Source organism: Aestuariivivens sediminis (assembly GCF_022662105.1).
In the GTDB taxonomy this organism is placed as follows: Bacteria; Bacteroidota; Bacteroidia; order Flavobacteriales; family Flavobacteriaceae; genus Aestuariivivens; species Aestuariivivens sediminis.
In genome coordinates this window covers 230,686-461,371 of sequence record NZ_JAKMCP010000002.1, presented here as the reverse complement: position 1 = coordinate 461,371, position 230,686 = coordinate 230,686, and the positions used below count along the sequence as shown (strand labels likewise).

The window sequence follows — 230,686 nt, the reverse complement described above, 5'->3', positions numbered from 1 at the left end:
GGAAAACCATAAGGTTAATACCATGATCATTCCGGCACCGAATAGGAGCCAGTTATTGGTAGGCACTTTCTCGGCAAGGACATCCATAGGGAACGCTGATGCTGTAATTCCGGAGCTCGTCCATGCTAAAAACGCGTTATAAGCGGCAACAGGCACCCCAATAAAATTCACTAAATCGTTACCGGCAAAGGCTAAAGCTAAAGCAAAAGTCCCCACAATAATAATGAGCTTATAAATGTTGGTTTTGAAAAAACTAATTAGAACGTAGGACAAAATAGACCAGAACACGGCACTGATCAATACAATAGAAACCACTTGCGCTTCTAAAAAGGCTGACATTTTCATTCCGCCCAAAACAGCGAAAGATTGCCCTGCATAGGAAGTCCCCTTGAGACCTTTCATAAAGATGAAATAGGTAATGGAGGTTAAGGCAATACCCCCAAATAACGCCCCAACCCAATGGGCTTTAGTTTCGATATTATACGATAAAAGCAGTCTGGAAAACCACTGTATAATAGCGCCAATGGTAAATGCGACCAAAACCGAGAGCAGAATGCCAAATATAATTTGTGAGGCTTTAGACGTGTTAATATAGGTTATCACATCACCAAATCCGCCTCCGTCATGCCCAATCTTAATTAAGGCCACTGCCACCGCAGCACCGAGTAATTCAAAAACAATGGACACGGTCGTTGAGGTTGGCATGCCTACCGAATTGAAAAAATCGAGCAGGAGAATGTCCGTTATCATCACTGCCATGAAAATAATCATGATCTCATCAAACATAAATTCCCCCGGGTTAAAGATGCCTTTTCTGGCCACCTCCATCATGCCGCTGGAAAATACGGCACCAATAGCCACACCAAGGCTGGCCACAACCATTATAGTTCGAAATGAGATCGCTTTAGAGCCTATGGCCGAATTTAAAAAATTAACAGCGTCATTGCTCACCCCCACTACCAAATCGGCAATGGCCAATATGGCCAGGGCGATAATCATGTACAAATAGATATTATCCATTGGATTTAATTGTAAAATGTCTGCAAATATCATGACTATTATTGATTAATTTGTTATGTAATTGTTATTTTTTAGAAGTGGACATCAAAGCCGATTCTAAACCTAATATTATCCTCGTTCCCGTTTTCGGTGGTATAACTGATATCCGATTGCACCTTTAACTTGTGACCCACCAAAAACTTATTGACCCCTAAGGTATATTGCTTTACAGGTAAGGCACCGGTAACGCTTTCATAATCTACGGCAGTAAAACGCCCTGCTATTTCGTAGTTGCTCTTAAACAGGTAGCCTGCCTGCAGGTTTAAGGCATGACCTGTTAACACTATATTTTCGTCGGGTGTTGGAGTGATGCCATCTGCTTCGGTTGCCACAGGGGCATCGGCTGTTCGTTTCGCATATTCGCCCATAAAGGAAAACCCGTTGTATTTGAACATGGCATCGGCAAAGAGCGTTGTGATATCGGTTTCGTATAAGGAGCCATCGCTTCTAAACATGTAATCGCCCGCAAAACTGCGTTCTCTTACACCATCCTGATTCAGGTTGTAGGTAAAGCCCGCCATGAGTTTTGGGCGGGACTCCCTTTTAAGATCCGATTGGCTGTAATCACCTTTGGACTGAAAGGTTCCAAACGGTAAAAACTCTAATCGTGCGGTGTACTGCAGTCCCCCTTCGTTGCCTTCGGTCACATTTCGGCCTTCTCCTTGTGTAAGCGCAAATTTCTCACGCATTATGAAATTACTTCCTAAAAAGGTTTTATGTCTTAATTGAATACCAATATCTCGGTCAATGTTAAAACGGCTGTTCAACAAGGAGCGATCCACTAATTGCAGGTCCCCTGAGGAGACCACGCGCTCCACATTACCGGGCAATTTGGTTTGACCGGCCCAAAGTTCCCAGTTGCCGGCAAAGTTCCACATGAGCACCGCATCCAATATGTAACGTGGGGTATTTCGATTGAATTGATTTGCTCCGGAAATATCCCGATTCGAAAGCCCTAATTCTATTTTATATTTTAATTTCGGGCTGTAGGCGTATCCATCGAATTTTAGTCGGGCACGTCTTATAAGAATATTGTGCTCCGGGCTATCGTATTTTTCGCCATCATGGTCCCATGAGGAATTAGATCTCATTTGAAATCTAGGCGCAAATTTTATACTGAAAGAACTGTCTTTGGCCGTGAAATTTATTAACCCTTTTCCAAAAGAAGTGTCACTGATTTCCTGAGCATACAACGAGGTAAGGCTAAGAAGAAAAATACCTATTAAGGTATGTCTAGTATTCATGATGTGGTTATTAGTTTTTGTCACTGCAAAGAACTAAAACCAATGTTAACTAAATGTTTCCTTAGAGTTAAGTTTATTCCTAAAAAAAGACTGCCCTGGCCAAGGCAGTCCCATTAGGCATCATGATAATGTAAGTCGACAAAAACTAATAATTATATGATATACTAATTGTTTGTCTATAGACCATACAAATATCAACAATACACTTAATCTTAACGTAACCACAATATTAAGTAATTATTAATATTCCAATGTTAAATCTTTAGTTTTAAACTATTGTAAATCAAATAATTGACATTTTAATGTTAATTTAATGTTATGTGAGTGTTGTTTTAACATTACGTAATTTGTATCTTTGAAGGAGAATGTTAAACCCCATAGTTATGAAGAAATTATTTTTATTAGTTGCCTTTTTAGTTACTGTGGTAGCTTTTGCACAAGACAAGCAAAAGAGAGATTTAAAACTTAACAAGGACACCAATTTAATTGAGGTGGTTTATTATCACGACAATGGTGTGGTAAGCCAAACGGGCTTTTACACACTAGATGGTAAATTACAGGGGGAATGGTTAAGCTTTAACGAAGAAGGCGAAAAAACGGTTTCGGCAACTTATGATAATGGGAAAAAAGTCGGCAAATGGGTATATTGGATTGACGGCGAAAAAAAAGTAGTCAATTATACTAATAATGTAGCTTCCTTGTAAGTAGTACCAGGAAGTAAAAAACAAAAAGCATCTGCGCTCGCAGGTGCTTTTTGTTTTAATTGTATTATCGGGAATTAGTTGCCTACAGTCCAACCGGCGCCCCAGGTCGCATAGTCTGTACCGGTTCCATTACCATCACCGCTAATGAAATCGGCTTCAGTAAAGGTCTCTCCCGTATCGTTTTTCATTTTGGTTATCACATCTGTAAAGGTGACATTGGTCACGTCCAAATCCCCATTAAGGACACCCGTACCTGTCGGATTATCGCTCGTTGCACCGGCATCACCATCCAGGTCGAAGCCTTCCTCAAATCCCTGAATAAGAATATTGTCGAAAAGACCTTGAGTCCCGGCTCTTAACCTAATGGCTTCATTGCCTGTTCCTGACCCCAAGCCCACAATGGTAACATCTTTTACAGTGGGTTTTGACCAGAATTTGGGGTTCGATAAATTACCGATATCGGTATTGTAACCATCACACTCAAATCCTTTGTCATGATCGGCACCGTGCTTCACATAGGCATTGGTAACGGACCCTGAAAATCCTTCGGTCCAGTCGATGGAGTCATCCTGACAATTCACCACAGCGACATGGTTTACTTTTACCGTTCCACCAAAAAACTCAACACCATCATCGGCACCTTCGTAAACCTGAATGTAATCTACGGTGGTTCCGGCGCCTACGCCATAAAAGGAAATGCCGTTGTTCTCAGAGGATCCATCAGCAGCACCTCCCGAATATTCCACACGCAGATAACGGATAACACCCGAACTGTCGGAAGCATCGGTGCCCCCATAGGGCAAGCTTCCTATTTCTGAAGTCGATGTCGCGTTTCCGGTAACCGAGTTTATGGGTGCTTTGCCTAATAGAATGAGGCCGCCCCATTGTCCGGCACTGGGGTTGGCATTTCCTGAGGTCATTACAATTGGGTTGGAGGCTGTTCCGTTGGCAATGAGTTGTGCCCCTTGAGAAATGGCAATATAAACATCGGCACCTGTAGCAATGGCCTTAATGGTTACCCCTTCATTGATAATCAAGTTAGCGCCCTCGGCCATGATTACCGGTCCGGTTATCGTATAGGTTTTATTGGCTTCCAGGGTGAGGTCAGAGGAATATTCGGCAGCATTGATGGGGATTTCCACATCGGTCTCACCACCTTCGCCACCACCGCTGTTGTTCGTCGTGTTGTTAATCACACTGTTATCCGTGATATAAATATCAGCCGTATCGTCTGTTGCGCAAGAGCTGAAAAGTAAAGCAACTATTGCAAATCCTAATAATAAATTATTTTTCATTGGTTCTCATTTTTAATTTTTTGTTCTGTGTTCTATAATAATGGGTTAAAATGAATACTTTAATTGTAGGCCTAGAGTAATACCTTTGTTATAGTTTGAAACATCTTTGCCATTGGGCGAGGTTACTATAATATTCCCCTGATTGGTTTCTCTAATATATGTTACACTCGGGTTCAATACATTCTTAGCCGCCAAGTTGATTTCAAAATGTTCCCCGATCTCATTTTTAAAGATGAAATCCAGAGTCGGAATCCCTTTTTCAATAACATTTCCCAATTGTCCGGAACCCAGGGCATCGATTCGATCTGAGAAATAAGAAAAGGATAGGGTGGCATTGGGTTTATAATGTGCAAAGGATTTTGGGGAATAGTTCACATCGGCATTGACAAGAAATGGCGAAGCCCCTTGTAATGCCTCGGTATCCTTATTAAAACTTACATTAAAATTACTGCCTACTATATCACTATATAAATCCTGTTCCGTATGCATATAAGTGGCATTCAGTCCGAAGGAAAGGATCCCTTCGTCGTATGCATTCACAAGAATATTTTTCCGAATTTCGGCTTCAACACCAAAAATTTGGGCGTTGTCCCCGGTTCTAAAGAAACGTTGGGTTCCGGTAGCGTCAAAGGCCACCACCTGGTTAATGGGGTCTTCTATCTGCTTGTAAAACACCCCTAAGGCGATAAGTTCCGATTTGGTAATGAACCACTCGTATTTTAAATCGAGATTCAAAATTTTTGAATAGGATACATCCTTAACATTGGTATAGGTTTCGCCCGCTTTCCGGCCTAATAAATCGGGATTACCACCGATACGTTGTGAGACACTTTCGTAAACAAAAGGGGCAACCTCCTTAAATTCCGGTATAGAAAGGGTCTGGCTCGCAGAAAAACGTAGGTTTTGATCGTCGTTAAGGCCATACTTAATACTCAAACCTGGTAAATACACCGTTTCTGAGGCACTAATGCTATCCTTACCATTAACGCCCAAATTGATCACATCGTAGGCGATGTATTGATCGAAGGACTCCACTCGCACGCCGGGGACCAAAAGCCATTTTTCCCCAAACCGGAGTTCGGCGTTTAAATAGCCGGCCTGAACATCCAGTTGTCCCCTATAGGTGTTCTCCGGCAACCCGGGTCTGTTGGTTGTACTTAAGGTAGGGATCGGACGAATGACTTTAATTTCGTAAACCCCTTCACCGCTTTTCAGGTTCAAATTCTCAAGCGTGAAAATAGCATTAAGGGCATTGACATTATCGATTCCACTATTATCAACGATGTCGTATCCGTAACGGATGTTATCAAATTGACGTTCTTTAGTCCTGGCATTATAGCCTATATTTATTTTAACTTGATCGGATGGGCTGTACGCTAGGTTTAAACGTCCGTTTAACTCCTCATCCTCAATATTTTGAAAATACCGTTGGTTATCAAAATCGACGTTACTGTAAAAAATAGGGCGGGTGGATGGATCATTATCCAGGGCGTAATGGTAATTTTCAATACTGATTCGTTTTCTATCGGGTTCGTGGGCATTCACAAAATTATGCCCAAAGCCCCAGTCCACTTCAATGTTATCGAATTTATGGGTACCGATAAGCTGGTTGACATAAATCAAATTTTCATTGAACTGAATGTTTTGCTGATAGAACCCTTCATCGGTACTGGCAATACCGTCTCTGTTTCGTCCCGTTCCATCAATACCAAAATACCCTACTTTGTCCGAAGAGCTATTCACAAAAAGGGAGTTATAGGACAAGGTATTATGATCGTCTATTCTGAAATTAATGGAAGCCATTCCCGTAGTTGTGGTGCCATATTCGAATTCTTCGGCCTGATCAAAAGCCTTCTTCTCCACATTGGTATAATCTATGGAGGATCCTTTTCGGTATTGAAAATCGTTACCAAATGAACCTGTGCCATAGAAGCTCAGTTTTGAACCGTTGTTAAAGGTAAAGGTTTTTCCAAAGGACCCGCCAAATTCCGTATTGATTGGTGAACCCGCAGTTACGGGATCAAAACCATGTGATAAGATCACATTAAAAGGATTGTGTTCATACCGGTTATAAAACCCGAAAAATCCTGTCCCCTCACTTCTTACAAAGTCTTTACCAATGGCAGTGGTATTCATGGATGATCCCGTAAACAGGTCAAAAAAGCCGTTTCCCTTATAATCTTTGGATACAATATCTACATTACCGGCAGCAAAATCAGCATAGAACCTGGTGGAATAGGCTTTGCTTATACCCACACTTTCGATGACATCGGAGGCAAATAAATCCAGGTCAATGTTCTTTTTACTCACATCGTTGGAAGGTAAGGACAACCCATTCATCGTGGTGTTGAGGTAACGGTCACCTAAACCACGAACATACACATTGCTGCTGCCTTCCTGTTTGGAGACTCCCGATATTTTGGCTACGGCGCCCGCGGCATCACTCACCCCTTTTCGAGAAAGTTCCTCTGCACCAATACTTTGTTTTATTTCGACAGCCTTCTTTTGCTCTAATAATAAAGCCGTTTCACTTTCCCGTCGGGTGGTCGTTGTGATGACCACTTCATCTAAAGAAGCCGCACTGGCTCCCATGATCACATTGACTTCGGTTACTTTTCCCGCTACCACATTAACGTTTATCTCCTGGGTTTCGTAACCGACAAAACTATAGATAAAGGTATAATTTCCAACCTCTAAATTTTCAAAACCATAAAGGCCGTCAAAGTCCGAGGTGGTCCCTTTCGTAGTGCCTTTAATCAAAACATTGGCGAAGGCTAAAGGTTCGTTATTGAACTCCTTATCGGTTAGTTTCCCGACCACAGATCCTGTGTTTTGGGCACGTGTAAATAAAGCCGTTAGAAAAATAACTATAAGTATAAAATGTTTCATTAGTTGTAATATCAATTCTTGGGCAAAGAAACTGCTGTTTTGTAAACCTAGTGTTATTAGGAGATTAAAGAACCGTAATAAAAGTGTTAGCTAAACGTTACCTTTTGCCGCATAGTTGCAAGGCATTAATAACGATTAATTAACATCACAATATTGCATATGTGGACAAAACCGGAACGGTTGAATGGCATCACAAGGGCCATTAAAAGCCCGGGTATTTTCCCTAAATGGTTCAGGTAAATCGAAGTATAAAACAGGAGTACGGACTCCAGCAGTAAAGGGGATCAGGCTAATTAGCGTTCCAGTATGGTTTGGGAAGCGCTTTCAGAGTCCGCACTGGCCAGGGTTAAGGCGAGTTCATCTAAGGAGATGGTGCTCGGTTCTAATGCCAATGTGACTTCACAAACCGCACCCGAAACAATTTTGGTTTCCACGGCTTTCGTTTCGTAGCCCACAAAACTACAAAGCAAGGTATACGTCCCCTCGCTTAAATGTTCAATGGTAAACGCTCCCTTTTCGTTGGATCGTACTGTTGTCCCGGTTTCTTTAACCACCACTTCGGCCAACATTAAAGGGGCATTAGCAGAATCGGCATCTAACAACCGGCCACTTATGGCACCCGTATTTTGGGCCAAGGAACCTGCCGAAATAAAACATGCCGCTATTAAAAAAAAGGTTTTCATTCTTTACGAGAATTTATGCCACAAAGAACGTCGTTTAGTATGACCAGTATGTTACCTAAGCATTAAACATCTGTAATGAAAATGTTACCGTAATGTTAACAAACTTACCGTAGTTTTTTTGGTGAATTTATTTATCTTGCCCCAACTTAAATTTATACTATGGAGTGGGAGCAATTACTGTCCCTAAAACGTTTTGGTGATATTAACAAACGCATCAGAAAGGAGCAAGATGAAACACGCCTGGGTTTTGAAGTGGATTACGATCGTATTATTTTTTCCTCCGAATTCAGAAGCCTTCAGGATAAAACTCAGGTCATTCCACTATCCAAAACCGATTTTGTCCATACGCGCTTAACCCATAGCCTGGAAGTTAGTGTGGTTGGACGGTCATTGGGACGGAAAGTAGGTCAAAAATTAATTGAAAAGCATCCTCATTTACAAAAGATTCATGGGTATCAGGCCAACGATTTTGGGGCTATTGTAGCTGCGGCGGCTTTGGCACATGATATTGGCAACCCCCCGTTTGGGCATTCCGGAGAAAAGGCCATTGGTGCATTCTTTAAACATGGATTGGGGCAAAAGTTTAAAAAAGAATTAACCGCCAAGGAATATCAGGATTTATGTGATTTCGAAGGCAATGCCAATGGATTCAAAATTTTAACCGAAAGCCGGGTGGGACGTCAAGGCGGATTACGCTTAAGTTATGCCACGTTGGGGGCCTTTATGAAATACCCCAAAGAATCCTTGCCAATAAAACCAACCCCACATGTGGCCGATAAAAAGTATGGGTTCTTTCAAAGTGAAAAGGAGGCCTTTCAAGACATCGCCTATGAATTGGGACTGTTGAAACGCAGTGCGCACGATATCATGTATTCACGGCATCCCCTGGCGTATTTAGTGGAAGCTGCAGATGATATTTGCTATACGATTATTGATTTTGAGGATGGAATTAATTTAGGATTAATTCAGGAGGAATTTGCGTTGGAGTACCTGTCCAAAATTATAAGACATACCATTAAACCGGAAAATTATTATGCGCTTACCACCAAAACCGACCGCATAGGGTATTTGCGCGCATTAGCTATCGGCACCCTTATTAATGAAACCGTAGATCTGTTTATGCATTATGAGGATGTTATTTTAAGAGGGGAATTGGATTGTGCCTTATTAGATAAAAGCCACTATGATGCCCAAATTAGGGATGTCATTAAAATAAGTGTAGAAAAGGTGTACCAGAGCAGGGAAGTGGTTGAAAAGGAAATCGCCGGTTTTAGGATCTTAACGGAATTATTGGAGGTATTTATAACCGCAATCCATAATTCACATAACCATACCCCCTCAAATTACGATACTTTAATTTTACATCTTCTCCCAGAACGATACAAGGAAACTCAAAACACCTTACAGGGAAGACTCTTGTCTGTCTGTAGCTTTGTGTCGAACATGTCCGATAGTTACGCCATCATGTTATTCAATAAAATCAAAGGCATGGAAATTGGTTAACCGTTCGAGCTTAGCGCGGTTCCGTTCATATGAGGCTCTTAAAATACCGTTGTAATTGTTCCGGATCAAGTCCTATCGAGGCCTGTAATTCACCAACACTGCCCTGTTCGATAAATGCATCGGGAATTCCAAGGCGTTTAATCGTGTTTGTATAGTGGTGTTCTGAAGCGAACTCCAATACAGCACTTCCAAAACCACCGTTAATCGTACCATCTTCTATGGTAATTATGGTGTGGTAGGTATTAAAAATAAGGTGAAGCAGGTTGTGGTCCAAAGGTTTGGCAAAGCGCATATCGTAATGTGAAACATCCAGATACTGAATGGCTTCCGACACATTTTTAGCGATACTTCCAATGCTTAATATGGCAACATGCTTACCCTGTTTCAATGGGATTCCTGTCCCTATTTCTATTGTGGTAAACGGCTGTTTCCAATCTATGGTGACCCCCCTTCCCCGGGGGTAACGTATGGCTATGGGTCCGTTTAAGCCCAATTGTGAGGTATACATGATGTTTCGCAACTCGATCTCGTTTCTCGGCGCAAAAATGATGAGGTTTGGAATACATCTCAGATAGGCCAAATCAAAGGCGCCATGATGGGTAGCGCCATCTTCACCAACCAAACCGGCACGATCCAAACAAAAAATAACGGGTAACTTTTGTAAGGCGACATCGTGTATCACCTGATCGTAAGCGCGTTGCAGGAAGGTGGAATAGATGTTACAAAAGGGCGTGAGGCCCTGGGTTGCCATACCGGCAGCCAGGGTTACCGCATGCTGTTCCGCAATCCCAACGTCGAAGGCCCGATCCGGGATTTCGGCCATCATATACTTTAGGGAGCTTCCCGTAGGCATAGCCGGTGTAATGCCCACGATCGTCTTATTTTGTCTGGCAAGTTCCACCAGGGTATATCCAAAAACATCCTGGTATTTGGGGGGTTGATCTAAGGTTGATTTTGGATTTAATTCTCCGGTAATGGCATTGAATTTCCCCGGGGCATGATATTTCACCTGATCCTCTTCAGCTTGTTTCAAACCTTTGCCTTTGGTGGTGATGACGTGTAAAAACTTGGGTCCTTTTATCGTTTTTAAGCGTTGCAGCTCTGTGATAATGGCGGTTAAATCATGACCGTCTACGGGTCCTGAATAGTTAAAGTTCAAAGCCTCGAAAATGTTGTCTTGTTTTTGAGTGCCTTTTTTCACATTGGTGAGGTATTGCTTTAAAGCGCCAACACTGGGATCAATACCAATGGCATTGTCGTTTAAAACCACCAGGAGGTTAGCATCCGTAACTCCGGCATGGTTGAGGCCCTCAAAGGCCAGACCACTGGCAATACTGGCATCCCCGATAACCGCGATATGGTGCTGGTCCTCGCCTTTAAGCTGCGAGGCTATGGCCATTCCCAGAGCGGCAGAGATAGACGTGGAGGCATGCCCCACGCCAAAAGCATCGTAACGGCTTTCCTCGCGTTTGGGAAAGCCGCTTAATCCTCCCCATTGTCTGTTGGTATGGAATTGCTCCCGTCTTCCGGTTAAAATTTTATGACCATAGGCCTGATGTCCTACATCCCAAATCAAAGTATCTATGGGGGTATTAAAGACATAATGAAGCGCGATGGTGAGCTCTACAACACCTAAACTCGCGCCCAGATGGCCTTCCTTGGTCGCTACCATATGAATAATGAAATGGCGCAGTTCCCGCGCTAGAAGCGGTAAATCCTCTTGATTTAAAAGGCGCAGTGCTTCAGGGGAATTGATAGTATGTAAAAGATTCGTTTTCACCATGCAAAAGTACAAGAATGAAATTGTATTTTTGTTCCCATGGAGCATATTTTTGATGACACGTATTTCATGAAAAAGGCCCTGCAGGAAGCGGAATTTGCTTTTGAAAAAGATGAAATTCCTGTTGGAGCAGTCATTGTTATTGATCATAAGATTATTGCACGAGGACACAACCTGGCAGAGACCCTCAATGATGTTACCGCCCATGCCGAGATGCAGGCCATTACCGCTGCAGCCAATTTTTTGGGGGGCAAATACCTCCATAACTGCACCCTTTATGTGACCCTGGAGCCTTGCCAGATGTGTGCCGGAGCCTTATATTGGAGCCAGATTTCTAAAATTGTGTTTGGAGCCCGGGATATGGAACGCGGTTGTATTAACCTGAAGACCAAACTTCATCCTAAAACGGTCATGGAAGGCGGGGTCATGGAAGAACAGGCTGCCGCACTTTTGAAACGATTTTTTATTGAGAAGCGCAATTTAAATTGACCGTCTTTTTTTATGGGCTTTAGGGGTTTGGTTTTGTGGGTAACTTAAAGCTATAGGCTGATGCTAAAAATAGCATTTCGTAAGCAACGACATTTGAAAAACTCCTGTAAATTTTTCAAAAACTCCTGTGAATTTTCAAAATTCACAGGAGTTTTTGAATACTTTAACGTTACAGAATTTTATTTTTTTAACTACAGAATTTTGATTTTATCACCAGGGGATTTTAGATTATGCCGAAGGCCCGGGAAATTTCTGCTCTAAGGCAGGCCTTCTGTATAGCCGCTGCCCTTTGGGGTTATGGGTGATCCGGCCCTGTAGCCCATGGTATCGAAAACCTTGTGCATTACACTTTTTTATTGTTTTGATTTTCACGCATTTTATCCAGATTCTCCCTGGTAAGCAGGTAATCCTTCATGTTCTTGTCCTTCCAACGGTACCAGGAAAACAGGGGGAACACCACTAAAAACAATCCAATAACCCCAAAACCGATATATTTCTGGGCATCCTCCGTAGCGATTAAATAACCGAAGAGAATGCTGCCGACTGAAGCTAAAAACAAAATGAATATGAGGTACTTCATGGGGGAGGCGTTATTGTGTAAAATTAATCAATTGTCGCCGATAGGCGGTTAATAATTTGGATTTGGAGATATACCCATAATATTTACCGTCTTTAATGACCGGTAAATTCCATGCACCGGTAGTTTTAAATTTATTCATAATGGCGGTCATGGAGTCCTGATTATAATCAATTATGCCATGGTCGGCGTGCATTAAGCTGGAAGCCTTTACTTGGTTGTATAAGTCGGAGTCGAACATCATATGCCGGATATCATCCAATCGGATCACACCCAAAAATTCACCCTTATCATTGACCACGGGAAAATGATTTCTTGAGGATTTGGCCACGGCCTCTTTTAATATATCTCCGAGTTTCATATCCGGCGAAAGGATGATGAAGTTCGTTTCAATAACCTTATCAATATCAAGGACCATCAACACGTTTTGATCTTTATCGTGGGTCATAAGCTCCCCACGTTCCGCTAATTTCAAGGTATATATGGAATGCGATATAAAATATTTGGTGATGGCAAAAGCCATGGCTGAAACAATCATTAAGGGGACAAACAGCTCATAGCCACCGGTTATCTCGGCTATGAGGAATATGGCGGTCAATGGGGCATGCAGTACCCCGGCCATTAATCCGGTCATGCCTATGAGCGTAAAATTGGATTCTGAAACGTCAAAATTTAACCCCATATGGTTGATCGTTTTAGCAAATGCGTTGCCTAAAGCACTTCCCATAACCAATGTAGGAATAAAGACACCACCCACGCCGCCTGCACCAAAGGTAATGGTCATGGCAACAGCCTTAAAAATGGTAATCCCCAATAACAGTCCAATAACTATCCAGATATTCGACAGATCCAAAGCAAAGGGGGTGGTCCCAATGGCCGCTAAATGATCATCCTTTAAGAGATTGTTCATAACGCCATAACCCTCACCATAAAGGGGCGGAATGACATACAGTAGGCTGCCAATGGCAACACCGCCAATTAACAGGCGTTTCGCCCGGCTTTCAATCCGTTTAAAAAAGTTGGTAATGGCGAAAAACACTTTTGAAAAGTACACTGAGGCAAGCCCCGACACGATGCCTAGAACCATATAGAACGGAATATCATTAATGTGAAATTTGTCAATGAGTTCAAAACGTAACAGAATATCGGTTCCGAGAAAAAAGTAGGAGGTTACCACTGCCGAAACGGAGGCCAATAAAAGTGGAATTAGGGAGGTAAAGGCAATATCCAGACTAAAGATCTCAATAGCAAAAATAATGGCAGCTATGGGTGCTTTGAACATAGACGCCATAGCCCCTGCAGCAGCACAGCCTATTAATAACATCCTCGTTTTGGTATTCATGTGGAATAAACGAGCTGCATTAGAGCCCAATGCTGATCCCACACTTACCGCAGGCCCCTGCAATCCCACCGAACCTCCGAAACCAACGGTTAAAGGCGCTGTAATTAATGAGGCATATAAATTATATCTCGGGATGATGCCATTAAGCTTGGATATGGCATACAGCGTGGATGAAATACCGTGACCAATGTGTTTTTTTAACCAGGTCTGCTTGATGATATACACCAGCAACAGCCCTAATATGGGGAAAATAAAATAGAGGGAATTCTGATAGTTTTTAAAAAAATCAAGTTCGAATAGTAATTGGATATAATGGGTTAGGTTTTTTAGGGAAACCGTTCCAATTCCGGCTAAAAAGCCTACCAGTACACTTAGGATATATATAAAATTTTGTTCCGAAATATGTTTGTACTTCCAGATTAAGAATTGGCGTAATAGACTCATCGAATATCTATGATAAATAAAGAAATTAAAGTTACTAAATATTCTATCACTTCAAGTATGAAAATGACGAATTACCTTTTCTGATGAATAATTGTCTTCTCTAAGACGTTAATAATCTCGATTATGAGATCAAACATTATTACGCTAATTTTTATGGCCGGAAGATTATAGGTAACTCGATTTTGGATTTTTTTTCATTGTGTTCTCCATTTTAGTGGTCACTGAAGTTTAATTTTAAACGGAGCTCTTTGAGTTGTTCGTCATCAATTGGTGCCGGAGCATCAATCATCACATCACGTCCGGCGTTGTTTTTAGGGAATGCAATAAAATCCCGAATGGTTTCCTGACCTCCTAAAATGGCAACTAATCTGTCCAGGCCAAAGGCCAATCCACCATGGGGTGGCGCACCATATTGAAAGGCATCCATTAAAAAACCGAATTGGGCTTTGGCTTGCTCAGGGGTAAATCCTAAATAGTCGAACATTAAGGACTGGGTTTCCTTATCGTGAATTCTTATGGAGCCCCCTCCAATTTCATTCCCATTAAGGACGAGATCGTATGCATTGGCTTTTACGGCACCCGGGTCCGTTTTTAACAGGTCTAACTGTCCGGGTTTTGGTGCAGTGAAGGGATGGTGCATCGCATGGTAGCGTTGGGTTTCTTCGTCCCATTCCAACAGCGGAAAATCCGTTACCCATAATGGGGCAAATTCATTCGATTTGCGCAAGCCCATACGGGTTGCTAATTCCATACGCAAAGCACTTAACTGGGACCGCACTTTGGCGGTTTCACCAGAAAGTATACATATTAAATCGCCTGCCTGAGCACCCGTGATTTCCGCCCAGGTTTTGAAATCCTGGTCATCGTAAAATTTATCGACGGAAGATTTATAAGTCCCGTCCTCATTGCAGCGACAATAGACCATGCCTAAGGCCCCTATTTGCGGACGCTTTACCCAATCTATAAGTTGATCGATCTCCTTACGGGTATACCCGTTGCCGCCCGGAACAGCAATACCCACCACCAGTTCAGCCGTGTTAAAAACATTGAAATCTTTATGCTGCGTTACCGCGTTGAGCTCGCCAAACGCCATGCCGAAACGAATGTCCGGTTTATCATTCCCATAGCGACACATGGCTTCATCGTAGGTCATCCGGGGAAATTTTTCAACGGTCACGCCATTGACGGCCTGCAGAAGATGGCGTGTTAATCCTTCAAAGGCATTTAAAATGTCTTCTTGTTCAATAAAGGCCATTTCACAATCTATTTGGGTGAATTCAGGTTGCCTGTCCGCCCGTAAATCCTCATCCCTAAAACATTTCACGATTTGGAAATATTTATCCAGGCCCCCAACCATAAGCAATTGCTTAAACGTTTGCGGGGATTGCGGGAGGGCGTAAAATTCTCCGGCGTTCATCCTTGAAGGGACCACAAAGTCGCGGGCACCCTCCGGGGTCGATTTTATTAAATAAGGGGTTTCAACTTCTATAAATCCTTCCTGAGACAGGTAATGACGCACTTCCTGAGTGACCCTATGCCTAAAGATCAAATTATTTTTAACCGGATTACGACGAATATCCAAATAACGGTATTTCATACGCAACTCCTCACCACCATCGGTTTTGTCCTCAATAGTAAAAGGCGGAAGAATGGCCTCGTTTAAAATGCGTAGCTCCCGGACCAATACCTCGATATCCCCGGTGGGTATATTGGGGTTTTTAGAGGCACGCTCAATAACGGTCCCCCGGACCTGAATAACAAATTCACGACCTAGGTTTTGAGCGATTTCAAAGACCTGTTTTGGGGTGCGTTCTTCATCAAAAACCAATTGGGTTATCCCATAGCGATCCCGCAAATCTACCCAAATAATAAACCCTTTGTCTCTTGATTTTTGAACCCAACCCGCTAAGGTAACATCCTCATTGATATCTATGGCCCTTAACTCGCCGCATTTATGACTTCTGTACATTCGTAGTAAATTAAGGTGCAAATTTAAAGAATTACGATGGAGATAACTTCATTTGAAGGTCTTTTTTAGGTATTTTCAAGGTTCTTTATCGCCTGCTTACCGTCACTAGTAGAAATTTTCGTTTCAAATGAAATTTAAAAATTACCTTTATTGAAATTTAAAGTTTATTGGAATGAAGTTAGTTCGTATTACAGGCTCGAAATTACTCCTGCTGGTATTTTTTACCTCTTTTATTTTGAGTGGCCAACAGAAAACCGGAAATATTGTTGAATACTTTGGAAAGGAGAAAATCAACAAAATTGAAGAAGGAAAACTAATGCACGTTTTTACAACGGGACTGGCCTTAAAAGTCCAGAACATGCGGTTTAATTCCTCCTCTTTTCCTGAGGACCCTGTTTTCGGCAAATTTTTAATGGATCCTTTTTATACCCCTAAAAGAGGCGATGTTTTTAATATTAATTTTTTGGGTCAGGTCATGCCATGGGAGGCCATAGCCGTAGATTCTACCAACACCTTTAACGACGGCAATTTAAGATCCAGTTATGTCTATCTTAACTATTACGCCAATAGGGAGCAGGTCGTTCTATTTGAAGCCTCGGGACATTCACTGGTGCTAATCAATGGCTTACCGCATGAAGGCGATCACTACGATTTCGGCTATAATTTAGTGCCCTTAACCCTAAAAAAGGGGAATAATACCTTTGTGTTAAAAGTGGGCCGTTTTCCAAGAATTCGGGCGCGGTTAATCGAACCCAAGCAGAAGGTGCAGTTCACTACCCGAGACATGACCTTACCCGATATTTTAGTGGAAGAAGATCAGGCCTATTTGGGGGCCATACGTCTTGTTAATGCCACCGAGAACTGGGTGAAGAGCCACCGGGTCAAAAGCACGGTAAATGGGGCCATATTAGAAACCAAGATGGCCGATATCCCGCCCATGAGTGTCCAAAAAGTAGGGTTTACCATTGCTGCGGTTACCGATAGTGCATCATATGGAACAAACGATTTGAAAGTGGAAGTATGGGATGGCAACAATGAGTTAGTCGATTCTAAAACCATACCGATTCAGGTCAAGTCGAAACACATACACCATAAACGAACCTTGCAAAGCCATATCGATGGCAGTATTCAATATTACAGTGTGGCCCCTTCGCTCCAGACAGACCTGGAGGACAGTGCCTTATTCTTGTCTGTTCATGGGGCTTCGGTCGAGGCCGTAAACCAGGCGAATGCGTATAAAAAGAAGGATTGGGGGAATTTGATTGCCCCCACCAATCGGCGTCCGTTTGGATTTGCCTGGGAAGATTGGGGCCGCTTGGATGCGCTGGAGGTCCTGTCGGAGGCCAAGCGTATTTATAACCCCCATCCGAATAAGATTTATTTGACGGGGCATTCCATGGGAGGACATGGAACATGGTATCTGGGAGCAACCTATCCCGATCATTTTGCAGCCATCGCCCCTTGTGCGGGATACCCAGATTTATTACTCTACAGGGACAGTTTTTTAAATCGTCTTAAGGAAATGCCTGAAGCGGAACTGAATCGATATGGCATGACTCCCAAAGCCCTTGAACGACTTAAAATGGACGATGTGAAAACCCCTGTAGAACAGATGATTGAACGGGCAGGCACACCAAGTAGAACCCTGAAACTTATCCGTAATTATCTGCATCATGGGGTTTATATTTTGCACGGTGAGAAGGATAATGTCGTACCCACGTATTTGGCACGTGACATGCGTGAACGATTGGGGAAATTCCACCCCGATTTTTCCTATTATGAATATCCGGGGGGCGAGCATTGGTATGGGGACCATAGTGTGGATTGGGACCCCTTGTTTAATTTCTTCAAAGAACGCACCATTCCGGAGGATTCCAGTATGACTAAACTGGAATTTTATACAGGATCACCGGGCGTGTCATCGAAATCTCATTTCATCACCATACATCAGCAGGAAAAAGCGTTCGAGGTAAGCTCATTCCACTTCACCAACGAAAAGGGTTGCCATATCACTACAGATAACGTGGCCCTAATTGAAGTTGATTTTAGAACCCTGGAAGATACGATATCCCAGCTTGTTATTGATGGGTCCAAATTTAAGATATCTAAAAAAGATAAGACCTTTTTCAAAAAAGAAACGGACCAATGGCGCATGACCTCGGCCCCGTCGTTACAGGAAAAAGGGCCACACAGAAATGGGGGGTTTAAGGATGCCTTCAGACACAATGTGTTGTTGGTATACGCTACCCAGGGCACCGAAATGGAAAACGAATGGTATTATAACCGGGCGCGATTTGATGCGGAAACCTTTTGGTATCGTGCGAATGGGCATATAGATATGGTTAGGGATGTGGATTTTTCGTTAAAGGCATATCCCAATCGCAACGTGGTGCTCTATGGGAATGCGGATAACAATGCGGCTTGGGATCAACTCTTAAAAAATTGCCCGATACAGGTAAAGGACTATGGGGTTAACATTAACGGAAAGACCTTGTTTGGCAACCAGTGGGGCATGTATTTTATCGTACCGAGAACAGATAGTGACCTGGCCAGTGTTGGGGTGGTAACCGCAACCGGAAGTAAAGGGATGAAGGCCGCTTACATGAATCATTATTTAGTGAATGGGACCACCTTTCCGGATGTCGTGTTATTTGACGACACCGTATTGACCGAAGGCATGAGAGCGGTAAAATGGGCAGGATTTTTTGGGAATGACTGGTCGATTGATGGCGGTGATTTTGAATGGAAGTAGTCCTGTTACAGAGATGTAACCTTGACGCGCTAAAGCGTCATCAGGATCGTGATTTAGGGGTTTAAAACCACAGGGGGCGGGCTATTTTAAAATTCTTAAAAACCCTATAATTTACTGCATTAATCCCTAAAGAATGCGTTAAAAAAGTAATGAAATCGTAATAATTTTGAGTTAATATTAATATATTAGCAACAACTAACTCAAATATTTTTATTATGATTAAACTTTTACCAATCAAATTAATTGCATTTTTAATGTTAATTGGGACATCAAACAGTCTTCTCGGACAAGAGGTTTCGGGAACTGTGATTGATGATACCTCGCAACCTCTTCCGGGAGTTTCGGTAATCATCAAAGGAACTTCAACAGGAACCACCACGGATTTTGATGGAAATTATGCCATTAATGCCAATAACGGGGATGTTCTTGTATTCTCCTACGTCGGTTATGAAACGCAAGAGATCGTTGTTAGTGGACCTACCATTAACGTGACCATGCAATCTGGTGTGGCACTGGCAGAAATTGTTCTGGTGGGCTCAAGAAATCCGAGTAGAACCGCCGTAGACACGCCGGTTCCGGTCGATGTCATTGATATTTCCGAATTAACCGCACAGGGACCACAGGTTAATTTGAATCAGATCTTAAATTTTGTGGCACCTTCATTTACCTCCAATACCCAAACCATATCCGATGGAACGGATCATATCGATCCCGCATCCCTAAGAGGCTTGGGGCCGGATCAGGTATTGGTGCTCATTAATGGAAAAAGAAGACACAATTCATCCCTGGTGAACGTTAATGGTACCTTTGGACGGGGTAGTGTCGGTACCGATTTGAATGCCATACCTGCCGGAGCCATTAAACGACTGGAAGTCTTGCGTGATGGTGCCGCTGCACAATATGGTTCGGATGCCATTGCCGGGGTGATCAATATTGTGTTGAACGATAATGTCAATGAACTCAGCTTTAATGTCACTACAGCAGCATATTTCTCCGAAAATTCCAATGATCAAACCGGCGGGGTTGATGGCGAAACCGTGAATGTGAGTGCCAATTATGGCTTGCCCATTGGCGACAACGGTGGTTTTATCAATTTTACCGGCGATTTTGATTTTAGGGAGCATTACAGCAGAATGAAAGAATGGGAAGGCACGATTTTTAATCGGTATAATACCATAGAACGATTTGCTTATAATGATGGATATAATTTATCTAATTTTTTGGATGATGATTTAGATAATACTTACATAGATGATTTAATAGCATATGCAAATCTAGCAGGTTTAAATGTGCCTCTCGATGCTTCAAAACAAGATTTTACAGGAATTAATGATGGGATTAATTCTGTTGCGGGGTATTTGACACAGTTAACTTTCAATGATGATGGAGAGATAAATGGAATAACTCCACAGGACAATACGGAGGCTGAACTTGCCGCCAGAGGTCTGCAGCGCAGCGATTTTAACATGCGCGTGGGGCAGTCGGAACTGCGCGGAGGCCGCTTTTTCGCCAACATGTCTATTCCTTTGGATGATGCCGGAACCGAAATCTATTCCTTTGCAGGGCTAAGCTCCAGAAAGGGGAATTCGGCGGGATTCTACAGATTGCCTAACCAGGAGCGCACCTATACACCCGCTTATATAGACGGGTTTTTACCGGAGATCAATTCCACGATTACCGATAAATCGGTCTCAGTGGGTATCAAAGGCCTGGTTAATGGTTGGAATGTCGATTTAAGCAATACCTGGGGAAAGAATGCCTTTCTATACACCATAGGGAACACCTTTAACGCTTCCATGCAAAAAGCATCGCCGACCTTTTTTGATGCCGGTGGCTTTAGTTTCATGCAAAATACGGTGAATTTGGACATTAACCAGTTCTTTGACGATACCTTAAATGGGTTGAACATCGCCTTTGGAGCAGAATACCGATTGGAAAATTACGAAATCATAGCGGGTGAAGAACCCTCCTATGGGCAATATACTCAGGAAGGAGAACTGATTACGCTTCCCTCCCAGAATCCTGCCGTAGATTTCTTTGGACGGGCCAGACCCGGTGGTTCGCAGGTATTCCCCGGATTCAGTCCGGCGAATGAATTGTCTCGTGACCGTAACAGTATTGCGGCTTACCTCGATTTGGAAGCCGATTTTACAGAAACCTTTTTGGCCAGTTTTGCCACACGGTTTGAGGACTACTCCGATTTTGGATCGACCATCAATTTTAAACTGGCCACCCGCCTTAAAGCAAGCGAGAATATAAATATCAGGGCCGCCTTAAATACCGGTTTCAGAGCACCATCCCTACACCAATTGAACTTTAACTCCACCTCCACCATATTCCAGGATGGGATACCCGTTGAAGTGGGCACCTTCTCCAATGACAGTCGGGCGGCAAAACTTTTAGGGATTCCGCAGTTAAAGGAAGAAACCTCACAGAGTGTCAGTTTAGGCTTTACGGCTAAACTGCCTGAGGCCAATTTAACGGTAACTGTGGATGGTTACTTTGTGGCCATTGACGATCGCGTGGTTTACACCGGTCAATTTAGAGGGCCGGGTACCGGTACCGAACTGGACAATCTGTTATCACAGGCCAATGCCTCGGCGGCGTCGTTCTTTGCCAATGCCATAGACACGGAATCCAAAGGGTTGGATGTGGTATTGACCCATAAGGCCAATATCGGAACCAATTCACAATTAAAATCCGATTTATCCGGGACCTTCTCCAAAACAAAACGGGTAGGGGATATCAAGGCCTCCAGAGTTCTGGAAGAAGCCGGATTGGTCGGCACTTATTTTCCGGAGGACAGTAGAATTTATTTGGAGGAAGCCGTTCCGAGAACGAAGGTAAACCTAACCAACAGTCTAACCACCGGGAAGTTTAATGTATTCCTCAGAAATGTTTGGTTTGGCGAGGTTTCGGAAGCCACCACCACAGTGGCCAACCAACAGGTTTATGGTTCTAAACTAGTCACGGACCTGTCCTTAGGATATAGAGCTTCGGAAAGCTTAACCTTTACCATAGGAGCAAATAATCTGTTCGATATTTATCCCGACAGAACCATTGAGGCCAACCGCAGCAGCGGTCGTTTCGACTGGTCCAGGCGCTCCCAGCAGTTTGGTATAGGAGGGCGTTTCCTTTTTGCCAGAATGAGTTTTAAATTGAAATAAAGATAAGATATTATGAAGAATGCCTCAGCGCTAATAGTTGAGGCATTTTTATAATATAAAATTTAATTTTTTTCCTTAACTAAAACGATCTGCAGGCTAGGAATGTTGATGTTAAACTGTCCTAATTCATAGAATAATTTAACCTCTTCTGTTATTTCATTTTGATATTAAAACCATTAAATACTGGCACGAATAAAGTCCAACAGAAAAGTAATGTATCAAAATGGTTGCTATTTAATTAACTAATTCAAAAACTATCTCATTATGATTAAACAATTACCAATAAAATGGATGGTGTTCTTGATGTTACTTACTACATCAGGTGTACTCGTAGCTCAAGTCGTTTCAGGAACTGTAATTGATGATGCCTCGCAACCTCTTCCGGGGGTTTCGGTAATCATCAAAGGAACTTCAACAGGGGCAACGACAGATTTTGACGGAAACTATACTATAAATGCCACTAATGGAGATGTGCTTGTATTTTCTTATGTGGGATTTGAAACTCAGGAAATTGTTGTTGACGATACTACCGTAAATGTAACTTTACAGCCGGGTGTTGCTCTGGATGAAGTCATATTGGTAGGTAATAGGTCCAAGCCAAGAACCATTTTGGATTCTCCAGTGCCAATAGATAATATTGGGGTTTCAGAATTAATAAATACCGGTCAGCCAACTGTAGATAAAATGCTCACTTATAAGGTACCATCATTTAATTCTTCCAATCAAACTATTTCGGATGCGACTGCCCATTTTGACCCTGCCGATTTAAGGGGTTTAGGACCAAGTAGAACCTTAGTTTTAGTTAATGGAAAGCGCAAAAACCAAAGCGCACTGGTCTATATCAATGACACTCCTGGTAAGGGAGAAGTAGGAGTTGATTTAAAAAGTATTCCCAGTGCGGCCATTGAGCGCATAGAGGTCCTAAGGGATGGTGCCTCAGCACAATACGGGTCTGATGCCATTGCAGGTGTAATTAATATGGTTTTAAAGAAAGATGTAGAATATTCAGTCGTAAATGCAAAATCAGGGATAACTACTGAAGGCGATGGATTTAATTTTGGAGTCGATTTTAATTCGGCATTGAAATTGGATGATAATGGCGGCTATTTTAACTTTACTTTAGGGTATTATGAACAGGAAAAGACGGACAGGTCAGGGAATCCGGGAGGAGATGGCTTGTTTGGCGTTTTGTATGATGCAGGGATTATACCCATTCAGGCGGCTGATGGTTTTCTGGCATCGAATGGTCAAGTGGCCACAGCACAGGATATTTTGAATGGAACAACAGATTGGCAACAAGCCAATCCGGATCAAGGGGCTATTGTTGGTCAGCCAGAAATTAAAAAGATGGATATTTTCTTCAACGCTGGAGTACCCTTTAAAAATGGTGAAGGAGAGTTTTATAGTTTTGGAGGAATGACTTACAGAAAGGGAAAAAGCTTTGGTTTATACAGAACACCATTTTGGCCCGGTATTCCTGGTCAGAACAGTCCGGGGAGTAATCCCTTATTTGATGGCATTGGGCAATATCAAGGGTTTCAACCAACCTTTGAAACCGATATTAGAGATAACAATGCAACGGTTGGAGTTAAATGGGACTTATTAGGTTTCAATGCGGATTTAAGTGGAACGTATGGGCGAAATGCAGTCGACTATGAGGTGAACAATAGTATAAATGTAGATTTGGGAGCAAACAGCCCAACCGGTTTTAACGTAGGGGGATACACGTTTAGTAATACCTTGGCGAATTTAGATTTTTCAAGAAATTTTGGACAACTTAATGTCGCTTTTGGAGCCGAGGTAAGAGGAGAACGCTTTACAGCAATTCCGGGTCAACCGGAATCTTATTTTGGTTCAGGGGCACAATCTTTCCCCGGTTTACAGCCCACCAATGCAGTTAGGGCTAAAAGGGAAAATTATGGCATCTATGGCGATATGGAATGGGAACCTACTGACGCATTGTTGTTGGGAGCAGCTGTACGTTATGAAGATTTCAGTGACTTTGGTGATAATACATCATGGAAAGTGAATGCCAGATATTCCTTAGGAGACCAAGGCGCAATAAGGGCTTCTTATAGTACTGGCTTTAGGGCACCTGCATTACATCAAATATATTTAAGCAATATACAAACATTGGTTTCCGGAGGAACTATTTCCAATCAAGGAACATTTAATAATGTTGATCCTATAATACGCGAAGGATTGGGGGTACCTCAATTAACTGCCGAGACTTCAAAAAATATTGCGGCGGGAATTACATTTAAACCGACTTCAAATTTGTCGTTATCTGCTGATTTTTATAACGTGAAAGTGGATGATCGTGTACTTTTTACCGGCGAAATAGGATTTGATGGAGATTCAGGATCAAATAATCCCGTTGAACAAATTTTGTTAACGAATTCGATTACAAGTTTAAAATTCTTTATTAATGCGGTTGATACCAAAACTACAGGCGTCGATATTGTTGTTAATTATAATAATATTCCTTTCGGAAATGGCAAGTTAGAGGCTACTTTGGCGGCAAACTTTAATGAAACAAAAATTGAGGGGACTATAAATGTGCCAACAATATTAGCAAATAATGGATATAGTGATGCCTTTTTTAATAGAAAGGAACAGTCCAGAATAGTTTCAGCCAGGCCCAAATCTAAAATTCTATTAGGGTTTGATTATGATATTAATAAATGGACATTTATTCTGAACAATACCTATTTTGGTGAAGTTACGTGGCAGCATGCCAGTAATCCTGGCAACGATCAAACGTTTTCGGGAAAAGTAATTACCGATTTGATATTGAATTACAATTTTTCTGAAAAACTATCAGCTAGTATTTTAGTAAATAATTTACTTAACGTTTATCCTGATGAAATTGACCCTGGGGATGACATAGAGGTTGATTTAGGAGGACGATTTAAGTATCCATGGGAGGTCAATCAATTTGGCTTTAATGGTACTATAATTAGTGGCAGTTTAAGTTTTAAATTTTAATCCATTTAAAAGGGTAATAAAAAAAGCTTCAACACGATGTTGAAGCTTTTTTTATAGACTTAAATGAGGTCTATCAGCGTAGAGGCCCGGGCCCTATTCTTGACCTATGGCATTAATTTTACGGTACTTCGCCACGCGATTACTGTACAGCCACATTTTAAATTTAGTGACCAGAAAGAATAGTATAGGCACCACAATCAGGGTTAAAAAGGTGGCGATAAGCAGGCCGTAAATGACCGTTTTGGCCAGTGGACCCCAAAAAATAACATTATCCCCTCCGGTATAGATATTAGGATCTAAATCACCGAATAAGGTAAAAAAGTTAATATTCAAACCGGTAGCCAAAGGGATCAGTCCTAAAATGGTGGTTATGGCTGTGAGCAATACCGGACGTAAACGGGCCCTGCCGCCTTTAATGATAACTTCTAATAACTCCGGTGTTTCGAGATATTGTTCGTCCTCCAAGTCCAATTCCACTTTTTTCCTGTCAATAAGAAGTTGGGTGTAATCCAGCAATACCACCCCGTTGTTCACCACAATCCCTGCCAACGAAATTATCCCCATCATGGTCATCATTATTACAAATGAACTTCCGGTCAATAAAATACCTCCAAAGACACCAATAAAACTTAAGAACACAGCCATCATAATGATGCCGGGTTTTGAAACGGAGTTAAATTGAAAGATCAAAATGAAGAAAATCAATCCCAATCCTGCCATAAAAGCCCCATTAAGAAAACTTTGTTGTTTTTCCTGTTCCTCAATTTGACCGGTATAATCCACCTTTAAGGAAGCGGGCATTTGGCTGAAATTCTTCATTTCATTTTGAATTTTGGTCACAATGGCCCTGGCATCAATGAAGCCCGGGGCTAAAGCGGAATACAAGGTAACCACACGTCTTGTGTCGCGATGTTTTATGGCACTAAACCCCGAGGTGTTATTGTGTTCCGCCACAGTTGAAACGGGAATTTCCTTAATTTGTCCGGAAGCCATATCCCTAAACGTTATTTTTTGATTGAAAATGGAACTGGTATTATATCTGTTTTCTTCATTGAATCGCACGTAAATGTCATAGTCCTCACCCTCTTTTTTATAAATACCGGCCTTCGCACCAAAAATTGAATTGCGCAATTGTTGCCCTACCTGCCCGGAAGTAATGCCCAACTCACCTGCCTTTTTGGTGTCGACAAGAACTTGCATTGAAGGTTTGGATTTGTTGACATCTATCTTTAATTCATCAATGCCTTCTATGTTTTTGGAGTTGATATAATTACGCATGTTTTCAGCCGTAACGATCAATTGCGAATAATCATCCCCTTCAAGTTCAATATTTATGGGATACCCTGCCGGAGGGCCCACAGGATCCTTTTCTACAGAGATACTAACACCGGGATAAATGCCTTTTAAGGCCTCCTGAACTTTTTTAAGTAAATCATTACTATCTGCCCCTTTGCGATATTTGAACTCCCGCATGGTCGCGGTGATCTTACCGCGATGCGGCATTTCGGCCGCGGATCCGCCATCTGTTTGTGGGTTACCTGCCCCTTCACCTACCTGGGATACGGCACTTTCTGTTAAGAAGTTATAGTTACCATCCATGTAGACGTCATCATTAATAATCTCGTAAACACGATGCTCGATGTCTTGGGTAATGGCATTAGTCTTTTTAATATCTGTGCCTTCGGGATATTCGATATAGACAATAATCTGGTTGGGTTTATTATCCGGGAAGAACTCCACTTTAGTATGGCCTGTCCCCATTGAAATACCGAAAGTCATAAATGTAATCAGCAATAGCAGAACAGTACCTACCGAAATAAAAACCGGTGTTTTACCCTGTAAGGCCGTCCGCAGTGTCCTTTCATAATAAAGTTCCCATTTGGGTAATACGTTGTTTTGAAAAGCATTGGCCCATCTTCTAAGGAATAATCTGTAAATCCAAAGCAATACAACGGTAACCATCATTAAGGTTCCGAGGCCTCTGTAGCTTCCTCCAAACACAAAAATTAGTAAACCGATGACTCCAAATATGACCGAAATTCTAACGATTTGCTTTAATGGCATGTTCTTGTCTTCCGTAGTCATAAATTGAGAGACCATGACGGAGTTAAAGAAGATGGCAACAAATAATGAAGACCCTAAAACAACCGATAAGGTCACTGGAAAATAGATCATGAATTGACCCATTAATCCCGGCCAAAGTCCCAGTGGAATAAAGGCAGCAACCGTGGTTACGGTAGATATGATAATAGGAAAAGCGATCTCGCCAATCCCTTTTTTAGCAGCCTCTATCCGGGGCATGCCCTCAGACATCAAGCGGTATACATTTTCGACCACCACAATACCATTGTCCACCAACATTCCTAGCCCCATGATTAGTCCGAATAGAATCATGGTGTTCATGGTGTAGTCTAAGGTATTGAGGATCATTAGCGACATGAACATGGACATGGGAATGGCAAATCCGACAAAAAGCGCATTTTTAAAGCCTAAAAAGAACATGAGAACCGTTACTACCAGGATGATCCCAAAAATGATGTTATTCACTAAGTCATCTACCTGCCCAATGGTTTTAGAGGATTGGTCGTTGGAGATGGTAACTTTTAGGTCCGGAGGGAAAATGGATTCTTTGGCATGCTTAACAATGGCTTCTATTTGTTCGGCAGCTTCGACCATGTTTTTTCCGGCACGCTTTTTTACGTCCAGCATCACAACAGGTTCACCAAACTCTCGTGCATAGGTGGTCTTGTCTTCATCCTTAAAGGTGACCGTGGCGACATCCCTGAGGTAAATGGAATTGCCGTTTTCCGACTTTACTACAAAATTATACAGTTCCCCGGGGTCTTTAATTTCACCCAAAACCCTAATGGTTCTTCGCTGTCCGCTCGAAATTAAATTCCCGGCAGACATCGTCATATTTTCTCTACTAATGGTATTGATAATATCATCAAAACTAACCTTGGCTGCCATCATTTTGTAAATATCGACAGCTACCTCAACCTCTTTTTCCTGCGCCCCTCTAATATCTACCTGCTTTATTTCCTGAAGGCCTTCAATTTCATCCTCCAAATATTCTCCATATTCCTTCAATTTATCAACAGGATAGTCTCCCGAGATATTAATATTTAGAATAGGGATTTCTTCAGACATGCTTAAATCGAACACATTAGGCTCAACCTTGGCCCCGTTAAAGGTGGGCCAATCTTCACCTGAGGTTTCGGAGTCTACTTCATCCTTCACTTTTTGTTTAGCAGCATCAACGGTAATGCCCTCATCGAATTCCACTATAATAATGGAATAATCTTCTTGAGAGGTGGACGTGATTTCCACGACGTTGCTTACTGTCTTTAGTTTGTCCTCAATAGGATCGGTAATTAATTTTTCAATATCCTCGGCCGTGTTACCCGGGAAAACGGAACTGATGTAAATCTTGGTTTCCTTTATTTCCGGAAAGCTTTCACGGGGCATGCTAAAGTAGGCCCCCGCGCCCAGGAAAAGGATTAATACAATTAAAACATACATGGTCGTTTTATTGTTAATAGCCCATGATGATAACCGGAATTCCTTATCTACTTTTTTCTTTTTTAAATCTTTGGTCATTGGTTCTTTTGCTTTAGGATATTAACTAGCCCCTTCAGTATGGAGGATTTTGACTTGTTGGCCATCTTTTACACTTCGTGCACCTTCATCGACAATTTCAATACCATTTGTTAAACCGGAGATCACTTCTATATAATCGCCCTGTGTTTTGCCTGTTTCTATAATTTCCCGTTTGGCCACGGCCAGTTCTCCGGATTTTTCGGTTATGGTATAAACGTATTGTTCGCCATCGGCATTTTCGGATATAATACTTTGCGGAATTAAAATCGCCTTTTCGTTGATATAATCGTTGATTTTAAGTTTAGCCGTTAAATTGGGTTTAATGGTTTCGTCAGTATTATCAATAGCGATTTCAACCTTAAAAGTACGATTGGCGGGGTTAATGAAATTTCCTGCCTGACGCACTTTGGCCTTCATTTCTTTTCTTAGAATGGGAAAATTGACGATGACCTCCTTACCGGTGGTGACATCGGTTATAAAACGTTCGGGCACATCCGTTTCAACATACATGTTTTGAAGGTTGACAATCCTGAATAATGGAGACTGGCCTGCTGCAACCACACTACCTTGCTCGGTGATAACATCATCGATGGTACCGGAAAATGGAGCGAGAACAACGGTCTTGGCAATGTGTTGTTTTAGCTGGTTAACGGCGCGCTCCTGTGCTTCATAGGAGGATTTGGTTTGTAGATATTGAATTTCGCTGCCTATATTTTGATCCCATAAGCGTTGCTGACGTTCGAAGGTCGTTTTAGCTAAACCCGCCTGGATTTCCAATTGTGCGAGCTGCTGACTCATGCCGCCGTCGTCAATTTTGGCCAGTAACTGCCCTTCTTTAACATGTTGCCCTTCTTTAACATAAACCGTTGTTAAGGGACCTGAAAACTCGGGATATATAATTAGGTTTTGTTTGGTGCTCACATTACCTTGCAATTCTACAAAGTGGGTAAAAACGGTCTCTGTGGTCTTAAAGGCCGTGATTAGAGGTATTTTTTCCTGTGGGTCCAATTCCTTTATTTTGATTTCCAGTTGTTTGAGTTGTGTATCTATGTCCTGTTTGGCAGCATCTAGTTCTGCCTTCTTCTTACGGATTAATTCGAGATTGTCGGTGGCAATGATATCTTCAGTGGATTTTTTATGGCCATCACCACAAGACGTCCATAGTAATGCTGTAGTAAAAAGAATATATAAATGTTTCATTTCAGGATTGATTTTTAGTTATTGATAGTGTTTGAAATGGTTTCTAAAGCCGCTTTATTGTTTATCACATCCAGCATGGCTTGTAAAAATTCTTGTTGTGCCGTATACAATTGTATTTGGGCTTGCCGAAGTTCAAAGCTTGAGGCAATACCTTCAAAGAATTTCGTTTGATTTTTTTGTTCAATACGTTCGGCCAGATTTAGATTCTGCTTTTTGTTTTCATAATCTTCAATGGCAAATTGGTAATCGCTTTTGGCCGTTTCAATTTGAAGGTTTAAGCGTTGTTGGGTTTCGGTTAAATCATTCTTCGCTTTTTCAAGATTGATCATAGCCCGTTGGGTCGAGGCACTTCTCATACCAGAACTAAATATGGGAATTTTTATGTTTAGACCGAATACCCCGTAACCGTAATATTTTTGGTTCGTATCCAAAAAATCAAAATTATCACTGTAGGATACATAGCCTCCACTTAAGAAGGAGCTCACCGTGGGTAAGGCTTTGCTTTTTTCGAATTTCACCAATAATTCTTTCGAGGTTTTATCGTTTGCGGCAATTTGGTAATCAATGGTGTTTTCGACCTCAAAAGGGCGGCCTAAGAAATTGAGATCAATTTGTCGTGCCGTAAGGGATTCCAGGTTATCCGCTAAGATCGTGGGGGTGTCGATTGGAAGACCTAAATTAATATTTAGCATTTGATAGGCTACTTTTTTCAATCGGTTGGTATTGCTAAGCGCGCTTTCCACACCAGAGAGCGTTATTTTTAGTTGTTCAACACTCTCTTCTTCCTCTAAGCCATTTTCGTAAATTTTAGTCAGTTCCATAAGGTTCTTTTCAAGGGCTGCTCTGTTTTTTTCTAAAATAGTGGCACTTTCCTCAACTAATAAAACATTTCCATAGGCATTGATCACGGATTTCCTAACCTCTAAGTCCGTTTTGATTTTCGCATTTTTTGAAATTTCTAAAAATACCTTTGCAGACTGCAGTCCAACGAGATAGGATCCGTCAAAAATGAGTTGGGACAAGGTAGCAGAGGCGTTAATGTTTTGCTTTAATCCAAATGCTACAGCAGAGTATTCACCTTCCGGACCTCCAAAAGCACTTGAAGGAAAGACCTGTACCTGCTGTTTAATAAAATCCTGATAGTCTACTGCAGCATTAAGCTGAGGTAATCCTGTTGCTGTGGTTTCCCATTTTTGTTTATAGGCGGCATCAATATCGTGAGATGCATTTAGGGCAGCCCTGTTGTTTTCCAGGGCATAATCAATAGCTTCTTGCAAAGTAAAACTATTGTTCTCTTGGGCATAAGTAAAGGTGGTTATTATCAACCCGAAAATGATCGTTAGTCGGTTTATCATGTTTCTATTCTGATTAGGACTGATTGTTTATATATTGTTTTAACGTGTCGAGGCCTTTTGGTGTGCAAATACCCCGTAAGTGATATTCTAAAAAATAATCCATGATCTCGTTCATGGAAAAATGCTTTAAGGGAAAGAGCTCCTTGTCCTTTATGGCTACCATGGAGTTAAAATAAATTCTGGAAATAAATTCTACATTAATCGTATCTCGGTACAGACCATCGGTAATACCGCGTTGTAAATTCGCTTTAACGCAGCGTTGCATGACTTCAAATTGTTTGTGTTTTAGGGTTGCAAATAAGGCCGGATAATATTTTTGAAGCTGATATTGCGGTGAGGATTTTTCATCTTTTAAATGGTTCATGACAAACTGTTTAATATCATAAACCTCTTCAATGGGGTTTTTGTGCAATTCACAAATAGCATCAATGCCTTTTGATATGATCTGGAACAGGTTCATTACGGTAGCTTCGACCAGCTTTGTTTTGTTATCGAAATGTTGATAAATGGTCTTTTTAGAAATTCCCAGGGCATCTGCAATATCGTCCATGGTAACACTCTTAAACCCGTAGTTCAAGAACATATCTGCGGCGTGATGTAAAATTTTTTCTCTCATAATAAGGTGCAAAACTACGATGGGAAACTTTAAAAACAAAAAAAGTTTCCAAAGTTTTACATTTTTTTAACATATATTTTACCTTCTCATAATTTCATTTCTTTTTTTAAATTATTTTTACGGCATGCTACCAATAGAAGAATACCATCGTCATTTTATAACTTACTTAAATCAGTACAGCCATAGTAAAGAGCCTGTAAATCTTTATGCCCCCATTGATTATATACTGCATCTGGGAGGGAAGCGGCTCAGACCAATTTTAACGTTAATGACTGCGGATATTTTTAATGGCAGTTTTAAAGCGGCTTTGGATGCGGCATTGAGTATTGAGGTGTTTCATAATTTTTCATTGGTTCATGATGATATTATGGATGGTGCCCCATTACGGCGAGGACAATCGACAGTGCATCAGAAGTGGGACGTGAATACGGGGATTTTATCTGGAGACGCCATGCTCATTATGGCGTATCAGCTGTTTGAAAATTACCCGCCCCAAACCTTTCAGACTTTGGTGACATTGTTCAGTAAAACGGCTATTGAGGTCTGTGAAGGCCAACAGTACGATATCGATTTTGAAACCAGAGCGGATGTCACCATTCCGGAATATTTAAAAATGATTGAATATAAAACGGCTGTTTTAGTGGGCGCTGCCATGAAAATGGGGGCTATAGTGGCGCATGCGAAACCACAAGATCAGAACAACATTTTCAACTTTGGCAAAAATTTGGGTATTGCCTTTCAACTGCAGGACGATTATTTAGATGCTTTTGGGGATACGGAATCCTTTGGGAAGCAAGTTGGGGGCGATATTATTGAAAATAAAAAGACCTATTTGTATCTCAAGGCACTGGAATTTTCGAATGAAAGGGATAAGGATGTTTTGAAGCAATTATACTCAACAGCCCCAAAAGAGGGATCTGCAAAAATACAAACCGTCAAACAGGTTTTCATATCATCAGGAGCGGCCGAGGCGACGAAGCAAGCCATCCGGGATTATACCAATAGGGCCTTTTCGGATTTGGAATCTTTGCAGATTTCTGATACGAAAAAACAATTGCTCAAAGATTTTGGTGTACAATTAATGCATAGAACCGTATAATGCCTTTGCCGACTACTTTTGAAGCATTAATACAGGAGGCCCATCAATTGGATTTGTACAAAAAGTTGGTTGTCCAACTCAATAAGGATTTTTTATTGGCCAACATCCCTTTAGATTTTGATGAAAATATACGGCCGGATCGTTTAAAACATTTGCTTCACGAATGCGTGTACAGACTCCTGCAAGACCAATTTGCAGATTACCTTAATTTACTATATATCATAGATGTGTCGGAACAACAAATTAAAGCCTTGAATGGTGAGGATATGGTTCAATTGGCGGAAGCGGTTACATTTTTAATTTTAAGACGTGAATGGCAGAAGGTTTGGTTTAGGCATAAAAGTTAAATTTATTTAGGATAAATTTGTCTTAAATAAGTATTATTCTAAATTTGTCTTGATATAATAAATTATTATGTTTTCGAAAGCTTGCGAATATGGTATAAAGGCAACGATTTTTATCGTGTTAAAGTCTCATGAAGGCAAACGTGTAAATCCTAAGGAAATTGCTAAGGAAATTGATTCACCGGAAGCCTTTACCGCAAAAATTTTACAGGCTTTGGTAAGGCATGAAGTTATAGTTTCCGTAAAAGGAACCTATGGCGGTTTTGAAATTGACAAGGACAAAATATCGACCATTAAACTTGCGGATGCGGTACGTGCCATTGATGGCGATTCTATTTTTAACGGATGTGGTCTTGGTTTAAAAAGCTGTGATGAAGATCACCCCTGTCCGGTACATGATAAATTTAAGGACATTCGTGACGCTTTAAAAAATATGCTTGAGCAGACCAGTTTTGAGGAATTGGCATTTAATATTAAATCCGGGGCTTCTTTTTTAAAACTCTAAAAGCACGACATAATCGTAATAGTAATGCCTATAATTACCTTAAAAATCCTTTTTCTTAGCCTTGAACACCATTCTCATAACCGGTAAGATGGTCCATAATATTAACATGAAAATGGAGAGGATTAAGCCGTAATCAGTGCCGAAGAATTTTTTAAATATGGCACCCGTATACCCCATTAATGCGGAAATATCCAACTTTAAAAGAATAAGTGTTCGGGACAGGTCGATGGGGTTTAGCATGGTGCCCACCAACGAAAGTTTATCTAATGGATAGTCTTCAAAGAGGATCAAGGCCATTAGAAAAAAGCCATCATAAATGACCGCTAAGAATAGCCACAATAACATCGCGTAACCGAAACCTCTAATTTTATTTTCGTTTGAAAGGGCAATATTAAAGGACAGGGCGGTAAAAATAAAGGTTAAAAACGTACCTGTTATGAGTAAAAGTGAAAAATTCCAAATGGCAGAAGATTGCAATAGCCCATACATAAGGAAGGGGACACCCAAACCCAAAATTAAACTCATGGAAAGAGATAAAGCCACCCCTAAATACTGTCCCAGAAAAATAGACGATCGTTTTAAGGGTTGTGCCAGTAATAATTCGGTAAATTCCCTGGAGTTGTAATAGTACATCACCCCAAAAATGGTTCCGATTAAAGGAGCCAACACAATAATAACGTTCATTAGGGTTATGACCGCTTTGGAGAGGTCATTGTTTAAAAAGAGTAAAACGATGCCCAGCAAAAAATAAAACAGCAAATACACATAACTCCATCGGCTGCGCATGAGATCAAAAAAACTGTATTTTAATATTTTAAGCATGGTTGTTTGATAATATGGATGCGATGGCATGTTCAAAATCCTGTTCCTGCGTTTTGGCTTTTAATGCTGAAACAGAACCTTTAAAATAAATGTTACCTTCAAGTAAAAATACAATCTCATCGGATACTTCTTCAACAAAACTCATAATATGGGACGTAATCAGAAGGGTTTTGCCTTTGGCTTTTTCTATTTGTATACGTTCTTTTAGGAATAGTAAAGAAATGGGGTCCAATCCCGTTGTGGGCTCATCCAGTATAATTAAAGGGCTATCGAACATGAACGTTAAAACGATATTAACTTTTTGCTTGGTCCCCCCCGATAGCGTCCCTAATTTTTTATCTAAAAAAGGGGCCAATTCAAATCGTTCCATTAATTCCAGATCAGTTCCGGGATCACCCCTGAGATTCTTTATCATTTTTATCAATTCCTTAACCTTCAAATTACTAGGGAAATTAGCAATCTGGGGTAAATAATTGATTTGATGCCGATAGGATGAATTGGACTTTATGTTCTTTCCAAAAACCATTAGAGTTCCTTTGTCCGGAATAACCATACCTAAAATGGATTTAATTAGGGTCGTTTTACCCGAACCGTTGGGTCCCAAAATAGTGAAGATACCACCTTGATGAATCTCGAGGTTGACACCGCTCAGCACGGTGTTCTTATTAAATCTTTTATATAGATTCGTGATGCTTACCATTGAATTTGTGTTGTTGATGGATGGAAATCCAATAAATTATCGGGTGTAAAAACAGGAGATACTTTTTCTGAAAAATCAATGAGGTCCATAAATAAACTACGCAGTAAAATAATGGTTTCGGGCGTTCGGTTAACAAGATATGAAAATAGTTTTACGGGACGATAAGGTACATCTCCAATACCATCCCGGTCCAAGTCATATCCGGTATAGCCGCTCCAATAGTTGTGATCGAATACATTGTCGTTTACTTTACTGTTATAAGCGATATCAAAAGCGTTGTACAAAAAATTATTTTCCAGGAATTGATTGGTATAGCAAGCACCCCGTACTTTTATGGCCCAGCCATTGTGGCTAAAATCGTTGTTCTTGTATACAATTCGGTTTGAACCTTCAATATTAATACCAATGGTATTTTCATGGAAGGTGTTACCAATAATTTCGGCATCGTTAATTTCTTTGAGCAGCATACCATAAGAGGCCGTCCCCCAATTAGTCATAAACGTATTATGAAGCATTTTTATGTTTTTGGAAAACATTACCGCTACACCGGCTCCATTATTTTTAAAGGTATTGCCTTGATAAATGTTGTCGTTAGAAAACATAAAATGGAGTCCGTAGCGCAGATTTTCCGTACTCACATTGTTTTTAATCAGGCAGTGGTTTGAAAATTCCAAATAGATGCCGTCACGCACATGTTCTATAACATTGTTTACAATATCGATGTTGTTGCTGTACCAGAGTTGAATGCCGTTCCCTGAGTTGTATTCTTGAATGGCTTCACCAATAATTTTATTGTTAAAAATCTTACCGAAATTGGATTTTTCTAGATAAATACCGAAAAATAATTTTTCGAGAATTAAATTTTTAATGGTGAAATGTGTACTGCGTTTTATTCTAACGGCCGCATGATCCTCGGTGTAACTGGTGCCTACATTAATAATATATAAACCGTCAACTGTGACACTATCGGAAACCACAGTCAAAATTTCACCCTTTAGTTCGCCATCTATAATGGGATAATCTTGTCCTACGATGGTTAAGGGTTTGTTTATTTCAATATCATGCTCTTTGTAGGTGTCTTTTTTAATAAGAATGGTATCGAATGGTTTGGCCTGAATAATTGCTGTTTTAATGGATTTAAAGTCACAATTTTTACACACCTCAACAACTTGGGCAGAAGTTAATGCGTTAATTGACATAATAACTAATAGGGTAATATGTTTCAATAAGGATGTCAAAATTAGGTCTTATAGGTTTCTAAAAATGAATATACTAAGAATACTGCTATGGTCATGAATTAAAACTTCCCGTAACCCTGTTAACGCTTATTCGCTCAAATGCAGAAGAAGTTCATTCCAGTTATATAAACGACCGCCATTTTCCTGTTGTATTTTTTCAGCATCGCTCCTGTATTTAAAAGCCGATAAAAAAGCACCCATAGGACTGGGAATTTGTTTACTTATTAAAAAGGTGGCTTCCGTAGCATCGATGAGGACTTCAGGTTCTGTAAAATTGTTGGACAGGTATAATTCAATTTCAGCAACATTAAAATCTTTCATAAAGTGAATCATACATTCGGTGGCATCGAACTTGTACACCTTACCTTTTTGAGTGACCAATTCTGCGGCATGCACCTTATCCACAATCGTCATTTTGCAAAAATAGCAGCTCTCATGTCCATAATCTATGGCTTGAGGCGCGACATTACAACCCGCAAATATAAGAGCAAGGACAAGGAATAGACCGTATTTTAGTATTTTGATTGCCATTTATAAATTACCTTTTTTGTAGTTTTTCTTTCCCATTTTATAGGCTATTAAGGAGCTGAAAATTCCTAGCCCCAGGAAATAGGCACCCAATCTCGGATAGGAATGTGCTGTAAAATTTAATATTTGTTTGGTTCCGAATAAGGGCGGTTGAAAACCCATCACGGATCCATCGGGATTGGTAAATTTCATAATGGCCTTAGGGTCCAGATCATGACCATAATCGTGTTCCCATAAATAAAAATCATATATTCCGGCAGTACTTAATAGGACCATTAAAATAAACCAGTATAAAAACCATTTATAGTTGCCTTTAAATGCTATGATGACTCCAATAAGGGTGGTAATAAGAATACCCAATGGGAAAATTTTAAATTCTGGAATGGCCTCCGGAATGTATTTCATACCTACATAATGATTCATTAAATTAATGTTTTTAATGTCGTGCGGATTGGCATCGGAAAAATCATTGATATGGATATACATGCCCAGGGGTGTTGGGTATTGCGGGGCCTCCAGGGTGATCTTCCAAAGTGGAAAAAGGAACAGCCCTAAAGGGAGTAGTGCGGCAATAAGCATTATAATATTTGACTTTTTCATCATGTGAAGTCTGAAGGTTAAAGCTTTCAAGTGTTTTCATAAAAAGGCGAGAGCGAAAAGTTCTCTCGCCTTTGATAGGAAAATAAACACTAAAACAAAATTTCCCTAAAGTTCTTTATTCAATGTCCTCACCAAGAGACCATTTTAATGGCGTATTGGATTGTGGGCCTGATACGCGAACATATCCTTGCATTTCTTGATGTAGTGCAGAACAAAAATCAGTACAATAAAAAGGCCATACGCCTACCTGCTTTGGTTCCCAAAGGAAGGTTTCGGTTTGTCCCGGCATAATGAGCAATTCTGAAGTATTGGCTCCAATCATACTCACCCCATGAGGCACATCGTAATCCTGTTCCAGATTGGTCACGTGGAAGTATACTTTATCCCCCACTTTTATGCCTTCAATGTTATCGGGTGAAAAGTGACTGCGTATGGTGGTCATATAGATATGCACGGTATTGCCATCGCGTATCACCTTGGTGTCTAATTCAGATTTTGTTGCAAATGGATGTTTGTTGTCTTCCAGAGAGAAAATCTTTTTAGAATGAGGTTTTATAATATCGGCGGGACAACCGGCTGCATAGTGTGGTTCGCCTACCGTTGGGAAATCCAAAAGTAATTCCATTTTATTTCCGGAAATATCATACAGCTGCGCCGATTGGGTAACCTCTGGTCCGGTTGGTAAGTACCGGTCCTTGGTTATCTTGTTCATGGCCAGCACATATTTTCCAAAAGGTTTTTGTGAATTACCTCCGGGGATCATCAAGTGACCTACGGAATAGTAGCAAGGTTGCCTGTCGACCACTTCCCAAGTACCTAATTTCCATTTTACAATTTCTGAAGATATAAAGAACGACGTATAAGCGTTCCCTTCATTATCGAACTCTGTATGGAGGGGCCCTAACCCAGGTTGTTCAACAGCTCCAGCTAGAACATCTTCAAAGTTTAATATAGGAATGCCATAGGCTTCTCCCGCAAATTTTTTGTTTTCAATGGCATCGATCATTTTGGTGTAAGAGTGAACAGTAACGTTGGCCGATAATTTACCACTGCCAACAATGTATTCTCCTGTAGGGTCTACATCACACCCGTGTGGCGACTTAGGTGTAGGTAAGAAGTAAACAGCACCAGGGACTTCTGCAGGATCTACTATAAGAACTTCTTTTTTTAGGGTTGAAGTAGCCATTTGTGTGGGTTCGTCATATACATTATGAGCATAGTTTGCCGGTACAGTTTTGCCACCACCGTTGTTTACGTATTCTTCAATTTTTTTCCAGTTTACCGCAGCGATAAAGTCTTTGTCATTTTGGGAGGCGTTAACTTCCAAAAGAGTGCTGGCTTCTTCGGTATTATAAGTTGTAAAGAAGAACCAACCGTGCGATTTTCCACGTCCGGGATGTGCTTTGTCATAATCAAAACCAGGCATTAAAAGTTGGAATTTAATGCTCATGCCTCCATCTTCTGGATTCACTTTTATAAATGAAAGTGTGCCTTTAAAGTTGCCTTTGTATTCTTTTATAGGGATGTCCTTTTGGGGAATTGGCACGGCAAATCGAGTTCCGGCGACAACATATTCTGTATTGTCGGTAACATAAGAAGAGCTATGGTTTCCAGCACTGTTTGGAATCTCTATAATTTCGGTGGTCTCAAAAGTAGTTAAGTCTACTTTGGCTATTCTTGGGGTATTGTTCCCGTTTACAAAAACATATCGACCATCTAATTTTCCATTGGTTTGGGAAATGTCCGGATGGTGTAAATCATCCCATGGCACAAAACCAAAAGAGGTATTTAGCATGGGTTTGGTTTCTTCACTATAGCCATAAGCTTTTTCGGCATCTTGGGAGAATACGGGAATGACCTTAAATAAACGACCAGAAGGCAAACCGTAAACCGATAATTGTCCATTAAATCCTCCGGAGATAAAGGCGTAAAATTCGTCATGCTCTCCGGGAGCTACATAAACTTTATCTGCCACATTACTTGCCAATGCACCAGAACTGGATTGCTTGGAATTATTACAACTTGTAAATGCTAAAAGCATACTTAATGTTGCGGTTGCTAATTTTATTATATTCTTCATTTTGGTATAATTTTAAATTAAGATTTTGTCATTCAGTTGGAGGGAGTAATACCTTGTCGATTACATGTACTATACCATTACCTGCTTTAACAGAGGCAATAATATTAGCTCCACCAATTATGGGTTTGCCATCCACAACTTCTACAGTGACATACTGGTTATTGGCCTGCCCTAATTTTGGAAGTTTGGTTAAGATGGCAATGCTTAGGTTACCGGGTGTTACATGGTATTTTAAAATATTGCCTAAGGTTTCCTTGTTTTCAGGTTTCAATAAATTCTCTACTGTTCCTTCCGGTAAGTTGTTGAAGGCTGCATCGGTTGGTGCAAAAACAGTTAGAGGCCCGACATTAACCAAGGCATTTTCCACTTCAGCGGCCTGAACAGCTGCTACCAATGTGCTATGGTCTGGTGATTGTATTGCAATTTGCAGGCAATTAGGTGTGGCTTCATCATCGGTGATGAAGGCCTGACCCGTTTTTTCATTTGAGGAGGACTCCGATTTTAAAACGGGGTTGTCCTTCGTGTTATTACTGCTATTGTTTTTACAGGCGCATAAGAATGCCAGAAGTGCAAAAACAACGACTCGTGTTTTAATGGGTTTCATAGGATAATTATTTAAGAGTTCTAAAGTATTCTAACACAGCTCTTGCCTCTTCCTGGGTCAAGTTTTGATTGGCCATTGGAGAACCATTAAATTCAATGAGTAATGCTTTGGCAAGAGGGTCTTTCTGAACCATGCCCTCCGGGTTTAAGATCATGTTCATAATCCACTCCGGACTTCTGCGTTCAAGGATGCCTGTTGGTGGCGGACCAATGAATTTCTTGTCCGGTCTATGGCAGGCCGTGCACATTTTTTTGTAGACATCTTCCCCTTTTGCGGCCAGGTCCTGATTTATTTCAGCGTCCAGTTCGATAGAGGTGATCGGGCCAACCCCTTTATTGTTAAGGGCGACCTGTTTTGAAGCGGGCACTGTTTCAGCTGTTTTTACGGTATGTTCGGTTGCCGTCTTTTTTTCATAGGAAAAGCCTTCTTTCTTTTTGTCTTCCTTACCGCCACAATTCATTAAAAAAATGGCAAAGCACAGGGAAATGAAAATGAGTCTTGTTGTCATAGTGATGGATTTAATAAAGCAAAACTATAAGGATTACTTATCATAAAAAATGATATAAATCATATTTAGGATAAAATTGTCCTTTTTATGTTTTCCTTAGACATGTTTTGAAATAAAAGAGAATGGAAACCGGAAAGGAACTCAAAAATAATCCCCCTTAAGCACGAGAGGCTATTTAGCGGTAGGGGTACTTTTTTTTTGATGTTTGGAACTCGAATTTTTAAGGATTAAACCTCCGATAACCCGGCATGAAAGCATGGCCTAAGAGATTTTATGTTTTGCATAATTATTAAAAAGTGAGCTTAAAAACGGGCATTCCTGTAACGTATGAATCAGGCTGTTTTTAAAATGACAATTAGGATTATAAATATGTTAATTCAATACCTCATTTTGTTAAAAGTTGTATTTTTGGTAAATATTTTGACAAGGCCTAAGGTTTTTAAAGATTAAAATGGATAAATTTTCATTCTTAAATGCAGCGCATACAGCATATTTTGCTGATTTGTACGACCAATATATTCAAAACCCGGACAGTGTAGAACCCAGTTGGAGGGCTTTTTTTCAAGGCTACGATTTTGGAAACGAAAGCTACGGGTTAAATGGGGAGATTGAACGCGAGGATTCTCATCAATTAACAGATCATGTCCATAAGGAATTCTATGTGGTCAGGTTAATAGACGGTTACAGAATGCGAGGGCATTTGTTTACCAAGACCAATCCCGTCCGGGAACGGAGGAGTTATTTTCCAACACTGGACATCAAAAATTTTAATCTTTCCAAAGACGATTTGGATACGGTTTTTAGTGCCGGTGAAATTTTAGGTATTGGCGCGACAACCCTACGTGAAATCATCGCACATCTGGATCGCATTTATTGTAGCTCCATAGGTGTGGAATACATGTATTTGCGTAATCCGGAGGTTATACAGTGGTGGCAGGATCGACTTAATGTCAATGACAATCAGCCTAATTTTTCGATAGAGACCAAAAAATACATTCTTTCAAAAATCAATCAAGCGGTTACCTTTGAACATTTTTTACAGACAAAATATGTCGGTCAAAAGCGGTTTTCATTAGAAGGGGGGGAGTCCTTAATTCCGGCCATAAGTAATGTGCTTTTTTATTCCGTTGAAAAATACGGGGTCAAGGAATGTGTATTGGGCATGGCCCATCGCGGCCGACTAAACACTCTGGTAAACATTTTTAGAAAGCCGATAAAGGAACTTTTCAGTGAGTTTGACGGTAAGGATTTTGAGGATGAAAATATCGATGGCGATGTGAAATACCACCTGGGTTTTACACTTGATAAAACCTATCAAAACGGGAAAAACATCAAGATGAACCTGGTCCCCAATCCATCGCATTTAGAAACCGTTGCACCTGTTGCAGAGGGCATTACACGAGCCAAAATTGATTCGGATTACGGTGGGGATAATTCTAAAATACTGCCTATCATTGTGCATGGCGATTCTGCCATTGCAGGACAGGGCGTTGCCTATGAAGTCGCACAAATGAGTTTGTTGAATGGCTACAAAACAGGTGGAACCATTCATATTGTTGTAAACAACCAGATCGGGTTTACCACCAATTATTTGGATGCCCGATCCAGCACCTATTGTACAGATGTGGCCAAAGTAACACTATCGCCCGTTTTACATATCAATTCCGATGATGCCGAGGCTGTTGTGCACGGGGTTGAATTGGCATTGGAATATAGAATGCGCTTTAAAAAGGACGTATATATTGATTTACTGGGGTACCGAAAATATGGACATAATGAGGGAGATGAACCGCGATTCACACAACCTAAACTTTACAAATACATAGCAAAGCACCCTAATCCGTTTAAGATCTATTCCGATAAGCTCATAGCTTCGGGAACCATAGATAAAGCCTATTCAGAAGGTATTGTTGCTGAGTTTAAAGAGACCCTGGAACGGGAATATGAAAAGTCCAGACATGCCGAATCTTCTAAGGTCAGGGAATTTATGCAGGAGCGCTGGGAAGGCTTCCAAAGACAGGGATTAGAGGCCATGTTAGCATCAGTTGAGACGGCCTATCCAAAAGAAAAGCTTGAACATATCTCGAAGGTCATTTCAACCGTTCCCGAAGGAGCGACGTTTTTAAGAAAGGCAGAACGCATATTGGAAGGGCGTTATAAAATGGTTTTTGAAGAGGACAACCTGGATTGGGGAATGGGTGAGACCTTGGCCTATGGAAGCTTGATGGAGGAGGGTTATAATGTGCGTATTTCAGGGCAGGATGTCGAACGGGGGACCTTTAGCCATCGACATGCCATACTGCGTGACGAAAAGACAGAAGAACGGATCAACCTCCTGAATACCAATGCGAATAATTCAGGGCGTATGGATATTTATAATTCCTTACTCTCTGAATACGGTGTCCTGGGTTTCGACTACGGATATGCCATGGCAAACCCCAATACATTAACCATATGGGAGGCACAGTTTGGAGATTTCAGCAATGGAGCCCAAATTATTTTCGATCAATATTTATCGGCCGCTGAAGATAAATGGAAATCCCAAAACGGTATTGTTGTTTTGTTACCGCATGGTTATGAGGGACAGGGTTCGGAGCATTCTTCAGCAAGAATGGAACGTTATTTACAACTATGTGGAAATGATAACATGATTGTTGCAGATTGTACCACACCGGCAAATTTCTTTCATTTATTGCGTCGTCAGATGAAACGTAACTTCAGAAAGCCATTAATTGTCTTTACTCCAAAAAGTTTATTGCGTCATCCGCGGGCGGTATCCTCCTTAAATGACTTGGCAACCGGGCAATTTCAAGAAGTTATTGATGACACCTTGAAACCGAATAAAGTTAAAAAATTAGTGTTCTGTACCGGGAAATTCTATTATGATCTGTTGGCTGAAAGAGAAAAACTGGAGCGAGACGACATCGCTCTAATAAGAATAGAGCAGTTATTTCCATTACATTTTGACAAAATACAGGAGATTATCGATAAATACCCCAATGTTGAAACCTATGCATGGGCACAAGAAGAACCCAAAAATATGGGGGCGTGGAGCTATATGTTACAGCATATGAATTTAGTGGAGTTGACCGTGTATTCCAGAGCACTTAGTTCTGTACCTGCACCGGGTTCGAGTACGAGGGATAAGAGTAGACAACAGCGTGTCATAGATGCCGTTTTCAATGTCACAAAATAAGACACGATTAAGAAAAACATTAATTTACAATACGATTAAAATTATAACGCATGATTTTAGAAATGAAAGTGCCTTCTCCGGGAGAGTCGATTACTGAGGTTGAAATAGCAACATGGTTGGTTGAAGACGGGGATTACGTTGAGAAGGACCAGGCCATAGCAGAAGTGGACAGTGATAAAGCAACACTTGAATTGCCTGCTGAAGCTAGTGGAACCATAACGCTTAAAGCGGAGGAAGGTGATGCCGTGGCCGTTGGCGCCGTAGTTTGTTTGATTGATACAGATGCCAAAAAACCGGAAGGCGCGGAAGCTCCTAAGGACACTCAAAAAAAGGAGCAACCCAAACCGGAACAAAGGGCCAGTTCCGGAGCAGTTAAAAGTGAGACCTATGCCGCCGGCACGGCCAGTCCTGCAGCAAAGAAGATATTGGCTGAGAAAGACATGGATCCCGCAGCAGTTTCCGGTACGGGCAAGGATGGAAGAATAACGAAGGACGATGCTATGAATGCCGTACCTTCCATGGGTACGCCAACAGGAGGGAACAGAGGCACTACCAGAACTAAAATGTCCATGTTGCGACGAAAGGTTGCCGAACGTCTGGTAGAAGCAAAAAATACGACGGCCATGTTAACGACCTTTAACGAAGTGGATATGTCGCCCATTTTTGCGCTTCGAAATGAATATAAGGAAACCTTTAAGGCTAAACATGGTGTGGGATTAGGCTTTATGAGCTTCTTTACCCTGGCCGTGGTTAGAGCTTTAAAAATGTATCCGGCAGTTAACTCCATGATTGACGGAAAGGATATGATATCCTTTGATTTTTGTGATATCAGTATTGCGGTTTCCGGTCCAAAAGGGTTAATGGTTCCTGTGATGCGCAATGCAGAAAACTTAAGTTTTAGAGGGGTTGAATCTGAAGTAAAGCGATTGGCCATTCGAGCGCGTGACGGACAGATTACGGTGGACGAAATGACCGGCGGGACATTTACCATATCCAATGGCGGAGTCTTTGGCAGTATGCTCTCCACGCCAATCATCAATCCACCACAAAGCGGGATCTTAGGAATGCATAACATTGTTGAACGGCCCGTGGCTATTGATGGCAAAGTTGAAATTAGACCGGTTATGTATGTGGCCTTATCCTATGATCACAGAATTATTGATGGTAAAGAAAGTGTGGGCTTCCTGGTGGCTGTAAAAGAAGCCTTAGAGCATCCGGTTGAGCATTTAATGAACAATGATGTTAAGAAAGCCCTAGAATTGTAAAATACCCACCTCCACTTTCAATATACCTATTACTGTCTTTAAAAAGACTGGATCAGGCGTCCTGTACCGTTATATTTGAGTACGGTCCAAATCTTAACTCAAGCGCTGAACAACAGGACGAATCGGTGTGATGGGATGCTGTAAATATGATCTTAATAGGCTATTTTATATTTTTTAGCCTGCCATTTATATCCACTACTTACAGTTTTAAATACAGGTATTTTTTTTCGTAATCGATAATGGCTTTTGCCTTTTTTAAGATATCGGCACCAATAATACCATCGACCGGTTTTGAATTATGATTTAACAGAGCCGTATTAACATGAGTAAGATTAAAAAGGACAAGGACGACTTTATTTTTCTTCCACTTGCCAATTTTTATCTTATTTTTTTTGGCGGTTTTAGTTTCCATATCCAATGCCCCTGCTCCGGCAGCTTTAACAATAGAATCTTCGGCATTTAATTTGAAAGTTTCAATAGATTCAAAGTCCACGCAGGAATTGGAGGCTCCCGTGTCTAAAATGAACACGCCTTTGACACCATTTATAGTGGCTTTAATTTCGAAATGATTGGTCCTGGTAAGGTGTAATTTTACACGGGTATAATTCTTTGCGCGAAGAAATTCGTAAAGAGACTGCATCTTAAAATTCTTTTTGCAAAGATAATGTTATAAAACAATTATTTTTACATCTTTAATAAGATCCTTTTAAACCTAACTGTTTTGATTATTACAGATACGCATACCCATTTATATAGTGAAGCCTTCGATGCGGACAGGCATGAGATGATTGAGCGGGCATTGAAACTTGGGGTTTCCCGGTTTTTTATTCCAGCCATCGATTCCAGTTACACCGATGCCATGCTGCAGTTAGAACAGGATTTTCCCGGACACATTTTCTTAATGATGGGGCTTCATCCTACCCATGTGAATACGAATTTCAGGCAAGAACTTCAGCATGTTGAACACATGTTAACCCAACATAAGTTTTATGCCATCGGTGAAATTGGCATTGATCTGTATTGGGATAAGTCGACCTTGGAGGTCCAAAAAAATGCCTTCAGGCATCAAATTAACTTGGCCAAAAGGAATAAACTTCCGATTGTCATCCATTGCAGGGAAGCATTTGATGAAATATTTGACATACTGGAAGATGAAAAAGACGACGACCTATTTGGGATTTTCCATTGTTTTACGGGAACACTGGAGCAAGCGTATCAAGCCATTTCATATAACATGAAATTGGGCATTGGAGGGGTCATTACCTTTAAAAATGGGAAAATTGATCGGTTCATTAACCAAATAGATGTAAAGCACATTGTTCTGGAAACCGATGCCCCATATCTGTCTCCTGTACCTTACCGAGGCAAACGCAATGAAAGTGCATATATCACAGAAGTGATTGACAGATTAAGTAGTTTGTATCAAAGGTCCGCTGAAGATATAGTTGCAATAACCACCAAAAACGCCATCGACATTTTCAAAATTTAAGGGGATGAGTCAAGCCAAAGCAAATATATTATTGATCTACACAGGAGGTACAATTGGGATGACAAGAGATTTTAAGACAGGAGCGTTGCGCGCTTTTGATTTTAAGACCCTGTTAGAAAAGATACCGGAATTACAACTTTTAGATTGTCATATTAAAACCCTTTCCTTTGAAACCCCCATAGACTCGAGTAACATGAATCCAAGATACTGGGTTCAAATCGTTGAAATGATAGAACGTCATTACGAGGCCTTTGATGGGTTTGTTATTTTACATGGAAGTGATACCATGAGTTATTCCGCTTCGGCCCTTAGTTTTATGATCGAGGGTTTAACAAAACCGGTTGTATTTACAGGGTCTCAATTGCCTATAGGGGATTTACGTACAGATGCCAAGGAGAATTTAATTACTTCCATTCAAGTAGCTTCCTTAAAGTCTGATAATGTGCCAGTAATACAAGAAGTCTGTTTATATTTTGAATATAAGCTTTACCGGGCCAACAGAACCACAAAAATTAATGCGGAACACTTTGAGGCCTTCCAATCTCCCAATTATCCGGAATTGATTCAATCGGGTGTTCATTTAAAGGTAAATAAGGATTATATCTACAGATTACCGTCGTCAACCCCCCTGAAAATTTATAAACATCTGGATGTAAATGTGGCCATCATCAAATTATTTCCGGGGATTACCGAGGCTTTAATTACCACTATTTTGCAAACCCCACATCTTAAAGGGGTCATCTTAGAAACTTATGGCGCGGGAAACTGCACGACCGAATTGTGGTTTGTCAATTTGCTGAGTAAGGCCATCTTAGCGGGCATTCATATTGTAAATATTACGCAGTGTGTAGGGGGGAGCGTTATGATGGGGCACTATGAAACCAGTAGCCAGTTAAAAGAGATCGGGGTGATATCCGGAAAGGATTTAACAACAGAAGCAGCCATTACCAAATTAATGTGGTTGTTGGGTCAAAAAATACCGGCTAAAGCGTTTAAAATCAAATTTGAAACTTCCGCTCGTGGTGAAATGTTCTAAAATTAACGGATAAAGTTTTATCATTTAAAGATTTTTTTGTTATTTGAGCCTCCAATTTAAAGCTCTTAGGATACAGAGAGGTGGCCGAGTGGTCGAAGGCGCACGCCTGGAAAGTGTGTATACCCCAAAAGGGTATCGAGGGTTCGAATCCCTTCCTCTCTGCTGTTATTTTTATTTTTTAATAGCTTTTTTTTTATATCTTTAACACTTTAACTAATAAAATTAAGATCTAGAACATGAAAAGATTATTTTCTATCCTTGCCATCACAGGAATAATGGCATTCGGAACAGTTAATGCAACTACAACTGCTACCAATACAACCACAACGACGGTAGCCACGATGACACAAGATGAAGAGGCCGCTGCTGCACCTGCAGAAGATGTAGGGTTTCATCAAGAACTCAAAAAACGTTTTATTGAAGGAGGACCCGGATTTATGGGAATTGTATTGTTATGTTTAATCTTAGGATTGGCCATAGCCATAGAGAGAATTATCTTTTTAAACTTATCGACTACCAATACATCCAAATTAACTCAAGAAGTTGAAGACGCTTTAACGTCTGGAGGGGTGGAAGCAGCCAAAGAGGTGTGCAGAAATACCAAGGGGCCTGTTGCCTCAATTTATTACCAGGGCTTAGACAGAACGGACGAAGGGTTAGAAGCTGTTGAAAAAGCTGTTGTAGCCTATGGAGGAGTACAAATGGGTCAATTGGAAAAAAATGTATCCTGGATTTCCTTATTTATCGCTTTGGCTCCTATGTTAGGGTTCATGGGTACGGTAATTGGTATGATTCAGGCATTCGATAAGATTGAAGCTGCCGGTGATATGCAGCCCTCACTTGTTGCCGGAGGTATTAAAGTGGCACTTTTAACTACAGTATTTGGTTTGATTGTTGCCATTATACTTCAAATTTTCTACAATTATATTATTGCTAAAATTGATAGCATCGTTAACAATATGGAAGACGCTTCTATTACGTTGATGGACTTGCTTATTAGAAACAAAAAGTAATAACCAAAATTGTAAATAAACTATTATGAAAAAAATATTAACCATTATATTAGCTTTGGTAGGGGTACTTTCCATAGTATTTCTGGCAATGATAATATCAACTGGTGATGAAGCGATAAAAGTTGGAGAAGCAAGTGGTACGGTTGATTCATTTATGTATTTGTCTTACCTTATTTTGCTGTTGACCTTATTTTTTGTTTTGCTCTTCACCTTAAAAGGCGTCTTTAGTAATCCAGAAACCCTTAAGAGTACATTGAAAAGTGTCGGTGCCTTTGTTATTTTGGCCCTTATTTGCTATTTCAGTGCTGAGGGTGTAGAAACACCGTTAAAAGATGGGGGTTCTTTATCAGCTGGTGGATCCAAACTAGTGGGAGCGGGCTTATACTTATTCTATTTACTGATCCTTTTAGCAGGTGGAATAATGTTGTTGTCCGGAATTAAAAAAATGATAAAATAATTATGGCAAAACGAGCAGCACCGGAAGTTAATGCAGGCTCAATGGCCGATATTGCTTTCTTGTTATTAATATTTTTCTTGGTAACTACAACCATTGAAAAAGATTCGGGAATTAACCGAAAACTTCCTCCTATGGAAGAATCTGAAGAGGATGTCATCATCAAGCAAAAAAATATTTTCACTATTTTAATTAATGGTAAGGATGAATTGCTTGTTGAGGATGAAAGAATGGAACTTAAGAATTTACGTAAAGCGGCAATAGAGTTTTTAGATAATAACGGTGATGGATCATGTTCCTTCTGCAAGGGTAAAAGAGATCCCTCATCTTCCGATAACCCGGACAAGGCCGTCATTTCTTTAAAGAATCAGCGCGAAACTTCCTATGCAGCCTATATTGCGGTTCAAAACGAGGTCGTCGCCGCTTACAATGAATTACGGAATAGACGCGCTTTGGAGTTAGGACCACAGAAAGGGTTTCCCGGAATGGATTTTATAAAAATGCAGGATAACTACAAGGATGCCAGATGGGTAGGGAATAAGGAAAAACTTAAAACGGTCGTTGATCAAATTAAGGAAGAGATTCCCCAGAAGTTTTCAGAAGTAATCGAATAATTTAGAATTAAATACACAAAAGAATTATGTCTAAATTTAAAAAGAAAAAAAGTGGTGGTTTACCTCCAATTAGTACAGCATCCTTACCAGATATTGTATTCATGCTGTTATTCTTTTTTATGGTTGCTACCGTAATGCGTGAAAACACACTTTTGATCCAAAATGCCTTACCTGTGGCAAACCAGGTTGAAAAGTTGGATAAAAAGAACCCTATTAGCTACATCTATATGGGTAAACCCAGTGAAAATTATAAAAGCAAGTACGGTACCGAAGCAAGAATTCAGCTTAATGATAAATTTGCCGATGTAAGTGATGTAGCGGCTTTTATTAGTGCTGAGCGCGCTGCATTAAGGGAAGAATTGATTCCCTTTTTGACCGTGTCCCTTAAAGTGGATAAAGAAGCTCAAATGGGTATCGTTGGAGATGTTAAACAAGAACTTAGAAAAGTTAATGCCTTAAAAATTAACTACACGACAGGTGTAGGTGACGCGTTATCCAATATAAAATAAACGATCTTAATTTGTTAAAAACAAAAGGCATTCCATACGAATGCCTTTTTTTGGTTAATGACATATGCAACGATTATTCATTTTTAGTTGTTTTTTCCTTTTATACTTCCCCATAAACGCTCAGGAAGTAACGGATGTAATTATAGATTCCCTTTACAGAGAAGATCAGTTTTATTTAGGGGTTACCTATAATTTATTAGGCCATTCCCCAAAGGATCTGTCTCAAAGCGGATTTTCCGGAGGTTACCATTTGGGGTTTATCAGGGATATCCCCCTTAACAAAAACAGAAATTTCGCAATTGGACTGGGGCTGGGTATTTCGGCTAATTCCTATAATCAAAATTTGTTAATAGATAAGGATGCTATGGGTAACATGAGCTATTCCATTTTAGAAGATAATAACACCTATTCTAAAAATAAATTGACAACCTACCTGGTGGAATGGCCTTTAGAGATTAGATGGCGCACATCCACTCCAACCGAATACAAGTTTTGGCGCATTTATTCCGGGTTTAAACTGGGCTATATATTTGCCCATAGCTCTAAATATAAAGGGGAATTGGGCGATATTAAATACCAAAACGTGGATCATATGAACCATTTGCAATATGGTTTAACCTTGAGTGTGGGATATAATACATGGAACATCCATTGTTATTATACGCTAAATCCTATTTTTTCTAAAGCGGCCTACTTAAATTCCGGGTCTATAGATATGAATGTCATTAAAATTGGATTAATGTTTTATATTTTATAACCAATAATTCACCAGTAGAAGCTGAGGCATGGCCCCTAAAAAGAAACCCATCACCAATTCCTTGTAGTTGTGCGCTTTTAAATGCAAGCGTGAAGTCGCCACGGCACCAACAATAATGGCCATTAAGGCAAGGGTACCATTAATATTAATACTGAAGTGTATACTCAGGGCTATAAAAAACATGAGCAGACCGGAAACAGCTATGAGATGGATGCTGGCTTTGAAATTAAGTAGGGCAAGGATGAGGCAGGCCAGGGTGGAAATTAATATACCAACAAAAAAATAGTATAGTTCAACCACTTGGGTTGGCGTTAAAATGCGTTTTACAATAACCAAAGTAACCACAAAATGAAGTATTAAAGGAAGGATGCGTTCTTTGGTACTTTTTAAATAAATTGATTTTACCTGTCCTATGGTTTTCAATAAAAAATACAACAATATGGGTAAAATAACGGTTAATATAAAGAGCGAGATGAGCTTGGCATAGATGACCTCTGATGGGATATATCTGGGGGATTTGGAAAAATAAAAAATAACCCCCATTATCGGCATGATTAACGGATGAAAAATAAATGAAAAACTTCTTACAATACCATCCATTATATTTTTTTACGAAGTCTGGCAACAGGGATGTCTTGTTGCTCTCTATACTTGGCCACTGTACGTCTTGCAATAGGATAGCCTTTATCTTTAAGAATTGAGGCCAGAGCTTCATCGGTAAGAGGCTTTCTTTTATCCTCTTCTTCTATGACGGTTTCAAGAATTTTTTTGATTTCCCGGGTTGAAACATCTTCCCCCTGGTCGTTTTTCATAGATTCTGAAAAGAACTCCTTAATAAGTTTTGTGCCATATGGTGTATCGACATACTTACTGTTGGCCACCCTGGATACGGTTGAAACATCCATTTGTATTTCATCGGCCACATCTTTAAGGATCATGGGTTTCAGTTTGCGTTCATCTCCCGTTAGAAAATATTCTTTTTGGTAATGCATAATGGCACTCATGGTAACAAATAAGGTTTGTTGCCGCTGTTTAATCGCTTCAATAAACCATTTTGCCGCATCTAACTTTTGCTTAATGAACAGGACGGCATCCTTTTGGGACTTGGATTTATGTTTCGCATCCTTGTAGCCTTTAAGCATATTATTGTATTCCCGAGAGACATGCAATTCAGGGGCGTTTCTGCCATTTAGGGTAAGTTCCAATTCGCCATCGACAATTTTAATGGCAAAATCGGGAACCACATGCTCCACCATTCTGTTATTACCGGAATATGAGCCTCCGGGCTTGGGATTTAAATGCTCAATTTCATTAATGGCATCTTTTAATTGGTGTTCCGTAATATCAAATTTCTGAATTAACTTTTTGTAATGTTTTTTGGTGAACTGCTCAAAAGCAGTATCAATTATTTTTAAGGCGAGTTCTACATTCGGGTTTTTTTCCTTCCTATGGAGCTGAATACTCAGGCATTCTTGCAGGTTTCTAGCACCAACACCGGCAGGATCAAGTTCATGTACAACGTGTAGCATGTGTTCAATTTTATCTTCGGTGGTAAAAACATTTTGAGTAAAGGCTAAATCATCCATGATGTCCGATAAGGATCGTCTTATATAACCACTTTCATCCACGCTACCTACCAAAAATTCGGCAATTTCCCTTTCCTCCTCAGATAATCGATACGTATTTAACTGGTTTATTAAGTGTTGGGTAAAGGATATGCCCGCTGCATACGGCATTGTTTTTTCCTCGTCATCACTACTGTAATTATTGGTCTGAGTCCGATAATCCGGAATTTCATCGTCACTCAAATATTCATCTACATTAATATCATCCGCAGTTATGGATTCATTGTCATTATAGTCATCGTCATTTGAATTTTCAAAATCTGAGCTAAATTCATTATCCACCTCTTTCCCGCTTTCTAATGCTGGGTTTTCTTCCAACTCCTGTTTTAAGCGTTGTTCGAAAGCCTGCGTTGGCAATTGTATCAATTTCATCAATTGAATTTGCTGCGGCGATAGCTTTTGCGATAACTTAAATTGTAATTGTTGTTTGAGCATGTACTATGATTTGGTATGCAATATAAAGATAGAAATTTAGATTAAAAAGTTGATGCCTTCCCATGCACTTCGACGAGGCTCATATCGTGCTTGACGAAATGCGCAGTGTGACCCCTCAGTCATCTTTTCTATATGGTGTCTGGTCACGAAGGTCTTAAACATTAAAACTCGGCATTTTGAGGGGTTCTTGGATAGGGTATCACATCCCTAATATTACCCATGCCTGTGGCAAACATCACCAGGCGTTCAAAACCCAAACCAAATCCTGAATGCACAGCAGTGCCATATTTTCTAAGGTCCAAATACCACCATAATTCAGCTTCGGGGATGTTAATCGCTGCCATTTTCTGTTTTAATACCTCCAGACGTTCCTCACGCTGGGCACCTCCTACAATTTCACCAATACCCGGAAATAGAATATCCATAGCCCTAACTGTTTTTCCATCATCGTTTAAGCGCATATAAAAGGCCTTGATATTGGCCGGGTAATCGAACAAAATCACAGGACTTTTAAAATGCTTTTCAACTAAGAAGCGTTCATGTTCACTCTGCAGATCGGCACCCCACTCGGTGATTATATATTTGAACTTCTTCTTTTTGTTTGGTTTACTGTTTCTTAAGATATCTATGGCTTCGGTATAACTTAAACGCATAAAATGGTTTTCTGTTACAAATTTTAACTTCTCGATTAACCCCATCTCATTGCGCTCTGCCTGAGGCTTGGTTTTGTCCTCATCCTGTTGGCGTTTATCCAGAAAGTTTAAATCTTCTTCATGGTGATCTAACAGGTATTTTAAAATATATTTTAAAAAGTCTTCGGCTAAATCCATATTACCGTCCAAGTCCAAAAATGCAACTTCAGGTTCAATCATCCAAAATTCGGCCAGGTGTCTTGATGTATTTGAATTTTCTGCTCTAAACGTTGGTCCAAACGTGTACACTTTACCAAGTGACATGGCATAAGTTTCGGCTTCTAATTGTCCCGAAACGGTAAGCTTCGTCTCTTTGCCAAAGAAATCTAGTGTGTAATCCACATCACCCTTTTCATCTAAGGGCGGATTTTTGGGGTCCAAACTGGTGACGCGAAACATTTCGCCAGCGCCTTCCGCATCACTTCCGGTAATGATGGGAGCGTGCATATAATAAAACCCTTGTTCATTAAAATATTTATGAATAGCAAACGACAATGCCGAACGCAAGCGCATCACGGCACTAAAGGTATTGGTCCGGGTTCGTAAATGAGCCTGTTCCCTTAAAAACTCAAAGGAATGTTTTTTGGGTTGAATCGGATAGGTCTCAGGATTACTGTCCCCTAAAATATGAAGGGTACTTACCATAATTTCAACATGCTGTCCTTTGCCCTGACTCTCCACCAATTCCCCTGTAATATGCAGGGCCGCTCCAGTTGTGATACGTTTTAATAGCGATTCATCAAATTTTTCAAAATCCACGACACACTGAATATTATTTAAGGATGAACCATCGTTTAGCGCTATAAACCGGTTGGCTCTAAAGGTTTTAACCCAACCCTTTATTTCAACTGTTTCTAAAATTGAAGGCGCTTTTTGCAGTAATTCTAAAACGGTAAATGGCTTCATTTATGTAAAAAATTTTAAAACGTAAATATAAAAAAAGGCTTTCGGCTTTCCGGTGTAAAACCACTAAATTCTAACAATAAGTTGCCCCAGACCTACGACCATATCACAACATTTAAAAAGATCTATTCATACAGGTCTTCCCCTTCCTCTTCGGGAATAATATTTATCGCAGGTTTCTTTAATACTTGTTTATTGGCAATACTTCGTTCCAGGGATAGTAATAAAGAGGGGAGCAATAGTAAATTGGACAGCATGGCAAACAGTAAGGTGACTGAAACTAAAGCGCCTAGTGCGACCGTACCCCCAAAACTGGAGATGGTAAATACCGAAAAACCAAAAAACAAAACAATTGAAGTGTAAAACATACTGATACCCGTTTCCCTTAAAGCCCTGTAAACAGAGGTTTTAATCTTCCAGTTGTGCGCTTGAAGTTCCTGGCGATATTTAGCCAGAAAGTGTATGGTGTCATCTACTGAAATACCAAAAGCGATACTAAAGACCAATATGGTGGATGGTTTAATAGGCACTCCTAGATATCCCATCAAACCGGCAGTAATTAAAAGCGGCAATAAGTTGGGGATGAGCGATACAATAATCATGCGTCCCGAACGGAACATATAAGCCATGAATAAGGATATTAAAAATATGGCCAGGGACAAGGAAATGGCTAAATTTTTAACCAGATATTTAGTGCCTTTCTGGAAGACCAGGGCTTTGCCCGTCATGGTAACCTCATAACGCTCTTTTGGGAAAACTTTATCTATTTTATTTTGAAGGTTTTCCTGGATCCGTTCCATTTTATCCGTACCCACGTCCTTCATAAACGTGGTTATCCGGGCATATTGACCCGTACTGTCTACAAAGTTTTTAAGCAGATCTACATTGGAAGAAGAGTTTTTAGCATAGGCTAAAATAAAATTATTCTCCTGCGATGACGGTAATTGGTAAAATTTAGTGTTGCCATTATAATAGGCCTGTTTGGAGTACTTTACCAACCCTACTACCGAGATGGGTTTGGATAATTCCGGAGTTTCCAGAATGACATCCTCCAGTTCGTTCATCCGCTTTAAGGTAGAGAGCTTCATGACTCCTTTTTTACGTTTGGTATCAATCATGATTTCTAAAGGCATGATGCCATTGAATTCTTCTTCAAAAAAACGGATGTCTTTAAAGAACTCGGTATTCTTGGGCATATCTTCAATCAAACTTCCCGATATCTTTATCTGGTTCATGCCAATCATACTAATAATTAAAAGAACAATGGCAGTGGTATATATGGCGATACGCTCATGTTTTACCATGTGTTCCATCCAGTCGACGAAACCTCCAATCCAACGTTTGTTGAGGTGTTCTAAATGGCGGTCTTTAGGAAATGGTAAGAAGGTGTATATTATCGGGATGATAAGCAGGCACAATATAAAAATAGCCAATATACTCAGTGAAGCCACTACCCCAAATTCCTTTAAAAGTTTGCTTTCGGTCAGTATAAATGTCGCAAACCCAGATGCCGTTGTGACATTAGTCATTAAGGTGGCATTGCCAATTTTTGTAATAACCCGTTGCAGTGATTTAACTTTATTACCATGTAAGGTAACTTCGTGCTGGTATTTGTTGATTAAAAAAATGCAGTTGGGAATTCCTATAACAATAATTAAAGGCGGTATGAGCGCTGTTAAAACTGTAATTTCATAATTCAGTAATCCGATGATGCCCAAAGTCCACATAACACCTACACTCACTACAATAAGGGAAATAAATGTAGCTCTAAACGATCTGAAAAAGAAAAAGAAAATTAGTGAGGTCACCAATAAGGCCGCGGCCACAAACCATCCAATTTCATCGACAATGATCTGGGAGTTTAAGGTTCGTATATAGGGCATGCCCGAAATTCTAACATCGAAATTATGTTTGGCCTGAAAGGCTTCAATTTTCGGAACTAAGGTTTCAACGATAAAATTTTTCCGGATAGCGGTATTAACAATATCCTTTTTTAAATAGATCGCTGTTCGAATGGTTTTTGTTTCGGCGTTAAACAGAAAGTTATCGTAGAAGGGATACTTCTTAAAAAGGTCACTTTCAAGTTTGCTCAACTCATTCAGGGAGGTTATGGAGTCTTTTATGAAAGGTTTGAGAATAAATTTCTCGTTTTCAGTATCCTTAATCAGTTTTTGTAAATCTTTAATGGATACTACGGTTTCCACCTCGGCATAGGTTTTAAAACTATCCGACAACCTGTTCCAGGCATTAAAGTGTTCAACTGAAAATAAAGCGCTGTCCTTTACTCCAAGAACGATGAGGTTCCCTTCCTCTCCAAAGGTTTTAAGAAAGTCATTATAGCTTAAATTTACTTCATGGTCGTCTGGTAATAAATTGGCTTCTGTATAGGTAAAACGCATATTTTCCCATTGCCAACTAAAGAAAATGGTAACGACAACGATACCTGCCAGGATGGTAATTTTATTACGTAAAATTAAACGGGCCACAACGTCCCAAAAATCCTGAGTAAAAAGTTTTAACATGCGTTCCTTTAAAGTTGGGCAAAGGTAGAAAAAACAAAGAATTACCAGCCTTAATTGCCTTATAATGTTACGTTAAATGTAAATTTAAAGGCAATATTATCTTCAAATTCAGGCAAGTGGTAGGCGCCATACCGGTACGTGAAACTCAGACCAAAACCAAAGAGAAGTTTATTAATTTCAAAACCAGATTCAGTATATCCTTTTTTTAAGGAATTAAAGGTTATCGATTCGTGATTTTCTGGATGACCGATATCTCCAATGGCGTAGCGCGTAATGAGAACCATTTGAGGTTTGTAACGTTGAGAAATGGAAAAAGGTTTTAGGTAATGCTTCAGTTGCACAGTCGTAAATTTATCCGAAAAAAATTCATTGAAGAACATGGTCTCAAAACTGTTTAATCCGGCAACCGAAAAACGCTGTAGAATGGTTTCTTTGGTAATGTTATTGGGATAGGCATGGTATAAATGCGTCAAGGGAACATCACCCCTGGCTATACCGCATACTAAAGTGATTTCTGAGAATGCCATCTTTTCGTCACCTATCCTATAAAGTGTTTTAAAATCGAATTTAGAAAAACTCAAATTGCTTTTAAATACCTTGTTGAAGTTCTTGGTATATTGAAGGGTGAATATGGGATACCCCGGATCCATTTCTTCCGGACCTTCTATTCCTTTATGAAAGGTGTCAAATGGACTCCATTGCAAGGCGACCTTTAAGGTGCTGAACTGAAAATTGGTAAGGACGGTATCGTTAAAATGATACCCGTAGCTGTAGGTAGGGCTCACGTTGCTTAAGGCCAATTCTATTTCACCGTTTAATTTGGGATGCACTTGGTGTTCTATGGAAAGCGCCTGGGTAATGTGCTTGTGGAACAAACTGATGTTTAACAGTCGGGGTTCGAAAAATTGGAAGAAGCGGCCATCGGTTAAAAAAGTTGTGCTTCCCGATTCTTGCAAATCGTCAGTGTAGGATGCGTTTACCCAGGTATTCGTTTTTTCCGAAATTCTGAATCCTCCTCCAAAACTATATTTAAACCGATGATCCCTAAAACCATATACTGCATAACTGTTTATTCGGTATCGTTTTGAAAACTGATCATTGGTTACGCCTCCAAGACCTGTTCTTACCCCTTCGTATTGGTTGTATTTAATAAGGTATCTTAAATCTAAATTAAAATATTTGGAGGGGAAATAGCCATTGCCAAGACTAATTAGCAGGCTGTTCTTTTTTATGGAGTCCTGTTCTGGTTCAACATTAAAATTAGATAAAGACTGGGAGTTCACTATTGCTGCAAGAAAAACGAAAACGATGAACGTATAAAACTTTAACATTAGCAAACAAAAGCTGGTTTTTAAAATAAAAAAGAGGGATATGAGAGCCGCATCGGCTGCTAAACGGTCATAATTTCTTTTTCCTTAACACCAAAAAGTTCATCAACCTTATTCACATAAGCATCTGTCATTTCTTGTATGTCAATTTCCGCATTACTTTGTAGGTCCTCCGACACGTGGTCCAACTTTTTTATCTCATGATTAGCGTCTTTGCGCGCCGATCTTATACTAACCTTTGCATCTTCGGCCTCTGCCTTGGCTTGCTTGGCTAAATTACGGCGACGCTCTTCGGTTAATGGCGGAACGTTAATAATAATCATTTCGCCATTATTCATGGGGTTAAATCCCAGATTGGCATAAATAATAGCACGTTCTATTTCCTGAAGCATGCTTTTTTCCCAAGGTTGTACACTTAAGGTCCTGCCATCGGGGGTGTTAATATTGGAAACTTGATTTAATGGGGTTTGTGACCCATAGTAGTCTACCATAACATTTCCCAGCATGGCGGGGCTGGCTTTCCCGGCTCTAATATTTACAAACTGCTTTTCCAAATGCTTAATAGCATTGTCCATAGCTTCTTTTGTAGTATCTAAAATAAATTGTATGTCTTCATTCATGATTTTAAAATTTAGATCAATACATATTCAAAAATAACACCAAATTTACAAATTGACTTCGGTTCCAACATTTTCTCCCGCGACAACCTTAAGCAAATTACCTTTTTTATTCATATCAAAAACAATTATCGGTAATTTATTTTCCTGACTTAGGGTAAAGGCAGTGGAATCCATGACTTTAAGCCCTTTTCTCAGAACGTCATCAAAGGAAATAAAATGAAATTTCTTAGCTGAAATATCTTTTTCCGGATCGGCATTATAAATGCCATCTACACGAGTCCCTTTTAAAATGACATCGGCCTCTATCTCAATGGCTCTAAGAACAGCAGCGGAATCGGTCGTGAAATAGGGATTACCTGTGCCTCCACCAAAAATAACGACACGTCCTTTACTTAAGTGGCTTAGGGCCTTTCGTCTAATAAAGGGTTCTGCGACTTCGTTAATCTTAATGGCCGTCTGTAGTCGCGTTTCTAATCCTGCATCTTCCAGAGCACTTTGCAGCGCCAGGCCATTTATAACCGTGGCCAACATACCCATATGGTCTCCCTGAACACGGTCCATTCCATTACTGGCCCCTGCAACACCTCTAAAAATATTCCCACCACCAATAACAATGGCAACTTCGACTCCTTTTTCGGTTATTTCTTTAATGTCTTGAGCATATTCAGCTAGACGTTGAGGATCTATACCATATTGACGGTCTCCCATTAGGGCTTCACCTGATAATTTGAGGAGTATTCTGTTATATTTCATAAATGTGCGATGAGATTCCCGCAAAAGCGGAAACAGGGTTGTGCAAAACTAAACATTTTTTTGCTGTTTACCCATACCCAAATTGTCAAAATAATATACCAGACCACGAATACAAGTATATTTCTTTTGTTTTAGATCTAAGGGACAAGTTTTGGATTTTACTTTTTTTGATGTTGTAACTGTTCGGCATAAAAAAACCATCAAACGCGCGGTTTGATGGTCTATGAGGTCTATAATATTAAGGGATTACCCTACAGTTACACGCTTGAAATCTGTAATTTCAACATCGCCATAGGAAGCCACATATTTAGCAACCGTTTGCTTTTCATCTTTGATGAAGTTTTGGTCCAGCAGACATTTTTCTTGATCTAAAGTGGTATTGTCTGAAATGAATCGCTCCATTTTACCCGGTAAAATTCGGTCCCAGATTTGTTCTGGTTTGCCTTCCGCTTTTAATTCGGCTTTGGCATCTTCTTCAGCCTGGGCTAGAACTTCAGGCGTCAATTGTGCCATGGAAATGTACTTAGGTACATTTTTAAGGGTTTTACCTAAACGGGCCAACTCTTCATTATCTTTTTCAATAACCGCGATTCTTGCTTCCGTTTCAGAGGCAATGAAGGCGGGGTCAAAATCTTTATAAGATAAGGTAGTGGCCCCCATGGAAGCCACTTGCATCGCCACATCCTTAACTAAAGTTTCGGCATTATCCACTTTGGCAGACAACCCCACTAAAGCTGCAATTTTATTGATGTGGACATAGGCACCAACATAAGGTGCTTCCAGCTTTTCAAAAGCCGTAATGTCTAATTTCTCACCGATAACACCAGTTTGTTCTGTTAATTTTTCGGCTACGGTCATACCACCAAAATCTGCAGCCAAAAAGGCCTCTTTGGTATCGTAGTTTAAAGCAATTTCGGCAAACTGATTGGCCAGGGCCACAAAGTTTTCGTTTTTACCCACAAAGTCGGTTTCACACCCTAATACAATTGCCACGCCGGCGGTCTGGTCGGCATTGATTTTTGCAATAGCAGCACCTTCCGATGAATCTCTGTCGGCTCTTTTCTCGGCAACTTTTTGCCCTTTTTTACGAAGGATCTCAATGGCTTTATCAAAATCGCCTTCAGCTTCAACAAGGGCTTTTTTGCAGTCCATCATACCGGCGCCAGTGGCTTGTCTTAATTTATTGACTTCAGCTGCTGTTACTTTTACTGTAGTACTCATAATTAATTTAGTGTTTAAAGAGGTTATGCAAAAAGGTTTTGATCTTGGCAGGGGGAACGTTTTCAATCGGTTCCATCTGAGATGCACTGTACTTTTTGAACGACCTTTTTAGTATTGTATTACTATTAGTTATTCTTCTTCTTCTGATGCCACAGCTACTTTTTTCGCTGCTTTCTTCGCTTTTGGAGCATCTTTATCCGTTGTTGACGCGTCTTTTTCAGCTTTGCGTTCCGCCAGGCCTTCGGCAATGGCAGTCGTGACATAGGATAAAATTTTGTCAATGGATTTTGAAGCATCGTCATTGGCAGGGATCACATAATCCACCTGACGCGGGTCTGAGTTCGTATCCACCATTGCAAAAATAGGAATGTTTAATTTTTGGGCTTCTTTAATGGCGATATGCTCACGCTTGATATCCACGACAAAAAGGGCACCCGGTAAACGGGTCATGTCACTAATCGAGCCCAGGTTCTTTTCTAACTTAGCTCTCAAACGGTCTACTTGTAAACGTTCTTTTTTGGATAAGGTATCGAAGGTACCGTCCTTCTTCATTCTGTCAATGGAAGCCATTTTTTTAACGGCTTTTCTAATGGTCACAAAGTTGGTCAACATCCCACCGGGCCATCTTTCGGTAATGTAAGGCATACTAATTGACGATGCTTTTTCGGCAACGATATCCTTAGCCTGTTTTTTTGTGGCAACGAATAAAATCTTGCGTCCGGAAGCTGCAATCTTAGCTAATGCATTTCCGGCCTCTTCAATTTTAGCTGCCGTTTTGTAAAGGTTGATAATATGGATGCCGTTACGCTCCATATAGACGTAAGGGGCCATATTGGGGTCCCACTTACGTGTGAGGTGTCCAAAATGTACACCTGCTTCTAGTAGTTCTTTTACTTCTACTGCCATGTTTGTAATAGTTTACGTTCTGTTGAATTAGCAATGGTTAAGTGGTCTCCGTTTGTTACAGATGGCCTTAACCATTTAGATGCTAAACTAAATCTTCACGCTTTAACGTGATAGACAACAATAACTGGGTTAAAAAATAATTTTAGTATCGACGGCATTCTACGATGGCATTTCACAACAGGTTCAGTATCTGACGGTCTCAACAGGCGGTTACCCGGTGAACAGCTCCATGACCTCGTTAAGAATGACCTCGAAAATAGAATATTAACGTTTAGAGAACTGGAATTTCTTACGCGCTTTTTTCTGACCGAATTTTTTGCGCTCCACCATTCTTGAGTCTCTTGTTAATAATCCTTCTGGCTTTAGGATGGCTCTGTTTTCCGCATCTACCTCGCACATTGCACGAGAAATAGCTAAACGTACGGCTTCTGCTTGTCCGGTAATACCGCCACCATATACATTGATTGTAATATCAAAGTTGCCATCATTGTTAGTCATAACCAAAGGTTGCTTTACTTTATACTGTAATGTTGCAGTAGTGAAGTAAGCGGCTATGTCTTTTTTGTTAATCGATATGTTCCCTTTTCCGGGGGCCACATATGCGCGAGCAACAGCCGTTTTTCTACGGCCGATTTTGTGAATTACTTCCATTAATTGAATTCGTTTAAGTTAATTGCTTTTGGCTTTTGAGCTGCGTGCGCATGTTCTGGACCAACAACAACTGTTAAGTTACGGAATAAATCTGCCCCCAATTTGTTTTTCGGCAACATTCCTTTTACTGCTTTTTCTACTACTCTAGATGGATCTTTTCCAAACAATTCGGTAGCAGTTAAACTTCGTTGACCACCTGGATAACCTGTGTGACGAATATAGGTTTTATCGTTCCACTTGTTACCGGATAAGTTGATTTTTTCGGCATTGATAACAATAACGTTATCCCCGCAATCAACGTGTGGTGTGAAGTTTGGCTTGTGCTTACCTCTTAAAAGTTTTGCGACTTTAGAAGCTAAACGACCAAGCGCTTGACCTTCGGCATCAACTAAAACCCACTGCTTGTTAACCGTAGCTTTATTTGCCGAAATCGTTTTGTAGCTTAATGTGTCCACACTTATAATTTTTTCTAATTAAACATTCCTCTTCCAAAAAGAGTTTGCAAATTTACGATTATATATTTGATTACCAAATAGGGGGATGTATTATTTTTAATAAAATTAATCGCGTATAGGACCGCATAAAATGGACGATTTTGATCACCCTATTCTAACTTCTTGAGAGCCTCTTATGTGTTATGGTTTCTATTTGTAATGAGTTGATCCTTATGGAAGTCTGCCTTTAATAAATTTTATCTGACCATTATGGTTGGATTCATGCTCACAGACATGAAACCATTTACAATGGTTGTTCGTAGGCTGACCTTCAAAAAATAGCTCAGATTTCATCAACCAACTATCATCTCTTTTTGCAAACTCTTCTTTCGTAATGTCTCTAACCTCCTCTAGTCTGGAGAGATAATAATCAATGTGGTGTCCCTTTATTTGTTTTCTCCCTTCCTCTCCAAGATTCATTGGGACATCCCATTCTTTTTTGATGTCATCATTCCATGTCCCCCATTTCATTTCATTAAAAGTATTCAACTGATAGTACCTTTCACAGGCAGCCAGATGCAGTAGCATAGCACCTATTGAATTTGATTTGTCATCAAGCTGAAAATCCAGTTGATCCTGAGTTAAGTCTTTAACCTGCTCTATTACCCAATGACGCATCATATTCATCGTTGAGAGCAGTGTTCCAATTCTTGGCGTATAACCTTCCAGAGGGCCTATTAAAAAGATACTGTCTGAAGTTGGTAAGGGCCGTGTTTGGGCCAAACTAACCATTGGAACCGTAAGAAGTCCTGCTGTGGTTAATGCCGAATGTTTTAGAAATCCTCTTCTACCTGCTTGAAATGCTGTTTTCATAATGAGTTGTTTTAGTTTGATTTTTAAGTTTTACGGATGAATCAATTTTAAATCGTTTAATATTCAGTAATGTCAAGCACCTTTAATTGTCTCATCGCTTCGCCTTCAACTAATGTATATGAAACTTGTCGTGTTCCTCCTGTTGGTGAGGCATTCGTGTCCCCTTCTTTATAGATGGGGAAACGTTGACTTAAGGTATTTTCGACAATCGTAAACGCATCATGTCCGCGATACCCTGAATTGATTTTGGGATTCTCGGATGTTGGTGGGAAATAGACTTGACTCATGGATTTTTTAGCGTTCACTGAAAATGCGAAGATATTTCCATAACTACCACTACCAACGGATTGGGTGTAAACGAAAAGTTCGGGTGAACCATCCGAATTAAGGTCTTCCACTTCGGCATCGATGACAACCTGACCTTCAATGGTAAAGGTTTCATTATAGTCGCGATTTTCAAGACCAAATGTAAAAATGGTGAGGGTATTCTTGTTATCTTTTTCAATGGAAGAGACGTTAAAGCCAATGCCCTGAAGATTCAATACTTTACTAAACGTCGTTAAATCGATCTGTTGAGTGTCTAATTCACCGTCAATTTTGCCATAGTGACCGGCTAGGGTTGCTCCTCCATTACAAAAGAAATAGAGCATATTGGAATCATCAGGATTTTCGGTGGAGATGGTTAGACTTGTTGGGAAAAATTCAAAGCGGATGCGCTTTCCGTCATAGGTCGATTCATAGGTGTTCTTATCTATTCTGAAGGCTTTCGTATCGTATGTGCAGGTCGGTTTTTTTTGGTCTGCCCGCGATCGAACGGATACCCATAGGGATTCATCCCCATGGTGTTTCACCGATACAGCAACCCAATCGAAACCGTCATGTCTCTTGTGATAGCTATCTGAAACGTAGTGTTCCGTAACATCTATTCTTTCAATACCTTTTTCTATAGACTTTTGGTCTTGATTTTGGGGTTCCGATTTACATCCTACAAAGGATAGGGCTACGAATATTCCCCATTGAAATAGCCTGATACATATCATAGGTTAGCGTTTTACGATGTGTTCTAACTCGCCAAAGGCATTGTGTTAGATTAGTTACACAGTGTGGTGCTAATTTAGTAAAAAACAATAAGCACTAGGGGACCCAGGTATTTTGGGTATCGGTCTACAGCACTTTTTCAATGGACTCCCCTTTAAAATAAGGTTTCTTCATTCGATACTTTATCCAGAGAACTGCGTACAGCGCTGTGATCCCCATGAACACACCGGCATTGACATACACCTTTTTGGTCATTTCCGGGGAAGGCGAATTATTAATGATCAGATAAATCATTCCAATGATGCCCAGTATTTGCAGTACGGGATAGAAAGGAGATCGATAGGGACGATGGAATTCAGGATATTTTTTTCTCAAGATCATCAGATCTAAGTGGGCCATAATATAAACCAGAAGAAATATGGCCGAACAGGATATCATCAAAAGGATAATGATATTCTGTGAGTCTTGAAAAATGATATACACTGCAATGGCCAGGCTGCATTGAAAAAAGATGCCAAACCAAGGGGTTTTGAATTTAGGATGGAGGCGTTTAAATGCAGACGGTAATTGATTGTTCTTGGCCATGCCAAACAGCATTCTAGAAATGGAGGCGATTCCGGTGCTAAAACAGGTAGCAGCTGCTGTAATGGCAAGGACAGCCATAATTAATCGTGCATTTTCACCAAAAATGGATTTGACCAAAACCCAATGCGGGATAGAAGAATCGACTAATTCCTTACCAGGCACCTTGTGATAACCAGCCAATGCAACCGATCCATAAATCAATAACAGGATGAAACAAGAAATTAGCATGGCCTTGGGTAAGTTCTTTTCGGGCTGTTTGGTTTCTTCCACCAACGGACAAACAAATTCCATCCCAAGAAAGGCCCATACCGCAAGGACGGTCAATGAAAGTAAGCTCCAGTCCAATGCGCCAATACCCGATATTAAACCTTCAAAAGGAATATCTTGAACTGCTGAACTGCTTATCCCGGCAATCCCAATAACAATTAAGGCAGTGAGCATTACGAATGCCAGTAGGTTTTGTACCGTTGCAAAAACCTCAATACCCAGAATATTTAAAATAATGATGATGATATAAACCCAAAGTCCAAAACGGCTAAAGGTGTCGGGATAGAGGGTATCCATGACATAATCCAGCAAGAAGAGATCTGCAGCTCCTGCAAAAACAGCAATACCCAAATAGCCGCCAATGGTCACAATGATAGCCGGGAGATGCCCTACCGCAACTTCAGTGTAGGTACTAATGCCGCCTGCCTTGGGCATCATTAGGGCAAGTTCACTAAAGGTAAAAACGTAACTCAACGATAACACAAAGGCAATAAGCATGGCTACAACAAATCCTGTAGCATTTATGCCTACACCCTGTAAAATAGTAATTAATGGACCCTGACCAACCACCACCCCAACACAAATCGCAATAAGGGACGTGAGGCCTAATGACCGTTTGAGCGCATTGTTTGCTTTTTGGGGACGGGTCATCAATTTGATTTTTTTAATGTTCGTTCTCATAGCGTTCCATGGGATATGACGGATAGTCCATAGAGCAGATGCCCATTTTGAATCTCCTCACATTGCATCCGGTAAGATAATGGTTATTATGTTTAGATGATTATTTTTGGATCTATTCTTTTCAAGTGGTGTTTTAGCCGGTTACCGTTCCCTTTTTTAGAATTTAAACCGTCATTCTATGATGGATTTGTATGGCGTTTTAAAGCCATTACGGTTGCTTTCCGTCCCAGCGCTATCAATTCCTCTGCCTTATAAAAATCATAAATCTTACAGCGATCCCGTGAAGTTTCTATTAATATATCGGGAGGTGTATTTTTAAGGGAGATCTTATCCATTTCGTTCCTCATCAATTCAAAAGAAACATTCATGATGTCAAAATAATTTAAATCATTATTGGCATCATTAGAGAACAATTCCCTCAAATTCTTACTGAATTTAGCCATAGCGCTTTGATAGAGAGACTCCTTTTCCTTATTCTTTATCTCAGTATCAATTAGGGGAATATCGGCATTCACATTAACTGCAACCAAAAGATCATTATCCATTCGATGCGCATGATTGATAGGAATATTATTTACCACACCACCATCGACAAGAATGGCATCCTCCTTGACCACCGGTGTCAGGACATTTGGAATTGCAATCGAAGCGCGCAACGCATCATAGAGACTTCCCTCTGTGAACAGAACTTCTTTTTTACCCACTAAATCGGTGGCAGTTGCAGAATACCTAATTGGTAAATCCTGAATCTGACGGTTCGAGATGAAGGGTGATATGGCTTCAAATACTTTATCACCCTTAATAAAGCCATTATTAAAAAGTGTGAAATCCACCAGTTTAAAGATGTCTATTTTATCGAGGTTTAAAATCCATTTTTTAAACTCCCTAATTTTTCCGGCTGCATAAATTCCACCCACAACGGCCCCCATAGAAGTACCTGTTATGGAGTGAATTTCATAATCCTGTTTTTCCAACTCTTCCAAAACCCCCAGGTGTGCAATTCCTCTTGCACCTCCTCCTGATAAGACTAATGATATCTTTTTCATATGATTAATTTCAATATTCGTTTGGACGCCATTCGGCTATTATGTTCATACCATGTTACTGGCCGTGAATTTTACCTATTAGAGATCCAAATAATCCAATTTACGTTTAACCTCCGGGTTTTCTACAACGGTTCCGGAAATATTCTCCAGTTGAATGTCAAATGTATAGTGATACGGGTTGGATTGCATCAATACAATGGAATTCAGTATCAATAGAGCTTCCGCAGGTGTTTTAGAATTGTACAGGGCCGTTGTCATAACCGATGAGGGATCCTCAATCCTTGTGATTCCCAAATATTCTGCAGCACGCACACGATTTATATGTACCGGATCATGGTAAGCCAGAGATCGTATTGTGCTTTCCAAGGACGAGGCCTCTTTATTAAAGATACTGCACGTTATTAAGCCCCAATATCTTTCCCAGGGGTCTTCCGCATGTAAACTTTGGATAATTTTCTCTTTCACACTTTCAAAATTCGACAGACACAAATTGGAAATATCCACATATTTTGCAATTTCCTTTTGGTGTAATCTTCCAAATGCCACGGGGTTGGAAAAAGCGTTTTCAATGAGAACATATTCAGGGTAAAAGGACAAATCCGGCATTTCTTTAACCCAGGTATTTAAACGTTGACGAAGGGCTAGGGTAAGGTCAAGATACTTCGGGTCTGCAATAAGATTATTAGTTTCAAAAGGATCAGCTTCCACATCAAAAAGCATTTCGGGCTCACGATTTTTGAAGAAGGCGGATTGTACATCATTTAATAAACCTTCCTCGAACATGGACTGCCATTCCCGATAAGCGAGCTGTTTATAACGGTAGTTATTCATTAAGCCATCAAAATTGAAGGGCTGATAGCTTCTAATGTATTTATAGTTGCCTTTTCGTATGGATCTTACCAGATCATATTTTTCATCAAATCGATCGGCATAGGCAAAGGTCTCATCTCTGGCATTCACCGCTTCCGTACTCAACTGTTTTCCCAAAAAGGGGCTTCCATCAAGACCATCAGGAATGTCCACTCCGGCTAAGTTCAATACAGTTGGCCCTAAATCTATAAAACTCACAAAGCCTTTTACCGTGCTTCCTGCTTTAATATCCACCAAATGGTGGTATTTTTCAGGGATACGAACAACAAGTGGTATGTGCAGCCCCGTCTCGTACACGTATCCCTTACTTCCAGGCAATGCCCCCCCGTGATCTCCAAAATAGAAAATAAACGTATTTTCGAGCAGCCCGTCTTTTTCGAGTTCTTTAATAATAGCCCCTACTTGCGTATCCATTTGCTGGATCTTGTCACGATAACGGGCATTCGTGTACCTGAAAAGTTTGGTGTCCGGATGATTGGGCTGAACCTCAAACCCATATTCATCATTTATATTGGGCTGGTCATTCATTTGTTCCTTTGTGAAATGAAGCGTCCCCTCATGAGTCCTGTCAATGTTAACCACATGAAAAAAGGGTTGTCCTGCAACTCTATTTCGCCAGGACGCATTCCCGGAAGATTCATTCCAGACATCATCCCCCTTAATAATATTATAATCCTCTTTACTGTTATTGGTGGTATAATAACCCGCTTTCCGAAGATAGGCAGGAAACATCTTCAATGCATCCGGCATGGGAACTTTAGTCATTTTTCTATGATACTGAGCCCCTAATCTTGGGGCATAACATCCCGAAATTATAGTCGAACGGGCCACACTACAGACGGGTGCATTCGAGAATGCCCGACTGAAAACTATTCCATGATCTGCCAGGGATTCAATGTGGGGTGTTGAAACGCCGTTGTCATCAAACCGCTTTAGGTAATGTTTTGAATTGTCCTCTGATGTGATCCAAACGATATTCGGTTTTTCAAGGGCGGGGTTTTCAGAACGGCAGGACGGCAAGAGAACCAGTAGAACTAGGGATCGAATTAGGACTGAATCCAGCCTTTGAACATATTTCATAGTGGAGATAAATTGTGGTATCGTGGTGGTATAGGTCTCAGTTACGGATAAAATTAGTAATTATTTTCGATTTAGAAGGCCAACTAATCATTCTAACCAGATCGACGGGGTATGAGGGGTAGTCGAATATGTCGTAATAGGGGTTATGTTTGGATATTAACGCGTCAAGTTTTAGAATAAAGAACAGGCATTTGGCCTTTCCATGTATTCCATAGATTATTATCGTTAATTAATTCCGCCATAAAGTGTCCTACATTGATTCGGCTGATCTTACCGGCATTAAAAATGGCACTTCTAATGGGTGAGGCATAGGATTCGTATTCGGTAAGGTCGTCTTCATTTATCAAACTATCGGGTCTAACAGCGACCCATTCGATATGCCTGTTATTTTGACCAATTTGGGTCCGTAAATAATCCGCTGCCTGTTCATTATCTACATGGGGTGGTAACAACAATCTAAGCAGGCCGATAACCCCTTTTTGAGCTAATGACATGGGTTCGTTCAAGTCTCGGTTACTGTTTCCGGAGGAGTTCATTAACACGAATTTGATCGGGCTTTTTAGTTCATGAGTTTGGACAGCATTACAAAGTCGCTTGGTGGCCTCGGTCACTAGTTTTCTGGGTTTTCCATAAATACCCTTGAAAGTAACGTTATGTCCCAAACAGGATACTATGGCATCACAATCAGAGGTGTATGTAATCAATTGGTTTTCCGTTAACTCTAAAATGCTGGCCGTAATAATTTCTAAATGGGTATTCGCCTTCCATGATTTTGGTAAATGCGCTTTGGAACGCACTATAATTCTAACTTGATTTCCTTTGAGCAAAAGCTGATTAACCAAATGTCTGCCTGTTGCACCACTGGCCCCTACGACTAATACTAACATTTCTCTCTTTTTTTTGAAGATTTCACCACTACTGGACTATACCTGATTTTAAATGCCTATGCTTTATGGCCTTTGATTGTTTCTAACGCCAAGGCCTTTTGAAATGATTTCACCGCTTTAGAAATGTCGCTTTCCGTTGTGGCCCATGAGCAAATACTAACGCGCATAACCTTTTTACCAAACCACATGGAACCCCCCAGCCAACACACTCTTAACCTTTGAATGGTATGCAACACCCTATCTGTAATTTCATCGGTATCGCATCTCACAAGGACTTGATTTAACACAATGTCATTTTCAACATAGAAGCCATTGGTTTTTGTTATTTCTTCCGCAAATTGTTTTGCCCTTTGGGTCATGTTCAGAATCATTTCATCAATTCCATTTTTACCAAGGTACTTCAATATCGACCATAATTCAATGATCCTGGCTCTACGAGACATTTCAGGGGTATAAAACATACCATCTCTTTCATCGCTTTCTACAATGTAACTTCCAGACATATGAAGCGCCGAAGTCATGGCCTCCTGGTCTGAACATAATATGATTCCACAATCATATGGAGTGTTTAATGTTTTGTGACCATCTACAGCCCAGGAAGAAGCCTTTTCTATCCCCTTGGTTAAATGCTGTAATTCTTTCACGGCTTGTGCCCACAAACCAAAAGCACCATCGATATGCACCCAGGCATTGGCTTTCTTTGCCTTCTTGCAAATCCCTTCAAAGTCATCAAATGCGCCACTATTTACATTGCCTGCCTGTAATATCAAAATGGTGTTTTCATCTAATTCAGGAATCGATTCAGGGATGATTCTACCTTGATTATCAACCTCTACCCATTCTATATTTTCCTTTCCCAAACCTAAAATACCGATAGCTTTTAAAACCGTCGAATGGGCGTGTTTCCCGGTTACAATTCTTATTTTAGGGGAGTTTCTAAGCCCTTTTTCATTGATATCCCAATGGTTTCTTTCAAGAATGCGATATCTGGCAGCCGCCAAACCGCATAAATTTGCTGTTGATGTTCCGCTAACAAATCCGGCGGAAGTCGTTTGAGGCAAATGGAATAATTCTACAAGCCATTTTTCAACAACAGATTCCAATTTACTTCCTATTGGGGAAAGCACATTCATGGCAGGGGCCTGGTCCCAATAGGTTCCAAGATTTTTAGCGGCCAAACCTACCGGGACCACACTTCCACAGACAAATCCAAAATATCTTCCCCCCAAAGTTGCTGTGGTTGCCGGGTTCCCGTATTTGTGTAATTGTTCAATGACACGTTTAGCGTTTGTTGAGTTAACAGGAAGTTCTTCGTTGAACACGGATAAGTTCTTAAGGGCTTCTTCTGTTGGATAAACATTTCGGTCAAATACACCTTCCAAATATTCAAATGCATATTGTTGTGCCTGCTTAAATAGTTCTTTGTTTCTCATTTCGAGAAACATGTTGTCTTGAAGTTTGCTCATTTTTTCTAATTAATGTCCAGGGTTTGTATAACCATCAGTTATCGGTTGGATGACTTTGTGTTTCGAATGAATGCGGTTATCCATTGTTCTCATATCGTTTTTATTGGTCCGGAAATTTATGAATTCTTTTAAATTTTCTTGCCACAATGCCGTCTGTATTTAATAATGTTAAAGTGATCTCATTAGCCTCAAATTGAATGTTCCAAAAGGTTCTTTCGAAGGGTTCTCCATATGGTACTAATTCAACTTCAGGGTGATGTCCGTGAACATTATAAATGCCGTGTATGCTTCCTTTTTCGGAGGCTATGACAAATCGCTTATCCCATCTGAAAAATAGATAACTTTTGGTTTCATTATTGGTTGACGGCTCAAAATAGTTTCCCTGGCCGGTAGCGCGTTCTAAATGCCACAGCCCAAGTATTTTATCACCATACGTTTCCGGCAGCCGAGATGCACGGACCAAAGTCATGTTAATATCCTGTCCTTCTTCGGTTCTTTCCCAAACCATTTTGTTTTTATCAATCATTACCTTAAAGGGAGGATTTAAATCCTCCAAACCGTTTGAGTTTTCAACAGATAGTTCATGAGATTGCCCATTAAGTTTCCATGTTCCATAGGAATGTTGAAATCTACCATTGCCCGATTCTTGAGTCAAGTCGGAATTAAAACGGATCCATCTTGCATTTGGAGTCCTGTCTTCTTCGCCTACCTTTACTGATTTAACCAGCCATAGCCCTTCAATAAGGGGTTTGTGTTCGCAACCGAATATTATAAGAAGTACTGCTAGCGGGAGTAATAAAGTCTTTTTCATGTATTTGATTTAATGCCTTACGGTTTGGCTATGAGTTTCTTGTGAAATGCGCTTCAGGATTATTCTGGCGATATTCAGCTATTTGATACTTAAACTTAGTTTTAACGCTTTGCCAACGAAGTCCATTGCTTCTTGTTTCTTTTCAATCTCCAGGGAATCATTTATTCAGGGTCCACTACATATAATGATTTCATAATTTCCAATTTACGCGGATCCTGGAGCAAAGCACGATCCGAAAACATCATGATTCCGCTTGATGGAAAGGCGCTACCTTGCAGCATGGCTTCTCGAAATTCGGCAGGGCTCACTTCTCCCGGAGTATTATGTGCCTGGACAATGGGCCAAATTTCAGGTTTATGTTCAGGACGTATGGCGTGACATACCGAATCCAGCCAGGTGGTATATTCACCAATCCAGCGGACGGGGCGATCTGTCATATGATGAAAGAGCATCGGAGCCAGGACATCAGCTTCTTTGGCGAAGTCATTTATATCTATACCCAATATCCGATAAAGGGCAGCATCATACTCATCCGGATACCAGGCACAATAAAATAAACCTAAGGCGGATTCCGGTTGGTGACTTTTTAAGATGTGTTTCAGATCTCTTATCCAATCGGTTAATATGCTTCTACGCCAATCCCTCCACTCCCTTTCGTGAAAAGACAAGATATGATGGGACCTGTCGGCGCTGTTTCCTTGAGGGATTTCTATTTTGTATTTTTTTGAAAACAACGCTGTACAACGCTCACAGAAACAGGTTTCAGGTAAAATGGGTTCGGGCGTTTCGAACTGGGCATGCCAATGCAGATAATCAAGAAAAATGCCATCTACTTTAAACTGATTAAGTAGGCGTTTAAGATGCTGCCTTCTATCGGCTTTAAAATCAGGGCAGGTTGGGCAAACACCCATAAACCAATCGGCAGGAGGTGATGCCTGCCCTGTAGTGTCTCTAGGTTGGCATTGCGGATGGTCTTCAATAAATTGCCGTCCAAGTAATACGGGAAACTCTACAAAAACCTTGCACCCTTGTTCACGTGCTGCATAGTACAATTCATCGTTGAGCGAATAGCTTCTTACAAATAGGGCATTCACACCCAATTCGTTAAAAGTATAACCGGCTTGCAATAAAGTCGCCGGATCGCCATAGACCCCTTTGATATAAATCTTTTCTGTACTACTCGTGCCGGTTTTGCATGCACCACAGCATAGAATAAGTAGTAAAGTCACACCTATGGTCTGTGCATTAAAAGGATTTTTAAATGGACCCTTCATCCTTTTCTAATTTATGAATACTATTTTTTTGCAGCATAAACACCGATTGTTTTTTTATCTGAAATTAAACCTGTTTTACCGCGCTTTTAGAAAAACAGAAATTTAAATCAGTGGTTAAAGGTCGTGTATACTAACTAAGTTAGGGACGAAATTTAATAAAAGTTTTTTGAATGGTCTTTTTCCGGGGCTCTATTTTCCGGGTCATTCCGCATTGATATCTCATCACTTTGCAATGGTTATCGTTTTTTACCTCCTTGGACTCTGTTCGGATAATGAGGTTAGGTTGAACATCGCTCTGTCTTTATGCGGCATAATTGGAATGTACCGGCCTCTGACCGCACTGTTTAAAGGTATTATTTCCAAGGAGTCGATGCATGACGTTCCATTCCGGGATAAAACTATTGGTATAAACGGTATCCCATCACCACACCGGCAGCTTCAACCACTTCCCCTAACATATCGGCTATATAAGACGTTATATTTATAGATTATCCACCCAACCGGGTTCTGATGCAATGGTAAATACCATAACGGTCACAAAAAGGATATAATAAATAGCAATGCCAAAAACATGAGAATTTATCTTTAATTGGTATCATTGATAATCCATTCGCTTATTAATTTTAGAACCTCCGGTGAAATGGTTTCTTCAATTTGAACATACTCATACTCAGAACCGGTACCTGCTGTTTGATATAAGTGATTTACACCCTCAATTATTTGAATGGTAATATTACTTTTCTTGTTGGGTTTTATTGCTTCTTCCATCAAAGCATAATTTTCTTTTGCGTTTACCTGCATATCTTTGCTTCCATACAATAATAAAGCCGGACATGTTATTTTTTTATATAAGGATATGACATCCAAAGAAAGGATATACCTCCACCAGGGACTTAGCAATTGAGATACCATATGATTCATCCTGCCCTCGGGCCAATTCATAGCTTTTATATCATTTTCTGGTAATATCCTGTAGGCATGCCACATTTTTTCTGCTGCTGCAGACGAATCAATGGGTTCTCTTACGATTTCGTACAATGTTCTACGCCATTGCATTTCAAGTTCGATGTTTTCTTCTGGTACATTCTGCAACTTCAACCGGTCCGATATTTGTTGTATAACAATGCTTCCAAAATTTACGATTCCACCTGAAAGCGATATTATGAATTTCACATCGTTTGACTGACAGGCCGCAATTGCAGCGGTACTTCCACCTTCGCTATGCCCCAATAAACCAATATGATTCAAATCAATTCCCTCACATTTTTTTAAATACGCCACAGCGGCCAAGGCGTCTGAGGCAAAGTCGCCAGTAGTTGACCTATTAAAATCACCTGTCGAACCTCCAATACCGCGGTCATCCATTCGCAAAACAGCTATACCGTTTTCACTTAAATAATCGGCAATGACCCAAAAGGGTTTGTGTCCGGCAATGTCCTGGTCACGGCCCTGTTGTCCGGAACCGGTAAGGAGAATCACAGCCGGAACTTTGGTCTTTGATTTAGGTAATGTAAGCGTTCCCTGTAAAGTAATATTAGCCTTTTTGTTTTCAATTTCTACTTCCCTGCTGGTATATCCAAATGGTGCTTTTGGTGTTTGGGGTCTGATTAATTTGGGGAGTTCATCTACCAGACTTAAATGAAGTGCAAATTTTCTATCACGCTGCATAAATTCACTTTCTATGGCATCTTTATCCGCATTCACCCTTCCCTTTATGGTAATGCCTAACTTGTTTAAAATAAACGTTACGCCATCCCCTAAATAGCTTACCTCATCAATAGGTATATTTCCCGTAGCTTGGTCAATAATGTTTAGTTCTGCTGAACCGTCTTCCTTCACTATTATCCCTATTCTAAGTGTGGCAGCTCCCGGGATCTCTAATTTGCCGACCCAAATCCCTTCTATAGAATTATGGATAGTACGTTGTGCAAAGGATTGATTTGCGGAAATTATAAGAAAAACAGCAACGAACAAAAACGTAAAACTTTTAGATAAATTTTTCATAAAATCTGTATTTAATTATCTACATATTCTATTAAAAATCCCAACAGTAAGTTGAACAAATGAATTAACTAAACAATATTTTACCAAAGAAAGCATTTTAATGCCCTTAATACCATGATGGGAGCAGTTATTAATTTTTTAGAACGATTCTAAAACGCGCTTTACCTTCTTCAAGGTGCTCGAGTGCCTGGTTTACCTGTTCCATGGGGAATTCCTCCGTTGTTGGATAAATAGTGTGTCTTACGCAAAAATCAAGCATTGTTTTTGTTAGCGCAGGGCTTCCCAAGGGACTTCCGCCTACAGATTTTTCTCCACCAATTAAACTAAATGCAGGGATTGCCATAGGTTCTAAAACGGCACCCACGGTATGAAGTTTCCCTTTTGGCGCCAAGGTTGACAGGTAGGAATTCCAGTCCAAACTTACATTGGTGGTATTTAGGATGAAATTTAAACGTCCTGCAATAGATTCCAATTCCTGAGGATCTTTGGAATTTATAACTTGGTTCGCTCCCATGGCCAGAATCTGATCCTTCTTATCCGGATTAGAACTAAACGCCACCACTTCACAACCCCAATGTTTTAAAAATTTAAGTGCCATATGTCCTAAGCCACCAATTCCAATGACACCTACCGTATCGGTTGGTTTTACACCGGCTATTATTATGGGGTTAAAGACGGTAATTCCACCACATAGCAAGGGGCCGGCCTTACTCATATCAATACCTTCCGGAAGCGAAATGGCCCATGACCAATGTCCTCGGACATAGTCGGCAAAACCGCCATGCCTGCCTACAATTGTTGCTTCACTTTTGGAACACAGATGATGCGCGCCATCCATACATTCCTGACAGCTCATACATGAAGCTGAAAACCAGCCTAAACCAACTTTGTCTCCGATTTTTACATTTTTAACCGCGTTACCTGCAGCAATGACTTCGCCTACGATTTCATGACCGGGCACTATGGGATATTGGGTCATGCCCCAATCGTTGTTTATCATACTTAAATCGGAATGACAAATTCCACAATAGGCTACCTTAATATCTACTTCCTCCGGTCCCGGTTTATCTAATTCATAGGCATAAGGTTCCAATTTTCCTTTTGGCTCTTTGGCCGCATAAGCTTTTACTTTCATATTATTTCTTTGTTTTAATGGTTTCCAACGATTTGGCTATGATTCCGTTGGGAGTTAAAGATAGTATTTTTTGGTTTTGTTTATTGGTGCGCAGTGTATTATAACCCTTCTTGGCCCTAGTGTTTCGCTTTACCCCGTTTCATAGTTGAAACGATCAGGAAAAGTTACGGATGCCTTCCACCACTTCCTGGTGGTATCCTCGTCTACATGTGCAAAGTCCAGCTGCTCCCAAATGAAGGCCTTCTCCATTTGCTCCCCCAATGCCAAAAGGCGCTTACCTGTTAAGAGTTGCCGTTTGCTCCACTGTTCCAGTGCCTCTTCCAGGTTGCTGTATTCCTTCAGACAATGGACCAGGTCTTTAACGTTATGATATCCTTTGAATACTCCGGAACCCGTGAAGGGAGGAACAACTATTCCGGCATCTCCTATTAGGCACATTCTGTCTTTACAATAGCGGTCTAAATCCAGCGTATAGATAACCTGTATGTAGCTGTCTTTGGTTTTGTTAACTACCTCTGCATAGTGATTGGGAATAGATCTGGACAGTAACTTTTTCAGTCGGTCCTCATTTGTTTTGGTCATGGTTCCCGGAGGTAGTGTTCCGAATCTGATTTTCCCCCATCTATCCGTCATAAGTTCATCCAATTCAGAATCCGGAATGGCCACATAGGCTGCCCAATTGAACATACGTGTGCCTTCTTTAATCGACCCATTCTCATCAGGGATGAAATAAACGACATTATGTCCGGGTGCATTATCATAAGACAACCGGAGAATGCCATCCTTTAAAGGCGATGCACTTTCTATTTTAGATTCAGGGAGCAGGCCTCTCCAAAGCACATATCCTCTGTATTTCAGTTTCTTGTCCGGAAAAAGAATACGACGCCCCAGGGAGTTGTAGCCATCTGCGAATAACACAAGGTCGAACACGAGTCTGTCCTTTGACTCTGTGGTCAGTTCCACCTTTCCGTCGGGGATTGATTTGGCATTCACTATTTTGATACCTGCCTGATAACAGTCGTCGGGGACATTGGCCCTCAGGTTTTTCCAAAGTTCATTCCATTGGAAAACATGAAAGTTAATGGGCAAAGCCCAGGCCGTCCTGCCATAAGGTTCTGAAGCACTGCTCTTGCCAACGAATGGCATCTTATTAATTTGAACATAGGCAAAATCTCCTTTGATAAGGCCTTCCTTTCTAATCTCTTCCATTAGACCCGGTGTGGTTCCAATACCTCCACCTCTGCCTGTCAAGGCCTTGGTGGACCGCTCAAACACGGTGACGTCATGTCCTGCCTTCCTTAAAAGAATGGTTGCCGAACAACCGGCAATGGATCCCCCTACTATTCCAATTTTCATAGTGTCTCGCTTTACTTATCGCCAACGGTCGTTTACGGTGTCCCAGCATCCCGTAGGGTGCTTATCATTGGAGCCTCTGTGGGCTACAGTTTTTATTTATCCGCTCCAAATTCAAGTTGTCGTTTATATTCTTTTTCATCAAAATGGCCTTTTGATTTTTGAATTAATCCATCATCATTTAAAGTCCATTCTTCGAATCCGTTAATATTCACTTTGTTTCCAGTTCCATTTGGACCCGCATTTGTTCCTGTAAGTGTCCAATGAAATTTTGTTTTGGCTTTGTTGGTGGTCAGACTGTCCAGTGAAACAATCATATCCGGAAAAGCCTCCATAAATCCTTGGGCAACATGAGTAATTGCCGCTGTTCCTATTGCCGGTTTTCCATTATTTACCACTAATTCACCGTCCTCTGCAAAAAAGGAGGACACAAAATTTGGTCTTTGACTGCACCATGCCTGTGCATATCCGCGTGCGAAAATATCTAAATCATAATTCTTTTGGTCTTCTGAAAGTGCCACTTTAGTCCAGGAGATATGGAGTACCTTCCATTTGCCATGGTCTTTAATTAATGTAAAATGGTTTACTTCACTGGTTTGTGGAATGCCCCATCTATGAAGCGTGCAATCCGCTCTGGCCAAGGCTACCTGACCTTCTGTAATTAGAATGTCGAAGTTATTCGGTATTTCGCAGTAAGGACGGCGTTCTCGATGTTTCACACTTTCAAAGAAATCATTAATGGCTATTTCTGAATTAGACCAGACACCATCTTTTAAGCTGCTTATTCCGAGCATTGCTTTATCGGAAATCATTGTCTCCAATTCTGCAATATTATAGTTTCCGGCAGCGAATAATAATTCTTTAATAGTTGTTTTAATTTTTTCTTCATCTGGGTTTAGTTCCACCACTTTTGTTTCGATCGAAACATTTTTAGATAATTCCGAATGGTCATTTTCCTGTCTACAGCTTGTGATAGAATTAGCCATTGCGATACCTAATAAAATGGCATATCTGAGTTCCCTATGCATAATCGGTTTTATTTAATTACTTCCAATGATTCGAATAGGGTTTAACTTTTTCGAATTTTCGATTTGTTCCATTGATTTCATTACTAATTTAGAAAAGAAAACTTGGTAATAGTTCTGGCCATGCATTTTCCACGAGGACACGAGCGAAGCGAATTGGCATAAGCAAAATCTGAAGCAATGAGCTGTACTTGCTGTGGTGTATTCGTTGTTTCTCTTTTAGATTATTTACGTTCTTCGGATAAAGGTGAAATCATGATGTGTGCTTTATGTGTTCCAGGATTCATAATCCAGGGATGGTTAGCCCTTACAGGTTGTTCCGGAAGTCCGGTAGATGCGGCAGTGGCGAATGGTAAATAGACTACATACCGGTATTGAGCCCCTTGCACTTCAGAAGTTTGGGGATCATACAAATCATCGGGTCCATAGTAAATGTGTAGTGTAGATCCCGGTTTTCCCATATCCAGCTTACCCGATTTTGCTTCTGCTTCCCGGATATCGAAGATTTCATCCGCCGACTTTCCCATGGCTCTAAGTTCTCGTCCTCTGGCCATAAAAGGTTCCAGGTCCTTATGGTAGCACGCTGCACTGAATCCGGATTTTTTTGGATCATCTGCGAGAACAATAAATTCGTTATCACCTTCTTTGAGGGTCACAAATTCACCGGCCATATTGTAGCCTATAACTTTGCATCCTGCTCTGCTTTCTTTAGGAGCAGCCATTAGTGCTGTTGCAATTAAAGCGGCATCGGTATCAATAGCCACTACATGGTTTTCCAGTTCGTTTGATGCCGTTTGGGTTACATTTTCTGTAGCATAGGACTCCTCTGTTGAATTTTTGGTCTTGTTGGAAGAATTACAAGAAATCAAGATTCCCGTTAAAACAAATGCCGTAATAATTTGATTCATTTTATGTAAATTTTAGTATTCGTATGAGTTGGTTATCATGGAGCATAGTGGTTTGTGTGTGGTTTGTTGCATGTTTAAGAACCTAAGTTAGCAAATAAAATCAAACCATGGTAACATCCGCAGGATTTTCGTTGGAGGAAGGATAATGGCAATGCATTACACACGACTTAAATTTAAAATCCCTTAATATGATGTAGTGTTAAGCTGTTCATTAAATAGGGTACAAGGTCTAGCTGCTCACTGGTCTCCGTGAGATGGTGAATTACGACTATTACAATTTTTGTATTATTGATTTGTTAGGCTAGGTCGAAAGGTTTTAACTAATACTTCTCATATCCCAACTGCTTAAATAGATCTGTTGATTGCTTCAAATAGCGGTCTTTATTTGTCTCTTTAAACCATGCCTCGGATACCTGGCTGTTGTTGTAGAGACGACTATCCTTCCACGCTTCAATTCCTGCCATTCCAAAACTGGTCCAGTCTTCGTTTATAAAACTGATGGCCTTTATGTTCTTGGAATAGGTGAAGGTGAAGAAATTGACAAACCATTGATCCCAGGCCATAGCGCTTTCCTTATCAACACCTTTTATCGGGCTAGACTCAGCAATCATTACGGGTTTCTTATGTTCTTTGGCAAATTGAAGAACGGTATCACAATCTGGACCAAAATCTGTACCATCATATGCATGGCCAAAGACTGAGATAGCCACCCAGTCCACATAGTCATCACCCGGATACCAAGCAGACAATGGGTGATTTTTGAACGGTGTGGAGGCGTAGGAATGCCAGACAAAGGCGATATTTTTTACACCTTTGGCTCGCATAAGATCCACGATATGCCTGTATGCCCGGACATACTCTTCGGGTTCCAACGCGTTGTGAGGCCCGTCAAATTCATATCCGATCCTGAGGTAGATAGGTCGGTCCACGGATTTAGCCCAAGCGCTGTATTTTTTAATCACGTCATCATAATCACCGTCGCCGGCCTTTTTTGCAACATCCCATTTTCCTACCATCCACATTGCACTTTGAACAACTGTATTGGGAAATTCATCAATAAGCATTTGATGGTTTTGAGTATGGCCAACTTCAGTATTTTTATGAGCCTCCTTAACACCTTTAAATTCAGGAATCCCCCAGTAAGCGGCCCAGCCGCCAGGAATGGGTTGATTCGGGAAATGGTTCATGTACTCAGCAATCCGTTCAACGGTTTGGCCCATGACCAACAGCGTTTTGCCCTTGGGGGGTACGAATTTTGTTTGTTCATATTCGTAAACAAATTCAGGGTCGATGTCTGTTTGTATCTTTGAAACCATCTCCTTAGTGATCCGACCGGAGGTTCTCATCTCTTTATTCTGGGCATTAAACTCAATACAAGATGTGGTCATAAACAATATCATGACTGGTACAGAATAGATATTGAATAATGTGTTGTTCTCGCAGTTCAATAAGTGATTCATTTTTCTGTTTTTAATTGTCACTAGCGGCCTCATATAACCGGCAGTTAGGTATTAAAGATAGTGTTTTTTGGCTAAGCCCTAACGCTCACCATTACGAGTTTATTTAAACCTGCCCTGACGGCAGTCGAAAGGCGGTCGAATCCCCTTTAATTACACTTTTACATTGTGGTAAACAGGTATTTCGTCTTTTCAAAAATCTCCTGAAATGAGTTGCATTAATTCAATGATTTCTCCATCAGGCCCTTTTAGAAACGCTTGTTTCGTTTCTATGCCATTGGTTTGCACTAACCGAATAGGAACCAACACTTCAGCTCCTGCCTGTTTCGCCCGATCATAGGCCTTTTTAATATCCTTAACGTCAATTCCAACATGATGAAAAAGGGCAAATTTTACAGAGGGGTCAAAGTCTGTTACTTCAGACATTTCATAAACAAAATCCTGATTCGGAAATTTTAATAATACGACGTTTACGTCTCTTTCTTTTTTCGTTCCATCTGCTAATGTGTAAACGACATGTTTTAAACTATCGTTAGTCACTTTAAGGTCAAATGCATGAGTATAGAAATCAACTGATTTTTCCATATTTGAAACCTGAATGACTACATGATTAAACCTTGGAGAGATAGGTTCTTTGGACTGACATGAGGTCAACAACATGATACTAGCGAGAAGTAAATAAATTATTTTCATTCCATTGGTATTTGATCAGTTTTAAATGTGCACAACGGGGTTGTAAATGAAACGTTGCGTAGTTAAGCATCTAATTTAGCACAAACAAACCGAATAGAAAATCCACGAAGATTTTCGTGAGTAGCTGGAACAAGCAAGAAATTATATTTGGTATTCCCCAAGGGGTTTTTATTTAGAATGTCATTTAAATAACACAGAGCTATTTTTAAAACTGATGATCATTTCGTCAAAATGCTTTATAAAATCTTGCCCGAAATTCCCATATAAGTTATTGGCGTCCGTTCCTATTTTATTTTTATGAAGTTGTAAATTCTTTAGTGACGCTTTAGATTCTCCAACTTTCAAATCGATATCGTCAATGATATATCCATCGAATTCAATAACACCACCAGCACTGCTTGACTTAAATTTTTGTAGCTCATAGTTAGTATCCACTTGGTTTTTATACTTCTGGTAGAATGGGGCGTACAAGGTACTTGCTCGCGCTCCTGTATCAAATCCAAAACTCAAGGTGTCTTTTTTATAATTTACGGCTATTATGGGTGTTAAACCATCTAATGCAAAATTGGATAAATTGTACGCAACGGGAGTTTTTGGAACACGTATGGTATCGTTTTTTGAAATTCTAATCTCTTCCATAGCTTCAATAACAGGAAAGCCGATGATTCCATTGATGTAGTAATCTATTTGAGGAAATGAAATGTCTTCATCATTCAGTACCAAAAAGACCACATTCTTAAAAGTAAGTTCCCCTATTCTTAAAGTTTCAGCAATGGCTATGTCACTATCTACTCTTTGTCCGGTGAATGCTGTAACATAGAAATCGGATTCTATATAGGTCAAGTCAAAATGTTTAATAAGCGACCTCTTTATCACTGACATATTAGCACCGGTATCAAATACAAAATTCTTAATCGTGTTGTTTATCGTGACATCCACATTGAACAAACCTACTTTATCCCTAACCATCGGGAATGCAACATCTTTATTTCTGATAATTTCTTGTTTAGGCGTATGTCTTAAAGATGTCCAAATTTTCAGTTCATTTTCAAGGGACGCTATCTCGGACGAATCGTTTAATTGACGGTATTTATTCAGAATAATATCACTAGTAAGCACAGCGTCATGGTATTCATATAGATTTATGTGATTAAGTAGTTTTGTGTTGTATAATGTATTTAGCAAGGTATCTGTTACATGTATTGCCCTTTGGTTAATTAATTCATCAATTACCAAATTTGAATTTTCCAGGTTATTAAAAATATTAAAAAGAATTGCCTTAAAGTATAATTCATGTTCTTTTGAAAGCTTATCTTTTTGAGATTCAAAAACTTGTTTGAGTTTAAAGTAATTTTGAGTATCTGTTAATTGTTGCAATTCTTGAAAGACCTTATAATCACTTGTTTTATTTTGAAATTGCTGACATCCAAAGCATAAAATCAGTAAAAGGAATACGGTGTTTTTCATTATGTACAGAATGTTGGGTAACGGTTTGGCTATGATTCCTTTGCGAATGGAAATCCGCAGGATTTTTCGCGTAGGAATCATAGATTGTTAAAAGTAGGTATTTTTCAATTAACCAAAAACAGGCCATCACACCAGCGTTGCGAACTGACGCAGTAATTATAGCCAGTGTTGTGCTTGGTTTTTAATCAGATCCCTTATGAAATAAAAAAAGATTGCCTTTTCAGACAATCTTGATTCAGAATTCGAAATGCTAATTTGCTACAAATTAATTTACAACTTCAACGTTAATAGCATTTAATCCTTTTTTTCCTTGTTCAGTTCTAAATTGAACTTTGTCATCTTCTCTGATGTCGTCAATTAAACCAGTGGAATGTACAAAGATGTCTTCTCCTGTTTCATTTGATTTGATAAACCCAAATCCTTTTGAGTTGTTAAAAAATTTTACTGTGCCTTCTTGCATCATATTAAATTTTAAGTTAAAAATAAATGTTGTTCAATTAGATTGGTTAACTAACGTTCCGCTTTGATTAATAAAAAAATCTAGACGACTAATACGCTGTTATATTCTTAAAAAATAAAGGGATGATGAAATAAAAAAGGAAAGAAGAGTAAAACTCTTTAACTAATTACTAAATAATACCTTACTATTAAAAGCTGTTCTATCTTGAACCGGACAAAAATACTTATTTTATCCGTAGTAATGGTCTAAAAAGAGAAAATTATTCAATTTTTATATTTATTCTGTCGTTTTGGAAATTAAGCACTTAACCTGCTCTTATTTATATGCAGTGTTATGCTGCCCTTTTCGATATATTTTGATTTGGTTTAATGCGCTTTGGCGCTTTAAGAGTGTTTCCCTATAGTTTTATTTTTATACCTCCATTCACCACAAAACCATCTAAAGGCGCATAAATGTCCCTAAACACTGGGTTTTCAATTGAACCTGTAAAGATACTGCCAAACTTTGTTTGTCGCGTGTCGCCAAAGTTCTCAAAGTTGATGAAAATGGAAAAATTCTCCCATAGCTTTTCTACCATAAACCCAAAAAGCCAATACGGTTTGCCAGTTGTCCCATCATTTAATTCTTGAGGGCTAAAGTAATAGGCTTCCAAGCCAATTTTCAATTTTTCTTCCATTTCATACATCAGCACATTATTTAGTCGGTGGGTTGAAACCAATGGGTAGGCATTCTTTGTTCCGTTGTAATGTTCATTTACATCGGCTAAAGTATAACCAACAAAAAGGGCTAAGTCCCCATAAGTCAACTTTATATTTGTTTCGATGCCTTTTGTATCAATAAAACCATTGGGTTGTTGAAATTCATAAAATCCATTGTTTAACAAAGTAAGTACCAAGGGGTCTTTAATTTGTGTGTAAAAGAATAGGGTATTGATACTAAAAAATAATTGGTCGGTCAGTGGAGTTTTAAAGTTTATGTCAAAATTACCACCAAGGCTCTGCTCGGCTTTTGTATTGGAAACATCAATGGGTAATACATTTCTGAACTGTATGCGCTCGGCATCTTCAGTAAAAACGGTCGGGGTTTTGTATCCTAAACCGCCGCCAAGCCGCATGCTCAATTTCGGGTTGACTTTGAATAGTGCAGAAATCCTGGGCAACGCGAAAAAACCATGTTCATTCTGATAATCCCCTCTAAAACCCGTTTCCAATGCAAATTTGTCTGTTGCATCCCAGGTGTTTTGTACAAAGAAGCCAGAAGTGACATGCTTATAATCAACAACCTCTGAAATAGTCAATGGGTCTTGTGTGAATTTGTCTGTCCAAAGGTTAAGGCCCATTATCCATTCTGATGTCGTTTCTCTGTACGTATACGTTGCTTCACTGAATGAAGATAACTGTTTGCCAGAAAATATAAAATCAGGAATCTCAATTTTTCGGTCATAATAACTAACACTGTTTTTGAATGATAGTCTTGATTTATCGTTTAATTGGTGGTCTATTCCTAATTGGGTGCTGAAGCGGGTGGTGTTGTTTTTTTCAAAAAATGGGTTTGTGGCATTACCATCTCCTTCAATGAATGTAATATCACCACCTGTGCGGTCTTCTATGATGCTGTTGAAACCAATGTTGAGTGAGGTTTTGTCATCAAAATCCAAAAAAACCTTTGGATTTATAGTGTAACGCCTGAATTCAGGAATGGCTGTAAGTCCAATATCTGCGGGGTCATAAGGGGTGCCTAAATTATAGGAGGCAAAAATGGTGGTCCCCACTTTAGTATTGAATTTTTGGGAATAAAATCCGCTGACATCCAAGCCCAGAGCAGAGGTGCCGTTCAACATAAAGCTTAGTTCCCTTTCTGCTTTGGGCGTTTTTGATACCAGATTTACCAGGCCCGCAATGGCACCACCACCATAAAGGGTTGAAGAAGCCCCCTTAATCACCTCCACTTGTTTTAAATCAAGTGGTGCAATTTGCATCAAACTTAAGCCGCCTGAAAACCCCGCATACAACGGAAAGCCATCTCTTAATATTTGAGTGTATTTCCCGTCAAGCCCTTGGATTCGGATACTTGAATTGTAGGAAGTTGCGGATGTTTGTTGAGTTTGAATGCCTGTGCTCTCGTTCAGCATCATACGAATATCGCCGGGTTTCATGTTTCCCTTTTCCTGGAGTTCCTCTCCCGAAATGGCTTCAATTCTTGTGGGTATGTTGTAGATCGTTCTTTTGGAGCGAGTGGAAGCAATGACTACTTCATCCAATTGTTCCCCTTCACTTTTGGAAAGTAAAATCTCAACGGTTTCCGTTTCTGATAAAGGGAAGTTGAACGTTTGCTTTTTCTCTTTATACCCTATATATCTAAAAATTATGGTTTGGGTTCCATTCGGGATATTATGGATATCCAAGTAACCGTTTTGGTCTGTGATGGCCCCACTGGCGCTACCGTGCAAATATGCGGTTGCACCTATAAGTGTTTCTTTGCTCTCGCTATCTTTTACAATGGCTTTGAATGTGTTTTGTCCAAAAGCCAAAGAGGTATATAGCATTACCAACAAAAGCAAGATGAAATTTTTCATTGGTCTAATATGTTTTAATTAATGATGAAATAGTTGGGTTAGTGGTGTTTCGCACCGCTAACCATTTGTAGTGGATTGGCCACTTTTGTATCATTATTTTTTTTGGGAGGTTGCCAGATTTTGGCAAAAAAATCATCTGTAATTTGTGGTACGTAAAACGCAATGAATTTGCTTTTATGGAAAGGAAGGTTCTTGAGGTAAAAGTGCAACTTTGAATACACAAATCCTGAACACGTTCCACAGGCAAAAAATGGAGAACACATAGAACAATCACTATCGTCATGGCCTTTTTCTTTTTCAGAATGATGGTCGGTTTGCTCGGTTTGTATATCGTCATTGCAGTTATTGTCCGAACAGCAAGGAATTGTTGATAGGCAAAAAGAGTATAAAGCCAAAATTAAACAAAGCGTTTTCATTGGTGCAAATGTACAAAATAAGCTATTGAAAAATGGATTAGTAAATGGGGTTGATGCGTCTAAGGTAGTTGTTTAGAGTTCAATGTAACGGTTTGTATATGGAACATTTAAATGTGCGATATACATCTTAAGTTTGCAATCCCTTAATTTTAATTAATTAATCAGAAAGAACAAAAGAGAGAAATAAGGTTAGTATACACGCTGAAGCTGTGACTTCGTGTTTCGACTGGAGTTGAATTACCAAGGCGGAGGAGGTATTTGCACTTTTACCTCATTAGAAAATTCCCTCCATTCCTCCAACAAGTCCTTATATTTTTCAGGTTCAGATTCCTGGAGATCATGGCGCTCCGCAAGATCTTGAGATACATTATAAAGTTTAAAATTTTCTTCAAGAAAAGGTTTGTTTATATTGGTGATCTTCCAATCGCCTTTTCTAATCATGGCAAGGTTATTGTGCTCCAGGCCAAATAGATATTCTGGAGCGTGTATCTCATTCGTCTCTCCAGATAAAAACGGTATCAATGAATTTCCCTTCAGGGGATACGTTTTATTCCCCTCAAATTTTTCGGGATACCTTGCTTGAGCTACTTCATAAAAAGTTGGGGCTATATCCATCAATGTTAGAAATCCTTCATGAATGTCATTCTTTCTTTCAACATTTGGTCCGGCAATAATCATTGGAGCGATAATACCACCTTCAGTCGTTAACCCTTTATAATGCCGAAAAGGAGCGGATCCCGCCTCCGCCCATCCAGGGCCATACGAAATAAAAGAATGGGGTTGCCCCATGGTTTCGTAATCATCATTAAAATGCGCTCTGATAAACGGCCCATAATATTCATGATAATAGAAATCCTCAGCTGCGGCACCATTGTCCGACATAAATACGATTAATGTATTTTCGAATTGACCAATATCTTTGAGATGTTGTACAATTCTCCCTATATTATAATCTAGATTATCTACCATTCCAGCATACAATTCCATTTTTCTTGATTCCTTTTTCTTTTCCTCCAAAGACAAAGCATCCCATGGAATTACTTTTTCATGATTAGGGGGTAACACGGCATCTTTTGGAATCATCCCTGCATTTTTTAAACTTTCAAGACGTCTTTCTTTTAATTTTTCATATCCATCATCATAGCGTCCCACATATTTTTCCCAATATTTTTCATCCACTTGCAATGGCCAATGTGGAGATGTATATGCTGCAAATGCGAAAAATGGTTTTTTATCTTTTTTATTAAGGTCTATGTATTCAATGAGTTTATCCGTATAAAAATCAGTAGAATAGTCCCCCTTGGTCCAGGCGGCCGGTTTCCCATCTTCAAAATATGGAGTGATTGGAACTTCTTCAAAGAGCCCCTGGTCATCATAATGATTTCCAGCCCCTCGGATATTAACAAAGGAGCGTTCGAAACCTTTACTGAATGGAATGGACAAAGAGTCTCCTCCAAGATGCCATTTTCCAGCCATGTAGGTATGGTAACCATGGGTTTGAAGTAAGGCCGGAATGGTAACTATACGATCTGTTAACTTTCCTTCATAGCCGAATCCGGCATTCTGATTTGACTGTATACCCATTCCTGCAATGTGATTATCGTTGCCAGAAAGTAACATGGCTCTTGTTGGGGCGCATAAAGGAGATGTATGAAACCGACTAAATCTAACGCCTCGAGCTGCTAAATTATCAATATTAGGTGTTTGTATATCACTCCCATAGCACCCTAAATCTGCATATCCAAGGTCATCTGCTACCAATAAGAGTATGTTAGGTCGCTGGGGTTCTTTATTTTTTTCTTTTATTTCTAAACACGAAATCAATGAGCCCATTAAGAGCAATAGTATGAATTTGCAATTGAAAAGAGCTAAACCTTGATAGTTAATCCTTATTTTTTTTCTTTTTCGCTTCGATAGTATTTTCATCACTTGTTTTATTTTAACTCAGGTTAATTTATATGATGCAAGACGGTTTGTGTATGGTGTCGTAGCATCCCGAAGCGTGCTATGCACCATACACATTGTTGGCTAAAGTTTATTTTGATGACTAATATAATGTAACTCACTTCTGTTGTCTGAACAGCCATTCCATCAATGCCGAATTACTATATGCAGCTAACCAGGAAAAATGTCCTACTTCAGGATATAATGTAAGCCCCGGACGTCCACCTGTATTTATTAATGCTTTAGCCATATCAATCGAACTCCTCGGATCTCCAGCTGGATCTTCGACCCCTTGAATAATCCACATGGGGATATGTGCTATGGAAGCGGCTTTTGAAATGTCTCCACCACCACAAACAGGTACAGCAGCAGCAAATAAATCCGGATACCTTTGAATAGCGTCATAAGTTCCTGTGCCACCTGAAGAAAGTCCGGTAATATAAATGCGATTTTTATCAATGGGGTATTTTTCTATAAGTTCGTTAATAAGTTTAATCATTAATTCCATGGGTTTCGAAGGATCAGGCAGAAGTTTTATATTTTCTTCAAAGTTGAAATTAAACCAATTCATGTCTTTGGGGCATTGTGGAGCAATCACAAAAGCGGGATGTTTTGCCATAGCCTGGTCTGTAGCAAAATTCATAACACCCCATTTAAGTTGGGCGTCATTATCATTCCCATTTTCACCACCCCCATGTAAAAAAACAACCAGAGGAAATTTACGCAATGGATTAGCATCTGGATATAGTAATCGGTAGTTTAAAGTATCTCCTTCAGAAGTCACATACTTCTCAAAACTGAATCGGGGTGGTTGAGCAAATAGGGGAAAGGTACTCAAGCAACATAAAAATGTTAACATCAAAACCACCAATTTTATATTTGATTTTTTCATATGTTCTTTATTAAAACAGTGCATATCTCATTTTTTAGCAAAATTGTAGCCAACGGTTTGTGTATGGCTTGCTGCGTGTTTAGGTAACCAATTTAGCAAATAAAACTGAACCGTAGGAAAATCCGTAGGATTTTCCGAAAAGGCAGGAACCTGGCAATGAATTATAGCTATTGTTGCCCAAGGTTTATTAATTCAGTTTTATTCGGAAACAATTCTGTCCGATACTCAAGGATTTTTTTAGTTCCTTAGATATCGTATTCTTTAGGGGTATTCGTTTTTATTTTTATCAGATTCGACCCAGTTTATTCATATGGAAGTCCTGTTTTCCGTTGTGGAATGAAACCTAACGTTTGTATAAAAACCGTAGCTTTGGCCGTGTGTTGGCTTGAGTGGCACTGGATTTAATACATTGTTGTCGCTTGTAGATTCAATATCTGAATGTATTTTTTAGGTAATCAGATAGTCTAAGTGATAATGCTGTCAAGGTGAGTGTTGGATTTGGTGCCCCAGAGGTTGGATAACATGCAGCACCTGCAATAAACAAATTTGATATACCATGAACCTGACAATTAGAATCTACAACTCCTTTCTTCGCGTCGTCAGCCATTCGTGTTGTCCCCATGTGATGCCATCCACCATTTGTACTATCAGGAAAAGTGTCGTCATTTTCATCCCTTAAGAACTCATTAAGTCTTATTCGTCCAATTCCTGCAATGCCGACCTGTCTACCGAGAATTTGATAGATTTTTCGAACACTATATTTATCCAGAGGGGTTAATTCCCAATGTAGATTTGCTCTCGGCATTCCTAATTCGTCTTTTTCTTTTCCAATTGTAACTCTAGAATTTGGATTAGGGGCTTGTTCGATTCTTGTATTAAGTTGATAAGCATGTTCGATGTTTCCTTTTTCTCCCTTGGCTTTTTCTGCTGCCTCACCCCAGTTTTCAAACACGTTTTCTAGACTTTTCCTAGGGTCACCGTCTTGCCAGGTTTCCATTCTAGGTTTTTGATATTTGGCAACACTGAGAGGTTGTAACGAAGCGGTCCCGTTTAAAATTTTTTCTTTGGCTTGAACTTCTGGGGTAATAGCCAACTCTGCACTAGCCTTTGTTACTCCGTATTCCCACGAATACAAATTGGTAGGGAATGGTTTTGTTAACCATAATTCGGCAGAAGCCACTTCCAAGTGTTCTTGAAAATATCTTCCAACCAAATCATTGTGATTGCCCAAGCCTTGAGGTGCCTGAGAATTTGATGCTAATAACAAGCGAGCATTCTGAATTGTCCCGCATGCCATTACAAAGTTTTTTGCCTTTACTGTATGTGTTTTACCTGCGTAATTTTTGACAATTATTTCTTTAACCTGAGTTATGTTATCATTGGTTTTGATATCCACCGCATTGGCATAAGTGTAAAGGTGAATGTTTCTTGCTTCAAGAATCTCCTTCTTATATAAGTCACCATATCGGGCTTGACTAAATTGCCACATTTTGTTCCACACCACATTATGATCAAAGGGAAAGGGAGTTAAGTTCGGCAGTTCGTTATTCCAGTATTCGTACTCATAATTATAAGGTCCCAGTTTCAGTACCTTATTCGCTTTTGCATAAAAAGGGTCAAGATCATTTTTAGAAATTGGCCAGCCGCTATTAGGTACCCAATTCCGTTCCTTAAAATCGATTGGGTCAAGAGGGGCGCACATCCCAGCCCAATGGCCAGTTGTTCCTCCGAAATAATGAAGACGGGCAGATTTTAGCGGAAAATATTTTTGGCCAGTTGTTTTTCCAGCATAAAGTTCCTGCACTTTTTCATCGTATTCAAACCCGCCACCTTCCAGTAAGATTACTTTATAGGAAGTATCCTTCCAATCTAAAGCCATACTGATACCGGCAGCACCTGCACCAATAATGCATATGTCTCCTTCAATTACCGTATTGTTATCTAATGTTTTGGCGTCTTTATGCATGGCCTAGTCGGTTTGGGTTAATGAAAAAAGTGCACACTGACGCGCCTCTGTTCTTGACAAAATCCAGCCGTCAACCATAACAGTATTTCCTTTATCATAATCAACTGCAAATTGTTGACGTAACATTTCAATCGTTGTGGTTGATTCAGTTGAAGCATAATCAGATAATAGTTTTGCCAACTTACGTTCGCTATTTTCATCTGAAAATTGTTTACGGTAAATCTCACCAATATTACGAATTGTAGTACCATCCAATATGTTAGATAGCAACTCAGGTTCGGTCAATAATGGATCGTATTCAGGCGTATAAAACTTATAATAATATGTTGGAATTACGATGGCCGAAATTCCCAGTCCTGACAGCAGGATAAATTCTCTTCTTTTCATTTCAAATGAGTTAGGTCAGTAGGTTTATACATTCTTAGGCACACTGCCCTACAACGGTTTGTATATGCGCAGTAACCCGCAGGGTATTGCGTATAGGCTTTTTTGGCACACGTTTTTAGGTTTACTTTTTATTTATCCAATCAATTACAAAGGGCAAAAGATGTTTAGGGACACTATGACCTCCATCAAATGTTCTGTAGGTAACTTTATATCCATTGTTAATCAGAAGGTCACGTGCTGCTTCTGCATATTCAAATGGTACAGCCCTGTCTTTTTCACCTTGAATAATCAGAGTTCTTACACCCTTCCCGTCTTGAATATCATCTTTTCCCAGCCAATCTTCATCAACTACAGATGCGAATATGATCATACCGTCAATTTTGTCGTGATGATGGATTCCGGTTAGGTAGGTGATTATGCCACCTTGAGAAAAGCCTGCAAAATAAACTTCCCCAATGTTGTACCGCGCTTTTAAATCTTCAAGAACCATATCCATCTGCTTTTCAGTGGTCACACGCATCGCAGATATTTCTAATTCGGATGCAGGTCTTTCCAGCATGATATAGGACGAAATATCATATAGAAACCACTCATATCCTATAGTCCCGTTTTCTCTTAAATGGCTGTATGGTGCTTCGGGTGTTGCAAAAATAAATCCGGCATCGGTAAATGGTTTGCTTAAACTTTGAAAACTTTCAGCTGTACTTCCAAAACCATGAAGTCCTACTACCAGAGTATGGCTTTTTGTTGCATCGAAACTATTTGGCAGAATAACTATCGTAGGTGTAAGGCATTCTATTTTGTTCCAAATAACAGCAGAGTTACTTGTAGTGTCGTTTTGTGCATATATAAAGTTGCACACGGCATTTAAACATAATAAGAGGGGAATCCATTTAAAGTATACTACCATATTTTCTTTTTTAATGACTCCCATTATTATTCGTTTATGTTGGCCAACGGTTTTGGTTTCGTTGCAAGATAAGAATTTCCGGCAGGAAATTCCGCCGCAATGAACTATAGGCGTTGTTGTGTTTTCGTTATTTTTGGTTATTTAACAAAATAACACTATTCCCTTTTACTCCATATTTCATGGATTGGTTCCCCTTTACTAGACCGTCCTGAATGGTGCCAATTACCATCTGCTAAACTATAATCAAATTTTAAACTAGCTCCCACTCGAGAATCATCCCTTGAAAAGAATTCAATATTTTCGGTATATTCTCCATTGGTGGTTGTATAAGTTCCACCTCCTGTTCCCATAAATTGTTTGGTTTCCGTATTATAGGCTATCCATTGAAATCGCGTTCCAGATAGTATTTTCATGGTTTTTCGTGGTCCACTTGTATCTCTCATTTGTGTTTTGCCATCTTTTACTCTACCAGAAAATAACCATGCGCCATGTAATTTTCCGGGTTCACCATTATCTATTCTTTTATACTCCCTATCCCAACCAACGATTCCCATAATAGAGTCATTTATAAACACTTTAAAACTCACTTCTTTACCAACCTTATCGGGATATTTTGAGTCGAATTCTACTGTTTCTGTCATGGTATCGCCGGCTAATTTCCAGGTTCCACCCTCGGTTCTGATAAATTGACCTGTTTTTAAATCGTACGTCGCAATGACCTGGTATCCATCCCCAAAAATAACAACACTTTTAAGGGTGTCTCCATTTTCAGAAGTGTGGTAACTTTCCCAGGCCCCGATAAAACTTTGTGCATTAAGTCCTACTGATAAGAATGCGCAAATGAGCAGTACAGTTATTTTTTTCATGAGTTTATATTTTTTAAATTTTATTATATTTTATTCTTACAAAATTCCGAATCTGTGGGTTAGTCATAATGAAGCACAACGGTGTTGTCTATGAAACGTAGCGTATAAAAGGACACTAACTTTTCGGATTAACACAGAACCGAATTTTTATATTTTGTTTTTAACTTATCGATCTGAAAAGCCAAATTAAAAATTTGGTGGACTTTTCAAACAGGTACTAATCTCCTAGTTTAACCCTTACTAGCTATGTTTTATACACGGCTAAAGTTTGCAACCCTTAATTTTCCTTCAATGCAGGAAGTAGTCTTTTTACTAAAACATTAAATGTTGATTTTTCAGGCTTCTTGTTAATATTCCATCCGTTAAACACAACAAATAGCTTTTTATCTGGAACAACCATTAAATACTGTCCGCCATATCCATTCGCAGAGAAAACGTTTTGTCCATTATTATAATCCTCTGTCCACCATTGATATCCATATCCGACATCAACATTTTCTTTGGGCCACACATTAGTGACCTTAGGGCTTATCGAAGCTTCCACCCAACTACGTGGAACGATTTGTCTATTTTTCCATGTTCCACCATTAAGGAATAACGTTCCCAGTTTGGCTAAATCTTCTGCTTTTAGATATAATCCTCCTTCTGTGTCAACTTCTCCTTTCGGTGTTATTTTCCAATAATATTCGTTAATTCCTAATGGTTTAAATAGAGTTTCTTCAGCAAATTCATCAATTCTTTTACCGGTAATTTCTCTAATAACTTTTCCAATAAGTACACTAACTCCGCTATTATATTCCCATTTCTCACCGGGATTAGAATCAAAAGGTTTATTCAGAACAAACTGAATCCAATCATCACTGGCTTCCATTGCGATGCAATCATCGGTAAGGTCTGAATATTCTCCTTCATTCCATTTAAAACCACTCCTCATGGTTAGTAAGTCCTCTATAGTAATGTCAAATAGCCTTTTATCTTTATTCTCGATTGTATAGTCAGAAAAGAAGGCCATAATTTCTGTGTTTACATCATAATTTCGATTCATATTAAGAGCAATACCCATAATTATAGAAGTAACGCTTTTTGTTACGGATTGTAATGTGTGCAATTCGCTTTGTTGATAATATGGATGCCACTTCGGATGGTTGTAATTGTATTGGTGGTTCGTTGTGTCATATTTTTTGGCAATTGATTCATAGTCATAGGTATATTTAAAATCTGCTAAAACGTCTTCATTCTTAATTACCATAAAACGGTCAATCAATCCGTATTCTCCATTAGTTATTTCTTGATTAACAGAATCAATTACCTGTGAAAGAACTGTTTGGTTTGACAATGAAGAAGCTTCACCATCAGAATTATTGTCTTTGTTTTTTGTCTTGCAATTGATAAATAATGAGACAAGTAATAGTAAAAATGTTAATGATTTAATATTGTTAATTAGTTGTCTCGTCATTTGTTTTTAATTGGGTACAACGGTCTCGTATAACCGTCAGTTACGGGTTAATATGCGTTAATATTCGGATGAGCACAGACTTTCGCAATTCCTAGTGGATTCAGCCAGCCCTGAGCACAGTCGAAGGGTAGTCGAATCCGCCCACACGAGCGCAGCGAACTGGCGTGAGCAAATTACGGAAATAGATTGTTGTATGGCGTTATTTTTCATTTTTTTCTAATTCCAGCCATTCTTCATATGAAACTACCATACTCCCTTTTTCAGGACGATACTTTCCAGGTAATTTTCCAATAAATTCTAAATAATGTCCATCAGGGTCCGAAAAATAAATGGCTATAGCTGGAATATTTGCAAAAACCATTGGATTTTCTGAATCGTCACCTAAAAAATTCCAAAAATCGATTTTGTGAGATTTCAGAAAATCAACAGATTCATTTAAAATCCATTCCCAGTCGCACTCAAAAGCAAAATGCCTTAAATCAATTTCATCTTTTGGTTTTTCCCAAAGTCCTAAAAATGATTGTCTCGGTTTATCTCCAATCCAAAACAAAGCTGCTCTTCTTTCTTCTTCATTAAGAAATTGTTTAAGTTTTAAAACATTCGTATAAAACTCTATTGAACGTTCAAGATTTTCAACGAACAAATGAGTTTCAAAAAGTCCTTTTATCATTCTTCCAATTCAGTTTTTCTTAATGCCATACGTTATGGTATATGATTAGTTGTGTTGGCTAAGTCTAAGTTAGTAAAAGGAAACGAACCTATGGAAAATTCCGCAGGAATTTTCCGAGTACACACAGAACGAACCATTAATTGTATACATTGTTGGCATTTCGTTATTCCTTTTTTTGCTTCGTTCCAATTCCTATTCCTTTTTTCTTATTTACTACCAATCCTCAAGGGGGGATCTATGATCTCTCCATGACCATTCTACATCTTCCATAAACCAACGAAAAGCTTCAATGTCAGTCACATTCCAATTCCTAAATCCACGGACGTTTTCGAACAGCCGACTGGCATTTTCCACAGTAGGCTGGGTTAAAACCTGATTCATTTCTTTGATTAGGTTCTTGGGTTTGGCATTGCATCTTGTCAAATATTCGTAAAACCACTTATGATATGGGAAAAATACGCGATTGTAGGTGAGAATCAACCTCCCGGCAAACAGAACAAGCTGTGATGCGGCGCGGCTTTTCGTATACATGTTGCCATGTCGCTCTGCTTCACCCATTAGCCAATTCTGGATAAAAGTCATCGAATAGAATTTTCGTATTTTTTGATCCCGGTCAGCTTCCGGGTATTGCTGGATAGCATGGACGATGCTAGCCAGGTCATCTACTTTTGAAAAAGCTATGATTGCTCTATCAAATGCCGATCTGGTGGGTTCATTTCCTCTATCAACGACTTGCCTGAGGTAATGCATGTCGATGACTTTTCCATCCACAAAGCCACCGGTATAATCTGTTAAGTCCGTTCGGTTGATAAAAAAGTCTCCAGCTTTTTGTCGGTTTTTAAATTCTTCATCTGTAGTAACCATCATAAAATCGATATCTGAATCCGGCCTGGCGCATCCTTTGGCAACAGACCCGCCAATGATTAAAGCCTCAAACCGCTCATCATCCTGGTATTCTTTCACTAGGTTATTGATTGCTCGCTGGTGATGCGGTAAGATAGTAGTGTTCATAACTTTTCAAATTTATATTGCTCAATTTTCTCACCCTTGCAATGAATGCCAACGGTTTGTGTATGGTTTGTTGTGTTGGCTCAGTAACGAAAATAGTATAAAATAACATACCACTTTATAACGTGAATATTTTCCGAAGTAAGATTAGAAGCAATGAACTGTAGCCCTTGTTGTGAAACGTTTTTCTATGCTGCATTCAAAACTTTATATAATATTTTATAAAATTCAGTCGGTTGCTCATACATCGGAAAATGTCCACATTCGTTTATCCAATGAATTTTAGCGTTCACTATATCTCGTTTTAATTCATAGGAAAAGAAGCCAACAACATCCTGTCTTCCCGTGATTACATCAATTTTACCTGTAAACTTTTTCAGTGATTTGGAAACGTCATAGTTGGAAATAATATCATTCCAAAGCAGGTTGCTAGTTTTACTATTATTGCCTCTATTGATTTTTTGAAATATGCTATCTGGGATTGGATTTGCAAAAATGTACGCTCTTCTGAATAGTTTCTTTGATTCAATAATTTCTAAGGAATCTGCTTCATTGTTTGCAATGCGTTCATTCAGTTGGTTTAGGCGTTGTTCTTCTTCAAAACTTCTTGTATGTCTACAGTTCGTAATTAGTACATCGAATCCATTTTTTGCATCTTTATGAGGTCCGGGTGCAACTAAAATTAAATGGCTTACATTATTGGGAAATTCTGAGGCAAAATTCATAGCCAACATTCCCCCCCAGGAATGCCCAAGTATAATAGACTTTTCGATTTTTAGACTATCCAATAATGTTTTGATGTCTTTTGTTACTGCATTAATATTCACAGTCGTTGAATCGAATGGAATCGGAATTGATTTTCCAGTTCCTCTTTGTTCAAGTAAAATGCTTCTAAATTTCGGGCTTATTGTTTCTGCAAGACCTTCTAATTGATTATATGAATTACCGGGTCCACCAGTCAAAATAATTATTGGAGGTAGGTCTTTGGATCCATATTCGTGATAGTGAAGAAAGCCATTTTCATATTTTATGGAATCTGCTATTTGGGCATTACAATATGAAGTAATCAGCAATGAAAAAGCTGTAAAAAGTAATTTTGAAATGTAGTTTTTGTTCTTCATTGGCTATTTTTTCAAATGTTGCACAACGGTTCGGCCATGGGTAGTTGCGGGGGTTAGCGGTTAATTTAGCAAGCCTGCCTGCCGGCAGGCAGGTACACACCAAGTTGAAAATTTGCTAACGCACAGTTCGCACTTTGTGCTCGTGTCTCGCGAATTTTTAGAAGTAGGCGAAAACAAGCAATTACTTATAGCCATTGTTTTATGTAATTTTTTATAATTCAATTTCATAAATTCTAGACTCTCCTCCCCAAGGATGATATCCCTGCCCAATATACTTAAAGCTATACTTTTCATAATAGCCTATATGTTCGGTACATAAATATAAGTATTTAAATCCTGCCTTTTTGGCATCAGTTTTTGCTTGTTCCATCAGTAATGAAGCATAAGCATTACCTCTGTATTTTTCATCAATAAATAGTGCATTAATCCAGGGATATAAATCCCCTCTGCTTATAAAATCATTGGTTATTAGTCCAGCACAACCAATTATTTCATCATGCTTTTTTAATAAATACCATTGTGGCAGACTATCTCTTGCGTTAATGCTGTGACTTATGCAATCATCATAAATTTCCGGCATAACATCAGGCCAGCTTTTTTGGAAATAGGCTATTGCCTCATCTTTATATTCTGGATTTTTCCTTACAGATATTATCTTCATTTTCTTCTTTTCATGTTATGATACTCATTGAACACCTCCAATAAAGCTTAATACCTTTTTTGCGGCTAAAGCCCCTTTATATAGTGCTTTTTTAATATCATGAGTTTGATACCATTCAATAACAAATGCAGCCTGAAAAGCATCTCCACAGCCTGTACTGTCAATAATTTTTTCAACTTTAATTGCTTCCTGATAATATCTTCTATTATCAAAAAAGGCAACACTTCCTCCAGCTCCTAAAGTTGCTACTATCATTTTTCCTTTTTTAGCAGAAAGTTCTTGCAGTTCATTAAGCATTTCTTCTTTGCCACTTAAAAAAACAATATCAATGTCATCTATAAATTCTCTTATGACTTCAATTCCAAGATAATCTAAAAAATCAATTACTATTAATTGATTTTTGTTTCGTTGGTTTAGCAATTCTTTGAGATTAGGGTCTCCAGCAGGCATAGCTAAAATTGTGCTATCCGTTAATGAATTCCAGTCATTTTCAGACAATCTGAATGCATCAAAAGCCCCGCCATTCCAACTGTCTTTTTTAAAATATCTATCCCCATCTTCATTTATATAGATTTTATTTGAAGCAGTTGGTTCTTTAATCTTATATATTTTAGAACGACTAATTTTTAATTTATCAAGATGGTTTTCTATGAGTTTGCCATACCTGTCATTTCCTATGGCACCTATCACGGTTACATCTTTACAACCTAAAAGTTTGCATTGCGTAATAAAATTCAACGAGTTTCCGCCAACATAAACCTTATCTTTTTCGGGATAAATATCAACACATAAGGAAGTTAAGGCTACAATCTTCATTTTAAATTTTTGTACTTTGGTTAAATTACATGCAACGGTCTTGTATAACCGTTAGTTACGGGTTAATATGCGTTAATTTTCTGTTTAGCACAGACGTTAGCAATTCCGAGTGGATTCTAGCCTGCCCTGAGCGCAGTCTAAGGGTAGTCGAATCTGCCGACACGAGTGCAGCGAACTGGCGTAAGCAAATTGGGGTTATACCTTGTTGTGCAACGTATTTTATTTCCGCAAAGTTCATATACCTTCATAATTCTAATTGTTAATGTTTTAGCGTTCTTTCAAAACAAGATTAATGTTTGGCATCATTAACCTCAATCCAATAACCGTCTGGATCTTGAAAATAAACTTGTCTCACTCCGTCTGGTCTAATTTGGATTTTTTTGCTTTCTCCGGCGAAATTGGAATAATTAACATCTTTTTCATTTAAATAGATTAGATATCCATCAAAGTCGATTACTGCAAAAGCAATATGAAGAACTTTATTCACTTTTACATCACCAAAAAACTCAACATTTACTTGACCTATATGAAGTTGTTGGTTGTTACCAGTATCAAAGAATCTTATCATCTTATTTTCAGGCCATGGTGAAGGTATTTCCTTTAGATGTAGTATGTCTTTATAAAATTCAACACTTTTGTTAATATCTTCAACTTGAATTGTTGAATGGTCATGTTCAAGGCTGAAAGATTGAGCATTAGAATAAAAACAACTAAAAACTAAAGTTAGAATTAATATCAAATTTTTCATGATTATTGATTTTTGGTTAGTGTATTTAAATTATAAATAACTTGCGAACTCTTTTTATTTAATCACTACTATTAATTTTAGTAATGTTGCCCAACTTGTTATATGCCAATAAATATATGGTTTTATCCGCTTAAATTTTGGGATAAGAATATATTTGTATTGGTATTATCAGTTTTACCTAATCGTTTTAAAGCCCTATCCAAGGGATTTTCTATGGCCAACAAATCCTTTCGGCTTACATGGGTATAAATCATAGTGGTTTCCGGTTTGGCATGGCCCAGTAGTTCTTGTATAAAGCGCAGATCAACGCCGTTTTCCAATAAATGAGTAGTTAGTCCCGCTTAACAAATACGTCTTCAATAAACAATTTGACGTCCCTGTTGGAAAGAGCGTACAAGTTCTTTGAGGAATGGAAGGCTATAAAATCCGCTATAAAAAAACAATAGGTGTCCACCGTACTTTTACTGTAACGCTTCCCCTTTAAATAGGTATAAAAGTTGTTGAGCAAGGCGCTTTGTTCAGTCGATATGGGCCTTTGTTTTTTTCCGGGCGTTTTTGATTTGGTTAACGTGTTATTTAGGCGTTTGCTGTCGTCTACCCGGTCATGACCTTTAAGAATCGCATGGATAGCGGTTAAATGGTTAGGCTTATCCTTGATATACCAGCTTTTTAAAGTGGCACTCCACCTGGCCTACGGCAAACTTTTTAACCATGTGATTAAGGGCTGGTCATGCTTAAAGCCAATTAAAATCTGCTGTTCATCCCTGCGGATCGCTTTGCTAAGTATTACGTGCGGGAGGCGATACATAAATCGTACAAAGAAATCGCTATTAAATAATAAAAATATTACATAATTAATGAGCCTCCAGCCAATTATCCCCAATGCCCAATTCGACGTCCAGGGGAACCTCCAGTTTGTAGGCGTTTTCCATTTCGGTCCTTACCAGGGTTTCAATGGATTCCAATTCGGGTTTAAAGACATCGAACACCAATTCATCATGCACCTGCAGTAACATTTTGGTTTTGTACTGCCCGTCCTGCAACTTTTTATAGATATTGATCATCGCTATTTTAATAATATCGGCTGCACTGCCCTGTATGGGTGCATTTACAGCATTGCGTTCGGCGGCACCACGTACTATGGCGTTTCGAGAATTGATATCCTTTAAATAACGCCGACGCCCTAAAACGGTTTGGACATAGCCGTGGTCCCGTGCAAAGTTGATTTGCGCAGCAATAAAACGTTTCAGCTTGGGGTAGGTGGCATAATAGGTATCAATCAGGTCCTTGGATTCACTTCGGGACAAATCGGTTTGGTTACTTAATCCAAAGGCCGAAACGCCATAGATAATACCAAAGTTCACCGTTTTGGCATTGCTGCGCTGTTCGCGGGTGACTTCGTTTAAGGGGACGTTGAATACTTTTGAAGCCGTTGATGCATGAATATCCTGCCCTTGTTTAAAGGCCTCAATCATGGTATCTTCTTTACTCAATGCCGCAATAATGCGCAGTTCTATTTGGCTGTAATCGGCAGATAATAGAGTATACTCCGCACTGCGTGGTATAAAGGCCTTACGCACTTGTCGTCCGCGTTCGGTACGAATGGGAATGTTTTGGAGGTTGGGGTTGTTACTGCTCAGGCGACCGGTAGCGGCCACGGTTTGCATATAATCGGTATGCACTCGGCCCGTAGTCGTTTCAACCTGATTGGGCAAGGCATCGACGTAGGTGCTTTTTAGTTTGGCTAAACCCCGATAATCCAAAATGTTCTGAATGATTTTATGGTCTTTGGCCAGGTAACTCAGCACATCTTCTGCGGTCGAATACTGACCCGTTTTGGTTTTTTTGGGTTTGTCGACCAGTTTTAATTTATCAAACAAAATTTCACCCAATTGCTTTGGTGAGGCAATATTGAATTCTTCGCCGGCCTCACTATAAATTTGCGATTCCAGGACTTTGATGTCCTTGTCCAATTGTGCCGATAGGCCCATTAAAAAATCCTTGTCCAAATTAATACCTTCCAATTCCATGGCCGCCAGAACGTGTACTAACGGAATTTCAATATCATCGAATAGTTTTTGGGTATGGGCCGCGCTCAATTCATTTTGAAAATGGGTTTTAAGCTGGAAGGTAATATCGGCATCCTCGACCGCATATTCGGTTTGCTTTTCCAGGGGAACCTCACGCATAGACAGCTGATTTTTGCCCTTTTTCCCAATGAGGGTTTCAATGGAAATGGGGGTATAATTTAAATAGGTTTCTGCCAGAACATCCATATTATGACGCATATCGGGATTAATTAGATAATGCGCCAACATGGTGTCAAACAGTTTCCCTTTTACCGTAACCCGGTATTTCGCCAGTACTTTTATATCGTATTTTAAATTCTGACCGATCTTTTCAATGGACTCACTTTCAAAAAAAGGGCGCAAGCGTTCGATAAGTTCCTGTGCCTCAGCCCTGTTTTCCGGGAACGGAACATAAAACCCTTTTCCGGTGTCCCATGAAAAGGCAATGCCCACCAGTTCTGCAGTTATGGGATTTAGTCCGGTAGTCTCCGTATCAAAACAGACACTGCTTTGCACCATGAGTTTACTCATAAATAGTTCCAGTGCTTTGGGGGTGGTAATGCTCTGGTAAAAATGGGATGTACCTTCAATAGTAAGCCTGGTATATGCAGATACGGATGGATTTTCGCCTTTAGGATGGTCATCTGTTTCCCCGAATAGGGAAAACTGTCCGGCACCGGCCGGTGTCGCCATTTTTGGTTTTGGATTTTGAGGGTCTTGGGTAGACGAAGCCTCCGATCCCGTTTCCTTTTGGGGTTCCGTTGCCGATGGATCACCATCGGTTTCAACCGCAAAGGTCTTTAAGAAGTTTTCAGTCAATCGCCTGAATTCCAGCTCTTGAAAAATCTGCTTTACGGCTTCGATATCGGGGTGATTCAACTCAAAATCCTTAGCATCGAAGGTTACCGGAACATCCAGCATGATACGCGCCAGTTTCTTGGAGAGCAATCCCAATTCACCATTGGCTTCAACTTTCTCCTTCATTTTCCCTTTGAGTTCATGGGTATTTGCCAACAGGTTTTCCATACTCCCATAGGCTTGAATGAATTTTTTGGCTGTTTTTTCTCCCACACCCGGCAGACCGGGAATGTTATCGGACGAGTCGCCCATCATGCCTAATAAATCAATGACCTGCTCGGGGCGTTCTACTTCAAATTTTTGTTGGACCTCGGGAATGCCCCAAATCTCGTAACCACCACCAAAGGATTTGGGGCGATACATAAAAGTGTGTTCTGTAACCAATTGGGCAAAATCCTTGTCCGGAGTGACCATATAGGTCTGGTAGCCTTCTTTTTCCGCCTGTTTGGATAGCGTCCCTATAACGTCATCGGCTTCATAGCCTTCCTTCACCATAATGGGAATATGCATGGCCTTTAAAATGTCTTGAATATAGGGTACGGCAACCTTTATCGCTTCAGGCGTTTCATCACGGTTGGCTTTGTAATCTTCAAATAGTTCGATGCGATCCGTACTACCCCCTTTATCAAAACATACCGCGAGATGATCGGGTCTTTCCCGTTTAATCACATCCAACAAGGAATTCATAAACCCCATAATGGCAGAGGTATCGATTCCCTTGGAATTGATTCTGGGATTTTTTATAAAAGCATAGTAACCACGAAATATTAAAGCGTAAGCATCAACTAAAAAAAGGCGTTTTTTATCAGACATGTCGATTAACTAATTTTATAATGAGTACAGGACCACCTCGAGCGGAGTCGAGCAGGCGTCCATGTTTCAAACTGAAAATAACGTTCTGGAATCCTTCAACAGACACGGAAACCAAAACTACGAAAAGTATTTTTGATTTGTGGTTTATATTTTGCAATTTCATACCCTAATATTTATGATCTAAAGCCTTAACGCATTATGATCCTTGAAGTTTGTGCGAACTCCTACCTATCGGCCATTCATGCTGAAGAAGCGGGGGCGAATCGTATCGAGTTATGTTCAGAACTGGCGGTGGGTGGAATAACACCGTCATACGGGTTAATAAAACAGGTAACTCAGGTCCTGTCCATCCCTGTATTTGTATTAATCAGACCCCGCAGTGGGAATTTTTGTTATACCCAGGAGGAGTTTGAAATCATGAAGCATGATATAAGGTTATGTAAAGAATTGGGTTGTTCCGGGATTGTTTCAGGGGTACTTCATAAGGATGGTACTATCGATTTGGAGCGCACTAAAGCACTTGTTGCGCTGTCTAAACCATTGTCCTTTACCTTTCATCGCGGGTTCGATGGGGTCCCAGATCCCACAGAGGCATTGGCAGATTTAATAGAAATAGGCGTAAGCCGGGTACTTACCTCAGGGCAGGAGGTCTCGGCAGAACAGGGGATGGCATTACTCTTAAAATTAAGATTAATGGCAAACAATAGGATTAACATTCTTCCGGGTGGGGGCATTAACCCCGGTAACGCCCCATGGTTTAAACAACAGGGATTTTCGGAAATTCATGTGTCGGGAACGACGGTGGACGTGGTTAATGCCCCCCCTAAGGTACCCATGAATAATAAGAGGCTTTTTGATGAAACCGTACATGTTTACTCGAGTCAAAATATTATAAAACAAATAGTAAAGGCGATTAAATGATATGGTGTTTCCTTTCTGCTGCAGCGGTCATTAGTCATCCCTGCCAAATTCTTAACGTATCGTTAAATATTAATTCGCAAAAAGGTTACTGCGGGTAAATGCAGTATCTTTGACTTAAAAAAGAAGTATGCTGCGTTGGATTGTCTTTTTGATCCTGTTTGGAATAATCGATATTTATGCCTATCAAGCCTTTAAAACCGTAAGTAAAAATCAGTGGTTTAATGTCCTTTATTGGGTGGTCACCCTACTGGTGGTTGGGAATTTCATACTGTATTACTATGGGTTTAACAGAAGGGATGGGTTTTCTCATGCCCATGCTTATGCCTTTGGTTTTTTTGTGGCTATTTTAATACCAAAGATGGTGTTATTGCTTGTCATGCTGGGAGAGGATGTCTTCAGGGTGCCCCTGGCCATCTATAGATATTTTACTGAAGGAGAAAGTGCCAAGGGCAATTATTTTGCATCCCGACGACAGTTTATCAGTCAGATCGCCCTGGGTATTACGGCCATACCCTTTGCTTCCATACTTTACGGTATTTACAGAGGGAAATACAATTTTAAAGTCCTTAAATATACCCTGCATTTTGAAGATCTGCCCCAAGCTTTCGACGGCTATAAAATTACCCAAATAAGTGACATTCATTCCGGAAGTTTTGACAATATGGAAAAGGTCAAATATGGGGTGGATTTAATAAACCAACAAGGGGGTGATGTTATTTTGTTTACCGGTGATATAGTGAATAACAAGGCGGATGAGTTGCGTCCCTATATACAAGTTTTTAATAAACTGGAAGCTAAGGATGGTCTGTTCTCCATTTTAGGGAACCATGATTATGGGGACTACGTAAGATGGGATTCTGAAGCAGAGAAAACTAAAAATTTGGAGACCTTAAAACAACATCAGAAAAACATCGGTTTTGATCTATTACTGAATGAAAGCCGATATTTGGAAAAGGATGGAGAACGGATTGCTTTAATTGGTGTTGAAAACTGGGGGTCCGGAGGATTTAAAAAAGCAGGCGACCTAAAAAAAGCCTCTCAAGGCATAGCGGAGAATGATTTTAAGATTTTAATGAGCCATGATCCTACCCATTGGGAAAAACAGGTCATTAAGGACCAATACCATTACCATTTAACGCTCAGTGGCCATACCCATGGCATGCAGTTTGGTATTGAAATACCCGGCTGGTTTAAGTGGAGTCCGGCCAAATGGCGCTACAGGTATTGGGCGGGGATGTATGAAGAAAGTCGGCAATATATAAATGTAAACAGAGGATTTGGGTATTTGGCCTTTCCGGGACGTGTTGGAATTTGGCCTGAAATCACGGTGATTGAACTCAAAAAAGGAAGCGCCATGGCATAATAGGCAGGCAAGGTGTTGCAGATGTGCGTAAAATTATTAAATTTAGTGAATTATTCGGTTTTGCGGACTTAAACAACCCAAAGCGTTATTGTTTCAAAAAAATACGTAGGTTTGTATAAGTACATTTGACTATTAAATACATACTTATGTCAAAATTTGGTGAACTAATAGATGTAGAAGTTCCGGTTTTGCTAGACTTTTACACCGAATGGAATGAACAGTCCACTACCATGCACGCCGTCCTTCGAGATGTAGCTGCCGCTCTTGGCGACAAAGCAAAAGTCATTAAAATTGATGTCGATAAAAATGAAGAACTTGCCGAAGCGCTTCGCGTTAAAGGTTTGCCAACGCTTATAATCTATAAGGACGGTGAAATGAAATGGCGGCAAAGCGGCGAACAGGATGCCAACACCCTCATAGGAATCATTCAACAGTATATTTAATAGGACCTTTATTCTCCTTTTCCCGAAAGGACAAGTTGGATTTAAGCTCTTTTTATAAGACCTCTACTCCCTTTTACAAGGAATTAATAGCCTTAAACTCGAATCCTTTTTCACTAAAGTATTGCAAGGCCCTGGGTAGGGTAAATTGCATGTTTTTGGCGGCCTTTAAACTGTCGTGAAACACAACGATGCTTCCATTGGATGCTTTGTTAATAACATTATTCAGGCAATGTTCTTCAGAAAGGGTCTTATCCCAATCAAAGGACAAAACATCCCACATGACTATATGATATCCCATGTCCAGAATTTTTTTACTTTGACCGGGTTTCATCTTACCATAGGGGGGCCTGAATAAGTGTATGGGATGGTCCTGAATTAAGGAGTTTTGTTTGTCCGGCAAATGCGCATGTAATAGTTGAGTTTTCAAAACGGATTCGCATAGCCTGATATTTTCTAAATAGCGTGTCGTTTTAGTTTTCCAACCCTTTAGGTGATCGTGGGTATGGTTGCCAATACGGTGGCCCCCTGCAAGAATATTTTTAAAGATATCGGGGTGCTTGTTAATGTTGTTACCAATACAAAAAAAGGTGGCTCTGGCATTAAATTTATTTAAGGTCTCTAAGGTCCAATCCGTAATTTCTGGAGTTGGACCATCGTCAAAAGTCAGGTATAGGGTCTTGCTTTTCGAGGGAATGTCCCAAACGTAGTCAGGGAACATTTTTTTTAATAATAGCGGTGTTTTTACAGGCGTAAACCCCATATTTATTGCATTGAATCTAACATAAGCAAACTATCCGATGAGGGCATATCGCCATCAATTATTGGTTCCTCCATTGGTTCTTCGGGTTCATCGCCACCATAAAAATGATTAAACAGTTTTAGATAATCGTTAAAAACATCACCCTCAGTATCCGCAAATTCATCATCGTGCTGTAATAACACATCTATTAACCCTTTGTAACGCTGAATATCGGTATAGATATCCTCAAACATGCGTTCCTGGTTTGAGATTTTTAAACCGCTGAAATAGGTTAAATTTTCCTGATATTTTTTGGCAACATCCTTAAATAGTTGTCGCGCCTTGTCCTGGTTGCCCACTTCGTAGTAAGCACTGATATAAGGTTCTAAAAGGGTGTAATAACCATAATAATCGACCGGCATATTTTTCATGGCCAAATCCGCTATTTCCTCTGCCTTATCTAATTCACCTTCATTAATAAGCTGCTCGATTAATCGGGCCAAATTACTGCGATAGGTAATGGAGTTTTTACGCGTTTCCGGATCGTGATAGATGGTGGGACTACCACTATTGCCCCAATCCCAGAGCTTTACTTTTTCATACATAAGGTCACTGTCCACACGTCCCATATCGAAGGGATTTGCACGATCTATAGGGGTTTTTATGGGAACCAACTTATAGCACATGCCGTCCAGTTGCAAATAATCTTTCATCCAGATATAGTCGTCGTCCCCAAACGCACCACCTGTAAAATAAATGGGTCGCTTCCAATGGTTATTGGCCACAATATCCAGCATCAGGAGCCTGTTTTTTAATATGGCACTACCACTAATTTTAATATAAATGGTATCTACCATCATTTCGGCGTCCTTGGGTTTAACAATGCCATATTTTAAGGCGTTTTCCTTGTTTACGGGCAATTTTAAATGAGGCGTGGGTAAATAATTGGCATTTAAATCCTGACTCCTAATTTGTGAAATATCGATACCTTGCTGTTGGAGTATGTATTTGTATTTGGTTCTAACATTGTCACTGGCAATAAAATTCAGGGCATCTTTAATTTCCAGCGTATCCTTGATTAAGGTTTCGACGGCGACATATTCGTTGGTTCCAAACTGGTAATTTTTATGGGCTAACTGTGATGGTATGGGATCACTTTCGTAAGCTTTCCGTTTCATTTGGTCTATGTACCAATCGGTTTGGAATAAACTGGTATTCACCACCCGTACATCGGTTCTGTATCCCTCAATTTCTTGGGCATACCATAAGGCAAAGGTATCATTATCGCCAATGGTAAATAAAATGGCGTTTTCGGAACAGGAGTCTAAATACTTTTTTGCCATGGATCTGGCGGTGTATTTATCGGAGCGATCATGGTCATCCCAGTTATTGGCAGCCAATATGGCTGGAACCAGGATTACGCAAACTACGGTTATAAGGGGTGCTGCCATTTTCTTGGGGAGGTGCTTTTTCAGGACCTCAAAAATAGCATATACCCCAAATCCAATCCATAAGGCAAAAACATAAAATGAGCCTACTACGGAATAATCCCGTTCGCGAGGTTCAAAGGGGCGTACATTAGTGTAAAACTGTATGGCTACTCCGGTAAACAGAAAAAATACCAGCATCACCCAAAACAACTTCTTATCATGGTTAAACAAAAAGAAAAATCCAATAAGCCCTAGGATTAACGGTAAAAAGTAATAAGTGTTTCGGGCTTTATTGTTTTTAACATCACTCGGTAAATTATCCTGAGATACGCCCAAATGCCATTCATCAATGGGTTTTATACCACTAATCCAATTCCCATGGTTGTCGTAACGGCCTTGAATATCGTCTTGTCTGCCAACAAAATTCCACATAAAATAACGCCAGTACATATAGCCTAACTGATACTCCAGCATATAGGCGATATTGCTTCCCAAAGATGGTTTTTCAATATCAATATAGCTCTTAAAACGTTTTAGGAAATTGTAATAATCCTCATAGTCCACATTGCCCTGTGCCACATCATTTTTAAAATTAGTGATGGCCGACCGAAGTTCGTTTTCCATCTGGTATTCCGGTTTCAGCTTAAAATCCAAAAAACCGGAAAACATCATGTAATTTTCGGCATGTTCAGGACTCCACATACGCGGTAAAATGGCAGCATGTTTTGAATTGTAGTTTTGCTTGGCATTCTTGTAATCGTTAACAATGGTGTATATCCCCTTTTCTTCATCCTTTTCATATTTAGGCTTATCATCTGCATAGGGATTCTGTTCATCCAGGTAAGCAAATTGGTCTGTAAACAAAGGACCATAAAACAAATGGGTTTCAGGATATTGTTCCAGGTTATAATAGGCTAATAGCTCTCGGGCACTGGAGGGATTATTTTCGTTAATAACAACATTGGCATTGGCGCGAATGGGCAACATGAGCCAGGTTGAAAACCCGATAATAATAAAAGCCAGACACAGGATGCTGGTGTTTAAATGAATATAGCCTTTTTTACGGGTGTATTTAAGCAGGTACTGGATTAGAGCCACCAAGGCAATTCCGGCAATTATAGATCCCGAGTTGAACGGCAGCCCAATAGTGTTTACGAAAAACAGTTCAGAGGCACTAAAGAACTTAAGGATATTGGGGGCCAGTAATTTGAAAATAAATAAAAGTACCGCTATCGCCACGGCATTTGCTATTATGAAATTCTTGACTGTTATGGTTTTGTAGTTTTTAAAATAGTAAATCAATCCGATGGCGGGAATGGTCAACAACCCCATAAAATGAACGCCGAATGATAACCCGATAATGAAGGCGATTAAAATAAGCCATTTGTTACCCCTGGGCTTGTCCATGTCCTGTTCCCAGCGAAGGGCCAACCAAAACAAGATGGACATGATTAATGTCGCCATGGCGTAAACTTCGGTCTCAACCGCGTTAAACCAGAACGAATCTGTAAACGCAAAGGCCAAACTGCCCACTAAACCACTTCCAAGAACCGCCAGGCCTTTTTGCTGAGGCAAATCTTTATCTGGAGCCACTAACTTTTTAAGCAGTAAGGTAATGGTCCAAAACATAAATAATATGGTGAAGGCACTGGCAACAGCACTCATCATATTCATCACCCAGCCTAAAAGCTCATTGTTTCCTAAAGCAAACATGGAGAAGAAAGCACCCAGCATCTGAAACAATGGTGCCCCCGGTGGGTGACCCACCTGAAGTTTAGATGAGGTTAAAATGTATTCACCGGCATCCCAAAAGCTTACGGTAGGTTCGACGGTAAGACTGTATGTTATAAGAGCTACTAAAAAAGTAAACCAACCAAAAATGGTGTTCCATTTTTTAAAGTTGAAATGTGTCATATCATATCCATGTTTGTTAGCCACGGCGAATTTAACAATAAATATGCTATTCCGGCTATTTTTAAGTAAACGTTAAGTTTAGGTGTTTATTTTTTCAAAAAAATCTTGTTCAAATAAAAGTTTGTGCTAAATTTGCACCCTCAAAAGACCAATGGCCTATGGTGTAACTGGCAACACGTCTGATTTTGGTTCAGAAGAGTCTAGGTTCGAGCCCTAGTAGGCCAACAACGGGGAAAGTCCCAATTCACAATTAGAGTTGGGATTTTTATTTCAACTGCATTCTATGCCATTTTTAATTAAAATATTATATATTTGCAGCATTGAAAGGAAAAATTAAAGATTGAGGGGACGGAAAGTCCCCTCTTTTTATACTGAAAATGTTTAATACTGCTGTTGAAAAACTGTTGAATGACGCCTTGGCTCAAAGGGAGGACTTGTTCCTTATCAACCTTACTATTTCAAGTGATAATAAAATTAACATAGTGATAGACGGTGATAGGGGTGTTACAGTTGAGGACTGCATGTTTATAAGTCGCGCCATAGAGCATAATTTAGATAGAGAGGAGCAGGATTTTGCTTTAGAAGTGATGTCTGCAGGAGCGGCATCACCCTTGGTCAATAAAAGGCAGTATAAAAAGCACATCAATAGGACACTGGGATTAAAAACCATTGACGATAAATTAGAAGGGACCTTAACCAGTGCAACCGATGAAAAAATTACTTTGGAATGGAAAGTTAGGGAACCAAAGCCTGTAGGGAAGGGTAAGGTCACCGTAAAAAAGCAAGCGAGTATTGCTTATGAAGATATTGTAGAAGCAAAAGTTATGATTAAATTTTAATTCAGTAAAGCGTTATGGAAAATGTTGCGTTAATTGAGTCTTTTTCGGAATTTAAAGACGATAAATTAATAGATCGTGTAACCTTAATGGCCATCTTGGAAGATGTATTTAGAAGTGCCTTAAAAAAGAAATATGGAGACGATGATAATTTCGATATCATCGTAAATCCGGATAAGGGAGATTTAGAGATTTGGAGAAATAGGGTAGTAGTGGCCGATGGGGAAGTAGAAGATCCAAACCAGGAAATTTCACTTTCGGAAGCGCGTAAAATCGAACCCGATTTTGAAGTGGGTGAGGATGTATCAGAAGAAGTAAAATTGATTGATTTAGGGAGACGTGCCATTTTAGCATTACGTCAAAACCTGATTTCAAAAATTCACGAGCATGACAACACTATAATCTACAAGCAATTCAAGGATTTAGTTGGAGAAATTTATACGGCTGAAGTGCATCATATTCGTCATAGGGCTGTGATTTTGTTGGATGATGAAGGTAACGAAATTGTGTTGCCTAAAGACAAACAGATTCCTTCAGATTTCTTTAGAAAAGGAGATAATGTAAGAGGGATTATTGAAAGCGTTGAGCTTAAAGGGGCTAAACCGGCCATTATAATGTCCAGAACCTCCCCAACATTCTTAGAGAAGTTGTTTGAACAGGAAATCCCTGAGGTTTTTGATGGTCTTATTACCATTAAAAATGTAGTAAGAATACCCGGTGAAAAAGCAAAAGTTGCCGTAGATTCTTATGATGACAGAATAGATCCTGTAGGAGCATGCGTGGGGATGAAGGGTTCCAGGATTCACGGTATTGTGAGGGAGTTGGGCAATGAGAATATTGATGTCATTAACTACACCAATAACCTTCAACTTTACATTACTAGGGCTTTGAGCCCGGCACGTGTGACCTCTCTTAAAATAGATGAAGATACGAAACGGGCAGAAGTGATTTTAAAACCGGAAGAGGTAAGTAAAGCTATTGGTCGTGGCGGCCATAACATAAGATTGGCCGGGCAATTAACTGGTTATGAAATAGACGTATTTAGAGAAGGTGCAGAAGAAGATGTTGAATTAAGTGAGTTTTCTGATGAAATCGATACATGGATTATTGAAGAATTCAGTAAGGCAGGTTTAGATACGGCTAAAAGTGTTTTGGAACAAGACGTTGATGATCTTGTGAAGCGAACCGATCTCGAGGAAGAAACGATAAAAGAGGTTATTAGAATTTTAAGAGAAGAATTTGAAGAATAGGAGCTGTTCCTTATATTGACGGGAACAGTATTAAAAATATTTGAGTATTTTAAAGGCGATTTATGGCTGAAACAATTAGATTAAATAAAGTATTACGCGAGCTTAATATTTCTTTAGACCGTGCTGTGGAGTTTTTGGATTCCAAAGGTGTGGAAATTGAAAAGCGCCCAACGACAAAAATTTCTGAGGAGGTTTATTTAATTCTTTCAAATGAATTTGAAACCGATGCCAATAAAAAAATGGCGTCGCAAGAAGTGAGTGAGGCGAAACAAAAGGAAAAAGATTTATTACGGGAGCAACGTGAGCGTGAACTGGAAGAAAAACAAAAAGAATTAGCCAATAAAGAGGAGGTTATAAAAGCGACAAAAACACTTTCCGGGCCAAAGCAGGTTGGGAAAATAGACCTTGATGCCAAAAAGGCAGAAGAAAAAAAGGAAACGCCAAAAGAAGCGGTTGCCGAAAAGCCTGAAAAGGAAGAAGCGTCTAAACCAGAACCTGTAAAGGCAGAAAAGGAAGCCGTTAAAAAGGTTGATAAAAAACCAAAAGCTAAAAAGGAAGCACCTTCAGAAGAGGAATCTGCGGTTGAGGAAAAAGTTGAAACCAAATACCAAAAGCTTTCGGGACCAAAAATCGCTGGGGACAAAATTGATTTGTCGCAATTTAATAAGCCAAAGAAAAAGAAAGAAGATAAAAAAGTTGCCAGTAAGGACGAATCGAAAAACAAGAAGAAGCGTCGTCGCATTAGTAAAGCGCCAGCGTCATTCGATAATAAAGGCGATGGTCAGCGCAGTGATAGGTCCGGAAAGTTTAAAGGCAAACAAGGTCAGGGGCGTCGAAGCATTGTAAAAGAAGAGCCCAGTGAGGAGGATGTAAAAAAACAAGTACGTGAAACCCTTGAAAAATTGCAGGGTAAATCCAGTAAAGGGAAAGGGGCCAAATACAGACGAGACAAAAGAGAACAACACAGGGAACAATCGCAGCTCGATCAGGAACTGGAAGCTGCAGAAAGCAAGATCCTTAAAGTTACCGAATTTGTAACGGCAAGTGAAGTGGCAACAATGATGGATGTTCCGGTGACTCAAATTATATCGGCGTGTATGTCACTTGGTATGATGGTCACCATGAATCAACGATTGGATGCGGAAACCTTATCCATAGTAGCCGAAGAATTTGGCTATAAAGTGGAGTTTGTAACTGCCGATATTGAAGAAGCCATTGAAGACATTAAAGACAAACCTGAAGATTTAAAACCAAGGGCTCCGATTGTAACCGTAATGGGTCATGTAGACCATGGTAAAACATCACTACTGGATTATATCCGTAAGGAAAATGTTATAGCCGGGGAATCCGGGGGTATCACACAGCATATTGGCGCCTATGGTGTTCAGTTGGAAGATGGCCAAAAGATAGCATTTTTGGATACACCAGGTCACGAAGCTTTTACAGCAATGCGTGCTCGTGGGGCTCAGGTAACCGATTTGGCGATAATAGTTGTGGCGGCAGATGACGATATTATGCCACAAACCAAAGAGGCCATAGCTCACGCACAGGCAGCAGGTGTCCCCATAGTATTTGCCATTAATAAAATTGATAAACCGGATGCGAACCCCGAAAAGATTAAAGAGGGATTAGCAAATATGAATTTATTGGTTGAGGATTGGGGTGGTAAAATTCAATCTCACGATATCTCTGCCAAAGTAGGAACAGGAGTAAAGGAACTTTTAGAAAAAGTATTGCTCGAGGCCGAATTATTGGAATTAAAAGCAAATCCAAATAAACCGGCAATGGGAACGGTTGTTGAGGCCTATTTAGATAAAGGGCGAGGGTATGTATCTACCATTTTGGTACAGGGAGGAACCTTACGCGTTGGAGATTATGTTTTGGCAGGTCAGCACAGTGGTAAGGTTAAAGCCATGCATGATGAGCGCGGTAATGAAGTGAAGGAAGCCGGACCTTCGACGCCTGTATCCATTTTAGGGTTGGATGGTGCGCCGCAAGCCGGAGATAAATTTAACGTTTTTGAAGACGAACGCGAAGCCAAGCAAATTGCAACCAAAAGGGCCCAATTACAACGTGAACAATCAGTACGAACCCAACGTCATATTACCTTGGATGAAATAGGACGTCGAATCGCCTTGGGTGATTTCCAAGAGTTGAACATCATCCTTAAAGGGGATGTGGATGGTTCGGTAGAGGCCTTAACCGATTCGTTCCAAAAACTATCCACCGAGGAAATTCAGGTCAATATTTTACATAAAGGAGTTGGTGCCATCACCGAAAGTGATGTCTTATTGGCTTCAGCATCTGATGCGATTATCGTAGGGTTTAATGTTCGTCCGGTGGGGAACGCAAGAAGTCTTGCGGACAAGGAGGAAATTGATATCAGAACGTATTCGATCATCTATGATGCCATCAATGATCTCAAAGATGCCATGGAAGGTATGTTATCGCCGGAGCTTAAGGAAGAAATTACCGGAACTGCCGAAATCAGGGAGACGTTCAAGATCTCAAAAATTGGAACTATTGCGGGATGTATGGTTACCAATGGTAAGATTTTTAGAAATTCTGGAATCCGATTGATTAGAGACGGCGTGGTACTCTTTACGGGAGAATTAACATCCTTAAAGCGTTTTAAAGATGATGTTAAAGAAGTCAGTAAAGGCTATGATTGCGGTATGCAGATTAAAAACTACAACGATATTAAAGAAGGTGATATTATCGAAGCCTTCCAACAAGTAGAGGTTAAAAAGAAACTGAAATAAAGCAAAAATATTCAAACAAAAAAGGGACCTTTTAGTCCCTTTTTTTTGTTTTCATATGATATGACATGAAGGTGCCTGTATGAGTAATAATTCACATTCTGTCATTCAGAACGGAGCGTAGCGAAGTGAAGAATCTTTTGATTAACCGAGAGATGCCGCCTTCCGTTGGAATGACAAAACACTTTTTTTGTATTTCGACACATTACCGATATTCAATCATTACTTTTTTGGTTTAAAAATAAAAGCCCCGGAAAACTTCTGTTTAATCTGTCTTAAGGCTCTGTCTGCTTCGAGACGAATGCGATAATTACCGACCCAAATTTTAAAGTTTGGGGACTCATATTCTAATCGGGATTTCCAATTATCGAAAGCCAAATGGAATTCTTTTTGAGCATTTTGAGCGCCTGTTCTATCGCCGGAATAAATCTGTATTTTATAATAATCGTTGCTCTCCTGATTTATTTCCTTTTTTAAATCCAATAAATTATTTATCGATTTATCCTGATTTAAAATGACATGACCCTGTTGTGCTTGTGTGTAATTAGTTGATAAAATACAAAATACGGCTAAGGATAAAATGATTTTAAAAGGTAATGATTTCATGGGATAAGATTATTTATACAAAGGTATACGTTATTAACTAAAATGCGGACTTTTTATTATTTAGAAACTGTCTAAATTAGTAATTAACAGTTCTCTAACATTTCTAAAATCGACTAGATATATTACTTTTGCGACAGATTTTTTTAATTGTGCTTTTTTTGTTTATCATTGAAAAAATCGTACCAAAGTTTAGAAGTTAATTTAACCAAAAATATGATACAGGTAAATTACCGTAAATTAAGCTATTGCTTACTTCGTTTTGGATTAATTGTTTTATTAGCATTTACTACAACACTTTCAGCCCAGGAAGGGGATCCAGCTAAAGGGAAATCTTTATTCAATGCCAATTGTGCAGCTTGTCACCAATTGGATAAAAAAATGACGGGTCCTGCTTTGCGTCAAGTGGAACAACGTTTGGCGGATGAGCAAGGGTTGGATAGAGAATGGATTTATGCCTGGGTGCGTAATAGTGCCGGTGTTATTAAATCTGGAGATGCCTATGCTAATAAGGTGTATAACGATTATGGTGGTGCTGCTATGACCGCATTTCCTCAATTAACAGATGAGGATTTAAATAATATTTTGGCTTATACTGCCCAGGAAAAAGCCGCACCTGTAGCTCCGGCTGCTGGAACCGGTGTTGCTGTGACACCTGCCGCTCAGGGAGGTATTTCAAACGAAATTATTTTGGGAGCGATAGCCATTCTTTTTATGTTGTTAGCGCTTGGCCTGTATTTGGTTAACAAAACACTGCGTCGGTTTGCTGTGGCTCAAAATATTGAATTGCCCGAGGAATCCAGAAGGACACCCTTATGGAAAGCTTTCGTGCAAAACCAGTTTCTTATGTTAGTGGTTGCCATTTTCTTCTTATTGGCAAGTGCTTATTATGTATTTGGTTATCTTATGCAAATTGGTATAGATCAAGGGTATCAACCCGTACAGCCCATACATTTTTCACATAAAATTCACGCAGGAGACAATGGTATTGATTGTAAATATTGTCACTCCTCAGCACGGGTGAGTAAATCATCCGGAATACCATCATTGAACATCTGTATGAACTGCCATAAATCCATTTATGAGTACAAAGGGGAGACTTCTCCGGAATATTCTAAAGAATTCTATGATGGTGAAATTCAAAAATTATATGCTGCAGCCGGATGGAGTGATGCCGATCAAAGATATACAGGCGAATCGCAACCGGTAAAATGGGTGCGTATCCATAATTTACCGGACTTTGTGTATTTTAATCACTCTCAGCACGTTTCGGTTGCCGGTGTAGAATGCCAAACCTGTCACGGTCCGGTTGAGGAAATGGAAATTCTTTATCAGGATGCGCCCTTGACCATGGGATGGTGTATCAATTGCCATAGGGAGACCAATGTTAAAGTGGAGGATAATGCCTATTACGAGAAAATTCATGAAGAACTTTCTAAAAAATATGGTGTAGAAAATTTAACGGCAGCCCAAATGGGAGGTCTGGAATGTGGTAAGTGCCATTATTAAATAATGTGTCGCATTAAACGAGTGTACTGCGCTACGTTGAAACGCAGTAGAAGGGTAAAAATAAATTTAAGAAGTAATTCAATTAAATAATATGTCATCAAACAAGAAATACTGGAAAAGTGTTGAGGAGCTAAACGAAAATAGTTCTATTGTTGAGACTCTAAAACAGAACGAGTTTGTAGAAGAAATTCCTACCGATGAATTTTTAGGCGATAAAACCACTTTAGAATCTGCTTCCACAACACGACGCGATTTCTTAAAATATGTTGGGTTTAGTACAGCAGCTGCATCTTTAGCAGCCTGTGAGGGACCCGTTAAAAAGTCCATACCTTATGTGGTACAGCCTACCGAGATCATTCCCGGTGTGGCAAACTATTATGCGAGCACTATTGCGGACGGGTTTGATTTTGCAAGTATATTGGTTAAAACACGTGAAGGGCGGCCTATAAAAATAGAGCGTAATGCCATGGCAACAACCAATGGTGGAGCCAATGCCAGGGTGAATGCTTCCGTATTAGGCCTTTACGATAGTTTAAGGGTTCAGGGACCCAGAAAAAATGGGGAGTCCATTTCATGGAGCCAGTTGGATGATGAAGTTACTTCAGAATTGGCTAAGTTAACTAATGAAGGCAAGGCCATTGTGCTATTAACACAAACTTTTGCAAGTCCTTCAACCGGTAAATTAATTTCAGAATTCAAGGAAAAATATACAACGGCTCAACATGTGATTTATGATGCGGTTTCAGAATCGGCTGCTTTAGATGCCTACGAGGCAAAATATGGTGAACGCGGACTGGCCAATTACGATTTTTCCGAGGCCATGACCATTGTATCCGTTGGCGCTGATTTCTTAGGAGATTGGCAAGGTGGTGGTTTTGATTCCGGATATGCTAAAAACAGAGTACCCAGCCATGGAAAAATGTCAAGACATATTCAATTTGAATCGAATTTGTCACTATCGGGAGCCAATGCCGATAAGCGTGTGCCTTTAACACCGACACAACAAAAGTTGGTCTTGGCCAAATTACATAGTTTAATTACCGGTAAAAATGTCGCCGTTGATCTGCCGGAAGCGATTGCTTTGTCGGTCGAAAGTGCGGCATCACAACTCAAAAGAGCAGGCAGTAAAGGTGTTGTAGTAACGGGGATACAGGATGTCAATGCGCAAATGGTCGTACTTGAAATCAATGAATCTCTGGCCAGCAAGGCATTCGATCCAGAAACAACTATTAAAACAAGACAGGGTAATGCCAAAGCGGTGGCACAATTAGTAGCCGATATGAAGGCTGGTAATGTAGGCGCCATTATTATGTGTGGCGTTAACCCGGTATATACCTTACCCAATGCAACCGATTTTGTTGAAGGTCTAAAAACGGTAAGCCTGTCCGTAGGTTTCTCAATGAAGGAAGACGAAACGGCATCATTGTGTGACTATTTGGCTGCTACTCCGCACTATTTGGAGGCATGGGGAGATGTGGAGTTAAAGAAAGGGCATTATGGCTTAACACAACCGACCATTCGTCCCTTGTTCGATACCAGACAATTTCAAGAAGCCTTACTAAAGTGGACGGGGAATGACCGTTCTTATCACGATTATATTAAAGAGGCCTGGGGTGCTACTATCTTAGGCGATAGCTCATTCAATCAAGCCTTGCACGATGGCGTGTACGTTGGAAATATTGCCACGGAAACCCAAGATACAACCGCTTCTGATGCAACAGAAGCCCCTTCAGAAACTGCAGTCTCAAGTAATGCAGCCCAAGCTCTGGTTTCTTCAGCGACATTCACAGATGGCAGTTTGGAACTTACCTTATACACTAAAGTAGGGATGGGAGATGGCCAACAGGCCAACAACCCCTGGTTACAGGAGTTTCCGGATCCTATTACCAGGACGGCCTGGGACAACTATTTAACCGTTTCAAAAGCCGATGCTGATAATTTAGGTTTAGTAAACACCTATGTAGCCAATGGGGCTTTAAATAGTAACTATGCCAAGATTACCGTTAACGGGGTCAGTATTACAGCACCTGTTATCATTCAACCCGGGCAGGCAAAAGGATCTGTTGGTTTGGCACTAGGTTACGGGAAAACCAAGGGTATGAAATCTGAAATGCAGACAGGCGTTAATGCTTATCCATTATATCAGGCCTTTAATACGGTCCAACAAGTCACCGTTGAAGCCGTGGGAGGGGAACATGAGTTTGCCTGTGTTCAGTTACACAATACCTTAATGGGACGTGGTGATATTGTTAAGGAAACCACCCTGGAGATATTCAATACCAAAGATAAGGCACATTGGAATGCTGTTCCGGTGGTGTCATTAAATCATGAAGAGACACCGGTGACGTCACCTGATGTTGATTTGTGGGATGAATTTGATCGTTCTATAGGGCATCACTTTAATTTATCCATCGATTTGAACGCTTGTACCGGTTGTGGGGCTTGTGTTATTGCATGCCATTCCGAGAACAACGTACCCGTAGTTGGTAAAACGGAAGTTAGAAGGAGCCGTGATATGCATTGGCTGCGTATAGATCGCTATTATTCCTCACAAGATTCCTTTGAAAGCGACAATGAGAAGAAGGATGATATATCTGGTCTAGGAAGTTCGTTGAGTGAATTTAATGAAATGGAAAGGGCTTCTGAAAACCCTCAGGTCGCGTTTCAGCCAGTTATGTGTCAGCACTGTAACCACGCACCATGTGAAACGGTTTGTCCGGTTGCGGCAACATCACATGGTCGTCAGGGACAAAACCATATGGCCTATAACCGTTGTGTAGGGACACGGTATTGTGCTAACAACTGTCCTTATAAAGTGCGCCGTTTTAACTGGTTCTTGTACAATAATAATGAGGAGTTTGATTATCATATGAATGACGATTTGGGTCGTATGGTATTAAACCCGGATGTCGTTGTACGTTCTCGTGGCGTTATGGAGAAATGTTCGATGTGTATCCAAAAAACCCAAAAAACCATTTTGGACGCCAAACGCGATGGGCGTGACATTAAGGATGGGGAATTCCATACGGCATGTTCTGCGGCTTGTGGTAATGGTGCTATGGTGTTTGGAGATATTAATGATAAGGAAAGTAAAGTTGCAAAACTAAAAGAAGATAATCGTATGTATCACCTGTTGGAGCATGTTGGCACAAAACCAAACGTGATGTACCAGACCAAAGTGAGAAATACAACAGAAGCATAAATCTAATTAAAGAATCAATTATATAATTATGGCGTCTCATTACGAAGCACCTATTAGAAGACCTTTAGTTACAGGCGAAAAGTCATACCACGACGTTACAGTGGATGTTGCAAAACCTGTAGAGGGAAAAGCAAATAAACAATGGTGGATAGTTTTTGGCATTTCACTGGCTGCTTTTCTTTGGGGTATTGGATGTATTATTTATACGATATCTACAGGTATTGGAACTTGGGGTTTAAATAAAACCGTAGGTTGGGCCTGGGATATTACTAACTTTGTTTGGTGGGTAGGTATTGGTCACGCAGGAACACTTATCTCGGCTGTACTCCTTTTGTTCCGACAAAAATGGAGAATGGCTATTAACCGTTCTGCTGAGGCAATGACTATTTTTTCGGTAATTCAAGCGGGGTTATTTCCAATCATCCATATGGGTCGCCCGTGGTTAGGGTACTGGGTCTTACCCATACCAAACCAATTCGGGTCGCTTTGGGTGAATTTCAACTCTCCTTTACTTTGGGATGTATTTGCGATTTCTACCTATTTATCGGTGTCTTTAGTATTCTGGTGGACAGGGTTATTACCGGATTTTGCCATGATTCGTGATCGCGCCGTAAGACCTTTTCAGAAGAAAATTTATTCGTTATTAAGTTTTGGCTGGTCAGGTCGTGCAAAGGACTGGCAACGATTTGAGGAAGTTTCTCTGGTGCTTGCCGGTTTGGCAACACCTTTAGTGCTTTCTGTACATACCATAGTATCCTTCGACTTTGCTACATCTGTAATTCCCGGGTGGCATACCACGATATTTCCACCTTATTTTGTTGCAGGTGCTGTTTTCTCCGGATTCGCCATGGTAAACACCCTACTCATTATAATGCGTAAAGTGTGTGATTTGGAAGATTATATTACCGTTCAACATATCGAATTGATGAATATCGTCATCATGATTACGGGGTCTATAGTTGGGGTGGCTTATATTACTGAATTGTTTATCGCTTGGTATTCTGGTGTTGAATATGAGCAATATGCCTTCCTAAACAGAGCAACAGGACCTTATTGGTGGGCCTATTGGGCCATGATGACATGTAACGTGTTCTCACCACAGTTCATGTGGTTTAAGAAATTAAGGACCAGTATCATGTTTTCTTTTATTATTTCCGTTGTCGTGAATATAGGGATGTGGTTTGAACGTTTTGTCATTATTGTAACCTCCTTACATCGGGATTACTTACCTTCCTCATGGACCATGTTCTCGCCAACATTTGTGGATATCGGTATATTTATTGGAACTCTGGGATTCTTCTTTGTATTGTTCCTTTTATATTCCAGAACATTCCCTGTTATTGCACAGGCTGAGGTTAAAACCATTTTAAAATCTTCGGGAGAAAGATATAAAAAGTTAAGAGAAGCAGGGAAGAGCCTGGTAGGTACCGGAGCCGATGCGAGAACTTCTGGAACGAATAACCCAACAAAAAACTAAGGTAGCATATGGAAGCTTCAAAAGTAATTCACGCTATATACACCGATGATGATATCTTGATGTCTGCTGTAAAAAAGGTTAAGGCAGAAAGACACCATATAGAAGAAATATATACACCATTTCCGGTACATGGATTGGACAAGGCCATGGGATTGGCACCAACACGAATTGCCATAACATCTTTTATGTACGGACTAGTGGGGTTAACGGTTGCCATAGTCATGATGAATTTCATCATGATTGAAGATTGGCCTCAAAATATTGGAGGTAAACCAAGTTTTAGCTATTTGGAGAACATGCCTGCTTTTGTGCCGATTATGTTTGAGTTAACCGTGTTTTTTGCCGCGCATTTAATGGTGATAACCTTTTACTTACGCAGTAAGATGTGGCCCTTTAAAAAGGCTGAAAACCCGGATCCAAGAACTACAGATGACCATTTCTTGATGGAAGTGGCTGTTCATGGAAATGAAATTGAGTTGGCTGGCTTGCTCAAAGAAACGGGAGCCGTAGAAGTAAATTTAATTGATAAAGCGCATTAATAAATGAAGAGCTTAATTAAAATATTAGCAATAGCAGTCGTTTTATTGGCTGTATCATGTAAAAAAGATACTGCACCAAATTATCAGTTCATGCCCAATATGTATGAATCTGCAGGATATGAAACTTATGGAGAGGCCGCTTTTCCTAACGGTGTTGAAGCACAGTTACCTGCTGAGGGGTCTATAGCAAGGGGTCATTTTCCCTTTGAGATAGACAACTCCACTGAAGGTTATAACCTGGCCAAGGAGACCTTAACCAGTCCGTTGGACTCTTTACAGGTTGATCTGGTTCGAGGAAAAGAGCTGTACGATATTTACTGTGGTATTTGTCATGGAAATAAAGGCGATGGTAATGGAAATCTGGTAAAGCGAGAAAAAATATTGGGTATTCCCAGTTATGATGATGCAGGACGAGCCATTAATGAAGGAAGTATATACCATGTTATCTATTATGGAAAGAATGCCATGGGGAGTTACGCGAATCAGTTAAATGAGGAAGAACGATGGCAAGTTGTATCCTATGTTTTAAGGTTGAAAGCAGATTTAGAAAAGTAAGAAGATAAGATTATACAGATATGTACACATTTTCAAATAAATTAAAGACATTTTCCATCGTTCTAATGGTTTTAGGACTATTAGGTGTTGGATATGGTTTTATGACATCTCATAAATCTTTTGAAGAAGTAGAGCACCTAATTGCAACTGAGGAAGCGCACCATGGTGGTGGTCACTCCGAAGCAACCGACCACTCTGCCCCTTCACATGATGCACATGAAACAAATGACTCACATGGAGATATGGCGCATGGTCAGGTGGATGAACATCAAAAACATGTGGAACATGTTCAACATCAAATCGCTAACAGGCCATGGGCTGCCTTATATGTTGCAGCCTTTTTCTTTATGATGATTGCCTTGGGGGTTTTGGCCTTTTATGCCATTCAAATAGCTTCACAAGCAGGATGGTCTCCCGTATTGTTCAGGGTTATGGAAGGGATTACGGCCTATTTACTACCGGGGGCTATCATTGTGGTTTTGGTCGCACTGGCATCGCATTTTATTGGTCATGATAATTTATTTATCTGGATGAATCCGGAAGTAACCAATCCGGAGAGTGCACATTATGATAAATTAATTGCCGGTAAATCGGGGTGGTTAAATGTAGTGTCTTTCACCATAAGAGCCGCTATTTTTATCGGTGGCTGGAGTTTTTACAGATGGATCTCCCGTAAATATTCCATTGCTCAAGATACAGCCGAAGACAACAGTAACTTTATAAAAGCATTTAGGTGGTCTGCGGGTTTCTTGGTGTTTTTCATTTACACCGAATCCATGATGTCCTGGGACTGGGTTATGAGTGTTGATCCTCACTGGTTTTCAACCTTATTTGGATGGTATGTATTCGCCAGTATGTTTGTAAGTGGAATTACGGTTATTGCATTGATAACCATATATTTAAAATCCAGAGGCTTTTTGGATTTTGTTAATGCGAATCACTTGCATGATGTGGCGAAGTTTATGTTTGCAATGAGTATTTTCTGGACCTATTTATGGTTTTCACAGTTTATGTTGATTTGGTATTCCAATATACCTGAAGAGGTCACTTATTTTGTGTCGCGATTTAATGATTACAAACTGCCATTCTTAGGTATGGTAGTGCTTAATTTTGTGTTCCCTATATTAATGTTGATGAATGCCGATTATAAACGAATTCCTTGGTTTGTTGTCTTAACAGGCTTAGTGATTTTGCTCGGACATTATATAGATGTCTTTAACATGATTATGCCGGCAACCGTAGGGGATAGATGGTTTATTGGTATTCCGGAAATGAGTTCAATTTTACTTTTCGCCGGGTTGTTCATATTTGTGGTTTTTACGGCCCTTACCAAAGCACCATTACTAGTAAAAAGATATCCTTTTAAAAAGGAAAGCGAAGAGTTTCATTATTAATTAAGATTTAAATTAAGAAGAGCGATAACAATGACTACTTTATTAACCATTATAGTTTTAGTTTTTATTTTAATTGCCATTTGGCAAATGGTAAAGATATTCGATTTAGCCCAAGCTAAAACAGAAACTGCCATACCTGGAGTAGCCACCGATAAGGATAATACCATGAATGGGTATTTAATGATGGGCTTCTTGGCGTTCATTTATGTCATTACAATTGTATGCTGTGTAAAATGGGGTGATTTGCCGTTATTGTCCAACTCCGCCTCAGAACATGGCCCTACCATAGATAATCTTATGATTGTGTCATTGGTAATAATCTTTATTGTCCAAACGGTGACCCAGTATCTATTACACTATTTCGCATTTAAATACAAAGGAGAGAAAGGTAAAAAAGCTTTGTTTTTTGCAGATAACAATAAATTAGAAGCCATATGGACGATTATTCCCGTGATTGTTTTGGCCGGGTTAATCATTTATGGGTTAAATACATGGATTAACATTATGGGTGTGGATGAAAGCGATGATCCCCTTGTCATTGAATTGTATGCCCAGCAATTTAACTGGAAGGCCAGATACGGTGGTGCCGATAATACCTTAGGAAAATCCAATGTGCGTTTGATTGATATAGACCGAGCCAATATTTTAGGATTGGATGAAGCTGATCCCTATGCTCAGGACGATATTATTACCACCGAACTGCATTTACCTGTGGGGCGACCAGTATTGTTTAAAATGCGTTCTCAAGATGTATTACACTCTGCCTATATGCCTCATTTTAGGGCCCAAATGAACTGTGTCCCAGGGATGATTACCCAATTTGGGTACACGCCCACAGTAACTACAGCACAAATGCGACAAACCCAGGAAATAATAGATAAGGTGGCCAATATTAATAGAATAAGGGTCGAAAAGAGTAAAGACCTTATTGCTAAAGGCGAAGAACCATTAGAGCGTTATGAATTCGACTACTTGCTCCTTTGTAATAAGATTTGTGGTAAGTCCCATTACAATATGCAAATGAAAATAATTGTGGAAACCCAGGAAGAATATGAAGCCTGGATAAAGGAGCAAAAGGATTTTAAAAACTCTCTGATTAACTAACAAAAAAATAAAACGATATAAGATTATGTCAGCACACGAAGATATGCACGCTCACGACGATCATGGACATCATCATAAAGAAACGTTTGTAACTAAATATATATTTAGTCAAGACCACAAGATGATTGCCAAGCAGTATCTTATTACAGGTACTATTATGGGTGTTATTGGAGTAATAATGTCATTGATGTTCCGCATGCAGATCGCCTGGCCGGAAGAACCAAATGCGATTTTTGAGGCCTTGTTGGGAAAATGGGCGCCAGACGGTGTCATGGATGCCGATATTTACTTGGCATTGGTTACCATACATGGCACCATCATGGTGTTCTTTGTGCTAACGGCCGGATTAAGCGGTACCTTCAGTAACCTATTAATACCTTTACAGATTGGAGCTCGGGATATGGCATCTGGATTTCTTAACATGGTATCCTATTGGTTATTCTTCTTGTCCAGTGTTTTTATGGTCATTTCCTTATTTGTTGAAGCCGGACCGGCAGCCGCAGGATGGACTATTTATCCGCCTTTAAGTGCTTTACCTATGGCCCAGTCGGGTTCTGGTATGGGGATGACATTATGGTTAGTGTCCATGGCCATATTTATTGCGTCGTCTTTATTAGGATCACTTAACTATATTGTTACTGTCATTAACTTGCGTACCAAAGGCATGTCCATGACAAGATTGCCGTTAACCATTTGGGCCTTTTTTATTACTGCCATTATTGGTGTTGTATCGTTCCCGGTATTGTTATCTGCGGCCTTATTGTTGATTATGGATCGAAGTTTTGGAACCTCGTTTTTCTTATCAGATATCTTTATACAGGGAGAGGTGTTGCATTACCAGGGGGGGTCTCCGGTATTATTCGAGCACCTGTTTTGGTTCCTGGGGCACCCGGAAGTATATATCGTGATTCTGCCTGCCATGGGGCTCGTATCGGAGATTATGGCTACCAATTCACGCAAACCTATTTTTGGATATAGGGCCATGATTGCGTCCATACTGGCCATAGCATTTTTATCAACCATTGTTTGGGGACACCATATGTTCGTGTCAGGGATGAATCCATTTTTGGGTTCTGTATTTACATTTACAACCTTATTAATTGCCATTCCTTCAGCAGTAAAAGCCTTTAACTGGATAACAACCTTGTGGAAGGGGAATTTACAGTTAAACCCGGCGATGTTATTTTCGATAGGGTTTGTTTCAACCTTTATAACAGGGGGGTTAACAGGAATTATTTTAGGAGACAGTGCCTTAGATATTAATGTTCATGATACTTATTTTGTTGTGGCCCACTTCCATTTAGTTATGGGTATTTCGGCATTGTATGGGATGTTCGCGGGAATTTACCATTGGTACCCTAAAATGTTTGGTAGAATGCTAAATAAAAACCTGGGATATATTCATTTTTGGGTCACAGCGGTTTGCGCCTATGGTGTGTTTTTCCCAATGCACTTTATTGGAATGGCCGGACTACCACGTCGTTATTACACCAACAGTAACTTCCCGTTATTCGATGATTTAGCCAATGTGAATGTCATTATTACGATTTTTGCCTTAATAGGAGGTATCGTTCAAATCCTTTATTTATATAATTTCTTTGGAAGTATTTTCTTTGGTAAGAAAACCGTACAAAACCCATGGAAATCCACAACTTTAGAATGGACGGCACCTATAAAACATATTCATGGTAACTGGGAAGGAGAAATCCCTCATGTGCACCGTTGGTCCTATGATTACAGTAAACCGGGACACGATGCCGATTTTGTACCTCAAAATATTCCACTTAAAGAGGGGGAAGAGGAACTGCAGCATTAACTCTTGCATAAGCCTTAATCTTCTCTAACGGAAGTATCTAAAATTTAAAAGATGAGGCCTTTCCATTTGGAAGGGCTTTTTCTTTATATTTGTTTTTTACACGGTGTGAATTCAACAGATTTATGGGATACCATTCCAACCGCATTGAAGACTCTAGAGTATGAACGAAAACTTAAATCCAACGGATAAACATTTTTCTCCTGAAGACATTGATGTCGAGAAAAAACTGAGACCATTGTCGTTTGATGATTTTACGGGACAAGATCAGGTATTGGAAAATCTAAAGGTATTTGTTGAAGCGGCCAATTTAAGATCAGAAGCATTGGATCATACCCTGTTTCACGGTCCACCGGGATTGGGAAAAACAACATTAGCACACATATTGGCCAACGAATTAAATGTAGGCATAAAAGTCACCTCCGGGCCTGTTTTGGATAAACCCGGAGACCTGGCCGGTTTATTGACCAATTTAGAAGAACGCGATGTCTTATTTATTGATGAAATCCATCGACTAAGTCCTATTGTAGAGGAGTATCTCTATTCCGCAATGGAGGATTACAAAATAGATATTATGATTGAAACCGGGCCTAATGCCAGGACTGTACAGATTAATTTGAATCCATTTACTTTGGTTGGGGCCACAACACGCTCCGGCTTATTGACCGCTCCCATGCGTGCTCGGTTCGGGATTCAAAGTCGATTGCAGTATTATAATACCCATTTGTTAACGACTATCATTCAGCGGAGTGCCCATATTTTGCAAGTACCCATTTCCATGGAAGCTGCCATTGAGATCGCTGGGCGTAGCCGCGGAACGCCCCGTATTTCGAATGCCTTATTGAGACGTGTACGCGACTTCGCTCAGATAAAGGGCAATGGTAAAATAGATATGGGTATATCCAAATATGCCTTGGAAGCCTTAAATGTCGATGCCCATGGTTTGGATGAAATGGATAATAAAATCCTGTCGACCATTATTGATAAATTTAAAGGAGGTCCGGTGGGAATCACTACCATTGCTACTGCCGTGAGTGAAAGCTCCGAAACGATTGAAGAAGTTTACGAACCCTTTTTAATTCAACAGGGCTTTATTATGCGCACCCCTCGAGGACGGGAAGTCACAGAATTAGCCTATAAGCATTTAGGGAAAATCAAAGGCAATATGCAGGGAGGGTTGTTTTGACACATGGCATCATCTTGAGCTTGTTCAAGGTTTTCCTATATTATGAATTCATTATCAAATCATACCCAACTCATAAAAACTGAAGCCAAACGACTTGGGTTTTTATCCTGCGGCATAAGTAAAGCGGCATTCCTGGAACAAGAAGCACCCCGTTTGGAACAATGGCTTAAAAGAGAGTTGAACGGGGACATGCGTTATATGGAAAACCATTTTGACAAGCGTCTGGATCCGACGAAATTGGTTGAAGGTTCTAAATCCGTTATTTCTTTACTTTTAAATTATTATCCTTCAGAAACTCAAAATGCGAATAGTTATAAACTATCAAAGTATGCCTTTGGGAAAGACTACCATTTTGTAATCAAGGAGAAACTCAAGGTTTTACTTGAGTTTATTCAGCAGGAAATAGGTGAGGTCCATGGTCGCGCTTTTGTGGATTCGGCACCCGTTTTGGATAAGGCATGGGCTGCTAAAAGTGGTTTAGGATGGATTGGAAAACACAGTAATTTAATCACGCAACAAGTAGGGTCCTTTTATTTTATTGCTGAATTGATCATTGATTTGGAATTGGAATACGACGGTCCAATTACAGATCATTGCGGAACATGCACCGCTTGTATCGATGCTTGTCCTACAGAGGCTATTATTGAGCCTTATGTGGTCGATGGCAGTAAATGCATTTCGTATTTAACCATAGAATTAAAAGATAGCATACCCACAGGATTTCAAGGTCAAATGGACAATTGGATGTTTGGATGCGATGTATGTCAGGATGTTTGTCCCTGGAATCGGTTTTCAAAGCCGCACCGCGAACCTCTGTTTCATCCAAACCCGGAATTGCTTTCCATGAGCAATAAAGAATGGGAGGAAATAACAGAAGAAACCTTCAGGAGAGTGTTTAAAAAGTCAGCGGTGAAGCGGGCCGGGTATTCCGGACTTAAACGTAATATTGATTTTTTAAAAAAAAATAGTGACTAGGGGAGTTGTTATTTATAAGATGCTATTTCATGGATTATAGTATGGGTTTAAAAAAATATTGTATATTTAAACTTCTCTGATTGCCATATTTAAAGCCATGGTTTTTACTCGCCATGTTTAATGGGCAAAAATCTACTGTACTTTTTTACGATTGTTAGGTAAACATTCACACTAACTAAAACTTTATTTTATGAGAAAACTAGTAATTATTGTACTTGCCTTATTGTTGTCTGTGCCGGTTTTAGGACAGGAAAAACTGTTTGTTGTTTTGGAATTGATGAAAGTCGATAACGAACAAGAAATGGCTTATGCAGAAACAGAACAATTCTGGAAGAAAATCCATCAAGAACGGTTAAAAGCCGGTGAAATTATTGGCTGGGACCTATGGGCACTTTTACCCGGAGGTGAACACCAAGGCTACCAGTATGCTACAGTGAACCTGTACGATAGCGCTGAAAAAATGTTTGGAGGTTCTGATTTTATGAACCATGTTAAAGCGGCCTATCCCGATCTGAGCGAAGAGGATCTTGCAAAAAAAATGAAGGCTACTTCCCAATCGAGAGATTTGGCCATACGCATATTTATGGAACGAGTAGACCAAACGGAAGGTGATTTAAGTATGGATGTGGGTACAGTAGCTTATATCGACTTTATGAAAGTGGATATGGGGGGGTATTATGCCTACGAAAAAGCCGAGATGGATGTGTTTAAACCCATGCATCAAAGCATGGTCGATAATGGATCCAAGGGGTATTGGGGATTATTCCGGTTTATGGTACCACAAGGGAGTGATACCTATGCATCGCATATAACGGTTAACATGTTCGAAAATCTTGAGAAAGCACTGAATCGAGAAGGTCCCGACATGGATTTAACAGATGCTCAGGAAAAAGCCATTCAGGAGGGGCTTAAAACACGTGATATGAAATTTACGTATATGGCCCGATTAATTGATATCGTAAGGTAGAGTAAAGGGTACAAAAAGTAAAGTATATAAGAAGGGCACCTGATCATCGTCAGGTGCCTTTTTTTATTTATCTATGAGCTTGTTATTTAACACATCAGGAAGAATTTCGCAGCACAAGCTCGGTATCGATTATGACCTTTTGGTAGACAATAGGTTCACCTTTCTTTTTACGTTCAATCTCTTCAAATAAAATCTCGGAAGATCGCTTCCCAATTTTGTAGGCGTTTTGTTCTACAGAGGATAAAGACGGTGTAATGACGGAAGCCATAAACCAATTGCTAAAACCAAATAAAGCGATCTGATCGGGAATTTTTATACCATTTTCATTAAAATAATTTATGGCCCCAATGGCCAACATGTCGTTAACCGTAAAAATGGCATCTACATTATCCCCATGATCCAGAAGTAATTGTTTTGCACTGGAATAACCATCTGTAAAATCAGAATTGTTATTGCATAAATATACCAGAGAAGAGTCATAAGGGATGCCGTGGTCTTCCAACGCCTTTTTATAGCCCAAAAACCGATCTATAGAATTCTGGGGATTGAGATCGCCCCTGAAGTGTGCAATGCGTTTACGGCCCGTATTGATAAGGTAGGAAACCGCAGAATACGCTGCTTTTCGGTCATCAATAAGAACTTTGGAACAATTAACCAATTTGGCAATTTTATCAAATAGAATCAATGGAATGTTGTAGTCCATTATTTTCTGCAGGTGCTTAAAATCTCTGGTTTTGTTGGATAACGAAATTAAAATACCATCAACCCCTTTGTTTAATAATAAATCCACTTGTTTTTTTTCGGTCCGATAATCTTCATTGGATTGCAGAATAATGACCATGTAGTTTCTGTTCTCGGCTTCTTTTATTATTGCATCCAGAACAGTAGAGAAGAAATAATGAACCATAGTCGGGATAATAACACCAATAGTTTTGGATTCTTGTTTGCGCAGACCAATGGCAAAAGAATTGGGGACATAATTTAACTTTACAGCCAGTTCTTTAACTATTTTTTTGGTTTTATCACTTACGTCAGGATAATTTTTTAATGCTTTTGAAGCCGTGGTGATGGAGATGCCCAATTGCTTTGCAATATCCTTTAAAGTTACGGGTTTCATCTGTTTAAATTTATTGTTTTCATTGGTCAGATCTGCCAGAGGACTGGCAGGTGACATTTTCCAGCAATCATCCTAGTGGTATCAGGATTTGAAATGACCCATTTCGGAATGGAGTCTGAAACAAAAATTAAGTTAAAAATTATTATTCAAATATATATTATTAATGGACTGTTTTTTTTAAATCCCTTGAAAATAATTTTGGAGTTTAGTAATTGAATATTTTATTTTTTGTCAGGTTCCTAAAAAATTAGTAATTTAAATGCATAATCGTGAGATAATAAAGTTGAGATTAAGGATAATTTAAAAATCGAAAACGTTTTCGATACAATTTAAATATATTTTTTCGAAAATTTATTCTACTTCGCGGTCATTATTAACATCTTTGTTACGGTCTGTTTAATTATTCGTATTAAACAGTAGACTAACTATTCTTAAACTAAATAACTTAAACATGAGAAAAAAATTACTTAAAAGAGTAATGCTTTGGCTCTTATTCTTAGGAGGAAGCCTTATTTATGCTCAAACAACTGTTACAGGTGTTGTTTCAGATGCGATGGGGCCTTTGCCCGGAGTAAACATTTTGGTTAAGGGAACTACAACAGGTACCCAAACAGATTTTGACGGAAATTACACCCTTGAGGATATTCCAAGTGATGCTGTGATTATTTATAGCTTTATAGGATATCAAACACAGGAAATAACAGTAAATGGACAAACAACAATTAATGTAACCCTAGCCGAAGATGCAGCTCAGCTTGATGAAGTAGTTGTTGTAGGATACGGTTCGGTTAGAAAGCAAGATGCAACAGGAGCTGTTGCTTCAATAAAGCCTGAAGATTTTAATCAAGGTGTTCAAACATCTCCAGATCAATTAATTCAAGGTCGAGTTCCAGGGGTGCAAATTACAGCAGCAAGTGGCGAGCCAGGTGCAGCATCCAATATCCGAATTCGAGGTACTTCTTCTATTAGAGGGGGGAACGGTCCGCTTATAGTTGTTGATGGTGTTCCTCTTGATGGTGGTGATGTGAGCCCAGGTACGGATGGAGGCCAAGGCTTAGGTAAATCTTCTGCTCGTAACCCTTTAAACTTTATCAACCCTAACGATATAGCGAGCATAGATGTTCTTAAAGATGCTTCTGCAACGGCTATCTATGGTTCTCGTGGCGCTAATGGTGTGGTGATAATAACTACAAAACGTGGTAAATCAGGTGAGCCAAAATTAGAATTTTCATCTTCAATTAGTACTGCTACTATATCAAATAAGATTGATTTATTAGATAGGGATGGATTTGCAGCCGCAGCCGCTGCAATTGGTTTGGGGTCATTAGATGAAGGTCAGAGTGTTGATGGTTTGGATGCTATTTTAAGAACAGCCACAACACAAAATTATAATTTAGGTTATAGCGGTGCTTCTGAAACGGGTAGTTATAGGTTATCATTATCCTTACAGGATCAGGAGGGGATAATTAAAAATTCGGGATTGCAAAAGTATACGGCTAACGTAAATTTATCCGAAAAGTTTTTTGATCAAAAAATGAAGATTGATGCTAAAATGATTGTTTCTTCTGTTAATGATGAGCAACCTGCATTATCTCAGGATGTTGGTGCAGAAGGGGATCTAATGATTTCAGCATTACGTTGGAACCCTACAAGGTCATTCTATAATACAGATGGAACGTACAGGCAGTTTAATGATAATCCACGAAACCCGTTGGCATTTTTAGATTATTATTCTGATAATACTGAAACCACACGTATTTTTGGTAATTTATCCATTTCATATGATATCACAGAGGAACTACAATATAAATTTAATTTTGGTGTTGATAGAACATCTTCAGAAAGACAATTGGCTGTTTCAAGGCTAATGCAGGCACAGTTTACACGAGGTGGGTTTGCAAATATCCAGACTATCAATACTTTTAGTAAGTTATTTGAGCATACCTTAAATTATAGTAAAGACTTATCCGATAAAATTAGGCTGGATGCTGTAGTCGGGTATTCTTATCAAGCTTTTGAAAGAAGAGGAACGACGACAAGAGTTGAAGGTTTTAACTCTGATAATCAGGATTTTTATTTAGACAATTTAGGTGGAGGAACTACATCAACGTTGGCAACACTGGATAGTAACGGTAATTATGGTGTTGGAAATTCATCATTTTTTGCGCCAAGTTCAGAATTACAATCATTTTTTGGAAGAGCAAACGTAAGTTTGAATAATAAATACCTATTTACTGCAACGCTGAGAGTTGATGGTTCTAGCAGATTTGGAGAAGATAACAAATATGGGTATTTCCCATCTGGCGCTTTTGCTTGGAAAATGCATGAAGAGGAATTCATACCTGAATATTTTGACGATCTAAAGTTACGAGTAGGATATGGAATTACTGGAAATCAAGAGTTTCCAGCTGGTTCAGCACAAACTCAATTTAAACCAGATGGCGGTGGAGGTATTCAACAAGTAACAGTAGGAAACCCAGATTTGAAATGGGAAACGACTTCTCAGATTAATTTAGGTGTGGACTTTGGATTCTTTGATAATCGTTTAACAGGTTCTATTGATTATTATAGTAAAACAACAGATGATTTATTGTTTAGGGTAAGAGCGGCTCAACAAGCTCCCAATGTGTTTATATGGAGAAATTTAAGTGGTGTTGAAGTTGCTAATAATGGTTTTGATGTAGGGCTGAATGGGGTTATTATTGATCAAAAAGATGGTCTAACTTTTGACCTTGGGGTAAATTTAAGTTTTTTGAATAATGAAATTACCGGCGTTTCAGATCTTTTTCCAATAGGTATTAGTACAGGAGCTGTAAGTGGCCAGGGATTATCAGGCCAGACAGGACAATTGCTGTATGATAATCAACCATTATATGCTTTTTATCTCCCTGTTTGGACGGGCTATGATTCAAATGGAATATCGCAGTATGCAGATATTAATGGTGATGGGGTAGATACCTCAAGTGGTATTGATGGACCAGGAGCTGGAGATAGAACATTTGTTGGGGACCCTAATCCAGATTTCACAGTTGGTATTTCAGCAAACTTAAAGTACAAAAATTTTGATTTAGGTATTTTTATGAACGGTGCTTATGGCCATGAAATTTATAACAATACAGCTAATGCTGTATTTAACAAAGCGGCCTTGCAGACAGGAAACAATGTTACCCCAGATGTGGCTAATTCCCCGCAGGCAACAGGAGATGCTCCGAAACCGTCGACATTTTATTTGAGTAGTGGGGATTTTTTAAGATTGTCAAATGCTACCATTGGATATACGTTTGAACCTGGAAAAGTTTCTAAGTGGATTGACTTTTTAAGAGTTTTTGTAACAGGGCAAAATTTATTTGTTATAACACCTTATGATGGTTTTGACCCTGAGGTAAATACAAATAAAGAAATTGATGGGGTACCCTCTTTTGGTATAGATTATTCAGCTTATCCAAGATCTAGAACATTCACTTTTGGATTTAATGTGTCATTTTAAAAAAAAATCAAATGAAAAAAATAATTATAGGAATTCTTAGTTTGGCTATTGGTTATAGCTGTACAAATTTAGAGGAAGATTTGAACGACGCTGTTGCTAGTACAAGTGGAGGTGTTAGCTCAACAGACTTACTATCTGGGGCTTATTCAGCCTTAAGAGAATTACAGCATGAGCAAGATCTATTACCAGCTTATGTGCATTCATCAGACGAGTTGATACCTCCAACACGAGGTGCCGACTGGGATGACGCTGGAGCCTGGCGTTCACATCATTTTCAAACATGGACAAATGCACATCCCCATATAGCAAAATTATGGAGAGATTTAAATAGCCGTTCTTTTGCTGCCCAACTAGTTTTGTGCAATGGAGCTGCAACATCGCAACAGGCCGCAGAAGCTACATTTTTAAGGGTTTTTACAGATTACCTGATATTAGACCTATGGGGTAAAGTGCCAAGAAGAGAGTGTGGAGAAGACTTGCTTTTGTCTCCAACAGGTTTATTGTTAAGAGCTGATGGTATAAACACATTGATTTCAGAGCTTGAAGCAGTTGTTAATGATTTGCCCTCAGGTGTCAATCCTATTGTGGCTAATCAAAATGCAGCTAGAGCCTTATTGGCAAAGATGTATTTGAATAAAGCTGTTTATGAAGCTACAAGTGAAGACGGTGGGGCGATGAGTGGGCCATTTACCTTTAGCTCGGCAGATATGAATAAGGTCATCGAAAATGTAAATGCTATTACAGGTCGTTCTTTGGCGGCAAACTATTTTGATAGTTTTATTCCCAATAATACCAACTCATCCCCTGAGCTTTTGTTTGTTTCTGAAAACATTCAAGGAGGAGCTGTAGGCAGGGTACTTAGCCGTTGGCACATGTCAATGCATTATAATCAGAATCCAAGTGGATGGAACGGTTTTGTATCTACAGTAGAATTATATAATTTATTTGAGCCAGGAGACCTAAGGTTTCATCAAACTTTACCTGAAATTACAGATAATGGAGGAGGGTATAACGCTGGATTTCTCATAGGCCTGCAAAATGATGTCAATGGAGACCCTATTAAAGATCGTCAAGGAAATAACTTGGTTTACACCCAAGATGTGAATATCTTTAATTCAACTGAAGAGAAAGGTATACGTGTTGTAAAATATATTCCCGATTATGTAAACGATAATAATCCGAATAATGATTATGTTTTCCTGAGATATGCAGACGCTAGATTGATGAAGGCTGAGGCTATAATGAGAGGAGGCTCAGATTCTGAATCTGCCTTAGATATTGTTAATGAAATAAGAACATTAAGAAATGCCTCAGAATTAACCGCTCTTACAGAACAAGACTTAATTGATGAAAGAGGGCGTGAACTTTATTGGGAAGGTTGGAGAAGACAAGATCAGATTAGATTTAATACTTTTTTAGGAACGTGGCAAGAAAAGCCAGATGCCAGCTCAGAAAAAGCATTACTAATGCCCATACCCGCAGAGGCTATTTCGGCAGATCCTAATCTTCCTCAAAATCCAGGGTATTAATTATAAGTTTTTAAAAAAGGTAGTTTAATTTTTTGTTAAGATTAATTCAATAGGAGGGGGTGGTTCGCCCCCTTTTTTTAACTATGGTGATCATCATAGAGTCAAATTATACTATATGATCCTTTAAATCCTTAAAATATCAATAAGTCTACAATATTATGAGTAATAAGGGAGTGTTTATCTTTTTAATAGTTTTGTTTTACATATCCTGTGTTAAAGAATCAGACAACACAAATAAAGAGACACTATTTACTAATCTGGATTCAAACGATACTGGTGTAAAATTCACAAATACTGTTTTAAACGAAAAGGATGTCAATATTTTTACCTATCGCAATTTTTATAATGGAGGTGGCGTAGCTATTGGTGATATCAATAACGATGATTTACCCGATATTTTTTTTACAGCTAACCAAGGGGCAAATAAGCTTTTTCTAAATAAAGGCCATTTAAAATTTGAAGATATTTCCAAATCAGCCAATATTGAAGGTAACAATGTGTGGTCAACGGGTGTCAATATGGTTGATATTAACAATGATGGTTTTTTGGATATTTATGTGTGTAATGCAGGAAACGTTACCGGAGATAATTTGAAAAACGAACTTTATATCAATAATGGTAATTTAACCTTTACCGAGCAAGCAGAAAAATTCAATCTTGCAGAAAGTGGGCTTACTACCCATGCCGCCTTTTTTGATTATGATAAAGATGGCGATTTAGATGTATACATTTTGAACAATAGTTTCATACCAGTAAACTCATTGAATTACTCCAATAAAAGAGAACTTCGGGCAAAAGATTGGGAAGTGCCAAGTTTGTTAAAAGGTGGAGGAGATAAGTTGCTTCGAAATGATGATGGAAAATTTGTTGATGTGAGTGAGGAGGCTGGTATTTTTGGAAGTCTAATTGGTTTTGGACTAGGAGTAACAGTTGGCGATATCAATAATGATTCTTATCTAGATATTTATGTGTCAAACGATTTTTATGAACGTGACTATCTATATATAAATAACCAAGATGGAACCTTTACCGAGTCCATAAAAGATTGGACAACACATACCAGTCAGTCTTCAATGGGAGCAGATATGGCAGATATTAACAATGATGGTAATCCAGATGTGTTTGTAACCGATATGTTGCCAGAACATAATAAGCGAGTAAAAGAAACTACCCAATTTGAAACTTATGATGTTTACCAAAGAAAGCAAGGGCTGGATTTTGACCATCAATACATGCAGAATAGTTTACAGTTAAATCTTGGAGATAATTATCTGGCCGAAATAGCTAATTTAAGTGGAGTTTCTAAAACAGATTGGAGCTGGGGTGCACTTTTATTCGATATGGATAACGACGGTTATAAAGACATCTATGTGTGCAATGGTATTTATCATGACTTAACCAATCAAGACTTTATGACCTTTTTCGCTAACGATATTATTCAAAACATGGTGCTAACTGGAAAAAAGGAAGAGGTTTCAAATATTATAAATAAAATGCCCAGCAACCCCATCACCAATTATGCTTTTAAAAATTCTGGAAATTTAGGCTTTGAAAATGTAACCCATGCTTGGGGTTTTGATAAGCTTACATTTTCCAATGGGGCCGCATATGGCGATTTGGATAACGATGGCGATTTGGATTTGGCAATTAATAATGTTAACCAAGAAGCTTTGGTATATAAAAACAATGCAGAAACATTAACCCAAAACAATTATATAAAAATCCAATTACAAGGAAAGTCACCAAATAGGTACGGTATAGGCAGTAAAATAAAATTGTTTTCAAATAAAGAAGTTATTCTTCAGGAGGTTATTCCGTCTAGAGGGTTTCAATCATCGGTTGATTATGTCCAAACTATTGGAATTGGAAATAAAACCATAGACTCCATTCAAATTATATGGCCTGATAATTCTTTTCAAATACTTACAAATGTCCTTCCAAAAAAGAAGTACATCTTTAAACAAGAAAACGCTTCACTAAAATTAACATTTTCAAATAAAAACAAAAACACATTCTTTTCTGAGGTTGAAAACAAATTAGAGTCACATCAAGAAAACCATCACAGTGACTTTAACTATGAAGGTTTAATACCTCAAATGCTGTCTAAAGAAGGACCAACAATTTCGATTGCTGATGTTAATGGCGATGGGCTGGACGATGTTTTTCTTGGTGGTGCAAAAGGGCAAGTAAGCAAACTGTTTTTTCAAACGACATCAGGAGATTTGATTGCACCGCGCGAACAGGGGTTTGAAAAGGATAAAGACCTTGAAGATACGGCATCTGCATTTTTTGATGCTGATAATGATGGCGATTTAGACCTTATGGTGGGCACAGGAGGAAATGAGGTAGAAGATGAAAAAAACTATAAAACCAGATTGTTTCTCAACAATGGTAAAGGCTATTTTGGTAAGAGCAGTGAAACTATTCAAGCAACATTCCACAACGCATCTGTAATTGCACCTTGTGATTTTGATGATGATGGTGATATGGATGTTTTTGTTGGAAGCAGAAGTGTGCCTACCATTTATGGCATTAACGCTAAACAACAGTTATTGGAAAATAACGGAAAGGGAGGTTTTAAAGATGTTACCAAAAACAAAGCCTATGTCTTCAATGGTTTAGGAATGGTAACAGATGCCAAGTGGTATGATTTTAATGCTGACGGCAAAAAAGATTTAATTGTTACTGAAGATTGGGGGACACCTCGGGTTTTTGAGAATAATGGTAAACAATTGGTTGAACGGAATACTAATTTAAGTCAGTTCAAAGGGTGGTGGAACGCAATTAATGTTTCCGATTTAAATCATGACGGATTACCAGACTTGGTTTTAGGTAATAACGGATTGAACTTACCCTATAAGCCTTCAAAAGAAAATCCCATTAAAATCTTTGTTAACGATTTTGACAATAATGGAACTATTGAGCAAATTTTAACCGAAACCATTGATGGTAAAGATGTGCCCATTATTACAAAACATGAACTTACAGCCCAAATAGTTTCCTTAAAAAAGAAAAATTTAAAGTTCTCAGAGTATGCGACAAAATCTATTGATGAGCTTTTTCCTGAAGAAATAATATCTCAATCCATTGTTAGAGAAGTAAATATCTCTCAAACTGTTGTGGCATTAAATAGTATATCAGGTGATTTCAAAATAATTCCGCTCCCTACACAAGTGCAATTTTCAAGTGTAAGTGCCATAGCAGTTTTGGACGTAAATAATGATTCAAACTTAGATTTGGTGATGGGAGGGAATCAATACAACTTTAAACCACAATATTCTAGGTTGGACGCCAATTATGGAAGCTTATTGCTTGGCGAGGGTAATGGCACTTTCAATTGGGTAGATTATGATGACTCCGGTTTTTTTGTGGATGGGGAAATAAAGCATATTGCAACGCTTAAAACAACAAAAGGAATTGAATTAATAATAGGTATTAATAACCAACAGCCGAAAATTTTCAAGTTGAATCATGATTAAGTTCATGCCATATATTCTAGTTCTAATGATTCTTTTTAGTTGCAAAAAAGAACCTGAAAAGCTATTTACAGTTTTGTCGCCAGAAGATTCGGGGATTAATTTTAACAACAAACTTAGAGATACGGTTGGTCAAAATATTTTGGATTACCTGTATTATTATAATGGCGGAGGTGTGGCTATTGGTGATATAAATAACGATGAACTTCCAGATATTTTTTTCACCTCAAATCAAAACCAAAACAAACTTTATTTAAACAAAGGGAATTTGAAGTTTGAGGATATTACAGAAAGCGCCAATGTTGCAGGAAAAAGTGATTGGAGCACAGGTGTGTCAATGGCAGATGTAAATGGAGATGGCTTGTTGGATATTTATGTGTGTGCCGTTGTTGGGACCAATGGGTTTATGGGAATGAATGAACTATACGTTAATAATGGGGATTTGACATTTTCGGAGAAAGGCCATGAATATGGATTGGATTTTGACAATTACAGCTCTTCAGCCGCCTTTTTTGATTATGATTTAGATGGCGATTTGGATGTGTATTTGCTTAATCACGCCATACATACCGAAGAGTCTTTTGGTAAAGCAAGCATAAGGAACAACAGAACTTATGAAAGTGGAGATAAACTTTTAAGAAACAATAATAATAAGTTTGTTGATGTAAGTGAAAGTGCTGGCATTTTTGGTGGAGCAAATGGGTACGGATTGGGATTAGCCATATCGGATTTTAACCAAGATGGCTATCCGGATATTTATGTGAGCAACGATTTTCATGAAGACGATTATTATTATTTGAACAATGGTGATGGAACTTTCTCCGAATCTTTAAAGGATTATTTTGGGCATGTTAGCAAATTTTCAATGGGTAACGATGCTGGCGATATCAATAATGATGGATTTACCGATTTGGTAACCTTAGACATGCTTCCTGAGGACGAAAAGGTCTTAAAATCATCGGCAGGTGATGATAACATCCAGCTGCAAAACTTGCGCACTAAACAATTTGGCTACTATTACCAATATGCCAGAAATATGGTTCAGGTAAATCAAGGTGCTAGCAGTTTTACAGAAACAGGATTCTTAAGTAATATAGCGGCCACCGATTGGAGTTGGAGCGCTTTAATTGCAGATTATGACCAGGATGGAAATCAGGATATTTTTATTGCCAATGGTATTCCCAAGCGCCCAAACGATTTAGACTATATTAAATACATATCAAATAGCCAGGTTAAAAAGAAAATTGAAACTACTAATTTAATTGACAAGGAAGCACTAGATTATATGCCTGATGGGAAGTTGAAAAACGGCTTTTATCAAGGAAGCACCGATTTAAGATTCAATAACCAAACCGATACTTGGGTTACTCAAAACCCATCATACTCTACAGGTTCAGCTTATGCCGATTTGGATAAGGATGGCGATTTAGATTTGGTGACCAATAACATTGATGAGCCAGCAACAATTTACATCAATAATACCAATTCCAAAAAGAACTTTTTAAAGCTTCAATTTAACTATTTGGGAAAAAACCGCTTTGGTATTGGCACAAAGGTTAAGCTGTATAATCAAGGAGGCGTACAATCCAAAGAGTTGTTCCTGCAAAGAGGGTTTCAGTCTTCTTCACAACCCATTTTACATTTTGGCTTGGATAGCTTAAAAACTATAGATTCTATAAAAGTAATCTGGCCCAATAGAACCTTTCAAACCTTAAAAAATATAAGTACAAATCAAACAGTGGAGGTTTCTTATGAAAACGCAAAACCGTATGAATATAATTTTGAGGATACTCTCAAACATCAAGTTTTTACAAAAGTTGGAGACAAATTAGGTATCTTTTTTAAACATACCGATAATAATTATATCGATTCCAATCGCAACAAATTAATTCCTTACCAAATTTCTGATAGAGGTCCCGCAGTAGCCATAGGAGATATTAATAACGATGGAAAAGATGATGTGTTTTTTGGGAATGGCAAACATGTGCCGTCTGAAATATACATTCAAAATGACAATGGATTTCTGAAGTATGAAGATAGGCTTTTGAAAAATAGCGCCATTGTTGAGGAAAGCTCGGCCATTATTTCAGATTTCAATAATGACAATAAAAATGATTTGTTTGTGGCTGCTGGAGGTGGTGAATTTTTTGGAAAATCAGAAGAACTTCAAAACACTTTATATACTTTTTCAGTAACAGGTTTGGAAGTTTTAGATGTCCAAGAAGGCTATGAAGACACAGCTATAATTAAAGCTGCGGATTTTGATGGTGATGGCGATTTGGATGTGTTTGTTGGAAATGCAAGTATCTCCAATGATTTTGGAAATATACCTGAAAGTTACATGTTGCAAAATGATGCTGGTTCGTTCAGTAAAAAATCGTTAGGGAATTTAGGCATGGTGAGAGATGCCACTTGGACCGATTTTAACAATGACAATCAAATCGATTTAATAGTGGTCGGAGAGTGGATGTCCCCCATGTTTTTTGAAAATAATAACGGGGAGTTTGTTAATAAAACAAGTACTTATTCGTCTAGCCCTTTAAATGGGTTATGGCGAGCCATCATTCCATTCGATGTGGATAAAGATGGTGATTTGGATTATATTCTTGGGAATTGGGGAACAAATACAAAGTTTAAAGCATCAGAAGAATATCCCATGCTCATGTATTATGCCGATTTCGATAAAAATTCAAAAACAGAAACGTTGCTGGCTACCGAAAAGGACGGAAAGTATTATACGCTTGAAGGTTTGGACGAATTAAGTTCACAGCTTGTCAGCCTTACCAAAAAGAAGTTTACGGTTTACAAAGATTTCGCAGGTAGACCAATTGATCAGGTTTTTGATAGCTCGGTTTTAAATGATGCCAAAGTTTTCGAAGTACATACCTTGGCTTCAGGTGTATTAAAGAATAATGATGGTCGGTTTATTTTTCAACCCTTCGGGAATCAGCTACAGGTTGCGCCGATAAATTGTTTTGTTAAAATCAATTTATCGGGAAAGGATCGTGTGCTTTGTGCTGGAAATTATTTTGGGGTAAAACCTTACCATGGCCGGTTTGATGGCTTTTTAGGCGCACTTATTTCAGACCAAAATAATATCGAATTAGGAAATACGTTAGGTCTCGATTTTTTTAACAAAGCAATCACCAAACTTGAAACCATAACTTTTAATAATAAACAATACTTAATAGCTGTAATACATAACGATGATGTTCAAATTTATGAAATTAAAAAAGACTAGTTTAATACTTTTGGGAATTGTATTAGTGCAAAGCTGTAATACTAAGGACGAACCCATTGAAGTAACGTCTAGGAATTTTATGGATTCGGTCGATCTGGTTACCGAAATTATGATTCATGATGTTTTTTCACCACCAGTGGCCAGCAGGGTTTATGTTTATCCAAACATTGCCGCCTTCGAAATTATTGCCCAAAACAATGAAACTTATAAATCTTTGTCTGGGCAACTTCCTGGATTAAAACCAATACCAAAAGCTGAAAGCCAAAATGTAAACTTAAAGGTCTCTGCATTGGTAGCCCATATGGAATTAAGTAAGACCCTTATTTTTTCTGAGGATAGGATAATCCATTTTAGAGATAGTTTGTATGGTATTTGGAAGGATAAAAATAAAGGCGAATTCGAAGCATCGGAAGCCTATGGTTTAAAGGTTGTTAGTTACATCAAAGATTGGATGAACAAGGATAACTACATTCAAACCAGAACCATGCATAAATTCAATATAGATGCCGACGACCCGTCACGGTGGCAGCCCACGCCTCCAGCTTATATGGATGGCATTGAACCGCACTGGATGAAAATACGGACTATGGTTTTAGATTCTGCATCGCAGTTTAAGCCCATTCCACCACCAAAATTTTCTTTAGAGGAAGACGCTCCATTTTATAAAGAACTTATGGAAGTTTATAATGTAAGCCAAGATATTACAAAGCGAGGTGATACCTCTGAAGAAATAGAAATTGCCCAGTTTTGGGATTGTAACCCTTTTGTGTCGGTTACTCGAGGTCATTTAATGTTTGCTACAAAAAAGATTTCTCCTGGTGCCCATTGGATTGGGATTACCAAAATTGCCTGTAAAAATGAAAACCTGGATTTTAACGAAACGGTTTATGCATTAACAAAAACTTCGATAGGCATTTTTGAGGCATTTATTAGTTGCTGGGATGAAAAATATCGGAGCAATCTCATAAGGCCGGAAACTCTAATCAATCAGTATGTTGATGAAAAGTGGAAGCCCATTTTACAAACACCACCATTTCCAGAATATACCAGTGGCCATTCGGTAGTGTCGGGTTCGGCATCCACTATTCTTACTTCGATTTTTGGTGATGATTATACATTTATTGATGATACTGAGGTTGCTTTTGGATTGCCATTACGAACCTTTACCTCTTTTAATAGAGCGGCAGAGGAAGCAGCAATTAGCAGACTGTATGGAGGTATTCATTATAGGGCCGCAATAGAACAGGGACTTAAACAAGGAAGAAAAGTAGGGCATTTGGTTGCAGAAAAAGTAAAGATGAAATAAAGTATGAAGAAATTTCTATTATCGGGTGTTATAACCGTGTTTTTATCAAGCCTATGCTGGTACTTTTTTATAAAAGACTACAATTATAAGGTTACCTTTAAAACACATCAAGCACCGGGTATTGTTTACAGTTCCCTTGTGGGTTGGAATAACTGGGAACCAATGAATAAAAAAGCAGTTTCTACAATTTCTAAAGTTCCTTTTTCAGAATTGAACCAAGAACTCCATGTTTCAGATTCTATTGTTGATATTAAATGGTCAATCGAAAGAACATCGGATTCAATTACAAAGGTAACCGCCTTTTTAAGGGATGCTGAACATTGTCTTTATCAAAAAATTAAGGGACCATTTACCAAGACAGATTTTGAAAAACGAAGTGTTAAAACGGTAAAACATATTTGGGAAGGACTTAAAATGCATGAAGCAGAATATAAATTATCCGCAGTTTTAGAAGCCACCTTTCCAGAGACAACTTGTGCATACATTACCTTGAGTTGTAAAATGAATGAAAAAGCAAAACTTATGATGGCCCATACCATTGATGTTATGGATTATTTAAGAAACAATAATATTAAGTTAATTGGCGATCCTTTTTTACAAGTTACAGATTGGGAATTAAATGAAGATTTTATTACGTTCGATTTTTGTTTTCCAATTGCGAATCAAAATACTTACCCAGAATCTGTGCTCATTAAGGTTAAAACTATCGAAGAAAAAAAAGCCCTGAAAACAGTTTTCAATGGCAATTATAGAATATCGGATAGAGGCTGGTTTATGCTTCTCGATTATGCCAATAGAAATAATATTCAAATTGAGATTAACCCCATAGAAATTTTTTTAAACGATCCTCACAATGGAGGAAATGAGCTGGATTGGGCAGCTCATATATACATGCCAATTAAAACAGACTAATTATGAAACAATTAATTCCAACCCTATTAATCATTATTGTAATTATGAGTTGCGTCGATAAAAAAAAGACACGAAATAATTCCGTGGCGACCGTGAAAATGTCACAATCAGATAGTTTTAAAAAGTGGTGGAAAGAAGGTGTTCTCTATCAAATTTACCCACAGAGTTTTAACGATTCCAATGGTGATGGCTTTGGTGATTTTAGAGGGGTTATTGAGAAATTAGATTATTTGGAAAGTTTGGGTATTACTATGGTTTGGATGAATCCGTTTTTTGAATCACCATTGGTAGATAATGGTTATGATGTAAGCAATTATAAGGCGATTCATCCAAGATACGGCACTATGGAAGATTTTCAGGAAATGATGGATAGCATGCAGTCTCGTGGGATAAAATTTGTGCTCGATGTTGTAGTGAATCATAGTAGTAATGAACACGAATGGTTTAAACAGGCCTGTAGTTCCAGAGACAATAAATATTATGATTACTATCATTGGTGGCCAGCTGAAAAGGGAAAACCACCACATAGACATAGTTTATTCGATCCTGAAGGAGGATGGGATTATGTGGAAGCCAACAATTCGTACTACTTACACACTTTTGCAGAGGCGCAACCGGATTTAAACTGGGAAAATCCAAAAGTACGGCAGGAAGTTTACGACATTATGAAGTTTTGGGCAAAAAAGGGCGTAGACGGTTTTCGCATGGATGCGTTCCAGTTTGTAAGTAAGGATACCACTTTTCCACAATTTCCAGCGGGACATGAAAAGAACTTTGCGAAATGGTACGGCATGGGCCCGCATTTACACGACTACTTAAAAGAAATGTATAAAGAAGTGATTGAACCCTATGATGTTTTTGCAGTATCGGAAGGATCGGGAAGTACATTTCAAGATGCACATGATTTAGTCGATGCCGATCGGAATGAACTTCAAATGGCCTATCATTTCGATTATGTTACCCTGTCAAGAACTCCTGAGGGTTATACCCTTGCAGATTTTAAAGAGGTCTTTACCAAATGGGATAAGGAATTTGCCGAGGAGGGTTGGTTAGCCATATTTTTATCCAATCACGATAATTCAAGACTGGTTAATCGATTTGGTAATCCAAGCCCAGAATTTAGAAGAGTTTCTGCGCAAATGTTAAATACATTTTTAATGAGTATGAGAGGAACCACGTATACCTACTATGGTGATGAACTGGGAATGACCAATATTGATATGCCCACCATTGAAGAATATGTAGATGTATCTGCTTTGGGAGAATATGGAATGGCTAAGAAGCGCGGAGAAGACATGGAGGAATTTATGAGAACGCTCAATTACAATTCGCGTGAAAACGGGCGTACACCCATGCAATGGGACGATTCCAAAAATGCTGGTTTTACAACCGGTATACCCTGGAAAAGAGTAAACGATAATTATAAGGACATAAATGTTGCGGCCCAGGATAAAGACCTGAATAGTGTTTTAAATCATTTTAGAAAAATGGTAAAACTTAGAAAAGATCATGAGATTTTGGTTTATGGGGCCTATGAGTTATTGGATAAAACAAATAACGAAACCTACTGTTTTACACGATCATTTGAGGATAAGAAGGTATTGGTCTTATTGAATTTTACAGACCATGATTCTAACGTTTCATTACCAATAGTTAATACCATTGGAGACCTATTGATTAATAATTATAACGAGTTTATGGTTAATGGAGAAACGGTAATTTTAAAGCCTTATCAAGCTGTTATTTGTAATTTGAAAAAATAAGCCGTTGTGGGTATTATGAAAACTGTATTTGTGTCTATTATTATTTTCTTGATTATGTCTTGTAAATTCAATGATAAAGAGGATCGTTTTACAATACATTCTGATAAAATTATGGAAGATAAAGCGTTTCCCAAAAAAGCATGGTGGAAAGAAGCTGTTGTTTATCAAATTTATCCAAGGTCGTTTAAGGACTCTAACGGGGATGGAATAGGGGACATACAAGGGATAATTTCAAAGTTAGATTACTTAGATAGATTAGGCGTGGATGTCGTTTGGTTAAGTCCACACTTCGATTCTCCCAATGCAGATAATGGATATGATATAAGAGATTATCGTAAAGTTATGGAGGAATTTGGGACCATGGCGGATTTTGACCAGATGTTAGCAGGCCTAAAGCAAAGAGGGATTAAACTAATTATTGATCTTGTGGTAAACCATTCCAGCGATGAGCACGAATGGTTTAAACAAAGCATGTCTTCAAAAGATAATCCCTATCGAGATTATTATATCTGGAAATCAGGTAAAGATGGGAAAGAACCAAATAATTGGCCGTCTTTTTTTGGAGGTTCTGCATGGGAGCAAGCTGGTCCGGACGGTGAATACTACCTACATTATTTTGCGAAAAAACAGCCTGATTTAAATTGGGAAAATCCAAAATTAAGAGAGGAAGTTTATGATCTTATGCGGTTTTGGTTGGATAAGGGAGTGGATGGATTCCGTATGGATGTTATTGCATTAATATCTAAACAGCAAGGATTCAAAGATATGGATTCCATAGGGCTACAGCATCCGGAATTCACCTATGCCTATGGTCCAAGATTACATGAATTTTTAAAGGAAATGAATCAAAAAGTCCTTTCTAATTATGATGTCATGACAGTGGGAGAGGCCTTCGGTGGGACTCCAGAAATGACGATGGAACTGACCGATGAACGTAATGAAGAAATTGATCTGGCCTTTTGGTTTGATGTGGCCAGGATAGGACGGGACAATTGGTATCAAAATGACTGGTCCTTGACCGAATTTAAAAAATTAGTTAAGGAGCAATGTGATGTAAACTATTACAATTGGCCCACTATTTTTTTAACGAACCATGATAATCCAAGAACAGTAAGTAAATTTGGAGACGATTCTCCGGAATTTCGAGAGCCTTCTGCCAAGTTGCTTGCCATGCTCTTACTTACCCAAAGAGGTACACCATTTTTATATCAGGGAGATGAGATTGGGATGACCAATTTCCCATTTGCGTCGTTTGACCAGTTCGATGATGTAGAAATAAAAGGGAACTATGCTAAAGTGCTCGCCAGTGGGATTAGTCCGGAAACCTATTTGGAAGAATTGAATCAATCGGGAAGAGATCACGCGCGTACGCCTATGCAGTGGTCTGATGAGGATCAAGCCGGTTTTACGTCCGGGGATACGTCTTGGCTTGCAATTAATCCGAACTATACCAGGATAAATGTTAAGGATAATTTAGAAGATCCTAATTCTATTTTTCATTTTTATAGAAAACTCCTTGATATTCGTCAAGATAATGAGGGTTTAATTTATGGGGACTATCAGGACATAGCACCGGAGCATCCAAATATTTTTGCTTATACGAGAACTGGGGCCAAGGCTACTTATTTAGTAATACTCAATATGTCTAGTAGCCAAGATGCCCTCGAACTGAACAGCTCATATACAGATTATCAACTGGTTATTGCAAATCAGGCTGTTGAAAATAAGTTATTAAATAATACATCTTTAAAGTTAGGCCCATGGGAAGGACGACTTTATCAGAAAAACAATACATATCATGAAAACATTAAAAATTAATCTTAGTACTTTATTTATACTGTTACTTATTACCATAGGATGCAAAAAAGCCGAAACGAATTTTACGGTCCATTCCCCAAACACCAATATCCTGGTGGAATTCGCTTTATCTGAATCTGGTCAACCCTATTATACGGTTCATCATAAGGAGACCCTTGTAATCGATACATCGTTTATGAGTTTCGATTTTAAGGACTTACCTCCCTTAAAAAATAATTTAAAAGTCATCAATTTCACCATAGGGAGTACCGATGAAACCTGGACCATGCCTTGGGGTGAGCAATTGGAGGTACGAAATAATTTTAATGAATTAACAGTTAATTTGGAGGAACAATCAGAGGAAAAAAGGCTGTTAAGTATTCATTTTAAAGTGTATGATGATGGAATTGGATTTAGGTATGAATTCCCTGCTCAAGACCATTTGAAGGAAGTCTTGATTACTGATGAGAATACGCAGTTTAATTTAACAGGGGATCACACCGTTTGGTGGATTCCCGGAGATTGGGATATTTATGAACACGTTTACAATGAAACCAAGTTTTCTGAAATTGATGCGCTCTCCAAGCAAAATCATCCTAACCTGAGTGCAACTTATATTCCGGAAAATGCCGTTAACACCCCTGTAACCATGAAAACGGATGCCGGACTGTACTTAAGTTTTCATGAAGCAGACTTAACCAATTACGCTGGGATGACACTTAAGGTGGATCATGCCAATTTGGGAATGGTAAGTGAGTTGGTGGGATCCGAACGACTAGGAGGAAAAGCTAAACTAACCTTACCATTTAATACCCCATGGCGAACCATTCAAATAGGTGAAAAAGCCGGAGATTTAATCGAGTCAAAACTCATACTCAACCTGAATGACCCTAACCAGATCGGTGAGGTCGATTATTTCACCCCTATGAAATATGTCGGTATTTGGTGGGAAATGCATATTGGAAAATCTACCTGGGACATGGAAGGCAGTCAGGATATGAGCACTTGGATGGAGGGCAAAGAAGGCGGGTCACGACATGGAGCAACTACGGAAAATGCAAAAAAATACATTGACTTTGCAGCCCAAAATGGAATAAAAGGTCTACTTGTAGAAGGTTGGAATACCGGATGGGACAAGTGGATTGATAATGACAGGGAGGGGGTATTCGATTTTATGACGCCTTATGCCGATTATAATTTTGAAGAGGTAAGGGATTATGCTAAAGCCCATGGGGTCGAAATCATCATGCATCATGAGACATCAGCAGCCCCACTTACCTATGAGAAACAAATGGAAGAAGCCTATAATTTTATGAAAGCCAATGGAATTAATTCGGTGAAAACAGGATATGTCGGTAAAATAATTCCCAGAGGGGAATATCATCATGGTCAATGGATGGTGAATCACTACCATAAAGTTCTGGTGGAGACCGCCAAGAAGAAAATTGCCGTAAATGCCCATGAACCCATAAAAGCTACCGGAAAGCGTAGAACATTTCCAAATGCGATAGCAAGAGAGGGTTTAAGGGGCCAAGAATTTAATGCCTGGGCTACAGATGGGGGTAATCCACCAAGTCATTTGCCAACAGTTGCATTTACTAGAATGTTGGCCGGTCCTATCGATTTTACCCCAGGGGTATTTAATATTAAATTCAACGAATACAAAGCGAACAATCAGATAAATACCACTCTGGCACATCAATTGGCCTTATATGTGGTAATTTATAGCCCTATTCAAATGGCTTGTGATTTACCCGAACATTATATGCTTAATGGTAAAATACATCCGGCATTTCAGTTCATTACGGATGTAGGTGTAGATTGGCAACAAACGAGAGTGTTAGATGGCGAAGTAGGAGATTTTGTAATCATAGCCAGGCAAGAACGTGAAAGCGGAAATTGGTTTGTGGGTGGGATCACCGATGAGAATGAAAGAATACAAACCCTCACTTTTGAATTTCTTGATGATGGAAAGACCTATAATGCCACCATTTATAAAGACGGACCAAATGCACATTGGGATAAGAATCCCGAAGCATATGAGATTGAAAACCTTGAATTAACAAAAGCGTCTTCTCTGGATATACCATTAGCATCCGGAGGCGGGTTTGCCATAAGTATTATTCAGAAAAAGTAAACAACGAGTCCAATGAACATCTTAAACTAACTTAATAACGGTAGATATGAAACTAACCAAACCTGCACTTTCTTTCTGGCAAATCTTTAATATGAATGTGGGATTCCTGGGCATTCAATTCAGTTTCGGATTACAACAAACAGCCGTTAATCCGATTTTCTCCTTTCTTGGGGCCCATCATGATGAATTACCACTATTAAATCTTGCAGGTCCTGTTACGGGGTTAATCATACAACCCATAATCGGTGCCATCTCAGATAAAACCTGGTCGCCAAAGTGGGGTAGGCGGAAACCCTTTTTTTTAATAGGTGCCATAATAGGGAGTTTATGCCTATTTGCTTTTCCTTTTAGTCCATCACTATGGTTTGCAGTGGGATTATTATGGATTTTAGATGTTGGGAACAATATGGCTATGGAACCGTATCGCGCTTTTGTCGGGGATAAACTGCCTAACAAGCAATTGAGTTTTGGATATCAAATGCAAAGTCTATTTGTGGGCGCCGGTATTGTGTTAGCCAATGCTTCCATATTTCTTTTTCAGGACTGGTTTGGTGGTGCCGAAGCGGTTGTTGACAACGCTCAGCGTATTCCAAAATGGCTATATTATTCATTTTTCATTGGAGCCCTTCTATCGGTTTCTACCATACTTTGGTCGGTTTTAAAAACACCCGAGATACCGCCATCCGATGAAGAATATGAAGTCATACGGAAACACAATGCCATGCCTTTATTAGAACGTATCAAAACGCCCTTTAGGGAAATTGTAGATGCCATTAAAGACATGCCAAAACTAATGTGGAAACTGTCGGCTGTTTATTTATTTCAATGGTATGCCCTGTTTGTATATTGGCAATTTATAGCTCCTATGTTTAGAGAAAGTATGAATTTCGATGCTTCAGAAGCACTGAGTCAGGCGGCAAAAATGAATACCACTTATAACGTGTCCACAATTATTTTTGCTATGGCTTTGGTACCATTAGCCTTGAAATTTGGTGGTAAGAAAGTATATGTGTTTAGCTTATTTTTAACGGGAATAGCCATGCTTAGTATTCCACACATTCACGATCCTCTTTTAGTTATTTTTCCAATGATATTATTTGGTATTGGTTGGGCAGCCATGATGGGGATTCCATATTCTATGGTGTCCAAAGTAGTAACCCATGAAAGACGAGGTGTTTATATGGGAATATTAAATATGATGATAGTTATTCCAATGGGAATCCAAACATTAACTTTTGGACCAATAGTGAAAAATCTGTTACATGACAGTGCCGTTAATGCTATACTATTTGGAGGGGTGTTTTTCATTATAGCCGGTATTTTGGCATTACGCATTAAACAACCAAATTCTAATGATAATGATAGTGCCATTTTGGTTGGAGGTGGAGGACATTAATTAATTTGTATTCTTAAATGAAAAATACCGGTATAAAAATTTCAATATTCTTGAACTATTTCGTCTTCGCCATTTTGTTGAATAGTGTGGGGATTGTGATAGCAAAATCGATAAACGTTTATCATGTGAGTGAATCCCAGGCTTCAATATTGGAGGCTTTTAAAGATTTGCCTATTGCCGTAGTTTCCTTTATCGTAGCCTCCTTCCTGCCAAGATTCGGATATAAAAAGAGCATGCTCTGTGGTTTGGCTATAGTGTTTTTTGGGTGTTTATTAATGATTTATGGGAATTCTTTTCTTTATACTAAAATTTTGTTTTTGTCTATAGGAATAAGCTTTGCACTCATAAAGTTATCCGTATATTCTTTGATAGGGATTGTAACGAATTCAAAAAAAGAGCATTCTTCTCTGATGAGTTCAATCGAAGGCTTCTTTATGGTGGGAATTGCATTGGCCTATATCCTATTCCCTTTATTCTATTCTGAAAACACGGATTCCTGGCTGAATGTGTATTATCTATTGTGCGGCTTAATTGTGCTATCGTTTTTATTCCTTCTGTTTTCAAAAATTGAATATGAAGTAGAGGCTATAGGGACCAGCTTAAAGGAAGACCTTATTATTTCAGGTAAATTAATGATAGTCCCTTTGGTATTGGTTTTTATCATTTCTGCATTTCTGTTCGTGATGATCGAGCAGGGAATCATGACCTGGTTACCCAGGTTCAATGAAAAAATATTTTTGTTTTCAGAAAAGTTGAGCGTAAGGATGGCCGTTATTTTTGCGATGTCCTTGGCCTTGGGCAGGTTTGTGGCGGGGTACCTTACTAAAAAAATGTCCTGGGTTCTTTTGGTAATAATTTGTATTGTTATTTCCGGTGGAATCATATTATATGTGTTGCCCAAGTTAAAGGTCGATGTTGATAATTTAACACAGATTGAAAGTATTTTGGAGGTTCCTGTATTGGGCTTTGTATTGCCTTTAATAGGGCTATTCATTGCACCCATTTATCCGTTATTAAATTCGACGGTATTAAGTTCCTTGCCTAAAAACCTGCATTCACCTATGTCTGGGTTGATTATTATTTTTTCAGCTTTGGGAGGGACTTTGGGTTCGAGGATCGTTGGTGAATTATTCGAGCATGTTGGAGGGGCCAATGCCTTTTATTTTCTATTGATACCAATGCTGTTACTAATTGTTTTTGTCTTGATTATTGATAAAATGTCTAAGCGAAAAGCCTTAAGTATATCATGATTTTTAAGCTACACATAGAGACCACACTGCAAAAATTATTAGAGCAAGAAGACACCAATGGAGATAAAAAAATCTCAATCGAGGATAAGGGGCCTAAAACGTTCGATCTTTATAGTGAGACCCATGAGGCTTATGCGATTAAAGGAACCTACTATCTATCAAATTTGTTACAAGAACTGGCCATTGCAAAAAATGGGGGAAATGAATATGCGAATATTCCATTATCTAAGATTGAAGAACCACCGGTACATCGAATTTCTAGAATGATAAAGACCTATTATTGGAATGAATTGACACGATTTATGGATGAATCGGGCATTAAAAATTTGATACAGGATACAAAGAACGCCTCCCTTACCGCCAAAAATTTGCCCATCTACGTCCCTTTTGATGATGCTATGGCCTATAAATATTATAAGAATCTTGAAACAAAATACCCTATTGAAACGAAAAGGTTACCAAAAAACATAACACCCAATTACGTTAAATCCTTAAACAAAGCGCCTGGTATTTTATCATTAAAATTAAAATATCATCATGATCAAATTCAAGGCGTTCCGTTCGTTGTCCCTGGAGGACGATTCAACGAAATGTATGGATGGGATAGTTATTTTGAATCCATTGGATTGATATGCGATAACAAAGTTGATTTAGCGAAAGCAATGGCCGATAATTTTCAATATGAAATTGAGCATTATGGAAAGATCTTAAATGCGAATAGGTCGTACTATTTGACGAGGACCCAACCTCCATTTTATACAAGCCTAATTCGAGAGGTTTTCAATGTTACACAAGATATTGAGTGGCTAAAAAGTCACTTGGAGACGGCCATTAAGGAATATGAAACCGTTTGGATGACAGAAGGCAAGAGACTTACTTACAACGGTCTAAATAGATATTTAGCAGAAGGCATAGGTATTACTCCTGAGGCTGAGGAAGGGCACTATGATGCCATTTTAAAACCATTCGCAGATCAATTAAAGTGTACCATAGAAGAATATATTTATAAGTATCAAAACAACGAATTGGAGAACCCTTTCTTAGACACTTATTTTTTACATGATAGGACGGTAAGGGAGTCCGGTCACGACACCTCCTATAGAATTGAAGGATGTTGTGCGGATTTAAATCTTGTTGAACTCAATGTTTTATTATATAAATATGAGAGTGACTTTGCGGATCTTATTAATGATCTATTTGGGGGTGAGTTAAACTTAAATTCCAATACCTACACCGGCAACTTTTGGTCGAAAAAGGCAAAAAACCGCAAATCACTAATCAATCGGTATTGTTGGAATGAAGAGAAGGGGTTGTATGTTGACTACAACCATGTTACCAAAGAGCAATCTAAATTTATCTCGGCAACAACATTTACACCATTATGGTGTGGTATAGCGAGCAAAAGCCAAGCAAAAAGTCTTGTAGAAAGGGCATTGCCGCTTCTCAAGGAAAAAGGAGGGGTCGCAGGAAGTACCAAGGACAGTAGAGGGGAGATTAATGAGTCCAGACCACACAGACAATGGGATTATCCAAACGGTTGGGCTCCACATCAAATGATGATTTGGAAAGGATTGCTGAATTATGACTATAACCATGAGGCTCAAGAACTAATATACCGATGGTTGTATATGATAACCAGGAACGCCGTAGATTATAATGGAACCATACCGGAGAAATACGATGTTGTAGAAGCCACATTGAAGGTATACTCCGAATATGGAAATGTAGGAACAGATTTCGAATATGTTCCTAAAGGAGGTTTTGGTTGGATGAATGCTTCATTTCAATATGGGATTTCATTGCTCAAGAAAAGCTATTTGAACAATTTAAATGATCTGGTCGATCCAGAATTAATATTCTAATTTACTTATGGGGTCTTTAAAACTTATACTATCCCAACCTCGTTATTTCTCTGTAGCGTGGGTGTTTTGTTCCCTGAATATTATGATTGGAACATGGGTGTTATATATCCCCCATGTAAAACAAAAATTAAACTTAAATGACACTCAAATTGGTTTTGCCTTGTTTTGTATGGCATTAGGGATTTTAGTGTTTCTGCCTATGGTCCCGCTCATTACCAGGAAAATTGGTTTGGGGAAATATACGGTTATAGGCATCGTGCTTTTTGCAATGGCATTTATAGGCCCGTTATTGGCTATCAATTATACGTTCTTGTGCATAACCTTATTTATTGTTGGGATGTTTTCAGGGTCAACAGATGTCGCTATGAATGCATTAGTGTCACATATTGAAAAGGAGGATGATAACAATTTCATGTCCTCAGCTCATGGATTTTTTAGCCTTGGAGGTACCATTGGGGCCGTATTGGGCACATTTATAATGGTGTTTTTTTCCAAACCCGTGTACCATATGATCCTTATGGCCTGTTTGGTCATTGCTGTAAATATCTGGTTGTCAAAGTATTATTATAAAATTTCCGAATTTAGAACGACTTCGAAATTAAATAAAAGCACGGGGATAAAAATTTTAAAACCATTATTACTTATTGCCTTTTTAGCCTTTGTAATTATGAGTAGTGAGGGAGCGATAGAGCATTGGAGTGCCTTATACTTGCTTGAAGTCGTTCAAATTTCAAAAGAAAATTTAGCTGGTTTAGGGTTTGTACTGTTTTCAGCAACAATGACCATAGGAAGATTTTTTGGTGATGGAATAAGTGAGAAAATAGGATCCATAAAAACTATTTTATTGGGTTGTCTTTTAGCCTGTATAGGGTATCTTTTTATCCTATACAAGGGATTGATCGTATCTGTAATTGGTTTTGGAATTATTGGCGTTGGGTTATCGGTAATTATACCGGAACTGTTTAGAATTGCCGGAAAAACAAAAGATGTTTCTCCTTCAGCTGGGATTTCATTTGTATCGGGTATAGGATTTATCGGGTTTTTATTGGGACCGATTGTTTTAGGGTTCATTTCAGACGCCTTTAGTCTTGAGGTAAGTTTTTTAACCTTATTGGGGCTAACTTTATTTGCCCTATTTGCGTCATTTCTGAAACTTAGATTTGATAAGTTGAATATAATTTAGAAAGTGTTTAATTACTAAAGGAGAAAAATAGATAATTATGAAAAATTTTGGTTTTTTATTACTGGCCATGTTTCTTTTAATGGGTTGCAAAAATCAATCAGAAACCAAGATTATTGGTGAAGAAATCCAAAACGTAGCGGAATCATCATTTCCCAAAAAACTGCATGGATCGACCATTTATGAGGTAAATATTAGACAATTTACACCCGAAGGGACCTTTAATGCCTTCTCAGAACATTTGCCTAGACTTAAAGAATTAGGAGTTGATGTTTTGTGGTTAATGCCAATTCATCCAATTAGTGAAATCAATAGAAAGGGGACTCTGGGCAGTTATTATGCCCCTAAGGATTATACTGCGGTTAATCCTGAATTTGGAACCATTGAAGACTTTAAAACACTACTTAAAAAAACACACGACATGGGTTTTTATTTGATTCTTGATTGGGTACCAAATCATACAGGTCGCGATCATAACTGGGTAAATGAACATCCAGAATTTTATATTCGAGATGACAACGGAAATATTACATATGAGGCAATGAGTCCGACAGATGTTTGGTGGGATACAGCACTACTGGACCATAGTAACACGGAGACACGACATGCCATGATTGATGCCATGCGTTTTTGGGTAGAATTGGGAATCGATGGATTTAGACTTGACCATGGATGTGGGGATAAAATACCGCTCTATCTATGGGAAGAAGCAAGAGCAAAGTTAGATCCCATTAAAGATTTATTTTGGTTGGCCGAATGTGGTCATGAAACGTTTATACTAGATGGGAGTTATGCCGATGAATTAGAAACTATTATGCGGGAAGTAGCGGCAGGTGATGAACATGCGAATGCGCTGTCTGATTGGGTTGATAAGGATATGTTTACATATGGGAGAACCGCACTCCGCATGACATACACCTCTAATCATGACTTGAATTCCTGGAATGGAACTGTATTTGAAAGACTTGGAGAAGGTCATCAGGCATTTGCAGCATTTGTTTTTACCTCTTACGGTTTCCCTCTTATACTGGGAGGACAGGAAGTTGGAATGGACAAAAGACTTGAATTTTTTGAAAAGGATAGTATTGCCTGGGATGATCCAAAAAATTTACAACCGTTTTATAAAGCGCTGGTAAATCTTAAAAAAGAGAATCCTGCCATATGGGCCGGTGATACGGGAGGATTTCCTATTTCGATAGAGGATAATCCAGATGTTATTGGTTTTATTAGGGGAGTTACAGGAAATAAAGTTATAGGAATATTTAATCTGTCTTCAGAAAATCAATTTCTTAAGATTACCAATTCAGATGCTCATGGCATGTATACGGATTATTTTTCCAATAAAACATACCAGATAAACAATGAAATTTTAGAATTGAAACCCTGGGAATATCTGGTTTTTGTGAAATGATAAATAGCTCGAAATCGATTTCGGATATTTAAAAAATGGTTTTTAATAAAAAAAAGGAAAAAGAAGAGATTGGAATTGTAAATTAGCTTAAGATCACATTGATTTCCTTAAAAAATTAATTTGTTATTATAAATACTATTGACATAATAAGTGTTGGAGAAGTTTTAATAGACTTTATTGGACATCAACAAGGTGTTCAAATAAACAATACACGGGATTATCACAGATATTTGGGAGGTTCACCGGCAAATGTTGCCATGAACATGGCCAGATTAGGATTGAAGCCAGTATTAGTGGCTACCGTGGGAGACGATGGATTTGGAGAATATGTCTTTCATCGGCTGTCCCAGGTTGGTGTCAATACGGATTATATTAAAAAAATTATCGATAAGCCAACGAGTGTGATCTTTGTGTCTCGAACTGATGGAACTCCCGATTTTATACCGTTTCGTAAAGCAGATTGTTGTATTTATGAAGATCAGATAACGACAGAATTACTTAAGAAAACCAAAATTTTTCATACCACTTGTTTTGCCTTAAGTAAGGAACCGGCCCAATCCACTATATTAAAAAAAGCTAAAGAGGCTTTTGAGTTGGGCTGTAAATTAAGCTTGGACGTAAACTATGCTAAAAAGCTATGGAAAAGCCAGGAAGATGCTGTAGATATAGTAAAAGCCTATTGCCAGTATGATCCTTTGATTAAAATTAGTGAGGACGATATGCTTCGTTTTTTTGAGAAAAAACTACCCCATGAGGATATTTTTGATTTTTTTCATGGAAATGGGGTTGAAACCATATGCCTGACACTAGGAAGCAGTGGCGTTAAATTGTCACAGAAAGGAAAGGAAATTATTCAATTGCCGGCCATAAAAATTGAAAACGTCATGGATGCAACAGGAGCTGGAGATGCGTTTTGGTCTGGATTTTTATATGCCTACATAAAAGAAAAACCAATTGAAGATTGCCTGGAAGTTGCCTTAAAACTTGCCGCGTTGAAGCTCCAAAATGTTGGAAGACTTCCAGATAATATCGATGTCTTATCCGAACTATTATAGAAATTTCATAACATAATCATGGATCAGGTTACAAGTAGGATTTCAAATGGTGTTATGCTTAATGCATATCCCGATAGTATTGGAGAAAAATTGGAAGATACTATAACCATGCTTGAAATGGCCGAATTTAAAGATGTATTTTCCTTTTTCTATATCTTACCGACCTTTTTTAATAGTGATTTAGACAGAGGATTTTCAATAATTGATTATAATATCAATGAAGATTTGGTTTCTATCGAGAATTTGGAAGCGCTCAATGCACTGGATATTAAATTAAAATTCGATATTGTATTAAATCATTTATCTGTAGCCTCTCCTCAGTTTCAAGATTTATTAAAACTAGGGGAGCAGTCCAAGTATAAGCACTTCTTTATTAATTGGAATACCTTTTGGGAAGGTTATGGTGAATATGATGAAAATGGAATAATCATCCCCAAAGCCGAGTACCTCAATAAATTATTCATGAGAAAATCGGGACTGCCCATATTGAAAGTTCCGTTTCCTGATGGTACAGAGCAGCCTTATTGGAATACCTTCTATCAAGAAATAAAATACCATAAAATTACTATCAATGATTTAGACAAAGTTGAGGGATTAACTTTAGATAAGGCCGAATTGATTTGCGATATAATTAATTCGGCAATTGATAGTGGCAGAGATTTGAATTCAGTCCAATTGAATGACCTCGAATCTTATAAAAACGAAGTCCTGTCCATAGTGCATGAGCATCGAAGCTATTTGGGCCAAATGGACGTGAATGCAAAGTCCCCAATGGTTTGGGCGTTTTATGAAGAGACCCTCGCAAAATTAAAAGGTTTTGGGTGTAAGATACTCCGTCTTGATGCCTTTGCATATCTCCATAAAGAAATTGGTCAATCTAATTTTTTTAATAAACCGGGAACCTGGGAGTATTTGGAACGCATTAGAAAAATAGCCCATGACAATGATTTAATTGTATTGCCGGAAATCCATGCCGAATATGGACTTCATCTGCATGATGAGGTTGCGGATAAGGGTTACCGAATATATGACTTTTTTTTGCCGGGGTTAATGATTCATACCCTGGAAACGGCTTCTAATAAATCCCTTTTAAATTGGGTTAAAGAACTGGTAACCAAGGCATATAAAACGGTTAATATGCTGGGCTGCCATGATGGTATCCCGGTTTTAGATCTTAAAGGAAAAGAAGTAAATGGCCATTATAATAAGGGGTTGTTAAGTGAAGAAGAGATAGAACATGTAATGAAGGTTATTTTGGAGCGCGGTGGACGCGTTAAAAATCTCTATAGCGCATCAGGAAAAAAATTATCTTATTATCAAGTAAATGCCACGTTTTTTAGTGCTTTGGGAGAAGATGACAAAAAATTATTATTGGCCAGAGCCATCCAATTATTCATTCCAGGGATCCCCCAAATTTGGTATTTGGATTTATTTGCGGGAAAGAATGATTATGAAGCGGCAGATAAAGCGGGGAGTGGTGGCCATAAGGAAATAAATAGATCCAATCTCACCTTAGACGAAATAAAGCAAGGTATTAAGAAGGATATTGTACAGAATCAGCTTAAAATCATGAGACTAAGAAATACCTCCAAAGCCTTCAATGGATCGATTTCAATTGGACATACCCCAGAAGATGAATTGGATTTAACATGGATCTTTAATGAGGAATGTGCACAGTTAAAAGCGAACTTAAACAACTTCAGCTTTACCATAAATTACAAGGAGTCGGGATTAATGAAAACGATGTCCTTTTAAAACTGCTCCTCATTTTTAATCATGTTTGGTATTATTTGAGTTTGTTATACCTTTATACCATGATAAACGTAGTATGCTTTGGAGAAGTTTTATTTGATGTATTTCCATCACATAAAAAAATTGGAGGAGCCCCTTTAAATGTTGCAAACCGATTTAAATCTTTGGGTAATCATGTGACCATGATTAGTGCTATTGGAAAAGATAATCTGGGAACGCAGATTTTGGATTACTTAAAAGGACAGGGCATAAATACGGGGTGTATTCAGGTAAACGACCGCCTTAAAACAGGTGAAGTGCAAGTAATCCTTAATGATAAAGGGTCTGCCTCTTACGACATTAGCTACCCACGTGCTTGGGATAAAATTCAACTAACATCATTGGCCCAAAAAGAAGTCCAAAGCGCAGATGCTTTTGTGTTTGGAAGTTTAGTTGCAAGAGGTGATACGTCTCGACAAACACTTTATGATCTGTTGGAGATGGCAAAGTTTAAAATTTTCGACCTGAACTTAAGACCGCCACATTATTCACCAGAGGTCTTATTATATCTCATGGACCAGGCAGATTTTATAAAGTTTAATGATGATGAACTATATGAAGTAAGTCATTATTTGGGCTCAAAATACAATTCACTGGAACAAAACATAAGGTACCTGGCCGACAAAACGAATACCAATCAAATATGTGTTACCCTTGGGCCTCACGGTGCCGTTTTATGGTATAATGGCACCATGTATTATAACTGCGGGTACCTGGTTAAGGTTAAGGATACCGTTGGAGCTGGTGATTCATTTCTTGGAGCATTAAATAGTGCGCTTTTAAATGGGGTAAAGCCCCAAGAAGCGCTTGATTTTTCTTGTGCTGTGGGGGCCCTGGTCGCCCAATCTGAAGGCGCAAATCCTAAAATTTCACGAAACGAAGTAGAATCTTTTATGAACCCCTACTAATCATTTAAAAATTTTACAGAAACACATCAATTCCGTTGCAGATATGGTCCTTTTTGTAGAGGGTTATTATGATAAGATGCTAGTTTTTTAAACTAAATACCTATTACTAAGGACCAGTTTAATCCAGTTTCAAAAAATCAATTTTTTAAAAGAATAGCACTTACAAGATTTGGATTCTTATCTTTGTTAGTTCCATAATATTAATTAATTCTTAATATGAGCGAAGAAAGTAAAAGAAGGGAAGCCCTTATATATCATGCCAAGCCTACGCCTGGAAAAATTAAAGTAGTTCCTACAAAAAAATATGCGAGCCAAAGGGACTTATCTCTTGCTTATTCGCCGGGTGTTGCAGAACCGTGTCTGGAAATAGAGAAAGACAAAGACAAGGTCTATAAGTATACCGCCAAAGGCAATTTAGTTGCTGTTATTTCAAATGGAACGGCGGTATTAGGCTTAGGAAACATAGGTCCAGAAGCTTCAAAACCAGTGATGGAGGGCAAGGGATTATTATTTAAAATATTTGCCGATATCGATGTTTTTGATATTGAAGTTTCTACCGAAAATATTGATGAATTTATTCAAACTGTTAAAAATATAGCACCAACTTTTGGTGGGATTAACCTGGAGGACATTAAGGCTCCTGAAGCTTTTGAAATAGAGAGACGCCTTAAGGAGGAGCTCGATATTCCGGTCATGCATGACGACCAACACGGGACAGCCATCATTTCAGCTGCGGCCTTGTTGAATGCCGTAGAGCTTGCAAATAAAAAATTGGAAAAAGTAAAAATTGTTATTAGTGGTGCTGGGGCAGCTGCCATCTCCTGTTCCAGGCTGTACCAATCCTGTGGAGCGAAACGGGAAAACATGGTAATGCTAGATAGCAAGGGAGTTATTAGAGATGACAGGGAGAACCTTTCAAGTGAAAAGGCGGAATTTGCGACCCAAAGAAAAATTGACACCCTGGAAGAGGCCATGAAAGGCGCCGATGTGTTTATTGGGCTTTCTATGGCAAACATAGTATCCCCCGAAATGCTGCTTTCAATGGCAAAAAACCCCATTGTTTTTGCCATGGCAAATCCCGATCCGGAAATAAAGTACAAGACGGCTATCGAGACACGAAAGGACATTATTATGGCCACTGGTCGTAGTGACCACCCTAACCAGGTAAACAATGTTCTGGGGTTTCCTTTTATTTTTAGGGGAGCTCTGGATGTCAGGGCGACAAAGATTAATGAAGCTATGAAAATGGCTGCTGTAAAAGCTTTGGCAAAATTAGCAAAAGAACCTGTTCCTGAACAAGTTAACATAGCCTATGGTGAAACCCGACTCACTTTTGGTCGTGATTATATTATACCGAAACCCTTTGATCCCAGATTAATTGCCGAGGTACCTCCAGCTGTCGCGAAAGCAGCTATAGAAAGTGGTGTGGCTAAAAAAACCATTACCGACTGGGAAAAATATAAAGATGCTTTGCTCGAGCGTTTAGGATCTGATAATAAGTTAGTGAGGCTACTGTTAAACAGAGCAAAATTGGCACCCAAAAGAGTGGTCTTTGCAGAAGCAGATCAGTTAAATGTTCTTAAAGCGGCACAAATAGTATATGAAGATGGTATAGCCCGCCCCATTTTGCTTGGGCGTAAGGAAACTATTGAAGCTTTAATGAAAGAAATTGAGTTTGATGCTAATGATGTTCCTATTATTGATCCCAAGACGGAAGAAGAAAACCCCAGAAAAGATAGGTATGCCAAGGTGTATTGGGAACAACGAAAACGGAGAGGGGTGACCTATTATTCGGCTCAAAGGTTAATGAGGGAACGGAATTATTTTGCGGCCATGATGGTAAATGCAGGGGATGCAGATGCCTTAATTTCAGGATATTCACGAAGCTATCCATCGGTAGTAAAACCAATGATGGAGCTTATTGGAAGGGCTCATGGAGCAACCAGGATTGCCACCACGAATGTTATGATGACTAAAAGAGGACCATTGTTTTTGAGTGATACCTCAATAAATATTGACCCTACAGCAAAGGATTTAACCAAAATTGCCCTAATGACTTCACAGGTCATTAAAATGTTTGGGATGAATCCTGTGATGGCCATGATTTCCTATGCCAATTTTGGATCATCAGATCATGAAAAAGCCACAAAAGTAAGAGATGCTGTATCCTATTTACATCGCCATTATCCCGATTTGGATGTCGATGGCGAACTGCAAACGGATTTTGCCTTAAATGACCAAATGCTACGAGAAAAATTCCCATTTTCAAAATTGGTCGGTAAAAAGGTCAATGCCCTGATATTTCCCAGTTTAGATTCAGCCAATATAACCTATAAATTATTAAAGGAATTAAATGAAGCGGATTCCATTGGCCCTATCATGATGGGAATGCGAAAACCGGTACATATCCTTCAACTTGGAGCAAGCGTAGATGAAATTGTAAATATGACGGCCATAGCTGTTATTGATGCTCAGTATAAAGAAAAGTGGGAACAAGAAAACCAACAGACAAAATAGTTTTAATGTTAATAATTTTATTACATTTGATGGGTTAACGAGGGGTTTTAATGATAACACATATTCAAGGAAAACTTACTGAGAAAAATCCAACACATGTGGTTATAGACTGTAACGGTGTGGGATATATGTTAAACATCTCACTGCATACCTATTCGCAAATTCCAGACAAAGATCATTTAAGACTTTTTACACATTTGCAAGTAAAGGAAGATGCGCATACACTTTTTGGTTTTTCAACTTTAGCAGAACGCGAGATATTTAGGCTGTTAATTTCTGTAAGTGGGATAGGTCCCAATATAGCTCGTACGATGTTGTCTTCGTTAACACCGAAACAGGTTAGGGAAGCTATAGCGGTCAACGATGTGGTATTGATACAATCCATTAAAGGTATTGGGGCAAAGACGGCACAACGTGTGATCCTGGATTTAAAAGATAAAATATTGAAGATTTACGATATTGATGAAGTTTCAGTATCTCAAGACAATACCAATAAAAATGAAGCGTTATCTGCATTAGAAGTACTTGGTTTTGCTAAAAAACAAGCTGAACGCGTCGTAGATAAAATCGTGAAAAATCAACCTGATGCAAATGTCGAAACTATAATAAAAGAGGCATTAAAAAATTTATAAGAGATTTTGAACACTACCAACCATAAATTTTATAATTCTTTACATAAATATTTTGTTCTATTAATTGTTGGTGTATTTAACCTAGTTGTTTGGGCTCAAGAACCTGCTCAGGATTCAACCCAAACAGGATTTAATTTAGGAACTCTTAAAACACCAGATCCTAACAGCATTCAGTCTAAATATACGTATGATGCCCTAACAGATAGATATATTTATACTGAAACCATTGGCGATTTCAATATCAATTACCCCGTAATTTTAACTCCAAAAGAGTATTATGCCTTAGTGGCAAAAGAAAATTTAAAAAATTATTACAAAGAAAAAATAGATGCCTTCGATGGGAAAAAAGAAGGTGCCGATGATGCTCAAAAAAACCTTTTACCTGAGTTTTATGTAAACTCAGGATTTTTTGAAACCATATTTGGAGGCAATACTATTGAAGTAGTTCCACAAGGGTCAGTCGAGATGGATTTAGGGGTCTTGTTTTCTAAACAGGACAACCCTGTTTTTTCACCGAGAAACAGGAGTAATTTTACCTTTGATTTCGATCAACGTATCAGTTTAAGTCTTCTTGGAAAAGTGGGTGAACGTTTGCAGGTAACAGCCAACTATGATACGCAATCGACTTTTGACTTTCAAAACCTTATCAAGCTGGAATACACCCCTACCGAAGACGATATAATTCAAAAAATTGAAATAGGTAATGTGAGTATGCCTCTTAACAGTTCGTTAATCACGGGAGCACAAAGTTTATTTGGAGTTAAAGCACAATTACAGTTTGGTAGAACAACGGTAACAGGTGTGTTTTCAGAGCAGAAGTCGCAATCTACTTCGGTTGTGGCTCAAGGGGGGGGGACACTCGAGGAGTTTGAATTGTTTATAAGGGATTATGACGAAAACAGGCACTTTTTTTTAGCACACTATTTTAGGGACACTTATGATGAAGCTTTAAAAACCTATCCCTATTTAAACACCAAAGGCTTGCAAATTACAAGAGCAGAAGTCTGGATAACCAACAGGAGTAACCGTACCGATAATGTCAGGAATATCGTAGCGCTTCAGGATTTAGGTGAGAGTGAACGCATAGGCTTGGATGTGCCTCCGGCCAACTTTGTCAATGTGGGTCCAGGTGCTGTACCGGATAATGCCAATAACGATTTTGATCCTAAAAATATTGGAGGAGCTGGATCCCAATTAACCGATGCAGTAAGAGATGTAGCTACCGTACAGTCGGGAATTTTAGTAACTGGTGTCAATGAAGGATTCGACTATGCCAAATTGGAAAATGCCCGAAAACTTATTGAAGGACAAGAATATATTTTAAATAGAGGCCTGGGTTATATCTCGTTAAATCAGCGGTTAAATAATGATGAGGTTCTAGCAGTTGCCTTTCAATTTACCTTGGGTGGACAAGTATACCAAGTAGGTGAATTTGCCAATGATGGTGTAAACGCCACAGAAGTTAGCAGTAACAGTCAGGGCCAGGTAACATCGGTGGTCAATTCAAATTTAGTGCTCAAAATGCTTAAGAGCAGCATAACCAATGTGAATGAGCCTATTTGGGATTTAATGATGAAAAATATTTATGACACCGGCGCTTATAACCTAAGTCAGGATGAGTTTAAGCTTAATATTTTTTATAATGAAGCCTCACCTTTAAACTTTATTTCCCCTATTAATGGCACCACATTTCCTATTTTTGATAACCTTACACCAACGAACCCGAACGATGACCGGGAAATTGTGGAGACACCATTGTTAAGACTTTTCAATTTGGATAAATTGAATTTTAATAATGACCCTCAAGGAAGTGGAGATGGGTTTTTCGATTTTGTCCCAGGAATAACCGTATTACCACAAAATGGGAAAATTATTTTTACTCAGGTAGAGCCATTTGGGCGTTACTTATTCGATATATTGGATGACGATGGCAACCCGAACAACAATGAGACCGATTACGAACAGGATATATACACTAATCCCAATCAGGAAAAGTATGTTTATGATATTTTGTATAAGAGTACCAAAACGGCAGCCTTAGACGAAGTCGAAAAGAATAAATTTAAATTAAAGGGGCGCTATAAATCGGCAGGGGGAGATGGCATACCCATTGGAGCCTTTAATGTCCCCAGAGGTTCTGTGGTAGTAACAGCTGGAGGAAGACAATTGGTAGAAGGAATTGATTATACCGTTAATTACCAATTGGGTCGTGTTCAAATTTTAGATGAAGCCTTAAAGGCCTCTAATACCCCCATTAATATTTCAACAGAAAACAATGCTGTTTTTGGTCAGCAGACGCGACGATTTACAGGAATAAATGTTGAGCATAAATTTAATGACAATTTTGTTTTGGGCGGTACCTTGTTAAATCTTAATGAACGTCCTATAACGCAAAAGGCCAATTATGGTTCGGAACCCATTAACAATACCATCTTTGGATTTAATGGTAATTATGCTACCCAAGTGCCTTTTTTAACCCGATTGGCCAATAAGCTACCTAATATAGATACCGATGCAGAATCTAATTTTTCGGTACGAGGAGAATTCGCCTATTTAGCTCCCGGAGCGCCCAAGGGCACTAATTTAAATGGGGAAGCAACCTCCTATATTGATGATTTTGAAGGGTCACAAAATGCCATAGATTTAAAATCGCAACAATCGTGGTTTTTATCCAGTAGGCCAAAGGGACTTGGGAGAACGTATACGGAAGGACCGGAAGATGAGAATGGGGTTCAAAACGGATTTGATAGGGCAATGCTGAACTGGTATACCATAGATCCTATTTTCTATAGCAGCCAACGACCGGGAGATGTAAATGATGATGATGTATCAGATTTGTTTACCAGTCGTGTGTTTATCGATGAACTCTTCCCTAACCGTGATATCGTTCCGGGTCAAAATTCGGCGATTTTCACATTGGATTTAACCTATTACCCTCAAGAACGCGGACCTTATAATTTCCAGTCCGGTTCAGAAGATGGCATATTGGATAATCCTGCCAATTCATGGGCAGGAATTACCAGACAATTAACCTCAACCGATTTAGAACAGGCCAATGTGGAATATATTGAGTTTTGGTTGCAGGATCCCTTTCAGGAAAACCCAACTAATCCGGGTGGTACTTTAGTATTTAACCTGGGTAATATTTCAGAAGATATATTGAAAGACGGTCGTAAACTTTACGAAAATGGGTTGCCTAAAAATGGCGATGTTGGCTTATTGTTACCTACGGATTACGGTACTGTGGTCCCACAAAATCAATCCTTAATTTATGCTTTTGATACAACAGGGCAGGAGCGCGATAATCAGGATGTGGGTTATGATGGTTATGATGACGGGGAAGAGATTCAAGAGTTTGGCTCTGTTTTTGGCGATGATCCGGCAAACGATAACTACACCTATTTTTTGAATGCATCAGGGGATATATTCGAACGGTACAAACGCTATAATGGTGTAGAAGGGAATACTCCGGATACCTTTAGCCAAACCGATAGAGGGGCAAATACCCAACCCGATGTCGAGGATATCAATCGTGATAATACCATGAACACGATTGATAGTTATTTTGAATATGAATTGGAGCTTACCCGACAAAATCTGCCATTAGATCAAAATGAATTTGAGAATTTACCGGTATCAAATCCGCTTAAAACCTTTTTAACAGATTTTAAGGATAGGCCAAGATCCTTGCCAAATGGAGACACAAAAAATGTGAGATGGTATCAGTTTCGAATTCCGGTTGGGGGGAGCCATGTAACTGCTATAGGAGGCATTACAGATTTACGTTCGGTGCGATTCGCCCGTGTGTATCTCAAGGATTTTGAGCAAAAAACAGTGTTTCGGTTTGGAACCTTGGATTTGGTGCGTAGCGATTGGAGACGTTACCGTTTGGCATTGGACAAGAATGACCCTACACCAGATGACCCACAAACCGATTTTTCGGTGGGCATTATAGGAACCATCGAAAATGAAGGACGTTATGAACGGCCACCTGGTATTGAACCCGAGGAATTGTTTAATAACAATACGGTTATTGAGCAAAATGAACAGTCCTTGGTCGTCAATGTCTGTAATTTGGAAGCACAGGACTCCAGGGCGGTTTTTAAGAATATTAATATTGATATGCGCCAGTACAAACGTATGCGGATGTTTATGCATGCTGAAGAAGATGAAATTGGTGGCTTGGGAGATGATGAACTCGTTGGTTTCATTCGAATGGGTAACGATCTTATCGAGAATTTTTACCAAATTGAAATTCCTTTAAAAGTTTCAGAATCCAGTTCACGAGAGGGCTTATGGCCTGAAGTGAATGAGGTTAATTTACCAATAGAAGTTTTAGGAAAAATTAAGGCACAGGGAATTTCAGATGGCTCTTTAACTAACCAAGATCCCACGTTTTATGATGTGGTAGATGGCGAACCCGTTCCGGTGCCCAATGATCAATATTCCGATTATGTACAGGGTCAACACCGCATAGCCATAAAAGGAAATCCAAATTTTGGTGACATTAGAACTCTGATGGTCGGTGTGAAAAATATTTCAGGGGGTAATGATGTTTGTGCCGAGGTTTGGTTCAATGAGTTGCGTTTGTCGGACATGGATAATGAAGGGGGATGGGCATCAGTGGTAAGCATGGATGCCAATATTGCCGACTTTGCCACCATTAGTGCCACAGGAAGACAAAGTACATCAGGATTTGGTTCGTTAGAACAAGGTCCGAGTCAGCGCAGTTTGGAAGATGTGCAACAGTATGATGTTGTAACCAATGTTAATATCGGTCAGTTACTTCCAAAAAAGTGGGGGGTACAACTCCCGTTTAATTATGCCCAGAGTGAAGAATTAATTACCCCAAAATATGACCAATTCTACAAGGATTTGACCTTAGATTCCAGAATTGCTGCAGCAAATACCAATGAAGAAAAAGAAACCATTAAAAGACAATCTGAAGATTATACCAAACGTAAAAGTATCAATTTTATAGGTGTTAGAAAGATTAGGACTAATGAAGAGGCCATACCACGATTTTATGACGTAGAGAATTTAACCTTCAATTATTCCTATAATAAGTTGGAACATCGCGATTTTGAAATTGAAAATTTGGTCAATAAAACGGTACGTGTTGGTGCCAACTACGCCTTTAACTTTAATCCGATAAAAGTAGAGCCCTTTAAAAAGAACGATTCGTTGTTTAAGAGTCAATATTTCAAAATTTTAAAGGATTTCAACTTCAATTTGCTGCCTACGAGTTTTACCGTTAACACAGATATTAACAGACAATTTAATAAACAAAAATTCAGGGAGATTGATCTTGGCGAGGGTAATATCGGTATTGAAGAATTGTTCCGAAGAAATTATACATTCGATTTTCAATATACCATAAATTATAATATAACCGATGCCTTGCAATTAAACTTTGTGGCAGCAAACAATAATATTGTTCGTAATTATTTTAAAGATAATATTATAAATGGCGAACAGGATCCTAATTTAGATGTTTGGGATGGTTTCTTTGATGTTGGCGATCCAAACAGACAAACCCAACAGCTGGGGATAACCTACCAACTGCCATTTAATAAAATACCAACCTTTAGCTTTTTGGATGCCACTTACCAGTATAGTGGTGATTTTCAATGGCAAAAGGGATCAGATCTTTATGGAGAGTTAGAAATAGACGGGCAGACTTACGATTTGGGGAATACCATTCAAAATGCTAATACCCACAACATCAATTCATCCCTAAACATGGATAGATTGTACAATTACCTTGGACTGGTCAAAAAGCCCGTTAAAGGGGTAAGAACCAGAACAACAAGGCCAGGACCTCCCGGAGCCAATCAAAATAATAATCCACCCAAGGCCAAAAATAATACCGGTACAAAATTGTTAAATGCCGGAGTAGATATTTTAACCAGTATCAAACGGATTCAAGTGAATTATTCCGAAAACAACGGAACCTTTTTACCCGGTTATTTGAGAACACCAGGATTTATAGGTACCTTAAAACCAACCTTTGGCTATACATTTGGCAGCCAACGAGATATAAGATATTTGGCTGCGCGTAATGGTTGGTTAACGGTATTTCCAGAGTTCAACCAGCAATATACCGAGACGAATACGAAAACATTAGATATCTCTGCAAATTTAGAACCTTTTCAAGATTTGAAAATTGATATTGTGGCCAATAGAACATACTATGAAAATTATAATGAAAATTATCGTGTGAATACTATTGGAGGGGAATTGGAATATGAATCCTTAACACCCAATACTTTTGGGAACTTTAATATTTCGACCATATTAATAAAAACGGCTTTTAGTAAAAGTGACGAGACCAGTTCGGATGCCTTTGATGATTTTAGGGCCAATCGATTGATTATTGCCAGGCGTTTAGCACAACAAAATGGAGCCGATATTAACGATGTTGATGCCGATGGTTTTCCGTTAGGGTTTAGCAAAAATAGTCAAGCGGTATTGTTGCCTGCTTTTTTGGCTGCTTACTCCGGCCAAGATGCCAGTAAAATTGAGACTACCGCGCTTAGGGATATCCCTATTCCCAATTGGGATTTAAAATATTCGGGCTTTATGAAATTTAATTGGTTTAAGAAACACTTCAGACGGTTCTCCATTACCCATGGTTACCGCTCTAATTATACCATCAATCAATTCCAGTCCAATTTGGATTATACGGCACCGGACTTTAGTTTAGATTATGCAAGTCAAGCACCGGAAACCAAAAATCAATCGGGCGATTATAAAAATAAAACCTTGTATAGTAATATTAATTTAACAGAAATGTTCAGCCCCTTAATTCGAGTGGATTTTGAAACGAAAAGCGCGATTAAAATATTAGCCGAGGTCAAAAAAGATCGTTTATTGTCGTTGAGTTTCGATAATAACTTGATGACTGAAATTCAAGGCAGTGAATATGTTTTGGGCTTAGGGTATCGCATTAAGGATGTGCGAATCCGTTCGCAATTAGCTGGTCCAAGAAAGCGTATTGTAAGTGACTTAAATATGAAGGCCGATATTTCCATTAGGGATAACAAAACCATCATAAGATATCTCGATTTAGAAAACAACCAAGTAACTTCAGGTCAAACCATATGGGGATTAAAATACTCAGCTGATTATGCCTTTAGCAAGAATTTAACGGGTATATTTTATTTTGATTACGCTTTTTCGGAATATGCCATTTCAACCGCATTTCCACAAACTACCATTCGTTCCGGATTGACCTTACGTTATAATTTTGGAAATTAAAGAACACAACTTATTTGAATTTGTAATTTAATAAATACATTTGCTGAAATTACTTAAAAACTATTATTGATGAATATACCATCTGAATTAAAATATACCAAGGACCATGAATGGGTTAAGTTGGAAGGTGATATAGCTACTATTGGGATCACTGATTTTGCGCAGGGCGAATTGGGGGATATTGTATATGTCGAAGTTGAAACGGTTGACGAAACACTTGATGCTGAGGATATTTTTGGAACAGTCGAAGCCGTAAAAACCGTATCCGATTTATTTTTACCGCTTTCGGGAGAAATTATCGCGTTCAATGAAATTTTAGAAGACGAACCGGAAAAGGTGAATTCAGATCCTTATGGTGATGGATGGATGGTTAAGGTGAAGTGCTCTGATCTATCCCAAGTCAATGCCCTTCTATCGGCAGATGACTACAAAGCATTAGTGGGTGCTTAAAAAATTTGCGGTCCATATAGCAGTGCTTTACTCAATAGGTTTAACTTCCGTCAGCTTAATTAATATTAGTGAATTACCAGAAATTGATTTAGATTCTGGAGATAAACTCTTCCATTTCTTTACTTATTTTATTTTGACCTTGCTTTGGTATAATGTGTTCTCAAGAAAGGAATTAGCAAAAAAAGCGGCCGTTATAAAATCTGTTCTACTGGCTTTTATGTTTGGTATAATTATTGAATTGTTACAAAGTGTATTTACAAAAACAAGATCATCCGATGTATATGACGTGTTAGCAAATACATTAGGCATACTTTTGGCAATGACTTCACTGTTAATTTATAATATTAAACACGTTAAAAATGATTGATCACTTGTTTTTTTGACAAATAAATGGTTATTTTAGCAATCCTGATAAAACGATAAGAATATGGAACCGAAGAAAAATCCAAAAGCAAACGTTGGACGTAACAGCTCTCTTTATTTTGCTGTTGGTTTGGCTTTAATGTTGTTTCTAGCAAATTTTGCTATCAACTATAAGACTTACGACAAATCCGATATAGACATAGGCCAATTGAGTTTAGATGAATTGGATGATGAAGAAATTCCAATTACAGAGCAAATTCAAACACCACCGCCACCTCCACCTCCACCTGCGGCTCCGGAAGTGATCGAAATTGTTGAAGATGAGGAGGAAGTAGAGGAAACCGTTATTGAATCTACAGAAACGGATATGGAGGAAGCTATAGTTGAAGTGGAAGAAGTGGAAGTGGAAGAGGTAGAGGAAGATATTGAAGTCCCATTTGCCGTCATTGAAAATGTGCCCGTATTTCCAGGTTGTGAAAACGAAAAAAATAATTCAGCAAAAAGAGATTGCATGTCTGAAAAAATAGCCCAGTTTGTCAATAAAAAATTTAATACCGAATTGGCTAGTGATTTAGGATTATCTGGAAGACAGCGTATTAATGTTATTTTCAAAATTGATAAAACGGGAAGTATTACAGGTGTTCGTGCAAGAGCACCGCACCCAGGTTTAGAAAAGGAGGCCGCCAGAGTTATCAATTTATTGCCGAAAATGAAACCAGGAAAACAACGCGGTAAACCAGTTACCGTACCCTATTCTTTACCTATTATTTTTCAAGTTCAAGATTAGAAGGATTGGATTTTTAACTTTTATAAACCGTTATCAAAATGTTGATAGCGGTTTTTTATATTATAAGGTCTTGTCAAAATATAGTATCTTTCCGTATTAAAATAAAGCGCCTCTAAATGACCAAAAAGAGATTTAATGTCTTATTCCTGTTTTTTGTTATTCATTATGGCATATATGCACAAACTATTGTTTATAATGAAAAACCACCTGTTTTTGAAGGGTGTGAAAGTCTCGAGATAGACGCCTTACAAGCATGCTTCAACCATAACGTTTACAAACATATTTATAATAATTTTAATGTTCCCCCTGAAGTTATAGAGGAAAACTTTAAAGGTGAGGTTTCTGTGCTTTTTGAAGTAGATACTCTGGGAGGGTTTAAAGTCGTCCATATCAATGCTATGTACGATGCACTGAAAACAGAGACCAAACGTGTGTTCTCAAATTTTCCGCAAGTTAAACCAGCAACTTACAACGGCCTTCCAACTTATAAACAATATGCCATGACAATTCGAATTCCATTGACAAATCCAATGGCGAATTATGAAAATTCAAACGGATTAGATGATGACATAGATAATCTCGAACAAGAGTCAAAAATGGAGTTCGACCGTGTTATATCGGAACCACCATCTAACAGAAATAATCGGTTTTCCAGTCAGTTGAACATTCCGTTTACACACACTTATTATGCGAAATTTGACAGAAACATGAACCTGCTGGGGACCAATAGTCATACTGCATCAAAGCCCTTCAGATTTGATGAGGTTTCGACCTATTACAATTTTAACAAAGAGCAAGATAATCTTAAAAGAGAAGCTAATACTTGGGGAGCTAAAAAATTTTGGAATGAACATTTGGTTCAAATAGAAGGGGAGGACTACTGGTTTACTATAGATCCTATTTTAGATTTACAGGTAGGTAAGGATACTGAAGCAGAATTTAATACAACTTATAATAATACGCGTGGTATTCTGATACAAGGAGGTTTAGGCAATAAATTCAATTTCTATGCCTCAGTTTTTGAAAGTCAAGGCCGCTTTGCCAAGTATGTAAACGATTATGCGGAAAGCCTAAAAGCCTTTGGACCCGACCCCGCAATTATACCGGGACGTGGTATTGCTAAACGATTTAAAGATGATTCTTACGACTATCCCGTGGCAGAGGCCTATATGTCTTATACACCCTCAAAGTTTATCAATATTCAGTTTGGCCACGGAAAAAATTTTATAGGAGATGGATACCGATCCTTGTTTTTGAGTGATGTGGCGAGTCCCAGTCCGTTTTTAAAATTGAATACCACCTTCTGGAAAATTAAATATACCAATACCTGGATGTGGCTCAGGGATGTACGTCCTGAAGTGACAGTAGATGGTGCCTACTTAACCAAGTATATGGCTAACCATTTTCTTAGCTGGAATGTTTCCGAGCGTTTGAATTTAGGGTTTTTCGAATCCGTGCTATGGGCCAATACCAACAACAGAGGTTTTGATATTAACTATTTAAATCCAATAATTTTTTATCGTGCAATAGAATTTGAAACAGGTCAAGGGGCCGGAAATGCTATTGTTGGAGCCTCAGCCAAATATAAGTTCAATGATCATGTAAATATGTATGGTCAATTTATTCTTGATGAATTTTCATTGAGCGATATAAAAGCAGGTGAAAAGAGTTGGAAGAATAAATATGGATATCAATTAGGGCTTAAGTATTATAATGCGTTTAAGGTGGATAATTTATTGCTTCAAATGGAATATAATCGAATACGTCCCTACACCTATTCACACAATACGGTGGTATTGAACTATGGTCATAATAACCAATCCATGGCCCATTTGTGGGGGGCCAATTTTAGCGAGTTTGTCCTGTTAGGCCATTACCATTACAAACGTTGGTTTGCCGATGCTAAGCTCATTTTTGGTAAGCGTGGAATGGACTTTAACGATGGTACGGATAATTATAGTTATGGTGGGGATATTTACAGAAATTATAATGAGCGCCCATATGATAGCGGTGTTAAAGTAGGTCAAGGTATTGATGCAAATTCCTTTTACGGGAATTTACAAACAGGGTACGTTATAAATACGGCTACCAATTTAAAATTATTCGCAGATATTACGGTTAGAAACTTTAACCCGGAAGCAACGACAAATTCAACATTTAAAAGTGATACGGTTTGGTTTAATTTGGGGTTAAGAACAGACTTGTTCAATTGGTATCTGGATTTTTAAACTAAAAGCCATATTCCGAACAATTACCTTGAGAGCCGTATACAACCATATTCCGTATGTCATTAATTTATTGTTTCAAACTTCTATAAAACGTCCTTCTAATTTTTTCTGATGAAATAAAACTCCAGCCATAGCCTAGCTCATCATACGTTTTGGAAATTGCGGTGTTGCTGGCAACATCTTCCTCCAATTTACCATTTTTAATTTCAAATGATACTTTCGCTTTCAAATCTTCTAACATATCCAAAAAGAATTGGTAATCTTTTTTAGTGGACGGTTTACCATGACCAGGGATAATCTTGGTGTCGTCATCAATCAAAATCAGGGCTTTTTTAACAGCTTCAATATAGCCGTCAACACTGCCACCGGAATTCAAATCGATATATGGGTAGCGTTCTGCAAAGTAAATATCACCGGTATGTAAGACATTACTCGTCGTAAAATACAGCATACTATCCCCATCTGTATGGGTGTTTTCGAAATGCATGACCATTACCTGTTCACCATTAATATAGATACTGAGCCTGTCATTAAAGGTGATTACTGGAAGCGCCTCAATTTTATCATTTTCAACAAGACGTTTTCTCACATTGTCATGGGCAATTATTGTGGTGTATTCATTTGCAATATTGGCGTTGCCACCGGTATGGTCGCCATGATGATGGGTATTGGCTAAAAATTTAATGGGTTTCTCACTTATGGTGTGAATCGTTTCCAATATTTTGGGAGTTAGCCGTCCGAATTGGCTATCGATCATGAAAACCCCATCATCTCCTACAGAAATACCAATGTTGCCTCCTTGACCTTCTAACATATAAACATGACCGGATAATGGATATGTACGGATAACAACATCGTCATTTTGGCCACGGGCCACTAATGAAAAAGAAAGAACTGCAATAATATAAACAATAGATAAACGATTCATAATAGGGGGTATTACCATTTCATTAAAAATACGAAAATTTTAGGGGATGTTATGGGTCTAAAATAACACTTAAAAAGCATTGCCCAAAAAACTCTAATGAAGTATCTTTGCACTCGCCCTTGAAAAGGCTGCAACACAAAGTACATTGAACAGTTCAAAATCTTCATTAACCGTCCATTCAGTAATTTCAGATTTTAAAGAAATTACAAAAATGCGATTGGCATTAAGTGTCGTGTTTTCCTCATTGGCAGGGTATCTGCTTGGCGTGGAATCTGTCGATTATAAAACGTTGCTTTTATTAGCCTTGGGGGGCTATTTTATGGTAGGGGCCTCTAACGCCTTTAATCAAATTATTGAAAGGGATTTAGATGCCTTAATGGATCGAACCAAGAACAGACCTATTCCCGGAGGACGAATGACTGTGAATGTTGCATTTTGGATAGCAGTTATTTTAACCCTTTTCGGGATTACCATACTTTATGTTATAAATAAACAAACGGCCATGTTCGGGGCCATATCCATATTTTTGTATACCTGTGTATATACTCCACTTAAAACCAAAACCCCTTTGGCCGTTTTTGTGGGAGCCATTCCTGGGGCTATACCGTTTATGTTAGGTTGGGTTGCTGCCACAGACGATTTTGGGATAGAGCCGGGTACCTTATTTGCACTGCAGTTTTTTTGGCAGTTTCCCCATTTTTGGGCTATTGGTTGGTTTTTGTTTAAAGATTATGAAAAAGCAGGATTTTACATGTTGCCCACCGGGAAACAGGATAAGGGAACAGCTGTGCAGACCATAATGTATACCATTTGGACTATATTGGTATCTATTATACCGGTATTTGGTTTTACGGGGAAATTGCAGTTATCGATAATTGCTGCTATTCTTGTATTACTTTTGGGATTATGGATGTTGTATTACGCAATTCGTTTATTTAATATTATGACAGTAAAGGCCGCAAAACAACTTATGTTGGTTAGCGTATCTTATATTTCACTGGTACAAGTGGTATACGTAGTTGATAAATTTTTAAGCTAAAATGGATTTAACACAAGGAACACAGGAAGAAAAAAATAACAGGGCAAAGAAAATGATGCTTTGGTTTGGGATTGTTTCACTTATAATGACATTTGCCGGTTGGACAAGTGCCTATATTGTTAGTAAATCGAGGCCGGATTGGCTTACCGATTTTAATCTGCCGAATGCATTCTTTTTAAGTGTTGCCATTATTATATTGAGCAGTTTTACATTTCTTTTAGCTAAGCATGCTTTAAAACATGATAACAGGACGCAAACTACATTATTTTTGATCATAACTTTAGGTTTGGGACTGGTGTTTATTTACAACCAGTTTATAGGATTTAATCAAATTATTGGAAGCGGTTATCACTTTACAGGACCGACCAGCAACATTACCATGACATTCATTTTTGTTATTGCATTTATGCATCTGTTGCATGTGGTAGTTGGATTGATATGTTTACTGGTGGTAATTTATAATCACTTTAAACAAAAGTACACGTCTACAAGTTTGCTTGGTTTTGAACTCGCTGCTACCTTTTGGCACTTTTTGGATATCCTTTGGGTGCTACTGTTTTTGTTTTTATATTTCTTTAGATAGTTTGGATTCTTTTTTCAAAGGTCCAAACGAACATCTCAATACTAATTATGTAGATCCTCATAATTTATTATGCGATGTTTCTTTCGATAATAAATAAAATCATTATTTTTGTGCAACTTTTCAAATAACAACCATTATATGAGTACTACAGTTGTGAATACTGGAACAGAAGGCAAAACATGGGGTGGTGGTAACAGGCCATTACAGGCCAGTTATGGTAAAATGATGATGTGGTTTTTCATTGTTTCAGATGCATTGACCTTTTCAGGATTTTTGGCGGCCTATGGCTTTTCGAGATTTAAATTCATAGATGCATGGCCAATCGCCGATGAGGTTTTTACCCACGTACCGTTTTTACACGGTCAGGAAATGCCCATGATTTATGTGGCATTTATGACGTTTATCCTTATCATGTCCTCTGTGACCATGGTATTGGCGGTAGATGCAGGTCATCACTTAAAAAAGGCAAAGGTTACCCTTTACATGTTGCTGACCATAATTGGCGGTTTAATTTTCGTGGGGTCACAGGCGTGGGAATGGGCAACTTTTATTAAGGGGGATTATGGTGCCGTACAAACCAAAGGTGGAAATATTTTACAATTTGTAGACGCGGAGGGACATCGTGTAGCTCTAAGGGATTTTGCAATAGTAGATCAAAAAGACAGAACTGCACATAGTAAAAATACCGGTTTGTGGTTTGTACAGGAAGGAACCCTTCCAACCTATTCTGTTGAAGAAGTCGTAGCTGGATTGGAAGCACATGAAAATATTTTGGTAAGGACCCAATTGCTAGATGAGCATGGACATAAAACCGTATTATCACGAGAAGAATCACTCAAGCGTGTAAAGGAAAATGGTAAAATAGTTGTAGAAGGAGCAAATCTTCATGTCAATGAATACGGATCTCCACTTTTTGCAGATTTCTTTTTCTTTATTACCGGGTTTCATGGTTTTCACGTGTTTTCGGGTGTTGTTATAAATATCATCATTTTCTTTAATGTGATTCTGGGAACATATGAAAGACGTAAAAGTTACGAAATGGTAGAAAAGGTGGGACTATATTGGCACTTTGTAGATTTGGTTTGGGTATTTGTATTTACATTCTTCTATCTAGTTTAATTAAAAGAGCAGTTTAAAAAATGGCACACGGACATAATTTAGCGATATTACGGGGCTTAATAAAATTTAAAAGTAATACCCAAAAAATTTGGGGGGTATTAATTCTGTTATCAATTGTAACAACGGTAGAAGTCGCTCTAGGTATTTACAAACCTGAAAGTTTGATGGGAAAGGTCCTGGGAATGAAATTGCTTAACTGGATTTTCATTATTTTAACTATTGTTAAGGCCTATTATATTACCTGGGATTTCATGCACATGCGTGACGAAACCAAAGCCTTACAGCGGATGGTAGTATGGACAGCCATATTTCTCATCCTGTATCTTATTTTTATCCTTCTTCAAGAAGGAGGTTACGTATTCGACGTATATGATACCGGATATATTAAAAGAGATTTTTAAAGGAAATTAAAGACAACACGGAGCGCAGTCGAAGTGTTAATTATCATAATTAGGCGGTTTTTTTAACCGCCTTTTTTTATTTTTGCACAGCTACAAAATGATGAAGCAACCCAAAATGGATTATAAAAAAACGAGTAGATATGTGGTATTAGGAATACTGTTTTTTCTTCCAGTTGCTTTTTTATTGTTTCTTTATCCTGCCACACATAATTATACGCCTTTAGAAATTGTGAATTCTAATGTTCCGGATCCAGGCCAGATGGAAGGCATCTTTAATAATAAAGTGGTTTTAAAGGACCATATTACGATACTGGGATTTATTGGAAATAATCCCGAAAGACATCTTGTGCAACTGTCTAATTTAAAAGAATTGGTTTATGATAAGTTTAAGGGATTTAAAAAATTTCAAATTGTAGTTTTAGCACCAAAGGGTACCGAGAATATATTGAAAAGACTTAAATCTGAAATCAGTTCCTATGAAGATTTAAAATTCTGGCACTTCATCACGGGTAAACCTGAGGCTATATCTAATTTATATAAAAGTTTGAAGAGTACTAACAGTTTAGATAATGAATTTGGTTCCGATAATGTTTTTATAATTGATAAAGAGTTGAACCAAAGGGGACGATTGGATGACCGAAACGACAACGAAATTGAAAAAAATATTGCCGTTTATGGGCTTTACAGTTATAACTGTATTGAAGTTGCTGAAATAAAAAATAAAATGAATGACGATTTACGGATACTTTTTACAGAATATCGTCAAAAGCGTAAAGGTAATTTCAATTCGGATATACGACGCGCAGAAGATTTAAAAGAACAAATTAATTAAATTATGATTTGACCAGAAGAGGGCTGCTAATGGCAGACTAAGGTCAAATCTTTTTTGAAGACATAAAAATAATGAGCAATAAAACAAATTATTCTTACATAGGCATTGCATTTGTTATATTGGTTTTTGGAATCCTTTTCATTCCCAAAATTGTAGACAGGATATCGAATGATGACATTATTAGAAATGAAAGCCGAAGCGATTTTGCCAATTCCAAAAATGACGACAAGTCTCCATTGGCCTACATTGAAAATAATGGTGTTAAACGTCAAGTTCCTGAATTTAGTTTTTTGAACCAAAATAACGATACCATTACCAATAAAGATTATAGGGGCAAAGTTTATGTCATAGAATTCTTTTTTACAACCTGTCCAACTATCTGCCCTAGGATGAATGCTAATCTTGTTCAAGTTCAGAATGCTTTTCAGGAATTTGATGATTTTGGAGTTGCTTCTTTTACTATAAATCCGGACTATGATACGCCTGAAGTCCTAAATGAGTATGCCAAAACATATGGTATAACAAACCCCAATTGGAATTTATTAACAGGGAATAAAGAGGATATATATAAACTAGCCAATGAAGGATTTTATATTTATGCAGCTGAAAACGAAGATGTGTTGGGAGGTTTCGAGCATTCGGGAAATTTTGCTCTAATTGATAAGAATGGATTTATTCGTTCCAGAAAAGACCAGTATGGTAATCCCATTATTTATTACAAGGGTATTGTTTCAGAGAGCGAAGAGGTAGGTGACGACGGTGAAAAAGAGGAAATCAGTTTATTAAAAGAAGATATTAAAAAGTTACTTGATGAGTAAACACAGTGTCATTCTAATCCGTCTAACCAACCCAACTGGGGTTTAAGAATCTCCTAAAACGTATTACATGATTCAGAACAAAGAAATTTCAGAAGATAAAAAGTATAATAAATTAATTGTGGTATTATCGATAGCCATTCCTATCATAGTAGCAATTTTGTTTAAGGTCAGGCTGGATTTTGAATTGCCTGTTTTTTTGCCGCCTATTTATGCTACAATCAATGGATTTACGGCTTTAATTTTAGTGCTGGCTTTTTTTGCCATTAAAAACAAAAAGATAGTGCTGCATGAAAATCTCATGACAACGGCCATTTGGTGTTCTGCGGTGTTTTTGGTCATGTATGTATTACATCACATGACCAGTGATTCAACCATCTATGAAGGCAATTTTAGAGCGCTTTATTTATTTGTTTTAGTGAGCCATATTGTTTTGTCTGTAGCCGTGATTCCATTTGTACTAATAACCTATGTTAGGGCAATAACCAAAAATTTTGAAGACCATAAAAAAATAGCTAAAATAACCTTTCCATTATGGCTTTATGTTGCTGTTACAGGTGTTATTGTTTATTTAATGATCTCTCCATTTTACTAAAATGAAGAATAAAATTTTATTTTTTATTTTCTCAGTGTGCTCTTTTCTAGAGACCAGTGCTCAATGTGCAATGTGCAGGGCCGTATTGGAAAGTGAGGAAGGCCATGGTGCTGCTCAGGGTATAAATGATGGTATTGTGTATTTAATGTTAATTCCATATTTACTCATTGGAGGGGTCGCCTTAATTATTTATAAAAATTACAATAAATTTAAAAAGTAATAGTCACTTTTCGGAACAATTATTGTAACATTTCTTTGTCTTGTGAGTCTAACCATTGAGTTTTAAATCTCAATTAATTCATCAAAGAAATAATGCTCGTCATCAAAGAACTCCACAAATCTTACCCCATCGGGGATTCTAGTTTACACGTATTAAAAGGAATTAATTTATCTGTTGAAGAAGGCGAAATGGTGGCCATTATGGGTTCATCTGGTTCCGGTAAATCTACCTTGCTCAATATTATTGGAATGTTGGATGAGGCCGATTCCGGAGATTATATCCTAGACGGGTTGCCTATTAAAAATCTTACCGAAAAAAAGGCAGCTGTTTATCGAAACAAATTTTTAGGATTTATTTTTCAATCCTTTAATCTAATAAACTATAAAAATGCCCTTGAAAATGTTGCTTTACCTTTGTATTATCAAGGGATGAAACGGAAGGAACGTCAAGAAAAAGCCATGTTCTATCTTGAAAAAGTAGGCTTGAAAAATTGGTCCCATCATTTACCTAAAGAGTTATCGGGTGGGCAAAACCAACGAGTGGCTATTGCCAGAGCCTTAGCTGCGAATCCTAAATTGTTATTAGCCGATGAACCCACAGGAGCGATGGATTCCAATACCTCTTATGAGATCATAACATTTATTCAACAATTGAATGATGAGGGGAAAACCATTTTAATGGTAACACATGAAGAAGACATTGCTAATATGTGCAAGCGCATTGTTAGACTGCGAGATGGTATCATTATGGAAGATAAAATCATAAATCAGGTTAGAATAGAGCAACATGTTTGATATTGACCTTTGGCGTGAAATATTTCAAAGTATAAATAAGAATAGAACTAGAAGTCTTTTGTCCGGCTTCACGGTAACTTTTGCGATTTTATTGTTTACTATATTGTTTGGAATAGCTAATGGACTAAAAAATACATTTAAAGAAGCTTTCGCAGACGATGTGACCAATGCTATATTTGTGCGATCAGGAAGAACGACTAAAGCACATAAGGGACTACAGGCTGGCAGACGCATTCAATTCAAGAATGAAGATTTTAATTATTTAATAGATGAGTTTGACCATAAAATTGAATTCATATCGGCCAGAATTTACAGGAACGTATCAGCCATCTATAAAAACGAGCACAATAATTACAATGTAAGAGCAGTACACCCCGATCATCAGTTTTTAGAAAGAACCATTATCCATGAAGGACGATTTATAAATCAAAATGATCTCGTCTATAAAAACAAGGTTATCGTTATTGGTCGATTAGTGGCAAAGGATTTATTTATCAAGGAAGACCCATTAGGGAAGTATTTAAACTTAAATGGCATACCATACAAAGTTATAGGAATTTTTAAGGATAAGGGTGGCGATAATGAGGAACGGCTTATTTATATGCCAGTATCCACTGCACAGCAAATTTATGGGAACAATGATTATATAGATCAAATTAATTTGAGTTATAAACCCGATTTGACTTTTGACCAGGCCATAAATTTTGGAAATGACATTAGCAAAAAGCTTAAAAACCGCTTTTCAGTTGCCAATTCAGATCAACGCGCTATAAGGGTGTTTAATATGGCGAGCCAGACTCAAGGGGTCCGTAAGATGAATGTGGTATTGGGGATTATTATTTTGATTATTGGATTGGGGACCTTAACCGCTGGCATAGTCGGCATAAGCAACATCATGATTTTTATCGTAAAAGAACGCACCAAAGAAATAGGGATAAGAAAAGCTCTTGGAGCATCTCCCAGATCAATCGTTTCAATCATACTTGCAGAATCCATAGTCATCACGACTATTGCAGGATACTTAGGCCTTTTAATTGGGATAGGGGTGTTGGAGTGGATAGGACCAAGTTTAAAGGACTATTTTATTACAGATCCCGGGGTAAGACCATCCATGATTATTACGGCAACACTAACCCTAATTGCCGCTGGTACTCTAGCGGGTTATGTACCTGCCCAGAAAGCCTCAAATATAAAACCTATTGTAGCTTTAAGAAATGACTAACCATGTTTAGATTTTTATTAGACAGAGATACCTGGCAGGAAGTTTACGATAGTTTGAGTAAAAATCAACTGCGTACTATAATAACCATGATTGGCGTATGGTGGGGTGTATTATTGCTCATCGGTCTGTTGGGGTCTGCCAGGGGGATGGAGAATTCATTTAACAGACTATTTGGAGACTTTGCTACCAATAGTGTCTTTATATGGGGCCAAAGTACCAGTAAACCATTTAAGGGATTCCAAGAGGGTAGACGCGTTAGGTTATCACTTTCTGATGCTAAAAAAGTTGAAGAAAATATTCAAGGAATTGATTTTGTAGTGCCTAGAAATCAAAACCAAAGTACGGTGATGAGAAACTTTTTATCCGGATCATTTAATGTCGCCGGAGATTACCCGTTATTGGATGACGTACAAAAAAAGAAATTGTTATTTGGAAGATTTATTAATCAAAATGATATAGAAAAGAGCAAAAAAGTAGCTGTTATTTCTGAAGATATTTTTAAACAATTATTTGAAAAAAAGGAAGAACCTATTGGAGCTTTTATCCAAATTAACGGTATGAATTTTACGGTTATTGGTGTTTTTGAAGAAAGTAATATCCAAATGGGCCCGGGTTCCGATATCCATATTCCGTTTACAACATTTCAGCAAATTTATAATCAGGGCGATAAAATAGGTTGGATTATGGTAACCGGTAAACCTGAATATAATATAAAGCAAATTGAGTTGGATACTAAACTTTTATTAAGGAATTTAAATAATATACACCCCAAAGATGCCAGAGCATTTGGCAGTTTTAATCTGGGTGAAAATTTTGATAAGTTTACCGGCTTTTTAACTGGTATGCAGTTTTTAACGTGGTTTGTAGGTATTGCAACTCTAATAGCTGGCGTATTTGCCATTGGTAATATTTTGTTAATTACTGTAAAGGAACGCACAAAGGAAATTGGTGTGCGTCGGGCTTTGGGAGCTACCCCATTTGAAATAAAAAGACAAATTGTAGCAGAGGCCGTTTTTTTAACACTAATAGCAGGAATTTTTGGAATTATAACGGGAGGGTGGATACTTATTTTGTTGGATCATTTCTACGGTCAAGGCGATGATGCTACTTTGGTTAATGCCTCGGTATCCATTACCATTGTTTTTGTGGCACTGTTAATTTTAGTGGCGTTGGGGACACTCATAGGACTCATACCGGCATTTAAGGCGACTAGTGTAAAGCCCATAGAGGCCCTTAGGGAAGAATAAAATTTTAATCAGTATAAAAATGAATAAAACAGTAAAAATTGGTTTAACAATAATTGCCATTTTAGCACTGGCTTTTGTACTTAAATATTTTAAAGAAGCAAATGGACAGTCTATAGATGAATTCACGACAGAAGAACCGTATTACGATACTGTAAAAACTAAGGTTGTGGCTACCGGTAAATTAAATCCGGAAGAGGAGATAGAACTAAAACCCCAGGTGTCCGGAATAATAGATAGAATTCTGGTGGAGGAAGGCGATATAGTTCGAAAGGGGGATTTAATCGCTAAGATTAGGGTCGTACCCAACGAACAGAATTTAGCCAGCGCCGCAAGCCGAATTAAGACTGCAGCATTAGCTGCCAATAATGCAGAAGTTTTATATAAACGCAATACAGCCTTATTTGAAAAAGGAGTAATTTCACAACAGGATTTCGAAAATAGCGAACTCTCGTACAATCAGGCAAAAGAAAATTTAAAACAGGCACAGAATGATTATCAAATCATAGAACAGGGTTCCTTATCCGGGGGGAGTTCGGCCAATACCAATATAGTCGCTCAGATATCAGGGACGGTATTGGAGATTCCGGTGCGTGAGGGAGATCAGGTCATCCAAAGTAACAATTTTAATGCCGGAACAACCATAGCTACAGTTGCAGATATGAGCATTATGATATTTGAGGGAAAGGTAGATGAAGCTGAAGTTGGTAAATTAAAGGAAGGCGAAGACATATCAGTAGTTTTAGGAGCCATTAATGAAAAAGCATTTCCGGCCAGGTTAACCTTTATTGCCCCGAAAGGAGTGGAGGAGAATGGGGCTGTTCAATTTACTATAAAAGCAGATGTTGATGTAGAATCCTCGAAAAATATTAGGGCAGGATACAGTGCCAATGCCGAAATAGAAGTAGAAAATAAGGATAGTGTATTGGTCATTAAGGAGGCACTTGTGCAATTTAACCGTTTTACAGATGCCCCATTTGTGGAGATTTTGGATGAAAATGGAAAGTTTAAGAAAAAAGAGGTAAGACTTGGGACTTCCGATGGGATTATTGTTGAGATAGTAGATGGTGTGGAAGAAGGGGATAAAATAAAAGTGTGGAACAAAGCATCAAAAGAAGATGAGGAAGAAGAAGACATTGACTAAAATAAGGTTAGTATTTATAATATTATCCATCGGTGTAATGGCCTTTGGCCAAGACAAGAAATGGACATTACAAGAATGTGTTGATTATGCCCTTGAACATAATATTTCTGTAAAACAAGTTCAAAACACGTTGTTATTGAACAAACAGGATATCAAGGCTTCACAGGGTAATTTTTTACCATCGATCGGTTTAGGGATTAGACAGTCACTTAGCCTGGGCCAGTCCGAATTGTTTCCGGGAAATTTTGTGGATCGAACATTTCATTCAACAAGCGCTGGATTGAATGTGTCCCAAACCGTTTTTAATGGGTTTAGAAACACAAATGTGTATAAACAGTCTCTTTTAAACCTGGAAACCAATCAATTAGAATTAGAACGTATTGAAGACGACATCACATTAAATGTGGTCAACGCTTATTTGAATGTATTGTTCAACAAGGAGAATTTGGAAACCACACAAGCGCAATTTGAGTTTAGTAAAAAGCAGTTAGTTCAGGTGAAGGCATTGGTGGATGCCGGGGTTCAGCCTAAGGCCAATATTTATGATGCTGAGGCTACCTTAAGCAGGGATGCCCAACAAGTGACCATTGCCGATAACAATTTAAATTTAGCCTTACTTAATTTGTCTCAATTGTTGCAACTCCCTTTTGATGGTTTTAATGTTGAAGTGATGGATGTTGGTACCCCTTCGGAAACTTTATTATATTCTGATGCATCGCCTGTTTTGGAATATGCTTTGGCAAATCGCGTAGAAATTAAAGTGGCAGAAAGAAATATTGAAAATGCACAATTAAACACCGAGATATCTAAAAGTGGGTATTATCCAAATGTAAGTTTGGGATATGGATTTAATACTGGTGCAAATTTTTCCAATTTAACGAGTTCCAATTCATTTTTTCAACAAATCAATGATAATAAAGGGCATAGCTTGAGTTTGAATGTGAATATTCCTGTTTTTTCTGGATATCGGAATAAAACAGCCGTTGCAAAATCTAAAATTCAAGAAGAAAACAGTAAACTTAATTTGGAACAGGCCAAAATAAATCTTGAGTCCAATATACAAAGGGCTTACACCGATGCACATGCTGCCTTTAAAGCATATCAGGCAGCCATTAAGACCCTTGAATCTCAAGAATTTGCTTTTTTTAACGCCAAGGAACGGTTTGATTTAGGTAGTATGACCGCCTTTGATTTAGAGCAATCGCGAGTACAACTTATAAATGCACAATCTTCACTGATAAATGCGAAGTATGATTTTGTTTTTAAGACAAAAGTTTTGGATTTTTACATTGGTAAAACAATAACATTAAATTAATTGGTATATATACTAAGTATAGAAACGGCAACAACTAATTGTTCCGTATCATTAAGTGTAAATGGTAGAACAATTCTACTAAAAGAAGACTATGATAAAAACTATTCCCATGCGGAACGTTTACATGTTTACATCGATGATATTTTAAAAGAAACAAATGTTAACCGAAAAAAACTAAATGCTATCGCCATTAGTAAAGGTCCGGGATCTTACACAGGGTTACGTATTGGTGTTTCAGCAGCCAAGGGACTTTGCTATGCGTTGGATCTTCCATTGATTTCCATACCAACATTAGAATCTTTATCCCATCAAGTCAAAGAACAAAATGGGGTAATTGTACCCATGTTGGATGCCAGAAGGCAGGAAGTGTACTCTGCAGTTTTTGACACTCAGCATTGTCAAATAAGGGATACTCAAGCACAAATAATAGATTACGATGCTTTTGGGAAATATTTAAAAGAAGATAAAGTCTATTTTATTGGGAATGGTGTTGAAAAAACAATGACCCATATCAATCATCCCAATGCGGTTTTTATTAAAGGTAAATTACCGTCTGCTAATGACATGGGGGCATTGGCCTATAACAAATTTAAGATAAATGAATTTGAAAATGTCGCTTATTTTGAACCTTACTATTTAAAGGATTTTATTGCTATAAAACCCAAACTTTAGTTCAAATAATCCTGTACAGTTTTTTAAAACTGGAAGACGTGTAAACGATTTAACCTTGTTTTCTAATTTCGACATGATGTGGGTATGGAATTTCAATACCGGCAGCATCAAGGGCTTCCTTGGTTTGTTCCGTCACATCAAAATAAACATTCCAGTAATCGGCAGTTTCGCACCATGGTCTTACTGCAAAATTAATGGAGCTGTCTGCCAGTTCCAAAACGGTTACAGCGGGTGCCGGTTCTTGCAAAACTTTAGGATGCGTAGTAACTACTTGCATCAAAACTTCTTTGGTTTTCTTAATATCGGAATCATAGCCTACACCAAAAATTAAATCTACACGGCGTGTGCCTTCTGTGGTATAGTTTATAATATTACCATTGGATAAAGCCCCATTAGGAATTATGATTTCCTTATTGGAAAGTCCGGTAAGTTTGGTGGTAAATATTTCAATTTGCTTAACGACACCAATTTCACCTTGAGCCTCAATTAAATCACCAATTTTAATAGGTTTGAAGATCATAATTAAAACACCGCCTGCAAAATTCCCTAAGGACCCTTGTAGTGCCATGCCAATGGCTAAACCAGCGGCAGCTAAAATAGCAGCAAAGGATGTTGTTTCCACCCCTAATTTAGCTAGAATAGCAAGGATTAATAAAATTTTTAAGATCCACCCTAGAAGGTTTAATAGAAACTTTTGCAAACTTTCATCATAATTACTGCTTGACATTACTTTTTTTGTCCCTTTCAACAACCTTTTAATAATCCACAAACCAACAATCCATATAATGATTGCCGCCAAAATTCTAATGCCGTATTCCGTAGCAAGGGTTATCCATTTTTCAGTATCTACATTTTCCATGTTCATAATGTCAAGTTTAAATTAATTAATTAAAGTTACTGTTACAGCCAGTATGGCTGGAACTGCTTGAATATAAAAAAGTTTTCGGTTTTTAGTGGTATATGTCCCATAAATTCCTGCTATAATTACACAAATTAATAAAAAAGAGGCCATTTTTAGATCTCTTTCAACAATAGAAAAAAGTAATCCAGCTGCTAAAAATCCATTGTATAAACCTTGATTTGCTGCCAATATTTTGGTTTCTTCGGCAAAAGTTTTAGATTTTAGTCCAAATGTTTTTATGCCTTTGGGTTTTGTCCAAAAAAACATTTCCAAAATTAAAAAGTAAATGTGTTCAAAGGCTACTATGGCAATCAAAAAAATTACCAGTGCATTCATTTTTCTATTAATTTAAGAGCTTGATCTACTTGAGTAACAGGGAGTTTACAAGCTTTGTTTACGCAAACATAAATGTAGGTGTCTTCCGGAGTAAATCTGTTCTCCAACAATGGCATTTTACTTTCTTTGTTACTGCCTGCTATTAATTTGTTAGGGATATAGGTCTTATTTAATTCAAATATTTTACCTTTCGCCTCTTCCCCTACAACAGCCACTTCGTAAAATGGATTGGTATAATTAAGCATCAAATCGAACCAATTGGAATAACCCGTTGGATATTCCCGCATTTCCGGTTTAACATTATTTAGCATAATCATTGCAACATTACCATAATGATCATTGTCAAAATAATGGGCGAGTCTGAATAAATTTTTTGCCATTATGGAGTTACTTCCAGGAATTACATTATCACGATATTCAATACTTCTGGATACCAATGAAGGATCCTTATCGGATGTGAAAAAGAACATATTACTGTGGTCATCAAAAAAATGATCGAAAGCATAATTAGCCAGATCCCTTGAAGTGTTTAACCATTTTTGGTCTAACGTGGTTTCGTAAAGTGCTAAAAATGCATCAATGGTAGTGGCATAATCTTCGAGATATCCATTAATGCTACTTGTGCCATTTTTATAATTATGATTCAAACCGCCATCTTCGCGTAACTGTTGTTCTAAAATAAAACGGGCATTTTTTTCCGCAGAAGCCAGATAATCTTTTATGTCGAGCACGCGATAGGCGTCAACGTAACCTTTAATCATTAAAGCATTCCAGGAAGTTAGCGTTTTGTCATCTAACCTTGGTTTGTCCCTTTTATTGCGTTCCTTGAGGAGTAGAGCTTTCCACTGTCCTCTTTTTTTAATAAGTTCTGCCTCAGAAATTTGGTGCTTATCAACAAAATGGGCATTACTGTCTTTTCTTATTAAAACATAGTTATTATGTTCCCAAAGACCATAGCTGTTAATGTTAAAATAATCTGAAAAAAGCTCAATATCCGCTTTCAAAATGGATTTCAGCTCGTCCTTAGTCCAGACATAAAAAGCACCTTCTTCCAAAATACCTTCAGGGGTGTTGCTATCCGCATCTAATGAGGAATAAAATGCCCCTTCGCTGTTGGTCATTTCTTCTTTAATATAATCTAAGGTTTCCATAATAACCTCTTTATACAAATCATTCTTGGTTAACAGGTAGGCATCTGAATATAAACTAACCAATTGAGCATTGTCATAAAGCATTTTTTCAAAGTGAGGGATATGCCATTTGGTGTCTACAGAATATCTTGAAAACCCACCACCTATATGGTCAAAAATTCCGCCATAGGCCATTTTTGTTAGTGTTAGATTTACAAAATCCATAAGTTCTTTATTATTCGTTTGATGGGCATAACGGAGTAAAAAATGATAATTGTTAGGCATCATAAATTTTGGCGCCCGATTTAAACCTCCGAAGCTTTGATCAAATTGTTTGGACCATTTACCTATGGCATTTTCAATGTATGACTTTTCAAAGACCGGTGTATCTGTATTTAAATTGACAATATCAATGGATTTGATACCTTCGGTTAATTTATTTGCATAGTCATAAAGCTTTTTGGGTTGCTCTTCAAAGAGTTTCGAGATTTGCTCAAGTGCATTTATCCATTGTTCCTTTTTAAAATAAGTGCCACCCCAAACAGGTCTGCCATCAGGCAAGGCAATGACATTTAAAGGCCAGCCACCGCTGCCAGTCATAAGCTGTACTGCATTCATGTAAACTTGATCTACATCGGGACGTTCCTCACGATCAACTTTTATGTTAATGAAATTACTATTCATAACTTGAGCGACCAAACTGTCTTCAAAACTTTCATGTTCCATAACATGGCACCAATGGCATGCAGCATAGCCAATACTGATGAGCATTAGCTTGTTTTCAGTTTTAGCCTTGTTAAGTGTTTCTTCGTTCCAAGGATGCCAATTTACAGGGTTATGTGCATGTTGCAGTAAATAAGGGCTCGTTTCGTTGACAAGGGCATTCGTATATTTATGTTCCATAGGAGTTGTGTTCTGTCCTTTACAGCTTAATAGGGCGATAAGTAAAAGCAAGATAAAATAGAATATATGCTTCATAGGTCTTTTTAAAGTTTAAATATAAGACATAAAAAAGCGTTCGTGAAATTGAACGCTTAACATTTTGTCATTTCAATAGTTTTATAATTATCCATTAATGGCGTCCACAGTTTCCACTTTACCAGGCAACATTTGTTTGAGCATATTTTCAATGCCGCTCTTTAAGGTGAAGGTTGAAGATGGACAACCACTGCAGGCTCCTTGTAACATCACACTTACATTTTTTTGCATGGCATCATAGGAAATAAACTGAATGTTACCACCATCACTAGCAACGGCAGGTTTTACATATTCTTCTAAAATTGTGACTATTTCTTTAGAGGTGTCATCCAAAGAATCAAACTTTTGATTCAAATGGTCGTTTGATTGATTTAATGTTTCAGCAGCGTGAGGAAGAACTATATCTTTGCCATCTTCAATGAAGGTTTTTATAAACTCACGAAGTTCCATGGTAATATCTTGCCATTCAGCCATATCATATTTGGTAATAGATACATAATTTTCTTCGAGGAATACACTTTTAACAAAAGGAAAGTGGAACAAAGCCGTAGCTAAAGGCGATAACTTCGCATCGTCAATTGAGGTAAATTCAAAAAGTGATGACACCATTTTTTTATTGGCAACGAATTTCATTACTGATGGATTTGGTGTGCTTTCGGCATAAATAGTTACGGGGACTTTACCCGACGAAGCGTGAGCCAGCTCAATAACGACACCACCTTCATTTAGATAGGCTTCAATTTGTTCGGCTACTTCATCTTGCACATCGCTCCATTCTACAATATTATAGCGTTCAACAGCTATGAAATGGCCTGAGATATACACTTTTTTAACAAAAGGCAAATAGAATAATTGCTGTGCTAAAGGGGAATCCTTAGCTTCATCAATATTGTTAAATTCAAAGCTCTGATGATTGGTTATAAATTGATTAACCTCAAACTTGATGATATTGTCATTACTTGTTTCTTGTATAGAAACCTTAAAAGTATTCATTTTGGCTATTTTTTTACAAAAATACTAAAAGAAAACTTAGATATCCATATATTTGAGATTTGTTCCACGGCATTTATAGGATTCTTGGAAAGGCTATTATTAAACTTGTGCCATCAGAACATTAGAAATAGACTAAACCTACTTAGATAAACTATTTATGAATTTACGATGTGTATTAGCATTTTTCACAGTGCTATTAATAAATAATATTGGTATCTCACAAGAAGGGTTACCGGTCTATACGGATTATCTAACGGACAATTATTATTTGATCCATCCCTCAATGGCTGGTGTTGCCAATTGTTCAAAAATCAGACTCACGGCGAGACAACAATGGTTTGGGCACGAAGATGCGCCAAAGCTTTTAACCTTAAGTCTCAATGGTAGAGTTGGAGATTCTCCCTCAGCCTTTGGAGGAATCCTGTACACCGATAAAAATGGATATCATTCCCAAACAGGAGCTTATGCCACTTATGCACATCACATCATGTTCTCCAGAAATGAAGTTGATTTAAACATGCTCTCCTTTGGCTTGAGTGTTGGATTTATCCAATATAAATTGGATGAAACAACATTTTTGTTTGATGGTCCGGATCCCATTATTTCTGGAACTGTGGAAAGCGACACTAATTTGAATATCGATTTTGGATTTTCTTACCATTATTTGGATTTTTATGCACATGCAACCGTTAAAAATGTATTAAAGAACTCGGGAATAAACAATGATATCGAAATTACCAGTAATTTAAGACGTTATTTGGTATCCATAGGGGGCGTTTTCGGTAAATTGGATAGTGAGTGGAGTTATGAACCATCGGTAATGTTCCAGTATAAGGATGGCACACAAGAGGCGTCAATAGACTTAAATGGAAAAGTCTACAAGGAAATGGAGTTTGGAAGATTATGGGCAGGATTGTCGTACAGAAGAAGTTTTGACGGGGCCGAGTACCTGGATGGCTCTGGGGTGAGCAGTCAAAAGTTACAATTACTGTCTCCCCTTTTAGGAGTTGATTACAATCAATTTATGTTTGCATATAATTATACCTACCAGTCAAATTCGTTGGTGTTTGCAAATGGAGGGTTTCATCAAATAACATTGGGCTATAACTTTAACTGTAGAAGAGAACGTTACGATTGTCATTGCCCTGCAGTGAACTAGATGTTCTAAAGGAGTTTTATTGATGATTCTGCTGTTTGATGTCATTACGAAATCATATATTTAAAATGGTCACAGAGTTCTGGATATTTTTTCAGACCACTCAAGAAAATCAATTTAAAAGCTCAAAATATGCCAATAATAAAAACAATAAATGGAATTTCACCACAAATACCCCAAGATTGTTTTATAGCCGATAATGCAACTATAGTTGGCGACGTGTCCATGGGGAACCAATGTAGTGTTTGGTTTAATGCTGTAGTTCGAGGAGATGTTCATTATATAAAAATCGGTGATAAGGTGAATATACAGGATGGAGCAGTAATACATGCCACATACTTAAAATCACCAACCCATATAGGTAATAACGTTTCTATAGGGCATAATGCTATTGTTCATGGCTGTACTATTCATGATAATGTGTTAGTGGGTATGGGGAGCATTATTATGGACGATTGTGTCATAGAAAGTAATTGTATAATTGCTGCAGGAGCTGTTGTAACAAAGAACACCCGGGTGGCGAGTGGCAGTATTTATGCAGGAGTCCCTGCGAAAAAAGTTAAGGATATTAGTGAGGAATTAATTTCTGGTGAAATCCATAGAATTGCCAATAATTATATTAAGTACTCGGGATGGTTTAAATAAATTCTTCTTGACCCAATGGAAAACGGTCATCTCCTCTTAAAAGACGTACATTTTAATTTTCTAAATTGGATTTTTCATTTTTAAATTCAGGAATGATTTGTCTAAGGCTATATTTAAATTACGTTCAACAATATTTGAAGTTGGGTTTGTATTACATAGGAAATTAAAATTTCAGGTATTCCACCTTATAGCGTTTACCCAATAGCGATTGCATTATGCCTGGATCACCATTTGAATAAAACTGAATATTTGATTTTGAATTTTGCAGGTTCATTAATAGATGCTGTTCCAAAACCACTTTTGTTTGTCGTGCTACAGCTTTACCTGAATCTATAATTTTAACATGAGATGGGAGTAAATCTAAAAGTAATGGAATCAGGTAGGGGTAATGTGTGCAACCTAAGACCAAATAATCAATATTGGCATCTAACATTGGACTTAAATAGAGCTTTAAAAGTGAAATCATTTCATCTGTATATAATTTTCCGCTTTCTATAAGTTCTACTATGCCATCACCAATTTGTTCTATGACTTTAATATTACTGGTAAATAGTGTCGACGTTTTCGAAAACAGCGCACTACTCAGAGTGCCTTTTGTAGCGAGGATTCCAATGGTTTGAGTTTTGGTATGTAATGCTGCCGGTTTTATAGCAGGTTCAATTCCTATAAATGGAACACTGTAGGTTTGCCTGAGATAATCAATAGCATTGGTAGTTGCTGTATTGCACGCCACAACAATGAGCTTACAATTTTTTTCCAAAAGCAATTCCGTGTTTTTAATACTTAAATCGATTATGTGCTCCTTGCTTTTTGAACCATAAGGGGCATTGGCACTATCTGCCAGGTAAATTGTATTTTCAAGGGGCAAAAGCCTATGGATCTCTTTCCATATGGACGTACCACCTACACCGGAATCGAATATACCAATAGGGTCTGTATTCATTTATATATAAAAATATAAAAGCTGCTTTTTACTTAGAGCAGGCTAAGCAAAAAGCAGCTTTTTTTAAAATATAAATTGTAAGCAAGGATTGTTAAATACCTAATTCTTTTTTAACATCGTCTAAAAGATTTTTACCATCAGACATGATAACCATATTCTGAGAAGAATCTAAAACATAATCAAAACCCTGTGCTCTTGCAACTTTAAGTATGGCTGATTTTGCTTTTTCGGTTATAGGTTTTAACAAATCAATTTCTTTTTTCTGCATGTCTTGTTGTGCATCTGCTTGAAATTGTTGGATGCGTTGTTGTTTTTCTTGAAGTTCTAAACCTCTTTTTTGATTTTCTTCATCCGTTTTTGTTGCGGCCTCAGCTTCATATTGCTTAACTGTATTTTGGTATTCGGTGATGGAGGCTTGCATATCAGCTTGGTACGTTTTACCTAAGGCTTCCAGCTCAGATTGTGCAGCTTTCATTTCTGGCATAGCCTGAATTAATTCTGCCGTGTTTATATGGGCAACCTTACTTTGGGCTTTAGAAAAACTAACCGTTCCTATACATATGGCCGTTGCTAATAAAATAGTTTTTAAGTGTTTCATTTTGTTAATTTGTATTAAAATATGTTATAAATTGTTAATTGTTACTTAGAGAGTCTCGTGCTCTTTGGCGGTCTTCTATAGCTTTTTCGCGTTCTGCAAGGATTCTCTTTTTTCGTTCTTCTAATTCTTTTTTACGAGCTTCTCTGTCTTTTAATTTTTTTTGTCTGTTTTCCTCTATTAATTCTTCTCTTGTTTTGGGTGTTTCTACAGCTGTAGAGTCGCTCACGGTTTCGACATTACTTTTATCTGTAATTTCTTCATTGGCATCGCTACTTTGTTCTTTTCTGTCTTCTAATCTTTCTTGTATCGCCTTTTCGCGTTCAGCTAAGATTTCTTGTCGACGCTCTTCAGCAGCCTTCTTTTTGGCCTCACGGGCAGCTAAAATTTCTTGTCGTCGTTTTTCTATTGCACTTTCCCGCTCTGATTTTTTTTCTTCCAATGCCTTTTCACGTGCTTCAAGTTCTTCATTAATCTCAGGGACTAATTCTTCTTCTTCCGCAGCTTTTCGCTCCGCTTTAGAAGATACCTGTCTGCGTTTAGATGCTCTAGTGATTGTCCTTAATATTTGTTCACTTAAATCGTACTGCTTTGCGGAATATAACATTACTACATCTGCCGATTTATCGAAAATAAAATCATACTTTCTGCCAGCTGCCACATCTTGCACAGCAGCAAAGATTTGATCTTGAATGGGCTGCATCAATTGTTTTTTCTGAATAAACAAATCGCCATTTGGACCAAATCGCTTTTGTTGATAGTCCAATATTTCCTTTTCTTCATAATACAGATCCTCTTCTCGCTCATTTATAAGTTCTTTCGTTAACAAAGCCTTTTCGTTACTTAGTGCAGTGCGTTTTTGTTCCAATTCACCCAATCTCACATCGATTTCACTTTTCCATTTCTGAGCTTTGCTTTCGAGTTGATTTGTCGCTTCTTGATATTCCGGAACATTTTCTAAAATATATTCAGTATCTATATACCCTATTCGTACACCTCTTTGCGCATGCACGGAAAAGCATAGAAGGAGTATTAATGCCAATAAAAAAAGAACTTTATTTTTCATCTGATTAATTTCATTAATTTTAATTATTGAATGTAATTCGCAAAGTAAACATTTTCATTGGTATTAAAAATTTTACATTGCCATTTCAAAATTAACGAATTTTAACCTTAAAAATTTCACACATTTATATTTTAATAAATCGTTCAACATATTAAAAACGTTTTTAAATACTTGTTGTATACGTTCTCCTTCCCATTTTCTTTAGGCAGGTTACTTATTTAAGAAATGTTACGATACATTAAATAAAACAATTTATAATTTCTTATTGTTTTTAACTAAGTTGTAAATCATTAAACTTATTAGAAAATATCGTGCCAAAATAAATTTTAGTTTAAAATTGCTGTCCTATTATAAAATGGGTTTCCCAACCATGTTTCGTCCCGGTGTCTCCCGGAATAGTATCGAATCCATGCCCAAAATCAATTCCTAATAACCCAAATGCCGGCATAAAAATACGAACTCCGAAACCTGCAGAGCGATTAATATTAAAAGGATTGTAATCTCTAAAACTATTATAAGAAGCCCCTCCTTCTAAAAAGGTTAATCCGTAAATTTTTGCCGAAGCCCCCAAGGTTATCGGGTAACGAAGCTCAAGTGAAAATTTGTTATAAATGGTCCCACCATCCTGGTCGGATAAAGATTGATTTGGGTAACCTCTTAAAGCAATTGCCTCACGTCCATCCAGGCTATAAGTGCCCAGACCATCCCCACCAAGGAAATAACGCTCAAAAGGAATAATACCTCTGTCATTATTATAGGCTCCCAAAAATCCAAATTCCACACTTGGTTTTAAAACTAAGTTTTTTACAATTTGAGTGTACCAATCCCCCTTAAAACTTACTTTGTAAAATTCAAGCCATTTGTAACGCTCCTGATCTATTTCACTAATTCTGTTTGAAGCAGTAGTTCTGTCGGCCGTAGAACTATTTGGATCAGCGAGTATGTCCTGATTGTCATCACGTTCGCTTTTCAAGGCGGTATAGTCTACATTGTTAAATAAAGAATAGGGGATGGTTAATTTGGCAGTGGCTGCGAAATTAGATCCCCCAGTGGGAAATATAGGATCTATACGTGTGTTGTTTCTGCTAAGTCCGACCGTATAGGATAAATTCTTAGAGCTACCATTTCCAAATGTAAATAAACCTGTGTTGTAATTTTGTAAATCATAATGTTGGAAACTGATAGCTTGTGATAAGGTAAAGTAATCGTCTGGTACGGATAAGCGTTTGGCTAATCCAAATGTGATTCCTGTAATATTAAATCGTCTGGATTTATCGGCCCTTCTTGTTATGTAATCGTATAAAAATTGTTTGGTATGTGATATGGAGGCGGAAAATTGAACAGGGCGTTTACCTCCCAGCCAGGGCTCTGAAAATGAAAAGCTATACGTTTGGAAAAAGCGACTAGCTTGTAAACGCAAAGCTAATTTTTGTCCATCCCCCATAGGAATAGGTTTGTAAGCTTTTTTATTTAAGATATCCTTAATGGCAAAATTATTAAATGAGAGTCCAAGTGTACCAATAAAGCCGCCACCGCCATAACCCCCTTGTAATTCAATTTGACTGGACCCGGCTTCTTTTACTTTATATTCAATATCTACGGTTCCTTCATTTGGATTGGGATTTTGGATATCTGGTGTGAGTTCTTGAGCATCAAAAAATCCTAATTGTCCTAATTCTCTAATTGTACGCACTACATCAGCTTTACTATATAACTGTCCTGGACGTGTCCGCATTTCACGGTATATGACATGATCATTAGTTTTGTCGTTTCCGGATACACTAACATTGTTAAAATAGGCAGGCTTTCCTTCGATAATTCTTATTTCAAGATCAATGACATTGTCATCGGCACTAACTTCTACCGGATTTATGGTAGAAAATAAATAACCATTATTTTGATACTGATTGGTGATATCCAGGGCATCCGGTTTTGAGGGATCTGCAATCCTTTTTTCCAAAAGCACACCATTATAGGTATCCCCCTTTCTTATACGTAAAATTCTATTAAGAAATTCGTCACTATAAACGGTGTTCCCTATAAATTTGATATCACCAAAAGTATATTGTTCTCCTTCGTTAACATTAATTTGAAGTGAAATGGTTTTATCATTGTTAATGATTAAACTGTCTGAAATGACACGGGCATCTCGATAACCGTTTTCTTTATATTTATCTATAAGATGTCCTAAATCGGCTTGGTAGGCAGAATCCACAAACTTTGACCGCTTTAATATGCGTAAGCGATTAATTTTTTTTGTGTTCTTCATGGCTTTTCTAAGTTTTTTGTCACTTAAAACGTCATTACCCTGAAAAACAATGTCTTTAATTTTAACCTTTTCTCCTTTATCGACATTCAATACCATATTAACACGTGACGTTTTTATTGAGTCTTCAACCTCAATGGTGTTAATATGGACTTTAGTATTTAAATAACCTTCCTTTTTATATTTGGTTTCAAGGAAATTTTCAGTCGTTTTAATAAGGTTCTCCGTAACTTTAACACCTTTATTTAACTTATTGTCTTTAATGATACCTTCTATTTTACCCTTTTTCACCCCATTTACTTTTAATTCATTAAGTTGAGGCAGGTCGGATAGTTTAATTTGTAAAAAGGCTGTATCACCTTCAACTTTAGTTAAGAAAACTTCTATGTCACTAAACAAATTAGAGCCCCAAAGTTTTTTTATGGCATTGGCAATATCTTCTCCTGGGATGGTTATTTCCTTTCCTTTTCTCAAACCGGAATAGGATATAATGGTTTGATCATTAAATGTGGTATTCCCAGACACCGTTATATCTCCCAAAATGTATTTTTCACCGTCGCTGTACGTTGTATTTTGAGCATAAAAACAGTTATTACTAAAATAAATTACAATAACTAGTGCTGTTAAACAGGCTTTAATAAAAGTATATAGACATAAACTCCTAACTGAGTTGCTCGCTTGTTTTCCCAAATCGTCGTTCTCTTTTTTGATATTCAATAATAGATTCATACAAATGTTCCTTTGTAAAATCTGGCCATAGTGTATTTGTAAAATACAATTCGGCATAGGCAATTTGCCATAATAGAAAATTACTTATACGTTTTTCTCCACTTGTCCTAATGAGTAAATCTACGTCTGGCAAATTTTGCGTGTAAAGATGCTCATTTATAATTGATTCATCAATATTTTCGGGCGAAATTATATTATTTTTAACTTTAATGCTAATTTCTTTTACACTGTTTATAAGTTCTTCTCTTGAACCGTAGCTTAACGCCAGTGTTAGGGTCATATGGCTGTTTTGTTTTGTTGCGTTAATAACTTCAAGAAGTTCACTGTAAACCTTTGCTGGCAGGGTCTTTAAACTGCCAATCGCACAAAGCTTTATACGGTTATCTTTAAGCGTTTTGATTTCTTTTTTTAAGGAAGATACCAAAAGCCTCATCAGGGTCTCGACTTCTAGTTTTGGTCTTTTCCAGTTTTCGGTGGAAAAAGCATAGAGTGTTAAGTTTTTGATACCTAATTCAGCCGACGCTTCAACGACTCGTTTAACGGCCTTGGTGCCATTTTCATGGCCGAAGGTGCGCAACATCCCTTTTTGTTTAGCCCATCTACCGTTGCCATCCATTATTATGGCCACATGTTTGGGAAGTGCTTTCCTATTTATGTCTTTTATTATATCCATTTTAATTTGAAGGACAGTAACATGGATTTAATCCGAAGGTATAGGTGAGGGTAATTCCAGAGAATACATACCAATCGTAATTATTAATATTTCCAAAACGGTATTGTTGTCGAAATTGATCATCTGGAATGCTGCCATCCAATTCGTCAGAGAATGTATATCTGGCCCCAATTTCCACACTTAAAATAAAATTATCTAAAAAGGTGGTTTTAACACCCAGAGCCATAGGAATTCCGTAGGCCCAACTAGATGTGTTTTCCGGCGTTTGAGTACCATTCAGGAAATAAAAGTTATCATGATGCGCAACACTTATCCCACCATATAAGTAAGGAGTGGTTAATTTTTTCCCGGTATGAAGGTCAAAATCAAAAAAGGTAAATTCCATACCCACCGAAAGCTCGATAATATCATTTGTAAATTCATAACCCCTTTGTATACGTCTGGGGTCATCTGAATTTGTGTCTATACCTTCGAGTTCCGTGAAAATCAAGGAGGCTCTCCAAGAGTGTCTTGGACTTCTGTTCCATTTATAAACGGCCCCAAAAGCAAGCTTTTTAGGGGCAATGTAATTTGTGGACCCAACATCTCCAATAAAATTACTTCCGCCTAAAAAAAGACCAACTTCGTTTATTTGGGAGTGGCTTAAATTGATGCTAAAAATACTTAATGCCAATATGATTAGATGCCTCATAAATGTTCAAAAGTGTGCAAATATAATAAATAAGATGAGCCCATTATAATTTGAGCTTCATAAGTCTCGAACTTATCAAAACTTTTATCAATGGACTAAAAAATGCCCTGTCTTACTTCTAAATTCAACTTGTTTCCTAATAAAGCCCTGCTATCTGCTTTAAAAATGACTGTTTCAGAGCACAAAATCATCAAATTTTGTGTCTTAAAAAGTTTAGATAAGTTCATTGTTTAAAACTGAATTTAATTCAAAATATTGTTTTGAAGGTTTTGCTGTAATGATAATCCATACCTCAGGATTAATTTCGTTTATCCTCCCCCCAAAGTAATTTTTTGCGAAGGGTTACAAAAAAGCTTTCATTTAAGAGGTCGATCATTTTAATCTTAAAGTCGGCTTTTTTAATGGTTATTAATGTGCCATTATCAAGTGTTGCTATACGAGAGTCCAATGAGACCAGGTGATTTTCTTCACGTCCATCAACTTTTAATTGGATTTCTGTGGAATCTGGAATAATTAATGGACGAGCACCTAAGTTATGAGGAGCAATAGGCGTTAAGACAAAATTTTTGGCACCCGGGGTAATAACGGGTCCCCCACAGCTTAATGAATATCCGGTGGAACCTGTTGGGGTAGACACAATTAAACCATCACTCCAATAAGAGGTAAGGTATTCGCCATCTAAATAGGTTTCAACAGTAATCATGGAAGTGGTGTTTTTTCTACTTACCGCAACTTCGTTTAAAGCAAAATTAAGTGAAGCGATGGTATCGTTTTTTGGAAGGGTTTCAACCGAAAGTAAGCTGCGTTCAGAAATTCTATATTTCCCATCAATAATATCTTGCATGGCCGTCTCTATCTCATTATCTTGAATTGTAGCCAAAAACCCTAATCTACCTGTATTAATTCCGATAATGGGAATGTCTATATTCTTTACAAAGGTTATCGCTCTTAAAATGGTACCATCGCCTCCAACACTCACAAATAAATCAAATGAGTCATTTAAAGCGTCAAAGGTTTTAAACGATTCGAAGTCTTTGATAATGGTCGAATTGTTTTTTATTAAGTTGTAGAACTCGGTTTCAATATAGGCCTCAATGTTATTTTTAAGCAAATAATTAAAGAGCGCCAATACTGAAGCACTTGTCGTTTTATTGTAAAATCGCCCAAATACAGCAACCTTCATAATGAATTACATGTTTAAATATTTGTTTAAGTAGTCTGAACGATCCTTTAGAGTTTGGTTATAACTGTCATCTTCATGTCCGGAAACAATATGGTAACTATACCTTCTAAAGGTTTGTAAAATATCACTCAGGGAGGTTTTGCCAATTTTTAGGGTTACCTGAACGACATCATTTTTAGTTTTAGAAATAAAAGCGCCTAATAATTTCCCGCCATTAGATTCGACAATCTGACTTATCTCACTAAACGAATAATCGTTTACCCCTTTTTCTATGACTACAATTCCCCCTGGGTCGATGAAAAAGGGCGATTCTCCAAATAAGCTTATGACGTCATTTAATTCATAATAGCCCAGATAATTATTGTTCTCATCCAGCACGGGCATGATATTACTCGAATTTCTGGCAAACGCTTCCAGGACATCTAACCATAAGGTCGTGCTTTTTACATAAAAATCTTCCAAAGCATAACTGTAATCCATAATAGATTTGCTGCCCTCAAAACAATGAACATCCGTTTCGAATAAACACCCGATGTAATTGTTATCGCTATCAACTACAGGGATATGGGAATAGATTAATTGATTAAAAAGTTGCTGTAGATCACTGATTTTATCGGAACTCCTTACGGGATTTATATCGTTTATAATTAATTCTGAAAGTTTCATATCTTCCATGGTTATGTACACGCAAATTAATTAAAAAAATAGTATTTAACCCTTTTCAACTTTGTATTTTTGCGTTTTAATGTGATTACATGACTAAGTTAAGTGTAAATATCAACAAGGTAGCGACCTTGCGCAATTCTAGAGGAGGTAATGTCCCTAATGTGCTTCAATTTGCCAAAGATGTTCAGCGGTTCGGTGCTGAAGGCATAACCATCCATCCGAGACCGGACGAACGACATATACGATATCAAGATGCTCGTGATTTAAAACCTGAGGTGTTTACAGAATTTAATATTGAAGGAAATCCCGTAGAATCTTTTATAAATCTGGTTATGGAGGTAAAACCAACTCAGGTAACCTTGGTACCGGATGCCGTTGACGCGATAACCAGTAATGCCGGTTGGGATACGGTTAAGAACAAATTGTTTTTAATTGATGTAATCAAGGAATTTCAAAATAAAGGGATAAGAACTTCGATATTTGTTGATCCGGATTTAAAACAAATTGAAGGAGCAAAACGGACTGGTACAGATCGAATCGAGTTGTACACCGAAGCCTTTGCATATCAATATAGTTTAGGTAATAAAAAGGCTGTGAAGCCTTATGTTGTTTGTGCCGAATTGGCAAACAAGTTGGGTTTGGGCGTTAATGCTGGTCATGATTTATCCTTGGATAATATTGCCTTTTTCAAGAATGAAATTCCCGGGTTATTGGAAGTTTCTATTGGCCATGCCTTGATAGCCGAAAGTTTGTATTTGGGTGTAGAGAATGTAATACAAATGTATCTGAATAGGTTAAAATAGGGGGTTGAATATTTACAGGCGAAATCACGGAGTCCCTATTGGTAATGATAGGAACAATTAAATGATAGATTAGTGACAAATAAGATATTACATTCGAACATCATAGGAGAAGGAATACCATTTGTTATTTTACATGGGTTTTTAGGGATGGGGGATAACTGGAAGACCTTGGCAAAAGAGTTTAGTTCCATTGGATTTCAAGTGCATTTGGTCGACCAAAGAAATCATGGTAGAAGTTTTTGGAGTAATGATTTTAGTTACGAATTTCTTGCGGAAGACTTAAAAAAATACTGTGAGGCATATCATCTAAAAGAAATTATACTCTTAGGGCATTCTATGGGGGGTAAAACCGCCATGTTATTTGCGTCACTTTACCCAAATTTGGTTTCAAAGTTACTGGTTGCTGATATTTCTCCTCGATTTTATCCAGTACATCACGAGGTCATTTTGGAAGGATTGTCGGCCTTAAATTTCGACGAAATAAAAAACAGAGGGGAAGCCGAAGACGTTTTAAGTCACTACATTCCTGAAAAGAGCATTAGACAATTTTTATTAAAAAACCTCTATTGGAAGGAAAAAGATCGTTTAGCCTTGCGCCTCAATCTGAGTGTTTTAAAGCAAGAAGTTGCAGAGATAGGAGAGCCTTTACCGACCTTCGCTACTTTCGAAAAAGATACTTTGTTTTTACGAGGAGATCGTTCGGAATATATTGGTATAGAGGATGAAACCATAATTTCCAATCATTTTCCAAAAGCTAAAATTGTGACCATTGCCAATGCAGGCCATTGGTTGCATGCCGAAAATCCGAAGGCCTTTTTTGATGCGGTTATTAAGTTTGCTTAATATTTTTATATGATTATATGAAGAAAACAAATAGTATTAGAAAGATTTGGTACAGTTTGTCATCCAATCAAAGGTTTTTGTTTAGAAGGTTATATTATTTTCCAATTGATTTATTAGATCAGGTGTTAGGCAGAAGGCATAAATATGTGCCGCCAAGGGGTATGATTTATACAGGCTCTTCAATAGGTTCAAAAGAGTATTTAAAGCAGGGGCAATTCCAGTTGAATTTACTCAAAGAAGAAATTGATTTATTACCAAGCGATAAGGTTTTGGATATAGGTAGTGGAGTAGGAAGGACAGCAATTGCACTTACAAAATATTTAAACAAAGAAGGCACTTATGATGGATTTGATGTAGTGAAAAAGGGCGTTGAATGGTGTAATAAAGGTATAGGTGAAGATTTTTCTAACTTTAAGTTTAAATATGTTCCAGTTTTTAATGATTTGTATAATACGTCTAAAATGAAGGCAACAGAATTTAAATTTCCTTATGGCAATAATAGTTTTGATAAGGTTTTCTCAATTTCTTTGTTTACGCATATGCAATTGGATGAAATACAGCACTATTTTTATCAAATAGCAAGAGTGGTGAAACCCAATGGGTTGTGTTTTTCAACATTTTTTCTGTATGATTCACATGATGAAAAATATATATCTGAAAAAGAACATTTTAATTTTCCTTATAAGAGAGAAGGCTATAGGTTGATGAATGAAAACGTTAAATCTGGCAATATAGCCATACATAAAAATGTATTAAAATCAATGCTTCAAAATGCTGGTATGGAATATATAAGAATTGTAGATGGCTTTTGGAAAAGTAAAACACTTAATAACACTGGAAGAGAATATCAAGATATAGTGATTTTTAAAAGGATTTAATTCAAATCATTTTCCAAAAGCTAAAATTGTTACCATTGCCAATGCAGGCCACTGGTTGCATGCCGAAAATCCGAAGGACTTTTTTGAAGGGGTTAAGGGATTTGTGGCATAGTTTTTTGTACTTTTAATGAAACTTCAAGCCTATGAAACTTATAATCAAACTTTTGTTAAATGCCTTAGCGGTAATTATTCTGGCAAATATATTATCCGGTGTTTATGTCGATAGTTTTGTAACGGCCATAATAGTAGCTGCTGTACTATCCATTTTAAACCTGTTGGTAAAGCCTATCTTAATCATTTTTACACTACCCATAACCATTATTACCCTTGGGTTGTTCTTACTCATTATTAATGCACTTATTATTCTCCTGGCGGATAATTTAATTACTGGATTTTCAGTGAATAACATTTGGTGGGCCATTCTCTTTAGTGTCCTGTTGTCCATACTTCAATCCATATTGCATTCGCTTTTGAAAGAAGACAAAAGGGCATGAATTTTTTCCGAATATAATTTTCGTAAAGTAAGAAATCATAAAATGGCATGGACTATCAAGATGGATCATGAAGTGCAACTAAAGCCTGTTATTTCTGGAATATAAAATTCAGTTTTTACAGAAGAAAAAATAGCTTCTAAATCAAGTAATTAAAACTTTGTCGGGCTGCAAAAAATGTTATACTTTTGCGTCCCGATTTTTAGTTATAATTAGAGTTTAAAACATGAATATTACAAGAGAAAACGTTGATGCATTAAATGCGGTGGTTAAAGTAGACATCGCTAAAGAAGATTATAGCGATAAAGTAGAAAAAATCTTATCCGATTATCGCAGAACTGCAAACATTCCGGGGTTTAGAAAAGGACATGTGCCGATGGGAATGGTAAAAAAACAATATGGTAAAGCGGTATTGGTTGACGAAGTAAATAAGTTACTTCAAGATGCATTGAACAAATATCTTACCGAAGAAAAGTTGGATGTATTAGGACAACCATTACCTAAGCCACAGGATAATATCGATTGGGATGCCGATGGCTTTACATTTGAATTCGAGTTGGGATTGGCTCCGGAGTTTGAAGTAAACCTTAAAAGTAAAAAGGCGATTACTCAATATAATATCATTGCTGATGATAAAATGATTCAAGAGCAGATAGAACGTATTCAAAAGCAATATGGGAAATTAGTGCCTCAGGATACCATTGAAAAGGACAGTGAGATTACAGGAACCTATAAAAATGAAGACAAAGAAATTGATAATTCGGTAACTTTAACATTAGATAAATTCAAGGGAAAAGAGACGGAAAAGAAATTTGTAGGGGCCAAAGTAGGAGATGTTTTTACCCTAAAAACTAAAGGGTTATACGATGACGATCATGAATTGATGCATGCTCTAAAGTTGGGGCATGATGAGGTCCACGGATTGGATATTGAAGTAACTTTTACCATTACCGAAATTAACAAGCGGGAACTGGCTGATTTAGATCAGGAGTTATTTGATAAATTATTTGGAAAGGACGTTGTTAAAACAGTTACCGAGTTAAAAGCCAAGATCAAGGAAGATGCCGAAAAGCAATTTATCCAGCAAGCAGACCAAAAGCTGTTAAACGATGTTACCGAATATTTGGTAGAAAACACGAAGTTCGATTTGCCATCCGAATTTTTAACCAAATGGCTACAGACCGCTGGTGAGAAGGAAATGGATCTGGATCAGGCCAAGGAAGAATATGAAAAGTCCGAAAAAAGCCTGCGTTACCAATTAATAGAGGGTAAACTCATTGAAGAAAACAATATCCAAGTCACCATGGAGGATATTAAAAATCATGCAAGGGAAATGATCAAAGGACAGATGGCCCAATTTGGACAAATGAATCCATCAGATAAAGAATTAGACGATATTGCTGCTCGTGTGTTATCTAACCAGGAGGAAGCGCGTCGCATTTCAGAGCAATTAATTAGTCAAAAATTGCTAGGGGTTTACAAAGAAAAGGCCAATTTGAAAGTGAAAGAATTGAGTTACGAAAACTTTGTTAAAGAAGTTTACGGCGACAAATAAATCAAATAATAATTCCTTATATTTAAGCGCTTAAACCGAGTTAGTTTAGGCGCTTTTTTTTATTCAATGATAACGAAACAAAAAGGATTGAGCCTTAAGGTATAAAGGTTAAAATAGATAAAATTAGAATATAGATTATGGATTACACAAAGGAATTTGAAAAATTCGCTATAAAGGATCAAGGCATTAGCAGTACGTATTACAACAAAATAATTAGTAGTATGTACCCCATTAATTTAACGCCAAATATTATTGAAGAGCGCCAAATGAATGCCGTTGCAATGGATGTCTTTTCTAGATTAATGATGGACAGGATTATTTTTCTGGGGACGGCAATTAATGATCAAGTTGCAAACATTGTTCAGGCACAACTGTTATTTCTGGAAAGTGCAGATGCATCGAAGGATATTCAAATTTATATCAATTCTCCAGGAGGCAGTGTTTATGCGGGTTTGGGAATTTATGATACCATGCAATTTATCAAACCGGATGTCGCTACCATTTGCACTGGAATGGCTGCTTCAATGGGAGCGGTATTATTGTGTGCAGGAGAAAAAGGAAAACGTAGTGGATTAACCCACTCAAGGGTTATGATTCATCAACCATTAGGAGGAGCCCAGGGTCAGGCAAGTGATATTGAAATTACAGCAAGGGAAATATTGACCCTAAAGGAAGAACTTTATAAAATTATAAGCAAGCATTCAGGCCAGGAGTATGATAAAGTTTATAATGACAGTGATCGAGACTTTTGGATGAAGGCTGATAAAGCCAAGGAGTATGGTATGATAGATGAGGTGTTGATAAGAAATTAAAATATAATTTGTAGTTTTATATAGCCTTAACAAGAAGGTTGAAAGAGGGATTAAAACATAATTAATGGCAAAAGAAGAGTTAGAATGTTCGTTTTGTGGTCGAAAAAAGCCGGAAACAAACTTATTAATTGCTGGATTGGATGCTCATATTTGTGATAGATGTATTGAGCAAGCCCATGGCATTGTTATTGAAGAATCTAAGCAAAGTGACAGTAGTGATTTATCTGCAGAGTTAAAACTACGTAAGCCGCTACAAATCAAAGAATTTCTAGATACTTACATTATTGGTCAGGAGGCGACCAAAAAAGTGATGTCTGTAGCCGTATATAATCATTATAAACGATTATTACAACCAGCTTCAAATGATGATATTGATATCCAAAAAAGTAATATCATTATGGTGGGGCAAACGGGAACGGGTAAAACATTAATGGCAAAAACCATAGCAAGAATGTTAAATGTGCCTTTAGCCATTGTTGATGCGACCGTGTTGACAGAAGCGGGATATGTTGGGGAAGATGTAGAAAGTATATTAACACGTTTATTGCAAGCAGCCGATTATAATTTGGATAAAGCGGAAAAAGGCATTGTATTTATTGATGAAATCGATAAAATTGCTCGTAAAAGTGATAATCCATCCATAACCCGTGATGTTTCAGGAGAAGGTGTACAACAAGCTTTGTTAAAACTTTTAGAAGGTACTATGGTTAATGTACCGCCAAAAGGGGGTAGGAAACATCCGGATCAAAAATTCATTGAGGTTAATACGGAAAATATTTTGTTTATAGCCGGAGGGGCTTTTGATGGTATTGAGCGTGTTATTTCTAAACGGTTAAACATGCAGGCCGTTGGGTATAGTGCATCAATTTCTGATAATGTTGTGGACCAGAACCATTTGTTACAATACATTATCCCCAAGGATTTAAAAGACTTTGGACTCATTCCTGAAATCATAGGACGTCTGCCGGTATTAACCTATATGGACCCACTTGATGCTAAAACATTAAGGGCTATTCTCACTGAACCAAAGAATGCAATTATTAAACAGTACAAAAAGCTGTTTGCCATGGATGATATCGAGTTTACCATAACTGACGGCGCACTTAATTTTATTGTTGATAAAGCTATCGAATACAAATTAGGGGCAAGGGGATTACGTTCACTTTGTGAAGAAATTTTAACAGATGCTATGTTTGAATTGCCAAGCAGTGAAGAGAAAAAATTAAATGTGAATAAACTTTATGCCGAAGAAAAATTAACCAAAACCACTTTGAAGAAACTTAAGGCTGTATCTTGATAAAAGTCAGGTAGTAATATAAAAGAAAACCACGCTTTTGGCGTGGTTTTTTATGGATGGTTAATTAATATAAAAGCATTACGAGGAATTTCAAAGCCTTACTTATAAGTTAACTAAAAGTAATTCTAATTAATTATCACACAAAAGTTTTTATTCGCTTTTAGATAAGTCGAAATAAATACTCGTTAAAAAACTGCTGGACGTAAATTTAGTCGATAAATGGGTCTATGAATCTAGTTTTAAAAGTGATTCTAAATAAGTTCTGGTATTGGAAAGACGAGGTATTTTATGTTGTCCACCCAGCTTATTGTTTTGCTTTAACCAGTCGTAAAATAAATTATGACGAGCTACATTTATGGTTGGCTTATTTAAGGTTAAATTGTTATAGCGTTTGGCCTCATAATCTGAATTTAAAGCTTTTAATGCATTGTCGAATAATTCGGTAAAATAATCAATATCCTTGGGAGGGGTCTTAAATTCAATAAGCCATTCATGCGCACCTTTTGCTTTACCATCCATAAATATGGGCGCAGCTGTAAAATCGACAATTTCGGCCTTGGTACGTTTGCATACTTTTTTTAAGGCCACTTCGGCATTTTCAATGATGAGTTCTTCCCCAAAAACATTAATATGGTGTTTGGTTCGACCGGATATTTTTATTCGGTAGGGATTCAAGGAGGTAAATCTAATGGTATCGCCCACTTTGTAACGCCATAGTCCCGCATTCGTGGTTATGATTATGGCATAGTTGACATTTAATTCCACCTCGCCAAGCGGAATAGCCTTTTCTTTTGGAGTATCGTAAAGCGTCATGGGAATGAACTCATAAAAGATTCCATAATCCAACATTAACAGTAACTCGTTGGAATTATTTTGATCTTGAATCGCAAAGAAACCTTCAGAAGCATTGTAAATTTCATAATATTTGAAACCCCTTTTGGGTAGAATATTCTTATATTGGTTAGTATAGGGGGTAAAGCTAACACCACCATGAAAATACACTTCTAAATTAGGCCAAACCTCTAACAGATTAGATTTGCCAGTAGTCTCCAAAACCTGGTTTAGGAGCACAAGCATCCAGGAAGGCACGCCTGCCAGACTTGTAACGTTTTCGTTAATGGTTTCATTAACAATAGCTTGCATTTTGTGTTCCCAGTCACTCATTAATGAGACTTTATTACTCGGTGTACTGCTAAATTCAGCCCAAAACGGCATGTTGTCAATCAAAATTGCAGAAAGGTCACCAAATACAGTCCCGTTCTCCCTGTAAAGTTCTTTACTACCGCCTAACCGTAAGCTTTTGCCGGTAAACAATTGGGAGTCTTCATTGTTGTTCAAATACATGCACAATAAGTCCTTACTAGCCGCATAATGGCAATCTTCAAGGGATTCTGGACTTACTGGAATGAATTTGCTCCGAGACCTTGTTGTGCCACTTGATTTTGCAAACCATTTTATGGGGGTTGGCCAAAAAATGTTGTTTTCACCAAGACGTGAGCGTTCAATGATGTCCTGCCAGCCATCATAGTTTTTTATAGGAATACGTTCTGTAAAAGTCTTGTAGTTTTTAATGGAGTTGAAATCATATTGTTTTCCAATCTCCGTGTGTTTGGCAAAATCCAAAAGGCTAAATAGTAATTCATTTTGAACTTCATTGGGATATTTCAAAAACAATTCAATTTGGTGAAACCGCTTTTTTAAAAACCAAGAAGCAATAGAATTGACTAAAGGTATTGACATAATTATTATATCTTTAAGATTTCTAAAATAATACTTTTTTTCATGTTCTACCAAGGTGTTTTAACAAAAATGGAAACCGAATTTTCCAGCCCTATTCAATATTATTTGGTATTTGAAAATGACTTTATAAATATGAATCAGTTATTGGATAAATCCGTAACGATTCAATTTGTAAAGTATCAATGTTTAAACTGTGGAATGGATAAACCCATTTATAGACAGGGATTTGACAGACAGTGTTTTTTTGAAGTTCCTCAGGCAGCAGACTGGGTGTTGCGCCCAGAATTAAGCATGGCCCATTTGGGGAAAGAAGACCGGGATTTGGAATATGAAAAACAAGTTCAATTGCAGCCTCATATTGTCTATTTGGCCAATTCCAGTAATGTTAAAGTTGGAGTTACTCGGAAGAGCCAGATTCCAACACGATGGATAGATCAAGGGGCACATGAAGCTATTGAGATTGTTGAAGTACCAAATAGATACCTGGCAGGTATTACCGAAGTGGCTTTAAAAGATCATGTAAATGATAAAACCAATTGGCGCACCATGTTGAAAAATGAAATAAAAGATGAAGATTTGGTGTCATGGCGGGAGCGTTTAAAATCGTATGTGCCAGAGGAGGTAAAGGAATATTTTATAGATAATAATACGGAAACCAATTTGAATTTTCCTGTACATAGGTATCCCAATAAACCTAAAAGCTTAAATATTGTAAAGCTTCAGAGTTATACCGGTAAGCTGGTGGGGATAAAAGGGCAATATCTTATTTTCGAGGATGAAACGGTGTTTAATATTCGCGCCAATGAAGGTTTGGTAGTAAAAATTTCCATGGTGTAAAGTCCGGTTTTAATTAACCGTATCTTTCGGCTTATTCTTTTTCTGAAACAGACCTCCAAGAACATTTTTAACCGTGTTGGTGGTACTGGATGTTGTCGAGTCCGGTGTTGATCTGCTGCCAACAATATCTTGTAACACCTTATTTATGGTTTGGTCTTGTTCTTTTTTTAGGGAATCTGTTTTGGTTTGATTCCCACCTATAACATGGCCAATTAAACTTTGGACCTTATCCTTTCCCTGATTGAGTAATTTTTGCTTTTCAATTTCAATAAGTTGCTGGGTTAGGGTTTTTACACCACTTGAAAGATCCGTATTAACAGATGGGTTGGTAAAAGACCCTGTAATGTTAGCGGCAACGGGGATGGAAATCGAATTCACCTCGGCGGCATCTATTTTCCCAATGAGCCTGTTAACTTCACTTCCTAAATATTTGGCAGGAACATTAAATACAGCACGATAGTCAATCGTTTTATCAAATCCATGCGTACCAGAAATTTCAATATTGATATCTTGATATTTTAACTGAAAAGGTTTTACGGCAACCCTACCATCGGCAAATTCGAATTTGGTTTTTAAGTCATTTAAATTCAGTTTGTCGAAATCCACAAAATTAAGAGCGCCTTCAAGATTACTGATAAGTTTGGATTCATCTGCACTGATTTTTGTAGATAGCAATTCCGCTAAGGCATTACCAGAAACTGAATTTAAAATAGGAGAAAAGTCATCGTCCAAATTACCTTTTAAATTAATGTTGGTGTTTAATTTGCCTTGCAGCAATTTTGCAATTGGTGCTAAATTTTGTAACAATGCCATGCCGTTAAAAGATTTGGCAATATCAAAATTATTGGCATTTAAATTTAGGTTGAAGTTTGGGGTTTCCTCATTTGTGGTAACCTCTCCGGCAATGGCTAGTGCACCATCGAATATATTGGATGTTAAGTTGATTAATGATGCTTTTTGGTCTTTTATTAATAAGGTCCCTTTTACGTCTTTAAGGTTTAAATTATCATAAACTACCGTTTCCGCATTGGCATTAATGGTACAATCCAAAAAATCCGGTATTTTTAATGCATCCGATGATGTTTTGGTTTCCTGATCTTTTAGAGGTTCATCTACAGTCATAAAATCATTAACCTTAAACAGCTTGGAACTCGCCTTAAAATCACCTTGTAATTTACCGTTACTTAGCAAAAAACCGGTTAAATTATTAATAGTTCCGGTAACGAATAAATCACTATCCCCCGTTTTGGCCTTAAAAGGGTTTAAGGTAACCGTCCCGGAATTAAGGTTCATATGGGCACTCGAAATAATTATGGGACTTGGAAAAGATTTGGTTGTAAATTCAAGATCATTAATACTTATGGTACCACTATTTTTTATACGATCATAAGCATTGGTTTCAATAGCATCCATATCGAAAGCGGTATTGACATTGCTTTTCAAAATACCTTTTATTGGGTAGTCGAGCGTTATAGGGTACACTTTTGTGAGGTTGGCCAAGTTTAAAATGCCATTAATATGAGCGTTCACTAACATATTTTTACTGATATTTTTTAAAGTGGCGGAAGACTTAAAAACATCAGAATCAATAGTAAAGTCAAGCGTATTAATATCCACATAGGTGTCATCAGCACGACCCGTGGTGTTTTTTATTGAAGTGTTAATGGTAATATTGCTGACCCGTTTTGGTAAATCGGGATATTTAAAGGACGCATTGTTGGAGGTAATGGTGATATCAAACTGGGGTATGGTTTCTTCAGAACTTAAGCCTTTAACAAGGCCTTTCACCTTGAAATCACCTGTAGTTTCTACCGCGTCAATATTTTTCGAATAGTCTTTTGGAATAACGGCTAAGAAGTTTTTAAAATCAGATTCGGGGTTTTCGAAGGTAATATCAATGTCTTGCCCCTTTTCCAACTGTTTCACATAACCCTTAAATTCAATGGGGAGTTGATTGATAAACCCTTTATTATCCTTAAAAGTGTAAGTGCTGTTACTTAAATCTAAACCAATTATTGCCTGTAATGTAATCCTGTTATTATTAAGGTAATTGATGCTGTCGATACTCAAACTCACATTGGTTTCAGTTGTCGTTTCTAACTCCGATGTTTCAGCAGAAAAAATGCCGCGCCCTTGATGGTTAAATTCCGTAAGGTGAATCGCTGTATTTGAAGCTTCATCGATGTAATTTAAGGCACTATTGTTTATTTTGTAATCTTTGATATCCAAAGTAAAACTGTTTTCACCGGATGAAGCTGAATCGCCTTTTTTAGTAATATCATAGTTGTTATTACCAAAAACATCTGTTTTTAAAGTTAACAGGGCCTCATTAACTGTAATAGCATTAACCACCATTGGATCTCCATTTTTTTTGAACAATTCCTTGATGGACATCGTAAACGAAATGTCCTTAGTGGAGGCAAAGGTTTCGTCTTTAAAAGGGTCTATATTGGTAATTACCAAATCACTTACGGTTACATGAGCCCTGGGAAAACCTTTTATAAAGCTCAGACTCAAATCACTAAATTCAACCCTGGCGTTAAGATTATCGTTTATCAACCGTTTAACGAGGTCATTTATTTTGCCCTGAAAGGCATATGGAATAGCTATAAGTAAGGCGAATATAATAAGTAGAGAAATACCGGTGATTTTTAAGACTTTCTTCATAAAATGGATATACTTTTTCTTTACTGATAATATACGTAAAATAGGGGGTTATAGTTGAAAATGAATTTAATTTTTTGTTAAGGCTGGGACCAAAATCAAATCAATTTCTTCATTTATTAATAATTTAAAGCGCTTTCTAAAGAAATAAACGCCCAGATATAGAAGCGGGGTATCACAGGCGGCCACGAAAGCTTTGAATAAAAAGCCACTTACCAATAAACCTTTAAAGTTTACCCATTCTATAATACCAAAAGAACACAGTAATGTCACTATGGTAAAGGTATCCACAAATTGTGAAAACCAGGTGGAGAAATTATTACGGAGCCACAAGTGCTTTCCTTTTGTTAACCGCTTCCAAAAATGATAAATTTGAATATCTACGAACTGGGCAAATAAATAGGTAAGCATACTGGCAAATACTGCAATAGCCGAGTTGCCAAATACTTTGGTGAATAATTGATCGTTAACATAGGACCAGGAAGTGGCGGGAACATAACTGGCAACCAATATGATTAGGAGGGAAAACAAGGAGGCAAAAATACCGACAACCACAATATCGTTTGCTCGTTTTTTACCATAGATCTCACTAATAAGGTCGGTAATTAAAAAGGTAATGGGATAAGGCAAAATGCCTACTGAAATTTCAAAAAGTTTACTGCCAAAAATTTCAATGTCCCAAGGATACCAATAAAAGAATTTTTGAAATATTAAATTGGAGACTACAAGAGAGGTAATAAACAAAGCACCAAGTAACAGGTAAATGCGATGTGCTGTAAGTTTGTCTTTTTGTGTCATGAAAATTGTGGATAAATACGCGTTGTAAATATAACGGATTAAAAATTGTTTTAGTTATTTTGCTTTCGATTATGACAAAATCGATTACATATTATATTGCGTTGGGCAGTAATCAAGGAGAGAAATTTAAGAACCTTCAAAATGCGGTTGATGCCATTCACCGACATGTGGGTAATATAAAACTAATATCGAAAGTTTATAAATCACCCGCTTTTGGGTTTGAAGGGGAGGACTTTTTAAATTGTTGTTTGATTTTAGAAAGTGAACTGGAGCCCTCTTCTGTTTTAGAGCATTTATTGGACATTGAAAAATCCTTGGGGCGTGTCCGAAGATCAAAAAAGGCCTATGAAGCTAGGTCTATCGATTTGGATATTATTTTGGCCGAAGACATGACCATCAAAAATAAAGCTTTGCAACTACCACATCCCGAAATGCAAAAGCGTCGTTTTGTATTATTGCCTCTTCATGACATAGCACCAACAGTAAAACACCCTGAATTTAACAAAACCATAACGGAATTGCTGGATATGTGTGAGGACGAATCTGTTTTGGAACCCATAAATATTTGGTTAAAGAATCCTATCAAGCAGTTAAATTTTTCAAGATATAATTACATGGTCATTGAAGGGAATATTGGAGCAGGGAAAACAAGTTTAGCAACCAAATTAGCCCATGATTTTAATGCAAAATTAATTTTAGAACGCTTTGCCGACAATCCCTTTTTGCCTAAGTTTTATGAAGATTCAAACCGCTATGCTTTTTCTTTAGAAATGGCCTTTTTAGTGGATCGTTACCAGCAAATTAGTGATGATTTGTCACAGCTGGATCTGTTTAAGGATTTTGTGGTAAGCGATTATGATGTATTTAAGTCATTGATTTTCTCTAAAATAACTCTGCAGGAAGATGAGTTTAGCCTGTATCGTAAACTCTTTTATTTAATGTATAAGGACATCTCAAAGCCTGATCTGTATGTGTATTTATATCAGGACACGGAGCAATTGCTGAGAAATATTAAAAGACGTGGGCGCCACTATGAACAGGATATTGAAAATACCTATTTGGAAAAAATCAATACAGGTTATTTGGATTTCCTAAAAACTCAAACCGATGTGAAGGTTAAGATTTTAGATATCTCCAATAAGGATTTTGTGGTAAACCGTAAAGACTATTTGTGGGTGTTAAACGAAGTTAGTAATTAATTGGTTCTGACTGTTTATTTTGGTTGGGCTGCTAAGGGTTAATTGTTGCGTGAACAATTATTTTTTAGGTTTTCTTTTGAGGGTTTCTTTATTTTTAACATAAATTAATTTGTGTCGGCTTTTTGGAGTCTCTCTTTGCTCTATTTCAAATCTGTTAGTGGATTTTATAAGAGGCGTTAGTTTTTCGAATCCATAATTTCTGGAGTCAAAATTGGGGCGTTTTTTCTGGATTAAACTTCCAACGTCTCCAAGAAAGGCCCACCCATCATCTTCAGACAGGTCATTAATAGTGGTTTGAATGAGCTGTATTTCCTTCTCGGTTATTTTATCAATTAAAGGTTCTTGAGATTCCCTATTGTCTGTTTTTTGCTCTGTTTTTTTCTTTAAAATCTCAATGTAAATAAATTTGTCGCACGCTACAATAAAGGGGTTGGGGGTCTTCTTTTCCCCAATCCCGATAACCTGCATACCTGCTTCGCGCAACCTGGTGGCCAGTCGTGTAAAATCACTATCGCTCGAAACGATGCAAAACCCATTCACTCTGTTGCCGTAAAGAATATCCATGGCATCAATAATCATGGCAGAGTCGGTTGCATTCTTACCGCTGGTATAACCGTATTGCTGAATTGGGATTATTGCGTTTTCCAGGAGCAAGTTCTTCCATTTGTTTAAGTCTGGTCTGGTCCAATCGCCATAAATTCTTTTAATGGTTGGGTTACCATATTTGGCAATTTCCTCCATCATCTCCTTGACGTTAGCCGATGGGATATTGTCGCCATCTATTAAAACGGCCAGATTATTGTTTTGATTCATTTCTTTTTATAATTGTTCATTACGTGTTGTGATAAATAGGTAATTCCACGGGAGTTACCAATTAGCGAATTTAGTTTTTATTATTAAGAATCAACCGAAACTTCACCTTAATTTTACCGGTTCAAGCATTAATCTTTATTCTAAATTGGGTCTGTTCGCAGGTGAGTATGGAGAAGTTAATATTCCTATGACGCTTACATTGACTGCATCTAGTGACCGCATTAGTGTTTACCAATTATTCCGGAATCGTTATGCCGCATGGTACTTAGGAAGAATCAACACCATCAATAGACCCCGGCACTCAACTTTCATCGCTTATACCCGGACGCCAGCGCTTATCTGTACCCGAGGGAACAATTAGCATGGGTTGATGTCAAATCTTATGTAATTTTATCTAAACTTCATTAAACCTACCGGAAATTTCCTTATTTGGTGGCAATAATAACACTGGAAGGCCCTGTTAATGGCATGGTCCGGACATCCTTAAAACCTACCTCACCCGCCCATTCCTTAAAATCATGGGAGGTAAAGTCAAAACCACTGTCCGTTTCAATTAGCATGTTTAATGACATCAATAACCCGAATGCATTCTGACTTCTATCGTCGTCAATTATATTTTCAATAACCATAAACAGACCATTTTCAGGCAGCGCATTATAGGCTTTTCTAATAAGCATAAGTTTGTCCGCTGTTCCCCAGTCATGTAGAATATTCCCCATAGTAATAATATCGGCCTTTGGGAACTCATCCATAAAAAAATCACCAGAGGCTACATTTATGGAATCACTTAATCCCATGTTTTCAATATTCTCCTTTGCAACGGCAGAAACAGGAGGAAGATCCCATGAGGTGCATTTTAGATGTGGATTGTGCTTTGCCAAATGAATACAAAGATTGCCACCCGATCCTCCGATATCACATAAGGTTTTGTAAGGTGAAAAATCGAATTCCTGGGACAGTTTCATAAAATTTCCTGCTTGTACTCCACCCATGGCATGAATAAACTCTTTAAGGCTGTCTTCATTGGCATAAATGGCTTCAAAAACCGGTTTGCCACCTTCTTTAGTTTCGTTTTGAGGATTACCGGTTACCAGGCCTTCCTCCAAATCATTCCAAAACGGATACAGCCTGTTATTCGCCATTTCCAAAATGCCACCTATATAACTCGGTTTATTCCGATCTAAGAATAAGTTGGTCTCTTCCGTGTTGGAATAAACGGCAGATGTCTTTAAACCAGAGCGGTTTAAAAACCCCAAAGCTACTAATGCATCTAAAAAGTCATAAAGCGAACGTTCGTGCAAATCGAAATTATTTTGAATGCTTGTTCCCGTTTTTGCACCGCTGGCCAAAAATGTAAAAAGTCCCATATTCACAGCAGTAAGTAAGGTTTTAGAGGCCCAGAATCCCATACCGATTTGCATGATTTTAGAAGGGGTGATTTGACTGTCTTGTTGTGATTTCATGTTGTTTGATTTAATCGTAGGTGATTAATAGCACATGATAACGAAGGGAATTTACAAGTTAGGGTTTTATGTCCATATTTCAAATGCTATGGGGTATTAATATTGTTTGGAAGCACCTAAATTAATGGTTAACTCCGTAATGTTAACTTTGAAAATAGATCCCAGATCACAACACCGCAGCTCACGGAAATATTAAGGGAATGTTTGGTGCCGAATTGGGGAATTTCAATGACCTGATGACTCGCATGGACGACTTCCTGTGAAACCCCTTTAACTTCATTGCCGAACACCAGGGCATAAGTGGTATTTGGCTCGGTCTTAAAGTCATGAAGCATAATGGCATTTTCAGCTTGTTCAACACTAATTATTTTAACGTTTGAAAGCTTCAACCGTTCAATTAGGGCAAGGGTGTCCTTGGCATATTCCCAATCTACGGTTTCAGTACTGCCCAAAGCGGTTTTGTGAATGTCCTTGTGGGGTGGCGTAGCTGTAATACCACAGAGGTAAATTTTTTCAATTAAAAAAGCATCGCTCGTTCGGAACACAGACCCAATATTATTTAAACTTCTAATGTTGTCTAAAACAATAATTACAGGTGTTTTATGGGCTTTTTTAAATGCGTCGGGACTTAATCGATCTAATTCGCTATTTTTTAGTTTCCGCATAATTTTCAAATGTCAAGTATTTAGGATTTCCCACTACCAACCGTCTTTAATACACTTCGTCTACCCTCGTCATGACTTGTTGCTATTGTTGAAATCTTATTTTAATTGTAGATAACTTGTAGTTTATCAACTTCAAAAAACATGAAATTAGTAGTACATTGCATGCTACAATTTTGTCAAAAATAATATTTAAAAATTACTTTAGCATTGGCTAAAAAAACAAAAAAGGAAACACCATTAATGAAGCAGTATAATGCTATAAAGGCAAAATACCCTGATGCATTGTTATTGTTTCGAGTAGGCGATTTTTACGAAACTTTTGGGGAGGATGCCATAAAGGCCTCCGGTATTTTAGGCATTATTTTAACCAAAAGGGGGTCTGGAAGTGAAAGTGAAACGGAATTGGCCGGATTTCCACACCATTCCTTAAATACCTATTTGCCCAAGTTGGTCAAAGCAGGTGAACGCGTGGCCATTTGTGACCAATTGGAGGATCCGAAGCTGACTAAGACCATAGTAAAACGTGGGGTAACAGAATTGGTTACACCCGGTGTTTCCCTTAATGATGAGGTGTTGTCATCCAAATCGAATAACTTTTTATGTTCCGTTCACTTCGATGGACTAACAGACTCAGCCAACAAGTATATTGGAATTGCATTTCTAGATATCTCTACAGGGGAATTTTTAACCTCTCAGGGAAATGTGGAGTACATTGATAAATTACTCCAAAATTTCAATCCCAGTGAAGTATTGGTATCCAAAAAAAAGCGTACTCAGTTTAAGACCATTTTTGGAAATGATTTTCATGCCTTTTATATGGAAGATTGGATTTATCAGGCAGATTATGCTTATGAAACCCTAATCAAACATTTCAATACAAAAACCCTAAAAGGATTTGGCATTGCGGATTTATATGAAGGTATTATTGCGTCCGGATCGATTCTGCATTATTTAGACGAAACACAACACCATAAATTGCAACATGTCACCTCGATTTCAAGGATTGCTGAAGACGAGTATGTCTGGATGGATAAATTTACTATTCGTAATTTAGAATTATACCATTCTAATAATAACAATGCCGTTACTTTGCTTCATGTCATAGATAAAACCATTTCACCAATGGGTGGGCGAATGCTGAAACGTTGGCTGGCCTTACCCTTAAAAAGTTTGGAAAAGATCGAGCAACGTCATGCGGTGGTTGATTTTCTTAAACAAGAAGGGCCAATCCTTCAAAAAGTTCAAAATTATATAAAGCAAATTGGCGATTTAGAGCGGTTGATTTCTAAAACTGCAACGGGAAAGGTCAGTCCAAGGGAGGTGATTCAGCTTAAAAATTCTTTGGAAGCCATCATTCCCATTAAGGCCTTAATATCGAATTGTGATAAAGGTCAATTAAAGGTTATCGGTGACCAGTTACAGGGATGCGATGCGCTTCGCGAAAAAATAAAGGAAACGTTAAACGAAGAAGCGCCGGTAAATGTGATAAAAGGAAACACCATTGCTATGGGTTTTTCTTCGGAACTGGATGAATTAAGACATCTTTCAAAATCTGGGAAGGCCTATTTAGACGAAATGCTGGAGCGTGAAACAGAACGTACCGGTATTAGCTCCTTAAAGATTGCATCTAATAATGTGTTTGGCTATTATATTGAGGTACGCAATACACACAAAGATAAAGTGCCGGACGATTGGGTTAGAAAGCAAACTCTAGTTAGTGCAGAGCGCTATATTACTGAAGAACTTAAAATCTATGAGGCTAAAATATTGGGGGCCGAAGAACGGATACTGGCTATTGAACAACACTTGTTTGCAGCGTTGGTAACCTGGATGAACCGATACATTAAGGAGGTACAGCAAAACGCCCATATCATTGGACAGTTGGATTGCTTGTGTGGATTTGCACAATTAGCCAATGAAAATCATTACGTATACCCAACGATTAACCATAGTTTTGAATTAAGTATTCAGGATGGTCGTCATCCGGTTATAGAAAAGCAATTGCCATTAGGTGAAACTTACATAACAAATGATGTCTTTTTAGATCGGGATTCCCAACAAATTATTATGATTACCGGGCCTAACATGTCTGGTAAATCTGCTATTTTACGACAAACAGCATTAATAGTACTCTTGGCGCAGATCGGGTCTTTTGTACCGGCTGAGCACGCCACCATAGGTGTGGTGGATAAAATTTTTACAAGAGTTGGGGCAAGCGATAATATTTCGATGGGGGAATCTACTTTTATGGTGGAAATGAATGAAACAGCCTCAATACTAAATAATATTTCAGATAGAAGTTTAGTATTGTTAGATGAAATTGGTCGTGGTACGAGTACCTATGATGGTATTTCGATAGCCTGGGCTATAAGTGAATATTTGCACGAGCATCCGGCAAGACCAAAAACATTGTTCGCCACCCATTACCACGAACTTAATGAAATGACCGAAACATTCGATCGTATCAAAAACTTTAATGTATCAGTAAAGGAATTAAAGGATAATGTGCTATTCCTAAGAAAATTGGTAGAAGGAGGAAGTGCGCATAGCTTTGGCATTCATGTGGCTAAAATGGCGGGGATGCCACAACAAGTATTATTTAAAGCAAATAAGATTTTAAAGAAACTAGAGCAGTCCCATTCCAGTGAAGAACTTACCGACAAGGTAAAGTCTCTGAATAATGACATGCAGCTTAGTTTTTTTAATTTGGATGACCCCTTACTGGAAAACATAAAAGAAGAGATTTTACATACCGATATTGATACCCTTACTCCTGTAGAGGCGTTGATGAAGCTTAACGAAATTAAGCGTATGTTGGTTAAGAAAAAACAGGCCTAAAATAAATACAATTTATTTTAGGAAAAGGCTTTGCTTTTACTAGAAATATTTTAAATTTGCACCCGCCTATATGCCATCGGGCGGTGTATTGACCTGTTTTTCTAGAGTAAATAGATAAATGCGATACACGTTCTTTAAACACTAACTGCGAAAGTAGCTCAGGGGTAGAGCATCACCTTGCCAAGGTGAGGGTCGCGGGTTCAAATCCCGTCTTTCGCTCTACTTTTATAAGTTCAAAATATACCTGGTGATGTGCTGTGCACAGCTGTGGTATGATGCTGAAGTGGTGGAATTGGTAGACACGTTGGACTTAAAATCCAATGGCCATTATGGCCGTGCGGGTTCAAGTCCCGCCTTCAGTACAAATAAAAGGTCGAAACGAAAGTTTCGACTTTTTTGTTTTCGGAACACGCGAAACTTGTTGCGGTGCGGGGTGAAAACAAAACATTCGACCCCTAGGGTTGACTTTTTTCACCATGTTGAAGCTGGGGCTCGCCACAGGCAATTACCGCCTTCAGTACTTTAATAAACCGTAAATGATTAATTATTAATTGTTTGCGGTTTTCCTTTTTTTCATTCTTGTCAACTATTTGCCAACCAACATAAAAAAAGGTTTATTTTTAACTGTTTTTATAGTCCAAAAAAATCTTATTCTTCATTAATTAAAATCGATACAAATCAATTATTAAATTGAAAAAACATTGATTATTCAATTCAGTAATCAGTTTGAATCAGTTGGCTAAAATTAAAAGATTTAACTATTCATTCTAATTAGCTTGATTAAGTTTAAGAACATACTTATCACGTTGTGGCTCATATTTGAAATTCCTCACTTCAGTTATCCCAAAACAAACCTTTATCCCAGATAACACCCTGTTTCTCTTCAATAGTAAGAAAGTTAAATACATATTGGGTCATATTATCAGTTGTATAATCATTATTATAAATTGTCTAGTACCTTTTATCTTCATTTATTCTCTTATATTCAATTCTCCAATCGCCAAGGAAACCACCAAAAACATCAAGTACAAGTTTGACTTTGGTCAACTCTTTAACGTAAACGCCTTCCCAATTACCATAAAACAAACTGTCATTCTTGATTGTCCAAGCATAAACTTCATCAGGACTTGAATCATCGTAGAAGGAACTTGGATCATCATACTCATAAACAGAATCTGATTTGAAAACTATAATGAATTTTTCGTCGTTTTCTAGAAATTTTACTTCCCCAGTTTCCATATCAGTTCCAGATACAAATTCCCAAGTTCCCAACAGGTAATTTTTTTTGTGATTTTGTTCGCAACCTATCAGTATGAATGCCAATAGAATAAAAATAATCTGTTTCATTTTAAATTATAAACTTCAAAATGTGTTTCTCTTCAATGATAAAGGAGTTAATTTTATAAAGGGTCATATTATCAGTAGTCCTTTTTTTCCTTTGCAACCCCTGTCAAATAGGCTTTCAAATCCCGATTCAAAGAATTGAAAAGTCCGTTTATGGCTTCGGGTAGATTCCTTGAATGTTTTCTAAGTTTCCCCTTTCTGTTATAAAGATAGTCAGGATTGTCAAGGCTTATTGGAAGCCATCTCCCCTTAAATCTTAAATCACGTAAGTCAGAATGAATATACCTTTCAAGTGATATTGGTTCAAATTTGTATTCCCCGTCCTTGAATGTCACTTCAATAGTGTAACGCCCGTCAAAAAAATAAGAACCGAATACTGCTGCCACTTCGAAAAGATCTTCTTTAATACCTTGGAAACGTACCTTTTCGATGTCGAGACTTTTCTTTATGACCTCATCGGGACTTATAATGGTCTTCTCAATCCATTCGGTTGTCCCATTGTAAAGTTGCCCCTGGCTCAAACCGTCAATTTTGACCAATTTATAGGTTATCGGTTCCTCTGGCCAATTGAAAAGTCCCTGTCCATTTGCATGTATGTAAAATAATAGGCATAGGTATGCAAATTTCTTCATTTCTATTTATTTAGATTGGTGACAAATGTTAACAATATTTGAGGTCCGTACTTTGAACCATTATAGAGCAGATTAATAACCAACTATTTAAATTAATATTGGTCGAATTAATACCAAGAATGTTTTTCACTCAATTTTAATATAAGAGTCAATATACCAAGGATATACAAAGTGTTTCAAACTCATTTCATTGTCCCCAATAAATTCCACTTCCCTTTCATAAGACCAATTAATTAATCCTAAATAATCCGAAAAACGATAAAGATTCATCCCCAAATTTCTCCATTCTGCCTTAAGAGAACCATCTTGCTTATACTTACCATCTGTATAGAATATAACTTTAAGTTTCATTTCAGAAACATCAAATTCCTCAACAGTATCTGCCAATGTATCTATTCTTTTTATAAGGACCCAAGTTCCAATTATTTTATCTCCTTCAAAATTAGGCTCATCACTGCAACCCGGAAGTAAAGTGGTGAAAATTAAAACAATTAAAATAAACACTTTCTTCATGACATATGATCTTAATTCATAAACCTTACGACTTTTGTTTTATTCGTGTTCATCTGTTTAACACAAATCTTCTACCTTAATAAATATACAAAAATAACAAACAGAAACGCCATATAGTATTTGTCTTCAGAAGTTTGAAATACCACAATCAAAACAATTATATTACATTTATGTTCGTAATATTGACAATGGTGCCAATGCCATCAGGTATATTAGTACGATTCATATTGGTTTCTTGTATTTGGATAAATGCTTTAATTAGATATCCCCCTACCCAAAATTGTTATGTAAAAAATCCCGGCTGGCAGGCGATGTTGGTATATCGTAGTTCGTAGTGATCCAATGCCATATGGGCACATTTCTAATAGAAAATGCAATCAAATCAAACAATAAATGCCTCCCCTATTTACTTTTTTTGTATATTTATGTATCACATATTCAAATAGATACCTCATTTTATCATATCCTGCTTTTTTGAAGTAATTAAATTGTATTTGCACTTTTATATTATCAGAAATGACAAATACAGATTTAAAGCTTAAAAATATTATGAGAAAAATTAAAACATTAGGCTTAGCATTACTATTAAGTTTGGTTTTCTTTGGTTGTACGCCTGATTCCAATCATTTGATTCGTGTTAGAAACCAATTATCAGAATCTATTACATTAAGGATTGGATCTGTAAATTATGGGAGCGTAAATTCTGGTTCAACGACAGATTATAAGTCGGTTGGGGAAGGTTCTCATACTATATCAGGTAATTCAGAATCTGGTAATCAACTTTCGGGATCTTTATCCGTTAGTGGTGAAGGAACCCACAAATGGACGTTTACGATTTTATCTGATGGAGGATCAAATTTTGTAGAAGATTAATTAATTAGTCATTTTGAGCAACACAAAAATTAAATAATATTTTAATCATTTAAAATACCCACCAAAATTTTTAAATTTCTACTTACTCATATCTGTAGGTTTATTTTTAATAAAATAAACATTATATACTTGAAAATCAAGTTTATACATTGAGTTCTAATTGCTTATTTATTATATTTATTTTTTAAAAGATAAAAAAAACCTTAAAAATTGATGTTTTTAAGTGCTGATTCCCTTTCACACCAAAAATATCCTTCCATTAATTTGTCAATTAATGTAATTCTTAAAAATGATTTAAAGTTTGATTTAATGTATAATCATATCCATTTGTAAGATTTTTTTTAATTTTATAACATTAAACAGAATGTAAATAAGCACCATATTGTTTATTTCTTGATTTACATTAATATCATTTCTTTGGCGCAGATAATTGGACAAATAGAATCTCTTAAACAAATCAGACATGAATTAAATCGAAATGGGATTACCAAAATTAATTCAATAGGGGACATAAAGAATTTTTTAAATAACTGTGAGTCTAAAATTCAGACAATTATAAAACAGAATGAAATAGACTTAAACAATGAAATTAAAAATTTAAAAAAGGAATTGATATCGCTTCAGAAAGAATTAGAAACTTCAAAAAATTATTTATCTGACAATCTTAATTCTGAAATATTATTACTAAATGAAAAAATTGAAGGTCTTAAATTAGTGAACTCAAATTACATGTTTGTAAAATTTATCAATTGGATAAAAGTAAAAAAAACAGAATTGAGGAGAAATAAATTAGAAAAAAAACTTCATAAAATCGTTGAGAATCGAACGAATCACTTCAAGAAAAAAATCAATAAGACAATTAAGTTAATTGACGAGTTAACTAGCAACAGAGATGATGTTGTTTCCAAACGTAGTAAGCCACAAATAACAGAAATTTTAAATACTAAAAGGGTCTTAGAGGAACTCAATCCTTTAATAACTGGTGCTATAGGTGAAAATTTAGTTGTTAAAGAATTAAAGAACCTTCCAGATGATTATTTTTTATTCAATGATTTTTCAATGACTTTTGATCCTCCAATTTATAATAGAAAAGAGAATGATAGAATATTTAGTATTCAAATCGATCATTTATTAATAAGTAAAGCAGGTATCTTTATTATTGAAACTAAAAATTGGAGCAGGAAATCTATAGAACGATTTGATTTGAGGTCTCCAATAGAGCAGATTAAAAGAACGAGTTACGCCTTATTTGTAATCCTGAATAGTGAATTTGAGTATAATAGACTTGATTTGAATACTCACCATTGGGGTACAAAACAAATACCCATTAGAAATGTGATTGCGATGATAAATGAAAAACCGAAAGAGAGATTTAAATATGTTGCCGTGAAGTCACTTAATGAGTTAAAAGACTATTTTAACTTTTTTGACCCAATATTTACTAAATCAGAAGTGAACAAAATATCTCGCTATTTAACATCAATTAAAGAATAAAAAAACACCCCAAACTTCTAAATTCTCAAAAAATTAGTGTGCTTGATTATACCATTGAAATGACTCTGGCTGATTTGGGGTGCGGGGGCTCATTTAAGTATGACTAATCGAGGTATTAGGGGGTTTTAGGATTTTTTAATGGTATACCCTATCTGAGGTATTATCGTTCGTCTCTCAGACCTTTTTCTTGAAAAAATATAATTAAAAGAAACTCAACCAAAACCAGTCACTTGCAAGACCAAAGTAACTATCGAGATATTTCAGATCATTCTTCCTCCTAATAGTACATGTATTGTAATTATGATGCTTATTAAAACAACTACACCTACTGGGACTGATAAGAAAGACAGGAGATTCGATAAATACCTATTCTTTATCTTAATCGATTTGATGTCTTCTTTATTTATAGGAACGTTAATTAAATCACCTTTACTCTTCTTAACTCCAAAATATTCCTGGTTTATGCTTATGATTTTTTTATACTTTATAGTTTGATTGTCTATTTTTTTAAGTTTGACTTTGTTATTAGTTGCAGATGCTTCCTCTAAAGTTACTGGTGTTGTTCTGTATACTGTGCAACCTTGAATCAACATAAGTGTTGCAAGAAAAAAGGCGACTAATTTTAAATATTTATTTATTATTTTCATGATGAATTTTATTTGCACCGTTTATAAAGGGAGAAAGTTGAATTTGATTTCTTTATATATCCTTTAGTATCCAACTCTATACCCAACCAATAATGCTTAAATTCAACTTGAACGCA

Annotated in this window: 184 protein-coding genes, 4 tRNA genes and 1 pseudogene (2 of these 189 running past the window's edge); 92 read left to right on the top strand and 97 right to left on the bottom strand. The window is 38.2% G+C overall.

Features of this window, described 5'->3' with window-relative positions; genetic code table 11:
• On the bottom strand, positions 1 to 1,020 hold the start of the coding sequence (locus MR054_RS06340) for an inorganic phosphate transporter (protein WP_242157386.1). The gene continues 1,284 nt to the left of window position 1, outside the view; 1,020 of the gene's 2,304 nt are visible here — the first part of the coding sequence; its start codon is at positions 1,018 to 1,020; the stop codon falls past the left edge of the window.
• A 71-nt stretch (positions 1,021 to 1,091) separates the two neighbouring features.
• Positions 1,092 to 2,303, bottom strand: coding sequence for a porin (locus MR054_RS06335; RefSeq protein WP_242157029.1), 1,212 nt, complete (start codon positions 2,301 to 2,303; stop codon positions 1,092 to 1,094).
• Between the two features lie 383 nt (positions 2,304 to 2,686).
• Between MR054_RS06335 and MR054_RS06330 the strand changes: the two genes are divergently transcribed.
• On the top strand, positions 2,687 to 3,007 hold the full coding sequence (locus MR054_RS06330; RefSeq protein ID WP_242157027.1) for a toxin-antitoxin system YwqK family antitoxin: 321 nt from the start codon (positions 2,687 to 2,689) through the stop codon (positions 3,005 to 3,007).
• Between the two features lie 74 nt (positions 3,008 to 3,081).
• Here the strand turns inward: MR054_RS06330 and MR054_RS06325 are convergent, their stop codons facing one another.
• The 3 genes from MR054_RS06325 to MR054_RS06315 form a co-directional block, all read right to left on the bottom strand.
• A complete protein-coding gene (locus MR054_RS06325) occupies positions 3,082 to 4,302 on the bottom strand; it encodes a multidrug transporter (protein WP_242083006.1) in 1,221 nt (406 codons plus the stop codon).
• Positions 4,303 to 4,347: 45 nt separating this feature from the next.
• The gene (locus MR054_RS06320; protein WP_242157026.1) at positions 4,348 to 7,191 is read right to left on the bottom strand and encodes a TonB-dependent receptor; all 2,844 of its coding nucleotides are present in this window, start codon (positions 7,189 to 7,191) and stop codon (positions 4,348 to 4,350) included.
• Positions 7,192 to 7,484: 293 nt separating this feature from the next.
• Positions 7,485 to 7,874 carry a carboxypeptidase-like regulatory domain-containing protein gene (locus MR054_RS06315; protein WP_242157024.1) on the bottom strand — a complete coding sequence of 130 codons (390 nt, stop codon included), beginning with the start codon at positions 7,872 to 7,874 and terminating at the stop codon, positions 7,485 to 7,487.
• A 159-nt stretch (positions 7,875 to 8,033) separates the two neighbouring features.
• Between MR054_RS06315 and MR054_RS06310 the strand changes: the two genes are divergently transcribed.
• On the top strand, positions 8,034 to 9,377 hold the full coding sequence (locus MR054_RS06310) for a deoxyguanosinetriphosphate triphosphohydrolase (RefSeq protein WP_242157023.1): 1,344 nt from the start codon (positions 8,034 to 8,036) through the stop codon (positions 9,375 to 9,377).
• 25 nt (positions 9,378 to 9,402) lie between these two features.
• On the opposite strand, the gene dxs is transcribed toward MR054_RS06310, so the two are convergent.
• Positions 9,403 to 11,160 carry a 1-deoxy-D-xylulose-5-phosphate synthase gene (gene dxs, locus MR054_RS06305; RefSeq protein WP_276520156.1) on the bottom strand — a complete coding sequence of 586 codons (1,758 nt, stop codon included), beginning with the start codon at positions 11,158 to 11,160 and terminating at the stop codon, positions 9,403 to 9,405.
• 36 nt (positions 11,161 to 11,196) lie between these two features.
• On the opposite strand from dxs, the gene MR054_RS06300 reads away from it, so the two are divergent.
• Positions 11,197 to 11,646: a nucleoside deaminase gene (locus MR054_RS06300; protein ID WP_242157022.1), complete on the top strand. Its 450-nt coding sequence runs from the start codon at positions 11,197 to 11,199 to the stop codon at positions 11,644 to 11,646.
• Positions 11,647 to 11,989: 343 nt separating this feature from the next.
• On the opposite strand, the gene MR054_RS06295 is transcribed toward MR054_RS06300, so the two are convergent.
• From MR054_RS06295 to aspS, 3 genes are all read right to left on the bottom strand, one after another.
• The gene (locus MR054_RS06295) at positions 11,990 to 12,226 is read right to left on the bottom strand and encodes a hypothetical protein (RefSeq protein ID WP_242157021.1); all 237 of its coding nucleotides are present in this window, start codon (positions 12,224 to 12,226) and stop codon (positions 11,990 to 11,992) included.
• 10 nt (positions 12,227 to 12,236) lie between these two features.
• Entirely contained in the window at positions 12,237 to 14,009 is a 1,773-nt protein-coding gene (locus tag MR054_RS06290; RefSeq protein WP_242157020.1) for a chloride channel protein, read from the bottom strand.
• Between the two features lie 211 nt (positions 14,010 to 14,220).
• On the bottom strand, positions 14,221 to 15,978 hold the full coding sequence (aspS, locus tag MR054_RS06285) for an aspartate--tRNA ligase (RefSeq protein ID WP_242157019.1): 1,758 nt from the start codon (positions 15,976 to 15,978) through the stop codon (positions 14,221 to 14,223).
• A gap of 172 nt (positions 15,979 to 16,150) precedes the next feature.
• Here aspS and MR054_RS06280 point away from each other — a divergent pair, with 172 nt between their 5' ends.
• The 3 genes from MR054_RS06280 (at position 16,151) to MR054_RS06270 (ending at position 24,885) form a co-directional block, all read left to right on the top strand.
• Complete coding sequence (locus MR054_RS06280; protein ID WP_242157018.1) at positions 16,151 to 18,730, top strand: carboxylesterase family protein; 2,580 nt, start codon at positions 16,151 to 16,153, stop codon at positions 18,728 to 18,730.
• 215 nt (positions 18,731 to 18,945) lie between these two features.
• Entirely contained in the window at positions 18,946 to 21,897 is a 2,952-nt protein-coding gene (locus MR054_RS06275; RefSeq protein ID WP_420868328.1) for a TonB-dependent receptor, read from the top strand.
• Positions 21,898 to 22,161: 264 nt separating this feature from the next.
• Positions 22,162 to 24,885, top strand: a complete 2,724-nt coding sequence (locus tag MR054_RS06270; protein ID WP_242157017.1) for a TonB-dependent receptor — start codon at positions 22,162 to 22,164, stop codon at positions 24,883 to 24,885.
• A 93-nt stretch (positions 24,886 to 24,978) separates the two neighbouring features.
• On the opposite strand, the gene MR054_RS06265 is transcribed toward MR054_RS06270, so the two are convergent.
• Genes MR054_RS06265 through MR054_RS06250 form a run of 4 tightly spaced genes read right to left on the bottom strand, consistent with a single transcriptional unit; the run spans position 24,979 to position 31,656 of the window.
• Complete coding sequence (locus MR054_RS06265; RefSeq protein ID WP_242157015.1) at positions 24,979 to 28,485, bottom strand: efflux RND transporter permease subunit; 3,507 nt, start codon at positions 28,483 to 28,485, stop codon at positions 24,979 to 24,981.
• Positions 28,486 to 28,506: 21 nt separating this feature from the next.
• Positions 28,507 to 29,685, bottom strand: coding sequence for an efflux RND transporter periplasmic adaptor subunit (locus MR054_RS06260; RefSeq protein WP_242082993.1), 1,179 nt, complete (start codon positions 29,683 to 29,685; stop codon positions 28,507 to 28,509).
• 14 nt (positions 29,686 to 29,699) lie between these two features.
• Positions 29,700 to 31,040, bottom strand: coding sequence for a TolC family protein (locus tag MR054_RS06255; RefSeq protein ID WP_242157014.1), 1,341 nt, complete (start codon positions 31,038 to 31,040; stop codon positions 29,700 to 29,702).
• A gap of 13 nt (positions 31,041 to 31,053) precedes the next feature.
• Positions 31,054 to 31,656 carry a TetR/AcrR family transcriptional regulator gene (locus tag MR054_RS06250; protein ID WP_242157013.1) on the bottom strand — a complete coding sequence of 201 codons (603 nt, stop codon included), beginning with the start codon at positions 31,654 to 31,656 and terminating at the stop codon, positions 31,054 to 31,056.
• Positions 31,657 to 31,780: 124 nt separating this feature from the next.
• Here MR054_RS06250 and MR054_RS06245 point away from each other — a divergent pair, with 124 nt between their 5' ends.
• From MR054_RS06245 to MR054_RS06235, 3 genes are all read left to right on the top strand, one after another.
• The gene (locus tag MR054_RS06245) at positions 31,781 to 32,755 is read left to right on the top strand and encodes a polyprenyl synthetase family protein (protein WP_242157012.1); all 975 of its coding nucleotides are present in this window, start codon (positions 31,781 to 31,783) and stop codon (positions 32,753 to 32,755) included.
• Positions 32,755 to 33,102, top strand: a complete 348-nt coding sequence (locus MR054_RS06240; protein WP_242157011.1) for a hypothetical protein — start codon at positions 32,755 to 32,757, stop codon at positions 33,100 to 33,102. Before MR054_RS06245 ends, MR054_RS06240 begins: the two co-directional genes overlap by 1 nt.
• Positions 33,103 to 33,169: 67 nt before the next feature.
• Complete coding sequence (locus tag MR054_RS06235) at positions 33,170 to 33,604, top strand: RrF2 family transcriptional regulator (RefSeq protein ID WP_242157010.1); 435 nt, start codon at positions 33,170 to 33,172, stop codon at positions 33,602 to 33,604.
• 39 nt (positions 33,605 to 33,643) lie between these two features.
• Here MR054_RS06235 and MR054_RS06230 read toward each other — a convergent pair whose 3' ends face one another.
• The 8 genes from MR054_RS06230 to MR054_RS06195 all read right to left on the bottom strand — a co-directional run bounded on the left by MR054_RS06230 (position 33,644) and on the right by MR054_RS06195 (position 40,684).
• Positions 33,644 to 34,426: an ABC transporter permease gene (locus tag MR054_RS06230; protein WP_242157009.1), complete on the bottom strand. Its 783-nt coding sequence runs from the start codon at positions 34,424 to 34,426 to the stop codon at positions 33,644 to 33,646.
• Entirely contained in the window at positions 34,419 to 35,126 is a 708-nt protein-coding gene (locus MR054_RS06225) for an ABC transporter ATP-binding protein (RefSeq protein WP_242157007.1), read from the bottom strand. The genes MR054_RS06230 and MR054_RS06225 overlap by 8 nt, the downstream gene beginning before the upstream one ends.
• Positions 35,120 to 36,325 carry a nitrous oxide reductase family maturation protein NosD gene (locus tag MR054_RS06220; protein ID WP_242157005.1) on the bottom strand — a complete coding sequence of 402 codons (1,206 nt, stop codon included), beginning with the start codon at positions 36,323 to 36,325 and terminating at the stop codon, positions 35,120 to 35,122. The genes MR054_RS06225 and MR054_RS06220 overlap by 7 nt, the downstream gene beginning before the upstream one ends.
• Before the next feature lie 126 nt (positions 36,326 to 36,451).
• On the bottom strand, positions 36,452 to 36,895 hold the full coding sequence (locus MR054_RS06215; RefSeq protein ID WP_242157004.1) for a nitrous oxide reductase accessory protein NosL: 444 nt from the start codon (positions 36,893 to 36,895) through the stop codon (positions 36,452 to 36,454).
• Positions 36,896 to 37,492, bottom strand: coding sequence for a hypothetical protein (locus MR054_RS06210; protein ID WP_242157383.1), 597 nt, complete (start codon positions 37,490 to 37,492; stop codon positions 36,896 to 36,898). It abuts the gene before it with no gap.
• Between the two features lie 115 nt (positions 37,493 to 37,607).
• Entirely contained in the window at positions 37,608 to 39,572 is a 1,965-nt protein-coding gene (gene nosZ / locus MR054_RS06205; RefSeq protein WP_242157003.1) for a Sec-dependent nitrous-oxide reductase, read from the bottom strand.
• A 28-nt stretch (positions 39,573 to 39,600) separates the two neighbouring features.
• Positions 39,601 to 40,176: a fasciclin domain-containing protein gene (locus MR054_RS06200; RefSeq protein WP_242082972.1), complete on the bottom strand. Its 576-nt coding sequence runs from the start codon at positions 40,174 to 40,176 to the stop codon at positions 39,601 to 39,603.
• A 7-nt stretch (positions 40,177 to 40,183) separates the two neighbouring features.
• Positions 40,184 to 40,684 carry a c-type cytochrome gene (locus tag MR054_RS06195; protein ID WP_242082970.1) on the bottom strand — a complete coding sequence of 167 codons (501 nt, stop codon included), beginning with the start codon at positions 40,682 to 40,684 and terminating at the stop codon, positions 40,184 to 40,186.
• A gap of 451 nt (positions 40,685 to 41,135) precedes the next feature.
• Between MR054_RS06195 and MR054_RS06190 the strand changes: the two genes are divergently transcribed.
• Positions 41,136 to 43,880 (top strand): 2-oxoglutarate dehydrogenase E1 component, encoded by a 2,745-nt coding sequence (locus MR054_RS06190; RefSeq protein ID WP_242157002.1) that lies wholly within the window; start codon positions 41,136 to 41,138, stop codon positions 43,878 to 43,880.
• Positions 43,881 to 43,930: 50 nt separating this feature from the next.
• Entirely contained in the window at positions 43,931 to 45,145 is a 1,215-nt protein-coding gene (gene odhB / locus MR054_RS06185) for a 2-oxoglutarate dehydrogenase complex dihydrolipoyllysine-residue succinyltransferase (protein WP_242157001.1), read from the top strand.
• A 199-nt stretch (positions 45,146 to 45,344) separates the two neighbouring features.
• Here the strand turns inward: odhB and MR054_RS06180 are convergent, their stop codons facing one another.
• The gene (locus MR054_RS06180) at positions 45,345 to 45,785 is read right to left on the bottom strand and encodes a retropepsin-like aspartic protease family protein (protein ID WP_242082967.1); all 441 of its coding nucleotides are present in this window, start codon (positions 45,783 to 45,785) and stop codon (positions 45,345 to 45,347) included.
• Between the two features lie 81 nt (positions 45,786 to 45,866).
• On the opposite strand from MR054_RS06180, the gene MR054_RS06175 reads away from it, so the two are divergent.
• The 8 genes from MR054_RS06175 to MR054_RS06140 all read left to right on the top strand — a co-directional run bounded on the left by MR054_RS06175 (position 45,867) and on the right by MR054_RS06140 (position 51,017).
• Entirely contained in the window at positions 45,867 to 46,634 is a 768-nt protein-coding gene (locus MR054_RS06175; RefSeq protein WP_242157000.1) for a TatD family hydrolase, read from the top strand.
• 4 nt (positions 46,635 to 46,638) lie between these two features.
• Positions 46,639 to 47,670, top strand: a complete 1,032-nt coding sequence (locus tag MR054_RS06170) for an asparaginase (RefSeq protein WP_242156999.1) — start codon at positions 46,639 to 46,641, stop codon at positions 47,668 to 47,670.
• A 74-nt stretch (positions 47,671 to 47,744) separates the two neighbouring features.
• Positions 47,745 to 47,832 (top strand) — tRNA-Ser (locus MR054_RS06165).
• A 74-nt stretch (positions 47,833 to 47,906) separates the two neighbouring features.
• The gene (locus MR054_RS06160; protein ID WP_242082963.1) at positions 47,907 to 48,683 is read left to right on the top strand and encodes a MotA/TolQ/ExbB proton channel family protein; all 777 of its coding nucleotides are present in this window, start codon (positions 47,907 to 47,909) and stop codon (positions 48,681 to 48,683) included.
• A 25-nt stretch (positions 48,684 to 48,708) separates the two neighbouring features.
• The gene (locus tag MR054_RS06155; protein WP_242082961.1) at positions 48,709 to 49,140 is read left to right on the top strand and encodes a hypothetical protein; all 432 of its coding nucleotides are present in this window, start codon (positions 48,709 to 48,711) and stop codon (positions 49,138 to 49,140) included.
• A gap of 2 nt (positions 49,141 to 49,142) precedes the next feature.
• Positions 49,143 to 49,751 (top strand): ExbD/TolR family protein, encoded by a 609-nt coding sequence (locus MR054_RS06150; RefSeq protein ID WP_242082959.1) that lies wholly within the window; start codon positions 49,143 to 49,145, stop codon positions 49,749 to 49,751.
• 26 nt (positions 49,752 to 49,777) lie between these two features.
• A complete protein-coding gene (locus tag MR054_RS06145; protein WP_242082957.1) occupies positions 49,778 to 50,260 on the top strand; it encodes an ExbD/TolR family protein in 483 nt (160 codons plus the stop codon).
• Positions 50,261 to 50,324: 64 nt separating this feature from the next.
• Positions 50,325 to 51,017 (top strand): porin family protein, encoded by a 693-nt coding sequence (locus MR054_RS06140; RefSeq protein WP_242156997.1) that lies wholly within the window; start codon positions 50,325 to 50,327, stop codon positions 51,015 to 51,017.
• Here the strand turns inward: MR054_RS06140 and MR054_RS06135 are convergent.
• The 47 genes from MR054_RS06135 to polA form a co-directional block, all read right to left on the bottom strand.
• Entirely contained in the window at positions 51,012 to 51,560 is a 549-nt protein-coding gene (locus MR054_RS06135) for a hypothetical protein (RefSeq protein ID WP_242156996.1), read from the bottom strand. The two genes, MR054_RS06140 and MR054_RS06135, sit on opposite strands and share 6 nt — an antisense overlap.
• A 56-nt stretch (positions 51,561 to 51,616) precedes the next feature.
• A complete protein-coding gene (gene rpoN, locus MR054_RS06130) occupies positions 51,617 to 53,077 on the bottom strand; it encodes an RNA polymerase factor sigma-54 (protein WP_242156995.1) in 1,461 nt (486 codons plus the stop codon).
• A 161-nt stretch (positions 53,078 to 53,238) separates the two neighbouring features.
• On the bottom strand, positions 53,239 to 54,675 hold the full coding sequence (gene asnS, locus MR054_RS06125; RefSeq protein WP_242156994.1) for an asparagine--tRNA ligase: 1,437 nt from the start codon (positions 54,673 to 54,675) through the stop codon (positions 53,239 to 53,241).
• 122 nt (positions 54,676 to 54,797) lie between these two features.
• The gene (locus tag MR054_RS06120) at positions 54,798 to 57,194 is read right to left on the bottom strand and encodes an efflux RND transporter permease subunit (protein WP_242156993.1); all 2,397 of its coding nucleotides are present in this window, start codon (positions 57,192 to 57,194) and stop codon (positions 54,798 to 54,800) included.
• A 59-nt stretch (positions 57,195 to 57,253) separates the two neighbouring features.
• Positions 57,254 to 58,525, bottom strand: a complete 1,272-nt coding sequence (locus MR054_RS06115) for a hypothetical protein (RefSeq protein WP_242156992.1) — start codon at positions 58,523 to 58,525, stop codon at positions 57,254 to 57,256.
• A gap of 59 nt (positions 58,526 to 58,584) precedes the next feature.
• Positions 58,585 to 59,142, bottom strand: coding sequence for a ribosome recycling factor (frr, locus tag MR054_RS06110; RefSeq protein WP_242082947.1), 558 nt, complete (start codon positions 59,140 to 59,142; stop codon positions 58,585 to 58,587).
• Positions 59,143 to 59,187: 45 nt separating this feature from the next.
• Positions 59,188 to 59,895, bottom strand: coding sequence for a UMP kinase (gene pyrH, locus MR054_RS06105; protein WP_242082944.1), 708 nt, complete (start codon positions 59,893 to 59,895; stop codon positions 59,188 to 59,190).
• A 246-nt stretch (positions 59,896 to 60,141) separates the two neighbouring features.
• A complete protein-coding gene (gene tsf / locus MR054_RS06100) occupies positions 60,142 to 61,116 on the bottom strand; it encodes a translation elongation factor Ts (RefSeq protein WP_242082941.1) in 975 nt (324 codons plus the stop codon).
• 129 nt (positions 61,117 to 61,245) lie between these two features.
• A complete protein-coding gene (gene rpsB / locus MR054_RS06095; protein ID WP_242082939.1) occupies positions 61,246 to 62,022 on the bottom strand; it encodes a 30S ribosomal protein S2 in 777 nt (258 codons plus the stop codon).
• Between the two features lie 264 nt (positions 62,023 to 62,286).
• On the bottom strand, positions 62,287 to 62,673 hold the full coding sequence (gene rpsI, locus MR054_RS06090; protein ID WP_242082937.1) for a 30S ribosomal protein S9: 387 nt from the start codon (positions 62,671 to 62,673) through the stop codon (positions 62,287 to 62,289).
• The gene (gene rplM / locus MR054_RS06085; RefSeq protein ID WP_242082935.1) at positions 62,673 to 63,128 is read right to left on the bottom strand and encodes a 50S ribosomal protein L13; all 456 of its coding nucleotides are present in this window, start codon (positions 63,126 to 63,128) and stop codon (positions 62,673 to 62,675) included. The genes rpsI and rplM overlap by 1 nt, the downstream gene beginning before the upstream one ends.
• Before the next feature lie 210 nt (positions 63,129 to 63,338).
• Complete coding sequence (locus MR054_RS06080; RefSeq protein ID WP_242156991.1) at positions 63,339 to 63,980, bottom strand: DinB family protein; 642 nt, start codon at positions 63,978 to 63,980, stop codon at positions 63,339 to 63,341.
• Between the two features lie 56 nt (positions 63,981 to 64,036).
• Positions 64,037 to 65,020 carry a PliI family lysozyme inhibitor of I-type lysozyme gene (locus MR054_RS06075; RefSeq protein WP_242156990.1) on the bottom strand — a complete coding sequence of 328 codons (984 nt, stop codon included), beginning with the start codon at positions 65,018 to 65,020 and terminating at the stop codon, positions 64,037 to 64,039.
• 124 nt (positions 65,021 to 65,144) lie between these two features.
• Positions 65,145 to 66,521: an APC family permease gene (locus tag MR054_RS06070; protein WP_242156988.1), complete on the bottom strand. Its 1,377-nt coding sequence runs from the start codon at positions 66,519 to 66,521 to the stop codon at positions 65,145 to 65,147.
• A 206-nt stretch (positions 66,522 to 66,727) separates the two neighbouring features.
• Entirely contained in the window at positions 66,728 to 67,597 is an 870-nt protein-coding gene (locus MR054_RS06065; protein WP_242156987.1) for a patatin-like phospholipase family protein, read from the bottom strand.
• Between the two features lie 78 nt (positions 67,598 to 67,675).
• A complete protein-coding gene (locus tag MR054_RS06060; RefSeq protein ID WP_242156986.1) occupies positions 67,676 to 69,547 on the bottom strand; it encodes a sulfatase family protein in 1,872 nt (623 codons plus the stop codon).
• A gap of 164 nt (positions 69,548 to 69,711) precedes the next feature.
• Positions 69,712 to 70,434, bottom strand: a complete 723-nt coding sequence (locus MR054_RS06055; RefSeq protein ID WP_242156985.1) for an NAD(P)-dependent oxidoreductase — start codon at positions 70,432 to 70,434, stop codon at positions 69,712 to 69,714.
• A 56-nt stretch (positions 70,435 to 70,490) separates the two neighbouring features.
• The gene (locus MR054_RS06050; protein ID WP_242156984.1) at positions 70,491 to 71,900 is read right to left on the bottom strand and encodes a pyridoxal phosphate-dependent decarboxylase family protein; all 1,410 of its coding nucleotides are present in this window, start codon (positions 71,898 to 71,900) and stop codon (positions 70,491 to 70,493) included.
• 100 nt (positions 71,901 to 72,000) lie between these two features.
• The gene (locus MR054_RS06045) at positions 72,001 to 72,711 is read right to left on the bottom strand and encodes a hypothetical protein (protein WP_242156983.1); all 711 of its coding nucleotides are present in this window, start codon (positions 72,709 to 72,711) and stop codon (positions 72,001 to 72,003) included.
• Between the two features lie 161 nt (positions 72,712 to 72,872).
• On the bottom strand, positions 72,873 to 73,985 hold the full coding sequence (locus MR054_RS06040; protein WP_242156982.1) for a glycoside hydrolase family protein: 1,113 nt from the start codon (positions 73,983 to 73,985) through the stop codon (positions 72,873 to 72,875).
• 585 nt (positions 73,986 to 74,570) lie between these two features.
• A complete protein-coding gene (locus tag MR054_RS06035) occupies positions 74,571 to 75,989 on the bottom strand; it encodes an alpha/beta hydrolase family protein (protein ID WP_242156981.1) in 1,419 nt (472 codons plus the stop codon).
• A 130-nt stretch (positions 75,990 to 76,119) separates the two neighbouring features.
• On the bottom strand, positions 76,120 to 77,124 hold the full coding sequence (gene ahr / locus MR054_RS06030) for an NADPH-dependent aldehyde reductase Ahr (RefSeq protein ID WP_242082913.1): 1,005 nt from the start codon (positions 77,122 to 77,124) through the stop codon (positions 76,120 to 76,122).
• Between the two features lie 129 nt (positions 77,125 to 77,253).
• On the bottom strand, positions 77,254 to 78,480 hold the full coding sequence (locus tag MR054_RS06025; RefSeq protein ID WP_242156979.1) for an FAD binding domain-containing protein: 1,227 nt from the start codon (positions 78,478 to 78,480) through the stop codon (positions 77,254 to 77,256).
• Between the two features lie 92 nt (positions 78,481 to 78,572).
• Entirely contained in the window at positions 78,573 to 79,505 is a 933-nt protein-coding gene (locus MR054_RS06020) for an ester cyclase (RefSeq protein ID WP_242156977.1), read from the bottom strand.
• 221 nt (positions 79,506 to 79,726) lie between these two features.
• A complete protein-coding gene (locus tag MR054_RS06015) occupies positions 79,727 to 80,410 on the bottom strand; it encodes a hypothetical protein (RefSeq protein ID WP_242156975.1) in 684 nt (227 codons plus the stop codon).
• Between the two features lie 320 nt (positions 80,411 to 80,730).
• A complete protein-coding gene (locus MR054_RS06010) occupies positions 80,731 to 81,903 on the bottom strand; it encodes a glycoside hydrolase family 26 protein (protein WP_242156973.1) in 1,173 nt (390 codons plus the stop codon).
• Between the two features lie 156 nt (positions 81,904 to 82,059).
• The gene (locus MR054_RS06005) at positions 82,060 to 82,560 is read right to left on the bottom strand and encodes a VOC family protein (protein ID WP_242156971.1); all 501 of its coding nucleotides are present in this window, start codon (positions 82,558 to 82,560) and stop codon (positions 82,060 to 82,062) included.
• Between the two features lie 180 nt (positions 82,561 to 82,740).
• A complete protein-coding gene (locus tag MR054_RS06000) occupies positions 82,741 to 84,027 on the bottom strand; it encodes a retropepsin-like aspartic protease (RefSeq protein ID WP_242156969.1) in 1,287 nt (428 codons plus the stop codon).
• 265 nt (positions 84,028 to 84,292) lie between these two features.
• Positions 84,293 to 84,487, bottom strand: a complete 195-nt coding sequence (locus tag MR054_RS05995; protein WP_242084454.1) for a cold-shock protein — start codon at positions 84,485 to 84,487, stop codon at positions 84,293 to 84,295.
• Between the two features lie 397 nt (positions 84,488 to 84,884).
• Complete coding sequence (locus MR054_RS05990; protein WP_242156967.1) at positions 84,885 to 87,062, bottom strand: TonB-dependent receptor; 2,178 nt, start codon at positions 87,060 to 87,062, stop codon at positions 84,885 to 84,887.
• A 38-nt stretch (positions 87,063 to 87,100) separates the two neighbouring features.
• Positions 87,101 to 87,478: a DUF6660 family protein gene (locus tag MR054_RS05985; protein ID WP_242156965.1), complete on the bottom strand. Its 378-nt coding sequence runs from the start codon at positions 87,476 to 87,478 to the stop codon at positions 87,101 to 87,103.
• Positions 87,479 to 87,715: 237 nt separating this feature from the next.
• A complete protein-coding gene (locus tag MR054_RS05980; RefSeq protein WP_242157382.1) occupies positions 87,716 to 89,404 on the bottom strand; it encodes an arylsulfatase in 1,689 nt (562 codons plus the stop codon).
• Positions 89,405 to 89,540: 136 nt separating this feature from the next.
• Positions 89,541 to 90,314: a carboxylesterase family protein gene (locus MR054_RS05975; RefSeq protein ID WP_242156964.1), complete on the bottom strand. Its 774-nt coding sequence runs from the start codon at positions 90,312 to 90,314 to the stop codon at positions 89,541 to 89,543.
• Between the two features lie 427 nt (positions 90,315 to 90,741).
• Positions 90,742 to 92,280, bottom strand: a complete 1,539-nt coding sequence (locus MR054_RS05970) for an FAD-dependent oxidoreductase (protein WP_242156963.1) — start codon at positions 92,278 to 92,280, stop codon at positions 90,742 to 90,744.
• 3 nt (positions 92,281 to 92,283) lie between these two features.
• Positions 92,284 to 92,667, bottom strand: coding sequence for a hypothetical protein (locus MR054_RS05965; RefSeq protein ID WP_242156962.1), 384 nt, complete (start codon positions 92,665 to 92,667; stop codon positions 92,284 to 92,286).
• 121 nt (positions 92,668 to 92,788) lie between these two features.
• Positions 92,789 to 93,601: an alpha/beta hydrolase gene (locus MR054_RS05960; RefSeq protein WP_242156961.1), complete on the bottom strand. Its 813-nt coding sequence runs from the start codon at positions 93,599 to 93,601 to the stop codon at positions 92,789 to 92,791.
• A 131-nt stretch (positions 93,602 to 93,732) separates the two neighbouring features.
• Positions 93,733 to 94,443, bottom strand: coding sequence for a membrane or secreted protein (locus MR054_RS05955; protein WP_242156960.1), 711 nt, complete (start codon positions 94,441 to 94,443; stop codon positions 93,733 to 93,735).
• A gap of 277 nt (positions 94,444 to 94,720) precedes the next feature.
• Positions 94,721 to 95,899, bottom strand: coding sequence for a serine hydrolase domain-containing protein (locus MR054_RS05950; protein WP_242156959.1), 1,179 nt, complete (start codon positions 95,897 to 95,899; stop codon positions 94,721 to 94,723).
• Positions 95,900 to 96,098: 199 nt separating this feature from the next.
• Positions 96,099 to 96,569 (bottom strand): VOC family protein, encoded by a 471-nt coding sequence (locus tag MR054_RS05945; protein ID WP_242156958.1) that lies wholly within the window; start codon positions 96,567 to 96,569, stop codon positions 96,099 to 96,101.
• Between the two features lie 213 nt (positions 96,570 to 96,782).
• Positions 96,783 to 97,580 (bottom strand): nucleotidyltransferase family protein, encoded by a 798-nt coding sequence (locus MR054_RS05940; RefSeq protein ID WP_242082883.1) that lies wholly within the window; start codon positions 97,578 to 97,580, stop codon positions 96,783 to 96,785.
• Between the two features lie 185 nt (positions 97,581 to 97,765).
• The gene (locus MR054_RS05935) at positions 97,766 to 98,698 is read right to left on the bottom strand and encodes an alpha/beta fold hydrolase (RefSeq protein ID WP_242156956.1); all 933 of its coding nucleotides are present in this window, start codon (positions 98,696 to 98,698) and stop codon (positions 97,766 to 97,768) included.
• Between the two features lie 211 nt (positions 98,699 to 98,909).
• Complete coding sequence (locus MR054_RS05930) at positions 98,910 to 99,359, bottom strand: GNAT family N-acetyltransferase (RefSeq protein WP_242082878.1); 450 nt, start codon at positions 99,357 to 99,359, stop codon at positions 98,910 to 98,912.
• A 24-nt stretch (positions 99,360 to 99,383) separates the two neighbouring features.
• Positions 99,384 to 100,175 (bottom strand): carbohydrate kinase family protein, encoded by a 792-nt coding sequence (locus MR054_RS05925; protein ID WP_242156954.1) that lies wholly within the window; start codon positions 100,173 to 100,175, stop codon positions 99,384 to 99,386.
• A 289-nt stretch (positions 100,176 to 100,464) separates the two neighbouring features.
• The gene (locus MR054_RS05920) at positions 100,465 to 100,923 is read right to left on the bottom strand and encodes a VOC family protein (RefSeq protein ID WP_242082874.1); all 459 of its coding nucleotides are present in this window, start codon (positions 100,921 to 100,923) and stop codon (positions 100,465 to 100,467) included.
• Positions 100,924 to 101,045: 122 nt separating this feature from the next.
• Positions 101,046 to 101,243 (bottom strand): tyrosine-type recombinase/integrase, encoded by a 198-nt coding sequence (locus MR054_RS05915; protein ID WP_276520155.1) that lies wholly within the window; start codon positions 101,241 to 101,243, stop codon positions 101,046 to 101,048.
• Between the two features lie 11 nt (positions 101,244 to 101,254).
• Complete coding sequence (locus MR054_RS05910) at positions 101,255 to 101,431, bottom strand: phage integrase N-terminal SAM-like domain-containing protein (RefSeq protein WP_242156953.1); 177 nt, start codon at positions 101,429 to 101,431, stop codon at positions 101,255 to 101,257.
• Between the two features lie 346 nt (positions 101,432 to 101,777).
• Positions 101,778 to 104,663, bottom strand: coding sequence for a DNA polymerase I (gene polA, locus MR054_RS05905; RefSeq protein ID WP_242156951.1), 2,886 nt, complete (start codon positions 104,661 to 104,663; stop codon positions 101,778 to 101,780).
• 198 nt (positions 104,664 to 104,861) lie between these two features.
• Between polA and MR054_RS05900 the strand changes: the two genes are divergently transcribed.
• From MR054_RS05900 to MR054_RS05890, 3 genes are all read left to right on the top strand, one after another.
• Complete coding sequence (locus MR054_RS05900) at positions 104,862 to 105,584, top strand: copper homeostasis protein CutC (protein ID WP_242156950.1); 723 nt, start codon at positions 104,862 to 104,864, stop codon at positions 105,582 to 105,584.
• 127 nt (positions 105,585 to 105,711) lie between these two features.
• On the top strand, positions 105,712 to 106,947 hold the full coding sequence (locus MR054_RS05895) for a metallophosphoesterase (RefSeq protein ID WP_242156949.1): 1,236 nt from the start codon (positions 105,712 to 105,714) through the stop codon (positions 106,945 to 106,947).
• A 146-nt stretch (positions 106,948 to 107,093) separates the two neighbouring features.
• Complete coding sequence (locus MR054_RS05890; RefSeq protein ID WP_242082854.1) at positions 107,094 to 107,390, top strand: thioredoxin family protein; 297 nt, start codon at positions 107,094 to 107,096, stop codon at positions 107,388 to 107,390.
• Positions 107,391 to 107,463: 73 nt separating this feature from the next.
• Here MR054_RS05890 and MR054_RS05885 read toward each other — a convergent pair whose 3' ends face one another.
• Both MR054_RS05885 and MR054_RS05880 read right to left on the bottom strand, forming a co-directional pair.
• Positions 107,464 to 108,108: a polysaccharide deacetylase family protein gene (locus tag MR054_RS05885; RefSeq protein ID WP_242156948.1), complete on the bottom strand. Its 645-nt coding sequence runs from the start codon at positions 108,106 to 108,108 to the stop codon at positions 107,464 to 107,466.
• 44 nt (positions 108,109 to 108,152) lie between these two features.
• Entirely contained in the window at positions 108,153 to 111,473 is a 3,321-nt protein-coding gene (locus MR054_RS05880) for a DUF2723 domain-containing protein (protein ID WP_242156947.1), read from the bottom strand.
• Between the two features lie 152 nt (positions 111,474 to 111,625).
• On the opposite strand from MR054_RS05880, the gene MR054_RS05875 reads away from it, so the two are divergent.
• From MR054_RS05875 to infB, 4 genes are all read left to right on the top strand, one after another.
• A tRNA-Gln gene (locus MR054_RS05875) sits at positions 111,626 to 111,698 on the top strand.
• A gap of 152 nt (positions 111,699 to 111,850) precedes the next feature.
• Positions 111,851 to 112,312, top strand: a complete 462-nt coding sequence (rimP, locus tag MR054_RS05870) for a ribosome assembly cofactor RimP (RefSeq protein WP_242082848.1) — start codon at positions 111,851 to 111,853, stop codon at positions 112,310 to 112,312.
• A 14-nt stretch (positions 112,313 to 112,326) separates the two neighbouring features.
• Positions 112,327 to 113,559 (top strand): transcription termination factor NusA, encoded by a 1,233-nt coding sequence (nusA, locus tag MR054_RS05865; protein WP_242082846.1) that lies wholly within the window; start codon positions 112,327 to 112,329, stop codon positions 113,557 to 113,559.
• 62 nt (positions 113,560 to 113,621) lie between these two features.
• Complete coding sequence (gene infB / locus MR054_RS05860; RefSeq protein WP_242156946.1) at positions 113,622 to 116,321, top strand: translation initiation factor IF-2; 2,700 nt, start codon at positions 113,622 to 113,624, stop codon at positions 116,319 to 116,321.
• Between the two features lie 219 nt (positions 116,322 to 116,540).
• On the opposite strand, the gene MR054_RS05855 is transcribed toward infB, so the two are convergent.
• Positions 116,541 to 116,924, bottom strand: a complete 384-nt coding sequence (locus MR054_RS05855; RefSeq protein ID WP_242156945.1) for an SPOR domain-containing protein — start codon at positions 116,922 to 116,924, stop codon at positions 116,541 to 116,543.
• A gap of 213 nt (positions 116,925 to 117,137) precedes the next feature.
• Here MR054_RS05855 and MR054_RS05850 point away from each other — a divergent pair, with 213 nt between their 5' ends.
• From MR054_RS05850 to MR054_RS05800, 11 genes are all read left to right on the top strand, one after another.
• Positions 117,138 to 118,430 (top strand): cytochrome c3 family protein, encoded by a 1,293-nt coding sequence (locus MR054_RS05850; RefSeq protein ID WP_242082840.1) that lies wholly within the window; start codon positions 117,138 to 117,140, stop codon positions 118,428 to 118,430.
• A 91-nt stretch (positions 118,431 to 118,521) separates the two neighbouring features.
• Complete coding sequence (locus MR054_RS05845) at positions 118,522 to 121,632, top strand: TAT-variant-translocated molybdopterin oxidoreductase (protein ID WP_242156944.1); 3,111 nt, start codon at positions 118,522 to 118,524, stop codon at positions 121,630 to 121,632.
• Positions 121,633 to 121,660: 28 nt separating this feature from the next.
• Positions 121,661 to 123,109: an NrfD/PsrC family molybdoenzyme membrane anchor subunit gene (gene nrfD, locus MR054_RS05840; RefSeq protein WP_242082836.1), complete on the top strand. Its 1,449-nt coding sequence runs from the start codon at positions 121,661 to 121,663 to the stop codon at positions 123,107 to 123,109.
• Between the two features lie 8 nt (positions 123,110 to 123,117).
• Positions 123,118 to 123,648, top strand: a complete 531-nt coding sequence (locus tag MR054_RS05835) for a DUF3341 domain-containing protein (protein WP_242156942.1) — start codon at positions 123,118 to 123,120, stop codon at positions 123,646 to 123,648.
• A gap of 3 nt (positions 123,649 to 123,651) precedes the next feature.
• Positions 123,652 to 124,203, top strand: a complete 552-nt coding sequence (locus tag MR054_RS05830; protein ID WP_242082833.1) for a c-type cytochrome — start codon at positions 123,652 to 123,654, stop codon at positions 124,201 to 124,203.
• 20 nt (positions 124,204 to 124,223) lie between these two features.
• Positions 124,224 to 125,597, top strand: a complete 1,374-nt coding sequence (locus MR054_RS05825) for a quinol:cytochrome C oxidoreductase (protein ID WP_242082831.1) — start codon at positions 124,224 to 124,226, stop codon at positions 125,595 to 125,597.
• Between the two features lie 30 nt (positions 125,598 to 125,627).
• Positions 125,628 to 126,701: a cytochrome c oxidase subunit II gene (locus MR054_RS05820; protein ID WP_242082830.1), complete on the top strand. Its 1,074-nt coding sequence runs from the start codon at positions 125,628 to 125,630 to the stop codon at positions 126,699 to 126,701.
• A 25-nt stretch (positions 126,702 to 126,726) separates the two neighbouring features.
• Positions 126,727 to 128,517 (top strand): cytochrome c oxidase subunit I, encoded by a 1,791-nt coding sequence (locus MR054_RS05815; RefSeq protein WP_242156940.1) that lies wholly within the window; start codon positions 126,727 to 126,729, stop codon positions 128,515 to 128,517.
• 160 nt (positions 128,518 to 128,677) lie between these two features.
• Entirely contained in the window at positions 128,678 to 129,700 is a 1,023-nt protein-coding gene (gene ruvB, locus MR054_RS05810) for a Holliday junction branch migration DNA helicase RuvB (protein ID WP_242082828.1), read from the top strand.
• Positions 129,701 to 129,742: 42 nt separating this feature from the next.
• Positions 129,743 to 130,675 (top strand): tRNA epoxyqueuosine(34) reductase QueG, encoded by a 933-nt coding sequence (gene queG, locus MR054_RS05805; RefSeq protein WP_242156939.1) that lies wholly within the window; start codon positions 129,743 to 129,745, stop codon positions 130,673 to 130,675.
• 190 nt (positions 130,676 to 130,865) lie between these two features.
• Positions 130,866 to 131,642 (top strand): hypothetical protein, encoded by a 777-nt coding sequence (locus tag MR054_RS05800; RefSeq protein ID WP_242156937.1) that lies wholly within the window; start codon positions 130,866 to 130,868, stop codon positions 131,640 to 131,642.
• A gap of 94 nt (positions 131,643 to 131,736) precedes the next feature.
• Here MR054_RS05800 and MR054_RS05795 read toward each other — a convergent pair whose 3' ends face one another.
• Complete coding sequence (locus MR054_RS05795; protein ID WP_242156935.1) at positions 131,737 to 132,759, bottom strand: LacI family DNA-binding transcriptional regulator; 1,023 nt, start codon at positions 132,757 to 132,759, stop codon at positions 131,737 to 131,739.
• 451 nt (positions 132,760 to 133,210) lie between these two features.
• On the opposite strand from MR054_RS05795, the gene MR054_RS05790 reads away from it, so the two are divergent.
• From MR054_RS05790 to MR054_RS05675, 24 genes are all read left to right on the top strand, one after another.
• Positions 133,211 to 136,246, top strand: coding sequence for a SusC/RagA family TonB-linked outer membrane protein (locus MR054_RS05790; RefSeq protein ID WP_242156933.1), 3,036 nt, complete (start codon positions 133,211 to 133,213; stop codon positions 136,244 to 136,246).
• An 11-nt stretch (positions 136,247 to 136,257) separates the two neighbouring features.
• Positions 136,258 to 137,775, top strand: coding sequence for a RagB/SusD family nutrient uptake outer membrane protein (locus tag MR054_RS05785; RefSeq protein ID WP_242156931.1), 1,518 nt, complete (start codon positions 136,258 to 136,260; stop codon positions 137,773 to 137,775).
• 158 nt (positions 137,776 to 137,933) lie between these two features.
• Entirely contained in the window at positions 137,934 to 141,254 is a 3,321-nt protein-coding gene (locus tag MR054_RS05780; protein WP_242156930.1) for a VCBS repeat-containing protein, read from the top strand.
• Positions 141,255 to 141,258: 4 nt separating this feature from the next.
• A complete protein-coding gene (locus MR054_RS05775; protein WP_242156929.1) occupies positions 141,259 to 144,492 on the top strand; it encodes a VCBS repeat-containing protein in 3,234 nt (1,077 codons plus the stop codon).
• On the top strand, positions 144,473 to 145,798 hold the full coding sequence (locus MR054_RS05770; RefSeq protein ID WP_242156928.1) for a vanadium-dependent haloperoxidase: 1,326 nt from the start codon (positions 144,473 to 144,475) through the stop codon (positions 145,796 to 145,798). The genes MR054_RS05775 and MR054_RS05770 overlap by 20 nt, the downstream gene beginning before the upstream one ends.
• A 3-nt stretch (positions 145,799 to 145,801) precedes the next feature.
• Entirely contained in the window at positions 145,802 to 146,710 is a 909-nt protein-coding gene (locus tag MR054_RS05765) for a GyrI-like domain-containing protein (protein ID WP_242156927.1), read from the top strand.
• A gap of 2 nt (positions 146,711 to 146,712) precedes the next feature.
• Positions 146,713 to 148,473 (top strand): glycoside hydrolase family 13 protein, encoded by a 1,761-nt coding sequence (locus MR054_RS05760; RefSeq protein ID WP_242156926.1) that lies wholly within the window; start codon positions 146,713 to 146,715, stop codon positions 148,471 to 148,473.
• Between the two features lie 15 nt (positions 148,474 to 148,488).
• On the top strand, positions 148,489 to 150,291 hold the full coding sequence (locus tag MR054_RS05755; protein ID WP_242156925.1) for a glycoside hydrolase family 13 protein: 1,803 nt from the start codon (positions 148,489 to 148,491) through the stop codon (positions 150,289 to 150,291).
• Positions 150,272 to 152,407 (top strand): glycoside hydrolase family 97 protein, encoded by a 2,136-nt coding sequence (locus tag MR054_RS05750; RefSeq protein WP_242156924.1) that lies wholly within the window; start codon positions 150,272 to 150,274, stop codon positions 152,405 to 152,407. Before MR054_RS05755 ends, MR054_RS05750 begins: the two co-directional genes overlap by 20 nt.
• Before the next feature lie 46 nt (positions 152,408 to 152,453).
• Positions 152,454 to 153,803: an MFS transporter gene (locus MR054_RS05745; RefSeq protein ID WP_242156923.1), complete on the top strand. Its 1,350-nt coding sequence runs from the start codon at positions 152,454 to 152,456 to the stop codon at positions 153,801 to 153,803.
• A 17-nt stretch (positions 153,804 to 153,820) separates the two neighbouring features.
• Positions 153,821 to 155,053, top strand: a complete 1,233-nt coding sequence (locus MR054_RS05740) for an MFS transporter (RefSeq protein ID WP_242082811.1) — start codon at positions 153,821 to 153,823, stop codon at positions 155,051 to 155,053.
• Positions 155,050 to 156,915 (top strand): alpha,alpha-trehalase, encoded by a 1,866-nt coding sequence (locus tag MR054_RS05735; RefSeq protein WP_242156921.1) that lies wholly within the window; start codon positions 155,050 to 155,052, stop codon positions 156,913 to 156,915. Before MR054_RS05740 ends, MR054_RS05735 begins: the two co-directional genes overlap by 4 nt.
• A gap of 7 nt (positions 156,916 to 156,922) precedes the next feature.
• Positions 156,923 to 158,098, top strand: a complete 1,176-nt coding sequence (locus MR054_RS05730) for an MFS transporter (RefSeq protein WP_242156919.1) — start codon at positions 156,923 to 156,925, stop codon at positions 158,096 to 158,098.
• Between the two features lie 37 nt (positions 158,099 to 158,135).
• Positions 158,136 to 159,506 (top strand): alpha-amylase family glycosyl hydrolase, encoded by a 1,371-nt coding sequence (locus tag MR054_RS05725; RefSeq protein ID WP_242156918.1) that lies wholly within the window; start codon positions 158,136 to 158,138, stop codon positions 159,504 to 159,506.
• A 128-nt stretch (positions 159,507 to 159,634) separates the two neighbouring features.
• On the top strand, positions 159,635 to 160,561 hold the full coding sequence (locus tag MR054_RS05720; RefSeq protein ID WP_242157381.1) for a carbohydrate kinase family protein: 927 nt from the start codon (positions 159,635 to 159,637) through the stop codon (positions 160,559 to 160,561).
• 18 nt (positions 160,562 to 160,579) lie between these two features.
• A complete protein-coding gene (locus MR054_RS05715; RefSeq protein WP_242156915.1) occupies positions 160,580 to 162,316 on the top strand; it encodes an alpha-amylase family protein in 1,737 nt (578 codons plus the stop codon).
• Positions 162,317 to 162,375: 59 nt separating this feature from the next.
• Positions 162,376 to 163,260, top strand: a complete 885-nt coding sequence (locus MR054_RS05710) for a carbohydrate kinase family protein (RefSeq protein WP_242156913.1) — start codon at positions 162,376 to 162,378, stop codon at positions 163,258 to 163,260.
• A gap of 216 nt (positions 163,261 to 163,476) precedes the next feature.
• A complete protein-coding gene (locus MR054_RS05705; protein ID WP_242156911.1) occupies positions 163,477 to 165,777 on the top strand; it encodes an NADP-dependent malic enzyme in 2,301 nt (766 codons plus the stop codon).
• A 50-nt stretch (positions 165,778 to 165,827) separates the two neighbouring features.
• A complete protein-coding gene (ruvA, locus tag MR054_RS05700; RefSeq protein ID WP_242082800.1) occupies positions 165,828 to 166,409 on the top strand; it encodes a Holliday junction branch migration protein RuvA in 582 nt (193 codons plus the stop codon).
• Positions 166,410 to 166,415: 6 nt separating this feature from the next.
• Entirely contained in the window at positions 166,416 to 173,669 is a 7,254-nt protein-coding gene (gene sov, locus MR054_RS05695; protein ID WP_242156909.1) for a T9SS outer membrane translocon Sov/SprA, read from the top strand.
• Between the two features lie 69 nt (positions 173,670 to 173,738).
• The gene (gcvH, locus tag MR054_RS05690; protein WP_242082794.1) at positions 173,739 to 174,119 is read left to right on the top strand and encodes a glycine cleavage system protein GcvH; all 381 of its coding nucleotides are present in this window, start codon (positions 173,739 to 173,741) and stop codon (positions 174,117 to 174,119) included.
• The gene (locus tag MR054_RS05685) at positions 174,112 to 174,486 is read left to right on the top strand and encodes a VanZ family protein (RefSeq protein ID WP_242082793.1); all 375 of its coding nucleotides are present in this window, start codon (positions 174,112 to 174,114) and stop codon (positions 174,484 to 174,486) included. The genes gcvH and MR054_RS05685 overlap by 8 nt, the downstream gene beginning before the upstream one ends.
• Positions 174,487 to 174,546: 60 nt before the next feature.
• Positions 174,547 to 175,269, top strand: a complete 723-nt coding sequence (locus MR054_RS05680; RefSeq protein WP_242082791.1) for an energy transducer TonB — start codon at positions 174,547 to 174,549, stop codon at positions 175,267 to 175,269.
• A 116-nt stretch (positions 175,270 to 175,385) separates the two neighbouring features.
• Positions 175,386 to 177,497, top strand: coding sequence for a bromodomain-containing protein (locus tag MR054_RS05675; RefSeq protein ID WP_242156907.1), 2,112 nt, complete (start codon positions 175,386 to 175,388; stop codon positions 177,495 to 177,497).
• A gap of 67 nt (positions 177,498 to 177,564) precedes the next feature.
• On the opposite strand, the gene MR054_RS05670 is transcribed toward MR054_RS05675, so the two are convergent.
• Entirely contained in the window at positions 177,565 to 178,425 is an 861-nt protein-coding gene (locus tag MR054_RS05670; protein WP_242156905.1) for an MBL fold metallo-hydrolase, read from the bottom strand.
• A 145-nt stretch (positions 178,426 to 178,570) separates the two neighbouring features.
• On the opposite strand from MR054_RS05670, the gene cyoE reads away from it, so the two are divergent.
• The 14 genes from cyoE to tsaB all read left to right on the top strand — a co-directional run bounded on the left by cyoE (position 178,571) and on the right by tsaB (position 190,420).
• Complete coding sequence (cyoE, locus tag MR054_RS05665) at positions 178,571 to 179,464, top strand: heme o synthase (RefSeq protein ID WP_242082784.1); 894 nt, start codon at positions 178,571 to 178,573, stop codon at positions 179,462 to 179,464.
• A gap of 1 nt (position 179,465) precedes the next feature.
• Positions 179,466 to 180,047, top strand: coding sequence for a cytochrome c oxidase subunit 3 (locus tag MR054_RS05660; protein ID WP_242082782.1), 582 nt, complete (start codon positions 179,466 to 179,468; stop codon positions 180,045 to 180,047).
• A gap of 138 nt (positions 180,048 to 180,185) precedes the next feature.
• Positions 180,186 to 181,166, top strand: a complete 981-nt coding sequence (locus MR054_RS05655) for a cytochrome c oxidase subunit 3 (RefSeq protein ID WP_242082780.1) — start codon at positions 180,186 to 180,188, stop codon at positions 181,164 to 181,166.
• Positions 181,167 to 181,186: 20 nt separating this feature from the next.
• Positions 181,187 to 181,567 (top strand): cytochrome C oxidase subunit IV family protein, encoded by a 381-nt coding sequence (locus MR054_RS05650; RefSeq protein ID WP_242082778.1) that lies wholly within the window; start codon positions 181,187 to 181,189, stop codon positions 181,565 to 181,567.
• 82 nt (positions 181,568 to 181,649) lie between these two features.
• Positions 181,650 to 182,399 carry a hypothetical protein gene (locus MR054_RS05645; protein ID WP_242156903.1) on the top strand — a complete coding sequence of 250 codons (750 nt, stop codon included), beginning with the start codon at positions 181,650 to 181,652 and terminating at the stop codon, positions 182,397 to 182,399.
• A gap of 71 nt (positions 182,400 to 182,470) precedes the next feature.
• Positions 182,471 to 183,217 carry an SCO family protein gene (locus MR054_RS05640; RefSeq protein ID WP_242082776.1) on the top strand — a complete coding sequence of 249 codons (747 nt, stop codon included), beginning with the start codon at positions 182,471 to 182,473 and terminating at the stop codon, positions 183,215 to 183,217.
• Between the two features lie 67 nt (positions 183,218 to 183,284).
• On the top strand, positions 183,285 to 183,809 hold the full coding sequence (locus tag MR054_RS05635) for a DUF420 domain-containing protein (protein WP_242156902.1): 525 nt from the start codon (positions 183,285 to 183,287) through the stop codon (positions 183,807 to 183,809).
• Position 183,810: 1 nt separating this feature from the next.
• Entirely contained in the window at positions 183,811 to 184,029 is a 219-nt protein-coding gene (locus MR054_RS05630; protein ID WP_242156901.1) for a hypothetical protein, read from the top strand.
• A 92-nt stretch (positions 184,030 to 184,121) separates the two neighbouring features.
• Positions 184,122 to 184,823 (top strand): ABC transporter ATP-binding protein, encoded by a 702-nt coding sequence (locus MR054_RS05625; protein ID WP_242156900.1) that lies wholly within the window; start codon positions 184,122 to 184,124, stop codon positions 184,821 to 184,823.
• Positions 184,816 to 186,045: an ABC transporter permease gene (locus tag MR054_RS05620; RefSeq protein ID WP_242156899.1), complete on the top strand. Its 1,230-nt coding sequence runs from the start codon at positions 184,816 to 184,818 to the stop codon at positions 186,043 to 186,045. Before MR054_RS05625 ends, MR054_RS05620 begins: the two co-directional genes overlap by 8 nt.
• A gap of 2 nt (positions 186,046 to 186,047) precedes the next feature.
• Positions 186,048 to 187,292, top strand: a complete 1,245-nt coding sequence (locus MR054_RS05615) for an ABC transporter permease (RefSeq protein ID WP_242156898.1) — start codon at positions 186,048 to 186,050, stop codon at positions 187,290 to 187,292.
• A 19-nt stretch (positions 187,293 to 187,311) separates the two neighbouring features.
• Complete coding sequence (locus MR054_RS05610; RefSeq protein ID WP_242156897.1) at positions 187,312 to 188,433, top strand: efflux RND transporter periplasmic adaptor subunit; 1,122 nt, start codon at positions 187,312 to 187,314, stop codon at positions 188,431 to 188,433.
• Positions 188,408 to 189,748 carry a TolC family protein gene (locus tag MR054_RS05605; RefSeq protein WP_242156895.1) on the top strand — a complete coding sequence of 447 codons (1,341 nt, stop codon included), beginning with the start codon at positions 188,408 to 188,410 and terminating at the stop codon, positions 189,746 to 189,748. Before MR054_RS05610 ends, MR054_RS05605 begins: the two co-directional genes overlap by 26 nt.
• Positions 189,749 to 190,420 (top strand): tRNA (adenosine(37)-N6)-threonylcarbamoyltransferase complex dimerization subunit type 1 TsaB, encoded by a 672-nt coding sequence (gene tsaB, locus MR054_RS05600; protein WP_242156894.1) that lies wholly within the window; start codon positions 189,749 to 189,751, stop codon positions 190,418 to 190,420.
• 49 nt (positions 190,421 to 190,469) lie between these two features.
• On the opposite strand, the gene MR054_RS05595 is transcribed toward tsaB, so the two are convergent.
• From MR054_RS05595 to MR054_RS05580, 4 genes are all read right to left on the bottom strand, one after another.
• Positions 190,470 to 191,279, bottom strand: a complete 810-nt coding sequence (locus tag MR054_RS05595; RefSeq protein WP_420868335.1) for a mechanosensitive ion channel family protein — start codon at positions 191,277 to 191,279, stop codon at positions 190,470 to 190,472.
• A gap of 21 nt (positions 191,280 to 191,300) precedes the next feature.
• Entirely contained in the window at positions 191,301 to 191,657 is a 357-nt protein-coding gene (locus MR054_RS05590) for a DUF1304 domain-containing protein (RefSeq protein WP_242156892.1), read from the bottom strand.
• Entirely contained in the window at positions 191,654 to 193,765 is a 2,112-nt protein-coding gene (locus tag MR054_RS05585; protein WP_242156891.1) for a thioredoxin domain-containing protein, read from the bottom strand. Before MR054_RS05585 ends, MR054_RS05590 begins: the two co-directional genes overlap by 4 nt.
• An 87-nt stretch (positions 193,766 to 193,852) precedes the next feature.
• Positions 193,853 to 194,758 carry a NifU family protein gene (locus MR054_RS05580; protein ID WP_242082746.1) on the bottom strand — a complete coding sequence of 302 codons (906 nt, stop codon included), beginning with the start codon at positions 194,756 to 194,758 and terminating at the stop codon, positions 193,853 to 193,855.
• A gap of 157 nt (positions 194,759 to 194,915) precedes the next feature.
• Here MR054_RS05580 and MR054_RS05575 point away from each other — a divergent pair, with 157 nt between their 5' ends.
• Complete coding sequence (locus MR054_RS05575; protein ID WP_242082745.1) at positions 194,916 to 195,917, top strand: PorP/SprF family type IX secretion system membrane protein; 1,002 nt, start codon at positions 194,916 to 194,918, stop codon at positions 195,915 to 195,917.
• A gap of 129 nt (positions 195,918 to 196,046) precedes the next feature.
• A complete protein-coding gene (locus tag MR054_RS05570; protein ID WP_242156890.1) occupies positions 196,047 to 196,559 on the top strand; it encodes a gamma carbonic anhydrase family protein in 513 nt (170 codons plus the stop codon).
• Between the two features lie 163 nt (positions 196,560 to 196,722).
• Here the strand turns inward: MR054_RS05570 and murI are convergent, their stop codons facing one another.
• The 8 genes from murI to MR054_RS05530 all read right to left on the bottom strand — a co-directional run bounded on the left by murI (position 196,723) and on the right by MR054_RS05530 (position 205,371).
• Positions 196,723 to 197,502, bottom strand: a complete 780-nt coding sequence (gene murI, locus MR054_RS05565; RefSeq protein WP_242156889.1) for a glutamate racemase — start codon at positions 197,500 to 197,502, stop codon at positions 196,723 to 196,725.
• A gap of 91 nt (positions 197,503 to 197,593) precedes the next feature.
• Positions 197,594 to 198,100, bottom strand: coding sequence for an OmpH/Skp family outer membrane protein (locus MR054_RS05560; protein WP_242082742.1), 507 nt, complete (start codon positions 198,098 to 198,100; stop codon positions 197,594 to 197,596).
• Between the two features lie 34 nt (positions 198,101 to 198,134).
• Positions 198,135 to 199,163, bottom strand: a complete 1,029-nt coding sequence (locus tag MR054_RS05555) for an OmpH/Skp family outer membrane protein (RefSeq protein WP_242156888.1) — start codon at positions 199,161 to 199,163, stop codon at positions 198,135 to 198,137.
• Positions 199,164 to 199,494: 331 nt separating this feature from the next.
• Entirely contained in the window at positions 199,495 to 202,158 is a 2,664-nt protein-coding gene (bamA, locus tag MR054_RS05550; protein ID WP_242082740.1) for an outer membrane protein assembly factor BamA, read from the bottom strand.
• Positions 202,091 to 202,831: an isoprenyl transferase gene (locus MR054_RS05545; RefSeq protein WP_242082737.1), complete on the bottom strand. Its 741-nt coding sequence runs from the start codon at positions 202,829 to 202,831 to the stop codon at positions 202,091 to 202,093. The genes bamA and MR054_RS05545 overlap by 68 nt, the downstream gene beginning before the upstream one ends.
• Position 202,832: 1 nt before the next feature.
• Positions 202,833 to 203,522, bottom strand: a complete 690-nt coding sequence (porG, locus tag MR054_RS05540) for a type IX secretion system protein PorG (protein ID WP_242156887.1) — start codon at positions 203,520 to 203,522, stop codon at positions 202,833 to 202,835.
• A gap of 298 nt (positions 203,523 to 203,820) precedes the next feature.
• Positions 203,821 to 204,705 carry an NAD kinase gene (locus MR054_RS05535; protein WP_242082732.1) on the bottom strand — a complete coding sequence of 295 codons (885 nt, stop codon included), beginning with the start codon at positions 204,703 to 204,705 and terminating at the stop codon, positions 203,821 to 203,823.
• 6 nt (positions 204,706 to 204,711) lie between these two features.
• Positions 204,712 to 205,371, bottom strand: coding sequence for a CBS domain-containing protein (locus tag MR054_RS05530; RefSeq protein ID WP_242156886.1), 660 nt, complete (start codon positions 205,369 to 205,371; stop codon positions 204,712 to 204,714).
• A gap of 89 nt (positions 205,372 to 205,460) precedes the next feature.
• Between MR054_RS05530 and MR054_RS05525 the strand changes: the two genes are divergently transcribed.
• The 8 genes and pseudogenes from MR054_RS05525 (at position 205,461) to clpX (ending at position 212,050) form a co-directional block, all read left to right on the top strand.
• The gene (locus MR054_RS05525) at positions 205,461 to 206,174 is read left to right on the top strand and encodes a pyridoxine 5'-phosphate synthase (RefSeq protein ID WP_242156884.1); all 714 of its coding nucleotides are present in this window, start codon (positions 205,461 to 205,463) and stop codon (positions 206,172 to 206,174) included.
• Between the two features lie 72 nt (positions 206,175 to 206,246).
• On the top strand, positions 206,247 to 207,017 hold the full coding sequence (locus tag MR054_RS05520) for an alpha/beta fold hydrolase (RefSeq protein WP_338081510.1): 771 nt from the start codon (positions 206,247 to 206,249) through the stop codon (positions 207,015 to 207,017).
• A gap of 17 nt (positions 207,018 to 207,034) precedes the next feature.
• On the top strand, positions 207,035 to 207,895 hold the full coding sequence (locus MR054_RS05515; protein ID WP_242156882.1) for a class I SAM-dependent methyltransferase: 861 nt from the start codon (positions 207,035 to 207,037) through the stop codon (positions 207,893 to 207,895).
• Positions 207,896 to 207,902: 7 nt separating this feature from the next.
• Positions 207,903 to 208,007 (top strand): annotated as a pseudogene (locus tag MR054_RS05510) (alpha/beta fold hydrolase); the annotation flags it as partial.
• A gap of 31 nt (positions 208,008 to 208,038) precedes the next feature.
• A complete protein-coding gene (locus tag MR054_RS05505; RefSeq protein ID WP_242082729.1) occupies positions 208,039 to 208,389 on the top strand; it encodes a phage holin family protein in 351 nt (116 codons plus the stop codon).
• A 223-nt stretch (positions 208,390 to 208,612) separates the two neighbouring features.
• Positions 208,613 to 209,941 carry a trigger factor gene (tig, locus tag MR054_RS05500; RefSeq protein WP_242156880.1) on the top strand — a complete coding sequence of 443 codons (1,329 nt, stop codon included), beginning with the start codon at positions 208,613 to 208,615 and terminating at the stop codon, positions 209,939 to 209,941.
• Positions 209,942 to 210,078: 137 nt separating this feature from the next.
• The gene (clpP, locus tag MR054_RS05495) at positions 210,079 to 210,753 is read left to right on the top strand and encodes an ATP-dependent Clp endopeptidase proteolytic subunit ClpP (RefSeq protein ID WP_242082727.1); all 675 of its coding nucleotides are present in this window, start codon (positions 210,079 to 210,081) and stop codon (positions 210,751 to 210,753) included.
• A 64-nt stretch (positions 210,754 to 210,817) separates the two neighbouring features.
• Positions 210,818 to 212,050, top strand: a complete 1,233-nt coding sequence (gene clpX, locus MR054_RS05490) for an ATP-dependent Clp protease ATP-binding subunit ClpX (RefSeq protein WP_242082725.1) — start codon at positions 210,818 to 210,820, stop codon at positions 212,048 to 212,050.
• 225 nt (positions 212,051 to 212,275) lie between these two features.
• Here the strand turns inward: clpX and MR054_RS05485 are convergent, their stop codons facing one another.
• The gene (locus tag MR054_RS05485) at positions 212,276 to 213,790 is read right to left on the bottom strand and encodes a GH3 auxin-responsive promoter family protein (protein WP_242156878.1); all 1,515 of its coding nucleotides are present in this window, start codon (positions 213,788 to 213,790) and stop codon (positions 212,276 to 212,278) included.
• A gap of 42 nt (positions 213,791 to 213,832) precedes the next feature.
• Here MR054_RS05485 and MR054_RS05480 point away from each other — a divergent pair, with 42 nt between their 5' ends.
• Positions 213,833 to 214,627: a DUF2797 domain-containing protein gene (locus tag MR054_RS05480; protein WP_242082722.1), complete on the top strand. Its 795-nt coding sequence runs from the start codon at positions 213,833 to 213,835 to the stop codon at positions 214,625 to 214,627.
• 9 nt (positions 214,628 to 214,636) lie between these two features.
• On the opposite strand, the gene MR054_RS05475 is transcribed toward MR054_RS05480, so the two are convergent.
• Positions 214,637 to 217,294 carry an AsmA-like C-terminal region-containing protein gene (locus tag MR054_RS05475; protein WP_242156876.1) on the bottom strand — a complete coding sequence of 886 codons (2,658 nt, stop codon included), beginning with the start codon at positions 217,292 to 217,294 and terminating at the stop codon, positions 214,637 to 214,639.
• Positions 217,295 to 217,360: 66 nt separating this feature from the next.
• Entirely contained in the window at positions 217,361 to 218,089 is a 729-nt protein-coding gene (locus tag MR054_RS05470) for a queuosine precursor transporter (protein WP_242156874.1), read from the bottom strand.
• 71 nt (positions 218,090 to 218,160) lie between these two features.
• Between MR054_RS05470 and folK the strand changes: the two genes are divergently transcribed.
• On the top strand, positions 218,161 to 219,288 hold the full coding sequence (folK, locus tag MR054_RS05465) for a 2-amino-4-hydroxy-6-hydroxymethyldihydropteridine diphosphokinase (protein ID WP_242156872.1): 1,128 nt from the start codon (positions 218,161 to 218,163) through the stop codon (positions 219,286 to 219,288).
• A 57-nt stretch (positions 219,289 to 219,345) separates the two neighbouring features.
• On the opposite strand, the gene MR054_RS05460 is transcribed toward folK, so the two are convergent.
• From MR054_RS05460 to MR054_RS05450, 3 genes are all read right to left on the bottom strand, one after another.
• Positions 219,346 to 220,101, bottom strand: coding sequence for an NYN domain-containing protein (locus MR054_RS05460; protein ID WP_242082714.1), 756 nt, complete (start codon positions 220,099 to 220,101; stop codon positions 219,346 to 219,348).
• A 425-nt stretch (positions 220,102 to 220,526) separates the two neighbouring features.
• On the bottom strand, positions 220,527 to 221,564 hold the full coding sequence (locus tag MR054_RS05455; RefSeq protein ID WP_242156870.1) for a methyltransferase: 1,038 nt from the start codon (positions 221,562 to 221,564) through the stop codon (positions 220,527 to 220,529).
• A 128-nt stretch (positions 221,565 to 221,692) separates the two neighbouring features.
• On the bottom strand, positions 221,693 to 222,229 hold the full coding sequence (locus MR054_RS05450; protein WP_242156868.1) for an RNA methyltransferase: 537 nt from the start codon (positions 222,227 to 222,229) through the stop codon (positions 221,693 to 221,695).
• Between the two features lie 207 nt (positions 222,230 to 222,436).
• Here MR054_RS05450 and mutS point away from each other — a divergent pair, with 207 nt between their 5' ends.
• The 3 genes from mutS (at position 222,437) to MR054_RS05435 (ending at position 225,429) form a co-directional block, all read left to right on the top strand.
• The gene (gene mutS, locus MR054_RS05445; RefSeq protein ID WP_242156866.1) at positions 222,437 to 225,067 is read left to right on the top strand and encodes a DNA mismatch repair protein MutS; all 2,631 of its coding nucleotides are present in this window, start codon (positions 222,437 to 222,439) and stop codon (positions 225,065 to 225,067) included.
• Positions 225,068 to 225,214: 147 nt separating this feature from the next.
• Positions 225,215 to 225,286, top strand: a tRNA-Gly gene (locus MR054_RS05440).
• Positions 225,287 to 225,344: 58 nt separating this feature from the next.
• Positions 225,345 to 225,429: transfer RNA gene (locus tag MR054_RS05435), tRNA-Leu, on the top strand.
• Positions 225,430 to 226,018: 589 nt separating this feature from the next.
• Here MR054_RS05435 and MR054_RS05430 read toward each other — a convergent pair.
• The 3 genes from MR054_RS05430 to MR054_RS05420 all read right to left on the bottom strand — a co-directional run bounded on the left by MR054_RS05430 (position 226,019) and on the right by MR054_RS05420 (position 227,556).
• Positions 226,019 to 226,414 (bottom strand): lipocalin-like domain-containing protein, encoded by a 396-nt coding sequence (locus MR054_RS05430; RefSeq protein WP_242156864.1) that lies wholly within the window; start codon positions 226,412 to 226,414, stop codon positions 226,019 to 226,021.
• Positions 226,415 to 226,485: 71 nt separating this feature from the next.
• Complete coding sequence (locus MR054_RS05425) at positions 226,486 to 227,043, bottom strand: DUF4468 domain-containing protein (protein ID WP_242156862.1); 558 nt, start codon at positions 227,041 to 227,043, stop codon at positions 226,486 to 226,488.
• 126 nt (positions 227,044 to 227,169) lie between these two features.
• Positions 227,170 to 227,556 (bottom strand): hypothetical protein, encoded by a 387-nt coding sequence (locus MR054_RS05420; RefSeq protein ID WP_242156860.1) that lies wholly within the window; start codon positions 227,554 to 227,556, stop codon positions 227,170 to 227,172.
• A 516-nt stretch (positions 227,557 to 228,072) separates the two neighbouring features.
• On the opposite strand from MR054_RS05420, the gene MR054_RS05415 reads away from it, so the two are divergent.
• Positions 228,073 to 228,429, top strand: a complete 357-nt coding sequence (locus MR054_RS05415) for a hypothetical protein (RefSeq protein WP_242156858.1) — start codon at positions 228,073 to 228,075, stop codon at positions 228,427 to 228,429.
• A gap of 417 nt (positions 228,430 to 228,846) precedes the next feature.
• The gene (locus MR054_RS05410) at positions 228,847 to 229,923 is read left to right on the top strand and encodes a nuclease-related domain-containing protein (RefSeq protein WP_242156856.1); all 1,077 of its coding nucleotides are present in this window, start codon (positions 228,847 to 228,849) and stop codon (positions 229,921 to 229,923) included.
• A gap of 260 nt (positions 229,924 to 230,183) precedes the next feature.
• Here the strand turns inward: MR054_RS05410 and MR054_RS05405 are convergent, their stop codons facing one another.
• Both MR054_RS05405 and MR054_RS05400 read right to left on the bottom strand, forming a co-directional pair.
• Positions 230,184 to 230,570 (bottom strand): hypothetical protein, encoded by a 387-nt coding sequence (locus MR054_RS05405; protein WP_242156854.1) that lies wholly within the window; start codon positions 230,568 to 230,570, stop codon positions 230,184 to 230,186.
• Between the two features lie 8 nt (positions 230,571 to 230,578).
• Positions 230,579 to 230,686, bottom strand: partial view of a hypothetical protein gene (locus MR054_RS05400; protein WP_242156851.1) — the 3' end only. It continues 252 nt past the right edge of the window; 108 of the gene's 360 nt are visible here — the last part of the coding sequence; its start codon lies off the right edge, out of view; the stop codon is at positions 230,579 to 230,581.

Bases quoted from the DNA above. Each gene is read 5' to 3' on its own strand.
- MR054_RS05625 (WP_242156900.1), top strand. From the start codon at position 184,122: ATGCTCGTCATCAAAGAACTCCACAAATCTTACCCCATCGGGGATTCT.
- MR054_RS05610 (WP_242156897.1), top strand. From the start codon at position 187,312: ATGAATAAAACAGTAAAAATTGGTTTAACAATAATTGCCATTTTAGCA.
- MR054_RS05615 (WP_242156898.1), top strand. From the start codon at position 186,048: ATGTTTAGATTTTTATTAGACAGAGATACCTGGCAGGAAGTTTACGAT.
- MR054_RS06055 (WP_242156985.1), bottom strand. From the start codon at position 70,434: ATGTTAGTATTAGTCGTAGGGGCCAGTGGTGCAACAGGCAGACATTTG.
- MR054_RS06045 (WP_242156983.1), bottom strand. From the start codon at position 72,711: ATGAAAAAGACTTTATTACTCCCGCTAGCAGTACTTCTTATAATATTC.
- MR054_RS06210 (WP_242157383.1), bottom strand. From the start codon at position 37,492: ATGAAAAAGTCAAATATTATAATGCTTATTGCCGCACTACTCCCTTTA.
- MR054_RS05985 (WP_242156965.1), bottom strand. From the start codon at position 87,478: ATGAAAACGCTTTGTTTAATTTTGGCTTTATACTCTTTTTGCCTATCA.
- nosZ (WP_242157003.1), bottom strand. From the start codon at position 39,572: ATGAAGAATATAATAAAATTAGCAACCGCAACATTAAGTATGCTTTTA.
- MR054_RS06135 (WP_242156996.1), bottom strand. From the start codon at position 51,560: ATGGGGGTTATTTTTTATTTTTCCAAATCCCCCAGATATATCCCATCA.
- MR054_RS05650 (WP_242082778.1), top strand. From the start codon at position 181,187: ATGGCACACGGACATAATTTAGCGATATTACGGGGCTTAATAAAATTT.
- MR054_RS05750 (WP_242156924.1), top strand. From the start codon at position 150,272: ATGAAAACATTAAAAATTAATCTTAGTACTTTATTTATACTGTTACTT.
- MR054_RS05530 (WP_242156886.1), bottom strand. From the start codon at position 205,371: ATGAAACTTTCAGAATTAATTATAAACGATATAAATCCCGTAAGGAGT.
- MR054_RS05525 (WP_242156884.1), top strand. From the start codon at position 205,461: ATGACTAAGTTAAGTGTAAATATCAACAAGGTAGCGACCTTGCGCAAT.
- MR054_RS06270 (WP_242157017.1), top strand. From the start codon at position 22,162: ATGATTAAACAATTACCAATAAAATGGATGGTGTTCTTGATGTTACTT.
- MR054_RS05485 (WP_242156878.1), bottom strand. From the start codon at position 213,790: ATGTCAATACCTTTAGTCAATTCTATTGCTTCTTGGTTTTTAAAAAAG.
- MR054_RS05955 (WP_242156960.1), bottom strand. From the start codon at position 94,443: ATGAAAAAAATAACTGTACTGCTCATTTGCGCATTCTTATCAGTAGGA.
- MR054_RS06320 (WP_242157026.1), bottom strand. From the start codon at position 7,191: ATGAAACATTTTATACTTATAGTTATTTTTCTAACGGCTTTATTTACA.
- frr (WP_242082947.1), bottom strand. From the start codon at position 59,142: ATGAATGAAGACATACAATTTATTTTAGATACTACAAAAGAAGCTATG.
- MR054_RS05595 (WP_420868335.1), bottom strand. From the start codon at position 191,279: ATGGAAAATGTAGATACTGAAAAATGGATAACCCTTGCTACGGAATAC.
- MR054_RS05670 (WP_242156905.1), bottom strand. From the start codon at position 178,425: ATGAATCGTTTATCTATTGTTTATATTATTGCAGTTCTTTCTTTTTCA.
- MR054_RS05705 (WP_242156911.1), top strand. From the start codon at position 163,477: ATGAGCGAAGAAAGTAAAAGAAGGGAAGCCCTTATATATCATGCCAAG.
- MR054_RS05770 (WP_242156928.1), top strand. From the start codon at position 144,473: ATGAAATTAAAAAAGACTAGTTTAATACTTTTGGGAATTGTATTAGTG.
- MR054_RS06260 (WP_242082993.1), bottom strand. From the start codon at position 29,685: ATGAAACATTTATATATTCTTTTTACTACAGCATTACTATGGACGTCT.
- MR054_RS06035 (WP_242156981.1), bottom strand. From the start codon at position 75,989: ATGAAAAATTTATCTAAAAGTTTTACGTTTTTGTTCGTTGCTGTTTTT.
- MR054_RS05470 (WP_242156874.1), bottom strand. From the start codon at position 218,089: ATGACACAAAAAGACAAACTTACAGCACATCGCATTTACCTGTTACTT.
- MR054_RS05535 (WP_242082732.1), bottom strand. From the start codon at position 204,705: ATGAAGGTTGCTGTATTTGGGCGATTTTACAATAAAACGACAAGTGCT.
- MR054_RS05570 (WP_242156890.1), top strand. From the start codon at position 196,047: ATGCCAATAATAAAAACAATAAATGGAATTTCACCACAAATACCCCAA.
- clpX (WP_242082725.1), top strand. From the start codon at position 210,818: ATGGCAAAAGAAGAGTTAGAATGTTCGTTTTGTGGTCGAAAAAAGCCG.
- MR054_RS06160 (WP_242082963.1), top strand. From the start codon at position 47,907: ATGAAAAGATTATTTTCTATCCTTGCCATCACAGGAATAATGGCATTC.
- murI (WP_242156889.1), bottom strand. From the start codon at position 197,502: ATGAATACAGACCCTATTGGTATATTCGATTCCGGTGTAGGTGGTACG.
- MR054_RS05735 (WP_242156921.1), top strand. From the start codon at position 155,050: ATGATTTTTAAGCTACACATAGAGACCACACTGCAAAAATTATTAGAG.
- MR054_RS06325 (WP_242083006.1), bottom strand. From the start codon at position 4,302: ATGAAAAATAATTTATTATTAGGATTTGCAATAGTTGCTTTACTTTTC.
- MR054_RS05630 (WP_242156901.1), top strand. From the start codon at position 183,811: ATGAAGAATAAAATTTTATTTTTTATTTTCTCAGTGTGCTCTTTTCTA.
- MR054_RS05515 (WP_242156882.1), top strand. From the start codon at position 207,035: ATGAAGAAAACAAATAGTATTAGAAAGATTTGGTACAGTTTGTCATCC.
- MR054_RS05730 (WP_242156919.1), top strand. From the start codon at position 156,923: ATGGGGTCTTTAAAACTTATACTATCCCAACCTCGTTATTTCTCTGTA.
- asnS (WP_242156994.1), bottom strand. From the start codon at position 54,675: ATGAAGCCATTTACCGTTTTAGAATTACTGCAAAAAGCGCCTTCAATT.
- MR054_RS05990 (WP_242156967.1), bottom strand. From the start codon at position 87,062: ATGAAAAATTTCATCTTGCTTTTGTTGGTAATGCTATATACCTCTTTG.
- MR054_RS05660 (WP_242082782.1), top strand. From the start codon at position 179,466: ATGGATTTAACACAAGGAACACAGGAAGAAAAAAATAACAGGGCAAAG.
- MR054_RS06280 (WP_242157018.1), top strand. From the start codon at position 16,151: ATGAAGTTAGTTCGTATTACAGGCTCGAAATTACTCCTGCTGGTATTT.
- MR054_RS06215 (WP_242157004.1), bottom strand. From the start codon at position 36,895: ATGGCAATCAAAATACTAAAATACGGTCTATTCCTTGTCCTTGCTCTT.
- MR054_RS05895 (WP_242156949.1), top strand. From the start codon at position 105,712: ATGCTGCGTTGGATTGTCTTTTTGATCCTGTTTGGAATAATCGATATT.
- MR054_RS06040 (WP_242156982.1), bottom strand. From the start codon at position 73,985: ATGAAGGGTCCATTTAAAAATCCTTTTAATGCACAGACCATAGGTGTG.
- MR054_RS05450 (WP_242156868.1), bottom strand. From the start codon at position 222,229: ATGCGGAAACTAAAAAATAGCGAATTAGATCGATTAAGTCCCGACGCA.
- MR054_RS05740 (WP_242082811.1), top strand. From the start codon at position 153,821: ATGAAAAATACCGGTATAAAAATTTCAATATTCTTGAACTATTTCGTC.
- MR054_RS06010 (WP_242156973.1), bottom strand. From the start codon at position 81,903: ATGAGGCCGCTAGTGACAATTAAAAACAGAAAAATGAATCACTTATTG.
- MR054_RS06075 (WP_242156990.1), bottom strand. From the start codon at position 65,020: ATGATATGTATCAGGCTATTTCAATGGGGAATATTCGTAGCCCTATCC.
- MR054_RS06300 (WP_242157022.1), top strand. From the start codon at position 11,197: ATGGAGCATATTTTTGATGACACGTATTTCATGAAAAAGGCCCTGCAG.
- MR054_RS05755 (WP_242156925.1), top strand. From the start codon at position 148,489: ATGAAAACTGTATTTGTGTCTATTATTATTTTCTTGATTATGTCTTGT.
- MR054_RS06005 (WP_242156971.1), bottom strand. From the start codon at position 82,560: ATGAAAATAATTTATTTACTTCTCGCTAGTATCATGTTGTTGACCTCA.
- MR054_RS05460 (WP_242082714.1), bottom strand. From the start codon at position 220,101: ATGAATCAAAACAATAATCTGGCCGTTTTAATAGATGGCGACAATATC.
- MR054_RS05885 (WP_242156948.1), bottom strand. From the start codon at position 108,108: ATGTTCCCTGACTACGTTTGGGACATTCCCTCGAAAAGCAAGACCCTA.
- rimP (WP_242082848.1), top strand. From the start codon at position 111,851: ATGTTTAATACTGCTGTTGAAAAACTGTTGAATGACGCCTTGGCTCAA.
- MR054_RS05900 (WP_242156950.1), top strand. From the start codon at position 104,862: ATGATCCTTGAAGTTTGTGCGAACTCCTACCTATCGGCCATTCATGCT.
- MR054_RS06070 (WP_242156988.1), bottom strand. From the start codon at position 66,521: ATGACCCGTCCCCAAAAAGCAAACAATGCGCTCAAACGGTCATTAGGC.
- MR054_RS06170 (WP_242156999.1), top strand. From the start codon at position 46,639: ATGAGTCAAGCCAAAGCAAATATATTATTGATCTACACAGGAGGTACA.
- MR054_RS05790 (WP_242156933.1), top strand. From the start codon at position 133,211: ATGAGAAAAAAATTACTTAAAAGAGTAATGCTTTGGCTCTTATTCTTA.
- polA (WP_242156951.1), bottom strand. From the start codon at position 104,663: ATGTCTGATAAAAAACGCCTTTTTTTAGTTGATGCTTACGCTTTAATA.
- MR054_RS05800 (WP_242156937.1), top strand. From the start codon at position 130,866: ATGAGAAAACTAGTAATTATTGTACTTGCCTTATTGTTGTCTGTGCCG.
- MR054_RS05995 (WP_242084454.1), bottom strand. From the start codon at position 84,487: ATGCAAGAAGGCACAGTAAAATTTTTTAACAACTCAAAAGGATTTGGG.
- MR054_RS05455 (WP_242156870.1), bottom strand. From the start codon at position 221,564: ATGAAATCACAACAAGACAGTCAAATCACCCCTTCTAAAATCATGCAA.
- pyrH (WP_242082944.1), bottom strand. From the start codon at position 59,895: ATGAAATATAACAGAATACTCCTCAAATTATCAGGTGAAGCCCTAATG.
- MR054_RS06050 (WP_242156984.1), bottom strand. From the start codon at position 71,900: ATGAGCAAACTTCAAGACAACATGTTTCTCGAAATGAGAAACAAAGAA.
- MR054_RS05675 (WP_242156907.1), top strand. From the start codon at position 175,386: ATGACCAAAAAGAGATTTAATGTCTTATTCCTGTTTTTTGTTATTCAT.
- MR054_RS05785 (WP_242156931.1), top strand. From the start codon at position 136,258: ATGAAAAAAATAATTATAGGAATTCTTAGTTTGGCTATTGGTTATAGC.
- MR054_RS05975 (WP_242156964.1), bottom strand. From the start codon at position 90,314: ATGAAAAAATCAAATATAAAATTGGTGGTTTTGATGTTAACATTTTTA.
- MR054_RS05480 (WP_242082722.1), top strand. From the start codon at position 213,833: ATGTTCTACCAAGGTGTTTTAACAAAAATGGAAACCGAATTTTCCAGC.
- MR054_RS05820 (WP_242082830.1), top strand. From the start codon at position 125,628: ATGACTACTTTATTAACCATTATAGTTTTAGTTTTTATTTTAATTGCC.
- MR054_RS05925 (WP_242156954.1), bottom strand. From the start codon at position 100,175: ATGAAGATTGTAGCCTTAACTTCCTTATGTGTTGATATTTATCCCGAA.
- dxs (WP_276520156.1), bottom strand. From the start codon at position 11,160: ATGGTGAAAACGAATCTTTTACATACTATCAATTCCCCTGAAGCACTG.
- MR054_RS05945 (WP_242156958.1), bottom strand. From the start codon at position 96,569: ATGATAAAAGGACTTTTTGAAACTCATTTGTTCGTTGAAAATCTTGAA.
- bamA (WP_242082740.1), bottom strand. From the start codon at position 202,158: ATGAATCTATTATTGAATATCAAAAAAGAGAACGACGATTTGGGAAAA.
- MR054_RS06065 (WP_242156987.1), bottom strand. From the start codon at position 67,597: ATGAAAAAGATATCATTAGTCTTATCAGGAGGAGGTGCAAGAGGAATT.
- ruvA (WP_242082800.1), top strand. From the start codon at position 165,828: ATGATAACACATATTCAAGGAAAACTTACTGAGAAAAATCCAACACAT.
- MR054_RS05855 (WP_242156945.1), bottom strand. From the start codon at position 116,924: ATGAAATCATTACCTTTTAAAATCATTTTATCCTTAGCCGTATTTTGT.
- MR054_RS05620 (WP_242156899.1), top strand. From the start codon at position 184,816: ATGTTTGATATTGACCTTTGGCGTGAAATATTTCAAAGTATAAATAAG.
- MR054_RS05965 (WP_242156962.1), bottom strand. From the start codon at position 92,667: ATGAAAAGAAGAGAATTTATCCTGCTGTCAGGACTGGGAATTTCGGCC.
- MR054_RS05555 (WP_242156888.1), bottom strand. From the start codon at position 199,163: ATGAAAAATAAAGTTCTTTTTTTATTGGCATTAATACTCCTTCTATGC.
- MR054_RS05950 (WP_242156959.1), bottom strand. From the start codon at position 95,899: ATGACGAGACAACTAATTAACAATATTAAATCATTAACATTTTTACTA.
- MR054_RS05970 (WP_242156963.1), bottom strand. From the start codon at position 92,280: ATGCATAAAGACGCCAAAACATTAGATAACAATACGGTAATTGAAGGA.
- MR054_RS05890 (WP_242082854.1), top strand. From the start codon at position 107,094: ATGTCAAAATTTGGTGAACTAATAGATGTAGAAGTTCCGGTTTTGCTA.
- MR054_RS06265 (WP_242157015.1), bottom strand. From the start codon at position 28,485: ATGACCAAAGATTTAAAAAAGAAAAAAGTAGATAAGGAATTCCGGTTA.
- MR054_RS06245 (WP_242157012.1), top strand. From the start codon at position 31,781: ATGCTACCAATAGAAGAATACCATCGTCATTTTATAACTTACTTAAAT.
- MR054_RS06240 (WP_242157011.1), top strand. From the start codon at position 32,755: ATGCCTTTGCCGACTACTTTTGAAGCATTAATACAGGAGGCCCATCAA.
- MR054_RS05430 (WP_242156864.1), bottom strand. From the start codon at position 226,414: ATGAAACAGATTATTTTTATTCTATTGGCATTCATACTGATAGGTTGC.
- MR054_RS06275 (WP_420868328.1), top strand. From the start codon at position 18,946: ATGATTAAACTTTTACCAATCAAATTAATTGCATTTTTAATGTTAATT.
- infB (WP_242156946.1), top strand. From the start codon at position 113,622: ATGGCTGAAACAATTAGATTAAATAAAGTATTACGCGAGCTTAATATT.
- MR054_RS05585 (WP_242156891.1), bottom strand. From the start codon at position 193,765: ATGAAGCATATATTCTATTTTATCTTGCTTTTACTTATCGCCCTATTA.
- MR054_RS05960 (WP_242156961.1), bottom strand. From the start codon at position 93,601: ATGGGAGTCATTAAAAAAGAAAATATGGTAGTATACTTTAAATGGATT.
- nusA (WP_242082846.1), top strand. From the start codon at position 112,327: ATGGAAAATGTTGCGTTAATTGAGTCTTTTTCGGAATTTAAAGACGAT.
- MR054_RS05405 (WP_242156854.1), bottom strand. From the start codon at position 230,570: ATGAAAATAATAAATAAATATTTAAAATTAGTCGCCTTTTTTCTTGCA.
- MR054_RS05745 (WP_242156923.1), top strand. From the start codon at position 152,454: ATGAAACTAACCAAACCTGCACTTTCTTTCTGGCAAATCTTTAATATG.
- aspS (WP_242157019.1), bottom strand. From the start codon at position 15,978: ATGTACAGAAGTCATAAATGCGGCGAGTTAAGGGCCATAGATATCAAT.
- MR054_RS05850 (WP_242082840.1), top strand. From the start codon at position 117,138: ATGATACAGGTAAATTACCGTAAATTAAGCTATTGCTTACTTCGTTTT.
- MR054_RS05880 (WP_242156947.1), bottom strand. From the start codon at position 111,473: ATGACACATTTCAACTTTAAAAAATGGAACACCATTTTTGGTTGGTTT.
- MR054_RS06025 (WP_242156979.1), bottom strand. From the start codon at position 78,480: ATGAAAATTGGAATAGTAGGGGGATCCATTGCCGGTTGTTCGGCAACC.
- MR054_RS05560 (WP_242082742.1), bottom strand. From the start codon at position 198,100: ATGAAACACTTAAAAACTATTTTATTAGCAACGGCCATATGTATAGGA.
- tsf (WP_242082941.1), bottom strand. From the start codon at position 61,116: ATGAGTACTACAGTAAAAGTAACAGCAGCTGAAGTCAATAAATTAAGA.
- MR054_RS06080 (WP_242156991.1), bottom strand. From the start codon at position 63,980: ATGAAAACAGCATTTCAAGCAGGTAGAAGAGGATTTCTAAAACATTCG.
- MR054_RS05710 (WP_242156913.1), top strand. From the start codon at position 162,376: ATGATAAACGTAGTATGCTTTGGAGAAGTTTTATTTGATGTATTTCCA.
- MR054_RS06115 (WP_242156992.1), bottom strand. From the start codon at position 58,525: ATGTTAAAGTTTTATACGTTCATCGTTTTCGTTTTTCTTGCAGCAATA.
- MR054_RS05505 (WP_242082729.1), top strand. From the start codon at position 208,039: ATGAAACTTATAATCAAACTTTTGTTAAATGCCTTAGCGGTAATTATT.
- MR054_RS05845 (WP_242156944.1), top strand. From the start codon at position 118,522: ATGTCATCAAACAAGAAATACTGGAAAAGTGTTGAGGAGCTAAACGAA.
- MR054_RS05605 (WP_242156895.1), top strand. From the start codon at position 188,408: ATGAGGAAGAAGAAGACATTGACTAAAATAAGGTTAGTATTTATAATA.
- MR054_RS05590 (WP_242156892.1), bottom strand. From the start codon at position 191,657: ATGAATGCACTGGTAATTTTTTTGATTGCCATAGTAGCCTTTGAACAC.
- MR054_RS06225 (WP_242157007.1), bottom strand. From the start codon at position 35,126: ATGGTAAGCATCACGAATCTATATAAAAGATTTAATAAGAACACCGTG.
- rpoN (WP_242156995.1), bottom strand. From the start codon at position 53,077: ATGCTCAAACAACAATTACAATTTAAGTTATCGCAAAAGCTATCGCCG.
- MR054_RS06335 (WP_242157029.1), bottom strand. From the start codon at position 2,303: ATGAATACTAGACATACCTTAATAGGTATTTTTCTTCTTAGCCTTACC.
- MR054_RS05980 (WP_242157382.1), bottom strand. From the start codon at position 89,404: ATGAAAATACTATCGAAGCGAAAAAGAAAAAAAATAAGGATTAACTAT.
- ruvB (WP_242082828.1), top strand. From the start codon at position 128,678: ATGAACGAAAACTTAAATCCAACGGATAAACATTTTTCTCCTGAAGAC.
- gcvH (WP_242082794.1), top strand. From the start codon at position 173,739: ATGAATATACCATCTGAATTAAAATATACCAAGGACCATGAATGGGTT.
- MR054_RS06310 (WP_242157023.1), top strand. From the start codon at position 8,034: ATGGAGTGGGAGCAATTACTGTCCCTAAAACGTTTTGGTGATATTAAC.
- porG (WP_242156887.1), bottom strand. From the start codon at position 203,522: ATGAGGCATCTAATCATATTGGCATTAAGTATTTTTAGCATCAATTTA.
- nrfD (WP_242082836.1), top strand. From the start codon at position 121,661: ATGGCGTCTCATTACGAAGCACCTATTAGAAGACCTTTAGTTACAGGC.
- MR054_RS06230 (WP_242157009.1), bottom strand. From the start codon at position 34,426: ATGCTTAAAATATTAAAATACAGTTTTTTTGATCTCATGCGCAGCCGA.
- MR054_RS05725 (WP_242156918.1), top strand. From the start codon at position 158,136: ATGAAAAATTTTGGTTTTTTATTACTGGCCATGTTTCTTTTAATGGGT.
- queG (WP_242156939.1), top strand. From the start codon at position 129,743: ATGAATTCATTATCAAATCATACCCAACTCATAAAAACTGAAGCCAAA.
- MR054_RS06295 (WP_242157021.1), bottom strand. From the start codon at position 12,226: ATGAAGTACCTCATATTCATTTTGTTTTTAGCTTCAGTCGGCAGCATT.
- tig (WP_242156880.1), top strand. From the start codon at position 208,613: ATGAATATTACAAGAGAAAACGTTGATGCATTAAATGCGGTGGTTAAA.
- MR054_RS05930 (WP_242082878.1), bottom strand. From the start codon at position 99,359: ATGAAGATAATATCTGTAAGGAAAAATCCAGAATATAAAGATGAGGCA.
- MR054_RS05640 (WP_242082776.1), top strand. From the start codon at position 182,471: ATGAGCAATAAAACAAATTATTCTTACATAGGCATTGCATTTGTTATA.
- MR054_RS06015 (WP_242156975.1), bottom strand. From the start codon at position 80,410: ATGAATCAAATTATTACGGCATTTGTTTTAACGGGAATCTTGATTTCT.
- MR054_RS06060 (WP_242156986.1), bottom strand. From the start codon at position 69,547: ATGAAATATGTTCAAAGGCTGGATTCAGTCCTAATTCGATCCCTAGTT.
- MR054_RS05815 (WP_242156940.1), top strand. From the start codon at position 126,727: ATGTCAGCACACGAAGATATGCACGCTCACGACGATCATGGACATCAT.
- MR054_RS05760 (WP_242156926.1), top strand. From the start codon at position 146,713: ATGAAACAATTAATTCCAACCCTATTAATCATTATTGTAATTATGAGT.
- MR054_RS06250 (WP_242157013.1), bottom strand. From the start codon at position 31,656: ATGAGAGAAAAAATTTTACATCACGCCGCAGATATGTTCTTGAACTAC.
- MR054_RS05765 (WP_242156927.1), top strand. From the start codon at position 145,802: ATGAAGAAATTTCTATTATCGGGTGTTATAACCGTGTTTTTATCAAGC.
- MR054_RS05830 (WP_242082833.1), top strand. From the start codon at position 123,652: ATGAAGAGCTTAATTAAAATATTAGCAATAGCAGTCGTTTTATTGGCT.
- odhB (WP_242157001.1), top strand. From the start codon at position 43,931: ATGATTTTAGAAATGAAAGTGCCTTCTCCGGGAGAGTCGATTACTGAG.
- MR054_RS05825 (WP_242082831.1), top strand. From the start codon at position 124,224: ATGTACACATTTTCAAATAAATTAAAGACATTTTCCATCGTTCTAATG.
- MR054_RS05545 (WP_242082737.1), bottom strand. From the start codon at position 202,831: ATGGATATAATAAAAGACATAAATAGGAAAGCACTTCCCAAACATGTG.
- MR054_RS06200 (WP_242082972.1), bottom strand. From the start codon at position 40,176: ATGAAACCCATTAAAACACGAGTCGTTGTTTTTGCACTTCTGGCATTC.
- MR054_RS05775 (WP_242156929.1), top strand. From the start codon at position 141,259: ATGCCATATATTCTAGTTCTAATGATTCTTTTTAGTTGCAAAAAAGAA.
- MR054_RS06000 (WP_242156969.1), bottom strand. From the start codon at position 84,027: ATGAAAAACACCGTATTCCTTTTACTGATTTTATGCTTTGGATGTCAG.
- MR054_RS05575 (WP_242082745.1), top strand. From the start codon at position 194,916: ATGAATTTACGATGTGTATTAGCATTTTTCACAGTGCTATTAATAAAT.
- MR054_RS06315 (WP_242157024.1), bottom strand. From the start codon at position 7,874: ATGAAAACCTTTTTTTTAATAGCGGCATGTTTTATTTCGGCAGGTTCC.
- MR054_RS05580 (WP_242082746.1), bottom strand. From the start codon at position 194,758: ATGAATACTTTTAAGGTTTCTATACAAGAAACAAGTAATGACAATATC.
- MR054_RS06145 (WP_242082957.1), top strand. From the start codon at position 49,778: ATGTCTAAATTTAAAAAGAAAAAAAGTGGTGGTTTACCTCCAATTAGT.
- MR054_RS05425 (WP_242156862.1), bottom strand. From the start codon at position 227,043: ATGAAGAAATTTGCATACCTATGCCTATTATTTTACATACATGCAAAT.
- MR054_RS06020 (WP_242156977.1), bottom strand. From the start codon at position 79,505: ATGCATAGGGAACTCAGATATGCCATTTTATTAGGTATCGCAATGGCT.
- MR054_RS05835 (WP_242156942.1), top strand. From the start codon at position 123,118: ATGGAAGCTTCAAAAGTAATTCACGCTATATACACCGATGATGATATC.
- MR054_RS06190 (WP_242157002.1), top strand. From the start codon at position 41,136: ATGGATAAATTTTCATTCTTAAATGCAGCGCATACAGCATATTTTGCT.
- ahr (WP_242082913.1), bottom strand. From the start codon at position 77,124: ATGAAAGTAAAAGCTTATGCGGCCAAAGAGCCAAAAGGAAAATTGGAA.
- MR054_RS05635 (WP_242156902.1), top strand. From the start codon at position 183,285: ATGATTCAGAACAAAGAAATTTCAGAAGATAAAAAGTATAATAAATTA.
- MR054_RS05420 (WP_242156860.1), bottom strand. From the start codon at position 227,556: ATGAAGAAAGTGTTTATTTTAATTGTTTTAATTTTCACCACTTTACTT.
- MR054_RS05655 (WP_242082780.1), top strand. From the start codon at position 180,186: ATGAGTACTACAGTTGTGAATACTGGAACAGAAGGCAAAACATGGGGT.
- clpP (WP_242082727.1), top strand. From the start codon at position 210,079: ATGGATTACACAAAGGAATTTGAAAAATTCGCTATAAAGGATCAAGGC.
- MR054_RS06180 (WP_242082967.1), bottom strand. From the start codon at position 45,785: ATGCAGTCTCTTTACGAATTTCTTCGCGCAAAGAATTATACCCGTGTA.
- MR054_RS06290 (WP_242157020.1), bottom strand. From the start codon at position 14,009: ATGAGTCTATTACGCCAATTCTTAATCTGGAAGTACAAACATATTTCG.
- MR054_RS06155 (WP_242082961.1), top strand. From the start codon at position 48,709: ATGAAAAAAATATTAACCATTATATTAGCTTTGGTAGGGGTACTTTCC.
- MR054_RS06195 (WP_242082970.1), bottom strand. From the start codon at position 40,684: ATGACAACAAGACTCATTTTCATTTCCCTGTGCTTTGCCATTTTTTTA.
- MR054_RS05680 (WP_242082791.1), top strand. From the start codon at position 174,547: ATGGAACCGAAGAAAAATCCAAAAGCAAACGTTGGACGTAACAGCTCT.
- MR054_RS06150 (WP_242082959.1), top strand. From the start codon at position 49,143: ATGGCAAAACGAGCAGCACCGGAAGTTAATGCAGGCTCAATGGCCGAT.
- MR054_RS05935 (WP_242156956.1), bottom strand. From the start codon at position 98,698: ATGAAGAACAAAAACTACATTTCAAAATTACTTTTTACAGCTTTTTCA.
- MR054_RS05475 (WP_242156876.1), bottom strand. From the start codon at position 217,294: ATGAAGAAAGTCTTAAAAATCACCGGTATTTCTCTACTTATTATATTC.
- MR054_RS06235 (WP_242157010.1), top strand. From the start codon at position 33,170: ATGTTTTCGAAAGCTTGCGAATATGGTATAAAGGCAACGATTTTTATC.
- folK (WP_242156872.1), top strand. From the start codon at position 218,161: ATGACAAAATCGATTACATATTATATTGCGTTGGGCAGTAATCAAGGA.
- MR054_RS06140 (WP_242156997.1), top strand. From the start codon at position 50,325: ATGCAACGATTATTCATTTTTAGTTGTTTTTTCCTTTTATACTTCCCC.
- MR054_RS06220 (WP_242157005.1), bottom strand. From the start codon at position 36,325: ATGTCAATTAACGCATTAACTTCTGCCCAAGTTGTTGAGGTGTGTAAA.
- MR054_RS06330 (WP_242157027.1), top strand. From the start codon at position 2,687: ATGAAGAAATTATTTTTATTAGTTGCCTTTTTAGTTACTGTGGTAGCT.
- rpsI (WP_242082937.1), bottom strand. From the start codon at position 62,673: ATGGAAGTAATTCACAAAATCGGCCGTAGAAAAACGGCTGTTGCTCGC.
- MR054_RS05415 (WP_242156858.1), top strand. From the start codon at position 228,073: ATGACAAATACAGATTTAAAGCTTAAAAATATTATGAGAAAAATTAAA.
- MR054_RS05920 (WP_242082874.1), bottom strand. From the start codon at position 100,923: ATGAAAAATTTGATATTAATTCTAACTTTAGTTTTTAGTTGTTTTTAT.
- MR054_RS05780 (WP_242156930.1), top strand. From the start codon at position 137,934: ATGAGTAATAAGGGAGTGTTTATCTTTTTAATAGTTTTGTTTTACATA.
- MR054_RS06120 (WP_242156993.1), bottom strand. From the start codon at position 57,194: ATGTTAAAACTTTTTACTCAGGATTTTTGGGACGTTGTGGCCCGTTTA.
- MR054_RS05715 (WP_242156915.1), top strand. From the start codon at position 160,580: ATGGATCAGGTTACAAGTAGGATTTCAAATGGTGTTATGCTTAATGCA.
- MR054_RS06255 (WP_242157014.1), bottom strand. From the start codon at position 31,040: ATGATAAACCGACTAACGATCATTTTCGGGTTGATAATAACCACCTTT.
- rpsB (WP_242082939.1), bottom strand. From the start codon at position 62,022: ATGGCAGTAGAAGTAAAAGAACTACTAGAAGCAGGTGTACATTTTGGA.
- MR054_RS05795 (WP_242156935.1), bottom strand. From the start codon at position 132,759: ATGAAACCCGTAACTTTAAAGGATATTGCAAAGCAATTGGGCATCTCC.
- MR054_RS05940 (WP_242082883.1), bottom strand. From the start codon at position 97,580: ATGAACACTACTATCTTACCGCATCACCAGCGAGCAATCAATAACCTA.